The 230,686-nt window shown below is 63.9% G+C and carries 204 protein-coding genes and 2 tRNA genes (2 of these 206 running past the window's edge); 110 read left to right on the forward strand and 96 right to left on the reverse strand.

The window, feature by feature from the left end; all coding sequences use genetic code 11:
• Together murQ and LRQ04_RS07740 are read right to left on the reverse strand one after the other, a co-directional pair.
• Positions 1 to 256: the 5' end (the start) of an N-acetylmuramic acid 6-phosphate etherase gene (gene murQ, locus LRQ04_RS07735; RefSeq protein ID WP_235519164.1), read on the reverse strand. 695 nt of this gene lie to the left of the window's left edge; 256 of the gene's 951 nt are visible here — the first part of the coding sequence; its start codon is at positions 254 to 256; its stop codon lies off the left edge, out of view.
• Positions 231 to 1,175, reverse strand: a complete 945-nt coding sequence (locus LRQ04_RS07740; protein WP_235519165.1) for an N-acetylglucosamine kinase — start codon at positions 1,173 to 1,175, stop codon at positions 231 to 233. The genes murQ and LRQ04_RS07740 overlap by 26 nt, the downstream gene beginning before the upstream one ends.
• A gap of 236 nt (positions 1,176 to 1,411) precedes the next feature.
• On the opposite strand from LRQ04_RS07740, the gene LRQ04_RS07745 reads away from it, so the two are divergent.
• Positions 1,412 to 2,341 carry an endonuclease domain-containing protein gene (locus LRQ04_RS07745; RefSeq protein ID WP_235519166.1) on the forward strand — a complete coding sequence of 310 codons (930 nt, stop codon included), beginning with the start codon at positions 1,412 to 1,414 and terminating at the stop codon, positions 2,339 to 2,341.
• Between the two features lie 702 nt (positions 2,342 to 3,043).
• Positions 3,044 to 4,714, forward strand: a complete 1,671-nt coding sequence (gene purH / locus LRQ04_RS07750) for a bifunctional phosphoribosylaminoimidazolecarboxamide formyltransferase/IMP cyclohydrolase (protein WP_235519167.1) — start codon at positions 3,044 to 3,046, stop codon at positions 4,712 to 4,714.
• A gap of 114 nt (positions 4,715 to 4,828) precedes the next feature.
• Here the strand turns inward: purH and LRQ04_RS07755 are convergent, their stop codons facing one another.
• Positions 4,829 to 5,932, reverse strand: a complete 1,104-nt coding sequence (locus LRQ04_RS07755; protein ID WP_374198924.1) for a serine protease — start codon at positions 5,930 to 5,932, stop codon at positions 4,829 to 4,831.
• 216 nt (positions 5,933 to 6,148) lie between these two features.
• On the opposite strand from LRQ04_RS07755, the gene LRQ04_RS07760 reads away from it, so the two are divergent.
• Positions 6,149 to 8,368: an NADP-dependent isocitrate dehydrogenase gene (locus LRQ04_RS07760; RefSeq protein WP_235519169.1), complete on the forward strand. Its 2,220-nt coding sequence runs from the start codon at positions 6,149 to 6,151 to the stop codon at positions 8,366 to 8,368.
• Between the two features lie 72 nt (positions 8,369 to 8,440).
• Here LRQ04_RS07760 and LRQ04_RS07765 read toward each other — a convergent pair whose 3' ends face one another.
• The 5 genes from LRQ04_RS07765 to LRQ04_RS07785 all read right to left on the reverse strand — a co-directional run bounded on the left by LRQ04_RS07765 (position 8,441) and on the right by LRQ04_RS07785 (position 13,422).
• Entirely contained in the window at positions 8,441 to 9,550 is a 1,110-nt protein-coding gene (locus LRQ04_RS07765; RefSeq protein WP_235519170.1) for an FAD-dependent oxidoreductase, read from the reverse strand.
• Positions 9,551 to 9,624: 74 nt separating this feature from the next.
• The gene (gene phnE / locus LRQ04_RS07770; protein ID WP_235519171.1) at positions 9,625 to 10,476 is read right to left on the reverse strand and encodes a phosphonate ABC transporter, permease protein PhnE; all 852 of its coding nucleotides are present in this window, start codon (positions 10,474 to 10,476) and stop codon (positions 9,625 to 9,627) included.
• Positions 10,473 to 11,243 (reverse strand): phosphonate ABC transporter ATP-binding protein, encoded by a 771-nt coding sequence (locus LRQ04_RS07775; RefSeq protein WP_235519172.1) that lies wholly within the window; start codon positions 11,241 to 11,243, stop codon positions 10,473 to 10,475. The genes phnE and LRQ04_RS07775 overlap by 4 nt, the downstream gene beginning before the upstream one ends.
• On the reverse strand, positions 11,243 to 12,157 hold the full coding sequence (locus LRQ04_RS07780; protein ID WP_235519173.1) for a phosphate/phosphite/phosphonate ABC transporter substrate-binding protein: 915 nt from the start codon (positions 12,155 to 12,157) through the stop codon (positions 11,243 to 11,245). Before LRQ04_RS07780 ends, LRQ04_RS07775 begins: the two co-directional genes overlap by 1 nt.
• A gap of 56 nt (positions 12,158 to 12,213) precedes the next feature.
• The gene (locus tag LRQ04_RS07785) at positions 12,214 to 13,422 is read right to left on the reverse strand and encodes a TIGR03364 family FAD-dependent oxidoreductase (protein ID WP_235519174.1); all 1,209 of its coding nucleotides are present in this window, start codon (positions 13,420 to 13,422) and stop codon (positions 12,214 to 12,216) included.
• Positions 13,423 to 13,585: 163 nt separating this feature from the next.
• Here LRQ04_RS07785 and LRQ04_RS07790 point away from each other — a divergent pair, with 163 nt between their 5' ends.
• From LRQ04_RS07790 to LRQ04_RS07800, 3 genes are read left to right on the forward strand one after another with little or no spacing between them, the layout of a single operon-like run.
• A complete protein-coding gene (locus LRQ04_RS07790) occupies positions 13,586 to 14,353 on the forward strand; it encodes a GntR family transcriptional regulator (protein WP_235519175.1) in 768 nt (255 codons plus the stop codon).
• Positions 14,350 to 15,021: a phosphonatase-like hydrolase gene (locus LRQ04_RS07795; protein WP_235519176.1), complete on the forward strand. Its 672-nt coding sequence runs from the start codon at positions 14,350 to 14,352 to the stop codon at positions 15,019 to 15,021. Before LRQ04_RS07790 ends, LRQ04_RS07795 begins: the two co-directional genes overlap by 4 nt.
• Positions 15,022 to 15,057: 36 nt before the next feature.
• Positions 15,058 to 15,495, forward strand: a complete 438-nt coding sequence (locus LRQ04_RS07800; RefSeq protein ID WP_235519177.1) for a DoxX family protein — start codon at positions 15,058 to 15,060, stop codon at positions 15,493 to 15,495.
• A 33-nt stretch (positions 15,496 to 15,528) separates the two neighbouring features.
• On the opposite strand, the gene LRQ04_RS07805 is transcribed toward LRQ04_RS07800, so the two are convergent.
• Positions 15,529 to 16,599, reverse strand: a complete 1,071-nt coding sequence (locus LRQ04_RS07805; RefSeq protein ID WP_235519178.1) for a Gfo/Idh/MocA family protein — start codon at positions 16,597 to 16,599, stop codon at positions 15,529 to 15,531.
• Positions 16,600 to 17,118: 519 nt separating this feature from the next.
• Here LRQ04_RS07805 and LRQ04_RS07810 point away from each other — a divergent pair.
• Genes LRQ04_RS07810 through LRQ04_RS07820 form a run of 3 tightly spaced genes read left to right on the forward strand, consistent with a single transcriptional unit; the run spans position 17,119 to position 20,107 of the window.
• Positions 17,119 to 18,201, forward strand: coding sequence for an efflux RND transporter periplasmic adaptor subunit (locus tag LRQ04_RS07810; protein ID WP_235519179.1), 1,083 nt, complete (start codon positions 17,119 to 17,121; stop codon positions 18,199 to 18,201).
• A 5-nt stretch (positions 18,202 to 18,206) separates the two neighbouring features.
• The gene (locus LRQ04_RS07815) at positions 18,207 to 18,929 is read left to right on the forward strand and encodes an ABC transporter ATP-binding protein (RefSeq protein ID WP_235519180.1); all 723 of its coding nucleotides are present in this window, start codon (positions 18,207 to 18,209) and stop codon (positions 18,927 to 18,929) included.
• Positions 18,926 to 20,107, forward strand: coding sequence for an ABC transporter permease (locus LRQ04_RS07820; protein ID WP_235519181.1), 1,182 nt, complete (start codon positions 18,926 to 18,928; stop codon positions 20,105 to 20,107). The genes LRQ04_RS07815 and LRQ04_RS07820 overlap by 4 nt, the downstream gene beginning before the upstream one ends.
• On the opposite strand, the gene LRQ04_RS07825 is transcribed toward LRQ04_RS07820, so the two are convergent.
• The 6 genes from LRQ04_RS07825 to LRQ04_RS07850 all read right to left on the reverse strand — a co-directional run bounded on the left by LRQ04_RS07825 (position 20,085) and on the right by LRQ04_RS07850 (position 27,757).
• Complete coding sequence (locus LRQ04_RS07825; RefSeq protein WP_235519182.1) at positions 20,085 to 20,777, reverse strand: ABC transporter ATP-binding protein; 693 nt, start codon at positions 20,775 to 20,777, stop codon at positions 20,085 to 20,087. The genes LRQ04_RS07820 and LRQ04_RS07825 overlap by 23 nt on opposite strands.
• 2 nt (positions 20,778 to 20,779) lie before the next feature.
• A complete protein-coding gene (locus LRQ04_RS07830; RefSeq protein WP_235519183.1) occupies positions 20,780 to 22,234 on the reverse strand; it encodes an ABC transporter permease in 1,455 nt (484 codons plus the stop codon).
• Positions 22,235 to 22,414: 180 nt separating this feature from the next.
• Complete coding sequence (locus tag LRQ04_RS07835; RefSeq protein WP_235519184.1) at positions 22,415 to 23,512, reverse strand: sugar-binding protein; 1,098 nt, start codon at positions 23,510 to 23,512, stop codon at positions 22,415 to 22,417.
• Positions 23,513 to 23,565: 53 nt separating this feature from the next.
• Positions 23,566 to 24,834 carry a multiple monosaccharide ABC transporter permease gene (mmsB, locus tag LRQ04_RS07840; RefSeq protein ID WP_235519185.1) on the reverse strand — a complete coding sequence of 423 codons (1,269 nt, stop codon included), beginning with the start codon at positions 24,832 to 24,834 and terminating at the stop codon, positions 23,566 to 23,568.
• 45 nt (positions 24,835 to 24,879) lie between these two features.
• Positions 24,880 to 26,436, reverse strand: a complete 1,557-nt coding sequence (gene mmsA, locus LRQ04_RS07845; protein WP_235519186.1) for a multiple monosaccharide ABC transporter ATP-binding protein — start codon at positions 26,434 to 26,436, stop codon at positions 24,880 to 24,882.
• A gap of 130 nt (positions 26,437 to 26,566) precedes the next feature.
• Positions 26,567 to 27,757 (reverse strand): ROK family transcriptional regulator, encoded by a 1,191-nt coding sequence (locus LRQ04_RS07850; RefSeq protein WP_235519187.1) that lies wholly within the window; start codon positions 27,755 to 27,757, stop codon positions 26,567 to 26,569.
• A gap of 329 nt (positions 27,758 to 28,086) precedes the next feature.
• On the opposite strand from LRQ04_RS07850, the gene LRQ04_RS07855 reads away from it, so the two are divergent.
• Positions 28,087 to 28,923: a carbon-nitrogen hydrolase family protein gene (locus tag LRQ04_RS07855; RefSeq protein WP_235519188.1), complete on the forward strand. Its 837-nt coding sequence runs from the start codon at positions 28,087 to 28,089 to the stop codon at positions 28,921 to 28,923.
• A gap of 50 nt (positions 28,924 to 28,973) precedes the next feature.
• Here LRQ04_RS07855 and LRQ04_RS07860 read toward each other — a convergent pair whose 3' ends face one another.
• From LRQ04_RS07860 to alr, 4 genes are all read right to left on the reverse strand, one after another.
• The gene (locus tag LRQ04_RS07860) at positions 28,974 to 29,111 is read right to left on the reverse strand and encodes a toxin-antitoxin system toxin subunit (RefSeq protein WP_235519189.1); all 138 of its coding nucleotides are present in this window, start codon (positions 29,109 to 29,111) and stop codon (positions 28,974 to 28,976) included.
• Positions 29,112 to 29,135: 24 nt separating this feature from the next.
• Entirely contained in the window at positions 29,136 to 29,396 is a 261-nt protein-coding gene (locus LRQ04_RS07865) for a ribbon-helix-helix protein, CopG family (RefSeq protein WP_235519195.1), read from the reverse strand.
• A 318-nt stretch (positions 29,397 to 29,714) separates the two neighbouring features.
• Positions 29,715 to 31,322: a PucR family transcriptional regulator gene (locus tag LRQ04_RS07870; protein ID WP_235519197.1), complete on the reverse strand. Its 1,608-nt coding sequence runs from the start codon at positions 31,320 to 31,322 to the stop codon at positions 29,715 to 29,717.
• A complete protein-coding gene (alr, locus tag LRQ04_RS07875) occupies positions 31,312 to 32,544 on the reverse strand; it encodes an alanine racemase (protein ID WP_235519199.1) in 1,233 nt (410 codons plus the stop codon). The genes LRQ04_RS07870 and alr overlap by 11 nt, the downstream gene beginning before the upstream one ends.
• 194 nt (positions 32,545 to 32,738) lie before the next feature.
• Here alr and LRQ04_RS07880 point away from each other — a divergent pair, with 194 nt between their 5' ends.
• Together LRQ04_RS07880 and LRQ04_RS07885 are read left to right on the forward strand one after the other, a co-directional pair.
• On the forward strand, positions 32,739 to 34,169 hold the full coding sequence (locus LRQ04_RS07880) for an amino acid permease (RefSeq protein WP_235519740.1): 1,431 nt from the start codon (positions 32,739 to 32,741) through the stop codon (positions 34,167 to 34,169).
• Complete coding sequence (locus LRQ04_RS07885; RefSeq protein ID WP_235519201.1) at positions 34,166 to 35,863, forward strand: NAD(P)/FAD-dependent oxidoreductase; 1,698 nt, start codon at positions 34,166 to 34,168, stop codon at positions 35,861 to 35,863. Before LRQ04_RS07880 ends, LRQ04_RS07885 begins: the two co-directional genes overlap by 4 nt.
• Positions 35,864 to 35,935: 72 nt before the next feature.
• Here LRQ04_RS07885 and LRQ04_RS07890 read toward each other — a convergent pair whose 3' ends face one another.
• Positions 35,936 to 36,454 (reverse strand): gamma carbonic anhydrase family protein, encoded by a 519-nt coding sequence (locus LRQ04_RS07890; protein ID WP_235519204.1) that lies wholly within the window; start codon positions 36,452 to 36,454, stop codon positions 35,936 to 35,938.
• A 30-nt stretch (positions 36,455 to 36,484) separates the two neighbouring features.
• On the reverse strand, positions 36,485 to 37,336 hold the full coding sequence (gene purU / locus LRQ04_RS07895) for a formyltetrahydrofolate deformylase (protein WP_235519205.1): 852 nt from the start codon (positions 37,334 to 37,336) through the stop codon (positions 36,485 to 36,487).
• A gap of 235 nt (positions 37,337 to 37,571) precedes the next feature.
• Between purU and glyA the strand changes: the two genes are divergently transcribed.
• The 14 genes from glyA to LRQ04_RS07965 all read left to right on the forward strand — a co-directional run bounded on the left by glyA (position 37,572) and on the right by LRQ04_RS07965 (position 49,583).
• Entirely contained in the window at positions 37,572 to 38,867 is a 1,296-nt protein-coding gene (glyA, locus tag LRQ04_RS07900) for a serine hydroxymethyltransferase (protein WP_235519207.1), read from the forward strand.
• A 133-nt stretch (positions 38,868 to 39,000) separates the two neighbouring features.
• On the forward strand, positions 39,001 to 39,894 hold the full coding sequence (locus LRQ04_RS07905; RefSeq protein ID WP_235519209.1) for a bifunctional methylenetetrahydrofolate dehydrogenase/methenyltetrahydrofolate cyclohydrolase: 894 nt from the start codon (positions 39,001 to 39,003) through the stop codon (positions 39,892 to 39,894).
• Positions 39,895 to 40,010: 116 nt separating this feature from the next.
• Positions 40,011 to 41,189 carry a sensor histidine kinase gene (locus LRQ04_RS07910; RefSeq protein WP_235519211.1) on the forward strand — a complete coding sequence of 393 codons (1,179 nt, stop codon included), beginning with the start codon at positions 40,011 to 40,013 and terminating at the stop codon, positions 41,187 to 41,189.
• The gene (locus LRQ04_RS07915) at positions 41,186 to 41,851 is read left to right on the forward strand and encodes a response regulator transcription factor (protein WP_235519212.1); all 666 of its coding nucleotides are present in this window, start codon (positions 41,186 to 41,188) and stop codon (positions 41,849 to 41,851) included. The genes LRQ04_RS07910 and LRQ04_RS07915 overlap by 4 nt, the downstream gene beginning before the upstream one ends.
• A 150-nt stretch (positions 41,852 to 42,001) precedes the next feature.
• Positions 42,002 to 42,322 carry an SHOCT domain-containing protein gene (locus LRQ04_RS07920; RefSeq protein WP_235519214.1) on the forward strand — a complete coding sequence of 107 codons (321 nt, stop codon included), beginning with the start codon at positions 42,002 to 42,004 and terminating at the stop codon, positions 42,320 to 42,322.
• A 161-nt stretch (positions 42,323 to 42,483) separates the two neighbouring features.
• Positions 42,484 to 43,413, forward strand: coding sequence for an ABC transporter ATP-binding protein (locus LRQ04_RS07925; protein WP_235519215.1), 930 nt, complete (start codon positions 42,484 to 42,486; stop codon positions 43,411 to 43,413).
• Positions 43,406 to 44,269 carry an ABC transporter permease gene (locus tag LRQ04_RS07930; RefSeq protein ID WP_235519216.1) on the forward strand — a complete coding sequence of 288 codons (864 nt, stop codon included), beginning with the start codon at positions 43,406 to 43,408 and terminating at the stop codon, positions 44,267 to 44,269. The genes LRQ04_RS07925 and LRQ04_RS07930 overlap by 8 nt, the downstream gene beginning before the upstream one ends.
• Complete coding sequence (locus LRQ04_RS07935; RefSeq protein WP_235519218.1) at positions 44,266 to 45,099, forward strand: ABC transporter permease; 834 nt, start codon at positions 44,266 to 44,268, stop codon at positions 45,097 to 45,099. The genes LRQ04_RS07930 and LRQ04_RS07935 overlap by 4 nt, the downstream gene beginning before the upstream one ends.
• Before the next feature lie 66 nt (positions 45,100 to 45,165).
• Positions 45,166 to 45,732 carry a hypothetical protein gene (locus tag LRQ04_RS07940; RefSeq protein ID WP_235519219.1) on the forward strand — a complete coding sequence of 189 codons (567 nt, stop codon included), beginning with the start codon at positions 45,166 to 45,168 and terminating at the stop codon, positions 45,730 to 45,732.
• 10 nt (positions 45,733 to 45,742) lie between these two features.
• Complete coding sequence (locus LRQ04_RS07945) at positions 45,743 to 46,576, forward strand: exodeoxyribonuclease III (protein ID WP_235519220.1); 834 nt, start codon at positions 45,743 to 45,745, stop codon at positions 46,574 to 46,576.
• A gap of 21 nt (positions 46,577 to 46,597) precedes the next feature.
• On the forward strand, positions 46,598 to 47,710 hold the full coding sequence (gene trpS / locus LRQ04_RS07950; protein ID WP_235519221.1) for a tryptophan--tRNA ligase: 1,113 nt from the start codon (positions 46,598 to 46,600) through the stop codon (positions 47,708 to 47,710).
• Between the two features lie 4 nt (positions 47,711 to 47,714).
• Positions 47,715 to 48,392, forward strand: a complete 678-nt coding sequence (locus tag LRQ04_RS07955; protein ID WP_235519223.1) for a 2'-5' RNA ligase family protein — start codon at positions 47,715 to 47,717, stop codon at positions 48,390 to 48,392.
• Positions 48,319 to 49,404 carry a YihY/virulence factor BrkB family protein gene (locus tag LRQ04_RS07960; protein ID WP_235519225.1) on the forward strand — a complete coding sequence of 362 codons (1,086 nt, stop codon included), beginning with the start codon at positions 48,319 to 48,321 and terminating at the stop codon, positions 49,402 to 49,404. The genes LRQ04_RS07955 and LRQ04_RS07960 overlap by 74 nt, the downstream gene beginning before the upstream one ends.
• 26 nt (positions 49,405 to 49,430) lie before the next feature.
• Entirely contained in the window at positions 49,431 to 49,583 is a 153-nt protein-coding gene (locus tag LRQ04_RS07965; RefSeq protein WP_235519229.1) for a DUF1269 domain-containing protein, read from the forward strand.
• A 15-nt stretch (positions 49,584 to 49,598) separates the two neighbouring features.
• Here LRQ04_RS07965 and LRQ04_RS07970 read toward each other — a convergent pair whose 3' ends face one another.
• Positions 49,599 to 51,692, reverse strand: coding sequence for a hypothetical protein (locus LRQ04_RS07970; protein ID WP_235519741.1), 2,094 nt, complete (start codon positions 51,690 to 51,692; stop codon positions 49,599 to 49,601).
• 109 nt (positions 51,693 to 51,801) lie between these two features.
• Positions 51,802 to 52,728: a glycoside hydrolase family 43 protein gene (locus LRQ04_RS07975; protein ID WP_235519230.1), complete on the reverse strand. Its 927-nt coding sequence runs from the start codon at positions 52,726 to 52,728 to the stop codon at positions 51,802 to 51,804.
• Positions 52,729 to 52,838: 110 nt separating this feature from the next.
• Between LRQ04_RS07975 and LRQ04_RS07980 the strand changes: the two genes are divergently transcribed.
• Positions 52,839 to 54,140 carry an ABC transporter substrate-binding protein gene (locus LRQ04_RS07980; protein ID WP_235519232.1) on the forward strand — a complete coding sequence of 434 codons (1,302 nt, stop codon included), beginning with the start codon at positions 52,839 to 52,841 and terminating at the stop codon, positions 54,138 to 54,140.
• Positions 54,141 to 54,212: 72 nt separating this feature from the next.
• Here LRQ04_RS07980 and LRQ04_RS07985 read toward each other — a convergent pair whose 3' ends face one another.
• The 5 genes from LRQ04_RS07985 to sdhC form a co-directional block, all read right to left on the reverse strand.
• Positions 54,213 to 54,980: an alpha/beta fold hydrolase gene (locus LRQ04_RS07985; RefSeq protein ID WP_235519233.1), complete on the reverse strand. Its 768-nt coding sequence runs from the start codon at positions 54,978 to 54,980 to the stop codon at positions 54,213 to 54,215.
• Between the two features lie 117 nt (positions 54,981 to 55,097).
• Complete coding sequence (locus LRQ04_RS07990) at positions 55,098 to 55,880, reverse strand: succinate dehydrogenase iron-sulfur subunit (RefSeq protein ID WP_211713080.1); 783 nt, start codon at positions 55,878 to 55,880, stop codon at positions 55,098 to 55,100.
• Positions 55,880 to 57,679, reverse strand: coding sequence for a succinate dehydrogenase flavoprotein subunit (gene sdhA, locus LRQ04_RS07995; RefSeq protein WP_235519235.1), 1,800 nt, complete (start codon positions 57,677 to 57,679; stop codon positions 55,880 to 55,882). Before sdhA ends, LRQ04_RS07990 begins: the two co-directional genes overlap by 1 nt.
• A gap of 111 nt (positions 57,680 to 57,790) precedes the next feature.
• Positions 57,791 to 58,267, reverse strand: a complete 477-nt coding sequence (locus tag LRQ04_RS08000; RefSeq protein ID WP_235519237.1) for a succinate dehydrogenase hydrophobic membrane anchor subunit — start codon at positions 58,265 to 58,267, stop codon at positions 57,791 to 57,793.
• Positions 58,268 to 58,270: 3 nt separating this feature from the next.
• Complete coding sequence (gene sdhC / locus LRQ04_RS08005) at positions 58,271 to 58,651, reverse strand: succinate dehydrogenase, cytochrome b556 subunit (RefSeq protein ID WP_211713083.1); 381 nt, start codon at positions 58,649 to 58,651, stop codon at positions 58,271 to 58,273.
• Positions 58,652 to 58,904: 253 nt separating this feature from the next.
• Between sdhC and LRQ04_RS08010 the strand changes: the two genes are divergently transcribed.
• The 24 genes from LRQ04_RS08010 to LRQ04_RS08125 all read left to right on the forward strand — a co-directional run bounded on the left by LRQ04_RS08010 (position 58,905) and on the right by LRQ04_RS08125 (position 83,771).
• Positions 58,905 to 60,038, forward strand: coding sequence for a mannose-1-phosphate guanylyltransferase (locus LRQ04_RS08010; protein WP_235519238.1), 1,134 nt, complete (start codon positions 58,905 to 58,907; stop codon positions 60,036 to 60,038).
• A gap of 110 nt (positions 60,039 to 60,148) precedes the next feature.
• A complete protein-coding gene (locus tag LRQ04_RS08015; RefSeq protein ID WP_235519243.1) occupies positions 60,149 to 61,354 on the forward strand; it encodes an amidohydrolase in 1,206 nt (401 codons plus the stop codon).
• Between the two features lie 120 nt (positions 61,355 to 61,474).
• Positions 61,475 to 61,909: a MarR family winged helix-turn-helix transcriptional regulator gene (locus LRQ04_RS08020; protein ID WP_235519245.1), complete on the forward strand. Its 435-nt coding sequence runs from the start codon at positions 61,475 to 61,477 to the stop codon at positions 61,907 to 61,909.
• Positions 61,910 to 61,953: 44 nt separating this feature from the next.
• The gene (locus tag LRQ04_RS08025) at positions 61,954 to 62,385 is read left to right on the forward strand and encodes an organic hydroperoxide resistance protein (protein ID WP_062066863.1); all 432 of its coding nucleotides are present in this window, start codon (positions 61,954 to 61,956) and stop codon (positions 62,383 to 62,385) included.
• Positions 62,382 to 63,401, forward strand: a complete 1,020-nt coding sequence (locus tag LRQ04_RS08030; RefSeq protein WP_235519246.1) for an NADP-dependent oxidoreductase — start codon at positions 62,382 to 62,384, stop codon at positions 63,399 to 63,401. The genes LRQ04_RS08025 and LRQ04_RS08030 overlap by 4 nt, the downstream gene beginning before the upstream one ends.
• Positions 63,402 to 63,526: 125 nt before the next feature.
• Positions 63,527 to 64,765, forward strand: coding sequence for a BMP family protein (locus tag LRQ04_RS08035; RefSeq protein WP_235519247.1), 1,239 nt, complete (start codon positions 63,527 to 63,529; stop codon positions 64,763 to 64,765).
• 127 nt (positions 64,766 to 64,892) lie between these two features.
• Positions 64,893 to 66,410 carry an ABC transporter ATP-binding protein gene (locus LRQ04_RS08040; RefSeq protein WP_235519248.1) on the forward strand — a complete coding sequence of 506 codons (1,518 nt, stop codon included), beginning with the start codon at positions 64,893 to 64,895 and terminating at the stop codon, positions 66,408 to 66,410.
• Positions 66,403 to 67,743: an ABC transporter permease gene (locus LRQ04_RS08045; RefSeq protein WP_235519250.1), complete on the forward strand. Its 1,341-nt coding sequence runs from the start codon at positions 66,403 to 66,405 to the stop codon at positions 67,741 to 67,743. Before LRQ04_RS08040 ends, LRQ04_RS08045 begins: the two co-directional genes overlap by 8 nt.
• A complete protein-coding gene (locus LRQ04_RS08050; RefSeq protein WP_235519257.1) occupies positions 67,740 to 69,029 on the forward strand; it encodes an ABC transporter permease in 1,290 nt (429 codons plus the stop codon). The genes LRQ04_RS08045 and LRQ04_RS08050 overlap by 4 nt, the downstream gene beginning before the upstream one ends.
• A gap of 2 nt (positions 69,030 to 69,031) precedes the next feature.
• Positions 69,032 to 69,436, forward strand: coding sequence for a cytidine deaminase (locus LRQ04_RS08055; protein WP_235519258.1), 405 nt, complete (start codon positions 69,032 to 69,034; stop codon positions 69,434 to 69,436).
• Entirely contained in the window at positions 69,433 to 70,740 is a 1,308-nt protein-coding gene (locus LRQ04_RS08060; RefSeq protein WP_235519259.1) for a thymidine phosphorylase, read from the forward strand. Before LRQ04_RS08055 ends, LRQ04_RS08060 begins: the two co-directional genes overlap by 4 nt.
• A gap of 87 nt (positions 70,741 to 70,827) precedes the next feature.
• Positions 70,828 to 71,478, forward strand: a complete 651-nt coding sequence (locus tag LRQ04_RS08065; RefSeq protein WP_235519260.1) for a DedA family protein — start codon at positions 70,828 to 70,830, stop codon at positions 71,476 to 71,478.
• Between the two features lie 193 nt (positions 71,479 to 71,671).
• The gene (locus LRQ04_RS08070) at positions 71,672 to 72,355 is read left to right on the forward strand and encodes a DedA family protein (RefSeq protein WP_235519744.1); all 684 of its coding nucleotides are present in this window, start codon (positions 71,672 to 71,674) and stop codon (positions 72,353 to 72,355) included.
• Positions 72,356 to 72,391: 36 nt separating this feature from the next.
• Positions 72,392 to 73,534: an adenosine deaminase gene (locus tag LRQ04_RS08075; RefSeq protein ID WP_235519261.1), complete on the forward strand. Its 1,143-nt coding sequence runs from the start codon at positions 72,392 to 72,394 to the stop codon at positions 73,532 to 73,534.
• Positions 73,512 to 74,201, forward strand: coding sequence for a MazG nucleotide pyrophosphohydrolase domain-containing protein (locus LRQ04_RS08080; protein WP_235519262.1), 690 nt, complete (start codon positions 73,512 to 73,514; stop codon positions 74,199 to 74,201). The genes LRQ04_RS08075 and LRQ04_RS08080 overlap by 23 nt, the downstream gene beginning before the upstream one ends.
• Before the next feature lie 116 nt (positions 74,202 to 74,317).
• Positions 74,318 to 75,598: a phosphopyruvate hydratase gene (gene eno / locus LRQ04_RS08085; protein ID WP_235519264.1), complete on the forward strand. Its 1,281-nt coding sequence runs from the start codon at positions 74,318 to 74,320 to the stop codon at positions 75,596 to 75,598.
• 131 nt (positions 75,599 to 75,729) lie between these two features.
• Positions 75,730 to 76,473: a septum formation initiator family protein gene (locus LRQ04_RS08090; RefSeq protein WP_235519266.1), complete on the forward strand. Its 744-nt coding sequence runs from the start codon at positions 75,730 to 75,732 to the stop codon at positions 76,471 to 76,473.
• Positions 76,474 to 76,540: 67 nt separating this feature from the next.
• Positions 76,541 to 77,254 carry a DUF501 domain-containing protein gene (locus tag LRQ04_RS08095; protein WP_235519268.1) on the forward strand — a complete coding sequence of 238 codons (714 nt, stop codon included), beginning with the start codon at positions 76,541 to 76,543 and terminating at the stop codon, positions 77,252 to 77,254.
• Positions 77,251 to 78,207, forward strand: a complete 957-nt coding sequence (locus LRQ04_RS08100) for a Ppx/GppA phosphatase family protein (RefSeq protein WP_235519270.1) — start codon at positions 77,251 to 77,253, stop codon at positions 78,205 to 78,207. Before LRQ04_RS08095 ends, LRQ04_RS08100 begins: the two co-directional genes overlap by 4 nt.
• Positions 78,204 to 79,592 (forward strand): S8 family serine peptidase, encoded by a 1,389-nt coding sequence (locus LRQ04_RS08105; RefSeq protein ID WP_235519272.1) that lies wholly within the window; start codon positions 78,204 to 78,206, stop codon positions 79,590 to 79,592. The genes LRQ04_RS08100 and LRQ04_RS08105 overlap by 4 nt, the downstream gene beginning before the upstream one ends.
• A 38-nt stretch (positions 79,593 to 79,630) precedes the next feature.
• On the forward strand, positions 79,631 to 81,085 hold the full coding sequence (locus LRQ04_RS08110) for an NAD(P)/FAD-dependent oxidoreductase (protein WP_235519274.1): 1,455 nt from the start codon (positions 79,631 to 79,633) through the stop codon (positions 81,083 to 81,085).
• A gap of 89 nt (positions 81,086 to 81,174) precedes the next feature.
• Positions 81,175 to 82,095 carry an N-acetyltransferase gene (locus LRQ04_RS08115; protein WP_235519276.1) on the forward strand — a complete coding sequence of 307 codons (921 nt, stop codon included), beginning with the start codon at positions 81,175 to 81,177 and terminating at the stop codon, positions 82,093 to 82,095.
• Positions 82,096 to 82,116: 21 nt separating this feature from the next.
• Positions 82,117 to 82,190: transfer RNA gene (locus LRQ04_RS08120), tRNA-Leu, on the forward strand.
• A gap of 222 nt (positions 82,191 to 82,412) precedes the next feature.
• Complete coding sequence (locus LRQ04_RS08125; protein ID WP_235519277.1) at positions 82,413 to 83,771, forward strand: ABC transporter substrate-binding protein; 1,359 nt, start codon at positions 82,413 to 82,415, stop codon at positions 83,769 to 83,771.
• Positions 83,772 to 83,834: 63 nt separating this feature from the next.
• Here LRQ04_RS08125 and LRQ04_RS08130 read toward each other — a convergent pair whose 3' ends face one another.
• From LRQ04_RS08130 to LRQ04_RS08150, 5 genes are all read right to left on the reverse strand, one after another.
• A complete protein-coding gene (locus tag LRQ04_RS08130) occupies positions 83,835 to 84,737 on the reverse strand; it encodes a phosphotransferase family protein (protein WP_235519279.1) in 903 nt (300 codons plus the stop codon).
• Between the two features lie 100 nt (positions 84,738 to 84,837).
• Positions 84,838 to 85,608 carry an ABC transporter ATP-binding protein gene (locus tag LRQ04_RS08135; protein ID WP_235519282.1) on the reverse strand — a complete coding sequence of 257 codons (771 nt, stop codon included), beginning with the start codon at positions 85,606 to 85,608 and terminating at the stop codon, positions 84,838 to 84,840.
• On the reverse strand, positions 85,605 to 86,588 hold the full coding sequence (locus LRQ04_RS08140; protein ID WP_235519290.1) for an ABC transporter ATP-binding protein: 984 nt from the start codon (positions 86,586 to 86,588) through the stop codon (positions 85,605 to 85,607). Before LRQ04_RS08140 ends, LRQ04_RS08135 begins: the two co-directional genes overlap by 4 nt.
• Positions 86,585 to 87,553: a branched-chain amino acid ABC transporter permease gene (locus LRQ04_RS08145; protein ID WP_235519291.1), complete on the reverse strand. Its 969-nt coding sequence runs from the start codon at positions 87,551 to 87,553 to the stop codon at positions 86,585 to 86,587. Before LRQ04_RS08145 ends, LRQ04_RS08140 begins: the two co-directional genes overlap by 4 nt.
• Before the next feature lie 9 nt (positions 87,554 to 87,562).
• Entirely contained in the window at positions 87,563 to 88,960 is a 1,398-nt protein-coding gene (locus LRQ04_RS08150) for a branched-chain amino acid ABC transporter permease (RefSeq protein WP_235519292.1), read from the reverse strand.
• Positions 88,961 to 89,314: 354 nt separating this feature from the next.
• On the opposite strand from LRQ04_RS08150, the gene LRQ04_RS08155 reads away from it, so the two are divergent.
• Positions 89,315 to 90,220, forward strand: a complete 906-nt coding sequence (locus LRQ04_RS08155) for a Bax inhibitor-1/YccA family protein (protein ID WP_235519297.1) — start codon at positions 89,315 to 89,317, stop codon at positions 90,218 to 90,220.
• 66 nt (positions 90,221 to 90,286) lie between these two features.
• On the opposite strand, the gene LRQ04_RS08160 is transcribed toward LRQ04_RS08155, so the two are convergent.
• The 3 genes from LRQ04_RS08160 to galT are packed head-to-tail and all read right to left on the reverse strand — an operon-like array spanning position 90,287 to position 93,886.
• Positions 90,287 to 91,525, reverse strand: coding sequence for an acetyl-CoA C-acetyltransferase (locus tag LRQ04_RS08160; protein ID WP_235519298.1), 1,239 nt, complete (start codon positions 91,523 to 91,525; stop codon positions 90,287 to 90,289).
• Positions 91,526 to 91,580: 55 nt separating this feature from the next.
• Entirely contained in the window at positions 91,581 to 92,741 is a 1,161-nt protein-coding gene (gene galK / locus LRQ04_RS08165) for a galactokinase (RefSeq protein WP_235519300.1), read from the reverse strand.
• Positions 92,738 to 93,886: a galactose-1-phosphate uridylyltransferase gene (gene galT / locus LRQ04_RS08170; RefSeq protein ID WP_235519301.1), complete on the reverse strand. Its 1,149-nt coding sequence runs from the start codon at positions 93,884 to 93,886 to the stop codon at positions 92,738 to 92,740. The genes galK and galT overlap by 4 nt, the downstream gene beginning before the upstream one ends.
• Before the next feature lie 99 nt (positions 93,887 to 93,985).
• On the opposite strand from galT, the gene LRQ04_RS08175 reads away from it, so the two are divergent.
• The 4 genes from LRQ04_RS08175 (at position 93,986) to LRQ04_RS08190 (ending at position 98,154) form a co-directional block, all read left to right on the forward strand.
• A complete protein-coding gene (locus LRQ04_RS08175) occupies positions 93,986 to 94,936 on the forward strand; it encodes an aldose 1-epimerase family protein (protein ID WP_235519306.1) in 951 nt (316 codons plus the stop codon).
• 62 nt (positions 94,937 to 94,998) lie between these two features.
• Positions 94,999 to 96,279: an AI-2E family transporter gene (locus LRQ04_RS08180; RefSeq protein WP_235519307.1), complete on the forward strand. Its 1,281-nt coding sequence runs from the start codon at positions 94,999 to 95,001 to the stop codon at positions 96,277 to 96,279.
• A 3-nt stretch (positions 96,280 to 96,282) separates the two neighbouring features.
• Positions 96,283 to 97,521, forward strand: a complete 1,239-nt coding sequence (gene ilvA / locus LRQ04_RS08185) for a threonine ammonia-lyase (RefSeq protein WP_235519308.1) — start codon at positions 96,283 to 96,285, stop codon at positions 97,519 to 97,521.
• Between the two features lie 24 nt (positions 97,522 to 97,545).
• Positions 97,546 to 98,154: a rhomboid family intramembrane serine protease gene (locus tag LRQ04_RS08190; RefSeq protein WP_235519309.1), complete on the forward strand. Its 609-nt coding sequence runs from the start codon at positions 97,546 to 97,548 to the stop codon at positions 98,152 to 98,154.
• Between the two features lie 80 nt (positions 98,155 to 98,234).
• On the opposite strand, the gene greA is transcribed toward LRQ04_RS08190, so the two are convergent.
• Together greA and LRQ04_RS08200 are read right to left on the reverse strand one after the other, a co-directional pair.
• Complete coding sequence (gene greA / locus LRQ04_RS08195) at positions 98,235 to 98,729, reverse strand: transcription elongation factor GreA (protein ID WP_235519311.1); 495 nt, start codon at positions 98,727 to 98,729, stop codon at positions 98,235 to 98,237.
• 152 nt (positions 98,730 to 98,881) lie between these two features.
• Positions 98,882 to 99,340, reverse strand: a complete 459-nt coding sequence (locus LRQ04_RS08200; RefSeq protein WP_235519312.1) for a DUF4307 domain-containing protein — start codon at positions 99,338 to 99,340, stop codon at positions 98,882 to 98,884.
• Positions 99,341 to 99,426: 86 nt separating this feature from the next.
• Here LRQ04_RS08200 and mca point away from each other — a divergent pair, with 86 nt between their 5' ends.
• Together mca and LRQ04_RS08210 are read left to right on the forward strand one after the other, a co-directional pair.
• Positions 99,427 to 100,332, forward strand: coding sequence for a mycothiol conjugate amidase Mca (mca, locus tag LRQ04_RS08205; RefSeq protein ID WP_235519313.1), 906 nt, complete (start codon positions 99,427 to 99,429; stop codon positions 100,330 to 100,332).
• Between the two features lie 60 nt (positions 100,333 to 100,392).
• Positions 100,393 to 100,665, forward strand: a complete 273-nt coding sequence (locus LRQ04_RS08210) for a hypothetical protein (protein ID WP_235519314.1) — start codon at positions 100,393 to 100,395, stop codon at positions 100,663 to 100,665.
• A 57-nt stretch (positions 100,666 to 100,722) separates the two neighbouring features.
• Here the strand turns inward: LRQ04_RS08210 and LRQ04_RS08215 are convergent, their stop codons facing one another.
• Positions 100,723 to 101,364, reverse strand: coding sequence for a hemolysin III family protein (locus LRQ04_RS08215; protein ID WP_235519315.1), 642 nt, complete (start codon positions 101,362 to 101,364; stop codon positions 100,723 to 100,725).
• Positions 101,365 to 101,471: 107 nt separating this feature from the next.
• On the opposite strand from LRQ04_RS08215, the gene LRQ04_RS08220 reads away from it, so the two are divergent.
• Both LRQ04_RS08220 and LRQ04_RS08225 read left to right on the forward strand, forming a co-directional pair.
• A complete protein-coding gene (locus LRQ04_RS08220) occupies positions 101,472 to 102,278 on the forward strand; it encodes an isoprenyl transferase (RefSeq protein ID WP_235519316.1) in 807 nt (268 codons plus the stop codon).
• 237 nt (positions 102,279 to 102,515) lie between these two features.
• Positions 102,516 to 103,910 carry a PhoH family protein gene (locus LRQ04_RS08225; RefSeq protein ID WP_235519317.1) on the forward strand — a complete coding sequence of 465 codons (1,395 nt, stop codon included), beginning with the start codon at positions 102,516 to 102,518 and terminating at the stop codon, positions 103,908 to 103,910.
• Positions 103,911 to 104,076: 166 nt separating this feature from the next.
• Here LRQ04_RS08225 and LRQ04_RS08230 read toward each other — a convergent pair whose 3' ends face one another.
• Positions 104,077 to 104,721, reverse strand: a complete 645-nt coding sequence (locus LRQ04_RS08230) for a GNAT family N-acetyltransferase (RefSeq protein WP_235519318.1) — start codon at positions 104,719 to 104,721, stop codon at positions 104,077 to 104,079.
• 49 nt (positions 104,722 to 104,770) lie between these two features.
• On the reverse strand, positions 104,771 to 105,532 hold the full coding sequence (locus LRQ04_RS08235) for a hypothetical protein (protein ID WP_235519323.1): 762 nt from the start codon (positions 105,530 to 105,532) through the stop codon (positions 104,771 to 104,773).
• A 61-nt stretch (positions 105,533 to 105,593) separates the two neighbouring features.
• Between LRQ04_RS08235 and LRQ04_RS08240 the strand changes: the two genes are divergently transcribed.
• Together LRQ04_RS08240 and LRQ04_RS08245 are read left to right on the forward strand one after the other, a co-directional pair.
• Entirely contained in the window at positions 105,594 to 106,139 is a 546-nt protein-coding gene (locus LRQ04_RS08240; RefSeq protein WP_235519324.1) for an A24 family peptidase, read from the forward strand.
• Between the two features lie 76 nt (positions 106,140 to 106,215).
• Entirely contained in the window at positions 106,216 to 106,701 is a 486-nt protein-coding gene (locus LRQ04_RS08245; RefSeq protein ID WP_235519325.1) for an NUDIX domain-containing protein, read from the forward strand.
• Here LRQ04_RS08245 and LRQ04_RS08250 read toward each other — a convergent pair.
• The 5 genes from LRQ04_RS08250 to LRQ04_RS08270 form a co-directional block, all read right to left on the reverse strand.
• Positions 106,695 to 108,371 carry an MDR family MFS transporter gene (locus LRQ04_RS08250; protein ID WP_235519327.1) on the reverse strand — a complete coding sequence of 559 codons (1,677 nt, stop codon included), beginning with the start codon at positions 108,369 to 108,371 and terminating at the stop codon, positions 106,695 to 106,697. The genes LRQ04_RS08245 and LRQ04_RS08250 overlap by 7 nt on opposite strands.
• The gene (locus tag LRQ04_RS08255; protein WP_235519329.1) at positions 108,368 to 109,054 is read right to left on the reverse strand and encodes a TetR/AcrR family transcriptional regulator; all 687 of its coding nucleotides are present in this window, start codon (positions 109,052 to 109,054) and stop codon (positions 108,368 to 108,370) included. Before LRQ04_RS08255 ends, LRQ04_RS08250 begins: the two co-directional genes overlap by 4 nt.
• Positions 109,055 to 109,208: 154 nt before the next feature.
• Entirely contained in the window at positions 109,209 to 110,636 is a 1,428-nt protein-coding gene (locus LRQ04_RS08260; protein WP_211713145.1) for a class II fumarate hydratase, read from the reverse strand.
• 87 nt (positions 110,637 to 110,723) lie between these two features.
• Positions 110,724 to 111,338, reverse strand: coding sequence for a carbonic anhydrase (locus LRQ04_RS08265; RefSeq protein ID WP_235519330.1), 615 nt, complete (start codon positions 111,336 to 111,338; stop codon positions 110,724 to 110,726).
• Positions 111,339 to 111,400: 62 nt separating this feature from the next.
• Positions 111,401 to 112,078, reverse strand: a complete 678-nt coding sequence (locus tag LRQ04_RS08270; protein ID WP_308194895.1) for a DUF4245 domain-containing protein — start codon at positions 112,076 to 112,078, stop codon at positions 111,401 to 111,403.
• A gap of 200 nt (positions 112,079 to 112,278) precedes the next feature.
• Here LRQ04_RS08270 and glpX point away from each other — a divergent pair, with 200 nt between their 5' ends.
• Complete coding sequence (gene glpX, locus LRQ04_RS08275; RefSeq protein ID WP_235519334.1) at positions 112,279 to 113,301, forward strand: class II fructose-bisphosphatase; 1,023 nt, start codon at positions 112,279 to 112,281, stop codon at positions 113,299 to 113,301.
• 150 nt (positions 113,302 to 113,451) lie between these two features.
• On the opposite strand, the gene LRQ04_RS08280 is transcribed toward glpX, so the two are convergent.
• From LRQ04_RS08280 to LRQ04_RS08300, 5 genes are read right to left on the reverse strand one after another with little or no spacing between them, the layout of a single operon-like run.
• The gene (locus LRQ04_RS08280) at positions 113,452 to 114,387 is read right to left on the reverse strand and encodes a peptidoglycan bridge formation glycyltransferase FemA/FemB family protein (protein WP_235519338.1); all 936 of its coding nucleotides are present in this window, start codon (positions 114,385 to 114,387) and stop codon (positions 113,452 to 113,454) included.
• 3 nt (positions 114,388 to 114,390) lie between these two features.
• A complete protein-coding gene (gene manA, locus LRQ04_RS08285) occupies positions 114,391 to 115,641 on the reverse strand; it encodes a mannose-6-phosphate isomerase, class I (RefSeq protein WP_235519343.1) in 1,251 nt (416 codons plus the stop codon).
• Positions 115,642 to 115,694: 53 nt separating this feature from the next.
• Positions 115,695 to 117,317: an LCP family protein gene (locus tag LRQ04_RS08290; protein WP_235519346.1), complete on the reverse strand. Its 1,623-nt coding sequence runs from the start codon at positions 117,315 to 117,317 to the stop codon at positions 115,695 to 115,697.
• Positions 117,318 to 117,328: 11 nt separating this feature from the next.
• Positions 117,329 to 117,892: a 5-(carboxyamino)imidazole ribonucleotide mutase gene (purE, locus tag LRQ04_RS08295; protein WP_235519347.1), complete on the reverse strand. Its 564-nt coding sequence runs from the start codon at positions 117,890 to 117,892 to the stop codon at positions 117,329 to 117,331.
• Entirely contained in the window at positions 117,889 to 119,076 is a 1,188-nt protein-coding gene (locus LRQ04_RS08300; RefSeq protein WP_308194896.1) for a 5-(carboxyamino)imidazole ribonucleotide synthase, read from the reverse strand. The genes purE and LRQ04_RS08300 overlap by 4 nt, the downstream gene beginning before the upstream one ends.
• A 179-nt stretch (positions 119,077 to 119,255) precedes the next feature.
• Between LRQ04_RS08300 and LRQ04_RS08305 the strand changes: the two genes are divergently transcribed.
• The gene (locus LRQ04_RS08305) at positions 119,256 to 119,813 is read left to right on the forward strand and encodes a GtrA family protein (protein WP_235519349.1); all 558 of its coding nucleotides are present in this window, start codon (positions 119,256 to 119,258) and stop codon (positions 119,811 to 119,813) included.
• A gap of 17 nt (positions 119,814 to 119,830) precedes the next feature.
• Here LRQ04_RS08305 and LRQ04_RS08310 read toward each other — a convergent pair whose 3' ends face one another.
• Positions 119,831 to 120,526, reverse strand: coding sequence for a TIGR03089 family protein (locus tag LRQ04_RS08310; RefSeq protein WP_235519350.1), 696 nt, complete (start codon positions 120,524 to 120,526; stop codon positions 119,831 to 119,833).
• A 364-nt stretch (positions 120,527 to 120,890) separates the two neighbouring features.
• On the opposite strand from LRQ04_RS08310, the gene LRQ04_RS08315 reads away from it, so the two are divergent.
• Genes LRQ04_RS08315 through LRQ04_RS08325 form a run of 3 tightly spaced genes read left to right on the forward strand, consistent with a single transcriptional unit; the run spans position 120,891 to position 126,494 of the window.
• Positions 120,891 to 121,436 carry a WhiB family transcriptional regulator gene (locus LRQ04_RS08315; protein WP_211713163.1) on the forward strand — a complete coding sequence of 182 codons (546 nt, stop codon included), beginning with the start codon at positions 120,891 to 120,893 and terminating at the stop codon, positions 121,434 to 121,436.
• A gap of 11 nt (positions 121,437 to 121,447) precedes the next feature.
• A complete protein-coding gene (locus tag LRQ04_RS08320; protein ID WP_235519352.1) occupies positions 121,448 to 124,810 on the forward strand; it encodes a glycosyltransferase family 2 protein in 3,363 nt (1,120 codons plus the stop codon).
• The gene (locus LRQ04_RS08325; RefSeq protein ID WP_235519353.1) at positions 124,803 to 126,494 is read left to right on the forward strand and encodes a DUF5719 family protein; all 1,692 of its coding nucleotides are present in this window, start codon (positions 124,803 to 124,805) and stop codon (positions 126,492 to 126,494) included. The genes LRQ04_RS08320 and LRQ04_RS08325 overlap by 8 nt, the downstream gene beginning before the upstream one ends.
• Before the next feature lie 27 nt (positions 126,495 to 126,521).
• Here the strand turns inward: LRQ04_RS08325 and LRQ04_RS08330 are convergent, their stop codons facing one another.
• A complete protein-coding gene (locus tag LRQ04_RS08330; protein WP_235519355.1) occupies positions 126,522 to 127,040 on the reverse strand; it encodes a metallopeptidase family protein in 519 nt (172 codons plus the stop codon).
• Positions 127,041 to 127,172: 132 nt separating this feature from the next.
• On the opposite strand from LRQ04_RS08330, the gene LRQ04_RS08335 reads away from it, so the two are divergent.
• The 5 genes from LRQ04_RS08335 (at position 127,173) to LRQ04_RS08355 (ending at position 131,767) form a co-directional block, all read left to right on the forward strand.
• Positions 127,173 to 127,550: a DUF3499 domain-containing protein gene (locus tag LRQ04_RS08335; RefSeq protein ID WP_235519357.1), complete on the forward strand. Its 378-nt coding sequence runs from the start codon at positions 127,173 to 127,175 to the stop codon at positions 127,548 to 127,550.
• Positions 127,551 to 127,679: 129 nt separating this feature from the next.
• Complete coding sequence (locus tag LRQ04_RS08340; protein ID WP_235519360.1) at positions 127,680 to 127,898, forward strand: Trm112 family protein; 219 nt, start codon at positions 127,680 to 127,682, stop codon at positions 127,896 to 127,898.
• Between the two features lie 43 nt (positions 127,899 to 127,941).
• Positions 127,942 to 129,420 carry an adenosylhomocysteinase gene (gene ahcY, locus LRQ04_RS08345; RefSeq protein ID WP_235519361.1) on the forward strand — a complete coding sequence of 493 codons (1,479 nt, stop codon included), beginning with the start codon at positions 127,942 to 127,944 and terminating at the stop codon, positions 129,418 to 129,420.
• A 116-nt stretch (positions 129,421 to 129,536) separates the two neighbouring features.
• Complete coding sequence (locus LRQ04_RS08350) at positions 129,537 to 130,757, forward strand: Ig-like domain-containing protein (RefSeq protein ID WP_235519362.1); 1,221 nt, start codon at positions 129,537 to 129,539, stop codon at positions 130,755 to 130,757.
• 185 nt (positions 130,758 to 130,942) lie between these two features.
• Positions 130,943 to 131,767: a pentapeptide repeat-containing protein gene (locus LRQ04_RS08355; protein WP_235519364.1), complete on the forward strand. Its 825-nt coding sequence runs from the start codon at positions 130,943 to 130,945 to the stop codon at positions 131,765 to 131,767.
• Positions 131,768 to 131,807: 40 nt separating this feature from the next.
• Here the strand turns inward: LRQ04_RS08355 and LRQ04_RS08360 are convergent, their stop codons facing one another.
• Positions 131,808 to 132,611, reverse strand: coding sequence for an RDD family protein (locus tag LRQ04_RS08360; protein ID WP_235519366.1), 804 nt, complete (start codon positions 132,609 to 132,611; stop codon positions 131,808 to 131,810).
• A 94-nt stretch (positions 132,612 to 132,705) separates the two neighbouring features.
• Here LRQ04_RS08360 and LRQ04_RS08365 point away from each other — a divergent pair, with 94 nt between their 5' ends.
• Both LRQ04_RS08365 and LRQ04_RS08370 read left to right on the forward strand, forming a co-directional pair.
• Positions 132,706 to 133,698, forward strand: coding sequence for a stage II sporulation protein M (locus tag LRQ04_RS08365; protein ID WP_235519367.1), 993 nt, complete (start codon positions 132,706 to 132,708; stop codon positions 133,696 to 133,698).
• A 142-nt stretch (positions 133,699 to 133,840) separates the two neighbouring features.
• A complete protein-coding gene (locus LRQ04_RS08370; protein WP_235519368.1) occupies positions 133,841 to 135,031 on the forward strand; it encodes a TIGR01906 family membrane protein in 1,191 nt (396 codons plus the stop codon).
• A gap of 18 nt (positions 135,032 to 135,049) precedes the next feature.
• Here LRQ04_RS08370 and LRQ04_RS08375 read toward each other — a convergent pair whose 3' ends face one another.
• The 3 genes from LRQ04_RS08375 to LRQ04_RS08385 all read right to left on the reverse strand — a co-directional run bounded on the left by LRQ04_RS08375 (position 135,050) and on the right by LRQ04_RS08385 (position 139,204).
• Positions 135,050 to 135,325, reverse strand: coding sequence for a hypothetical protein (locus tag LRQ04_RS08375; protein WP_235519369.1), 276 nt, complete (start codon positions 135,323 to 135,325; stop codon positions 135,050 to 135,052).
• A gap of 350 nt (positions 135,326 to 135,675) precedes the next feature.
• Positions 135,676 to 137,505, reverse strand: coding sequence for a long-chain fatty acid--CoA ligase (locus tag LRQ04_RS08380; RefSeq protein WP_235519370.1), 1,830 nt, complete (start codon positions 137,503 to 137,505; stop codon positions 135,676 to 135,678).
• A gap of 10 nt (positions 137,506 to 137,515) precedes the next feature.
• On the reverse strand, positions 137,516 to 139,204 hold the full coding sequence (locus tag LRQ04_RS08385) for a phospholipid carrier-dependent glycosyltransferase (protein WP_255774060.1): 1,689 nt from the start codon (positions 139,202 to 139,204) through the stop codon (positions 137,516 to 137,518).
• Between the two features lie 272 nt (positions 139,205 to 139,476).
• On the opposite strand from LRQ04_RS08385, the gene rsmI reads away from it, so the two are divergent.
• Positions 139,477 to 140,358 carry a 16S rRNA (cytidine(1402)-2'-O)-methyltransferase gene (gene rsmI, locus LRQ04_RS08390; RefSeq protein ID WP_235519746.1) on the forward strand — a complete coding sequence of 294 codons (882 nt, stop codon included), beginning with the start codon at positions 139,477 to 139,479 and terminating at the stop codon, positions 140,356 to 140,358.
• Between the two features lie 160 nt (positions 140,359 to 140,518).
• Positions 140,519 to 142,000, forward strand: coding sequence for an NAD-dependent succinate-semialdehyde dehydrogenase (locus LRQ04_RS08395; RefSeq protein ID WP_211713185.1), 1,482 nt, complete (start codon positions 140,519 to 140,521; stop codon positions 141,998 to 142,000).
• Between the two features lie 129 nt (positions 142,001 to 142,129).
• Here LRQ04_RS08395 and LRQ04_RS08400 read toward each other — a convergent pair whose 3' ends face one another.
• The 3 genes from LRQ04_RS08400 to LRQ04_RS08410 are packed head-to-tail and all read right to left on the reverse strand — an operon-like array spanning position 142,130 to position 147,197.
• Entirely contained in the window at positions 142,130 to 144,625 is a 2,496-nt protein-coding gene (locus LRQ04_RS08400; RefSeq protein WP_235519375.1) for a DUF3488 and transglutaminase-like domain-containing protein, read from the reverse strand.
• Positions 144,622 to 146,097, reverse strand: coding sequence for a DUF58 domain-containing protein (locus LRQ04_RS08405; RefSeq protein WP_235519377.1), 1,476 nt, complete (start codon positions 146,095 to 146,097; stop codon positions 144,622 to 144,624). The genes LRQ04_RS08400 and LRQ04_RS08405 overlap by 4 nt, the downstream gene beginning before the upstream one ends.
• Before the next feature lie 11 nt (positions 146,098 to 146,108).
• Positions 146,109 to 147,197, reverse strand: coding sequence for a MoxR family ATPase (locus tag LRQ04_RS08410; protein WP_235519378.1), 1,089 nt, complete (start codon positions 147,195 to 147,197; stop codon positions 146,109 to 146,111).
• Between the two features lie 172 nt (positions 147,198 to 147,369).
• Here LRQ04_RS08410 and LRQ04_RS08415 point away from each other — a divergent pair, with 172 nt between their 5' ends.
• The 5 genes from LRQ04_RS08415 (at position 147,370) to LRQ04_RS08435 (ending at position 153,494) form a co-directional block, all read left to right on the forward strand.
• Entirely contained in the window at positions 147,370 to 148,266 is an 897-nt protein-coding gene (locus LRQ04_RS08415) for a TatD family hydrolase (RefSeq protein ID WP_235519379.1), read from the forward strand.
• A 289-nt stretch (positions 148,267 to 148,555) separates the two neighbouring features.
• Positions 148,556 to 149,716, forward strand: coding sequence for a resuscitation-promoting factor (locus LRQ04_RS08420; protein WP_235519380.1), 1,161 nt, complete (start codon positions 148,556 to 148,558; stop codon positions 149,714 to 149,716).
• 26 nt (positions 149,717 to 149,742) lie between these two features.
• Positions 149,743 to 150,624, forward strand: coding sequence for a 16S rRNA (adenine(1518)-N(6)/adenine(1519)-N(6))-dimethyltransferase RsmA (rsmA, locus tag LRQ04_RS08425; RefSeq protein WP_235519382.1), 882 nt, complete (start codon positions 149,743 to 149,745; stop codon positions 150,622 to 150,624).
• On the forward strand, positions 150,621 to 151,613 hold the full coding sequence (locus tag LRQ04_RS08430; RefSeq protein ID WP_235519384.1) for a 4-(cytidine 5'-diphospho)-2-C-methyl-D-erythritol kinase: 993 nt from the start codon (positions 150,621 to 150,623) through the stop codon (positions 151,611 to 151,613). The genes rsmA and LRQ04_RS08430 overlap by 4 nt, the downstream gene beginning before the upstream one ends.
• A gap of 51 nt (positions 151,614 to 151,664) precedes the next feature.
• Positions 151,665 to 153,494: an ABC-F family ATP-binding cassette domain-containing protein gene (locus LRQ04_RS08435; protein ID WP_235519385.1), complete on the forward strand. Its 1,830-nt coding sequence runs from the start codon at positions 151,665 to 151,667 to the stop codon at positions 153,492 to 153,494.
• Between the two features lie 64 nt (positions 153,495 to 153,558).
• On the opposite strand, the gene LRQ04_RS08440 is transcribed toward LRQ04_RS08435, so the two are convergent.
• On the reverse strand, positions 153,559 to 153,960 hold the full coding sequence (locus tag LRQ04_RS08440; RefSeq protein ID WP_235519387.1) for a VOC family protein: 402 nt from the start codon (positions 153,958 to 153,960) through the stop codon (positions 153,559 to 153,561).
• Positions 153,961 to 154,081: 121 nt separating this feature from the next.
• Complete coding sequence (locus tag LRQ04_RS08445; RefSeq protein WP_235519747.1) at positions 154,082 to 154,681, reverse strand: TetR/AcrR family transcriptional regulator; 600 nt, start codon at positions 154,679 to 154,681, stop codon at positions 154,082 to 154,084.
• A gap of 277 nt (positions 154,682 to 154,958) precedes the next feature.
• Here LRQ04_RS08445 and LRQ04_RS08450 point away from each other — a divergent pair.
• The 10 genes from LRQ04_RS08450 (at position 154,959) to sufU (ending at position 169,584) form a co-directional block, all read left to right on the forward strand.
• Positions 154,959 to 155,030 (forward strand) — tRNA-Gln (locus LRQ04_RS08450).
• 134 nt (positions 155,031 to 155,164) lie between these two features.
• On the forward strand, positions 155,165 to 156,646 hold the full coding sequence (glmU, locus tag LRQ04_RS08455) for a bifunctional UDP-N-acetylglucosamine diphosphorylase/glucosamine-1-phosphate N-acetyltransferase GlmU (RefSeq protein WP_235519388.1): 1,482 nt from the start codon (positions 155,165 to 155,167) through the stop codon (positions 156,644 to 156,646).
• Between the two features lie 2 nt (positions 156,647 to 156,648).
• A complete protein-coding gene (locus LRQ04_RS08460; protein ID WP_011774071.1) occupies positions 156,649 to 157,629 on the forward strand; it encodes a ribose-phosphate diphosphokinase in 981 nt (326 codons plus the stop codon).
• Between the two features lie 306 nt (positions 157,630 to 157,935).
• Positions 157,936 to 158,511: a 50S ribosomal protein L25/general stress protein Ctc gene (locus LRQ04_RS08465; RefSeq protein ID WP_235519390.1), complete on the forward strand. Its 576-nt coding sequence runs from the start codon at positions 157,936 to 157,938 to the stop codon at positions 158,509 to 158,511.
• A gap of 111 nt (positions 158,512 to 158,622) precedes the next feature.
• The gene (gene pth / locus LRQ04_RS08470) at positions 158,623 to 159,207 is read left to right on the forward strand and encodes an aminoacyl-tRNA hydrolase (protein WP_235519391.1); all 585 of its coding nucleotides are present in this window, start codon (positions 158,623 to 158,625) and stop codon (positions 159,205 to 159,207) included.
• Positions 159,208 to 159,348: 141 nt separating this feature from the next.
• Positions 159,349 to 162,081 carry a helix-turn-helix transcriptional regulator gene (locus LRQ04_RS08475; protein ID WP_235519392.1) on the forward strand — a complete coding sequence of 911 codons (2,733 nt, stop codon included), beginning with the start codon at positions 159,349 to 159,351 and terminating at the stop codon, positions 162,079 to 162,081.
• Positions 162,082 to 162,122: 41 nt separating this feature from the next.
• Positions 162,123 to 164,777: an AAA family ATPase gene (locus tag LRQ04_RS08480; protein WP_235519393.1), complete on the forward strand. Its 2,655-nt coding sequence runs from the start codon at positions 162,123 to 162,125 to the stop codon at positions 164,775 to 164,777.
• Between the two features lie 469 nt (positions 164,778 to 165,246).
• On the forward strand, positions 165,247 to 167,670 hold the full coding sequence (locus tag LRQ04_RS08485) for an ATP-binding protein (protein ID WP_235519398.1): 2,424 nt from the start codon (positions 165,247 to 165,249) through the stop codon (positions 167,668 to 167,670).
• Positions 167,671 to 167,758: 88 nt separating this feature from the next.
• Entirely contained in the window at positions 167,759 to 169,084 is a 1,326-nt protein-coding gene (locus LRQ04_RS08490; RefSeq protein WP_235519400.1) for a cysteine desulfurase, read from the forward strand.
• Between the two features lie 44 nt (positions 169,085 to 169,128).
• Positions 169,129 to 169,584, forward strand: coding sequence for a Fe-S cluster assembly sulfur transfer protein SufU (sufU, locus tag LRQ04_RS08495; RefSeq protein WP_235519402.1), 456 nt, complete (start codon positions 169,129 to 169,131; stop codon positions 169,582 to 169,584).
• A gap of 24 nt (positions 169,585 to 169,608) precedes the next feature.
• On the opposite strand, the gene nhaA is transcribed toward sufU, so the two are convergent.
• The 4 genes from nhaA to LRQ04_RS08515 all read right to left on the reverse strand — a co-directional run bounded on the left by nhaA (position 169,609) and on the right by LRQ04_RS08515 (position 173,367).
• On the reverse strand, positions 169,609 to 170,919 hold the full coding sequence (gene nhaA / locus LRQ04_RS08500; protein WP_235519404.1) for a Na+/H+ antiporter NhaA: 1,311 nt from the start codon (positions 170,917 to 170,919) through the stop codon (positions 169,609 to 169,611).
• Between the two features lie 140 nt (positions 170,920 to 171,059).
• Positions 171,060 to 171,281: an SCO4848 family membrane protein gene (locus LRQ04_RS08505; RefSeq protein ID WP_235519406.1), complete on the reverse strand. Its 222-nt coding sequence runs from the start codon at positions 171,279 to 171,281 to the stop codon at positions 171,060 to 171,062.
• A gap of 1 nt (position 171,282) precedes the next feature.
• Positions 171,283 to 171,780 (reverse strand): DUF2505 domain-containing protein, encoded by a 498-nt coding sequence (locus LRQ04_RS08510; protein WP_235519407.1) that lies wholly within the window; start codon positions 171,778 to 171,780, stop codon positions 171,283 to 171,285.
• A 48-nt stretch (positions 171,781 to 171,828) separates the two neighbouring features.
• Positions 171,829 to 173,367: an SDR family oxidoreductase gene (locus tag LRQ04_RS08515; RefSeq protein ID WP_235519409.1), complete on the reverse strand. Its 1,539-nt coding sequence runs from the start codon at positions 173,365 to 173,367 to the stop codon at positions 171,829 to 171,831.
• A gap of 108 nt (positions 173,368 to 173,475) precedes the next feature.
• On the opposite strand from LRQ04_RS08515, the gene mfd reads away from it, so the two are divergent.
• Positions 173,476 to 177,108, forward strand: coding sequence for a transcription-repair coupling factor (gene mfd / locus LRQ04_RS08520; RefSeq protein WP_235519411.1), 3,633 nt, complete (start codon positions 173,476 to 173,478; stop codon positions 177,106 to 177,108).
• Between the two features lie 5 nt (positions 177,109 to 177,113).
• On the forward strand, positions 177,114 to 177,923 hold the full coding sequence (locus LRQ04_RS08525) for a metal-dependent hydrolase (RefSeq protein ID WP_235519412.1): 810 nt from the start codon (positions 177,114 to 177,116) through the stop codon (positions 177,921 to 177,923).
• Between the two features lie 117 nt (positions 177,924 to 178,040).
• On the opposite strand, the gene LRQ04_RS08530 is transcribed toward LRQ04_RS08525, so the two are convergent.
• The 4 genes from LRQ04_RS08530 to LRQ04_RS08545 all read right to left on the reverse strand — a co-directional run bounded on the left by LRQ04_RS08530 (position 178,041) and on the right by LRQ04_RS08545 (position 180,585).
• Entirely contained in the window at positions 178,041 to 178,268 is a 228-nt protein-coding gene (locus LRQ04_RS08530; RefSeq protein WP_211713208.1) for a hypothetical protein, read from the reverse strand.
• Positions 178,269 to 178,319: 51 nt separating this feature from the next.
• Positions 178,320 to 179,012 carry a deoxyribose-phosphate aldolase gene (gene deoC, locus LRQ04_RS08535; RefSeq protein WP_235519415.1) on the reverse strand — a complete coding sequence of 231 codons (693 nt, stop codon included), beginning with the start codon at positions 179,010 to 179,012 and terminating at the stop codon, positions 178,320 to 178,322.
• Between the two features lie 127 nt (positions 179,013 to 179,139).
• On the reverse strand, positions 179,140 to 180,009 hold the full coding sequence (locus LRQ04_RS08540) for an FAD-dependent oxidoreductase (protein ID WP_235519417.1): 870 nt from the start codon (positions 180,007 to 180,009) through the stop codon (positions 179,140 to 179,142).
• Between the two features lie 138 nt (positions 180,010 to 180,147).
• Entirely contained in the window at positions 180,148 to 180,585 is a 438-nt protein-coding gene (locus LRQ04_RS08545) for a hypothetical protein (RefSeq protein ID WP_235519418.1), read from the reverse strand.
• Between the two features lie 100 nt (positions 180,586 to 180,685).
• Here LRQ04_RS08545 and LRQ04_RS08550 point away from each other — a divergent pair, with 100 nt between their 5' ends.
• From LRQ04_RS08550 to LRQ04_RS08570, 5 genes are all read left to right on the forward strand, one after another.
• On the forward strand, positions 180,686 to 181,291 hold the full coding sequence (locus LRQ04_RS08550; protein WP_235519419.1) for a dihydrofolate reductase family protein: 606 nt from the start codon (positions 180,686 to 180,688) through the stop codon (positions 181,289 to 181,291).
• A 207-nt stretch (positions 181,292 to 181,498) separates the two neighbouring features.
• Positions 181,499 to 181,825 (forward strand): helix-turn-helix transcriptional regulator, encoded by a 327-nt coding sequence (locus LRQ04_RS08555; RefSeq protein WP_235519420.1) that lies wholly within the window; start codon positions 181,499 to 181,501, stop codon positions 181,823 to 181,825.
• Positions 181,822 to 182,655 carry a cation diffusion facilitator family transporter gene (locus LRQ04_RS08560; RefSeq protein ID WP_235519422.1) on the forward strand — a complete coding sequence of 278 codons (834 nt, stop codon included), beginning with the start codon at positions 181,822 to 181,824 and terminating at the stop codon, positions 182,653 to 182,655. Before LRQ04_RS08555 ends, LRQ04_RS08560 begins: the two co-directional genes overlap by 4 nt.
• Positions 182,652 to 183,320 carry a thioredoxin domain-containing protein gene (locus LRQ04_RS08565; RefSeq protein ID WP_235519424.1) on the forward strand — a complete coding sequence of 223 codons (669 nt, stop codon included), beginning with the start codon at positions 182,652 to 182,654 and terminating at the stop codon, positions 183,318 to 183,320. Before LRQ04_RS08560 ends, LRQ04_RS08565 begins: the two co-directional genes overlap by 4 nt.
• Before the next feature lie 253 nt (positions 183,321 to 183,573).
• Complete coding sequence (locus tag LRQ04_RS08570; RefSeq protein ID WP_235519426.1) at positions 183,574 to 184,005, forward strand: translesion error-prone DNA polymerase V autoproteolytic subunit; 432 nt, start codon at positions 183,574 to 183,576, stop codon at positions 184,003 to 184,005.
• On the opposite strand, the gene LRQ04_RS08575 is transcribed toward LRQ04_RS08570, so the two are convergent.
• Positions 184,002 to 185,024: a LacI family DNA-binding transcriptional regulator gene (locus tag LRQ04_RS08575; protein ID WP_308194899.1), complete on the reverse strand. Its 1,023-nt coding sequence runs from the start codon at positions 185,022 to 185,024 to the stop codon at positions 184,002 to 184,004. The two genes, LRQ04_RS08570 and LRQ04_RS08575, sit on opposite strands and share 4 nt — an antisense overlap.
• Before the next feature lie 128 nt (positions 185,025 to 185,152).
• On the opposite strand from LRQ04_RS08575, the gene LRQ04_RS08580 reads away from it, so the two are divergent.
• Entirely contained in the window at positions 185,153 to 186,619 is a 1,467-nt protein-coding gene (locus LRQ04_RS08580; RefSeq protein WP_235519428.1) for a sugar porter family MFS transporter, read from the forward strand.
• Here LRQ04_RS08580 and LRQ04_RS08585 read toward each other — a convergent pair.
• From LRQ04_RS08585 to LRQ04_RS08605, 5 genes are read right to left on the reverse strand one after another with little or no spacing between them, the layout of a single operon-like run.
• A complete protein-coding gene (locus LRQ04_RS08585) occupies positions 186,616 to 187,134 on the reverse strand; it encodes a GNAT family N-acetyltransferase (protein ID WP_235519429.1) in 519 nt (172 codons plus the stop codon). The genes LRQ04_RS08580 and LRQ04_RS08585 overlap by 4 nt on opposite strands.
• Positions 187,131 to 188,498: an FAD-dependent oxidoreductase gene (locus tag LRQ04_RS08590; RefSeq protein WP_235519430.1), complete on the reverse strand. Its 1,368-nt coding sequence runs from the start codon at positions 188,496 to 188,498 to the stop codon at positions 187,131 to 187,133. Before LRQ04_RS08590 ends, LRQ04_RS08585 begins: the two co-directional genes overlap by 4 nt.
• Entirely contained in the window at positions 188,495 to 188,911 is a 417-nt protein-coding gene (locus tag LRQ04_RS08595) for an arsenate reductase ArsC (protein ID WP_235519434.1), read from the reverse strand. The genes LRQ04_RS08590 and LRQ04_RS08595 overlap by 4 nt, the downstream gene beginning before the upstream one ends.
• Complete coding sequence (locus tag LRQ04_RS08600) at positions 188,908 to 189,618, reverse strand: aquaporin (RefSeq protein ID WP_308194900.1); 711 nt, start codon at positions 189,616 to 189,618, stop codon at positions 188,908 to 188,910. Before LRQ04_RS08600 ends, LRQ04_RS08595 begins: the two co-directional genes overlap by 4 nt.
• Positions 189,615 to 189,965, reverse strand: a complete 351-nt coding sequence (locus LRQ04_RS08605; RefSeq protein WP_235519438.1) for a metalloregulator ArsR/SmtB family transcription factor — start codon at positions 189,963 to 189,965, stop codon at positions 189,615 to 189,617. The genes LRQ04_RS08600 and LRQ04_RS08605 overlap by 4 nt, the downstream gene beginning before the upstream one ends.
• Before the next feature lie 225 nt (positions 189,966 to 190,190).
• Between LRQ04_RS08605 and LRQ04_RS08610 the strand changes: the two genes are divergently transcribed.
• Complete coding sequence (locus LRQ04_RS08610) at positions 190,191 to 191,489, forward strand: Y-family DNA polymerase (RefSeq protein WP_235519441.1); 1,299 nt, start codon at positions 190,191 to 190,193, stop codon at positions 191,487 to 191,489.
• A 13-nt stretch (positions 191,490 to 191,502) separates the two neighbouring features.
• On the opposite strand, the gene LRQ04_RS08615 is transcribed toward LRQ04_RS08610, so the two are convergent.
• From LRQ04_RS08615 to nirB, 3 genes are read right to left on the reverse strand one after another with little or no spacing between them, the layout of a single operon-like run.
• Positions 191,503 to 192,660 (reverse strand): uroporphyrinogen-III synthase, encoded by a 1,158-nt coding sequence (locus tag LRQ04_RS08615; RefSeq protein WP_235519442.1) that lies wholly within the window; start codon positions 192,658 to 192,660, stop codon positions 191,503 to 191,505.
• Between the two features lie 12 nt (positions 192,661 to 192,672).
• Complete coding sequence (gene cobA / locus LRQ04_RS08620) at positions 192,673 to 193,707, reverse strand: uroporphyrinogen-III C-methyltransferase (RefSeq protein WP_235519446.1); 1,035 nt, start codon at positions 193,705 to 193,707, stop codon at positions 192,673 to 192,675.
• Between the two features lie 9 nt (positions 193,708 to 193,716).
• Positions 193,717 to 196,347, reverse strand: coding sequence for a nitrite reductase large subunit NirB (nirB, locus tag LRQ04_RS08625; RefSeq protein WP_235519447.1), 2,631 nt, complete (start codon positions 196,345 to 196,347; stop codon positions 193,717 to 193,719).
• A gap of 282 nt (positions 196,348 to 196,629) precedes the next feature.
• Between nirB and nirD the strand changes: the two genes are divergently transcribed.
• Positions 196,630 to 197,004: a nitrite reductase small subunit NirD gene (nirD, locus tag LRQ04_RS08630; protein ID WP_235519449.1), complete on the forward strand. Its 375-nt coding sequence runs from the start codon at positions 196,630 to 196,632 to the stop codon at positions 197,002 to 197,004.
• Between the two features lie 5 nt (positions 197,005 to 197,009).
• On the opposite strand, the gene LRQ04_RS08635 is transcribed toward nirD, so the two are convergent.
• From LRQ04_RS08635 to LRQ04_RS08650, 4 genes are all read right to left on the reverse strand, one after another.
• Positions 197,010 to 198,755, reverse strand: a complete 1,746-nt coding sequence (locus tag LRQ04_RS08635) for a phospho-sugar mutase (RefSeq protein WP_235519451.1) — start codon at positions 198,753 to 198,755, stop codon at positions 197,010 to 197,012.
• Positions 198,756 to 198,856: 101 nt separating this feature from the next.
• On the reverse strand, positions 198,857 to 200,485 hold the full coding sequence (locus LRQ04_RS08640) for a glycoside hydrolase family 32 protein (protein WP_235519452.1): 1,629 nt from the start codon (positions 200,483 to 200,485) through the stop codon (positions 198,857 to 198,859).
• Positions 200,486 to 200,570: 85 nt separating this feature from the next.
• The gene (locus LRQ04_RS08645; RefSeq protein ID WP_235519454.1) at positions 200,571 to 202,172 is read right to left on the reverse strand and encodes a glycoside hydrolase family 68 protein; all 1,602 of its coding nucleotides are present in this window, start codon (positions 202,170 to 202,172) and stop codon (positions 200,571 to 200,573) included.
• A 476-nt stretch (positions 202,173 to 202,648) separates the two neighbouring features.
• Positions 202,649 to 203,449 carry a purine-nucleoside phosphorylase gene (locus LRQ04_RS08650; RefSeq protein ID WP_235519456.1) on the reverse strand — a complete coding sequence of 267 codons (801 nt, stop codon included), beginning with the start codon at positions 203,447 to 203,449 and terminating at the stop codon, positions 202,649 to 202,651.
• 122 nt (positions 203,450 to 203,571) lie between these two features.
• Here LRQ04_RS08650 and LRQ04_RS08655 point away from each other — a divergent pair, with 122 nt between their 5' ends.
• Positions 203,572 to 204,981: an NAD(P)H-quinone dehydrogenase gene (locus LRQ04_RS08655; protein ID WP_235519460.1), complete on the forward strand. Its 1,410-nt coding sequence runs from the start codon at positions 203,572 to 203,574 to the stop codon at positions 204,979 to 204,981.
• A 343-nt stretch (positions 204,982 to 205,324) separates the two neighbouring features.
• Here LRQ04_RS08655 and LRQ04_RS08660 read toward each other — a convergent pair whose 3' ends face one another.
• The 3 genes from LRQ04_RS08660 to LRQ04_RS08670 are packed head-to-tail and all read right to left on the reverse strand — an operon-like array spanning position 205,325 to position 210,504.
• A complete protein-coding gene (locus LRQ04_RS08660; RefSeq protein ID WP_235519461.1) occupies positions 205,325 to 206,887 on the reverse strand; it encodes an FAD-dependent oxidoreductase in 1,563 nt (520 codons plus the stop codon).
• Complete coding sequence (locus tag LRQ04_RS08665) at positions 206,884 to 209,091, reverse strand: molybdopterin oxidoreductase family protein (protein WP_235519462.1); 2,208 nt, start codon at positions 209,089 to 209,091, stop codon at positions 206,884 to 206,886. The genes LRQ04_RS08660 and LRQ04_RS08665 overlap by 4 nt, the downstream gene beginning before the upstream one ends.
• Positions 209,092 to 210,504, reverse strand: a complete 1,413-nt coding sequence (locus tag LRQ04_RS08670; protein ID WP_235519463.1) for an MFS transporter — start codon at positions 210,502 to 210,504, stop codon at positions 209,092 to 209,094.
• A 264-nt stretch (positions 210,505 to 210,768) separates the two neighbouring features.
• On the opposite strand from LRQ04_RS08670, the gene LRQ04_RS08675 reads away from it, so the two are divergent.
• A complete protein-coding gene (locus LRQ04_RS08675; RefSeq protein WP_235519464.1) occupies positions 210,769 to 212,178 on the forward strand; it encodes an MFS transporter in 1,410 nt (469 codons plus the stop codon).
• Positions 212,179 to 212,243: 65 nt separating this feature from the next.
• On the opposite strand, the gene LRQ04_RS08680 is transcribed toward LRQ04_RS08675, so the two are convergent.
• The 7 genes from LRQ04_RS08680 to LRQ04_RS08710 all read right to left on the reverse strand — a co-directional run bounded on the left by LRQ04_RS08680 (position 212,244) and on the right by LRQ04_RS08710 (position 220,913).
• The gene (locus LRQ04_RS08680) at positions 212,244 to 214,058 is read right to left on the reverse strand and encodes a biotin carboxylase N-terminal domain-containing protein (protein ID WP_235519466.1); all 1,815 of its coding nucleotides are present in this window, start codon (positions 214,056 to 214,058) and stop codon (positions 212,244 to 212,246) included.
• Between the two features lie 118 nt (positions 214,059 to 214,176).
• On the reverse strand, positions 214,177 to 214,851 hold the full coding sequence (locus LRQ04_RS08685; RefSeq protein WP_235519468.1) for a nucleoside triphosphate pyrophosphatase: 675 nt from the start codon (positions 214,849 to 214,851) through the stop codon (positions 214,177 to 214,179).
• A gap of 149 nt (positions 214,852 to 215,000) precedes the next feature.
• Positions 215,001 to 217,526, reverse strand: a complete 2,526-nt coding sequence (locus LRQ04_RS08690; protein ID WP_235519470.1) for an MMPL family transporter — start codon at positions 217,524 to 217,526, stop codon at positions 215,001 to 215,003.
• A 1-nt stretch (position 217,527) separates the two neighbouring features.
• Positions 217,528 to 218,256, reverse strand: coding sequence for a TetR/AcrR family transcriptional regulator (locus tag LRQ04_RS08695; protein ID WP_235519471.1), 729 nt, complete (start codon positions 218,254 to 218,256; stop codon positions 217,528 to 217,530).
• Between the two features lie 152 nt (positions 218,257 to 218,408).
• Positions 218,409 to 218,870 carry a YbjQ family protein gene (locus LRQ04_RS08700; protein ID WP_235519472.1) on the reverse strand — a complete coding sequence of 154 codons (462 nt, stop codon included), beginning with the start codon at positions 218,868 to 218,870 and terminating at the stop codon, positions 218,409 to 218,411.
• Positions 218,871 to 218,963: 93 nt separating this feature from the next.
• Complete coding sequence (locus tag LRQ04_RS08705; protein WP_235519474.1) at positions 218,964 to 220,397, reverse strand: dicarboxylate/amino acid:cation symporter; 1,434 nt, start codon at positions 220,395 to 220,397, stop codon at positions 218,964 to 218,966.
• Positions 220,398 to 220,658: 261 nt separating this feature from the next.
• Positions 220,659 to 220,913 (reverse strand): hypothetical protein, encoded by a 255-nt coding sequence (locus LRQ04_RS08710; RefSeq protein ID WP_235519475.1) that lies wholly within the window; start codon positions 220,911 to 220,913, stop codon positions 220,659 to 220,661.
• Between the two features lie 407 nt (positions 220,914 to 221,320).
• Between LRQ04_RS08710 and LRQ04_RS08715 the strand changes: the two genes are divergently transcribed.
• Positions 221,321 to 221,803, forward strand: a complete 483-nt coding sequence (locus LRQ04_RS08715) for a hypothetical protein (RefSeq protein WP_235519476.1) — start codon at positions 221,321 to 221,323, stop codon at positions 221,801 to 221,803.
• A gap of 58 nt (positions 221,804 to 221,861) precedes the next feature.
• Entirely contained in the window at positions 221,862 to 222,197 is a 336-nt protein-coding gene (locus LRQ04_RS08720; RefSeq protein WP_235519477.1) for a hypothetical protein, read from the forward strand.
• A gap of 57 nt (positions 222,198 to 222,254) precedes the next feature.
• Here LRQ04_RS08720 and LRQ04_RS08725 read toward each other — a convergent pair whose 3' ends face one another.
• The 3 genes from LRQ04_RS08725 to LRQ04_RS08735 all read right to left on the reverse strand — a co-directional run bounded on the left by LRQ04_RS08725 (position 222,255) and on the right by LRQ04_RS08735 (position 225,829).
• Positions 222,255 to 223,937, reverse strand: a complete 1,683-nt coding sequence (locus LRQ04_RS08725; RefSeq protein ID WP_235519480.1) for a DUF885 domain-containing protein — start codon at positions 223,935 to 223,937, stop codon at positions 222,255 to 222,257.
• 66 nt (positions 223,938 to 224,003) lie between these two features.
• Entirely contained in the window at positions 224,004 to 224,249 is a 246-nt protein-coding gene (locus tag LRQ04_RS08730) for an acyl-CoA carboxylase subunit epsilon (RefSeq protein ID WP_235519483.1), read from the reverse strand.
• Positions 224,246 to 225,829 (reverse strand): acyl-CoA carboxylase subunit beta, encoded by a 1,584-nt coding sequence (locus tag LRQ04_RS08735; RefSeq protein WP_235519485.1) that lies wholly within the window; start codon positions 225,827 to 225,829, stop codon positions 224,246 to 224,248. Before LRQ04_RS08735 ends, LRQ04_RS08730 begins: the two co-directional genes overlap by 4 nt.
• A 211-nt stretch (positions 225,830 to 226,040) precedes the next feature.
• On the opposite strand from LRQ04_RS08735, the gene LRQ04_RS08740 reads away from it, so the two are divergent.
• The 5 genes from LRQ04_RS08740 to LRQ04_RS08760 all read left to right on the forward strand — a co-directional run.
• Complete coding sequence (locus tag LRQ04_RS08740) at positions 226,041 to 226,919, forward strand: NAD(P)-dependent oxidoreductase (protein ID WP_235519487.1); 879 nt, start codon at positions 226,041 to 226,043, stop codon at positions 226,917 to 226,919.
• A gap of 67 nt (positions 226,920 to 226,986) precedes the next feature.
• Positions 226,987 to 227,910 (forward strand): biotin--[acetyl-CoA-carboxylase] ligase, encoded by a 924-nt coding sequence (locus LRQ04_RS08745; RefSeq protein ID WP_235519492.1) that lies wholly within the window; start codon positions 226,987 to 226,989, stop codon positions 227,908 to 227,910.
• A complete protein-coding gene (locus LRQ04_RS08750) occupies positions 227,903 to 228,496 on the forward strand; it encodes a PH domain-containing protein (RefSeq protein ID WP_235519494.1) in 594 nt (197 codons plus the stop codon). Before LRQ04_RS08745 ends, LRQ04_RS08750 begins: the two co-directional genes overlap by 8 nt.
• Positions 228,486 to 229,658: an adenylate/guanylate cyclase domain-containing protein gene (locus LRQ04_RS08755; protein ID WP_235519495.1), complete on the forward strand. Its 1,173-nt coding sequence runs from the start codon at positions 228,486 to 228,488 to the stop codon at positions 229,656 to 229,658. The genes LRQ04_RS08750 and LRQ04_RS08755 overlap by 11 nt, the downstream gene beginning before the upstream one ends.
• A 485-nt stretch (positions 229,659 to 230,143) precedes the next feature.
• On the forward strand, positions 230,144 to 230,686 hold the 5' end (the start) of the coding sequence (locus tag LRQ04_RS08760) for an Ig-like domain-containing protein (RefSeq protein WP_235519498.1). 5,547 nt of this gene lie beyond the right edge of the window; the window shows 543 of its 6,090 coding nt (coding positions 1-543); its start codon is at positions 230,144 to 230,146; its stop codon lies off the right edge, out of view.

Consider the following 230,686-nt stretch of genomic DNA (forward strand, 5'->3'; position numbering starts at 1 on the left):
CCACGTACAAAAGGCGGCCGCCGCGCTGGAGCCGTTCCGCAACGGCGTCGACCGTTTGGATAATCGCGGGACTGGCCGCTTCAACGGCAGCGTGCACGCCTGCCGTGTGGGCCAGCATTGCGGCCACGAGTTCTTCGGTGCCAAGGATGTCCAGGTTCTCCAGGCCTTCGGCGGTGGCTTCGGTCTGCAATCCGGCGAGTTCCGTGCGCAGGCCCGCAAGTTTGTCGGCGTCAGTCGGGCCAGTTTGTTCCGTCACGGTGGATGTACCTTTCCTGGATGAGCCCGCGGCGCGTCGCAGCGAGAGCGGCGCCGTCCAGGCCATCGCCCAGCGGGGCCACCACCTCAATCCCAGCCGAAGCGAGGGACTTCCGCAAGAGCGACGCGAAGAAGTCCGACCCCACTACGCCGCCCAGCAGCGCCACGCGGTGCGATGTCTCGTCGCCGGAGGCTCTTTGCACTGTTGCCGTCAGGATGCGGCACGCCTCGCCAACGATGTTAAGTGCGACGGCGTCACCCGCCTCCGCTGCCTGCAGAACCAGCGGCGCGAAACGGGCCATCGCCCGGTAGGGGTTTTCCTGGTCGGCCAGCCACCCCGGGAGCATCTCCGGCGACTCAACCAAAGCCCCGGCCGCAACGGACAACGAGGTGGCCGGCCCGCCGTCGTGCGCTTCAAGAACTGCCTGCAGACCCTGCTGGCCAATCCACCGGCCGCTGCCGCGATCACCCAGGTAGGGACCCCAGCCGTCGGCCCGGTGCAGGACACCGAGCTCGTCGAAGCGGAAAGCCACGGCGCCTGTGCCCACGATCAACGTCGTGCCGGGGGCGCCCTGGAGTGCGCCGAGTTGGGCGGCTGTGGCATCGGAGAGAACCGCCGCGGGAACTCCGAAGCGTAAGGACAACATGGTGGCAAGCTCCTGTGACTTCTGCGCCGAAGCCTCGACGCCGGCCACAGCAGCGCCGATACCCGTTACCGTCGCCAGGGGCAGGCCCGGCGGCAGCAGTGAGACGGTCTCAAGCAGCAGGTCGAATGCGAGGGTGGGGCCGTTGTCCACGTGAACTCCCGGGAACCCGTGCTGGTCCGCGGCACCCAGCAGCTCCGAACCACGGCGCAACTCCACGCGGCAACGGCTCTTCCCTACATCGGCAACAAGAACGACATCCTGGGGGTCTTCCATGGCACAACCCTATGTTGCGGGGCCCGCTGTGCGTGGTACTTCGGGTGTTTGGGGCGCAGAGTGGGCCTCACAGTGTTGGGACCTCGCGTTGTGGGGCCTGCTTTGCGTGGTACTTCGGGTGTTTGGGGCGCAGAGCGGGCCTCACAACAGCTGTGGAAGAATAGACAGAGATGCCTCTGGTGGCGTTTTCTGTGGATAACCGAATGTGAACCATCGTTTCCGGCAACTATGGACCCATGCGAAATCCCACCCCCTTGCCGCCGGAGGTCGATCCCCGAGGTTTTCTCGTCGCAGACGCATATGCCGCCGGTGTGCCGCGATGGCGGCTCCAGACGAAAGGGCTCCTAACGCCGAGTCGGGGCCTTCGTGTTGCAGAGCCAAACGAACGCGATCTCGAACTGCTCGGACGGCTGCACACCGCAGTCACACCCCGCTGCGCAGTGAGCCATGTCACGGCGGCACTCTTGTGGTCTATTCCGCTTCCTATCTACCTCGAGGAAGAGGGGAAGGGCGGGCTGATCCACGTGACGCGTCGGCAAGAAATTGGGAGGGTCAAGCGTCGCGGAGTGGTAGGGCATCGGGCACCTCTGCTCGCTCGGGACGTGCGGGTGCTAAATGGGGTTCAACTGACGTCGCCGGAATGGACATGGGTAGATTTGGCCAGGCATATGGGCAGGTCCTCCCTCGTGGCGGCGGGGGATTCGCTGCTGGCCAGGAAGAATCCTTTGTCCTCGATCGAAGCGCTCCAAGAAGTTGTTGATCGGCGCCCGAAGGTCAAGGGGATCCGTATTGCGCGGGAAATTTTGCCATTGTTGCGGTCGGGCGTCGACTCGCCACAGGAGTCAAGGTTGCGCCTGAAAATAGTCGACGCCGGGCTGCCGGAGCCAGCAGAAACCCAAGCAATCTTCGATGATCATGGCCGCTATGTCTCAACGCCCGACCTCCAGTACAAGGAGTACAAAATTGCCATGGAATACGAGGGCGATCATCACCGCTCCGATCCTGTGCAGTGGGGCAAGGACATTGAACGTGACGACCGGCTTCGGGCCATGGGGTGGATCGTGCTGAAGTTTTCTGAGGTCCAAATGAAGGCCGGGTGGGCCAACGCCGAACGCAAAGTACGTGACGCGTTGACATCGCGCGGTTGGCGAGGGCCGTCGTCGTAAGTCACGTCTGGGCGCGCACTTGGCGCGGAGTGGGCCTCGCAACGCCAGGCCCCAACTTGTGGGGCCTGGTGTGCGTGCCAGGTCCGAGTGTCGGGGCGCGGAGTGGGCCTCGCAACGTGGGGCGACGATTTGTGGGGCCTGGTATGCGTGGCAGATCCGGGAGTTGGGGCGCGGATCTGCCACGCAACGTGGGGCGACGATTTGTGGGGCCCGGTGTGCGTGTCAGGTCCGAGTGTCGGGGCGCGGAGTGGGCCTCGCAACGTGGGGCGACGGGGGCAGCGATTTGTGGGGCCTGGTGTGCGTGTCGGATCCGGGAGTTGGGGCGCGGAGCGGGCCTCGCAACGTGGGGCGACGGGGGCAGCGATTTGTGGGGCCTGGTGTGCGTGCCGGGTCCGGGAGTTGGGGCGCGGAGTGGGCCTCGCAACGTGGTGCGACGTGGGGCAGCGATTTGTGGGGCCTGGTGTGCGTGCCAGGTCCGGGAGTTGGGGCGTGGAGCGGGCCTCGCAACGTGGGGCATCGATTTGTGGGGCCTGGTGTGCGTGCCAGGTCCGGGTGTTGGGACGTACAGCGGGCCTCGCAACGTGGGGCAACGGGGAGCAGCGCAGCACCGGGAGGACGCACAAGCGGGGCGCCAACGAAACACGATAAACTGCCCGTATCCCACCACCCGCGATATCTACGCGAACTAAGACGGAGACTTTTGTGAGCTTGACGCAGCTTGACCGTGTTCCCATCCGCCGTGCACTGATCTCGGTTTACGACAAGACGGGATTGGAGGAGCTCGCGAAGGGCCTGCACGCAGCAGGCGTCGCAATCGTCTCCACCGGGTCCACCGCCAAGAAAATCGCCGCCGCAGGCATCCCGGTGAAGGAAGTCGAAGAAGTCACCGGCTCCCCGGAAATGCTGGATGGCCGCGTCAAGACCCTGCACCCGCGCGTGCATGGCGGCATCCTGGCCGACCGTCGCGTCCCGGCCCACATGGACACGCTCACAAAAATGGAGATCGAAACCTTCGACCTCGTGGTGGTTAACCTGTACCCGTTCGTCGAGACCGTGAAGTCCGGCGCAGCGCAGGATGACGTTGTTGAGCAGATCGACATCGGAGGCCCCGCCATGGTGCGTTCGGCTGCGAAGAACCACGCCGCCGTCGCCATTGTCACGGACCCGAACTTCTACGGTGCTGTCGTCGACGCCGCAGCCCACGGCGGTTTCGACCTGAACACCCGTCGCCGCCTGGCCGCCAAGGCCTTCGCGCACACGGCAAGCTATGACAACGCTGTTGCTTCCTGGACCGCCAGCCAGTTCCTGGACGAAGACGGCGACGGCATCATCGACTGGCCCGCCTACGCCGGCCTGGCACTCGAGCGCTCCGAGGTCCTTCGCTACGGCGAGAACCCGCACCAGCAGGCTGCACTTTACGTTGACAAGGCTGCTCCGGCCGGCATCGCCCAGGCTGACCAGCTGCACGGCAAGGCAATGAGCTACAACAACTTCGTCGACGCCGATGCCGCCCTCCGCGCTGCGTTCGACTTCGCCGAGCCCGCAGTCGCGATCATCAAGCACGCCAACCCGTGTGGTGTTGCTGTTGGTTCTGCAGACTCTGCTGACCCGATTGCCGACGCACACGCCAAGGCCCACGCCTGCGACCCCGTCTCCGCTTTCGGCGGTGTGATCGCGGCGAACCGTACCGTCACCGCCGGCATGGCCCGCACGGTTGCGGACATCTTCACGGAGGTTGTCATCGCCCCGGACTTCGAGCCCGAGGCCGTGGAGATCCTCTCCAAGAAGAAGAACATCCGCCTGCTCGCCCTGCCCGAGGGCTACGGCCGCTACCCGTCCGAGATGCGTCAGGTTTCCGGCGGCGTCCTGGTCCAGATGTCTGACAAGGTAGACGCCGACGGCGACAACCCCGCCAACTGGACGCTCGCTGCCGGCGAAGCTGCTGACGAGGCAACCCTCGCTGACCTCGCGTTCGCGTGGACCGCGTGCCGCGCGGCCAAGTCCAACGCCATCCTCCTTGCCAACCACGGCGCTGCTGTGGGCATCGGCATGGGCCAGGTCAACCGCCTGGACTCCTGCCGCCTCGCCGTCGAACGCGCCAACACACTTGGCGTCCAGGTGGAGTCCGACGTCGAAGGTGCTGGCGGCGCGTCCAACGCCAGCGGTGCCGACGCACCCGAGCGCGCACGCGGCGCCGTTGCAGCGTCCGATGCGTTCTTCCCGTTCGCCGATGGCCTGGAGATCCTGATCGAGGCAGGTGTCCGCGCAGTGGTCCAGCCTGGCGGTTCCGTCCGTGATGAGGAAGTCATCGCCGCAGCCAACGCCGCGGGCATCACGATGTACTTCACCGGCGCACGCCACTTCTTCCACTAGGAACCCGGGCGCGTCGAGACCACGCGCCCTATAAGCACCACAACGCAACGGCGGCCGCCCCCGGTAGGGGACGGCCGCCGTCGTACTTAACAGGGACGTGCTACTGAGAAACCGTTACGAAGCCGCCGCGGTGTTGTAGGTGGACTGGATCACGGTGCCCCAGTAGGGGCCGTACATGGTGGTGGAGTTGCTGCCGTAGCCGTAGCTGTTGATGGAGTTCTGGTAGCCGGTGGAGCTGTTGCCGATGAACCACGGACCGCCTGAGGAACCACCGGTCATGTTGCAGGGGATGCCCTGGGTGTTGAACTGCGGGTTGTTGGGATCGTTGGTGGCAGTGCCGGAGCAGCTCTTGAGTGATTCGCCGTTGAACGGGGAAGCTGCCGGGTAGCCGAAGGACTTGTAGCTCAGGCCGCGTGCGGCGTTGAACTGGACTCCGGAGGAGCCCACGACGTCTGCGAGCTTCTGGCCGTTGAGGGTGTTCATGACGGCGAAAGCGGTGTCGTACTGCATGTTGCCGTTGGAGGCCCACTGGGTGGGGGAGTACAGCGCCTTTGCCGTCCACTTCCCGTAGGGTGCTGCGCCGTTGAGGTAGGCCGGCACGAAGACGAAGTTGGTGGCGTAGGCGCCGGGTCCTTCGTTGACGCAGTGGCCGGCGGTGGACACCGTGCTCTTATTGGCGGCGGTCACGGAGTTGCCGGAGCAGACGTAGTTGGAGCCACCGAGGGTGAAGAAGATCTTGCCGATGTGCTTGACCGGGGTTTCGCTCTGGTTGACCTTGCGGTCGATCGTGGTGGAGTCGGCGGCTTGCTGCCCGGGAATGCTGCTGACAGCGCCCGGGGCTTCGGTGACCTGGGCTTTGCCGAGGTTGAGGAGCTTGCCGCGTTCCAGTGCCTTGACGCCGAGGATGTCGCCGGACTTGGCGTTCTTCATGCGCTCAGGCGTCCAGTAGTCTGCAGCGCCGGTGTCGGACGCTGCATGGCTGCTGACCGAAGCGCCGCTGGAGTCTGTGGTGTTCACCGGTGCCGCGTTTGCACTGGTGGTTCCAACCAGCGCCAGGATTGCGGCAGCGGACAGACTCAGCAGGCTTGTGGCCAGGGTCTTGGTTTTCGTCACGTTGTTCCTACCTATCGAGGGAGTGAGGCGGCCAGTGATGGCGACCGCCGACTGACGGAATCGAAGGTATCGCGCGTATGACAAGTTTGTAAAGAGATGTTTCACATTTTGTGATATTTCGCTGTCACTTCAAGTCACGCTGCTGGAGCCAGCGCCCGACGGCGGCAAGCGGCGGCGGCGGTCAGGGCGCCGTCGGCCGTAAATCGCTTTCCCGGGCGGTAATGCGCAGAGTGATCCCGGACACGAAGAGCCGCCAAAACGGCCTACTCGGGTAAGTTAGGAGATGTTGAAATCTGCAGACTTTCAGGGAGAACCCCGCCAATGGCCAAGATTATCTATACCCACACAGACGAAGCGCCGATGCTGGCAACCTACTCATTCCTGCCGATTGTGGAAGCGTATGCCTCGACCGCAGGTGTAGAGGTGGAGACCCGCGACATTTCGCTGGCCGGCCGCATCATCGCCGTCTTCGGTGATTTCCTGACCGAGGAGCAGCGCACGGGCAACGCCCTGGCTGAACTTGGCGAACTGGCAAAGCAGCCGGAAGCCAACATCATCAAGCTGCCCAACATCAGCGCCTCCGTGCCGCAGCTCAAGGCTGCCATCGCCGAGCTCCAGGCCCAGGGCTACGCCCTCCCGGACTACCCGGACAACCCCTCCTCGGACACCGAGACGGACATCCGCTCGCGCTACGACAAGATCAAGGGCTCCGCCGTGAACCCGGTACTGCGCGAAGGCAACTCCGACCGCCGCGCACCCCTGTCGGTGAAGAACTACGCCCGCCAGAACCCGCACTCCATGGGTGCCTGGAGCGCAGATTCCAAGACCAACGTTGCCACCATGGGCGAGAATGACTTCCGCTCCAACGAGAAGTCCGTTGTCCTGGACAAGGATGACTCCCTCACTATCCAGCTGGTCCGCGAAGACGGCTCCGTCAAGGTCCTGAAGAAGGGTTTCCCGGTCCTGGCCGGCGAAATCGTTGACGGCACAGTCCTCCGCGCAGCAGCCTTGGACGAATTCCTCAAAGCACAGGTTGCCCGCGCCAAAGAAGAGGGCATCCTCTTCTCCGCGCACCTGAAGGCCACCATGATGAAGGTCTCGGACCCCATCATCTTCGGCCACGTGGTCAAAGCCTACTTCTCCGAGCTGTTCGAGACCTACGGCAAGCAGCTCGCCGCAGCAGGCATCAGCCCCAACAACGGCCTGGCCGCTATCCTCAACGGTCTGGAAGACCTTCCGGAAGACGTCCGCGAAGGCGTTAAGGCTGCCATCGCCAAGGGTCTCGAAGACGGTCCGGCGCTGGCCATGGTGGATTCCGACAAGGGCATCACCAGCCTCCACGTTCCTTCCGACATCATCGTGGACGCTTCCATGCCCGCCATGATCCGCCAGTCCGGCCACATGTGGGGCCCGGACGGCAAGGAAGCCGACACTCTTGCCGTCCTCCCGGACAGCTCCTACGCCGGCGTCTACCAGGTTGTCCTGGACGACTGCCGCGCCAACGGTGCGTTTGATCCCACCACCATGGGCACCGTTCCCAACGTGGGCCTCATGGCGCAGGCTGCCGAAGAATACGGCAGCCACGACAAGACCTTCGAAATCGAGGTTCCGGGCACGGTCCAGCTGGTCAACAGTGCCGGCAAGGTCCTGATCGAGCACGAAGTTGCCCCGGGCGACATCTGGCGCGCCTGCCAGACCAAGGACATCCCGGTCCGCGACTGGGTCAAGCTGGCCGTCACCCGTGCCCGCGCGTCCCAGACTCCGGCCGTGTTCTGGCTGGACAAGACCCGCGCGCACGACGCCAACCTGATCGCCAAGGTGAACGAGTACCTCAAGGAACACGACACCGAAGGCCTGCAGATCGAGATCCTCTCCCCGGTTGAGGCCACAGCCTTCACCCTGGAGCGCATCCGTAAGGGCGAGGACACCATCTCCGTCACGGGCAACGTCCTCCGCGACTATCTCACGGACCTGTTCCCCATCCTCGAGCTCGGTACCAGTGCCAAGATGCTCTCCATCGTTCCGCTGATCAACGGTGGCGGCCTGTTCGAGACCGGTGCCGGTGGCTCCGCTCCGAAGCACGTCCAGCAGCTGGTCAAGGAAAACCACCTTCGTTGGGACAGCCTGGGTGAGTTCCTTGCCCTGGCCGTGAGCTTCGAGCACCTTGCCACCTCCACGGACAACGCCCGCGCACAGGTCCTGGCTGACACGCTGGACCGCGCAACGGGTACGTTCCTGCTGGAAAACAAGTCCCCGCGCCGCAGCGTCGGCGAGCTGGACAACCGCGGCAGCCACTACTACCTGGCCACGTACTGGGCCCAGGAGCTGGCCAAGCAGACCGAAGACGCAGAGCTGGCCAAGGACTTCGCAGCAATCGCTGAAGCCCTGACCTCCAACGAGGACACCATCGTTGGCGAGCTCGCTGCAGTGCAGGGTCACGCCGTCGACCTGGGCGGTTACTACCGTCCGGACGCTGCCAAGGCCGCTGAGATCATGCGCCCGTCGGCAACGTTCAACAAGGTCCTCTCGACCCTGGGCTAAAGCCACGCGAAAAGACCCCGCAAGCGTCATGCTTGCGGGGTCTTTTGCGTTCGTGCCCGGTTGGTGGCCGGCTTAGCGGTCGGCGTGGAACCTGGCGGGTGCGGTGCCGCCGTCGACGATGTCCTTCAGCACGCGGCCAATGGCCGGCGTGAACTTGAAGCCGTGGCCCGAGAATCCGGCGCCCACCACCAGCGGCCCGAAACTGTCCAGCACGAAGTCTTCGGTGGGGGTGGTGGTGTAGGTGCAGCTGATGGGAACCGCACTGGAGGGGTCGACGCCGGGAAGCCACTCTTCTGCGTACCGCACCAAGGCTTCGAGCTGCTGGGGGATGGGTTCGAATGTGCGCTCATCGGGGTCCATGACGGGGCCAACGCCATGCCAGCCCGCTTTGACGCCTTCGCCGGGGGTGAGCATGCCGTACACGGGGCTGAACCAGTATTCGTAGAGCTCGTTGTTGGGGTCGGGGTCCGGGTTGTGGTTGAAGCTGGGCCACACCAGGGTGTTGTCCGTAGGGGTGAAATGGGCAGGTTGCTCCTGCGTGACCACCAGGGACGGAAGCTTGGCGAGGCCGTTCAGGACTTTGGGGGTCCACGCCCCGGCCGTGACCACCACCCGTTTGGCTCTGTACTCGGTTTCCTCGGTCACCACGACCACAGATTCCGCGCCGTCCACGCGGATGTCCCGGACCGGCGTCGAGTACTTGAAAATGGCTCCCTGGGCCTCGGCACTGTTCCGGAGCGCCACCAGGGCATCTGCTGAGCGGATCCGTCCGGAACCTGGCACGAAGAGGACGTCGGTGGCGAAGTTCATGCCCTGCCAGCGATTGGCGGCGTCGTCCGCGGAAATGAAGTAGCTCTCGATGCCACGTTCCTGGTGGGCTTCGCGGACCTTTTCCAGCTTGGGGATGTTGCCGTGGTTCGCCAGCCCCACCAGGTCCAGCAGGGGCGCGCCGTGCTCTGCGGCGAGTTCGTCCCAGAGGGTCTTGGACTCAGCCAGGAGGTCCAGGTAGTCCGCCTCGGCGTAGGCGGTGTTGAAGTTGCGGGTTGCGCCATGGGATGCGCCGATGTGGTGGCCGGCCTCGAACCGTTCCAGGAGGACCACTGAGCGTCCGGACCGGGAGAGCTGCCACGCGGCAGCCGATCCCATGGCTCCTCCACCAACGACTACAACGTCTACCTGCATTCCCGCTCCGTCCATCTCACGCCACAAAACCATGCCCAAGCGTGGGCCTCGTCCCATTCTGCCCCTACTCAGGCTCAGGCGGCGAGGCGCCTCCGGATCCATGCCGAGAACTGGTCCACCACGATGATCAGCACCAGCACAATCAGGATATGGGTGAGCATGGAGTCGAACCGGAAGGATTTGATGGATTGGTTGATGAGCAAGCCGATGCCACCGGCGCCCACCAAGCCAAGAACCAGGGAGGACCGCACGTTGACATCGAACCTGTAGAGCAGCAGGCCCACGAACTGCGGCACCACCATGGGCAGGGTGGCGTTGGCTACCTGCTGGATGCGGTTGGCGCCCGCCGTCCTGAGGGCCTCCTGCGGCCCGGCGTCGATCTCTTCCATTGACTCCGCCCACAGCTTCCCCATGACCCCCGTGTTGTGGCAGATCAGCGCAAGCACTCCGGCGAACGGCCCAAGGCCGACGGCCGTGACGAAGATCAGGGCGAACACGATGTCCGGCACGGCGCGAAAGAACGACAACACCGCACGCGCAGCCTGGTACACCAGCCGGTGCGGGCTGGTGTTCCTGGCGGCCAGCGCCGCGAGGAGCAGGGCCGAAGGCACGGACAACGTGGTTCCCAAGAGCCCGATCCACAGAGTCACCAGGGTGGCCTCGAGCCCGGGTTTGAGCGTGCGTTCCCAGCTGAGGTCCGGCGGGAAGGCATCTGCCACGAAAGCGGCCATCCCTTTCCAACCATCCACCAACAGTTCCGGCTTGAAGTCGGTCCCTTCTATTGCCAAGGCGTGAAGTCCGACGACGGCGGCCGCCACTGCCGCCGTCGTCAACCACCGCAGCGGCTTCTTCGGGCGGACCAGTGCCACGCGGCTTGGGCGGGCTGGTTCACGGCGGGTGGTGGGAAGCAGGGCCTGGGGTGTCATGCTGCGAAATTCCTGTCAGAAACGCCCCGATCGGGGGCGTACAAAGTGTCGAGGTGCTTGGCGGTGACCTCTGTGGAGGGCAGGTCGAACGTCATGGAGCCCTGAAGCAGCCCGATGGAACGGTCGGCATACCGCAAGGCGAGCTCGGGCTGGTGCAGGACGGCGGCCACCGCGAGGCCTTCGGTATGGGCGAGCTCGCGCAGCAAAGCCATGACGTGCTCGGCCGCGTGCGGGTCCAGTGCCGACACTGGCTCGTCGGCGAGCACGACGTCGGCCCGCTGGCAGAGTGCCCGGGCAACCGCAACGCGCTGCTGCTGTCCGCCGGAGAGCCGGCCAACGCGGTCGAAGGCGCGGTCTGCCAGGCCAACGCGATCCAGGCAATCGAGGGCTTCCTGCTGGACCTCGGCCGGGAACAGCAACGGAGTGAGCGAACGGATCGTCGGGATACGGGCCAGCGCGCCGGAGCAGACGTTGTCCAAGGCGGTGCGGCGGGGGACCAGGTGGATCTTCTGGAAGATCATGGCCATCCGCTGCCTGGCTCGCTGCAGGTCACCGCTGTGGAGCGAGTCCAGCGGTGTGCCGTCGATGCTGATGCTTCCGGCGTCCGGCGGGGTGATGCCCATGACGCAGCGCAGCGTGGTGGACTTGCCTGAACCGTTAGCCCCAAGGAACGCCACGACTTCGCCCGCGGAGACGGTGAAGTCCACCCCGGTCAGGACGTTACGTCCGGCGAAGGACTTGCGGAGGCCCTGGACGGAGAGCGCCACTACAGGTCCTTCTCGGTGAGATTCATGGTCTTGGCGAGTTCAAACAACGGCTGGTAGTTGTCCTTGGTGACTTCAAGCAAGGGGCCCGGAGGAGTGACGTCCAGGAATTCGCCTACCTTGGCCACGTCAGTGGGATCCAAGGACAAGAACGCGTCTTTGACGGCTGCCTTGAACGCCGGGTCGGCGTCACCCCGGACGGTGATGGGGTCGTTGGGGATGGGGTTGGACGTCCAGACCTGCCGATACTTGTCGGAAGTGAAGGTCCCTGCGGCGATAGCGGTTGCCAGCGTTTGGGAATTAATCTCCGCGGCGTCAACCTTGCCGTTGGTCAGCGCGAGCAGGGCTTCCGGGTGGCCGCCGGTGTAATCCATCTTGAGGTCGGCGTCGGCTATTTCGGCCTCGCGAAGCCCGAAGCGCGGCAGGACATCGCCCGACGTCGAACCGACGCTGCCCAAGGCGAGCGACTTGCCCTTGAGATCGCCGATGGCTTGGATGGGGCTGTCCTTGGAAACCCAGATCCCGGCCGTGTACGTGCTCAATTCCTTTCCTGCAGTGCCGAAGGAGACCAGCGGTTCCGCTCCGGCCTTGGCATCAGCAAAGACATAACCCAGCGGGCCGAACTGGCCAAGGTCCAGCTTTCCGTTGCGCATGGCCAGAACTTCTGCGGCGTAGTCCTCAACAACCTGCACGCTGACAGGGCATTCGAGTTTCTTGGACAGGGCAGCTGCCAGGACATCGTAGGCGGGCTTCAGCTTGGCCGGGTCCTCGTAAGGCTCGATGCCGAACTTGATCCCACCATTGGGGCAGGTGGCCGATGTCGCGGCGGGGGAGGACTGGGCGGAGCCCCCACACGCAGTGAGTGCCAGAGCGGTGGCGAGGGCAAGCGCAGAACCGGTGAAGAGCTGGGTTTTCATGGGAATCCTTATGCGAAGGGGAGAGGAGGTTGTTGGAGAATTCAGAACAGGACGATTCAGGGCAGGCGCGAGACGTTGCGGTGCGCCAGGCCGAAGGACAGGGTCATGCCAACGCCGGAGGTCACGGACACTACGGTGACGCCGGGCTGGATTTCGCGGACAAGGATGGGTGCGACGTCCGAGGATGCGTAGATGCCCTGCCAGCGCTGGATGATCTCCAGCGGCTCGCCGATCCTGTCGGCAATTTCCGCGTTGAGCGTGGACGTCACCTCTTCGTCCAGGAACGGATCGGCGGTCTGGTGGTAGTGGTGCGAGTCGCCGAGGATGATGGTCCCGTCGGGTCGTTGGGTAAACATGACGTTGGCGCCGATGTCCAGCAGCCCAGGCCGGGTTTCCGACACCTCTGCCCGGAGTGCGGCAGCGGCAGGCATGTCAGTAAATGCCGGGTAGCGGAGCATGGATGTTGCCGTGAGGACTGCAGGCGCGAACCCCGCCCGGTCCGGCTTGGCTGCCAACGACATCTGGAGTGCGCACCGCTGGATCCGGTGTTCAGCGGCAAGGTCCGGGAACAGGTAATCAACGTCGTGGCCCACGCACACAAAAACCTGTCCGGCCCTCAGTTCGCCGCGGGAGGTCCGGACACTCACGCCCTCAGGGGATTGGCTGAAACCCAGCGCGGAAGTGTTCCAACGAAGTTCGACGCCGGGTTGTTGGCTCAGCCATTCGGCCAACCTCGCCACCGTGGTGCGGGGGTCGACGCGCAGGTCATCCCGAAGGAAGGCGCCGCCTACCAAACCTGGCCAGCCGCCGTCGTGCGTTTCCTGGGCGGTTTCAGGCGAAGTGCCCAGCCGTTCACGCGTCCCGGCAGGGGAGAGCAGCTCCACCTGGCCCGGCTCCCGGACGGCGGAGAGTTCGCGAAGGACGGCCATCTCCGCCTCGGTACGGGCCAGGACCACGGCGCCGGACTCGACGGCCCAGAATCCGGCCTTCGCGGCGAATTCGAGCCAGTACTTACGGGAGACCTGCGCAAGTTCGTACAACTCGCCGGACTGCGCCGTGATGCAGCAGTGGCCAAAATTGCGGACCGACGCTCCGGCAGCGTGGTGGTCGCGCTCAATGATGGTGACGGTCAGGCCATTGGCGACAGCGTGCGCGGCGTGGGCCAGGCCGACGATGCCGGCGCCGACTATGAGGACGTCGCTGGTGCTGGCCTTGCTGCCTGCGCTGCTGTTGACGGCTATTGGTGCGGTGCTTGGGTTGTTCACACCATTGACCTTGGCGGGCCGACAACGCGTAATCAAGCCAAAACGGCACTTGTATATACAAGTTAATCAGAATTTAATGTCTGTTCATGTGAGTTCACTGCTATTTCACCTTGAGTCCTTCAATTCTGGGGTTTTTGGCACGCAGGACTTGTATTATCAACTGGTGAGCACACAGCAGAACGCGCCCCTCCATGTCAGGCTGAGCGAGGAATTCATGCGCCGGATTACCGATGGTGACTGGCCGCCGGGATTCCAGCTGCCCAGTGAAGCGGAGCTGTGCCGTGAGTTCGGCACATCACGCGGACCGATCCGTCAGGCACTGGCATTCCTTCGTTCCGAGGGGGCCGTAACCGGTGGGCGGGGGCGCCCACCCATGGTGCGCTCATCGGTCCCGTCGCAGTCCTTCTCCACGTTCAACTCGTTCACCGAATGGGCTGTTGGGATTGGCAAGAAGCCCGGCCAGCGCACCTTGGAAGTTGCGCGTCGGGAAGCCAGCCCCGACGCCGCCGACGCACTCGGGTTGATGCCCGAAACCACTGTGGTGGAGGTCCTTCGGGTCCGCTACCTGGACGAGTCCCCAGCAATGATTGAACGCACCACATTTATCCTGGACGTCGGACGCAAGCTGTTCGACTTCGACACCGACTCCGGGTCCATCTTCGCCTTCCTCAAAGAACAGGGTGTGGACCTGCACAGCGCGCGGCACACCATCGACGCCGTCGCGGCAAGCGATGAGGACGCCGAACTGCTGGAGCAGCCTGAAGGCATCCCGCTCCTGCGCGAGCGCCGCGTCACCCGATCCGGCGATGGCCAGCCCCTGGAATACTCCGAGGACCGCTACCTCCCTGCCCTCACCAACTTCACTATCGACAACACCGTGGAACGCCGGGCCGCGCTGGTCCGCATCCACACCGAAGGAGCCACCCCATGATCAAGCTTCTTGCCTGCGATATGGCCGGAACCACCATTGACGAGCACGGGGACGTGTACGTTGCACTGGCCCGCTGCGTTGAAGAAACGGGCGTTCGCACCACCCCGGAGTCCGTCCAGGAATGGATGGGCGCCGACAAAGTCGAAGCCATCACCGCCCTGATCGAAGCCGGTGGAGGAACCGCGACACCCCCAGCTGTGGAGGCCGCCTTCAGCCGTTTCAAGGAATTGCTCGTGGAGTTCTACGACGCCAACCCGCCGGTCGCCCTGGACGGTGTGGAGGACGCTTTCCGGGAGTTGCGCCGCCGCGGCGTCAAAGTGGCGTTGACTACCGGCTTCTCCCGCGATGTCGCCGGTCCCCTTCTTGAGCGGCTGGGCTGGAGCGTCGAGGACGATAACCTGCTGGACGCCGTCGTATGTTCCGATGAGGTAGCCGCGGGGCGTCCGGCCCCGCACATGATCCACCGTGCCATGGAGCTGACCGGGGTGCAGGACGTCCGGGCAGTGATCGCTGCCGGCGACACCGTGAACGACCTCGCCGCCGCCAACAACGCAGGCGTCACCGCCGTTGGCGTCCTGACCGGTAAGCTCGGCCGCGAAGACCTCGCCGTTCACCCGCACCATCACATCCTGGACGGCGTGAAGGACATCCCCTCGCTGTTGTCCTAGTTGGCGCCTGACCCGCGGACGTGGAAGATTGGGACGGTGAAATTCCTTCACCCCTCTCCCCAGTCCTCCTCCCGCGGTGTCGCCATCCTGCGCGTGGTGTTCGGTGCGCTAATGGTGGTCCACGGCCTCCAGAAGCTCATGGCCGGACACGCAGCTTTCGCCGCGTCCGTGGCCGCCATGGGTGTCCAGAAGCCCGAACTCATTGCCTGGTTGGTCATCGCGGGCGAGCTTGGCCTTGGCGCGCTGTTGGTCCTGGGTGCGCTGACCCGCGTGGCCGGGTTCCTCGCGGCGATCCTGTTCGCCTCGATCTGGTTCGTGACGGAGGCGGGCAAGCCGCTGCTCACCGACGCGGCCGGGGTGACGGCCGAGCTCCTGATTATCTATTTCGCCATTGCCGTGGCGTTCGTCTTCCTGGGCCCCGGAGCACTGTCGTTGGACCGCAAATTGGCGCGCCAGCCGGCTCGGGGTCGCTAGCTCACCTGGGTTAAATCACGACGGCGGCGGCACTCACCGTGCGTCGTTCGGGTACCGGATACCCAGCTGTGAGCGCACACCGTCAAACAAGCGCATCACGTTGACCGAGTCCTCCAACGGCATCACGGGACTTTCGGTGAGGCCTTGCTGGACGCATCGCGTCACTTCGCGGAGTTCGTACGTGTAGCCGATGCCCACCACGTCGAAGTGCTCGTGCCGGGGCTCGTCCCAGCCAACCCTGATGAGCAGTTCGCGGGGGTTGTTTACCGACCCGACTGTTTGCAGGAAGCCCAATCCTCCGGCGACCGTGGCAGTCCGCGGCCCGTGCGCCATCAAGGACGACGTCAGCTGGGCCTGCGCACCGTCGGCGTACCCGAGCGTCAGTGCGTTCTGGGTGTCCACGCCGTCCTCATTCAGCGATCCGATGGCAGTGACAGACTGAGGGAAGCCAAGGGTTCCCAGCGCCCAGAGCAGGGGATAGACGGTAATGTCCAGGAGCGCCCCGCCGCCATCGTTCAGGGCCCAGATCCGGGCGGTGGGATCGTAGGGTGCCGGGAAACCCAGATCTGCGCTGACCCACTGGATGCTCCCAAGCTCACCTGAACCGGCGATCTCGAACGCGCGCTGCATGCTGGGCAGGAACCGGCTCCACACGGCCTCCATGAAGAACACCTTGTTTTCCTTGGCCAGATTCACCAGTTCCGACGCTTCGCGGGCGTTGATGGTCAGGGCCTTCTCGCAGAGGACGTGCTTGCCGGACCGCAGTGCGGCGGAGGCGATCTGGAAGTGCTGGGCATGCGGAGTGCCGATGTACACCACGTCCACCGCGGGGTCGGCGAACATCCGCTGGTAGCCGGGAACACCGCCGTCGTCCCCGTAACCCTTGGCGAAGCCGAGTGCACTGGCGAAAGCATCCGCTGCCTCTTGGGTCCGTGAACTTACGGCGTAGAGTTCCGCGTCTTCCAGCATCGCCAGGTCCTGGGACACGCTGTTGGCGATGTTGCCCGTGGACACCACGCCCCACCGCAACGGCCGTCCGGTCGCTGCCCGGGGATCCTGGTTGGTTTGCTCGAACAGCCACGGCCTGGCGATGGGGAGGGTCATGAGTGCCATCCTCTCATTTGGCGCAAGTCATTCGGCACAAGTCATTCGCGCAAGGGTGGCGGTCAAGCCGCTGCGGTGCGCACCCTTTCGCGCCGCTCGCTCCCGGAACCTCTGGTGCGCCGGGCGGGAACGGGTGCGGCCGCCGGGAACGTGGGGTGCGCCCGGCGGCAACGGGTGCGCTGTGCGCGATGCAGTCAGGGCTGGGGCTTGGAGTGTGAGGGTCTCGAGTGTGCTTGGTGCCGCACCCTTTTGCCCCGCTCGCACCCGGAACCTCTGGTGCGCCGGGCGGCAACGGGTGCGCACACCGGGAGCGTGGGGTGCGCCGGGCGGCAACGGGTGCGCACACCGGGAGCGTGGGGTGCACCGGGCGGGAACGGGTGCGCACGCAGGGAACAGGCGGCGACACGGTAAGCCTTCTGTCAAGTCACACGAATGCCCGGAGCCGTGGATTTCCTCGCCTAGGCTTAGGCCATCATCCCTCGCAGAGGTTCTGTGGGGAGTTACCGAAATGGAGCAGGGATGGGTATTTTTCGGCGCGTCATTTTGCCGGTTGCCTGGTTGGCCATATTCGCGGTTATCGCGGTGGCCTTGGTCAAGATCGCATTTGTCGATGGCCTGGAGTCGGCCGCATCCGAGCCGGCACCGCTGGCCCACGTGGACATTCCGGTGGTCCCGGCCACCAGGGCAACGGTCACCAACACCGTCCAGATCAAGGGCACCGTCCAGAGCGACGCAGCCGACACCGTCCGCAGCACCTCGGCAGGGAAAGTCATCAAGGTCTTCGTTGAACAAGGTGCCACCGTTGCCAAGGGCGACGCCTTGTTCCAGGTCAAAGCCGAGCAGGCCGTCACCGGCGCACCTTCCAAGGACGGGACCCAGCCGAAGCTTGCCTACGACTACTTCGACATCCTTGCCCCCAGCGCGGGAACCCTGCAGTCACTCTCGACGCTCGTTGACCAGCAAGTGACCGTTGGTGAGTCCGTGGGCAAGATCGATCCCGGAACCTACACTGTGGCGGGTTCAGTGACCGCCGCCCAGCAGTACCGGCTGCTCGGCAAGCCCGGTCCGGCAGAAATCGCCTTGGTGGGCGGCCCGGCGCCGTTCCAGTGCACGGAAGTGACGCTCAAGAACAACGCGTCCGACGACGGCGGCAGCGGCTCCGGCGGTTCCGTTGCCAGCGGTGGAGGTGCTGGAATGGGCGTGGGCATGGCTGTTGCCGGTCCGGGGGCGCCGAGCCAACCCGAGGAGGGCGGCACTCCGACGGGAACGTTGAGCTGCCCCGTCCCGTCCGGCCAGCAGGTCTTCCCTGGTTTGGGAGCCACCATGACGGTCAGTGCGGGCGTCGCACCGGATGTGGTGACCGTTCCGTTGACGTCGGTGAAAGGAAGCGTGAAGGACGGGATCGTCTGGATCGCAGGGCCGGGTGGGGCAGCGGCCGCACCCGAGCAGCGCACGGTCCAATTGGGCCTCAATGATGGTTCCGTAGTGGAAGTGACGTCGGGCCTGGCCGAAGGCGAGCAGGTCCTTGAATTCGTACCCGGCGCGCCGGCTGTCCCGGGGCCTATGGGTCCGGGGCAGGTTGCCGTCGCCCCGGCGGGTTAGCGGCAATGGAACAACCCAAGGAAACACTCGTCAGCCTCCGCTCGGTCACCCGGTCCGTCACCTTGCCGGATGAACAACAACTTCACATCCTCAAAGGCATCGACCTGGAGGTCCACAGCGGAGACCACACTGCGATTGTGGGCCGTTCAGGGTGCGGCAAATCCACCCTGCTCAACCTTTTGGGCCTGTTGGACGTTCCGACGTCGGGGGAGCTGGAGTTTCTGGGCCAGCCCGCTGACAGGCTGGGCAACAACGCCCGCGCCCGCCTCCGCGGATCCACCGTGGGCTTCGTCTTCCAGCAATTCAACCTGTTACCGGGACGCAGCGCGTTGGACAACGTGATCACCCCGTTGTTTTACGCCAAGGGCCGGGAGTTCTGGCGTCGAAGGGAACTGGCCATGGATATGTTGGACCGGGTGGGCCTCGCGGCGCGGGCCAACACCATGCCCAATATGCTCTCCGGCGGTGAGCAGCAGCGCGTTGCCATCGCGCGGGCCTTGGTCCGCCGGCCCCGGCTCATCCTTGCCGACGAGCCGACGGGTGCCTTGGACGTTGAGACCGGCCACTCCGTCATGGCGCTGCTGGATACTGTCGCCACGGAGACCGCCGCGGCCCTGGTCACCATTACCCACGACACCAACGTGGCAGCGCTGGCCCGGGCTTGTTACCGACTGGATTCCGGGGTCCTCAGCCCGCTCGCGCTCGCCGACACGGGGGTGTCCGCATGACGGGCGTGATCTCCACGTTGGTGGAAGCCTGGCAGGAACTCCGGATCAACAAGGTAAGAATCCTTCTGGCACTCATGGGCGTTGCCCTGTCCGTGGCCGCACTGACCTCCGTAGTGGGCGTGGGAAACCTGGCCCGCGAAGGCTACAAAGTGCAGTCGGAGCGCAACGGGGGACGTGTTGCCACGCTGGCCCTCAGCGTCAACGGTCCCACGCCTCCGGACCCGGAGAAGATCGAGAAGGTGTACCAGGGGATCCAGCAGCGCTACGGCATCACTACCTCCACCCACATGGGCCAGACCCAGGCCGGTTTCCAGTTTCCCCGCGGAGTGACCCCGGTCAGCATGACCATCGTGGACATCGGATACGGCACCATCCACCGCGTCCCCCTTCTGCAAGGGAGCTGGTTCGCTGCCGACGACGGCCAAAGGCTGGCCCCCGCCGTCGTGGTTTCCGAGGCTTTCTACAACCAAGCGGGCAGGCCCAACCTGACCACCCACCCCACAGTCACCATCCCAGGTGACCGACCGGCGACGGCCGTGATCATCGGCGTGGTGCCGGACGTTTTTCCGGACATGCCTCCGGCCGCGTTCATCCTTACCGAGGGTGCGGCCGTGACGGGGATGAAACCGCAAATGTCGGAGTTCAAACTGTGGGTGGGCGAGGAGCAGGCTGATGTCCTCATGGCCGCGATCACCGCAGACCTGCAAGGACAATTCCCCGGCTACTACGCCCAAGCCAACCGTGTCGACTACGCGGCCTGGGGCGACCCGCTTGCTCCCGTGCAGTTGGTAGTGGGCGGAGTTGCCGGACTGGTACTGCTCCTCGGGGCGGTCGGCATGCTGAACATCTCCATGGTCACCGTGCGCTACCGGGTGCGGGAAATCGGCATCCGGCGGAGTTTCGGAGCGACCTCGGGCCGCATCTTCGTGGGCGTCATGATGGAGTCCGTGGTGGCCACCGCGGTAGCGGGCATCGCCGGAGTGATGCTCGCCGTCGCGGTGGTCAAACACCCCTGGATCGAATCGAAAGTGGCTCCGGGACTCACCGAATATCCGGCCTTCCCCGTCGACGCGGCCCTTCTGGGCTTCGGCGCCGCCGTCCTGGTGGGTGCCCTCGCCGGAGCAATCCCCGCCCTGGTGGCGGTGCGCGTCAAGGTTATCGACGCGATCCGCTTCTGACCTCCTCCGTGAGCCGGCCCTGCTGAAGCCGGAAGCAGCGCTCTGTTTTCTGGGCCAGGCTCCGGTCGTGGGTGACCACCAGGATGGTGGTGTTGTCGTCGCGGCTCAGTGAACTGAGAAGCTCGATGATGTGCTCACCGGTCTGCTCGTCCAGGTTTCCGGTGGGCTCATCAGCGAGGATCAGCTTGGGTTCGTTGGCCAGCGCACGGGCTATGGCCACCCGCTGCTGCTCGCCGCCCGAGAGCCGGTTGGTCCTGCGCGCGTGCTTTTCCGGATCCAGTTGAACCTGCTCCAACAGTTCTTTGGCCCGCTGCAAACGGGCCGACTTGCGGACACCGGCGAACTCCAAGGGCAGCATCACGTTGTCCAGGGCGCTGAGGTTGGGGATCAGGTTGAACTGCTGGAACACAAAGCCGATGTCCCGGCGCCGGTACTCGGTCAGTTTGCCGTCCGGCAGGCCCGCAAGGCTGACGCCATCCACGACGACGTCTCCCGAAGTGGGCTTGTCCAGCGCGCCCAGGAGGGACAACAGCGTGCTTTTGCCGCTGCCACTCTTGCCGACGATGGATGCGAGCGAACCCTTCCCGAGTTCAAAGCTGACGCCGTTGACCGGCTTGATGGTCCGGTCGCCGGACTTGAACTGACGGACCAAATCCTTGACTACAATCACGGCTATTCTCCTCGGAGTACTTCGATGGGGCGGATACGTGCAGTCAGCAGCGCGGGTACCAGGGCGCCGATAATTGCGACGGCGAACACGGCTGCGATGCCTGCCGCGAGGACACCGGGGGAGACGCTGGCCGTAACGGAGGTCAGCAGTTGGGAAGCGCCGCCGAATGGACCTCCCTGCCCACCACCCTGGAAGCCGCCACCACCGGGTAGTGAACCGTTCGGTACGGCTCCGGCCAGGCCGCCACCCCGCTGGGTCCTGGTGACCGCCGTCGTGGTGGTGTTGGAACTGATCAGTGCGGAAGCGATGCCGCCGCTGGCAAGGGAGGCAATGACCGCACCCACTACGCTGCCGAGGGCCACCAGCACCAGGGACTCCAGCACGAATTGGAGGCCGATGGTGCGGTTCGGGGCGCCGATCGCCTTGAGGACGCCGATTTCGCGGCGGCGTTCCCGGACCAGCATCACCATGATGAGCAGGATGATGATGCCAGCGGTGGCCAGTGCGGCGATGAAAGCGATCAGTGAGATGTTCTTGACGCTGTTCAGGGAGCTGACGGCTGTTTCGAGGTTGCGCTGGCCCTGGGTGACGTCGGCTTTGTCCGTGCCCAGTGCGTTTTGGACGGCGGTCTTGGTGCTGTCCACGTTCTCCATGCTGTTGACCGTGACGATCATGGTGGAGAGTTCATCAGGGGTTGCGGCAAGGGCCTGGGCTTCGGGCAGTGTCACGTAGACGGCGTTGTTGCCAAAAGTGGTTCCTGCGTCGAAGATGCCAGCGACCGTGAACGTTTTGTCCTGAACGGTGAAGGTTGAGCCCACGGTGAGGTTGTTTTTCTCGGCAAGCGAGCTGCCAACCAGGGCTTTAGCTTCGGCCGCGGTGTAGTCGCCCAGGCCGGTACCGCTGGTGATGTTCAGTGCCTTACCCGTGCTGTCCACCTCGGCGCCGGTCCCTGTTGCGGTGATGGGCAAGGTGCGTGTCGGCTGGGTGGTGGAACCGGTGGAGCTGTTGCGGTTGCCAAGCGTTCCGGCGTCGACGGCGGCCGTCAGGTTGGTGCTCACCGTCGGCTGCTGCCCGCCCGGACCAAACCCGCCACCCGGGCCGGCCTGCTGGGTGGTGCCGGTGGTCGCTCCGGTGCTTGCCGTCGTCGTGCTGGCGGTTTGGAGCCGCAGCGCCTTGGTTCCCACCACGGACGTCACGTTGGCGACCGAGGCCACGGTCTGGGCCTCGGTCGTCGTGAGCGGTTCGCCGCCGCCTTCGAAGCCCTGGCCGCCTGCGGGGTTGACGGTCAGTGTGGTCCCCACGGAGGCGTTCAGCTCCTGGACCTTGGCACCCACGGCCTGGTTGGCCACGAGCATGGCCAAAGCCAAGCCGATGGCTACGGCCAGGACGGCAACAACCGCCGCCGTTCTGATTTTGTTGCGGAAGGCATTGCCTACGCTTCGGGCAAGGACGCTCACGTTTCTCCTCTGGACCTGCAGATTGTCCGGCCCGCTCAGGCGCGGGCCGCAGGACCAACACTGCTGAGCGCTGCTGTGCGGTGCACCAGCCGAAGCTATGTGTGGGCTGTGAAAGCGTGGGCTGCCAAAGCAAAAGCCCGGCCCGCCTGTTTGGCGGACCGGGCTTGCTGTAAAGAGGTGTTACTTGGTGATCGGGCCCAATACCGGATCGTCAACGTAGGCCGTCTTGACGTTCTCCTTGGTCACGATCTGTGGCGGCAGGAGGAATGCCGGAACGGTCTTGACGCCGTTGTTGTAGGAGTCCTTGTCGTTGATCTCCAGCTGCTTGCCTGCCTGGAGGTCCTTCACCATGGTGATGGCGTGCTCAACGAGCTTGCGGGTGTCCTTGTTGATGGTGGAGTACTGCTCGCCGGCCATGATCGACTTGACGGACTCAACTTCGGAGTCCTGGCCGGTGACAACGGGGAGCGGCTTGCCGGCGGCCTTGACGGACGTCAGCACTGCACGGGCCAGGGTGTCGTTCGGGGACAGGACGCCGTCCAGTGAAGCGGTGCCGTAGCTGCCGGTGAGCAGCGTGTCAGCGCGACGCTGGGCGTTTTCAGCCTTCCAACCCTGGGTAACAGCCTGCTCGAACGAGGTCTGGCCGGAAACTACCTTCAGGGTGCCGTCGTCCAACTTCGGCTTCAGGACGCTCATGGCGCCGTCGAAGAAGACCTTCGCATTGGCATCGTCGGGGGAACCGGCGAAGAGCTCAATGTTGTACGGGCCGGACGGCTTCTTGGCCTTCATGCCGTCCAGCAGGGCCTGGCCCTGGAGGACACCAACCTTGAAGTTGTCGTAGGCCACGTAGTAGTCCACGTTTTCGGTGTTCAGGAGCAGGCGGTCATAAGCGATGACCGTTGCGCCAGAATCCTTGGCCTGCTTGAGCTGCGTACCCAGCTGGGCGCCGTCGATGGCACCCACAATGATCACCTTGGCACCCTTGGTAACCATGGCACTGATCTGGTTCTGCTGCTCGGACACGCCGCCGTTGGCGAACTGGACGTCGGCCTTGAAGCCGGCGCCGGTGAGGCCGTCGTTGAACAGCTTCTCCGCCAGGACCCAGTTCTCACTGGTCTTCTGCGGAAGTGCGACGCCGATCAGCGAGTCCTTGGGGAACGCTTCCCCGCCAGCTGTGCTGCTGCTTGAGCCGCTGTCAGTGCGGCCGCAGGCCGTCAGCGCCAGTGCCGCGATGGCAGCGACTGCTGCTGCCTTTCCTGCTTTACCAAACATTCGCATATCTTGGTTCACTTTCTGTGTGGGTGGGGTGGAGCGAGTCGTGCGGAAACCTGTCAGGCTTCCTTGGAAATGACCTCTTTGGTGGAGGTGGCTTCTTGGGGCTGGATCTCGTTGTTGCGCTGGAAGTTCTTCATCAACATGCCGGTGATGGAGCGCTTGCCCTGGGACTTGTTGTAGACATCGAAGGCCACGGCGGCCAGGAGCACCAGGCCCTTGATGATCTGGGTGAGGTCGGCGCCAACGCCGAGGAGCTGGAGGCCGTTGTTCAGGACAGCCATGACCAGACCACCGACGATCGAGCCGATAACCGTACCAACACCACCGGTGACGGCAGCGCCACCGATGAAGACTGCGGCGATGGCATCCAGTTCCCAAACGACGCCGTCGAACGGACCCGATGCGGTGGAGCGGGCTACGAAGATCATGCCGGCCAGGCCAGCCAGGATGGACATGTTCATCATGACCATGAAGTTGACCTTTTTGGACTGCACACCGGACAGTTCCGCTGCGTGGCGGTTGCCACCCACCGCGTAGACGTGGCGGCCGAGGACCGTCTTGTCGGCGATGAAGCCGTAGATGAGGACCAGCACTGCCAGGATCAGGCCGGGGATGGGGAAGGAGGTGCCGGGACGGCCGGTGGCGAACAGGTACGTTGCGTAGAGGATCGCACCGCAGATCAGGACCAGCTTGGTGACCTCAACCCAGAGTTCCGGAACTTCGGCGCCAAGGGCCTTGGCTGCGGCACGGGCACGCAGGGACATGATGATCACGAAGGCGACGGCGACCAGGCCAATAAGCACTGTGAGGTTGTTGAAGCCGGTGTTCGGCCCAATCTCGGGAAGGTACCCGGAACCGATGAACTGGAATTCCTTGGGAACGGGAATGGTGTTGGACTTGCCCACGAACTGGTTGAAGCCGCGGAAAAGCAGCATGCCGGCCAGTGTCACGATGAAGGCAGGTATACCCACGTAGGCCACCCAGAACCCTTGCCAGGCACCGATCACCGCGCCCAGGAACAGGCCGAAGAGCACCCCGACCCACCAGGGGAAGCCCCAGTCCCGCATCGCGAGAGCCACGAAGACGCCCACGAAAGCGGCCACCGAGCCCACGGAAAGATCAATGTGGCCGGCGATGATGACCAGCACCATGCCGATGGCCAGGATCAGGATGTAGGAGTTGCCGTTGAACAGGTTGATCACGTTACCGGGGGTGAGCGTGCGTCCCTCGGTGAAGATCTGGAAGAAGACGATAAGTGCCACCAGGGCGAAGATCATGCCGAACTGGCGGGTATTGCCACCAAATAGCTTCTTGAGCGCGTTCATTGTTTTGGTCCTTGTGTCAGGAAGGGGTGAGGCTGGGCCAACGGGTCAGGCGGATTTGCGGGCGGAAGTCATGAGTTTCATGAGGCTTTCCTGGTCTGCTTCGTTCTTGTCCAGGACGCCGGTGATGGCGCCTTCGAAGATGGTGTAGATGCGGTCGGACAGGCCCAGGAGCTCAGGAAGCTCCGAGGAAATGACAATCACTCCCTTGCCCTGGTTCGCCAGTTTCTGGATGATGCCGTAAATCTCGTACTTGGCGCCGACGTCGATTCCGCGGGTCGGCTCGTCCAGGATCAGGAGGTCGGGATCGGTGAACATCCACTTGGCAAGCACCACCTTTTGCTGGTTGCCACCGGAAAGCTTTGCTACACCTTCCTCAACCGAGGGGGTCTTGGTGCGCAGTGACTTGCGGTAGTCCTCCGCTACGGAGAACTCCTTGCGGGTATCCACCACCGTGTAGTTGCTGATCTTGTCCAGGGCCGCCGCCACTGTGGTGGTCTTGATGTCATCCAGCAGGTTCAGGCCCAGGGACTTGCGGTCTTCGGTGACGTAGCCGAGTCCGGCGTCGATCGCTGCCCGCACGCTGCGGAGGTTCACCGGCTTGCCGTCCTTGTACACCTGGCCCTTGATGAAGCGGCCGTAGGAGTGGCCGAACAAGGAACGGGCCAGTTCGGTCCGCCCTGCACCCATCAGGCCGGCGAAGCCCACAATCTCGCCACGCCGTACGTAGAAGTTGGAGCCCTTGCAGATCAGGCGGTCCTGGATCTGCGGGTGGCCCACGGTCCAGTCCTTGACCTCGAAGAAGACTTCGCCGATCTTGGGCTCGTGGTCCGGGAAGCGGGACTCGAGCGTCCTGCCCACCATGCCTTTAATGATGCGGTCTTCATCCACGCCGTCGCGTTTGACGTTCAAGGTCTCGATCGACTTGCCGTCGCGGATGATGGTGATCTCATCGGCGATCTGTTCGATCTCGTTGAGCTTGTGGGAAATGATGATCGAGGTGACGCCCTTACCCTTCAGGCCAAGGATCAAATCGAGCAGGTGCTGGGAGTCGGATTCGTTCAGCGCCGCCGTCGGTTCGTCCAGGATCAGGAGCTTTACCGACTTGTTCAGCGCTTTGGCGATTTCCACGAGCTGCTGCTTGCCGACGCCGATTTCCTTGATGGGGGTATCGGGGTCGTCCCGCAGGCCTACGCGGGCCAGCAGTTCCAGGGAACGCTTGCGGGCTTCCGCCCAGTCGATGACGCCCCACTTGGTGGGTTCGTTGCCCAGGAAGATGTTCTCCATGATGGACAGTTCCGGGATCAATGCCAGTTCCTGGTGGATGATCACGATGCCTGCGGCCTCGCTGGCACGGATGTCCTTGAACTGCTGCGTCTCGGCCTGGTACACGATGTCGCCCGTGTAGCTCCCGTAAGGGTAAACGCCGGAGAGGACCTTCATGAGGGTGGATTTCCCTGCTCCGTTTTCACCACAGATGGCGTGGATTTCGCCAGCCATCACCCGGAGGCTCACATTGGACAGTGCCTTCACGCCCGGGAATTCCTTCGTGATCGAACGCATCTCCAAAAGGATGGGATCACCTTGCGTGTCGAGGGATGTCATCAGCCCTTACGCCTCCAATGCATGACTTCGTTGTCGGCCCCGCAAACGGCGGAGCTGTCTGATGAAAAAGTAAACTGGATCACCCGGCTTGTCGTCAAGACTTGAACGCATCATCCAGCTAACGATTTCGTTACCTGCCGGTAATACCCGCGTGTTGGAACACCAAAGCGGCCGCTCCGAGCGCCTCTGCACGTGCCCCCAGCGAGGACATGGCCAGGTGTGTCGTCTCGCCAACAACGGGCACTGCGTGCCTGACCAGTCCGCGGCGGATTGGGTCCAGCAGCAGGTCACCGAGCCCCGCGAGAGGACCACCCACCACGATCACCTCCGGGTTGATCAGGTTGGATACGTTGCCCAAAGCGCGGCCGACGGCCAGTCCGGCGTCGTCCACCACCCGCTGCGTCGCGGAGTCCCCGGCGAGGCAATTGCGGACAATATCCTGGGGTGTCAGGAGCGACTCTTGCCCACGCCCCAGCAACTCGATCATGGTGGTTGTGGAGGCGATCGTTTCGAGGCAACCCCTGTTCCCGCACCGGCACACCAGTCCATGCTCGTGGATGGTTGCGTGGCCGATCTCCCCGGTGATTCCCACGTTGCCGTAATAGGGAAATCCATTGAGGATCAGGCCCGCGCCGATGCCGGATCCGATCTTGAGGAACATCAGGTTGGAGACGCCGCTGTGCGGTCCCCATGTCACTTCGGACAGTGCGCCCAAGTTCGCGTCGTTGTCAACGAATACGGGGCAATTGAGTGCTTCCTCCAGCCGGTGGAGGATGTCGATGCCCACCCATTCAGGCAGGATGGCACCTTGGGCCACGGTGCCTGTTCGGCGGTCAATGGGTCCCGGAATACCCGCGCCGGCTCCCACCACGGCGGTGCGGTCGATACCGTTTTCGCGGAGCAGTTTTTCCAACAGTTGGACGGCCGCTTCAATGCCTTCTTCTGCCTGGTGACCCAGCGGCAATTCGATGTAATCCTCGGCAATGACGTGGTAGCCCAGTGAAGCCAGGACCACCCGTAGGTGGCGGCGTCCAAAGTCGATTCCCACTGCGACCGCACCGTTGCTGTTCAGCCTCACGTTGGTGGCCCGGCGGCCGGAACTGGTGGTGGGTTCAGTGGAGACGAGGCCGGCGTCCTGCATGATTTTGACGATGTTGGACACCGTTGCCGTTGAGAGCCCGGTCTGACGCGAAAGCTCTGCCTGCGTGGATGGCCCGCTCAGCAAGCACTCGATGATGCGCTGTTGATTCAGGTGGCGGAGCGCCGACTGCGAGCCGGGTTTTCGAGGGTGGCTCTTCGTTGAGCGCTGTGTAGCGGGCATGACAAGAAGATTGCCCCAGAAGCATCCTTGTAGTCAAGAAGTGAACACAGTGAGTCAAGCTTCACCGACATACTCCAACACAAGATGATTGGCTATGTACCCCTTGTGAAGCCCTCTAAGCATTGCGGGGCCCGGTTTGCGGGGTTAGTGCGCGCCGTACCGTGCAGAGCCGGCCTCGCAACGCGACGGGAGCGGGCAATGCGTCCCATTTTGGAAGTCCGCGGGTCCAATTGCCTCAGTCGCCAGGACTGTTCCCGGCCTAGGCTTGAATCAAGAAACGCCCCGGCCTTGAGATGAGCGTCCGGGGTTCAGCGAAAACCTAGGTGGTAATGATGCTGCTATCCGTCCTGCAGGCCAACGCTTCCGTCATGGATGTCGAGGCGAACCTGCGCACCATCGACGACGCCGCGCAGCGAGCCGCCCACGCCGGTGCCGGGCTGCTCCTCACGCCGGAGTTGTTTCCCGTTGGATACGCACCACTGCGGCTCCATGGTGAACTCGACCCCGCCACGCTGCCAGGCATTCGGGAACGGCTCGCCGGGATCGCCCGCAAGCACGGCATTGGCTTGGTCTACAGCCTTCCTGCCGTAGCGTCGGGCCAGGAAACGCACGACGGCGCAGGGTCGCCTGCAACTCATGGCGCCTGGAACATCACGGCTACTTTGCTGGACGCAACCGGCTCCGAGGTCCTCAATTACGCCAAGGTCCACCTGTTTGGCCAGGATGAACACAAGGCGTTCGTCGGCGCCCAAGAACCTCCCGCCGTCGTGGATTTCAATGGAATCCGGACGTCGATGCTGATCTGCTATGACGTCGAATTCCCGGAAGCCGTCAGGGCCGCAGCAACCAGGGGTGCCGAGCTTCTGCTCGTGCCAACAGCCCTGTCCGCCGGATTCGAGAACGTCCCGCAGGTCCTCATCCGGGCCCGCGCTTTGGAAAGCCAGTTAAACGTGGCCTACGCCAACCATTCCGGACACGAGGACGTCTACAACTTCCTGGGCGGCAGCGTGGTGGCCGGACCGGACGGCTCGTTGCTTGCCGCCGCGGGGGAGTCCGCGACGCTGCTGTTCGCCGAGGTGGGCACGGAAGCCGTTAAGGCGGCACGGGCTGAAGTCCCATACCTGCGCGAACGACGGCCGGACCTTTATGGCAGCTGGGAACACTGACGTTCGTCTGTGATGCCCTCGGTAGGCAGCAACTTATCCATGGCTTGCCCCTAGCCGAGCAACTCGAGGTATTGAGGCCGGCATTTCATGGCGTGGATCAGTTCTTCACTCTCGTCGTCCCATACCAGCACGACGAGTTCCAGAAGCCGACCGTGCGTATCGAAGCCGAGACTCGGTACTGATCCCATGCTTGCGTGCGGAGCTGCGGGCAATCACGCTGCGTTTGCCCAAGCCGCGAGGGCGGCCCGGAATGCCTCGGACCGGTTCAGGTGCTCGCGCTCGGCTCGAGCCATGACCGCAGCCAATTCGTCGACTGTCAGTCGAACTGGAACCACCTGCGAGGCCTCCGCGCCCCGGGCAGGCCGCCCCATTCGTGCCTTCAGTTCCTTGACGTCGAAACCGGCTTCGGCCTCGTCAGCCCATTGGTCGATCTCAGTATCTGAAACTTGACGTCCGTGCATCTTCCGTTCCATGCGGTCTATCGTATTACGAAACTTTTTGCTGCGGCTAGATAGACGGACGCCCAGTATCCGGAAAAGTGCGCTTTGCGATGCTATCCACCTGCAGGCAGCCGCGCGGACTAATAGCCCCCGCCCGTGCCGTCACTCGGGCTGGCGTTCCGATACGTACCGCCGTCCCGGTAAACCCGGCCACGCTGGGATTGAAATGTTCCCCTGTGGGCGGGTGGCTTGTCCTTCGCCTTCCTCTTTTGGCGGAAGCTTCTCCAAACGACGCCGAGGGCAAGGGCGATCGGCACCGCTATGACAGCCAAGGTTTCCATAGGGTTGAGCCTAATCTGAAGCGGTGGCGCCCGCTGTCAGGAGATCGTCCACGTACTGCAGCGCAAACCACAACTCGGCCCGTACCTGTGCCTGGTTGAGGTCCATCTCCAGCAGTTCCCCGAGGACGCCGATCTGGCGACGCACGCTGTTGCGGTGCAGTCCCAGGAGTTTGGCCGAACCGTCCCAGCTGCCATTTTCACTGAGCCAGCCGCGCAGGACGCTCAACAGCGGGTCCCTGCGGTCCGGCTCCAGCGACAGCACGGGAGACAACAGCCGTGACGCCAGCATGGTCCCGGCATCGCGTCCCAAGAGACCACCCACGGTCCACGAAATCTCATCCACGCGGGCACTTACACCGCTGGACACGACACGGCTCCGCAACGAGCTTGCCCGCTGGTACGCTGCCGTGAGCCCGGACAGTTCCGTAGGCTCGCCGATCACCAGCCGCCAACCGAGTTTCTCGACATCTGCCAGCAAGGAATCGTCAACGCGCAGCCGGGTGATGGCCGCGAAACCATAGTCGGTAATCTCCACGAGTTTGGTATCGAACAGCCGCCTCCATTGCAGCAGCTCCCGCACGGGCCCTTCATCCGCCGCGCCGTCCACCCGGACCCCCTGCGCAACCCGCATCTGCGCGGACCGCGTGGAGGACAGGCTCTGCGCAAGCAGGTCCTTCAAACCGTTGACATGTTTGGTCCCGCCCGTGGCCAGCGATTCCGGGTGCAGGAGGACCGCCGTGGCCAATTGGCTCGGGGCAAGGGAGCCGCTGGTCCGTTGCCTCACCAGCAGCTCAAGCAAGCCCACCGCAGCTTGCACTACGTTGTTCTGCGCAGGGGTCAGGGGCGTGTCCGAGCCGAGGATCAAGGCACCCAGGTTCGCGTCCTTGGTGCTGCGCAGCGGATGCCCGAACACCAGTGCTGACCCCGGCTGGTCGAAGCCGTCCATCTCCACGCGCGGCCCGCTCCCGGACAGCAACCTGCCCAGCATCGGTTCCAGCAGGGAATGTTCGACGCCGGTGCTGCCGCCGGCATTGTGCCCGCGCGCCCGGACCCGTCCGTCCGCGCCCACCAGCACGGCCCACACCGGCACCCGCTGCACGAGTGCGGCGAGCAGTTCGTGTTCGGGCCTGGGGGAGAGGACTGCCCGCATGAGTTGGCGGTTGGTATCGGCCAGATGGCGGAACACCCGTGCGTTGTCGCTTTCCAGGAGCTGCGAGAACTCCAAGCCGATCGCCGCGAAGGGCACGGATTCGGGCACCTCGAACAGGGTGAGGTTGTGCCTGCGGCAAGCGTCCAGCAGCACGTCAGGGACGCCGTCGAAATAGGGCCTGATCCCGAATCCGAGTGCCGCCACCTTCGCTTCCACCAGCCGCTGGACGTAGGCGTCAACCTTCTCCGCCGAGCCGCCCTCCCCAAGGAAAGGCAGCCCGGCGGTCAGGAGGAACTCGCCCTCGGGCAGGTAGGGCGTGGGGTCCTCAAGCTCACTCGGTTCCACCCATCGCAGCAGCGAGGAGCCGCTGCCGCCGTCGTGAAGCATTTTCAACTCCGGCGGCAGTTGCTCCACGAACTGTTCCAGCGTGACGAAACTCAGGCGGGCGGTGGCGGGCTCAGGCGACATTGCCCGGCCCGGCGGCTGCCGGCTCCTGGTAGTCGGGGCACTGGTAAGCAGCTGTGGCGTAGGCCCGCGGCAGGCGCGGGGCGATCCTGTTGATGATTTCGTCCCCGTGGCTGCCGATTGCGGCGCCCCAATCGTCGGCGCTCGCCGCCCCGCAGGCAGGGTCCCCGAACAGCACAGCTGTATCCCCGACGTCGATTCCCGTGGCGTCCGGGCCCAGATCGACCATGAACTGGTCCATGCAGACCTTGCCGATCACCGGTACGGCGCGGCCTGCGATGTTCACCACCGAGCGTCCGCTGATGCCTTTGGGGATGCCGTCCGCGTAACCGAGCGGGATCAGTCCGAGGTAGCGGGGTTCGTAGGTGATGGCCTGGTGTTCGTAGCTCACGCCGGTGCCGGCCGGGACTTTTTTGACCATCACCAGCGGGGCGGTGACGCTGAGTGCGGGACGCAGCCCGAAGTCTGCCGGGTCCAGGTGATCGGCGGGGGCGAGGCCGTAGATGGCCAGCCCTGCCCGGACCATGTCGAAGTGGAATTCGGGCCGGTCCAGGATGTTGGCGGAGCTGGACACGTGCCGGAGTTCGGGGGTGAGTCCGGCTTCCCGCGCCTGACGGACCGCATCTTCGAACTCGGCGACGGCGGTGGCGTTACCGGGGTGCGCGGGAACATCGGCCCAGGCCAGGTGGGTCCAGAGGCCTCGAACCCGCAGGGTCCCGTCGAGTTCGGCCTCCCGCGCCCGGGCTACGAGTTCGGCCCAATCCTCCTTGCGCGCGCCACCGCGGCTGAGGCCGCTGTCAAGCTCCAAATGCACGACGGCGGGCCGGCCGAGGCGTCCAGCGATGCCTACCAGCACCTCCAGTTGGCCGACGCTTCCAAGCGAAACATCAACGTCGTTTTCGAGGGCTTCAAGAATGGTGGCGCTTGTCTGGGATGCCAGATAAAGCCAGGAAAGGATGGGGACGGTGATTCCTGCTTGCCGTAGCGCGATGGCTTCGGTGAGCTGCGCGGTTCCCAGCCAGTCCGCGCCCGCCGCAACTGCTTCGCGGGCCACTTCCACGAGTCCATGACCATAGGCATTGCCCTTCACGACGGCCATGAAATACGGCGCTTCGCTCCGCTTTTTCAAGGACCGGACGTTGTCTGAAATTGCGGACAGGTCTACGGTGACCTGCCCGGAAAGGGCGGTCGGGGCCGCCCCTTGATACTGTGCATTACGTCTCATGGTTGAACACTATAGGTCATTTTGCACCGCAGTGAGAGGTGGCTCACATGCCAGTCTTGTGGAGGGGAAATCGAAACTACTTTGAAGGGACGTCAAGGGTGACCGTGCCTGTGAACACCAAAAACGAAGCGGCGGTGAGCGTGACGAGGCCGAGCCTCGGTGCGCAGCTCCTGCGCCGCAAGCCCATCGGCCAGATGGTCGATGAATCCGGAGGCGGCGAGGGCGGTACGCCGTTGGTCCGCAGCTTTGGCGTACTCCAGCTGACCATGATCAGTGTTGGTGCCACGCTTGGCACCGGCATCCTGGTGATCCTGGGCGAGTCCGTGCCGCTGGCGGGACCGGCCATTTGGATCTCCTTCGTCATCGCCGGCGTGGCCGCTCTCCTCTCCGCTGTTTCCTACGCCGAAATGGCCGGCCTCGTCCCCGTGGCAGGATCCAGCTATTCCTATTCCTACGCCACCATGGGTGAGGGCATGGCCTGGATTTGCGGCTGGTGCCTGGTGCTGGAGTATGCGGTCTCTGTCGCAGCTGTAGCCGTGGGTGCGGGGCAGTACGTCAATGAGACGTTGGCAGCGTTTGGGCAGGTCCTGCCTGATGCCATCAGCCAGCCCCCGGGCGATGGGGGCGTACTCAACCTCCCCGCGCTGATCATCGTGGTGCTTGCCATGATCCTGCTGGTGCGGGGTGCACGGGAAAGCGCCTGGATCAACACCACAATCGTCATCATCAAGGTGGGTATCCTGATCTTCTTCTGCGCTGTGGCGTTCACTGCCTTCAACGCAGGGAACTTCGAGCCGCTCATGCCCATGGGCGCAGCCGGTGTTTCTGCCGCGGCGTCGAGCGTCTTCTTCTCCTACATCGGCTTTGATGCCGCCTCCACCGCGGGCGAGGAAGCCAAGAACCCCAAACGTGACCTTCCCCGCGCCATCTTGCTCTCCATGGTGATCGTCACCAGCATCTATGTCCTGGTTTCCGTCGCCGCCATCGGAGCCCGTCCCTGGGGCTGGTTCGACGGGACCGAAGCCGCGCTGGTTCAGATCCTCCACGAAATCACCGGCCAGCCGTGGATCGCACTGGTCTTCTCGGTGGGCGCCGTCCTGGCGATCGCCAGCATCGTTCTCACCGTCCTTTACGGACAGACACGCATCATGTTGTCCATGTCCCGCGATGGCATGGTGCCCAAGGTCTTTGGCCGTGTTTCCCGCCGAACCGGCACCCCGGTGGCCGGGACCCTGATCATCGGGTCAGTCGTCGCCCTCACCGCCGGGCTGGTCCCGCTCGGTGCCCTGGCCGACGCCACCAGCATCGGCACGCTCTTCGCCTTCGCGCTGGTCAACGTCGCCGTCATCTACCTGCGGCGCAACCGCCCCGACCTCGAGCGCAGCTTCCGGGTTCCGCTGTACCCCATCACGCCGATTCTAGGCACCCTGATGTGCGCGTACTTGATGCTCAACCTCGGCGCCGACACCTGGGTGACATTCGGCGTATGGATGTTGGTGGGCATCGCCATCTACTTCGGCTATGGACGCCGGAACTCCAAGGTAGCCGCGCTCAGTGAGCAGGACTACCGTGAAATGACCACCAGGGCCGTCAGCCCGGAACCTGTGAAAGCAGACAACCCATGACCACTGCCACCGAACTCCCTCTCGTCGATGACGCCGGAGCGCCCGGAGAAGCACCGATCACCATGCTGAATCCGGACTTCCCCTTCAGCTACGACCACTACCTGGCCCACCCTGACGGGCTGGGCTCCGTTCCAGAAGAGCTGTACGGCACCGAAGTGGCCATCATCGGTGCCGGCCTGTCCGGGCTGGTCACCGCCTACGAACTGATGAAGCTCGGCCTCAAACCGGTCATCTACGAGGCCGACCAGATCGGTGGCCGTCTCAGGACAGCCAGCTTCCCGTCCGCCCCCGGCGTCACAGCCGACCTTGGCGGCATGCGCTTCCCGGTCTCGGGTAAGGCGTTCTACCACTACGTGGACCTGCTGGGCCTGGACACCAACGACTTCCCCAACCCCATGGCCCCGGCCACGTCCAGCACCGTCATTGAGCTCGCCGGCAAGAAGCACTATGCCACCACCGCTGATGAGCTGCCGGAGTTCTTCCGCGAAGTCGCCGATGCCTGGAAGGCCGCAGTGAACGACAGCGCGGCCTTCGCCGAAATGCAGGAAGCCATCAAGGCCCGCGACACCCGGCGGATCAAGGAGCTGTGGAACGCGCTTCTGCCGGAACTGGATGAGCAAACCTTCTACGGCTTCATCGCTGCCAGCAAGTCCTTCAAGGAAGCCGGCTTCGCGCACCGTGAAGCGTTCGGCCAGGTGGGCTTCGGGACCGGCGGCTGGGACACGGACTTCCCCAACTCCATCCTCGAAATCCTCCGGGTTGTTTACACCGACGCCGACGATCAGCACCGCTCCATCGCGGGAGGAGCGCAAAGGCTCCCCGAGGCACTCTGGAACCACGCGCCGTCGGGCATTAAGCACTGGCCGGAAGGGACGTCCCTTTCGTCCTTGCACTCCGGCTCGCCACGCGGTGCGGTGGACAACATCCGCCGCGCAGAAAACGGCGACCTCCTGGTCCGGGAGAACTGGGGACGCGAAGCGACGTACCAGGCCGTGGTGACCACCTGCCAGTCGTGGCTGTTGTCGACGCGCATCCACACCGAGGAAGCGCTGTTCCCGGCCGAGCTGTGGACGGCGATCGAGCGCTCGCACTACATGCAGTCGTCCAAGACGTTCGTCATGGTGGACAGACCGTTCTGGAAGGACATCGACCCGGAGACCGGGCACGAAGTTTTGTCCATGACCCTCACCGACCGCCTCAACCGGGCCACGTACCTGCTCGACGACGGCCCGGACAAGCCCGCTGTCATCCTCCTGTCCTACACCTGGAACGACGACGCCCTGAAGTGGCTGGCGCTCAGCGCCGAGGAACGCGTGAAGCTGATGCTGCACTCCTTGGAGCAGATCTATCCCGGCGTGGACATCGCGAGCCACATCGTTGGCCAACCCATCACCGTGTCCTGGGAGGCGGACCCCAACTTCATGGGCGCCTTCAAAGCCAACCTGCCCGGGCACTACCGATACCAGCAGCGGCTTTTCACGCACTTCAAGCAGGACAAGTTGCCCGAGCACCAGCGCGGCATCTTCCTTGCCGGGGATGACGTGTCCTTCACTGCGGGCTGGGCCGAAGGAGCTGTGACCACCGGCCTCAACGCTGTGTGGGGCGTGGTGAACCACCTCGGCGGTTCGTCCGTTGCCGGCAACCCGGGCCCCGGTGACCTCTTGGAGGAGCTCGGTCCGATCAGCCTGGATTAGGTTCCGTTGCGAGGCCCGCTCTGCACCCTAAAACCTCACGATAGGGTGCAGAGCGGGCCTCGCATTTGTCATTTAAGCGTGCATTTCCCGGTGCGCCGCAGCGAGTTCCTTGTAGTGGGCCGCGTTGTGCTTCACGCCTTCAAACTCTTCGTCCGTCAATTCCCGCCGGACCTTTGCCGGGACACCCGCCACAAGTGAGCGCGGGGGAATGACAGTGCCCTCCAACACCACGGCACCGGCCGCAATAAGGGAGCCGGTACCAATCACAGCGCCGTTCAGGATCGTGGCGCTCATGCCAATCAGGCAGTCGTCCTCCACAGTGCAGCCGTGGACCACAGCGCTGTGGCCGACGGAGACGCGCTCGCCCACGGTGCAAGGAAAACCGGGGTCGGCGTGGAGGACTACGTTGTCCTGCAGATTGGACCCTGCGCCGACCTTGATGGCGGCAGTGTCGGCCCGGACTGAGACGCCGTAGAAGGCGCTGGAGTCCTCGGCCAGCGTGGCTTTGCCAATGATGGACGCAGTGGGTGCCACGAAAGCAGAGTCATGGATTTCCGGGGTGTCCCCGGCGAACGTGTAGGAAGGAGCCATGCGCCCAGCTTAGTTGGGCGCGGCGGGCCCTCAGTTGAACACTACGGTCCGGGTGCCATCGAGCAGCACGCGGTGTTCGGCCTGCCACTGCACCGCCTGCACCAGTGTGCGGCCCTCGACGTCCCGGCCCATCTGAACGAACTGCTCCGCGGTACGGGCGTGGTCGACGCGGATGACTTCCTGCTCGATGATCGGGCCCTCATCCAGGTCGGCTGTCACATAGTGGGCCGTGGCGCCAATGATCTTCACACCGCGGGCATGGGCCTGGTGGTAAGGCTTGGCGCCCTTGAAGGACGGGAGGAAGGAGTGGTGAATGTTGATGGCCCGGCCGTTCAGCTCCTTGCACAGGTCATTGGAGAGGATCTGCATGTAACGGGCCAGGACCGTGAGTTCAACATCGTGTTCGGCGATGAGCTTGAGCAGCGCGGCTTCGGCGTCTGCCTTGGTCTCGGCCGTCACGGGAATGTGGTGGAACGGGATGCCGTAGAACTCCGCAAGGGACTCCAGGTCCCGGTGGTTGGACACGATGGCCGGAATCTCAATGGGCAACGTTCCGGCGCGCTGTGCGAACAGGAGGTCGTTCAGGCAGTGGGCGTCTTTGGAGCACAGGATCAGGGTGCGCACCTTTTGCCCGACGGGGTTGATCTGCCACGTCATCCCGAACGATTCAGCCACGGGCTGCAGCGCGGCTGTCAGTTCCGTCTGCGTGCTCGACGTCGTTGCCTCCACGCGCATGAAAAAGTTGCCGGTGCTGGGGCTTCCGTATTGCTGGGAGTCAGCGATGTTGCATCCAGCCTCGAGCAAGGCGCCGGCTACCGCGTGAACGATGCCGGGGCGGTCAGGGCAGGACAGTGTTACTACGAAAGCGGTGGATTCAGTCACACGATCAAGCCTACCTGTGCTGCCTTGTTGTACTGTTAACGGGTCGCAACTGGCGTTGGGTGGACTACCACCAGGGAGCGGCAATCATGAAGACCACGGATCGTACGCCTGGGCCGAGGGTCATGTCTTACCGCTGCACGCACGTGACCAATCCCTCTGTAATTTACGGGACGCGGGAATGCTGCTGCCGGTAGCCTGACCTGTAGCACCACCGTTGCCTAGCCAGGAGATCTCCGTGACTACCACAACCACTTCCGCGTCTGTCAGCAACCAGTCGCTCGCCGATCTCGATCCCGAGATCGCAGCAGTCCTGAACCAGGAACTTGGCCGCCAGCGCGGCACCCTGGAAATGATTGCGTCCGAAAACTTCGCTCCCCGCGCCGTCATGGAAGCCCAGGGCTCTGTCCTGACCAACAAGTACGCCGAGGGCTACCCGGGCCGCCGCTACTACGGCGGTTGTGAATACGTCGACGTCGCTGAGCAGCTTGCTATCGACCGCGTCAAGGAACTCTTCGGCGCAGAGTACGCGAACGTCCAGCCGCACTCCGGTGCTCAGGCCAACGCCGCAGCCCTTTCGGCCATGATTACCCCGGGCGACAAGATCCTGGGCCTGTCCCTGGCCCACGGTGGACACCTGACCCACGGCATGAAGCTGAACTTCTCCGGCAAGCTCTACAACGTAGCGGCATACCAGGTTGAAGAAGACAACTTCCGGATCGACATGGACAAGCTCCGTGAGCAGGCCATCGCCGAGAAGCCGCAGGTCATCATTGCCGGCTGGTCCGCTTACCCCCGCCACCTCGATTTCGCTGCTTTCCGCTCCATCGCCGACGAAGTTGGCGCGCTTCTCTGGACGGACATGGCGCACTTCGCCGGCCTCGTTGCAGCAGGACTGCACCCTAGCCCGGTGCCGTACTCCGACGTCGTCACCTCCACGGTCCACAAGACCCTGGCCGGCCCCCGTTCCGGTGTGATCCTGGGCAAGCAGGAGTGGGCCAAGAAGCTCAACTCCAGCGTCTTCCCGGGCCAGCAGGGCGGTCCGCTCATGCACGTGATCGCGGCCAAGGCTGTTGCGTTCAAGATCGCCGGCGGCGAGGAGTTCAAGGAGCGCCAGGAGCGCGTCCTCGAGGGCGCGAAGATCATCGCCGACCGCCTGAACCAGGCAGATGTTGCCGAGGCCGGTGTCTCGGTCCTCACCGGCGGCACCGACGTTCACCTGGTCCTGGTTGACCTTCGCAACTCGCAGCTGGACGGCCAGCAGGCCGAAGACCTCCTGCACTCGGCGGGCATCACCGTGAACCGCAACTCTGTTCCGTTCGACCCCCGCCCGCCGATGGTCACCTCCGGCCTCCGCATCGGTACGCCCGCCCTGGCTACCCGTGGTTTCGGTGCCACTGAGTTCACCGAGGTTGCGGAGATCATCGCCACAGCGCTCAAGGCAGGCTCGGCTACGGACGTAGAAGCCCTCCAGGCCCGCGTCGACAAGCTCGCCGCCGACTTCCCGCTGTACCCGCAGCACGAGCAGTGGTAAATCCGCGTTTCCGCGGATAAAGAAAGCATTACCCGGGTATTGAACCGGAGCCGACGGGACCCGCCGCCACATCTACGGCGGTGGGTCCCGTTGGCATGAGCCAACAGGTCACCCACCAGAAAGAGCAGATGGAATGACACAGTCCACCGCACAGATCCTCGACGGCAAGGCCACCGCCGCAGCCATCAAGGCAGAACTGACCACCCGCGTTTCCGTCCTCGCTGCCAAGGGAATTGTTCCGGGCCTGGGCACCATCCTGGTGGGTTCCGACCCCGGCAGTACCTGGTATGTGGGCGGCAAGCACAAAGACTGCGCCGAGGTTGGCATCCAGTCCATCCGCCGCGACCTTCCTGAGGACATCTCCCAGGAAGACCTCCTGAAGGTAGTCCAGGAGCTCAACGAGAACCCTGAGTGCACCGGCTACATCGTCCAGCTCCCGCTGCCCAAGCACATCGACCAGGACGTCATCCTGGAGGCCATGGATCCGGACAAGGACGCCGACGGCCTGCATCCCATGAACTTGGGCCGCCTGGTGGCCAACGTCAACGGCGAGATGAAGTCCCCGCTGCCCTGCACCCCCAAGGGCTGTGTGGAACTGCTGCGCCGCCACAACATCGAACTCAAGGGCAAGCGCGTCCTGGTGGTCGGCCGCGGTGTCACCATCGGCCGCCCGATCGGTTTGCTGCTGACCCGCAAGGAAGTCAACGCAACCGTCATCCTCGCCCACACCGGGACGGTGGACCTGCCGGCTGAAATCAAGCAGGCCGACGTCGTGATCGCCGCGGCCGGTGTGCCGCACATGATCAAGGCCGAAGACCTCAAGCCGGGCGCTATCGTGCTCGACGTCGGCGTCAGCCGCGTGGACGACGGCAACGGCAAGGCTGTTGTCACCGGAGACGTGGACCCGGCAGCTGCCGACGTCGCGGCCTGGCTGTCCCCGAACCCGGGCGGCGTCGGTCCGATGACCCGCGCCATGCTCCTCGCCAACGTGGTGGAGAGCGCCGAACGCCAGGCCGGAATCGCCTAAGGTTCCGCGAGCACCGCGTTCCCGCGAACACAGCAGGGCGCCTACTCCCCACGGAGTAGGCGCCCTGCTCCGTTAACCCGACGACGCCGCACAACAACCACGGCTAGGCTCTGAGTATGCAGCCCCGTTCCCCTGAGCCCACACGGCGTCCGGGGCCACCGCCCATCGCAGGCCCCCGCCGTTTCGCAGGGCCGCCCACAAGTTTCATTGTCATCACGGTCGCTGTGGTCCAGATTGTGGGAACACTGTTTTCTGCAAGCCACCAGGACGCGCCCCGGCCTTTGGATGGGCTGGCGATCCTGCTGCTCCTGGCCGGCCCGGCCGGGTTGGCCCTCCGGAAACGTGCGCCCCAGGTGATGCTTCCGCTCGCGCTCGTCGCCACCGGGGCCTATTTGGTGTTGGGTTACGCCTGGGGGCTGATCGTTTTGTCCTTGGCGCTGGCAATCGTGCTCACGGCAGCTGCCGGACTGCGGTGGCAGGCGTGGGCAGGCGCCGCAACCGCGGCTGCGGCGGTCATCGCCGGGTCGGCAATGACCGGCGACGAGAACTGGCCGGTGCGTGCGTCCGCGGGGGTCGCGTGGGCCGCGATCCTGGTCCTGTTGGGGCAGGGCTTCCGACGGCGGAGCGAACGGTTCGCCGAATACCGTCGGCGCCGCGAGGAAGCGCAGAAGGCGGAACGCGACGAGTACAGGCTCACCCTGGCCCGGGATATCCACGATGTCGTGGCCCATTCCCTGTCCATGATCAACGTCCAAGCGTCCGTGGCCTTGCATGTTGGTGCCGATGATCCGGAGAAGCTCAGGCCAGCCCTCGAAGCCATCAAGGCCGCCAGTAAAGAATCACTCACCGAGGTACGCCAGCTCCTGGGCGTGCTGCGCGAGGACGTCCCGCTGGCTCCCGCCGCACGGCCCACGTTGGCCCGGGTCCCCGAGTTGGTGCGAAACGCGGAAGTCGGTGGTCTTCGGGTGACGCTGGAGGACAACGCCGACCACCCGGGTGCTGGCCCCGCCCAGCAGGAAGCCGCCTACCGGATCATCCAGGAAGCACTCACCAACGTCGGCAGGCACTCAGGCGCCAAGTCCGCCGTCGTACGTATTGCCCAAACCGACAGGGAGCTGGAGGTGACCATTGACGACGACGGCGCGGGCATGGGTGGCGCGCTCCCCGGCAACGGCCTCACGGGCATGCGTGAGAGGGCGGTCGCCTTGGGCGGCTCGCTCACACTTCACAACCTCGAGCCGGGCTTGCGCGTCCAAGCGAACCTGCCGATACATCCCGAAGGAACCCGACCATGATCCGCATCCTGCTGGCCGACGACCAAACCCTCATCCGGGCGGGCTTCCGGGCGCTCCTGGATGCCGAACCCGACATGGAGGTGGTGGGTGAGGCAGGCACCGGCCGCGAGGCTGTCCGCGCCGCGGCCCGGGACAGGCCCGACGTCATCCTCATGGACATCCGCATGCCGGACGACGACGGCCTCACCGCCACCCGCGCAATCCTGGGCGACCCTGCCATGGCCAATACGCGCATCATCATCCTCACCACCTTCGAGCTGGACGAGTACATTGCCGAAGCCGTGCGGGCCGGCGCCGCAGGCTTCCTGGTCAAGGACACGGAACCGGCTGAGCTCATCCGGGCCGTCCGGGTAGTGCACGATGGCGACGCGCTGCTCTCTCCGTCGGTGACCCGGCGGATCATGGCCCAATTGGCGTCCCAAAGCCGCGCTGCCGGCAAGGTGGTCCCGCTGGACCAGGTGACCGAGCGCGAACGCGAAGTCCTGGCCCTGGTGGGCGAGGGCCTGAACAACGCCGAAATCGCCGAACGCCTCTTCATCACACCGCTCACCGCCAAGACCCATGTTTCGCGCATCATGACCAAGCTGATGGTCCGCGACAGGTCCCAGCTGGTAGTCCTTGCCTACGAATCAGGCCTGGTGAAACCGGGCTGGAGCAGCTGACCCATTGCCGGGACTCCGCCGGGAGTAGGCGGCCCCGGCAAGGTGACTCCCGACGGCGGACGCCCCACCTGCCGCTCCCGGGCAGACTCGAACCAGAGCCGAAAGACGGTTCAGGCCGGGCACCGGCGACGCAGAGTTTGGATCAAAGACATGTTCACCGCATTGACGTCAATCGTCGGGGAGACCACCACGCTTGGGGGAGCGGTGGCACAGTTGCCGGCCGCCGTCGCCACCCACGGACCGTGGGGCGACGGACCGTTCTGGCCGTTCTTCATCATCTTCCCGCTGTTCTGGATCATCGTGATCGGCCTGTTCATCTTTGTGGGCCGGCGTACGTGGCGCCGCAACCACCACTGGGCCGCAACCCAAGGCGCCGAAGGGGTGCTGCGGGAGCGCTATGCCCGCGGCGAGATCGATGAGACCGAGTTCCGCCAGCGGCTGGAGGTGTTGCGCTCGCAGCCGGGCAGTTGACCAGCCGCCAAACTGAAACGAGAGGGCTCTTGCAGGAATATCTGCAAGAGCCCTTTCACATATTCCCTGGCGCTACTAGTCTGCTGAGGGTGCACAATGAAGCCATCCGCTCCTCGACACAGTCCCCGACACCATCAGAATCGTCGCGAACCAACCCCGACATGAACCCGCAAACCGTCATCAGCGCCCGGGACCTCACCAAGACCTATGGTGACCTCACCGCCGTGGACAACATCTCCTTCGACGTACCCGCGGGGGAGTCCTTCGGCCTTCTGGGGCCCAACGGTGCCGGGAAGTCCACAACCATGAAGATGATCGGCGGCGTCTCCCAGCGCACCTCCGGATCGCTCAACATCATGGGCCTGGACCCCGAGTCGCATGGCCCGGAGGTGAGGGCGCACCTGGGCGTGGTCCCACAACAAGACAACCTGGACGAGGAACTACGGGTCCGCGAAAACCTGATCGTGTACGGGCGCTACTTCGGGCTCCCGCTGAGCTACCTGCGGCCCAAAGCCGACGAACTCCTGGAATTCGCGCAGCTGACGGACAAAGCCAACTCGAAGGTGGATGCGCTGTCGGGCGGCATGAAAAGGCGGCTCACCATCGCGCGGTCGCTCATCAACGAGCCACGGATCCTCCTCCTCGATGAGCCCACCACAGGCCTCGACCCGCAGGCCCGCCACATCCTCTGGGACAGGCTTTTCCGGCTCAAGGAGAGCGGAGTGACGCTGATCCTCACCACGCACTACATGGACGAGGCCGAGCAACTCTGCGACCGGCTGATCGTGGTGGACAAGGGACGGATCATGGCCGAAGGGTCACCGGCCAACCTGATCCGCGAGCACTCCTCGCGCGAAGTACTCGAACTCAGGTTCGGGTCCGAGCGGAACGCAACAATCGGCGTCGAACTCCAAGGCATCGGCGAGCGGCTGGAGACGCTGCCCGACCGCGTGCTCATCTACGCGCACGACGGCGAGGCCGCGTTGGAGCAGGTCACGTCGCGTGGGCTGCGGCCCATGACGTCGCTGGTGCGCCGTTCATCTCTGGAGGACGTGTTCCTGCGGCTGACCGGAAGGAGCCTTGTTGACTGACTCACCGGGTAAACCGCTCACGACGGCGGCGCAGCCGTTGCGGGCCCACTCACCTGAGGTTTCGGCTGCCAGGGCACGACGCTGGGGTTCCTTCTTCTATGCGGAACAGGTTCTGCGCGTCATGCGCAATTACGGCTGGTCCGTGATTCTTTACAGCGTGGGCCAGCCGGTGGCCTACCTGTTCGCCATGGGGGTTGGGCTCGCCAGCTTGGTGGACGCAAACAGCGAGGCAGCGTTCGGCGGCGTCAGCTACCTGGAGTTCGTGGCTCCGGCCCTGCTGGTTTCCGCAGCGGTGATGACGGCGTCGGGAGAGTTCTCGTACCCCATCATGGACGGCTTCAAATGGCGCCGGGTGTTCTACGGTCCGCACGCTTCACCGTTGATACCGCAGCAGATCGCCAGTGGCCACATCATGGCCAGCACGGTCCGGTTCCTGCTGCAGTCGGTGGTCTACTTCGTGGTGGTGGCGTTGTTCGGTGCCGCACCGGGCCCGTGGGGTTGGGTTTCGGCCCTTGTTGCCACCGTGTCTGCCTTATCCTTCGGGCTGCCGTTGATGGCCTACGCCGCGAGCATCACGCAGGACAAGGGGCAGTTCGCCTTGGTCCAGCGGTTCATCGTGATGCCGTTGTTCCTGTTCTCCGGCACCTTCTTCCCGCTTGATACCTTGCCGCTGGCGGTCCGCTGGATCGGATGGATCTCGCCTGTATGGCACGGAACGGAGTTGGGCAGGGTCTTCACTTACGGCATGGACCAGGACCCGTTGCTGACCATCACACACGTCGTGTTCCTGCTGGCGACAGCCATCATTGGATGGGTCCTTGTCCGACGCCAATTCGTGAAAAGGATGGGCTCATGAGTGTCCTAACCGGTGGCCACAGCGCCACGGATCTTGCGCGCGAGCGGAAGTTCGGCTCGCTCTACTCCCGCAACGCACGGGCCGTTGTGGGACGCGGGCTCATGGCGGCCAAGTCGAGCACTTGGCTGGTGATGGTGTCCGGGTTCTTCGAGCCGGTGCTGTTCCTGCTGGCCATGGGCGTGGGGATGGGTTCCATTGTGGGTACCGTGCAGGGGCCGGGAGGCGGAGAGATCAGCTACGCGGCGTACATTGCGCCCGCCCTGCTGGCGGTCTCGGCCATGAACGGGGCCATCTACGATTCCACCTGGAACGTGTTCTTCAAGATGAACTTCGCCAAGCTCTACCAGGGGATGCTCTACACCTCGCTGGGGCCGCTCGACGTTGCCATCGGCGAGATCTTCCTGGCCCTGCTGCGGGGCCTGCTGTACGCCACCGGGTTCACCGCCGTCATGGGGGTCATGGGGCTGCTGACCAGTTGGTGGGCCATCCTGGTCATCCCGGCATCGGTGTTGATCGCTTTTGGCTTTGCGAGCTTCGGCATGGGTATTACCAGTTTCATGAAGACCTTCCAGCAGATGGACTGGATCAACTTCTTCCTGCTGCCCATGTTCTTGTTCAGTGCCACGTTCTACCCGCTGAGCGTCTACCCGCAGGTCATCCAGTGGTTCATCCAAGCCATGCCCCTGTGGCACGGCGTGGAGTTGCTGCGGCAGATCAGCGTGGGCTCGTTCAGCCCTGCCACGGCCATCCATGTGGGGTATTACGTGGTGATGATCGGGCTCGGGATCATGTTGACCACCGGACGGCTGCGCCAACTGTTCCTCAAATGACGCCTCCGTGTTCGCCGTCCGTGGAAGCCGGCACAGGCACCATTGCTCTTTTGAGAGAATAGAGCCATGCAATCTCTCGGTGACCCGCGCCCGTCCACGTCCCCCGCCGGCAAAGGCATGTTCAAGGGCTTCCGCATCGGCGGCCTGGGGATGACCGTCGTCATCATCGCCTTCCTGGTGGCCGTCATCTTCGCGGCCAACAAGAACGACGTCGTGGGTTGGGTCGTCGCCGCAGTGGCCTTCGGCTGGCTGGCTCTGGCCACCTTCGTGGTGCTGAGCATTCGCAAGGCCGCGCAGCGGGCCGGGGCGAAGCTGAGCGAAGCGCAAGCTGCGTTCAACTCCGCAACCGGCCGCGCGCCGTCGTCGGGTGTTGCTGACAACGGCGGCACCCGCGTTGTCGCTGAGCGCAGCCAGGCAGACGAAGTCCGCGACCTCAAGCTGGACCACTCCTTCAAGATCGTGCAGGTGCAGGTGCGCGTGGTGGACGAGGAACGCGCCAAGGGAGCCGCTGCGGACCAGGACACCATCAACCGGGCACTGGAAACCATCGCCATCACGGCCACCAACGCCCGGGACATGATCAAGTCCCCAGGCGGCTCGGAGGAGCCCGTAGCCGGAACCATCATCGACTAGAGTGGACCGGGTGAGTACGGCATTGAAGAAGGATTTCCTTCGCATCGCATCAGTCAACGTCAATGGCCTGCGGGCTGCCTACAAGAACGGCATGGCGGAATGGCTGGAGCCCCGCGAGGTTGACATCCTGTGCTTGCAGGAAGTGCGGGCCCCTGATGACATCGTCAGGAAGCTGATCGGCGAGGGGTGGCACATCCTCCACACCGAGGCTGAAGCCAAGGGCCGGGCCGGAGTAGCCATCGCCTCCCGCCAGGAGCCCACAGCTACCCGCATCGGGATCGGCGACTCCTATTTCGATACCTCAGGCCGTTGGGTCGAGGCGGATTACACCGTGCAGACCGCTGCCGGCGACTTCACCACTCTTTCCGTCGTCAGCGCCTACGTGCACTCCGGCGAAGTGGGGACGCCCAAGCAGGACGACAAATTCCGTTTCCTGGATGCCATGGCCGTCAGGCTGCCCGAGCTCGCCAAGCACAGCGATCATGCCTTGGTGGTTGGCGACCTCAACGTCGGACACACAGAACTCGACATCAAGAACTGGAAGGGCAACGTCAAGCGTGCCGGCTTCCTCCCCGAGGAGCGGGCATACTTCGACCGCTTCCTCGGCGAAGAGATCGGATGGAGGGATGTCCACAGGGGCCTGGCAGGAAATGTCGCCGGCCCCTACACCTGGTGGTCCCAGCGCGGTAAGGCCTTTGACACTGACACTGGCTGGCGCATCGACTACCACCTGGCCACCCCGGGCCTTGCAGCAGCCGCTTTCTCGGCCGTTGTTGACCGGGCGCCTTCGTGGGACACCCGCTTCTCTGACCACGCACCGCTGGTAGTCGACTACCGGCTCTGAGCTTCCGAAGGTATTTTCTCCATGACCAGTTCCATCACGACTGAAACCGGCACCGCGGCCACAGAACGCGCCGCAGCGTCCACCAAGCTGGCCGTCGGCGCCAAGCACCGCGTTCTCTCAGGCATGCAGCCGTCCGCTGACTCCCTGCACCTGGGCAACTACCTGGGTGCCTTGGTCAACTGGGTCCGGATGCAGGACGAGTACGACGCCGTGTTCTTCATTCCGGACCTCCACGCCATCACCGTGCCGCAGGATCCGGCCGAGCTGGCCCGCCGCACCCGTGTTACGGCCGCGCAGTACATTGCAGGCGGCGTGGACGTGGACAAGTGCACGTTGTTCGTCCAGTCCCAGGTTCCTGAGCACGCCCAGCTGGCCTGGGTCCTGAACTGCATCACGGGCATGGGTGAAGCTGCCCGCATGACCCAGTTCAAGGACAAGGCACAAAAGCAGGGCTCGGACCACGCGAGCGTTGGCCTGTTCACGTATCCCATCCTGCAGGCCGCGGACATCCTGCTCTACCAGCCGCACGGCGTGCCCGTCGGTGAAGACCAGCGCCAGCACGTGGAGCTGAGCCGCGACCTCGCGAACCGCTTCAACAGCCGGTTTGGCGAGACGTTCCAGGTGCCCGAAGCCTTCATCCAGAAGGAATCGGCCAAAATCTACGACCTCCAGAACCCCACGGCCAAGATGTCCAAGTCTGCCGAATCACCGGCCGGGCTGATCAACCTCCTGGACGATCCCAAGACAGTGGCCAAGCGCATCAAGTCCGCTGTCACGGATACCGAAACTGAGATCCGCTACGACCGCGAAAACAAGCCTGGTGTTTCCAACCTGCTGACCATCTACTCGGCCATCAGCGGCACACCCGTGGAAAAGATCGTGGCCGACTACCAGGGCAAGATGTACGGCCACCTCAAGGTGGACCTCGCCGAGCTCGTCTCCACCCACCTCGCACCCATCCGGGAACGGGCCAACGAGCTCCTGGCGGACCCGGCAGAACTGGACCGCCTGTTGGCCCTCGGCGCGGACAAGGCCCGCGGGATCGCCTCAGCCACCCTGGCCGATGTCTATTCCAAGGTCGGCTTCCTGCCGTACCGCGGAGACGCCGTACACGGCGAGCAGGGAGTCCGCTAAGCCCATGTGCTCTGCTGGCCAGCTCAACGTCGAGACCGACGCCCGGAAGGGTGTCGGTCCGGACGATTCTCGCCAGCCGGCTGTCACCGGCGCCGATTGTGGTGCCGGTGACACCATGTGCGTGGGCGTGATTCTCGGCTTCCCGCCTGAGATCGCCCAAGAGCTCCAGGAATGGCGGGCATCGTTCGGTGATCCCATGGCGGCTGTCATTCCTGCGCACATCACCCTGATCACCACTACGCCCACCCAGGACTGGGCAGCAACCCGCGAGCACGTGCGGGCGGTCGCCAAAACGCAGGAACCGTTCAACATCACCATCTCGGGTACTGGTTCCTTCCGGCCCGTCTCGCCCGTGGTGTTCGTCAACGTCGAAGAGGGCTTTGAGGAGTGCGTGCAGCTGCACGAGAAGCTGCAAAGCGGCCCGCTTGAGCGGATGCTTCCCTTCCCGTACCACCCGCACGTCACGGTGGCCCACGACGTCGCCCAGAAGAACCTTGATGAGGCCGAAACGGTGCTCAGGGATTACCGGGCGACGTTCCCAGTGGTTAGCATGGGACTTTACGAGCACGACACCAATGGAATATGGCAGCTACGGGAAGAGCTCGACTTTGGCGGCGATACTGACGAGGAACAGCAAGCGGATCCAAGCCACGGCGGCGGACGCTCCTCCGCTGCCAACTGAGCTGGCCAAGCTCAAACTGGAGCTTCTGCATAAACGGCAGGAATTAGGCCACGCCAAGCGCTCCGGCGCGGGCTTCCCGGCCAGGGCAGGTGCATTCTTCGCCGTTTTCATGGCCAGGCTGAACACCAACCGCGCCATGCGCTCGTTCCAGCATTACTCGCGGCAGCACGGGCCTTTGCTCAGCGCGGGCATTGGCTTCAACATGTTCTTTTCGGTGACAGGTCTCCTCACTACCGGTTTCGCGATCGCCGGAATCGTCCTGGGCGGCAATCCGGTCCTCGAAGACGCCGTCATCAGCAGCGTGGCCGCCGCCGCTCCAGGGCTCCTGCAGGTCGACGGCGGTAAAGGGCTGGTGGATCCACAGACGCTGCTCAACCCGTCCGGGCTGGGGTGGACGGCGCTCATCGCGGCGGCGGTCACCATTTTCACATCCCTGGGTTGGATTGCCAGCGTCAGGGAAGGTCTTCGGGGGGTTTTGAACGCTGGCCCCCTGGTGCGAAATGTGCTCCTGCAGAAGGCCATCGACGCCGGTACGCTCCTGCTCCTCGGCGTCATCCTGGTGATCAGCGCCGGAGCCTCGCTGATCTTTGGAACCGCGGCGGACTGGTTCATCGGCTTGCTGAAGCTAAACGAGGAGGTGGCAGCGCCCATCGCCGCCACCGTCAAGATCGTGGTTCCGCTCCTTTTGAACTGCGCGACGGCGGCAGTACTGTTCCGTGTCGCCGCTGGCCTGAAGTTGGGGCGCCAGGCCTTCCTCGAAGGGGTGGCGCTGGCCGGGGTCGGAACCACCGTCCTCCAGTTCTTCAGCACCGAGCTCCTTGCCCGGTCCGGGAACAATCCCGTCCTGGCGTCGTTCGCCATCATCATCGGCCTGCTGATCTGGTTCAACCTGGTGAGCCAGGTTTATCTTGTTTCGGCGTCGTGGGCGGCGATCCGCGAGGCTGATGCCGAATCGGGGGAGGCGCCGCGCACGAAGGTCCTCGGTTCGCGCCGCGTAGCGCCCCGTACCTGACTCTTTTCTGGCCCCGGGAGGCGCGAATGAACAACCAGCTGTGGATCGCCTGTCTCGTCGGTGCTGCGGCAGGTCTCGTCGTTGGGCAGCTGATCTTCAACTCACCCTTCCTGGGCATCCTCATCGGTGTGGGGCTGGGGGCTCTTGTGGGTGCCGCCGTGGGTCCCCGCCGCAACTAAGAGCAACGCGGGAGGCTACGGGGCCTTGGCCAGCCCCTCCCACTTCACGGTCCAGTCCGAAGGGAATCCCGGGGCGTGCTGCTCAGGTCCGTTGTCCCAACCCGCTGCCATCAAAGCGACTGCAGCCAACAATCCGCCGTTGCCGGGAAGATACAACGGCAGGGAGTCGGTTTGGCGGTTGTGTCCATTGGCGAGGAACGTGTTCTTCCCGGCGTCCAGCAGGAGTGCGTCCACCGCAGCTTCCGGGTCCTCCAGCCGCGCAGCCGTCATGGCCATCACGGGGTAGTCCCAGCCCCACGTGCTGCCCCAATCCCAGTCGGCAAGCACAGCCGTCAGGGTTGCCCGCATGGTCGCTGGATCAATCACGTCCGTCTGCGGGAGGACGCCGAGTGCGCACAACATGGAGGGGTGGTCGGTGCGGATGGTGAACGGCTCGACGTCGATGGCCGCGTACACGTCGTCGATCACCCGTGGCTTGACCATGCCGTCCGCTACCACCGACCATTCCTCCACCGGTTCCAGGCCCAACCTCTCCCGCCAAGCGGCAGCTGTTCTGAGCCCCCACTGCCAGTACGCCAACTCGAAGGTGGGGTTGGCGACCGTAGCCCTGATGGAGCCGTAGCTTTCCTGGGCCGGCACGAGTGGAGGACCCAATTCAAAGCCGCGGGACGTGGGATGCGCGAAGCTGGCCATGAAGGCGGCCGACTCGAAAACAATCTCCTCGAACTCCTCCAGCACCTCGCGGCTGGGGTTGGCCCTATACACCAGCTCTGCGAGATAAATCGGGTGTGGCTGCTGCCAGAGGAGGAAGGTGCCAATGGTGCTGGGGCTTTCCCGGCCGTCCGGACCCACCTGCTTGGGCCATCGCACGCCGTCCAAACCCTGTGCCTTGGCGGTCTGCCGAGCGCTGTCCAGGACTGTGGAGTACCACCGCAGGGACGGCAGGAGCAGCTCCACCCGGTTCCAGTGCGCGAAATGCGCGGCATGCCACCAATGCATTTCCAGGTGGAAGCGGCCACGCCACGAGTTGCACACCAGCCCTGTTTCCTGCGGAGGCAACGAACCAGCGCAGTTGACCGCTGTCAGGTATTGCGACAACACAATCCTGCGTTCCAGTTCCTTCGCCCGGGGATCGTCCGTGGCCTCCAGTTCCAAGGCACCGCCGGAGGACCAGAACTGCGGCCAATACTGCGCGGAGGCGGCGATGACGATTCCAGCAGTTGAAAGCACGACGCCGTATCCCGCCGCCGCTTGGAGGCCGGGCTGGGGTGCCGCTGGGGTTGAGCGGATAGAGCCACGTGGAATGCAGTCGCCGTCTCCGGAAGGGGTGAAAAAGACGGCGAAGTCCAGCACGTCTGGAGCTCCCGGATCCCGGTCCTCCGCGGACACACGGATAGTGTGTTGCCCTGTCTGTTCAACTCCCAGACTGAGCCCGGTGATCAACGCCCGGTACCGGGAGTTGTCCAGTGCACGGAAGACCGGCCAAGCGGTCGTCCCTTGGTCATCGGCAGAGGACATGGGCACGCCCACAACGGTGGAATGTGCGTCCGGCCTGGTCCAGTCAGCGGCGTCATGCCAAGCTTCGGAACCGTAAGGGAAGTCCACGCCTATTACCAGGCCGGACCGGAGGGCGGGCGACTCAATGCGGAAGGCGACTTCGTCGCGGTACGGGTGGCACGCCGTCGTGATTTTGACGGGGTAACCGGCCAGTGTGAAGCGACTGGTAACCACGCCTGTCCACAGGTCCAGCGTTTGCTCGGCGTCTGTGATGTCCGCCTGGTCCAGCGGGCGTTCAGAGCCGTGATCCAGCCAGCGCAGTCCGATGCGGCCCAAGTCCAACCGGTGTGCGTTGGCCCGCAACCAGTTTTCTGCCTCTGACGTGCCCGTTTCCCGGTCGTTGACGATGTCGCCCACCATGTCCACGTAGGGGACAGGACCCCGTGGTGAGTCATACATGACGGTGGAACCTGCAAGGTCGTGCGGCTGCTCGGAGGGAACGGAGTGCCAGCCCCACTGCGCTTGGGTCCCCAGTAGGGTCCCCGGTGGCAGCTCGTCGCGTGCGCCAACGGGATAGGCGCCCGGAAACGACTGCAAGCCGGTCAGGTCCATGGTGAAGGCGAATTCGCCGTTGCCGACGGATACGGGGCTTCGCGGGTCGAGCTGGTGCTGCCGGACGTTGTGGCGGCGGACGAGTTTCTCGCGGTCGATGGGTTTGTTGTTACGCACGGTGCGGATCCCGTTCCTGGGTTGCTGGTTGGAGGACAACGGTGTCTTCAAGTTCCCGCAGTGGGAAGAATGCGGCCCGCTCATACGGAGTCTTGTTGGGTTGGGGGAGGGTAAGGAACAAGCCGCCGTCGAGCCTGCGGCCGATCATGCCGTGGCCGCCGTCGGTGTTCCACAGTGGTGCTTTCTCCTGGATCCATGGCCCAAGCACAGTCCCGGAGGTGCTGCGCGCTATGCCTATGGCATAGCCGTTGTCACCGAAGCTGGACCACAGCATGATCAGTTTGCCGCTGCTGAGCCGGAATAAGAACGGGCCATCGGTGACATGGACAGGAAACTCCCGGTCCTTTGCGGACGGAACATCCAAGGCCCGGGACCATGGCGCTTCCGAGGCGCTGAAGAGGAACACCGGCACGCCCTCGGCGGTCCTCAGGTCCGTGCTGAGGCGCTGGGCCATCATGGCGCCGTCATGTACCTGCTTCCATTCGTGGCAGAAGACCATCCACGGCGTCCCTTGCTGGTCCACGTGGAGGGTCCCGTCCAGGCACTGCCAGTTTGCCGGGGTGAGCGGACCGTCGCTCCACGGTTCGAATGGTCCTTCCGGCGCTTCCGCGGCAAGAACCTGGGTTCCACGGAGCCGGCCGGGTGCAATGAATGTGGTAAACATGAAGTACCGGCCTTGGTACTGGTGGACTTCGGGGGCCCAGTACTGTTCTTGGCTCCAGAATCCGGGGGACGGGCGGAAGGCTGCCACTGGTCCCTCCCAGTGGATCAGGTCACGGCTCCCGTAGCAATCGAAACCCGTTGCCTGGCCGGACCAGATGTTCCGGTCGGTACTGCCAAAGAGCAGATACCGCCCGGAGGCGGGCAGTGTTAGTACGAATGGATCCCTGATTTGGATGTCATCCAAGCTGTGCGACACGGTGGTTTCCTCTGCTGCAGATATAGTTCATGCCCCAAACTATTGACGAATATACACCGCCTTGATACGTTTCAGGAACCGTTTTCTTGAGTCTGAAAGAAGCTTACCCAATGGCGCGTAAATCTCTCCGTATCATCCAAAAATCCATCGCCTTCGCCGCCGCTCTCGGCCTGATGGGCCTCACTGCGGCCTGCTCCAGCCCGTCCTCAAACCAGCCGGAGAATGGCCCAGTGGAAATCAGGTTCTCCTGGTGGGGCAACGCAACCCGGGCGGACATCACCAGCAAAGCCATCAAGGAGTTCGAGGCCGCCAACCCCAACATCAAGGTGAAGCCCGAATACGGCGATATCAGCGGTTACTTCGACAAGCTCGCAACCCAGGTAGCTGCAAACGACGCTCCCGACGTCATTACCATGGGTGGAGCGTACCCCGCCGAATACGCAAACAGGGGAGCGCTGCTGGACCTTTCCAAGGTCAAGGATTCCCTGGACCTCTCTAAACTGGACCCGGGTGCCCTGGAGAATGGCCAGGTCAAGGGCGCGCAGTACGGGGTGTCCACCGGCGCGAACGCACTGGCAATTGTGGCTAACCCCGCCGTGTTCCAGGCGGCCGGCGTGGAACTTCCCGACGACACCTCATGGACCTGGGACGATTTCGCCAAGACCGCGAAGGACATTACCGATAAGAGCCCGAAGGGAACCTACGGTACAGCCACCGTCCTGACCCACGATTCACTGGACGCCTTCGCCCGGCAGCGCGGCAAGTCGCTTTACACGCAGGACGGACAGCTTGGCTTGGACAAGGGCACGGTTCAGGCCTACTTCGATTATTCGTTGAAACTCAGCGAAACCGGTGCGGCCCCCAGCGCATCGGAGACCGTTGAGAAACTCAATGTCAGCACCGAGCAGACGCTCATGGGCATGGGGCAGGCCGGGATGATGCTCACTTGGAGCAATTCGCTGACTGCGCTGAGCAAAGCCTCCGGTGCCGAGCTGAAACTGCTCAAGCTGCCGGGTGAGACGCCCACTCCCGGCATTTGGCTCCAGTCCTCGCAGTTCTACACCATCTCCGCCCGCAGCAAGCACACTGATGCAGCAGCCAAACTGGTCAATTTTCTGGTCAACAACGAGGCCGCGGCTAAGATCGTTCAAAGCGACCGCGGTGTGCCCAGCAATGCCGGCATGCGTACCGCCATTCAGGATCTCCTGACGCCACAGGGCAAGACCGAGGCAGCGTACATCGACCAGATCGGCAAGATGGAGTTCGCGCCGACGTTCATCGGTCCCACCGGTTCAACGGCGGTCTCCGAGATCACGGCCCGCATCAACACCGATGTCCTGTTCAAGCGGCTCACTCCCGAGAAGGCTGCGGAACAGTGGCTCAGCGAAAGCAAAGCCGCCATCGGCAAGTAGCCAAGAGCAACGCGGGGTCACTTTTGGCCCGTCCAGGGGTGGAGCATGGGCCACAAGTGACCCCGCGTTGCTTTAGGAGACTTCCAGGTAGGGGTCGGCCCACGCGGCAATGATTCGTGCAACCCGTGCTGCTTGGCCCTTCCCGGTGAGCAGGTGTTCGCTGCCCTCCAGGGAAATGAAGCTGCGGGGGTGCCGGGCGGTGCGGAAAATCTCGCTGGCGTTATCGATCCCCACCGTGTTGTCGGTGGGGGAGTGCATCACCATGAGCGGCTTGTGGAGGGTCCGGATGCAGTCGCGCAGGTCCGCCCGCTCCACATCCTCCACGAAGTGCCTGCGGACCTCCATGGGCCGTCCGCCCAGATCCACCACGGCACTGCCATCGCGCAGGATCGATTCGATCTCGGCGTCGAACATGTGCTCGACGTGCTTGGGTTCGTAGGGGGCACCAACGGTCACCACTGCGTTGAGCCCGGGGATATCGCGGGCCGCCGCCAGGACAGCGGCACCGCCGAAGGAGTGGCCTACCAGCAAAGAAATCGAGCGGCCCTGTTCGCGCATGAACCCGGCGGCCAGGATCGTGTCAGCCACCTTGACGCTGAACGAGCCCGCAGACCACTCTCCCTCGGATCCACCCAGGCCAAGGTTGTCGAAGCGCAGCATCCCGATTCCCTGCTCAGCAAGGCCCTTGCAGATGCGCGAGGCGGCGGGGCTGTCCTTGCCAAGGGTCAGGCCGTGCGAGTAAAGGCCCCAACCGCGGACGGGGCTCTCAGGGACATCCACGATGCCGGCCAGCGTGTCGCCGGTGCTTCCGGTGAAACTGATCTTCTCAGGGCGTGACACGCTGGTCTCCTTGTGGTGCGATAACCGGTTTGCTGACGGTGATTAACGACGACGGCGCCGGTCACCATGTGGGGTGAGCGGCGCCGTCGTCGTGCTGTTCTTTAAGGGAACGGCTAACTAGATCTTGCGTGCCAGGATGGCCTGCTTGACCTCGGCGATTGCCTTGGTCACCTGGATGCCACGGGGGCATGCTTCGGAGCAGTTGAAGGTGGTGCGGCAGCGCCACACACCTTCTTTGTCGTTGAGGATTTCCAGGCGCATGTCGCCGGCGTCATCACGGGAATCGAAGATGAAGCGGTGTGCGTTGACGATCGCTGCCGGACCGAAGTACTGGCCGTCGGTCCAGAAGACCGGGCAGGACGAGGTGCAGGCGGCACACAGGATGCACTTGGTGGTGTCGTCAAAGCGCTCACGGTCCTCGACGGACTGCAGGCGTTCCTTGGTGGGCTCGTGGCCCTTGTTGATCAGGAACGGCATGACTTCGCGGAAGGACTGGAAGAAGGGTTCCATGTCCACGATCAGGTCCTTCTCCACGGGGAGGCCCTTGATCGGCTCGACGGTGATGGGCTTGGACGTGTCCAGGTCCTTCAGCAGCGTCTTGCAGGCGAGGCGGTTGCGGCCGTTGATGCGCATGGCATCGGAACCACAGACACCGTGGGCGCAGGAGCGGCGGAAGGAAACAGTTCCGTCGATCTCCCACTTGACCTTGTGGAGGGCATCCAACACGCGGTCCGTGCCGTACATGGTCAGCTTGTAGTCGTCCCAGCGTGCCTCGTCCGAGATTTCCGGATCGTAGCGGCGTACGCGAAGCGTGATGTGGAACGTGGGGATTTCACCGTCGCCGGCAACGCTTGCCGGGAGCTCGATCTTGGAAGCGGGCTCTGCCATTTCGGTCGTCATTAGTACTTACGCTCCATCGGCTCGTAACGGGTGAAGATGACGGGCTTCGTCTCGAGACGGATGCCCGCAACAGATTCCGCCGAGGACGCGGCGGTGATGGTGTTGTCCAGGTAAGCCATGGAGTGCTTCATGAACTTTTCGTCGTCGCGGTCCGGGAAGTCCTCACGGTAGTGGCCACCGCGTGACTCTTCACGGTGCAGCGCACCGACGGTCATGACCTTGGCCATGTCCAGGAGGAAGCCCAACTCCACGGCTTCCAGGAGATCCAGGTTGAAGCGCTTGCCCTTGTCCTGGACCGTGACGTTCTTGTACCGCTCCTCGAAGGAAGCGATGTCACGGAGGACCTGCTCCAGCGATTCCTTGGTACGGAACACCTGCATGTTGGCGTCCATGGTGTCCTGCAGTTCCTTGCGGATCTGCGCAACACGCTCAGTGCCGTTTCCGGTGAGCAGGCGGTCCAGGATGCCACGGGTCATGGCTTCGGGGTCAGCCGGCAGCTCAACAAAGTCGGCCGTCTTGGAGTACTCCGCAGCGGCGATACCGGCGCGCTTGCCGAACACGTTGATGTCCAGGAGCGAGTTGGTGCCGAGGCGGTTGGAGCCGTGCACGGAGACACAGGCAACTTCACCGGCTGCGTAGAGGCCCGGCACGATCGTGTCGTTGTCCTGCAGCACCTCGGTGGTAATGTTCGTCGGAATGCCGCCCATGGCGTAGTGCGCAGTGGGGAACACGGGAACCGGATCCGTGAACGGTTCCACACCCAGGTAGGTGCGGGCGAACTCGGTGATGTCCGGAAGCTTGGCCTCGATGTGCGCAGGCTCAAGGTGGGTCAGGTCCAGGAGGACGTAGTCCTTGTTCGGACCACAGCCGCGGCCTTCGCGCACTTCGTTGGCCATGGCGCGGGCCACGATGTCACGGGGTGCGAGGTCCTTAATGGTGGGGGCGTAGCGCTCCATGAAGCGCTCACCCTCGGAGTTACGCAGGATGGCACCTTCACCACGCGCACCCTCGGTGAGGAGGATGCCCAGGCCGGCGAGGCCGGTCGGGTGGAACTGGAAGAACTCCATGTCTTCCAGGGGGATACCGCGGCGGAACGCGATGCCCATGCCGTCACCGGTGAGGGTGTGGGCGTTGGAGGTGGTCTTGAAGACCTTGCCGGCGCCGCCGGAGGCGAACACCACGGACTTGGCCTGGAAGACGTGCAGTTCGCCGGAAGCGAGGTCGTAGGAGACAACGCCTGCAACGCGCTTCTGCTTGTACGGCGTACCGTCTTCGCGTACTGCGTCTTCTTCGACGATCAGCAGGTCCAGGACGTAGTACTCGTTGTAAAACTCAACGTTGTGCTTGACGCAGTTTTGGTACAGCGTCTGCAGGATCATGTGGCCGGTACGGTCAGCTGCGTAGCACGCACGGCGGACAGGAGCCTTGCCGTGGTCGCGGGTGTGGCCACCGAAGCGACGCTGGTCAATGCGGCCCTCAGGCGTGCGGTTGAACGGCAGACCCATCTTTTCCAGGTCCAGCACGGCGTCGATGGCTTCCTTCGCCATGACCTCGGCTGCGTCCTGGTCAACCAGGTAGTCGCCACCCTTGATGGTGTCAAAGGTGTGCCATTCCCAGTTGTCTTCTTCGACGTTGGCCAGTGCTGCACACATACCGCCCTGTGCCGCACCAGTGTGCGAACGGGTGGGGTAGAGCTTGGTCAGTACCGCTGTGCGTGCGCGCTGACCGGACTCGATCGCGGCGCGCATGCCGGCGCCACCTGCACCGACAATGACGACGTCGTACTTATGGACCTGCATACCAGATGCTCTCTCTTTCAAAATTCAGATGGTCGGCGGAGGCTGCTCCGCTACGTCCGGCGAACCGGTTTACTCCAAGGAGGGACCGGACCGCCGCTGTGGCACAGCCCGCTACGGGGCCGGGCAGAATCCGCCAGGCAGCTGAACGCCGTCGACGACGGGGCACGGGTTGAAGGTGAAGATCACCAGAGTGCCCAGGATGATGATGACCAGGGTGGCCGCGTAAAGGACCATCTTGAGCCAGAAGCGAGTGGAATCCTTCTCGGCGTAGTCGTTGATGATGGTGCGGACGCCGTTGGTGCCGTGCAGCATGGCAAGCCACAGCATGGCCAGGTCCCAGAACTGCCAGAAGGGATCGGCCCACTTGCCGGCAACAAAGCCGAAGTCGATGGCGTGGATGCCCTCGCCCACCATCAGGTTCACGAAGAGGTGGCCGAAGATCAGCACCACCAGGACGATGCCGGAGAGGCGCATGAAGAGCCAGGCGATCATCTCGAAGTTGCCGCGGCTGGAACCGCTGCGGTTGTACTTCGGCGCGATCTTGCCGCTCCCGATTTTCCCGCTGCGCGGGGATTCGATGGTTGTCATGGCTTAGTGGCCTCCCAGCGCAAGGGAAAGGTGGCGGATGGCGAAGCCGGCGAACGTGACCAGCCACAGTGCAAGCACGATCCACAGCAGCTGGCGCTGGTACTTCGCGCCCTTCTTCCAGAAATCGATGGCGATCACACGCAGGCCGTTGAAGGCGTGGAAGATAATCGCTGCGACCAGGCCCGTTTCACCCAGGGCCATCAGGGGGTTCTTGTATGCGCCGATGACGGCGGTGTAGGCCTCAGGGGACACGCGCACCAATGAGGTGTCCAGCACATGGACCAACAAGAAGAAAAAGATCACTACACCGGTAATACGGTGTCCAACCCAGGACCACATGCCTTCACGGCCGCGGTACAAGGTGCCAGCTGGTTTTGTCGGCACTGATTAAACCTTCCTGCAACACAGCGGCGCTGGCATGGGATCCATGCGGGGGGAACGCCTGCTGCGAGAGCACTCGTAGCTCACGCCTAAATCTAGGCTTCGCTCACAGCATATTCAATTTAGGACGGACTTCTCTGCTTGTTAATTCCATGTTTCCTGCCCGGATTCAGGCAATTTTGGGAACTGCCTGAGACGAACGCCACATGCGTGGCGTTCTGCGGGGCTTCCTGCTTGCACAGGATAAAGTGTTGCGGTGAGTACAGAAGACGCGAAATACCCGGAATCGCCATTGGACCGCTTTCACGCGGTCATTCCGGCGGGCGGTGTGGGGACCCGGCTGTGGCCACTCTCGCGTGCCGCTGCGCCCAAGTTCCTCCACGACCTGACCGGTTCGGGCAGCACGTTGTTGAGGGCCACCTATGACAGGCTCGAGCCGCTGGCCGGAGACCGCGTGCTGGTGGTCACCGGTGAAGCGCACCGTGCCGCTGTGTGCCGCCAACTGCCTGAGGTAGGGGATGACGAGCTCGTCCTCGAAAGCGAGCCCAAAGACTCCGGCGCTGCCATCGGGCTGGCCGCCGCGATCCTGCACCGCCGCGATCCGGAGACCATCATGGGTTCCTTCGCCGCAGACCAGGTCATCAGCCCGGACGACCTTTTCCAGGAGGCCGTGCGTGAGGCGATCCATACAGCTGCCAAGGGCAAGATCGTCACCATCGGCATTAAGCCCACGCACCCGTCAACGGGCTTCGGCTATATCCGCTCAGGCGCGGCCCTGAACGTCGAGGGTGCCCCCAATGCCATGGCCGTGGCCGAGTTTGTTGAGAAGCCCAGCCAGGAAGTGGCCAACAAGTACTTCGAAGCCGGGGACTACGTCTGGAACGCGGGCATGTTCGTTGCGCCTGTCGCACTCATGCTGAAGCACCTCGAAGCGAACCAGCCGGTGCTCTTCGCGGGGCTGCAGGAGATCGCCGAAGCGTGGGACACGCCCCAGCGCGACGAGGTCAAGGCCCGTGTCTGGCCAACCTTGCCCAAGATCGCCATCGACTACGCCGTGGCTGAGCCCGCAGCGGAAGCTGGGGACGTCGCCGTCGTGCCTGGCACTTTCCGTTGGGACGACGTCGGCGACTTCGCCGCAATCGGTCGCCTGAACAACGCCGGCGACGTCGACGAAGTCACCGTTCTGGGTGAGGGCGCCCGCGTCTTCGCGGAGAATGCCAGCGGCGTGGTGGTTTCCGACACCAAGCGCGTCATTGCCCTGATCGGCATCAAGGACGTGGTCATCGTGGACACCCCCGACGCCTTGCTGGTGACCACGAAGGAGCACGCGCAACTGGTCAAGGGCACCGTCGACGCCCTCAAAGCCAGCGGCGACACGGACGTGCTGTAACGCATCTGCTTATACCGTGAGCCACCTCTTTGGTTGCCCTGCGTCTGAACGCAGCGTAACCAAGAGGTGGCTTTCGTTCTTCGGGGGCCGCGCATGGCTAGAGTTGTGACGTGCGCAATTACACGACTGAAACCGAGCCCACTCCCGTTGTTGGTCCGTGGGTTGACGAATTCCTGCCCGGACTCATCGAATTCCGGCGTGACCTCCATGCGCACCCTGAACTGTCCTTCAAGGAATTCAGGACCACCGACAAGCTCGTAGAGCGCCTCGAGGCAGCGGGCCTGAAGCCACGCCGGCTCGAGGGCACCGGGCTCACTGTGGATGTTGGCGAAGGGCCCATTGCCACAGCACTCCGCGGCGACATTGACGCCCTGCCCATCATCGAGGAGACCGGCCTTCCGTTCGCTTCGAAGAATCACGGCGTCACCCACGCCTGCGGGCACGACATCCACACCACCACCATGCTGGGCATTGCCCTGGTGTTGCACCGGATGCACAAGAACAATCCGTTGGGCGGCACGGTACGCATCATTTTCCAGCCCGCCGAGGAAACCATGCCCGGAGGCGCCTTGTCCTGCATCGAGCAGGGTGTGCTGGAAGGGGTTCCCCGTATCCTGGCGCTGCACTGTGATCCCCGGATCAACGTGGGCCAGATTGGCACCCGCATTGGTGCGATCACGTCGGCGTCGGACACCATCAAAATTGAACTTTCCGGGCGTGGCGGACACACGTCACGGCCGCACCTGACCGAAGACCTGGTCTTCGCTTTGTCGCAGATCGCCATCAACGTCCCGGCTGTTCTTTCCCGCCGGGTGGATGTCCGCAGCGGTGTTTCAGTGGTGTGGGGCCAGATTTCTGCCGGATCGGCTCCTAACGCCATCCCGGCGTCCGGCTACATGGCCGGCACCATGCGCTGCTTGGACCGGGACGCCTGGCACAGTGCCGGCGAGTTGCTGGACGACGTCGTCAAGCAGGTGGCAGCACCCTACGGCGTTGATGTGCACCTGGAACACACCCGCGGAGTGCCGCCGGTGGTCAACTCCGAGCATGAGACCGCCCTGATCGAGGCTTCCGCGCGGGCGGAACTTGGCGAGAACGCCGTGGTCCTGACCCCGCAGTCCATGGGCGGAGAAGATTTCGCGTGGTTCCTCGCGGATCTTCCCGGAGCCATGATGCGGCTTGGGACGCATACCCCTGGCGGCGAGGAGTATGACCTTCACCGCGGCGATTTCATTGTGGATGAGCGTGCGCTTGGATACGCGGTGCGGGTCCTTACCGGCGCTGCCCTGCGGACAATCCGCGACCTGGAGTCCTAACCTCAACCAAGCCGTCAAGCGCGTTCTTTCCCCTCAAAAACTCGCTTATCGGCAAGCTGTTCGGGTTAGTGTCGGCCAATTGAGTTGTGCACAATTGAATTGTGCACTATCGTTTTATTCATGAGTGATGCTCCCCGCCTCCGCCACCAGGTCTGCTTTGCGTTGTATTCGGCGTCCAAAGCAGCCACAGCGGTCTACCGCCCCGTGCTGGAGGACCTGGGCCTGACCTACCCGCAGTATCTGGTCATGCTGGTGCTGTGGGAGCAGGAACCGCGCAGCGTCCGCGAACTGGGCGCCGAACTGGGCCTCGATTCCGGCACGCTTTCGCCGCTCCTCAAGCGCCTTGAGGGCCTGGGCCTGGTGGAGCGTAAGCGGTCCTCTCAGGACGAGCGCCGGGTTGACGTTGTGCTGACCGACGCCGGCAGGGAACTCAGTGCCCGCGCCCAGGCCGTGCCCCAGGCATTGACCGATGCCGCTGGACTGTCCGCCGCGGAGATCCAGCAACTCCACGCCACGCTCGGCAAGCTCACCACGGCCTTGAACAGCTCACTCTAAGAATTTTCCCAAGCCACCCATTACCGAAGAGAAACGGAACCACCATGAAGACTCTTTACACTGCTGAGGCCCTGGCCTCCGGCGAAGGCCGTGACGGCAACGCCCGTACCAACGATGGCAAGCTGGACGTCGCCCTCGCCAGCCCCAAGGAGCTTGGCGGCAATGGCGAAGGCACCAACCCGGAGCAGCTCTTCGCTGCCGGTTACGCTGCCTGCTTCCACTCTGCGCTTCGCCTGGTGGGCCGCAAGGAGCGCGTGGACCTGACGGACTCTGCTGTCGCGGCCAGGATCCACATCGGCGCACTGACGGACAGTGAAGGCTTCGGCCTCGCCGCTGAACTGGAAATAGCGTTGCCCGCCCTGGACCGTGAAACGGCCGAGCAGCTCATGCACAAAGCGCACCAGGTGTGCCCCTACTCCAACGCCACCCGCGGCAACATGGCCGTAGACCTCAAGCTCGTGGAGTTCGCAGCATGAGCGCCGTTTCCACTCCCGCAGAGACCCGCGAAATCCAGCTGGCATCCCGTCCCGTAGGCCGCCCGGCACAGGAGAACTTCCGCCTGGCCACGGCCGGACTGCCTGAACTCGGCGAAGGACAGATCCTGGTCAAGAACCAGTTCATGTCCGTGGACCCCTACATGCGTGGCCGCATGAACGACGTGAAGTCCTACTCGGCTCCGTTCCAGATCGATGCAGCGCTCGACGGCGGTGCCGTGGGTGAGGTGATTGCGTCCCGTTCGGAAGCGCACAAGGTGGGGGACGTCGTCGTGCATTCCCTCGGATGGCGCGAACACGCAGTGGTGGATGCCGCAGCGACCACCCCGGTTCCCAGTGGGCTTGCACCCACCTCCGCATTCCTCGGCGCATTGGGCATGACGGGCCTGACTGCCTACTCCGGCCTGCTGAAGGTGGCGGAGTTCAAGGAAGGCGACGTCGTGTTCGTCTCCGGCGCGGCAGGGGCTGTTGGCTCCATGGTGGGCCAGATCGCCAAGGCCATGGGCGCGTCCAAGGTGATCGGTAGCGCCGGGTCGGCCGAGAAGGTTGCCCGGTTGCTGGAGTTGGGCTTCGACTCTGCGTTCAACTACAACGACGCCCCGGTGCTTGACCAGCTCCGCGAGGCGGCGGGGGAGCGCGGCATCGACGTCTACTTCGACAACGTCGGTGGCGAACACCTCGAAGCAGCTTTGGCCACCCTGACGGTGGGCGGACGTGTGGCCATGTGCGGCGCGATCGCCCAGTACAACTCGACCGAGCCGCCGGTTGCTCCCCGCAACCTGGCCGTCGCTATCGGCAAGCAGCTGACCTTGCGCGGTTTCCTGGTGGGCGGACAGCGCCAGCACGCGGCCGAGTTCGCGCAGAAGATGGCCGGTTGGCTTGCCGATGGCAGCGTCAGCTACGACGAGACGATTGTCGATGGCCTGGAAAACGCACCGCAGGCCTTCATTGACCTGCTGGACGGAGCAAACACCGGAAAGATGCTCGTCCGGCTCTAGCAACGCGGATTTACCAAGCAGTAGCCGGGTGTGACTTGCGCACCCGGCTACTGCTTGGTAACAAAAGGTCAACAATCTGCCCTCGGGGACCGCGATGTGCTATCCGGGTGTGTTTTAGGACACTAGTGTTGTTTCCATCAATGCGCCTAGGCGCAGCTGCGAGCATCAGTGAAAACAGAATTTCTGCCTCAGGTATAGGAAACGGACACTCATTGACCATCCGTCGTAGCGCCAATCACTTTCTTCCTGGAGGAAAATTGAAGAAACCACTGCGTGCCACCCTGAAGCGCGGTTCAATGGCCGGTGTTGCAACCGTCGGCGCAGCAGCGCTCCTGCTGACCGGCTGTGGCCAGGCTCCCGACGCCGGATCCGGTGCCGCCACCAAGAGCGACTATGTGGGATGCATCGTCTCCGACTCCGGTGGATTCGATGACCAGTCCTTCAACCAGTCCTCTTTCGAAGGCCTCAAGAAGTCCGAGAAGGACCTTGGCATCACCATGAAGTCCGCCGAATCCAAGGCCAACAGCGACTTCGAGACCAACCTCAACGGCATGATCTCCGCTGGCTGCAACCTTACGGTCACCGTCGGCTTCCTCCTGGGCGATGCCACCAAGGCCGCTGCAGAGAAGAACACTGACAAGCACTTCGCGATCATCGACTACACGTACGAGACTCCGATCGCCAACGTGAAGCCGGTTGTCTACGACACCGCGCAGGCCGCCTACCTGGCCGGCTACGCTGCTGCGGCCACTACCAAGACCGGCAAGGTTGGTACCTTCGGCGGCATCAAGATCCCCACGGTCACCATCTTCATGGACGGCTTCTACGACGGCGTCCAGGCCTACAACAAGGCAAAGAACAAGTCCGTCCAGGTTGTCGGCTGGGACAAGAAGACCCAGGACGGCTCGTTCACGGGAGACTTCGAAAAGCAGGACACCGGCAAGCAGGTCACCATCAACCTGCTGGACCAGGGTGCGGACATCGTGATGCCCGTTGCCGGCCCGGTCGGCAAGGGTGCAGGCGCTGCGCTGAAGGAAGCCAAGGCAGCCGGTAAGGACGTCAAGCTCATCTGGGTTGACTCCGATGGCTACCTCACGGCTCCCGAGTACAAGGACCTCATGCTGACCTCCGTGGTCAAGAAGATGGACGAAGCTGTGGAGACCGTGGTGAAGGACGACAAGGACGGCAAGTTCAGCAACACGGCCTACGTTGGCACGCTGCAGAACGACGGCGTTGCCATTGCTCCGTTCCACGATCTCGACTCCGCTGTTTCCGCTGACACCAAGAAGGAACTCGATGCCCTGAAGGCGGACATCGTCTCCGGCAAGCTGGTTGTCGAATCGGCAGCGAGCCCCAAGAAGTAAACAATTCCTGAACGCGCCGCCAGTACCGTGCCCCGGTACTGGCGGCGCGTTTTTGCCCTGACTAGGCTGAACCCAAGCCACGGCTTGTGGGCAGTAAAGTCCCTCGGACTCACAGAACGGTGGAGTTGTGAAACTCGAATTGAAGGGGATCTCGAAAGCCTTCGGGACCTTCTACGCCAACCAAGACATTGACCTCGTGGTCGAATCCGGACAGATCCATTGCCTCCTGGGCGAAAACGGGGCCGGCAAATCGACCCTCATGAACGTGCTCTACGGGCTCTACGAGCCCACTGCCGGCCACATCCTGGTGGATGACAAACCCGTCAGCTTCCGCGGCCCCGGCGACGCCATGGCGGCGGGCATTGGCATGGTGCACCAGCACTTCATGCTGGTTCCCGTCTTCACGGTCGCAGAAAACGTGGCCCTCGGCGCTGAACCAACAACATTCGGCGGCGTCCTGAGCATCGACGAAACCCGCAGGAAGATCCGGGAGATCTCCGACAGGTACGGTTTCGATGTTGATCCCGACGCCCTCGTTGAGGACCTCCCCGTAGGGGTCCAGCAGCGCGTTGAAATCATCAAGGCACTGGTGCGCGAAGCCAAGGTGCTCATCCTCGACGAGCCCACGGCAGTGCTGACACCCCAGGAAACCGATGAACTCCTGGACATCATGCGGCAGCTCAAAGCGGGCGGCACGTCCATTGTCTTCATTTCGCACAAGCTCCGCGAAGTGAAGGCTGTTTCGGACGTCATCACCGTCATCCGCCGCGGCAAAGTGGTGGGCGACGCCCCTCCCACGGCATCCGCTACCGAGCTGGCCTCCATGATGGTGGGCCGGCCTGTCAGCCTGAGCCTGGACAAAGCACCGGCACAGCCGAAGGAAACCACGTTCGTCGTGGAGAACCTGACGGTGCGTGCGGCCAACGGCACCAACGTGGTGGATGGCATCAGCTTCGACATCGCCCAAGGTGAGATCCTCGCCGTCGCCGGCGTCCAGGGCAACGGCCAAACCGAACTGACGGAAGCGATCCTGGGCGTGCAGGAGCACGTGACCGGATCCGTGACCCTGGACGGCAAGCAGTTGCTTGGCTTGCCGGTCAAGGATGTGCTGCGGTCCGGCGTCGGCTTCGTCCCGGAGGACCGCACCGTGGACGGACTCGTGGGTCCGTTCTCGGTGGCCGAGAACCTGGTGCTTGACCTCTACGACCAGGCCCCGTTCGCCAGTGGCATCAGCATGAAGCCCGCCAAGGTCGCCGAGCACGCCAAAGCCAAGATCGAGGAGTTCGACATCCGGACCCCTTCGGCCGGTTCGGCTGCAGGAACACTGTCCGGTGGCAACCAGCAGAAGGTCGTCATGGCGCGGGAACTGTCCCGCCCGTTGCGCCTGTTCATCGCAAGCCAACCCACCCGCGGCGTGGATGTGGGCTCCATCGAGTTCCTGCATAAGCGCATCGTTGCCGAGCGGGATGTCGGAACACCGGTGATGATCGTATCCACTGAGCTTGATGAAGTCATTGAGCTCGCAGACCGAATCGCGGTGCTGTACAAGGGCAAGCTCGTGGGCATTGTCCCCGCGGGCACTCCCCGGGACACCCTCGGCTTGATGATGGCCGGCGTCGGCCCGGAAGGAGGCTCCGATGACTGAGAAGGATCAGGCTCAGAGCGATCAGACCCCCGCTGAATCCACGGCGGAAGTTCGTGCCGCGGACGTCTCGCTTGATACTGCCGGCGGAATGCTGGAACCGTCCATTGTTCCGGTGTCCTCCCAGAGCGGAGACTCGGGCCACCAGCAGGGCAGCGTCATGCGCCGCATCGTCATGGGCAATGGCTTCGTCTCCGTCCTGGCGGTCATCGTCGCGCTCTTCCTGGGTGGCCTGCTGATTGCCAGCACGGACAGCCAGGTCGCCAAGACCGCCGGCTACCTCTTCGCGAGGCCCACGGACTTCCTGAGTGCCTTGTGGGCTGCAATGACCGAGAGCTACGGCGCACTCTTCCAAGGCTCCGTTTTTAGTCCCCGCGAAGGCTTCAAGCCCATCCTGGAAACCATGACCGTTGCCACCCCGCTGATCTGTGCGGGCCTTGGCGTGGCCTTGGCGTTCCGTGCGGGCCTGTTCAACATCGGTGCCCAGGGGCAGATCATTATCAGCGCCACCCTGGCAGCCTACGTGGGCTTCGCATGGCACCTGCCGTTCGGCCTGCACCTGCTGGTGGTCCTCATCATGGGTGTCCTGGGCGGCGCGGTGTGGGGTGCGATCGTTGGCATCCTCAAGGCCCGGACCGGTGCGCATGAGGTGATCGTGACCATCATGCTGAACTACGTGGCGTTGTTCCTGTTGGACTTCCTCCTGAACACGGCGGCATTCCGCCGTCCGGGGGACAACAGCCCCATCTCGCCGCGCCTTGACGAGTCGGCCACCTACCCTGTGCTCATCCCGGGCTCCAGGCTCCACCTTGGCTTCCTCGTGGCAGTGGCACTGACCTACGGCGTGTGGTGGCTGCTCAACCGGTCAACCATCGGCTTTGAATTCCGTGCCGTCGGTGCGAACCCCATCGCAGCAAGGACCGCCGGCGTCAGGGTATCCCGCGCCACCATCCTGGTGATGGCCATGGCCGGCGCGTTGGCTGCGTTCGGCGGCGTCGCCCAGGTTGCCGGTACCGAAAAGGTACTGACAGGGGGCGTCGCAGCCCAGATCGGCTTCGACTCCATCACCGTGGCCCTGCTTGGCCGCAGCACGCCGTGGGGGACATTCTTCGCTGGCTTGCTGTTCGGTGCGTTCCGCGCTGGAGCCGTGCAGATGCAGATCCAGACGGGCACACCCATCGATATCGTGCTGGTGGTGCAATCGCTGATTGTCCTGTTCATCGCGGCGCCGCCGCTGATCCGGTCCATCTTCAGGCTTGAACCCAAGAAGAAGACCAAGACACCCAAAGCGGCCCCGAAGGCTGCCCTTGCCAACGCCACCGGAGGTGCCAAGTGAGCGCTACGACCACCGCTCCCAGGGCGGGAGCAACAGCCCTGCCTGCGTTCAGGCCGTCCATGAAAGTCCCCATCTCACTTGGCGTCCTGGCGCTGATAGCCCTGGTCTTCTTTGGATTCCTGGGCCCGGACAAGACCGCCGAGATGAAGATCAGCGACTCCGGGGATGCCGTAGTCGTGCCGGCCTTGATGATCCCGGGCCAGGTGGGCGGAGTTGTCCTGGGCATTCTCCTGCTCGCCATGGCGGCCTACTCGATCTATTTGTGGACGCGGGGGGAGCGCTCACCGAAGTGGCTGCCTATCGCGTTTGCCGTGGTGTTCGTGTTTGCCTTGCTGGTGTGGATCGTGGCAGGTGCACGCCAGCCGTCCATCTCGTTGGCCGGCCTCGTCGCCGGGTCGGTGACGCTGGCCGTACCCTTGGTTTTCGGTTCGTTGTCGGGCGTCCTGTGTGAGCGGGTCGGCGTGGTCAATATCGCCATCGAGGGCCAGCTCCTGGGTGGCGCATTCACCGCGGCCTTGGTGGCAACCATTACCGGCAGCCCCTACATCGGCCTGATCGCTGCCGCTGCCGCAGGTGCCGCAGTGTCCATGGTCCTGGCCGTGTTCAGCATCAAATACCTGGTCAACCAGATCATTGTTGGCGTGGTGCTCAACGTCCTGGTCTCCGGGCTCACCGGCTTCCTTTTCGGCACCCTGATGGTGCCCAACAAGGAGCAGTTCAACACCCCGGGCCGCCTGGACATCCTTCCGATCCCGCTGCTTTCTGACATCCCCATCATCGGACCGATCCTGTTTGAGCAGTCCATCGCCGGCTACCTGATGTACGTCGCGGTGGCCGTGGTCTGGTTCGGCCTGTTCAAGACCCGGTGGGGGCTTCGCGTCCGTGCCGTCGGCGAACACCCGCAGGCGGCGGACACGTTGGGCATCAACGTCAACGCCACCCGGTTCTGGAACGTCACCCTGGGCGGTGCCATCGCCGGTATCGGGGGTGCGGTGTTCACGCTGGTCACCATCGATTCCTTCACCAAGGACATCTCCGGTGGCCGTGGCTTTATCGCCCTGGCAGCGCTGATCTTTGGCCGGTGGAACCCGATCGGTGCCTTCCTGGCTTCGCTGCTGTTCGGCTTTGCCTACAACCTGCAGTCCATCCTGGGCATCATCGGTACCCCCGTTCCGAGCCAGTTCATGGCCATGCTGCCGTACCTGGTGACCATCTTCGCCGTCGCCGGTTTGGTGGGTAAGTCGCGGCCACCGGCCGCAAGCGGCATACCGTACGTGAAGGGTTGACCATGCCGGCAAGCAACGTCGACTGGGGCGCCCTGGAAGATGCCGCGAAGCGGGCCATGGAGCATGCCTACGCGCCGTATTCGAAGTTTCCGGTGGGGGCTGCGGCCCTTACCGAGGACGGGCGGATTATCAGTGGCTGCAACGTGGAGAATGCCAGCTATGGCCTGACCCTTTGCGCAGAATGTGCTCTCGTGGGACAGCTCCATATGACCGGTGGCGGCAGGATCGCCGCGTTCTACTGCGTGGACGGCCAGGGCAACGTCCTCATGCCGTGCGGGCGTTGCCGCCAGTTGCTCTACGAATTCCGGGCACCGGGCATGCAGCTCATGACAACGCAGGGCATCAAATCCATGGACCAGGTGCTGCCTGACGCCTTTGGTCCCGAACATTTGGAGGAAACCGCGTGACCACAGAAGCGTTTGACGCCGTCCAGATTATTTCCATCAAGCGGGACAAAGGGACGCTGACTCCCGAGCAGATCGACTGGACCATCGACGCCTATACCCGTGGTGTGATCGCCGATGAACAGATGGCGGCCCTGAACATGGCCATCCTGCTCAACGGCATGGATCGCGCCGAGATTTCGCGGTGGACATCTGCCATGATCGCCTCGGGCGAGCGGATGGACTTTTCGTCGCTGACAACGCCCGACGGCGGCCGGAAGGCTACCAGCGACAAGCACTCCACCGGTGGAGTCGGGGACAAGATCACCCTGCCGCTGGCACCGCTCGTGGCGGTCTTCGGCGTCGCGGTCCCGCAGCTCTCGGGCCGCGGCCTGGGCCACACCGGCGGCACCTTGGACAAGCTCGAGGCCATTCCCGGCTGGCGGGCCAACTTGAGCAATGACGAGATCATGGCACAGCTCCAGGACGTGGGTGCGGTTATTTGCGCAGCCGGTTCCGGGCTCGCGCCGGCGGACAAGAAACTGTACGCACTGCGCGACGTCACGGGGACCGTGGAAGCCATTCCACTGATTGCCTCGTCGATCATGAGCAAGAAGATCGCGGAAGGCACTGGCTCGCTGGTGCTGGACGTCAAGGTGGGTTCGGGCGCATTCATGAAGGATGAGGCACGGGCACGGGAGCTCGCTGAGACGATGGTGGCCCTGGGGAAGGATGCCGGAGTCCACACCGTGGCACTGATCACCGACATGTCCACTCCGCTGGGCCTGACCGCGGGCAACGCGATCGAGGTTGAGGAGTCGGTGGAGGTCCTTGCCGGCGGCGGTCCGGAAGACGTCGTCGAACTGACTGTCCGGTTGGCCGAGGAGATGCTCGCCGGTGCGGGCATCCACGACGCCGATCCCGCAGCCGCCCTCAAGGACGGCCGGGCCATGGACGTGTGGAACAGGATGATCGAAGCCCAGGGCGGGGATCCCCGGGCTGCGCTGCCTGTGGCCAAGGAATCCGAGGTTGTCTACGCACCCGCTGACGGCATCCTGATGGAGCTGGATGCGCTCTCTGTGGGTGTCGCCGCTTGGCGCCTTGGTGCCGGACGGGCCCGCAAGGAGGACCAGGTCCAGGCCGGAGCAGGCGTCCGCTTGCATGCCAAGCCGGGTGCCCTGGTGCGCGCCGGCGAGCCCCTGATGACGCTGCTCACGGACACCCCGGAAAAGTTCGACCGCGCCAAGGAAGCACTCCAGGACGCGGTGGTGATTGCGCCCGAGGGATCACGTCCGGCGCATCAGCTCATCATCGACCGCATCGCCTAGGCTTAATTGTTCCGGGCTGGCCCTCAGGATCAGCCCGGACAATTGAGTCATCCGGCGCTACGGTGAGCCGGCAACCTTAAGGACATAGTGCAGGGCATCAACGATTTCATCCTCGCCGCGGCAGGGCAGCCTTGGGTGTTGTTCCTGGTGTTGGCCTGCTGCGTGATTGATGGCTTCTTTCCACCGATCCCCAGCGAGTCGGTGGTGGTGGGCCTGAGCGCCGTATCCGGCAGCAGCGGCGTGCCCAATGTGTGGCTGCTGGGCTTCATGGCGGCCCTGGGGGCTTTCGCGGGGGACAACATCGCCTACCTTATTGGCCAACGCATTGGCGTCCAGCGCTGGCGATGGATGCGTACGCCGCGCATGCAGGGCGCCTTCCTCTGGGCGGGCAAGGAACTCCGACGTCGGGCAGCCTCCCTGATCATGGTGGCGCGGTTCATCCCAATCGGGCGGGTGGCGGTCAACCTGACAGCGGGTGCCACGAAGTTCAATCACCGGCGCTTCGTCGGCCTGACGGCCATGTCCGCGATCCTGTGGGCCTCGTATTCCGTGGTGCTTGGCTACTTCTTCGGAGTGTGGTTCGAGCACAACCATCTGTTGGGCGCAGTAATAGCGATCGTCGTAGCCGTGATCCTGGGCGTCATTATTGATCGCATCATCAGCAGGGTCCGCGGATCCGTGCCGCTGGACCGAAAAAACATTCCCGGGGAAGGCGCTCCACCTCCACCCACGGTATGACGTGGGCGGCTCCCCAAGATCAGTCCCGCGGCTGACGCAGGAACGAGCAGTGCACCGGTAGCGTTAAACGCGTGATCCCAAGGCTGGGACGTAGCGAACGACGTCCCGGCCGTGGGACACTAATAGCGACTTTGGTCACAGTGTCAAGTCATATTCATCTAGGAGCTACCACCGCGTGGAGTCTTTGAACCAAATGCTCGAGCATGCAGCCGGGCAGCCCTGGATTTACCCGGTACTCCTTGTCTTCTTCTTTATTGACGGATTTGCCACCATCCTCCCCAGTGAAACGGCCATCGTTGGCCTCTCGGCGCTGTCCCTTCACAGCGGAGAGCCCAACCTGTGGATCCTCGGGGCTACAGCACTGATCGGTGCCATGGCGGGCGACAACATGGCCTACATGCTGGGCCGTAAAATCGGCCTCACCCGCTGGAAGTGGATGCGACGACCCAAAGTCCAGAAGATGTTCGCCTGGGCCCAATACGAGCTGGATAAGCGCGGAGCGGTCCTCATCTTCACGGCCCGCTACATTCCGTGGGGACGCGTCGCGGTGAACTACGTTGCGGGACAGACCGGCTTCCGCCACCGGACCTTCTTCCTCCTGGACGCCTTTGCGTGCGTCACGTGGGTGGGATACTCCATCGGCATCGGCATCCTCGCGGGCCAGTGGGTACACAACAACCCGCTGCTCGGTGTGGGCATTGCCGTGGCATTCGCGGTGGTCCTGGGCATCGTGGTGGACCACGCATTGCGCTGGTGGCACAAGTACTTGGAGAAAAAGGATCATGCCCGCGAGGCAGCGGCACCTGCGCAGGCACCCAAGCCGGACTCACAACACAACGCGGTTGCCGGCGTCGACCTCTCCAAACCGACCGGCTAAGCGGCCTGCGCTTGCCGGTGGGACTAGTCTTAGTACGTGACTGAGCCCATACTTGACGCCGCCCCTGCCCTTGACTTCGACCTGAAGAGCCTGCCAAAGGTTTCCCTCCATGATCACTTGGACGGAGGACTCCGCCCAGGCACCATCATTGAACTGGCCGAGGCCGTCGGCCACACCCTGCCCTCCACCGATCCCGTGGCATTGGGCGCCTGGTTCCGCGAGTCCGCCGACTCCGGCTCGCTGGTCCGCTACCTTGAAACGTTCGACCACACCATTGCCGTCATGCAGACCAAAGAGGGCCTGTTCCGGGTCGCCAAGGAATTCGTGGAGGACCTCGCCGAGGACGGCGTGGTCTACGGTGAAGTCCGGTGGGCTCCTGAGCAGCACCTCCAGAAGGGCCTGACCCTCGACGAAGTGGTGGAGGCCGTCCAGACTGGACTCGAAGCCGGTGTTGACGCGGCCGAGGAGCGCGGGCAGCAGATCCAGGTGGGACAGCTGATCACCGCCATGCGCCATGCCGACCGCGGCCAGGAGATCGCCGAACTCGCCGTCCGCCACCGGGCCAACGGCGCCGTGGGCTTCGACATTGCCGGCGCAGAAGACGGTTTCCTGCCGTCCCGCTTCAAGGACGCCTTCACCTACCTCGCCGAAAACAACTTCCCCGCAACCGTCCACGCCGGTGAAGCTGCAGGCTTGGACAGCATCCAGTCGGCACTGGTTGACGGCCGGGCCCTGCGCCTCGGCCACGGCGTCCGGATCGCCGAGGACATCTCGGTTGAGTTCGAGGACAACTCCGACGACGACGGCGAGGACGTGATCGGCATGGTCACCATCGGCAGCGTGGCCGCCTGGGTCCGCGACCGCGGCATTGCCTTGGAGGTCTGCCCGTCATCGAACCTGCAGACGGGTGCGATCGCAAGCTTCGGAGAGGGCATCGAAAGCCACCCCGTGGACATGCTGTTCCAGCTCGGTTTCAATGTGACCATCAACACGGACAACCGGCTCATGAGTGGCGTCACCCTGACGGACGAGTTCGAGCTCCTGGTGGAGACGTTCGACTACGACCTCGACGATTTGCTCGAGCTCACCCTCAACGCAGCGGAGGCAGCTTTCCTGCCGCTGGACGAGCGTGAAGCCCTGGTCGAGTACATCAACGATGCCTACGCCAACCTCGCCTGATTCTCCCCTGAACCAGCTGCTGGGCAGCGTCGCCGCGCTCCGGGAGCATTGTCCCTGGATGGGGGCGCTGACCCACGAGTCGCTGGTGGAGTATCTGATCGAGGAAGCCTATGAAGTGGTGGACTCGATCGAGGCCGGCGACTCACCTGTAAGGGACAGCGAACTCCGCGGCGAGCTGGGCGATGTACTGCTTCAGGTAGTACTTCACGCCCGGCTCGCCGAGGAGCGCGGCAGTTTCACCTTCGACGACGTAGCCCGGTCCATCAACGCCAAGATGGTCCGGCGCAATCAGCACGTCTTTAAGGCCGATGGTTCCCTGCAGGAGAGTTTCCCGGCCAGTGTCGAGGAAATCATCGTGAAATGGGACGCCGCAAAACGGGCCGAGAAGCCCGAACGGAAGGACCCCTTCGAGGGCATTCCGCCGCACCTTCCTGCGTTGGCAGCGGCGCAGAAGTCCTTGGACAGGGCCGTCCGTGCGGGCTTGGACGTCGACGCGGAAGGCGCGCTGGCCGCCGTCGGACTTCCTGCTGTCCCGGCTTCGGAAGAGGCGCTCGGTGAGTTGCTGCTCGCCATCGTCACCGCGGCCCGGGAGCAAGGTCTCGACGCCGAACGGGCCCTCCGCGCCACGGTTCGATCGTTTCAGAACAACCAGGCCCAGGGTTCATGACGTGAAAGGTTGGAAGTCGTTCCGTAACCTGAGCCACTCTGGACTACGCTAGTAGCGACGAGGACGTTGAGAATTTCCCTCCTCATTCCTGTAATTTGCCCATAAGGAGCACATCCATGGCGCTTATCGATGCCATCCACGCACGCGAGATCCTTGATTCCCGCGGAAACCCGACCGTTGAAGTTGAGGTCCTGCTCTCCGACGGCCAGATCGGCCGCGCAGCAGTTCCGTCCGGTGCTTCCACCGGTGAGCACGAAGCTGTCGAACTCCGTGACGGCGACAAGGGCCGTTACCTCGGCAAGGGTGTCCAGAAGGCCGTTGACGCGGTCATCGACGAGATCTCGCCGGCCCTGATCGGCTTCGACGCCACAGACCAGCGCAGCATCGACCAGGCCATGATCGACCTGGACGGCACCCCCAACAAGGGCAAGCTCGGCGCCAACGCCATCCTGGGTGTTTCCTTGGCCGTGGCCAACGCCGCAGCAGCTTCGGCCGACCTGCCGCTGTACAAGTACCTCGGCGGCCCCAACGCCCACGTACTGCCCGTTCCGCTGATGAACATCCTCAACGGCGGTTCGCACGCCGACTCCGACGTGGACATCCAGGAATTCATGATCGCCCCGATCGGTGCCGAGACCTTCTCCGAAGGCCTGCGCTGGGGCGTTGAGGTCTACCACAACCTCAAGTCCGTCCTCCAGGAAAAGGGCCTCTCCACGGGCCTCGGCGACGAGGGTGGCTTCGCTCCCAACCTGCCGTCCAACCGTGCGGCCCTCGACCTGATCACCGAAGCCATCAAGAACGCCGGCTACACCCCGGGCACGGACATCGCCCTGGCCCTGGACGTCGCATCTTCGGAGTTCTACAAGGACGGTGCCTACCAGTTCGAGGGCAAGGCCCTCTCGGCCACCGAGATGAGCGCTTACTACGCCGAGCTCGTTGCCGACTACCCGCTGGTTTCCATCGAGGACCCGCTGGACGAGAACGACTGGGAAGGCTGGAAGACCCTCACCGACACCATCGGTGACAAGGTCCAGCTGGTGGGCGACGACCTCTTCGTCACCAACCCGGTCCGCCTGCAGCAGGGCATCGACGCCGCAACGGCCAACTCCCTGCTGGTCAAGGTCAACCAGATCGGTTCCCTGACCGAAACGCTCGACGCCGTTTCGCTGGCTCAGCGCTCCGGTTACACCACCATCACCTCGCACCGCTCCGGCGAAACCGAGGACACCACCATTGCTGACATCGCCGTTGCCACCAACGCGGGCCAGATCAAGACCGGTGCCCCGGCACGTTCCGAGCGTGTCGCCAAGTACAACCAGCTGCTGCGTATCGAAGAAGAGCTCGACGACGCCGCACGCTACGCCGGCCGCAGCGCGTTCCCGCGTTTCAAGGGCTAGCATTCCGCGAAAACAGCTGACCGGTGGCTATGGTGGAAAGACCATGGCCACCGGTTCTGTTTAACGCTGGCCACCTCAAACAAGCAAGCGCAGCAACCCGCCAGGCAAGCACCGGGCATTACAGGAGTGTCATGGCTACCCGTCGTCCGAAGGTACCCAGGGCCGACGCCTTGGGCTCCGGCTCCAGCGCATCCCGGCCGTCCACCCCGGCTCCCCGTCCCGAGTTGGCCGGGGCAGCAAGCCCGGACAAGGGCGGGGCCGACGTCATCAAGGCAGAGTTTGGTGCCACCCGCACCGCTTCGAAAGCGACGATGACGGCGACGCCCGCCAAGGCGGCCGGCAGCGGCAGCAAGAGCCCAAAGAAGCCCACGGAGTCCGGGAAAGCCCCCGCCACCGGAAAGAAACCGGCTGCCTCGACCAAAGCTGTGTCCGGCGGCCCGGGACGGTCGACCCCGTCTGCCAAGGACGGACGTGAGGCCGATCCCGTTCCTGCGAAGGCATTCTCCGGGCGAATGCTTGCGTTGGCCGTGGTCATGATTGCAATCACCATCATGCTGGCTCCTACGGTGAAGATCTTCCTTGAGAAACGTGCCGAGATTTCGGCGTTGGAGGGCGAAATCGCCAGCCGCAAGGCCGAGCAAACCGAGCTGAACAAACAGATCTCACGGTGGCAGGACCCCAACTATGTGAAACAGCAGGCCCGCGACCGCATTAACATGGTTATGCCGGGTGAAACGGGCTACTGGGTGTTTGGCGGGCAGGAAGCCGCTGGCACGCCGGGTGGCCGCACCGGCTCCGGCTCGTCTGCAAACCCGGAGAATCTGCCCTGGGTGGATGCTCTTTGGGAGTCAATCAGACGGTCGGCAACTGACTAGACGCGGCGCCCACCGCCGTCGTTCCCGCCTGGGACACGACTAACGGGCAGGAAGGTTGGCAACGCACGTGGAAGAGTACACGGCAGCCCTGCCCCAGGAATCCCGCCAGCCGTCGGCACACGATCTCGAGGTCCTCAGCCGCCAGCTCGGCAGGCCGGTCCGGGACGTCGTTGAGATCCCCGCGCGGTGCGTCTGCGGCAACCCACTGGTTGCAGCCACAGCGCCCCGGCTGAGCAATGGAACACCGTTTCCCACGACGTTCTACCTGACCCACCCGGTCATCACCTCCGCGGTGTCGCGGCTGGAAGCGGGCGGGCTCATGAACCGGATGAACGACCGGTTGACCGAGGACGGGGAACTCGCCGAGTCCTACCGCGGGGCACATGAGGCGTATCTCCAGGCACGCAACGATATTGCCGACCGTTCCGGAACCGGGGCCGTGCCCGAAATCGATGGCATCTCCGCTGGTGGCATGCCCACCCGGGTCAAGTGCCTGCACGTGCTGGTGGGTCATTCCTTGGCTGCCGGATCCGGCGTGAACCCCTTGGGGGACGAGGCCTTGGAAGCCATCTCCGAGTGGTGGACCAAGGACCGCTGCTACTGCGACGGCGCCTGGGATACGGCGGGGGAGGCCCCTTTTCGTGATCTCAGCCGCCATGGTCCGCAGGGCCTGCCCGACATCGTGGGCCGGCCGGCACCCGTGCGGAAGCCGAAAACCGACACTGCCGGCGAACAGACCGGCAGTGAGCACTCCGGCAGCGAGCAGGAGGGCACAGCATGAGCCGCGTCGCCGCGATCGACTGTGGAACCAATTCCATCCGCCTGCTCATCGCGGACACCGCGGCCGAGGGAGCTCCGGGGCCCTTGACGGACGTCGCGCGCGAAATGCGCGTAGTGCGGCTCGGGCAAGGCGTTGATGCTACCGGCGAACTCGCCCCGGAAGCCCTGGAACGCACGTTCGCTGCCGCTGGGGACTACGCAGGGCTCATCAGGGAACACGGTGCCGGGCGTGTCCGTTTCGTGGCCACATCGGCAACCCGCGATGCCCGCAACCGCCAGGTTTTCGTGGACGGGATCCGGGAGCTGCTGGGCGTCGAGCCTGAAGTGATTTCCGGAGATGAGGAAGCTGCGCTCTCGTTCGCGGGGGCCAGCAGCGTCCTTCCCGCGACGGGTGAGGACGCCATCCTGGTCGTGGACCTGGGCGGAGGCAGCACAGAATTCGTCCTGGGGGATTCCACTGGGGTGATTGCTGCCCGTTCCGTGGACATTGGATGCGTGCGTCTGACTGAACGCCACCTTCGCAGCGATCCGCCCACTGCGGCGCAGATCGCCGCAGCGGAGGCCGACGTCGATGCCGCCCTTGCGCTTGCAGCCCAGGCCGTGCCGCTGAACCGCGCCACCGCCGTCATCGGCGTTGCCGGGTCGATCACCACCATCACCGCGCACGCGCTTGGCCTGAGCGAGTACCAGCCAAGCCGGATCCACGGTGCCTCCCTGGACCTGGAAACGATCAGCGACGCCGCCACCAACTTGCTCGAAATGACCCGTGCCGAACGGGCAGCGCTTCCCTACATGCATCCCGGTCGCGTAGACGTCATCGGTGCCGGCGCCTTGGTGTGGCGCCGCATCCTGGCGCGGCTGGCCGAGGTCAGCGACGGTGCCATCAGTGCCGCTGTTTCCAGCGAGCACGACATCCTGGACGGCATTGCGCTGAGTATCCGGGGAGCCGAATGACGTTGCGACGCCGCTCCCTTTCGGTTGCGCTGGCCAGCACCCTGGCTGGCGGGACCCTCGCGGGTGCGCTGCTCACGGCTCCGGCCGCCAACGCCGATGCCTGGCGTGACAAGGAGTTCTGGCTCAAGGACTCCGGGATCACCAACGCCTGGCAGGTTTCCAAGGGTGCAGGCGTCAAGGTCGCGGTCATCGACAGCGGCATCGACGGCAGCCATCCCGACCTCAACGGCGTCGTGGTCGGAGGCACCGATGTATCCGGTGCCGGGGCACCCAACGGGCAGAAGAGCATTGGCGCCAAGACCGAGCATGGGACGTTGGTGGCAAGCATGTTGGCTGGCCGGGGACACACCACGCCCACGGCCTCGCCTTCAGCATCCGCCTCCGCGCCTCCCGCTGCGCCGCCTACCACCCCTCCCGCAGGCGGGCCTGACGGAATCGTAGGTGTCGCGCCTGAGGCGCAAATCCTTTCGGTCTCCACCTGGCTCGGCTCCCCGAACCCTGGCGGCAAGACGGACCAGGAACAAATCCCGGACGCCGTTCGCTGGGCCGTGGACAACGGCGCCAAAGTCATCAACATATCGCTGGGCAGCACCTCGCCGGACTGGCCACAGAGCTGGGACGCGGCGTTTCTTTATGCCGAGCAAAAGGATGTTGTCATTGTGGCTGCCGCCGGTAACCGGGTTGGCGGCAACATCCAGGTCGGCGCCCCCGCCACCATCCCCGGTGTCCTGACCGTAGCCGGGCTTGACGGCGAGGGACGCGCCAGCGTGGACTCCTCCTCCCAGGGGATCAGCATTGGGGTGGCGGCCCCTGCCGAAAAGCTGGTGGGTGCGATGCCGGGCGCGGGCTACGCCGAGTGGGCCGGCACGTCCGGGGCGGCACCGATCGTCTCCGGTGTTGCCGCACTGATCCGTTCCAAGTGGCCTGAGATGAGCGCCAGCCAAGTCATCAACAGGATCGTCAGCACGGCAAAGGACGCAGGTGCTCCGGGTAAGGACCCGCTGTACGGGTACGGCATCCTCAACGCAGAAGCTGCCCTCAAGGATGATGTGCCCGCGGCGGCCAGTAATCCCTTGGGCTCCATCGCGGACTGGATCCGTGTTCATCGCCGCGGAGATCTCAGCGTGCCTTCGCAGGCACCGGTCGCGAGCCCTACCAGCGCCGCGCCCACCTTGGCTGACCCCACCGTTCCGGTAGCCAAGACGCCGGCGACGATGGATGACGCACTCCCTGCCGCCGTCGTCCTGGGTTTTGGCGGCCTTTTTGTCGCGCTGATCGTTGGCGCCGCGATTCAACTCCGAAGGGTTTCCAAGCGTCCCGGGCCGGTGGTGGAGGAGGCCGAAACCGGAGTGGTTGAAGCGGTGGATCCACCCGGCAAAAAGTAGTTAGTGAAGATTTTCACAAAGTGTTGTACTCTGGACTCATGGCAACCACCCCTGAGCTCATTGACCGTCCCCGGGTCCTCGTCGTCGGCGGCGGTTACGTCGGCCTGTACGTAGCCCTCAAACTGCAGAAGAAGATCGCGAACGCGGGCGGCATCGTCACCGTCGTCGATCCCCTGCCGTACATGACCTACCAGCCCTTCCTTCCGGAAGTTGCAGGCGGCAACATCGAGGCACGCCACGCCGTCGTCTCGCACCGTCAGCACCTCAAGCAGACTGAGCTCATCCAGGGCCGCGTCACCAGCATCGACCACGCCAACCGCACCGCGGTCATCGCCCCGGCCGATGGCGGCGAGAACTTCGAAATCCCGTACTTCGACGTCGTTATGGCCGCTGGCGCCATCACCCGTACGTTCCCCATCAAGGGCCTCGCGGACAAGGGCATCGGCCTGAAGACCATCGAGGAAGCTGTTGCACTGCGCAACAAGCTCCTGGAGCGCATCGAAGCCGCTTCCACCATGACTGACCCCGCAGAGCGCGCCAAGGCCCTCACCTTCGTGGTTGTCGGCGGCGGCTTTGCCGGCATCGAGTGCCTCACCGAAATGGAAGACCTCGCCCGCGCCGCAGTGCGCAACAACCCGCGCATCCGCCAGGAAGAAGTCCGCTTCATCCTGGTCGAAGCCATGGGACGCATCATGCCCGAGGTCACCGCCTCGCAGGCAGAATGGGTTGTGGAGCACCTCCGTAGCCGCGGCATCGAAGTTCTGCTCAACACCTCCCTGGACAGCGCCGAGGGCACCCTCAAGCTCATCAACCTCCCGGACAAGACTCCGGCACAGGAAGTTGAAGCGGACACCCTGGTCTGGGCTGCCGGCGTGCAGGCCAACCCGATGATCCGCTCCACGGACTTCCCGCTGGAACCCCGCGGCCGCGTCCGCGTCCTCCCGGACCTGCGCATCGCAGGCGACGAAGGCATCGTGGAGAACGCCTGGGCCGCTGGCGACATCGCCGCTGTTCCGGACCTCACGGGCAAGGGCCTGCCGGACGGCACCTGCGTCCCCAATGCACAGCACGCTCTTCGCCAGGCCAAGAAGCTCGCCAAGAACCTGTGGGCTTCCCGCTGGGACAAGCCGCTGCACGACTACAAGCACAAGAACCTTGGTGCTGTGGCCGGCTTCGGCGAGTGGAAGGGTGTTGCAAACATCAACCTGCTCGGCCGTATCGGCCTCAAGGGCGGCCTCGCCTGGCTGGCACACCGTGGTTACCACGGCATGGCGATGCCCACCGTGGAGCGCAAGTTCCGCGTGGTCTTCGGCTGGATCCTGGCCTTCTTCGCAGGTCGCGACACCACGCAGCTGATCGACCTCGACAACCCGCGCGGTGCCTTCGTGGCCGCTGCAACGCCGGCCCCGAAGCCTGCAGCTGCCCCGGCACCCGCCGAAGCCAAGCCCGCTGCCGAGGAAGCCAAGACTCCGGTAACGGCTGACGCCAAGTAGTACACGCACGACGGCGGCCACCCCCTTTGCGGGAGTGGCCGCCGTCGGCGTTTAAACAGTCGCGATTTCGCGGCCCCTAGACTGGTGGCATGCCCGGTGAATCCGACTTGGAGACCCTCCTGCAATCCCTGCATCCCGTGGTCCGCGACGGTGAGTACGTGTACGCGCTGTGGCCGCACGGGCGTCCCCTGGAGGGCGGGGTGGAGGCGGCCGTGCGTGAGGCCGAAGGACTGACCGTCGTCCTGCGAAGGGACGAGGCCGACCGGCTGGGCCTCACCTACGATTTCGTGGCCTCGTGGATCACCCTCCAGGTCCACTCCGCCCTCGAAGCCGTAGGTCTCACAGCAGCTGTCAGCGCGGCCCTGACGCACGCGGGAATCAGCTGCAACGTCCTTGCTGGATTCCACCACGACCACCTGTTGGTGGCGGCTGCTGATACGGGCCGTGCCATGGAGGTGCTCCAGTTGCTGTCCAGGGGAGTGGTGCTGCGTTCGGAAAGGCCGGGGGACAGGGCTGAGATCCTGGACCTGACGGCCCGCGCATTCTCCGTCTCTCCCGTGACGGGTGAGCCGGTGGAGGGAACGCCCGTTGAGGTTGGCTTGCTGCGGGAGCTTTTCGAATGCAGCGGATACATTCCCGAACTCAGCATTGTTGCTGAAATCGGTGGGGAGATCGTGGGTCATGCCATCTCAACAAGGGCTTGGATTGACGGCCTGCCGGTCTTGGGTTTGGGCCCCATTGGTGTGCTGCCCACGTTCCAACGGCGCGGCGTCGGATCGGCGTTGATGCGTGAAACAACAGCGCGGGCAACAGCCCTGGGGGAGCGCGGTATAGCGTTGCTCGGCAGCACCGCCTACTACCCTCGTTTCGGTTATGTGCCGGCCTCGTCACTGGGTGTTGAAGCACCGGATGCGGCATGGGCCGCGCACTTCCAGTTGCTGCCCTTGCCGGAATGGCCCGACGGCGTTCGGGGCACCTTCCGCTACGCGGAACCCTTCAACAGGCTGTAGCTGGGATACCATGGTCCGGGCGCCCCAGTAGCCCAATTGGCAGAGGCAGCGGACTTAAAATCCGCGTGTTGTGGGTTCGAGTCCCACCTGGGGCACGGCGGAAGGTGAGAGCTGTTTCTCCCTTCCGCGACGCGGGTGCCGTGTTCGGTGCCATTTCCCAGCAACCTCGTAGATTTCCCACAGGCAACGAGTGTTATAGGGATGTGACCTGAATCACTTATGTTCGCCGATCAATTGCATTAGTTTGAGTCTTAATCAGGAACACCTGAGTAATCGCATCAAAGGCAGTTCGCACCTTTCGATCGAGGAGACAACGAATGTTTGATCTTTCCCCAGCGGCGCCCCGAGCCGCCAAGCTAACCGCGCTTGGCATTGGGGTCGCTCTCTTGGCCACAGCTTGTGGTGGGTCTTCGACTCCAACACAAACTGGGTCGTCATCCGCCGCGTCCGCAGCAGGAATCTCCTGCCCGGCGCCCAGTGCGGGGGCGGGAGCCGGCAACAGCGCGGCTGCCACCAACTCTGGACCTGTACCTCCCTCGACCACTACTACTTCCACGCCGCTCAAGCTTGGATCGCTCCTGCCGACAACGGGGTCGCTGGCGTTCCTTGGCCCACCGGAAATCGCCGGTGTGAACCTCGGCATCAAGGAAGTCAACGACGCCGGCGGTGTCCTGGGTGCTCCCGTATCCGTGGTCCACCGCGACTCCGGTGACACCAAGACCGACATCGCCACGCAGTCCACCACGGCACTCCTTGGACAGGGTGTCAGCGCCATTATCGGTGCTGCCTCCTCCGGTGTTTCCAAGACCGTCATCAACCAGATCACCGGTGCCGGTGTCATCCAGTTCTCGCCTGCGAACACGTCGCCTGACTTCACCACGTGGGACGACAAGGGCCTCTACTGGCGTACTGCACCCTCCGACGTCCTGCAGGGCAAGGTGCTCGGTAACTACATGGCCACCTGTGGAGCCCAGACCGTTGGCATGATCGTCCTCAACGACGCTTACGGAACCGGCCTGCAGAAGAACGTCAAGGAAGCCTTCGAGGCAGCCGGCGGAAAGGTTGTGGCCGAGGAACTCTTCAACGAAGGTGACTCGCAGTTCAGCAGCCAGGTGGACAAGGTACTGGCCGCCAAGCCGGACGCCATCGCACTGATCACTTTCGACCAGGCCAAGAGCATCGTCCCGCTGATCACCGGCAAGGGCATCAAGCCCACGCAGCTGTTCATGGTCGACGGCAACACCTCTGATTACAGCAAGGACTTCCAGCCGGGCACCTTGAAGGGCGCGCAGGGAACCATTCCCGGCACGTTCGCCAAGGATGACTTCAAGAAGAAGCTCCTGGCAATCGACCCGGCCCTGAAGGATTACAGCTACGCAGGTGAATCCTACGACGCCGTGAACCTGATCGCCCTGGCCGCCGAGGAAGCCAAGAGCACCAAGGGCACCGACATTGCAGCCAAGCTCAAGGACGTTTCCGAGGGCGGCGAGAAGTGCAACAGCTTCGCAGCCTGTGTCACCTTGCTCCGCCAGGGCAAGGACATCGACTACGACGGCCAGTCCGGTCCAGTCACGTTCTCCGACGCCGGTGACCCCACCGAGGCGTACATCGGTATCTACCAGTACCAGGATGACAACACCTACAAGCCGGTCCGCGAAGAGTTCGGCAAGCTCTAAGCTCTGAGACGGTAGCAAACGCAACAGGTCCCCTTCCTCCCGGAGGTTGGGGACCTGTTCCCGTTAAGCCATCGGGAGGACTCTTTCCACCATGGCGACTCCCTGCTGTTCAAAGGATTCGTCACCTATGCTGTGAGCCCAGACCACCGTTCCCACTGCTTGGTCGAGGTTTTCGAGCCGCCATGCAGAGGCCTCCTCAGGACTTGTGACTGCCCTTCCCAAACCTTCTTGAAAGGCTGCGGCCAAGGCTGCATCCGCCAGGAACTGTTGGTGGGTGAGCCGGACCAGATCGTGTACCCACGGGCGCAGGTCGGCGCGGCCGAAGTCTATGACTTTCACCTCGCCGTCGTCGTACAGCCAGTTCCTTGGTTGGTAGTCACCGTGACTGGTCACCACCTCGATCGGTGAAAGCTCGACGGCGGCAACCTCCTCTGTCAGGCGCCGTACCAGGCCCTCAGCCAGGAGGCCCTGCGCTTTGCCGATCACGGCCCTGGTTCTGGCCGCCAGCGAACGCATGTAACTCCGGGAGATCCCGGCCGGACTATGCAGCCGCGCCAGAAGCGCTCCGGCCTGCCGATAGGTATCGGGAGCGTGCTCCGCCGGACTCCCCGCGACAAGAGTGCCTGGGAGGAAACGTGTGACCAGAAGGCGGGCATCGGCGGCAGCATGGAGGAGGACGGGCACGCGGCCTTCCAGACCGGGCATTCCACGGGAATAGGCGGCGATCTCGCGGCGGACGTGGTGGCTGGTTTGGCTGGCCTTGACGATGTAACGCCCGCCATCCGGGGTGCCGAGCTGCAGGACCGTGGTGTCCTGCATGGGCCAGGAGTGGTCGCTGATGACCTCGAAGGGGCCCAGCCACGAGGACAGAAGCCGCTGCTGCTCCTCGCTGATCCCGTCTTTCACCAATCCAGCATGCCACGGGTTGCTGGCGACGCATGTTGTGAGGCCTGCTCTGCGCGCCATGAGGGGAGTATGGGGCGCAGAGCGGGCCCCACAACAAAGGGTGGGCCCCGGCTCAGTAACCGAGCTGGGGCCCACGTGGTGTTGGAGCGTCGTGGATCTACTAGACCTCGTCCGCCAGGGTGCCCAGGTACAGCTGGATCACCTTGGGGTCTTTCATGAGCTCACGGCCCGTACCCGTGTACGCGTCCTTGCCTTGGTCCAGGACGTATCCGCGATCGCAGATCTGGAGGCAGCGGCGTGCATTCTGTTCCACCATGATCACCGAGACGCCGGCACGGTTGATCTCGTGGACGCGCAGGAACGTCTCGTCCTGCTTGACGGGGGAGAGGCCGGCCGACGGCTCATCCAGCAGCAACACAGCCGGGTCCATCATGAGGGCCCTGCCCATGGCCACCATCTGGCGTTCGCCACCCGAGAGGGACCCGGCGCGTTGTGCACGCCGCTTGCCCAGTTCCGGGAACAGGCTGGTGACAAAGTCGAAGCGCTCGGCGAAGACCTTGGGCCGCTGGAACATGCCCATCTGGAGGTTCTCTTCAATGGTCAAGGTAGCGAAGACGTTGTTGGTCTGCGGAACGAAGCCCACGCCCTGGGTCACCAGCTTGTTGGCCTTCAACCCGGTGAGGTCCTGCCCGCGGACCACAACAGAGCCGGAGTGGACCTTCACCAGGCCGAACATGGCCTTGAGCAGGGTGGACTTGCCAGCGCCATTGGGTCCGATAATCCCGATCAGTTCACCCTTGCGTGCCTCGATGCTGCAGCCATTAAGGATGTTGACGCCCGGGATGTAGCCCGCCACCAGGTTGGTGACTTTGACGACGGATTCGCTCGCCGGGGCAGCTGCCGATGCCGGCATTGCGGCGGGACTGCTCATTTCCGGTCCTCCTTGTTGGGTTCTACGACGTCGGACAGGATGCCAGCATCTTCCGTTCCGACAACCGACTCGTCGTCGGCTACGAGTTCCGCTTCGAGTTCCTTGATGCCTTCAGCGTCGCCAAGATCGACGTCGTGGTGCGCGCCAAGGTAGGCGTCGATGACGGCGGGGTTCTTCATCACTTCTCCCGGAGGTCCCTCAGCCACCACCTTGCCTTCGGCCATGACCACCACCCAGTCAGCGATGTGGCGGACCATGTTCATGTCGTGCTCAACGAAGAGGACAGTCATGCCTTCGGCTTTGAGGTTCTTGATGTGGTCCAACAGCGACTGTGTCAGTGCCGGGTTCACGCCTGCCATGGGTTCATCGAGCATGACGAGCTTGGGCCGGACCATCAATGAGCGTGCCATTTCCAGGAGCTTGCGCTGGCCGCCGGAGAGTGACGCAGCGTAGTCGTCCTTCTTGGCGTCAAGCTTGAACTTCTGCAGCAGGACGTCAGCCTGTGCGGTAATGTCCCGTTCCCGGCCACCCCACATGCCTTTGAACAGGGCCTTGGAAAGCCGTTCGCCAGGCTGGTCGGCAGCGCCGAGGCGCATGTTTTCCATGACGGTCAACTTGCCCATGACCTTGGTCAGCTGGAACGTGCGGACCATGCCCATGCGGGCCACCTTGTAGGAAGACACCCCGGCGAGACTGTTGCCTTCAAACTGCCACTTGCCCGAGTTGGGTGTGTCGAAACCGGTCAGCAGGTTGAACAGCGTGGTCTTGCCTGCACCGTTGGGCCCAATCAGGGCCGTGATCTTGTGGCGGGGAATTTCGAGGTACTCGACGTCCACGGCGTTGATGCCGCCAAAGGAACGGGTAACGCCCTCTGCCACCACGATCGGATCACGCTTCTTGCAGCCGGGCAGGTTCTCCCCGACGGCGATCGGCCGCGAATCGGTCATGTAGTCGATGTCTTGTTCGTTCATTTCACTCATGCGAATGCAAGCTCCTTCTTATTGCCGAAGACGCCTTGCGGGCGGAAGATCATCAGGAGCATCAGTGCCACACCCACCAGGATGTAGCGCAGCTGGCCTGCCTGGACAGTGGTCAGCCACGTGATGACCCCCGATTCGATGAGGCCGTAAAGAAGGCTCTGGGTCAGCGAGAGCACTACCCAGAAGATCATGGCTCCAATGACCGGCCCCAGGACAGTGGCCATGCCACCGAGCAGGAGGCAGGTCCACAGGAAGAACGTCAGCTCGGTGCCGTAGTTGGATGGTTGGACAGCGCCGCGGGGCAGCGTGAAGATCATGCCGGCAAGTGCGCCGAGCACACCGCCAATGACCAGCGCCTGCATCTTGTAGGAGTAGACGTTCTTACCGAGCGATCGAACGGCGTTCTCGTCTTCCCGGATGCCCTTCAGTACGCGGCCCCAGGGGCTGCGCATGAGGAGCCAGACCAGCAGGCAGCAAACGATGACCAAGGCCCAACCCACCACGCGGATGAAGAAGTCCCTGTTGTTCATGCCCATGTAGGAGCCTTCGGGGAATGGATTCATGGCGTAGAAATCGCCCTCGAAGGCGGCCAGGCCGTTTGCCGAACCAGTGACGCTGGTCAGCTGGTTGGTAGTGACGACGTACCGGACGATTTCCGCGGACGCGATAGTCACAATGGCCAGATAGTCGGCCCGTAGCCTCAGCGTCGGAATGCCGAGGATGAAGGCGAAGATCACCGAACACAGGATGGCGATCAGCAGGCCGATGAAGAACGGAGCCTTGAACGTCAGGGTGGAGATGGCAAAGCCGTAAGCACCCACGGCCATGAAACCTGCCTGGCCGAAGTTCAGCAGGCCTGAGTAGCCGAAGTGGACCGCAAGGCCCAAAGCGGCAAGTGCGTAGGCCGCCGTCGTCGGACTGAATAGTTCGCCAAGGGCGCTGGAGAGAATAAATCCGAAATCCATGGCCCGCTCCTAACCCACACGCTCACGCCGGCCGAGGATACCCTGCGGTCGGAACAGAAGGACAACAATCATGATGAACAGGGCACCGACGTATTTGAGGTCGGCGGGGAGGCCGAACACGGTTGTCAGTTCCACGAAGACGCCGACGACGATCGAGCCGATCAGTGCGCCGAAGACGGTTCCCAGGCCGCCCAGGGTCACACCGGCGAAGATGAGCAGCAGGATTTGCGAGCCCATGTCGAAGGTGACGCCGGGCCGGTAGTACGCCCACAGGATGCCGCCAAGGGAAGCAAGCACACCGCCAACGATCCACACAAGCCTGATCACGGAGTCGACGTCGATGCCGGATGCCGCTGCCAGTGCGGGGTTGTCCGCCACGGCGCGTGTTGCCTTGCCGAGGCGCGTTTTCAGCAGGACGATGCCCACCAGTGCGATGACCACGGCACTGATGATCAGCGACCAAAGGTTGTTCGGCGTGATGGACACGGGGCCGATCTGGATCTCGGCGCTTTGGGCTCCGGGCAGCTGCTGTGTGGCGCCGCCGAAGAAGAACTGGATAACGTACCGGATTGCCAAGGCAAGGCCGATGCTGACGATCATCATGGGGACAAGGCCTGAGCCACGTTTACGCAGCGGGCGCCACAGTCCAGCGTCCTGGACGTAGCCGAAGACTCCGCCGCCGACCAGTGCCAGCAGGATGGCCAACCAGAAGGGCAGACCCATGCCGTTGAACATGAACACCAGGACCGCGCCCAGTGTGACCATCTCGCCGTGGGCGAAGTTGGTGAGGCCGGTGGTTCCGAAGATCAGGGAAAGGCCAACAGCGGCAAGGGCCAGGAGCAAGCCGAAGCTCAGGCCTGCGACGAGGCGGTTGAGCAGGTTCTGGCCGAAGTCCTGTTGCTGGATCACAATGCCTTTGCCGAAGGCGAAGATCACCGACAGGTTGGAGGTCTGGCTGAAGGTGACATCGCGGGGATTGTCCTGGCCTTCAGCGAGCTTGATGCCGTCCGGCAGGGTGGAAGTGTCCAGCTCTACCCTGTAAGTGCCCTGGACCGGGACGCCGATGCTCCAGGCACCGTTGGCTCCTGAAGTGGCTTCGCCCTGGAAGCCATTGCCGGAGGCCTTGATTTTGACGCCGGGTATGGGTGCCCGGGCATCATCGCGGAGGAATCCGCTGATGTTGTTTTGGAAATTTGTTGCTGATGGCGAAGGCGAGGGGGTGGTTGCCTCCGCCGCGGGGGCGGCGATCAACAGAACAGCAATGAGGGAAGCGAAAAACGCCCCCACTACTCTCTGCAGTCCCTTGGACCGTCTGATGGACGGGTCGCGCAGTGTGCTTCTCAAAATGGAAACCTCCACAGTGGGGGTGATCCCGGCTGCGCCATTGCGGCCGGTGCGAACGGTCATGGGGCTTGTGAACAACTCTTTGCCTAGCTGCCTCGATGTGATCTAAGTCACCCATGTGTGGCCTATGTTACCGCTCGCGGGGAGTAATGAATGCCCAGTTCGGCAGTGCAAAGATCGCGATCAGGTAACAACTGTGAAGCTGGAGGCAACAAGCAATGTAGTACTTCTTAAGTAAACCTTTGTTGTTTGACGGTGCTACTAAACGTTCGGGCGAACGCCTACGTCGTTCACTGTTCCAATTCCGTGTCACGGTTGTGTTTCGGCCTCGTGAACAAGGGAACTTTCGCTGCCGCCCGGGCGTGGTAATTGGTACCGTGAACTATCACTTAGCCCTTTTTCAGGAGGACACCCGTAATGGCACTTGGCGGAAACCCAGTCTTCAACGGAAAGAATTTCCGTGGAGCAAAGCAGGCCCCGCCTGTACCGCAAAATCCCTACGGCCAGCAGTTTAACCAAGCCGGTCGAGCACCCTCGCAGGTCATGGATGGCCAAGCCGCATGGTCGGCTCAGCAGCAGAACATGACCAACGAGCAGCTGCAGCAGATGTACAACCAGCCCTCGGCCGGCCCCGCCGACACCGGGCGCATGACGTATGACGACGTCATCATGAAGACTGTCGCCTGCCTCGTGGTTTTGGTCATCGGTGCAGGTGTAACGCTCTTCGTTGCCCCGGCGCTCTCCAGCCTGCTCATGATCGTTGGCGCGCTGGGCGGTTTCGTCCTGGCCCTCGTCAACACGTTCAAGAAGCAGCCCTCGCCCGCGCTGATCCTGGCTTACGCCGGCCTCGAGGGCCTGTTCCTCGGCGGCCTCACCCGCATCCTTGATGGCATGTTCCCGGGCGTCGGCTTGCAGGCAGTCATCGGCACCCTTGCAGTTTTCGGTGTCACGCTGGTCCTGTTCAAGAGTGGCAAGGTCCGTGCGACTCCCAAGATGGTCCGCTTCTTCATGATCGCCACCATCGGTTACGCGGTCTTCGCGCTCATTAACCTGGTCATGATGTGGACCGGTGCCGTACAGGAGCCGTTCGGCCTCCGCTCCGCCCCCATCTTTGGCATCCCGTTGGGCGTCTTCATCGGCATCCTGGCCATTGGCCTGGCAGCGTTCTCGCTCATCATGGACTTCACCAGCATCGAGCAAGGCGTCCGCGCCGGTGCCCCGGAACGTTATTCCTGGATTGCCGCGTTCGGCCTGACGGTCACCCTGGTGTGGCTATACGTCGAGATTATCCGCCTGCTGGCAATCCTTCGCGGCGACGACTAAAACCGCCGGACAAGTAAACGCCAAAATGCCCCCGAACAATGTTTGGGGGCATTTTTGTATTCACTGCTAGCTCAGGCGCTCGAACACCACCGCCATGCCCTGCCCGCCGCCTACGCACAGGGTCGCAAGCCCCAATGCCCCGTCACGCTCCTTCAAGCCATTCAGCAGCGTGCTGGTCATGCGGGCGCCGGTCATCCCAAAGGGGTGCCCCAACGCGATGGCACCACCGTGGACGTTAAGCTTGGCCGGGTCGATCCCCAGTTCACGGGCGCTGGCGAGAACCTGAACCGCGAAGGCTTCGTTGAGCTCCACCAGATCAATGTCGTCCATTGTCAGGCCGGCCAACGCCAGTGCCCGACGGGAGGATTCCACCGGTCCCATGCCCATGAGCTCGGGGGAGAGGGCGCTCACTCCGGTCGAAACGACGCGCGCAAGGGGCTGAAGTCCAAGTTCTCGGGCCCGGGTGTCGCTCATGACCACCACGGCGGCGGCGCCGTCGTTAAGGGGGCAGGCGTTCCCCGCAGTCACTGTCCCGGACGCGCGGAAGACGGGCTGAAGCGCCGACACCGCTTCAAGGGTCACCCCGGCCCGGGGCGAATCATCGCGGTCCACCACAACCCCATCCTTGCGTGTGTACGGTGTGATCTCGCGCGAATGGAACCCCGAGGCAATGGCGGCTTCGGCGCGGTTCTGGCTCAGGACGCCCCACTGGTCCTGCTCGGCCCTGCTGATGCCATAGCTTGTGGCGACGTTCTCGGCGGTCTGCCCCATGGAGATGTAGATGTCCGGCAACCGCCCGCCCAGCCTGGGGTCGGTCCACGGGATGTTTGAGGCCGCACGGGCAGCTGTGCGCTGTGCGGCAGACTCGAAAAGGGGATTGTGGTTGGCGGTATCGGTTTCACCCGCTCCGGCCCAGTTCTGGTAACGGGATACGCTCTCCACCCCGGCCGAGACGATCGCGTGGGCTTCACCGGATTTGATGGCGTGGAAGGCCATTCGCAGCGTTTGGAGGCTCGAGGCGCAGAAGCGGTTGATGGTGGCCGCCGGTACGCGGTCCAGCCCGGCCAGGACCGCAACCACGCGCGCCATGTTGGAGCCGGCCTCGCCGCTGGGCTCTGCGCATCCGAGCAGGATGTCATTGAGTCCCTTGCCATCATCGGCTCCGGGATCGAACTCGGGCAGCTTGGCCAGGGCAGCCTGGACCATGGCGGTTGCGAGGTCGTCCGGACGTTCGTCCTTGAGCGAGCCCTTGAAGGCCCGGCCTATGGGACTCCTTGCGGTGGAAACGATGACAGCCTCAGTCATGGCCCAAGCTTACGCCCGGCATCCGGAAGGAAAACCGGGCGAATCGGCGCAGGCCTCAGGCCAGGCGCCGGGCGCCGGCTGCCGGGGTTACGGTGAAAATGTCCGGTGCGGTGAAGCCCGCCTCTGCGAAGGAACGCACGACGGCGTCACGCACCTGCTGCTCCTGGCCCACCGGAGTCAGGGCAATGGCCGAGCCGCCGAAACCGCCACCGGTCATGCGGGCACCAATGGCGCCGGCGGACCGGGACGTGTCCACGGCGAGGTCCAGCTCCGGGCAGGAGATCTCGAAGTCATCCCGCATGGAGACATGGCTGGCATCCAAGAGCGCGCCGATGGAGGCAGGACCCTGGGTGCCAAGGATTTCCACGGTTTGGAGGACCCTGTCGTTTTCAGTGACCACGTGGCGGACCCGTCGAAGGGTGGTTTCGTCCAGCAAACCGGACGCCTCCTCCAAACGCTCCACACCGACGTCGCGCAGTGCTTTGACACCGAGGATCTCGGCACCCAACTCGCACGACGCCCGCCTGGAGGCATAACCGCCGTCGGCATGGGAATGCGACACTTTCGTATCGATGACCAGCAGGACCAAACCTGAAGCCTCGGCATCGAAGGGGACCAGCTCCACGTGCTGGTCGCGGCAGTCCAGGAAGACGGCCTGACCCTTGGCTCCCCGCAAGGAAGCCGACTGGTCCATGATTCCCGTGGGCGCGCCAACAAAGACGTTCTCTGCACGCTGGGTAGCCAAGACCAGTTCCTCGGCGGCTAAGCCTGCTCCCGTGAGCTCGTTGAGGGCGGAAATGACGGCGCACTCAATGGCGTGGGAGGAAGAAAGGCCGGCGCCCAGGGGAACATCGGAGTCGAGGAGCAGGTCGAATCCGGGGACGTTCACGTCCCGGTCCTTCAAAGCCCAGGCCACCCCCAGCGGATACCGCGACCAGCCTTGGCCTGAACCCGGCTCCAAGCCGTTGAGCTCCGCCTCCACGAGGCCGTGGCCACCGAACGTGGAGAGCATCCGCACCGTGGAATCGTCGCGGACACGCAGGGCCACTTTTGCTGTCTTGTCGATCGCGAAGGGCAGGACAAACCCTTCGTTGTAGTCGGTGTGCTCGCCGATGAGGTTGACCCGGCCGGGAGCCTGCCACACGCCGTCGGGAGCGGCTCCAAACACTTCCTGGAAGCGGGCGGCGAGGACGCTGGTGTCGGTGGCTGTGCTCATGCTGGGGTGCCTTCCAGGGTTTTGGCGGAGGCCGGTGCGGCAACGTTGCGAAGCCGCTCAGCGACGGCCTCCGGCGTAATGTCATTGATGAACGCTCCCATGGCCGCTTCTGAACCGGCCAGGTACTTGAGCTTATCGGCCGCGCGGCGGGGCGAGGTCAACTGCAGGTGGAGTTGGCCCGCCGGGCGCAGGGCCGGATCCAACGGGGCCTGGTGCCATGCGGAGATGTACGGCATGGGTGTTGGGTAGAGCGAGTCCAACCGCTTCAACAGGTCAAGGTAGACGTGCGACAGTTCGTCCCGTTCTTCCCCGGTCAGTGCAGCCAAATCAGGGACGCTGCGGTGCGGCACCAAGTGGATCTCCAGGGGCCAGCGCGCAGCGAAAGGGACGTAGGCGCTGAAGTGCTTGGCCTCCAGGACCATCCGGCTTCCATCTTCACGTTCGGCTTTGAGGAGCGAGGCCGCCAGCGTTTCCTTCGCGTCGACGTCGTCGTAGTACTTGCGGGCGACGGCGCCCAGCTGGGCGGCGCGGGGCGTCACGTAGGGGTAGGCGTAGATCTGGCCGTGGGGGTGGTGCAGGGTGACGCCGATGTCCGCACCACGGTTTTCGAACGGGAAGACCTGTTTGATGCCGGGCAAGGCGCTCAGGGCTTCCGTGCGCTGGGCCCAGGCCTCGATCACGGTGCGGGCGCGCTTTTCACCCAGTTGGGCGAACGAGCCGGTGTGCTGCGGGGTGAAAGCCACCACTTCACAGCGCCCGTATGCCACCCCCTTGGTGCCGTGGCCGCTGAGGCCCGGTGCCGGCAGGGGAGGGATGTCACCCACTGCAGGGCCGAGCGACGGGAAACGGTTTTCGAAGACCACCACGTCATAATCTGGGGCTGCGATCTCGGAGGCGTTCGCAGGCGTGGTCGGGCAAATAGGGCACTGATCTGCAGGGGGCAGATGCGTCCGGGTTTGCCGATGGGCCGCTACGGCTACCCAGTCACCGGACAACGCGTCATACCTGACTTCCCCGGGCTCGCCTCGGGCAGGAAGCCCGCGGTGGTCAACCAGAGATTCGGGAGCTCGTTCCGGGGTTCCGGGGTCATCGAAATAGATCAGCTCTCGGCTGTCCGCGAGGCGGGTGCTGGTAATGCGACTCATGAATCCATCATTCCACAAGCAACCAAAAACGCATAGTTTCTAACAAAAGCAAACATTGCCGATCGGTCCGGACCTTCTGGGATGCAGTACGGTAATGCCATGCCTGCCTCATCTGCGCCCGTTGACCAAACCGACCAGCCAGCCTCCCGTCGATTCGCCACGGGCCGCCAATTCGAGATCCGCAGGGACGACGCGCTCGCCGTCATCACGGAGCTCGCGGCCGGCCTTCGCCTGTACTCGCGCAAGGGTATCCCGCTGACCGAAAGCTACGGCGATGACCAGATTCCGCCCGGCGCAACAGGCATCACCCTGGCTCCCTGGGCGAACCGCATCGAAGACGGTGTCTGGTACCTCGACGGAAAGAAACAACAGCTAGACATCACCGAAGCCTCCCGCAACAATGCCAGCCACGGCCTCCTCCGGAATACCGGATACACGCTGGTGGATGAGTCCGAGTTTTCCGTGACCCTGAAAGCCACCGTTTTCCCGCAGCACGGGTACCCGTTCCTGGCGCGGCACCAGGTTCGTTACGAGCTGGACGAAGCCTTGGACCTCCGCGTATCGCAGACCTTGCTCAACGACTCCCCATCAGCGGCCCCGTTCGTCTTGGGCGCCCACCCGTACCTGCGCATCGGCGACGTCGCGCCGGAGGACCTGTCGCTGACCGTCCACGCAGGAACCCGCCTTGTGGCCGATGACTGGCTCATCCCCAGAAGCGCCGCTGCGGCGGACGGAGAATACGACTTTTCCGCCGGGAGCACAGTGGGCGGACTCCTGGTGGACGTCGCCTTGACGGACTTGGCGTTCGACGGCGGTGTGGCCCGCCACACGCTGACGGCAGCCGACGGCCGAAGTGTGAGCCTGGAGCAGGACGAAAGCTGCCAGTACGTGCACGTCTTCGTCACCGACACCTTCCCCGGCCGTACCAGGGCGGTGGCCCTGGAGCCCATGACTGGACCGGCCAACGCGTTCAACAGCGGCGACGGCCTGCGCTGGCTGGCCCCAGGCGAAGCATTCACCATGAACTGGGGCATCACGGCGTCCCTTTAGCCCGGCCCTGCCACGGCGCGGGTCGGTTTCCCATACGGCGCGGGCTGCGGAAGTATAGGTTCATGACGCCAACACCGGACGCCAGATCACGTTCTGACCGCCAAATCGCCGAAGACATTCCCTACGGGGTGCGCATTGCCGCCGCGTGGTCGTGGCGGGCAGGTTTGATCCTGCTCATGATCGGCGCGCTCGTGTGGCTGCTGGGCAAGGTCAGTTTCCTCATCATCCCCGTGATGGTGGCAGCCCTCCTGGCGGGCTTGCTTTATCCGGTGGTCGCTTGGCTGCGTCAACGGAGCATGCCCAACGGTGCTGCCGTAGCTGTCACGGTCCTGGGTTTCATCGGCGTGATCGTGGGTGCCTTGGCCCTTGTGGGCAGGCAACTGATATCCGGCTTCGGCGAGCTTTGGCAAGAGGCCCTGATCGGAATCCAGCAGATCCAGACGTGGCTGGCAGATGGGCCGCTCCATCTCACGGCCGACCAGATCGACCAATACATTGCCGATGGTGCCAATGCCCTGCAGAACAACAGCAGCAGCATCCTGAGCGGTGCCCTGTCCTTTGGCAGCACCGCCGGGCACTTTGCGGCAGGCCTGGTCCTGGCACTGTTTATCCTCATCTTTTTCCTGCTTGAAGGCAGCCGGATCTGGGGATTCCTGGTCCGTCTGTTGCCCAAGACGGCACGCCGGGCCACGGACGGCGCAGGCCGCCGCGGCTGGACCTCGATGGTCAGTTACGTCCGCATCCAGATGTTCGTCGCGTTCGTGGACGCAGTGGGCATTGGTGTGGGTGCCGCCATCATCCAGGTTCCGCTTGCCCTGCCCCTCGCCGTCCTGGTGTTCATTGGATCCTTTATCCCCGTGGTGGGCGCCCTGGTCACTGGTGCCATCGCCGTGCTGCTGGCACTGGTAGCCAACGGACCCATCAACGCGCTGATCATGCTGGCCATCGTCCTGCTTGTCCAGCAGCTCGAAAGCCATATCCTCCAGCCGCTGGTGATGGGCAAGGCCGTAGCCCTCCACCCGGTGGCCGTGATCCTCTCGGTGGCCGCAGGCTCCTACCTGGCAGGAATTCCGGGCGCGCTGTTCGCGGTGCCGTTGCTCGCCGTAGTAAACACGGCAGTTCGCTACATTGCGGGCCGGACGTGGGAACATGATGAAGTACTGGGCGGCGTGGAGCTCCAGCAGGGCACTGCTGCGACGGTCCCGGACGCGGACGCCAACTTCAAGGACGTCAGCGTCCAAAAGCCCCCATCCCGGGCCGGTAACGGCGTCGGTGGCAAGACCAAGGTTTCAGGGAGCACCTCTGCGGAGGACCCTGCGGCCAACATCAACAAAGGAGAATAGTCAGTGAATACCCTCGAAACCCTGCCCGTCACGCTGGACGATGTCCTCAAGGCGCAGGAGTTGCTCGAGGGCATTATTACCAAGACTCCAGTGGAGTCGTCCCGCGCGCTGGGCAGCCTTGTAGGCGGCAACGTCTTTTTCAAGTGCGAGAACCTCCAGCGTGCCGGCTCCTTCAAGGTCCGTGGCGCGTACGTCCGGATGGCCCGCCTGACGGACGACGAGAAGAAGCGCGGAGTCGTAGCGGCGTCCGCTGGAAACCACGCCCAAGGCGTGGCCGTGGCAGCAAAGAGCCTGGGCATCAACGCCAGGATCTACATGCCGCTGGGTGTCGCACTGCCAAAGCTCGCAGCAACCCGCAGCCATGGCGCTGAGGTAGTCCTGCATGGGCACAACGTGGATGAGGCATTGGCCGAAGCCCAACGCTATGCCAACGAAACCGGCGCGGTGTTCGTGCACCCCTTCGACAACGTGGACGTCGTCGCCGGGCAAGGCACCATTGGGCTCGAAATCCTGGACCAGATCCCCAATGTGGACACCATCCTCATGGGTGTTGGCGGTGGTGGGCTCCTGGCTGGCGTGGCGTTGGCCATCAAGGCCCGGGCCAAGGTACTTTGCCGGGAAATCCGGGTCATCGGCGTGCAGGCGGAAAACGCATCCGCATACCCTCCCTCCCTTGCAGCAGATGCACTGGTGCCGCTCAAGAAGGTCACTACGATGGCGGACGGTATCGCCGTGGGACGCCCGGGCCAGCTTCCGTTCAGCATCATCCGGGAACTCGTCGACGACGTCGTCACCGTCAGCGAAGACTCGTTGGCCCGCGCCCTGATCTTCCTGCTCGAACGGGCAAAGATGGTGGTTGAACCTGCCGGTGCCGTCGGAGTAGCCGCACTGATGGATGGCAAGATCGAAAACCCGGGGAACACCGCCGTCGTGCTTTCCGGCGGCAACATCGATCCGATGCTGATGCTCAAAGTCATCCAGCGAGGCCTGTCGGCCGCCGGCCGGTTCATGACGGTGCGCATGATGCTGGATGACCGTCCCGGTTCGCTGGCGACCATCGCGCGGATCATCGCCGAAAACGATGCCAACGTCACCGGACTCGACCACACCCGCCTGGGTGGATCCATCAGCATGGGCGATGTCTCCATCACCATCAACCTGGAAACCAAGGGCCACGAACACGGAGAACAGGTTCTCGGTGCGCTGCGTGCCGAGGGCTTCCAGCCGATCGTGGTGCACTGACAGAGGGGGCCATTGGTGCTCGGAATGCCCGAAGGGACGCCGGTAGAGGCGAAGGATTCGTTGGCCGGGCGGGCGAAGGGCGGCCTGTTGTTCATGGGCGGCTTCGTGATCCTGCTCTACGTCATCGAGGTTATTAACACGCTGATGCTTCACAGCCTCAACCGCACCTTTGGCCTGCGTTCCCGGACCCTGGATGGCGTCCTGGACATCCTGACGTTCCCGCTCCTGCACGCCAACTTCAATCACCTGCTCTCCAACACCCTGCCGCTGATCATCTTCGGATTCCTGGCGTTCATGTCCGGATTCCGTGTGTTCATCACCGCCCTGGCGTTCAGTTGGCTGGGTTCAGGATTGGCTGTGTGGCTTATCGGCGGGGGAGGGGTTACGGTGGGCGCCTCCGGGCTGGTCTTCGGACTCTTCGCATTCCTCCTGGTGCGGGGCTTCTTCAACCGCAACTGGTGGCAGATCCTGCTCTCCGTGGTGCTCTTCATGGCCTACGGCAGCATCCTTTTGGGGGTGCTTCCCACGGTCATGGGGTACATCTCCTGGCAGGCACACCTCGGCGGAGCTGTCGGCGGCGTGATTGCGGCCGTCCTGTTACGCCCTAAAGCGCAGCCCGCAGCAACTTTCTGACCGCCGGCAAGGTGGCAAAGGAAACGCCGGCCCGCCCCGGGAAGGGGCGGACCGGCGTCGTTGGTTAAAGGCGTTGCAGCTTAGCCGGCGTAGGGCTTCGCGGAAACGATCTCCACCGGGATTTCCTTGCCGTTGGGGGCAACGTAGCTCAGTTTCTCGCCCTCTTTGTGGCCGATGATGGCAGCGCCCAAGGGGGACTTTTCGCTGAAAACATCAATATCCGAATCCCCGGCGATTTCGCGGGAGCCGAGCAGGAATTTCTCTTCGTCGCCGGCAATGCGGGCAACAACCAGCATGCCGGGTTCAACGATGCCGTCGTCGGCAGGTGCTTCGCCCACCTGGGCATCGCGCAGAAGTACAGTGAGCTGACGGATGCGGGCCTCAATCTTGCCCTGCTCCTCCTTGGCTGCGTGGTAGCCGCCGTTCTCCTTGAGGTCGCCCTCCTGGCGGGCAGCTTCGATCTTCTGGACGATATCCGCCCGGCCAGCGCCGGAAAGGTGGTCCAGCTCAGCCGTCAAGCGATCGAATGCTTCCTGGGTAAGCCAAGCTGCAGTGGCGCTGTTGGTGGTAGACACGGATTTCTCCTCTTGATCTGACAATGCAAAAGACCCCGCCTAGGTGGCCACTCGTGGAACTCAGTAACCAACTTAACGGGGTGAAGGTTTCATCCATTGTAGTAAATCCTCTGGACGAACCCAAACCGGTTGAGTCGTGGGTCACACGATTGTTATTTTCCGCTGTCCACGATCCAGCAATTATCCACGACGCCGGACACCGCAGGGGACTCGGTCCGCAGGATGGTCCGCTGTACGGTGGTCCGGCCGCCATCGGCGCTCTGCTCGGTCTGGTTGGGACCGATTTCCACCACTTTCCAGCCCACTACGGCGAACTTGGAATCCATGGCCTTGATGGCGCACTTTGCCGTGGCGCCCGGACTCTTGGTGACCTGGTAGTCCACCTCTGCCTGGGTGCCATCCACCGTGCTGTACCCGATATCTTTGAAGGTGACGGGGGCTGTGGCCGAGGACGTTGCAACCCACGCCGCGAACGCAATACCGACGATCAGTGCCACGAGGACGATGATCCGCTTGGTTTTGCGGGTCATGGCGTGCTTTTGGCCGCCGTAGCGATTGGCTAGGCTGGTGCTTGCCGGTACGTGGGTGGCTGATAGGTCCTCTGAAGTCACCCATCCAGTTTAGTGCCGATCCCGGCGCCTGCTCACCGCCCACAAGTCCGTAACACAAACCCGTTATACGAAAGAGGAGCCGTCACGTGACAGCGTCCAGCAGTTCCGACCAGCAGCTGAGGCTGCTCGCCGTCCACGCCCACCCGGATGATGAGTCCAGCAAGGGCGCGGCGACCATGGCAATGTATGCCGCGGCCGGAGTGGACGTCATGGTTGCCACATGCACGGACGGCTCGCGGGGCGATATCCAGAATCCCGCCATGGAGGATGCTCCGCACCCCAAGCGCGACATGGCCGGTGCGCGGCGCCTGGAAATGGCGAACGCAGCGGCAGTCCTCGGTATCAAGCAACGGTGGCTGGGCTTCGTGGACTCAGGCTTGCCTGAAGGTGACCCGCTGCCTGCGCTGCCTGCAGGGTGCTTCGCCCTGCAGCCCTTGGAGCGGGCCACAGCGCCGCTGGTCCGCCTGGTCCGGAATTTCAAGCCCCACGTCATCCTCAGCTATGACGAAAATGGAGGGTACCCGCACCCGGACCACATCATGGCCCACAAGGTGGCTGTGGAAGCCTTTGAAGCCGCGGGCGATGCTGACCGGTACCCGGGGCTGGGGGAGCCGTGGGCGCCGAGCAAGCTCTACTACGACCGTGCCTTCAGCCCCGAACGCTTCCGGGCATTGCACTTCGCCCTGGAAGAGGCCGGCCTGCAGTCCCCGTATGCCGAGCGGCTCGCTGCTTGGCTGGAAGCCGACGCCGAGGGACACACCCCGCCGGTACCGGCCCACCAGACAACCACCCAGGTGGATTGCGGGGACTTCTTCGAGGCCCGGGACGACGCCCTGCGCGCTCACCGAACCCAAATCGACCCGCTGGGGTTCTTCTTCGCTGTGTCACCGGAGCTGCAGCGAAAGGTATGGCCGTGGGAGGACTACACCTTGGTCACGTCGCGGGTCCCGTCCGAACTGCCGGAGAAGGACCTCTTCGCGGGGATAAGATAGGAACGCCGCTAGTTTCTATCGCTCGTAGAAATTGCATCTGCTCCCATAGAAGGTTTGAACGTGCACCACTTGCTACTCGCCCTGACCGTTACCCCGTCGCCCGATCCTACGGGCACGCTGCGGCCTGGCCTGTCCGAGGATCAGGTGACGCCGGGTACTTGGGGCTTCGTCCTGACGGCCTTCATCGTGATCCTCACGACCTTCCTGATTGTGGACATGGTGCGGCGTATCCGCCGTGTCCGCTACCGGGCGCAGGTGGAGGAAGCCCGCATGGCTGCTGAGGCCGGCGACCAGGCGGACGAGAACGGCGACGCCGGGCCGGGTGCCCGCTGACGCAGTAGTCACTGACGCAGGGCTCCAGGTGGTCGATTCGGGCGGCTAGGCAGCCAGCTAGCTCAGTACTGCCATCATGATGGCGATGAAGTGTGCCGCGAAGGCCAGCACGGTGAAAGCGTGGAAGAGTTCGTGGAACCCGAAATGGGTGGCGCTGAAGTTTGGCCTTTTGATGCCGTAGAACACCGCTCCGGCGATATACAGCGCACCACCGACGCAGATGAGGACCGCCGCGGCGGCATTCGCCGCAAAAAACTGCGGCAGGTAGAACAGTGCGCCGCAGCCCAAGGCGATGTAGACGGGGACGTAAAGCCACCGTGGAGCTCCCGTCCAGAGGATCCGGAAAAGTACCCCGACTATTGCCCCGGACCACACGAGCCACAGCAAGGTGATGGCCTCGGAGCGTTCAAGGAGCGACCAGGCCAGTGGGGTGTAGCTGCCTGCGATCACCAGCATGATGTTGGTGTGGTCCAAACGTTTGAGGACCATCTTGACCCGGGGTGACCAGTTTCCGCGGTGGTAAACGGCGCTGACGCCAAAGAGCAGGAACCCTGTCAGCGCATAGATGGCCGAGGTGATTTTGCGGTCGGGCGTGGGTGCGACTGCCACCAAAATGATCCCGGCGGCCAACGCGAAAGGAGCGGCGACGGCGTGGATCCATCCACGCCAGTGGGGCTTGGTTTCGAGGAGCTCAGCCATGGTTCAAGAATAACTTACGTTCCGGTAAGTTACCGCAGGGTAACCGGCGTCGGAGGGATTTTGACCCGAGACTGCACCGGCTCGGCGGCTGGGGCGGGTAGCCTTGGATGTGCGTCGTCGTCGTACAAGCAAGGAAGTCAGGTGAGAGTCCGGTGGAGCTGCCCGGTTTCCTCTATGGCTTCTACGAGCGCAAGTTGCTGCGCTCACTCAAGCAGGACCAGATCCCGCGGCATATTGGTGTCATGGTGGACGGTAACCGCAGGTGGGCCCGCCAGTTCAACGCTCCAACGAGCCAAGGGCATCAGGCCGGGGCGGACAAGATCCACGAATTCCTGGGCTGGTGCCAGGAGCTCGGCGTCAAGGTCGTGACGCTCTACATGCTCTCCACGGACAACATGAACCGCTCCGGTGAAGAACTGGACCTGCTCATGGGCATTATTGCCAACACCATGGACCGCCTCGACGAGGACGAAGACGTCTCGGTCCACGCCATGGGTGCTCCTGAGCTGCTCCCGGACTACCTCGCCGAACGGCTCAACAAACTGACGTCCCGGACGCCTGTCCATGAAAAGATCCACGTCAACGTAGCAGTGGGTTACGGTGGTCGACGCGAAATTGTCGACGCCGTGCGGGAACTGCTGCACGATGCTGCTGCCAAGGGACGCTCCATGACGGAGGTCGCAGATGAACTTTCGGTGGACGACATTTCACGCTTCCTGTACACCCGCGGCCAGCCCGATCCGGACCTGGTGATCCGCACGTCCGGCGAGCAGCGGCTCTCCGGCTTCCTCATGTGGCAGAGCGCGTACAGCGAGTTCTATTTCTGCGAAGCCCTGTGGCCTGCTTTCCGCAAGGTCGATTTCCTGCGGGCGCTCAGGGATTATGCCGGGCGCCAGCGCCGCTACGGAACCTAGCCGCCGTCGGGTTCACCGAAAATTAACGAGACGGACATGCGACTTGCCGACGACGGATTGCGGAAATGAATGTGTCCGGGATTACGTTAATCCCATCAGCAGGCAAAACCGCCCGCTGATCGGGGAGGCCAGTACATGGAGCGGAACATCGCACCAGTTACATGGGAGGCCACGCCCGGCCTTCCGGCCGAGCCGCTTCACCATTAGGCCGGGCGACCGCCCGGGGCTGGAGTCGATGTGGCTATTTCTGAGCAACTGCCCGCAATGGTTTCCGACGGGGAAAGTGCAGCTACCTCTCGCGCCAAGCGCGTCCCACAAAAAGCGCGGACCGTCACGTCCGCCACAGGCCGCAGCTACGTGATCGACACGTCAGTCCTGCTTTCGGACCCACACGCGTTGTTGCGCTTCGCTGAACACGAAGTCATCGTCCCGATTGTTGTCATCAGCGAACTCGAAGGCAAACGCCACGACCCCGAACTGGGCTACTTCGCCCGGAAAGCGCTCAGGCTCCTGGACGACCTCCGGATCGAACACGGCGGTTTGGACCACCCCATTCCGATCGGGTCCGACGGTGGAATCCTCCGGGTGGAAATGAACCACATCTCCCCGGACGTCCTGCCGGCAGGGTTCCGCGGGGGAGACAACGACAGCCGTATTTTGGCGGTGGCGAAGAACCTGGCCAACGAAGGCCACAACGTTACGGTCGTCTCCAAGGATCTGCCCATGCGCGTCAAAGCGTCTGCCATGGGCCTGAATGCCGACGAGTACCGCAACGAGCTGGTCAAAGATTCCGGCTGGACTGGCATGGCCGAGGTGGAAGCCAACGACGACGAAATCACCACGCTCTACGGACACGAGCCCGTCTTCATCCCTGCCGCGGCCGAACTCCCGGTCAACACCGGGTTGGTCCTGCTCTCCAACCGGGGCTCCGCCCTTGGCCGCGTAGGGGCCGACAAGCAGGTCCGCCTGGTCAAGGGCGACCGCGACGTCTTTGGACTCCACGGTCGCTCAGCCGAACAACGGCTTGCCATCGACATGCTCATGGACCCGTCGGTGGGCATCGTATCGATCGGTGGCCGGGCAGGCACGGGTAAGTCGGCCTTGGCGCTCTGTGCGGGCCTGGAAGCCGTCCTGGAACGCCGCGAGCACCGGAAGGTTGTAGTGTTCCGGCCCCTGTACGCGGTGGGTGGCCAGGAGCTGGGCTACCTCCCGGGCTCCGAGTCCGAAAAGATGAACCCCTGGGCGCAGGCTGTGTTCGACACCCTGGGTGCCCTGGTCAGCCAGGAAGTGGTGGAAGAAGTCATGGACCGGGGCATGCTCGAGGTCCTTCCCCTCACCCACATCCGCGGACGCTCACTGCACGACGCCTTCGTGATCGTCGACGAAGCCCAGTCCTTGGAGAAGAACGTCCTGCTCACCGTGATGAGCCGGATCGGCCAAAACTCCAAGATCGTCCTTACCCATGATGTGGCCCAGCGCGACAACCTCCGCGTCGGCAGGCACGACGGCGTTGCGGCCGTCGTCGAGACGCTCAAGGGTCATCCGTTGTTCGGCCACATCACGCTGACGCGCTCCGAACGCTCGCCGATTGCTGCGTTGGTGACGGAGTTGCTCGAAGGGGCTGAAATCTAAGCGTTTCCTTGGTCTGGGCCGTGGTCCGGTTCGCCGGGCCACGGCCCTTCGCCGTCGCTTAGACACGGGCCATAGGGACGGTCTGCGGTCGCTGGGCGACCTGCGACGTCCGATGGCCCGCGATGCGCTCCTCTGCGAAGGACCGCGGCGCGGCTGGTGCCTCCCGTCAGAGGCCCAGGTACGTCTTCAGACCTTCGTGGCCTTGGACTTGCAGGGTCCAGTCCGGGCGTTTGAACGTGGTGGGGGTGAGCCTGACTTTTTGGACCTCTTCGACCTTCTCGCCCCATGCATGGCGGAAGGTGCCGTTGGGTTCGTAGCCCAGGCTTGTCGAGACCCCCAAGGACTGCTTGTTCCAGACGGCGGCCTCGGACTCGGCGATCTCCGCGTTCAGGTAGTCAAAGGCATAACCGACGACGGCGGAACGCATCTCCTTGCCGAAGCCGCGGCCCTGCGCGGACTGCTTGAGCCATGAGCCTGTGCTGACTGTCCTCAGGGTGGCGAAGTCTTTGGCACCAAGGTCCTGGACGCCGAGGAACTCTTCCTCGTGCCAGACGGCGAGCAGCAGGGTCCACGAATCCGGCGTGAAGTTGGCACGGCACCGCCAATACCACTGGGCCATATTGGGTGCCAGTTCTTCCTCCGGCAGTGCGGCCCACGGGGTGCTGAACGGGCTCTTGCCGGCCTCGTGGATACCGGAGCGGGCGGCAGCCACAGCGGAGGGGATATCCGCGTCCATAACGGCGCGCAGGGTGAGCCTCGGGGTGGTGAGGATGAGTCCGAACGGGGGCCAGATGTTTGCCAGCGATGTCATCGCCGTAGCTTAGCCCGTCGGCAATGCGTGGGCGAGTCAAGCGCTCGGATCAGGCGGCGGGGCCGATGTCCCAGGGAATGTGGCGCCTCACGTCGGTGAGGTTCATGGATTCCGCAAGGAAGAGATCGTCCAGCATGTACTCATCGACTCCCAGGATCCGGAGCCAGTGGCCCTTGCCGGATGTCTCCCCGTCGAGGCTCTGGCTGGCAACACAAACTCCCGTGCCGACGTCGATCCTCAGCAGTGTCCGGCCAGGGTGGACCAGCGGCTCCTTGGGGTCCGAGGGGACGTAGGTCCGGCTGGGCGTTACTATCGTTTCCAGTGCCGGCCGGCCCTCATGGTCCACCTCCCGCGGCTCGTCCAGGAACACCCTGTTGGTATCGGGAAATTCGATCGGGACCGGAGCGTTACCGGCAAGTTCCACGGGGTCGAGCGCAGCGGCGAGCCGGCCATTGCCAAACGCAGGCTCGCCGTAGGCTGCCTCGGGGCGCCGCCGGACCAGACCAGCGTCGTCATAGACCGGCGTGACAAGGTGCGGCGGGAGCAGCCACGAACGGCGCGTAGCGCTGACGTAGAAGTCATCCCGGGAATCGTTGATGCCTGTGGTGCTGTGCAGCAACTGGCCGTCTGGAGTTTCAAGACGGAGGGCACCCGGACGGCGAAGCCATGCCCGGACCATGGTGGCCCCGGACCCTGGCCGCTCAAGATATTCGAAACGGAGGGTGGTCCACTTCCACGGCGAAGAACGGCAAAGATTCCGGAATGTGGAGGACAAGTCAGAAGCCTGTCCGCCTGCACTGAAGCGCCCCATATCCACAGTTTACCCAGCCGTCCACGCGGTCCGGGAAGCCAAAGCGGGATAGCATCACGAAGTGATCCGACGGCTCTCTGACCTCTGGGACGACAACCCGCTGGCCTTCTGGCTGGCAGCAGTGGCATGCCTGTATTTCCTGGTGATGGCCGTGCGGCTCACAGTGATAGACGTCCGGAGCCACCTGCTGCCCAACCGCATCGTGTTCCCGTCCTACGCAGTGGCCGGGTTGCTCCTGCTGGGGGCAGCCCTCGCAGCATCCATTGCCGGCATCGACCCGCATCCCACAGGCGACCTTCTTGGAGTTCCTGGCCTCGGCGTACTTACCGGGGGAGTTGCGCTCTGGCTGTTCTACTTTGTGCTCCGGCTGATCCACCCGCCCGGGATGGGATTCGGGGACGTCAAACTCGCGGGGGTACTTGGCCTGTACCTGGGGTACCTGGGATGGGCGCACCTCTTTGCCGGAACGTTTGCGGCATTCGTGCTGGGTGGGCTGTGGAGCGTGGCCATCCTGTTGAGCCGGAAGGGAAACCTGCGCTCGGCTATTCCCTTCGGACCGTTCATGCTGGCTGGTGCCGCGGCCGCCATGGTGCTGTTGCCCGCCTAAGGCTAGCCTGTCAGCAAAGACAACGGGCCTTGATGACTAAAGAAGACTGAGACCTGCTGAGGAGGATGCTGGGACAATGGGTGCACCCGAGTTCGTGCTCAAACTAAGGGAAAAGATCGGCAACGATGCCCTCTGGCTGCCCGCCGTCCGCGGAGTGGTCTTCAACGATGATGGACGGGTGCTGCTGGGCCAACGTGCCGACAATGGCCACTGGGCGCTCATCACCGGCATGCTGGAGCCCGGGGAACACCCTGCACCCGGTTTGGTGCGGGAGATCTTCGAGGAAACGGCGGTAGTGGCACGGACCGAGCGAATCATCGGTGTAGGAGTCGTGGGGCCAATAACGTTCCCGAATGGCGATGTCTGCGACTTTTTGGACATCACGTTCCGCTGCAGGTACGTGTCAGGAGAAGCGCGGGTCAACGACGACGAATCCCTTGCCGTCGGCTGGTTCAGCCTGGACGAACTCCCCGAAATGAGCGCAGGGAACCTTGAAGCCATCAGGCTTGCCACGGAGCCCGAAGGCCCCGTGGCATACCAACCGGAGGATGAGGACTACTGACGCCCAGCGTCCGCGGTGGGACGATCGTCATCGAGCTCTGCGGAAGCCGCCAGGCTGGCTTCGAGCTGCGCAGTCTCCAAGCGCTCCGCTTCAAGCCTCTCAGCCTCGGCGCCACCCACGGCCTCTCCACGGGCCACCATTCCCGCGGTGTCAGAGAGGGGAATCTGCTTCAGTGTGATGGCCAGGAGCAGTGCGATGGCGATGAAGGGCACGAGGTACCAGAACACGGGGGCCAGGGAGTTCGCATAAGCGTTGACGATCGCGTCCCGCAGTTGCTCAGGCAGTTGTGCCAGAGCCTGCGGATCCAGGGTGCTGGTGGACTGGGACGCTTGTTCAGTTGACGCGCCTGCGCCCTTGAATGCGTCCGTCAGGGACTCTGCCAGGCGGTTGGTGAAGATCGAACCGAACACTGCAACACCCAGCGAGGCACCCACTTCACGGAAGTAGTTGTTGGTGCTGGTCGCGGTACCGATTTGGTCAGCCGGAACGGAGTTCTGCACCACCAGCACGATGACCTGCATGATGAGGCCCAGACCTGCACCGAAGATGAAGAGCTGGACGCAGATCACCCAGATAGGCGTGGCAGCGGTCAACGTGGTCAGCCACAACATGGCCGCAATGGTCAACGACGCACCCAGGATGGGGAACATCTTGTACTTGCCGGTCTTGGAAATGCGGATACCGGAGTAGATGGAAGTGCCCATCAGGCCCACCATCATGGGCAGCATCAGCAGGCCGGATTCGGCAGCGGACGTCCCGGAGGACATCTGCAGGAAGGTGGGCACGAAGGCGATTGCCGCGAACATGCCCAGGCCCAAGGTGAATCCGATGGCCGTTGCATTGATGAAGATGGGGTTCTTGAAGAGGCTGAGCGGAATGATCGGGTCCGCCGCGCGGCGTTCAGTCATCACGAAAGCCACTGCTGCCAGGACCATGCCCGCGCCGAAAGCCCAGGTGAGCGGGGAATCCCAGCCTTCATCCTTCTTGCCGCCAAAGTCGGTGAAGAAGATCAGGCAGGTGGTGGCTGCGGAAAGGAAGACGACACCGAGGATGTCGATCTTCTTTTCGGCCTTCTTGTTTGGCAGCGTCAGGGTAAACCAGGCGGTGATGAAGGCGGCGATCCCAATGGGGATGTTGATGTAGAAGGCCCATTCCCAGGTGAGGTGGTCCACGAAGAAGCCGCCCAGGAGGGGGCCTGCAACGGCGGAGAGGCCGAAGATCGCGCCCAGGGGTCCCATGTACTTTCCGCGTTCCTTGGCAGGAACAATGTCAGCGATGATGGCCTGCGACAGGATCATCAAACCGCCGCCACCCAATCCCTGAATGGCGCGGAAGATCACGAAGCCCCAGAAATCCGTGGCGAACGCGCAGCCCACGGAAGCCAGGGTGAACAGGGCGATCGCAACCAGAAACAGGTTTCGGCGCCCAAGGATGTCACCGAACTTGCCATAAATGGGCATCACGATGGTGGTCGCCAGCAGGTAGGCGGTGGTGATCCAGGCCTGGTGTTCCACGCCGCCCAGCTTGCCCACGATGGTGGGCATGGCAGTGGAGACGATGGTCTGGTCCAGGCTGGACAAGAGCATGCCGGCGATGAGTGCGGAGAAGATGATCCAGATGCGTTTCTGGGTCAGCAGCAGTGGCTCTGCCGCTTTGGATAAGGTGCTCATGCGGGGTCCTTTGAGGTTTCAAGGGGGTTGGGTCCCAGCTGGTGGCTCGTGGCCAGCGGCTGGGCAAAGAGTTTGCGTGCGGCGTTCAGGTTCTGTTCGAGGATCGCGCGGTAGGGGCGGGTGTTGTCCTCTGAGAAGAACTGCTGTGCCGTCTTCTTCGAGACGGCCCCAAACAACACGGTGGCCGTCATGACTTCGGGATGATCGGGTTCCAGCCCTTCACGGGCGGCGACAAGCCCGGCGAATTGGCGCTCGCGGGCTTCCCCTTCAAGAGTGAGCCGGGCCAGGAGTTGGGGCTCGGCCGTGATGGCTGCGATGAACTGTTGAACCTCGGTGCGGCTGATGGATGAACGTTCCATCAAGGTCACGGTGAGGACATGCAGCGCAGCGAGGAGCGTTCCGGAAATGCTGTCCGGCGTTCGGGAAGAATTCCGGTTGAACGCCTCCAGCGCATCCGTCGGCAGCTCGTCCGAAAACGAACCGATCACAGCATCTTCCTTGGAATGGAAGTAGTTGAAGAACGTCCGGCGCGATATCCCGGCGGCTTCGCAGACCTCTTCGACCGTAAAACCGTTGAGGCCATGCTCGGCGGTCAAGGAACGTGCGACGGCGGTGATCGCCGTTCGCGTGGCAGCCCGCTTGCGCTCGCGGAGGCCGCCGTCGATATTTGCACTATTGCTCACAAAGTAAAGTTTTGCACTCTTGTATCAAGAGTGCAAAATCTTTTTCATGTGTCATCTCCCACACGAGGTTAAACTTTCGGGGACGACGACGGCCGGCACCCTTCGTGCGGAAGGGTACCGGCCGTCGTCGTACTTCAGGTGGTGAACCGGAAGGCTATGCCTTGTGGGCGGGGGACGTCATGGTGGTGACGTCCAGGGCCTTGTCGAGGTCAGCCTCGGAGACCTTGCCTTCACCCTCGCCAACGAAGCCGAGCTTCTCGGTTGCCTGGCGGATGGTCAGGCCTTCCTTGACGGCGATCTTGGCGATCTTGGCGGCGTTCTCGTAGCCGATGTACTTGTTCAGCGGCGTCACGATGGACGGGGAAGCCTCAGCGAGGAAGCGGGCGCGCTCCACATTGGCGGTAATGCCGTCGATCATCTTGTCAGCCATGACGCGGCTGGTGTTGGCCAGCAGACGGATGGACTCGAGCAGGTTGGCGGCCATGACGGGGATACCGACGTTCAGCTCGAAGGCGCCGTTGGTGCCGGACCAGGCGATGGCGGTGTCGTTGCCGATGACCTGGGCGCACACCATGATGGAAGCTTCGCAGATGACCGGGTTGACCTTGCCCGGCATGATGGATGAGCCGGGCTGGAGGTCCGGGATGGCAATTTCGCCGAGACCCGTGTTGGGGCCCGAGCCCATCCAACGGAGGTCGTTGTTGATCTTCATGAAGGAGATCGCGATGTTGCGCAGCTGGCTGGAGCCCTCGATCAGGCCGTCGCGGTTTGCCTGGGCTTCGAAGTGGTCGCGTGCCTCGGTCAGCGGAAGGCCGGTGTCGGCCGCCAGGAGTTCGATGACACGCTCCGGGAAGCCGGCCGGGGTGTTGATGCCGGTGCCCACGGCGGTGCCGCCAAGGGGAACCTCGGCGACGCGGGGGAGTGCGGCGTTGATGCGCTCAATGCCGTAGCGGACCTGCGCGGCGTAGCCACCGAATTCCTGGCCCAGCATGACCGGCGTTGCATCCATGAGGTGGGTGCGGCCGGACTTGACGACGTCCTTGAACTCAACGGCCTTGCGGTCCAGGGATGCTGCCAGGTACTCCAGCGCCGGGATCAGGTCATTGATCAGGGCCGAGGTGGCGGCAACGTGGACCGAGGTCGGGAAGACGTCGTTGGAGGACTGCGAAGCGTTTACGTGGTCGTTCGGGTGGACAACTTTGTCACTCCCGGCTGCTGCCAGCGCACGCGAAGCGAGCTCGGCGATGACCTCGTTGGTGTTCATGTTGGAGGAGGTACCCGAACCGGTCTGGAAGACGTCGATCGGGAAGTCGCCGTCGTACTTGCCGGATGCAACCTCATCGGCAGCTGCGGCGATGGCCTCGGCGAGCTCACCATCGAGCACCCCCAGTTCGGCGTTTGCCAGTGCGGCTGCCTTCTTGACGCGGGCAAGGGCTTCGATGTGGGTGCGCTCGAGCGTCTTGCCGGAGATCGGGAAGTTCTCCACAGCACGCTGCGTCTGGGCGCGGTACAGGGCGTTCACGGGGACGCGAACTTCGCCCATCGTGTCATGTTCAATACGGAACTCAGTGGTGGAAGTCATGGGGCTAGCTTATGGCGATTGGCCGCCTCACTGAAAACCCGGGGGACAGTGCTACGTGCCCCGGCCGTATGGCCGGGGCACGTCCAACTACAGCTCGCCGATGGCGGAAACAAGGGCCGCCTGGCCCTCGTCGAGCTTGTACGAAAGGCCGATGACGGCCACTCGACCATCCTCAATGGCGTCCGAAATCACACGCGAGCTGTCCGCCAGTCGCTCGGCAGTCTGCTTGACGTGTTCCACCACCATGTCGTTGACGTCTTCCTGGCCGTTGCGCTTGGCCGTGAGCACCGAGGGGGTGATGCGCTCCACGAGGTCCCGGATGAAGCCCGGCGGCATCTCGCCTGTTTCCACCGCGCTCTTGGTGGCCGTGACAGCTCCGCAGCTGTCGTGGCCCAGGATGGCGATCAGGGGAACCTTGAGTTCGCTGATGCTGTACTCGAGGGAACCCAGGACGGCATCGTCAATCACCTGCCCGGCCGTGCGGACCACGAAGGCATCGCCAAGGCCGAGGTCGAAAATGATTTCGGCCGCAAGCCGGGAATCCGCGCAGCCAAAAATGACAGCAAAAGGATTCTGGCCCTCAAGGAGTGAGGAGCGACGCGAGGCATCCTGGTTGGGATGGCGCGATTCGCCCGATACAAAGCGTTCATTGCCCTCGCGAAGGCGTTGCCAAGCCAGGGCTGGAGTCAGTTTAGTAGGCACCTTATTACCTTACGATGCAGGTGCGGCGCCCTGTGAAACTATTGCGCAGTTGGGCGCTGATCCTACGGCTTGGCTGACGCGGTGGGAGCCGGGGCCTGGTCGGCGGACTTAACGACGGCGGCTGCCAGCATTGCGAACTCGTCAAGGCTGGCTGTGCCGCTCAGGATCAGCGTGGTGCCGCGGTATTCCAGCACCATACTGCGCTTGTCCTTCCCGGAGTCCCGCAGTTCCCAGTCCTGGCCGCCTGCGTTGCGTGTACCGGTGACCGGCAGGTTGCCCGTCTGCTGCAAAATCCAGGTGGGGTTGGCCTGTTTGGTCTGGATGAGGCCGATGAAAGCCTCCTTGGGAGTCAGGTAGCCCACTTCCCAAGTGGGTACTCCGCTGCCCGTCCCGGACTCCCACCTGGCGTAGTTGGGAGTGAATGTGTCGCCGGTATCCGGGGTAACCGGTGTGAATCCCGCCACATCCGTGGCGTTCCTCGCAATGGATGCCACGTCCACAGGCGGCCTGAAGCCTTCGCCTTTCGGTGCCGGGTTCATCAAGACGATCGGAAGGAATGCCAGGACGCAGACCAGCAGCGCAATGACCATACCGATGACCGAAGCGTTGGCCCGCTTGGCAGCTTTCGCCGCGATGACGGGTTTGTACGGTGCATCCGGGGCGGTCTGGTCCTGGGTTTGGTTGGCCTCTGCAGCATCGGAAGGGTTGTCCGCTGCGGGCTTGTCCTGCGTTTCACTCACCACTCAATGATCCCTTATCGGAGCAGGGAACACACATCCGGGCACCTCACCACCGTTATTGCGGTCGGTGGTCATCCAACGACCCCAAGTGGATGCGGCGACTATGATCGTTGGTAGAGGAACCCCGGGTTGCCCCGTGCAACCATGTCCGGTCCCGTGAATCGTCACTCGAAGAAGAGGTTCAAGTGTCTCCTGCACCAATGACCCAGCAGTATTCCACGATTTCGCCGTCGCTCGCCGTCGGCATCGACGAACCCGACCGCAACCTTGCGCTTGAACTCGTCCGTGTCACCGAAGCCGCGGCAATTGCCGGTGGCCACTGGGTAGGTTTCGGCGACAAGAACAAGGCAGACGGCGCGGCCGTCGATGCGATGCGTTCGTTCCTTCACACCGTCCACTTCAATGGCGTCGTGGTGATTGGTGAAGGCGAAAAAGATGAAGCCCCCATGCTGTTCAACGGCGAACAGGTTGGTGACGGCACCGGCCCCGAGTGCGACGTCGCCGTGGACCCCATCGACGGAACCCGCCTCACCGCCCTCGGCATCAACAACGCCCTGGCAGTGCTGGCAGTTGCCGAGCGCGGATCCATGTTCGACCCCTCCGCCGTGTTCTACATGGAGAAGCTCGTCACCGGCCCTGAAGCTGCAGACATGGTTGACCTCCGCCTGCCGGTCAAGCAGAACCTGCACCTGATCGCCAAGGCCAAGGGCGTGAAGGTCAACCAGCTCAACGTCATGATCCTGGACCGTGACCGGCACCGTCCGCTCGTGGAGGAAATCCGCGAAGCGGGCGCGCGCACCAAGTTCATCATGGACGGCGATGTCGCCGGTGCCATCGCCGCAGCCCGTTCCGGGACCGGCGTAGATGCCCTCATGGGTATCGGCGGAACTCCGGAAGGCATCGTTGCCGCCTGTGCCATCAAGTCACTCGGCGGCGTCATCCAGGGCCGCCTGTGGCCGACGTCGGACGACGAGAAGCAGAAGGCCATCGACGCCGGGCACGACCTCGACCGCGTCCTGTCCACCAATGACCTCGTCACCTCGGACAACTGCTACTTCGCAGCGACCGGCATCACCGACGGCGACCTCCTCCACGGTGTGCGCTACCAGAAGGACCGGGTCCTCACGCAGTCCATCGTGATGCGCTCCAAGTCCGGGACCGTGCGCTTCGTCGACGCCGAGCACCACGCATCCAAGTGGGAGACGTACGCACGTAAGGCGTAATCCCCTCACCTAACAGAAGGACGGCGAGCATCGCTCGGCGGCTATCTCCTCGTTCCTCGTCGATTTGATGCCGCTGTCGCGATACTCGCCGTCCTTCTTTGTGTCAGGCGCAGATTACGGCTGGCGCGCGTTTTTGTGGGAAAGAGATGTTCAGCGGAGTTTGTCGCGGAGCTTCCTGGCCAGTTGGTAGGCGCTGTAGCGGAGTTTGTTCACCGGGAGGTCCCAGGTTCCGGGGTAGGAGACTTCGCGGCCTCCGAAGGATTTCTTGAAGGACGTGAAGCCGGCCCATTTGTGGTCCGGCTGGTCCTCCGGTGCCACGCCCCACAGGTCCACGTGCTTGAGGCCCTTTTCCTTGGCGTCGGCCATCAAAGTGACCAGAAGCGGGATCCCTGCGCTGAGTTTGCGGTGGGTGTCGTCCAAGGCAGCGTGGGCGTACACGCGGGTGTCCGACGAATCGTACGCGAAAGCAGCAGCGATCGGCTCTCCCTCCAACTCCGAAATGAACAGCGTTCCGGCGCCGGCGGGGAGCAAAGAAGCTGCCACCTGGGTGAGGTACTCATCGCTTTGGGGCTTGAAGCCGTTGCGGGCTGCGGTCAGGTGGAGGAAGTGCAACAGCACCGAAATGTCGGCGGGATCCTGGGAGGCCCGGAAGGTGACGCCCTTCTTGTGGATGTTCCGGTACAGGTTCCGGTTGGTCGGCTTCATCCCGGCCAGGACATCCTTGAAGTCACCCTCGAGGTCCACAATCCAACTCAGCTCGGGCTGCTGGTTGACCGGAGCGGGCCGAAAGCCGCGTGCGCGGAGGAGGGGACCGGCGTCGGACGCTGTGAAACCGGCGGCAGCGGGCTCCATCCGCACGAAGACCGCACGTTCCCTCTTGGCCAGGGCCACCAGGGCTTCCGTTGCGGCATCGAAAGCTTCCACCGACTCAGCGACCGGACCGTACGGGGAGTAGATGACCTTGCCCGCGGGGTTCTTCTCCTCGATGGCGAGGAAGCTCCAGCCCGGGCCCGACTGTTCATGGACGCGACGGCCCAAGGCACGCTGGACGTCGGCCCACGCTGGGGTTTGCAGGAAAAACTCCATGGATCAGTTCCCCAGCCCTGTGGTAACGGCGAAGGCGACACTGGTTTCCGTGGCACCCTGGATCGGGTGCACGTTCACGGGCGCCTCAATGTCCGGAATGAAGGCCGCGCCACCGCGCTGGAGCTGCAGATCGCTCTTGGGGGAATCCAGCAGTACCTCACCAGAGACCACCACGACGACGGCGGGCCCGGTCTGCGCCAGCGGCACCGGTTCTGCCCCGGGAGCAAGTTCAATGCGCTGCAGCTGGAACTCCGTGAAGGGCGGGCGATAGAGTTCCTGCCCGAATTCGGTGCCGCTCGCCTCGACACGGGGAACCCCCAGTGCCTCGAAGCGGACGGTCTTCAGCAGTTCCGGGACATCGACGTGCTTGGGTGTCAGTCCGCCACGCAACACATTGTCCGAGGACGCCATCACTTCCACACCCAGGCCATGGAGGTAGGCGTGGACGTTGCCGGCGGGCAGGTAGACCACTTCGCCGGGCTCCAGCGAAACGAGGTTCAGGAGGAGCGAAATGAGCACTCCAGGATCCCCGGGGAAGGCTTCGTTGATGTCCAGGAGCGCACCCAGCACGTCCCCATGGGGTTCCTTGGGTGCTCCCGAGCGGAGGACAGCTTCGACCTCGACAACGGCCTCCGAGACCTTCCTGCCACCCTCAATCAAGCGGGTAAAGGCTGCCTTTAGTGCTGCCGGTTCTTCGGACTGCCCCAGGTCGGCGATGACACCGGTGATGATGTCCGGGACATCCATGGCCGCGGAGTCCATGCACGCCGCAAGGTGCTCGAAAACCTGTCGTGCGGAGGCAGCGGACCTGAATCCGCACAATGCCCGGAACGGAGTCAACGCAAAGATCAGCTCCGGCTTGTGGTTGTCGTCCCGATAGTTCCGTTCAGCGGAATCGGCAGGCAGCCCGGCCGCGTTCTCACGCGCATAGCCCTCACGTGCTTGCTCGAGGCTGGGGTGCACCTGGAGGGACAGCGGTTGCTCTGCGGCCAGGATTTTGGTCAGGAACGGAAGCCGCGGCCCGAACGCTTCGAGGCTTTCACTCCCGAGGAAATGCCGGGGATTGGAGGCAATCAAAGCATCCAGCGGCTCGGTCACGCCGTTGGGGTGTATCGCCGTCGAGGGTGAATCCGGGTGCGCCCCAATCCACAGTTCCGCTTCCGGCCCGCCCGAGGCCGGCCGACCCAACAAGTCTGCGATCGCCGTCGTAGAACCCCAGACGTAGGGCCGCAAAACATTCTCAATCTGGTACACGGAAGAAGGTCCTTATCGTTGCGCTGGACGTGGTGGTTGAACGACAGCCGGGCTTAGAGCGGTGCGCATTGCCCGTTGGTGGCCACGAGGTCGCGGATGCCTTGCTCATCGCCCTGGGCCTTGAGGCCGTTCAACAACTCAATGGTGATGGGCGTGCCGTCCGGAGTGGTGGTCACCGGGGTGAAATCCGCCGACGGCGACGGCAGTTGGCTTGCCGGGAGGCGCGCCGGTACCGGGCCCGCGGCGGCGGCACCGGCAGGCGTGCCGGTGGGGGAGACGACGGCGTCATCCGCTTTGGGGCGGTTGGAGGACTTCAGGAGTTCCTGGACCTTGGAGTGGATCAGGTCAAAGTCGGGAACGGTGGAGAACGACGCATCGAAGTCCGGAGGTCCGATGGTCAGCCGTTTGACAGGCTGGTTCTTGGACTTCAGGGCAAGATCGACAAAGCTGCCGAGCTGGTTTGAAGAAATGTTCGAGTCCACCACTTTGGTGCCGGCGTTGGCGATGTCCTCGAACTTGGTCAGCAGGGTTGCAGGATCCAGTTGCTTGAGCATGGCCTGCTGCACGCACTGTTGGCGTGCGATCCGGGCGTAGTCGTCCACGAATTCGCGGGACCGTCCGTACCACAGGGCATGGAAGCCGTCCAGGTGCTGGTCACCGGCCGGGATCCAGCCGTCGGGCATGCCGTGGATACCGTGGGCCTCGTCAGTGACAGGGCCGCTGATAGGTACCCAGCCCCCGGCCTTGATGCGGATTCCGCCCATGGCGTCGATGAGTTTTGCGAAGCCGTCCATGTCCACCAGGACGTAGGCCTGCACCGTGATCCCCCAGGTTCCGGAAACGGCCTCAAGGGTGGCTTGTGCACCTGGGTCGGATACGCCCGGGTACAGGTTCTGGTAGTTGTTGGTGACCTCGGTGTTGACGGCGTTGATAAGGCATTCATCGCCGCAGTTGTAGCCGTCGGGGTAGATCTTGCGCATGGGCGAGCCCTCGCTGAACTGCGCATTCTGGAGGTTTCGGGGGACCGAGATGATGGCGCTTTCGCCCGTCTTCGCGTCGACACTGATGACCGAGAGGCTGTCCGGGCGACGGCCCGTCCGGTCATCGCCGGCGTCCCCGCCCATCATCAGGAAGTTGTAGCGCCCGTCCACGGGATCGATGGCGGGACCGGCGTCGAAGATGCTGCCGATCGCATTGCGGCTCACGTTCAGGACGTACGCGATGTAACCCAGGGAGCCACTGGCCACCACCGTGGATACGACCAGCACGACGGCGATGATGGGCCGCATCCCCGGCGCCAGGAGGTTGGGCCTGATGATCCTCAACGTGTTGAGGAACAGATAGGCCCAACCCAGCGCCAAGGCCACCAACACCACAATGACCAGCAGGGAACCAACAGGGTGCGTGGCGATGCTGAGCAGCAGGGTCCGGTTTACCAGGGCGATGACAAGGGTCAGCAGCGCCACGGCCCACACAGTCAGGGTGACGCGCAACGCCATGCGGCCCAGCTTGCGGTCGCCGGCAACGATCTGCGCGCTGCCGGGGATGAAGAGAGTCAGGAGTACCAGCACGAAGGCGCGTTTGGTCCGCACCGGAGCGCTGGCTCCAGCGGGGTAGCGGACAGGATCAGTCAGTGCGTTCCCCGGCTGATTCGGTGTCTTGTGCATGGTAGTCATCCGCTGCCTTCCTAGCGGATGCTCCGTGCGGAAGCGTTGGCAGGCGAGAAAACCTCTTCCACTTTGTGGCGCAGGTTTTCGCCCTTCTTGGTGGCAACGTCGTTCAGCTCCTGGGCGAAGGCCAGCAGGTCCGCGCGGAGCTTCGAGGCGAGCTCGTCCGTGCCCGATGCCAGCATGCGCACCGCAAGGAGTCCGGCGTTGCGGGCTCCAGCGATCGATACCGTGGCTACGGGAACGCCCGCAGGCATCTGCACGATGGACAGCAGGGAGTCCATGCCGTCGAGGGTTTTCAGGGGGACGGGCACGCCGATCACAGGCAGCGGCGTCACCGATGCCAGCATGCCGGGCAGGTGTGCAGCGCCACCAGCGCCGGCAATGATGACCCGGAGGCCGCGTTCGTGGGCCGTCTGCCCGTACCGGATCATTTCGGTCGGCATGCGGTGCGCCGAGACGACGTCTGCCTCGAAGGGAATGCCGAATTCGGCAAGGGCGTCCGCAGCGGCCTCCATGACGGGCCAGTCCGAGTCGGAGCCCATGACGAGCCCTACCAGCGGGGCAGTTGTACCGGAGGTCATACGGTCTCCTCAAGAGTGGTCTGTTCAGGCTTGCGGCCGTCACGGATGATGTTTGCCACGGCTGTGGCACGCTCACGGACGGAGTCGACGTCGGAGGTCGATGTGCCGACCAGGTTCACATGCCCGATCTTCCGGCCGGGCCGGACGGACTTGCCATACGAGTGGACCTTGGCGGCAGGCTCGTAGGCGAGGGCCATGGGGAAGGCGTTGAAGAGATCCTGGTTGTCGCCGCCCAGGAAGTTCTTCATGACCGTGACGGGGGCCAAGGCATCCGTGGCGCCGAGGGGAAGATCCAGGACAGCCCGGAGGTGCTGTTCGAACTGGCTGGTGATGGATCCATCCTGCGTCCAGTGCCCGGTGTTGTGGGGGCGCATGGCCAGTTCGTTGATCAGGAAGCCTGCCCCGACGCCGGGCGTTTCAAACAATTCGGCTGCCATGACGCCGGTGACGCCGAGCTCGTTGGCTATGCGGAGGGCAGCTTCCTCTGCGGCGGCAGCCACCTCAAGGGAAATGTTCTGGGCCGGTGCGATCACTTCATCGCAGACGCCATCCACCTGGATGGTGTGCACCACGGGCCACGCCCGGGACTCGCCGCTGGGGGTGCGGGCCACCAGGGCTGAGAGTTCGCGGCTGAACTCCACCTTGGCTTCGGCCAGCAGCGGGCTCATGGCCTGGAACCAGTCGCCGGTCTCCTGCGCTTCGTCCGCGGAGTCGATGATCCTGACGCCCTTGCCGTCGTATCCGCCCCTCGGCGTTTTCAGCACCACGGGCCAACCGATGCGGTCGCCGAAGGCTACCAATTCGTCAACCGTGTGCACGGCGGACCACTCGGGGTTGGGCAGTCCAAGCCGATCGATGGCGGCCCGCATGACCAGCTTGTCCTGGGCGTTCACCAGGGCATCCGGCCCGGGCTGGACATTCACGCCGGCATCCAGCAGCGCCTGGAGGTGCCCGGTAGGAACGTGTTCGTGGTCAAAGGTCAGCACGTCCACACCACGGGAGAACTCCAGGAGAGTGTCCAGGTCCTTGTGGTCGCCGACCGGGGCCGAGGCCACCGCGGCAACGGCGGAAACGTCCTCGGCTTCAGCCAAAACGCGGAGTTCGAAGCCCAGTGCGGTAGCGGGCGGAGCCATCATTCGTGCGAGTTGGCCGCCGCCAACAACGCCAATTACTGGAAAAGTCACAATGTTCAGCCTACCGAACAGGCAGCGCGATCACTGATTCTGGCGCTCTATTGCCTGCCTATTGGTGGCGCGCACGGTCTTCTATGGGTGTTCTCACAGGCTGTTCCCGGGCACCGCCGCCAAATCGGCGCTAAAATAAATTTGGCCCATCGGCCCATCTTCAACGGCCATGGAGGGTCATGATCACCACACTTGCAGATCGCATCCGCGGACTTGCCTCGCTTTTCTGGCGCGAGGTAGCCAAGTTCGGCGCCGTCGGAGGTGTTGCCTTCGTCATTGACTCGGCCGTCTTCATCTGGCTCTTTTCGGGCCCTATGCACGGCAGTGAGGTGTGGGCCAAGGCTCTCGCGACCATTGTTGCAAGTGTGTTCTCCTGGGTAGCCAACCGCTTCTGGACTTTCCGCCACCGCAAGCAGGCCAATGTTGTCCGCGAAGCCGTGTTGTTCGCCGTCATGAACATCGTTGGGCTCTTGATCGCTTCAGGATGCGTGTGGTTCGCCAAGTACATCCTGGACCTGAACGACAAGCCGTCGTTGTTCATCGCCGGCAGCGTCGTGGGCCTCATCCTTGGCACCATCTTCCGCTTCTTCGCCTACCGTTTCTGGGTCTTCAACGAAGAACTGGATGCCGAGCCGGAGTTCTCGCACGACCACGAGATCATCGAAGGACACCCCAAGCCGAGGAACGCCGAGACCGCAAGCCCTGCGACCGGCGAACTTCCCATCAAAAAAGCCTGACCGCTACCCCGCGCGTTTCAGCGTTGTGTGACGCGTTCGTTTTTCAGCAGGTGTTCGGTGACGTCCACTGCCGGGTGAACCAGAACCACTGACCCGTCCTGCTTCCATGCACCCAACGACGCGGACAAGCCTTCTTCCAAACCCTCGGCGGCGCGTACCAGCAGGCGGACCCCCGGCTCCTGGGTGGCAGCAAATCCGTCGATCAGTTCGGCGTGCGCGTGTGCCGTTGTGCTGCGGATCGCAGGCAAATCACCGTCGGGTTCGTTATGTGCCATGAAGACGTCACCGTGGGAGCGGACTTCCGCGGCGTAGTCCACGACGCCGGCGGGCAACTCGCCGGGCCACCGCATGGCGAGTGCCGCAAGCGGCACGGCCACGACCGCGTCAAAGCCGGCCCCGGCGCCGTCGTCGGGCTTGTCCGTAACAAGAAGGTCAGCTGAAGAATCGTCAAACACGACTTCCAGCCCGAGCTGCCAAGCAGCCAAGGCCCACACGAACGACTTCCAGTGGGCTGGGAGGTCCAGCCGGACGGCCATGCCCGGTTCGGCGTCCAGCTCGTCCTGCAGGAGGTTGCTGGTCTTGGCCACCCAGTTATCCAAAACGCGGCCCGAAAGTTCCACGCGCTCGGAGTCCGGTCCGTACCAAGTCAGTCGGGGTGAGGTTGCGTGGCCGGACCTCAGGTCGGTCATCAGGTTCGCTGCCGGGATAGTCATAGGCCCATCTTGCCACGCTGCAATTATGTGGTCGCCGGGCGTTGTGAATTGAAGCACACCACCCGCGGCCGAGCTGAAGGACAGCCCTCCTTCGGTGGTCAAATTTCCGCAGGAATTCAATGAACGTTCACGTAAATCGATCCGACACTCCCGTTTTTCGCCGCGAAACGCCTCGCCGCGAAGAAAATCTTGGGCGTGGCGCATCCCACGTTTCTACAGATTCTTGATTATTATCCCGGCGCGGCTTGACTGTGGGTAGTTACACGCGTGTAATTAGTAATCAACGCCGCTGCACAGAGGACCGGGACGCCACCGGGAATCGGAAATACATCCAAGCAGCAGCTGCAAACTCAGGAGGGACGCCATGGGGCAAGCGTTGCGTATCCAGGAAGATGCAGTCGTCGCAGAACATGCGTCGGTGAAATACCGTTCACGGGAGGTACCGGGAGACTGGTACGTCGATCCCGCGGATCCGGAAGCGGCAGACCGCTACAACCAGAATGTGCAGCAATCCCTGGAGGACCAGGCAACTGCCCTCCTGGCCGCACATGAAGCACTGATCGGGGACCTGCCTGCTGGGCCGGACGATGACGTTGACGACCCTCCCATGGAGTTGCGTCGTCCGCTGGAGACCCCGGGGCAACCCGTGTGGATCGGCCTCCCCAGCCAGGGTGACTTCGATGACGAAGGTGAGCTCGGCTGGCAGACAGATGCGCTCTGTGCGCAAACCGACCCTGAAGCGTTCTTCCCCGAGAAGGGCGGATCGACGAGGGATGCCAAGAAGGTCTGCGGGGCGTGCAATGTCCGCTCGCAGTGCCTTGAGTACGCCCTGGCAAATGACGAACGGTTCGGTATTTGGGGCGGCCTCTCTGAGCGGGAACGTCGTCGGCTAAGGAAGCGAGCGGTCTAATTCTCAAGGAAGTGCATGTTACCGCCGTCGTGGTTGCCCACGACGGTGGAAACTATCTCCCCAGGACCTTGGCGGCATTGTCGAACCAGACGCGTTCGGCAGATGCCGCCATTGGCATTGATACAGGTTCCACGGATAATTCGCAGGCGTTGCTTCGCGAAGCGTTCGGAACCGGCAACGTCACCACCTTCACGCAACCGAAGTCCGGCTTCGGCGCGGCCGTCCAGGCGGGCTTGAACGAACTTCCCCCCGCCCGGGACGCAGCCGAAGGCGGCAGGCAGGGATCCGTCCAATGGATCTGGCTCCTTCACGACGACGCTGCGCCTGCGCCCGACGCGCTGGCGGAACTGCTCCACGCCGTCGAACGTGCCCCGTCCGTCACGGTAGCCGGCTGCAAGCAGCTCGGGTGGGATAACGAACGGCACCTTGTTGATGTGGGTCTATCGACCAGCCGATGGGCCGAACGCCTGACGTTGATCGACGCCGATGAAGTGGACCAAGGACAATACGACGCGCGGACTGACACGTTCGCCGTGAACTCTGCGGGCATGCTGATCCGCCGTGACATCTGGGAGCAGCTGCAGGGCTTCGACCCCGCCCTTCCAGGCAGCGGCGACGACGTCGACTTCTGCTGGCGCAACTGGCTCGCGGGAAACCGTGTGGTGGTGGTCCCCAGCGCCCGCATGTTCCATGTGGAGCACAGGCCGCACGGTTTGGGTACCTCCTCCGCGGCCAGGAAAGCGCAGATTCACTTACGGCTCAAGCACACCCCGTGGTGGAACGTGCCCTTTCAGGCAATCGGTGCCTTGTTCGGTGCGGTGGTCCGGTTGCTGCTCAGCATCCTGGTCAAGGAGCCGGGTTACGGGTTCTCCCAATTCACCTCCACGGTGGCTGCCCTGTTCCGTCCCGGCGCAATCGCCAGGGGCCGCCGGGTAGCGGCCAGGACACGGCGTGTACACCGCTCCGTGATCCGTGGCCTGCAAACCTCCACGCGCGAAGTGAGGGCCAACCGGCGCTCCCTGCTGGAGGCCATACGTCCCGGCGATGAGTCCTCCGCCGTCTCCGACCTCCTGGCTCCGGAGCCGAGTGGCGATGCCGCCGATGACTTCGCGGCACTGGCAACCAATGAACGCGGCTGGGTGGGCACGGGTGCCGTCGCTGCTGCGGTCCTGGCCCTTGCCGCGGCCCTGGTAGGCCTTCTGGGATTGCTGCGCTCCGGCGCGGTGGCCGGTGGGGGACTCCTGCCCCTTTCCGCGCTCCCCGGAGACATCTGGGCCAACGCGTCCACGTGGTGGATCTCCTTGGGGGCAGGGCTGCCCGGCCATGGTGATCCGTTTGGATACGTGCTGTGGCTGTTGTCGCTGTTCGGCGGTGGGGATGGAAATTCCGCCATGGTTTGGCTGCTCATCCTGGCCATGCCGCTCTCAGGGCTGGGGGCTTGGTTCGCTGCAGGCGCACTGACCACGAAACGGCGTTTCCGCACCGTTGCCGCTCTTGCCTGGTCCGCCGCGCCTGCGCTCCAGATCGCCATCAACCAGGGACGACTTGGTGCCTTGGTGGCGCACGTGATGATGCCCCTGCTGCTCCTGGCGCTCCTACGGGCCTCCGGATCCGCTATCGGTCAAGGACCGGCCTCTGGTAACTCCGCACTCACTCGGAAGCCTGCTCGGATCCTGGGTAAGCCCGGTATCAACGGAACGCCGTCCTGGACGGCTGGCGCTGCGGCTGGCCTTGCGATGGCAGTGGTCACCTCGGCTGCGCCGTCGCTGCTTGGCCCGATCGCCGTCGCAGTGATCCTCTCCGCCGTGGTTCTTGGACAGCGGGGCAAAACGCTGTGGTGGTCGCTCCTGCCCACTATTGCCTTGTTCCTGCCCTACGGAATTTCCGTACTGGACAGGCCACGTTCGTTGCTCGCTGACCCGGGCCTGCCCCTCACTTTTGAAGCGGCACCGCTGTGGCAGCAGTTCCTGGGGCAACCGCTGGCGTTCAGTATCGACGGCGGCCTGAACGGTTTGGCCTTCTTCGGTCCGGGTTCTGTGCCATGGGCGCTGATCCTGGCTTTGCTCATCAGCGCGCCCATCCTGGTCCTGGCAGTGACCGCCCTGTTCCTTCCCGGTAAACGCAGCGCAATGGCCAGGGTCTTCTGGCTGGCGGCCTTGGCTACCTTGGCGGCCAGCTGGCTGGTCGGTCACGTCGCCACTGGCGTCAACGGCAACGTGATGGTGGGCCCTTTCACCGGCCCGGCTGTCTCCGCTGCTGGGATGTTGCTGCTCGGTGCCGGGATCATCGGTGCCGACAAACTCTTTACAGTGCGCCGCCGGACTCCTGATTCACAGCGGGCGAAGCTTCCGCTGCGCCGGATTTCCTCAGCCGTGGTCATGACGCTCCTCGTCGCCGGCCCGTTGGCGGGCCTGGGTGCCTGGGTTTCCCAGAACGTCCTGCAGCCTGCACCCATAGCAGGCGGGGCGGTCTCAACCACGGCTACACATCCGACGTCGGCCCTTGGCTCCGCTCGCCTGGTCCGGCCAGTGGACACCGGCACGCTGCCGGCCACCGCCGTCGACCGCGGGATTGGTCCGGAACGGACGCGGACGCTGGTTATCACCAGTGGTGAGGAGGGTGCCTTCACGTCATCCCTGATGCGTGGATCGGGAACCACCATGGACAGCCTGTCCACCATTGCTTCCGCACGGACAATCATCGGTGCTCCGGGACGTGAGGAGATCGCGGCTGACGACGCCGCAACCACGTCCCTTCGCAGGGCAGTTGCCACGATTGTGGCGAGCACCGGTGTGGATCCGCGGCCGGACCTGGAACAGCTTGGCGCGGGTTTCGTTGTCCTCAAGGCGGCCGACAATGCCGCCCAGCTGACTGCCAGCAGGATCGACGCCGTTCCCGGCCTTGTTGCTGTGGGGCAGACCGACGCCGGATGGTTGTGGCGCGTAACGCCGCGGAACCAACCGGCGGCTACTGCTGCGGAGACGACACACCGCGTAAGAATTATCGACGCCAAAGGGGCAGTAGTCAGTTCCTTGCCCTCCGAAGAAGTCTCCGTTGACGCCGACGTGGCGCCAGGGGACGAGGGCCGCAAAGTGGTGCTCGCTGAACGTGCCGATCCCGGCTGGTCCGCATCGCTGGATGGCCGCCAGTTGACCTCCACGACGTCCGGCTGGGCGCAGGCTTTTGAACTTCCTGCCACGGGCGGAAACCTCGAAGTGCGTTATACGAATCCGTGGGCTGTATGGTTCGGCATACTGCAGGCAGTGGTGATCGGTTTGACGCTCCTGCTGGCCGTTCCAATGCCTGCGCGCCGCACCCGAACCGGCATGTCGAGGGACGAAGTTTCCCTCCGTAAGGAGTACAGCAGTGTCTGACGACCGGAAGAAAGTGCCTGACGAAGCCACTGATGTCCCGGTGCCCAGGAAGTCCCGCGCCGATAAGGACGGCGACGCCGGCAGTTCCCGAAGCACCGGCAAGGGCGCCCGAAGCTCCAGGAAGGGCGTCGTCACGGGTGCGCTCTCCGCCGTGGTCATCCTGGCCGCTGGCGGCGGCGCGGTTGCTGCCGCATCGATGATGCCCGAACCATCCGGTGGCACCACCATGGCTTTCCGCCAGGCAGATGTCCCGGCGGGACGTGCCCTGGGTGTCTGTCCTGAACCGGCCCGGTTGGTCAACGGTACGGTAGTCGGCACGGATGCCGACTTCAGCCCGGTATCCACCACAGCCACCAGCGCGCTCAATGCCGTGGTGCTGAGCAACCCGGCAGGTACCGTTCCCGGAAGCAAGATAACCTCGCTGGGCGGCGGCACAGTGGCGGAGATCGCCAAGGCGCCCACCAGCAGCCCCACGCCCACATCCGGTCCGCCGGTATTGTCCGCGGGCGTGGCGTCCATCAGCCCCGTCACAGGAGAATCATTGGTGGGCGCAGATGCGCTGGGGAACGAACAAGCATCCTTGGCTGCGAACCTCAGCTATTCGGCCACGGACGGTGACCTGCGTGGCCTGGCGTCTGCCCAATGCCAGCAGCCAGGAAATGATGCCTGGCTGCTGGGTGCGAACACCGCTGTCGGCCGCACCGCCGTCCTGAACCTGAGCAATGCCTCTGAAACTCCCGCCACCGTGAACCTGGAGCTCTATGGCCACCAGGAACAAATTCAGGCGCCCGGAGCGCGGGGGCTCCTGGTAGCCCCCGGAACGACCCGCTCGGTCAACCTCGCCGGCCTTGCCCCGAATGAAGCGCAGCTGGCCGTCCATGTACGCAGCACCGGAGGTCCTGTGGCTGGGACCATCCAGCAGAGCGTGCTGCGCGGGCTCGCCCCGGGCGGAGTTGAGTACCTCTCGCCAGGAGCTGGACCGTCCAACCTGCAGGTCATGTCCGGCGTCGACATCCAGGATCCTGCCGCTACCAAAGCGCTGGCCGGGAAGTCGGGGTTTGCCGATGCCGTGCCTGCACTCCAGATAGCTGTTCCGGGATCCACGGACGCCGTGGTGCAGGTCAGCCTTTACGGAGCGAATGGTGAACGCAAGGTACCCAACGGGGGAGTAGTGACGGTGAAGGGTGGTTCCGTGGCCACGCTGAACCTTGACGGCGTTCCTGCCGGAAGTTACACCGTCAAGGCCACCTCCGACGTCTCGTTCGTGGCGTCGACCAGGATCACGCGGGGTGCCAAGCCGGAGGACGCGACTGACTTCGCATGGTCGCCGGCGTCAGCCCGACTGGGCAGCCAGCACTTGGTTGCTGTTCCTCGCGATGGCCAACGGTTCCTCAGCTTTGGCGTGCCCGACGGCCGTGCCACAGTGAGCTACGCTCCCGTGACGGCCGACGGAAAAATCGGCAAGGCTGTGGACGTGGATATGAGCGGCGGAACCACGTCCATGATCGAGCTCCCGGCGAAATCCGGCGACGCCATAGTGGCCGGATACGTTGTCTCGGCTTCCGGTGATCCCGTCTACGGCGCCCTTGTCCTGGGAAAGCAGGGACGTTCGGACGTGTCTGTGGTGGCGATCCAGGACGCAGCGGCGGGACTTGAAAAGGTTCCCGTTTCGGTGGGTTACTAAGCAGCGCTCCCGAGCCTGCAGTCGTCGTTATTGATAGCGGCGACGGTAGACCGGGTCCAGCGTTTCCGGTGGCACACCGAGCATTTCGGCTGTGTACTCCACCACGACGTCGTGGACCAGATCCTGAAGCTCTTCACGCGTGCTGGCGCCTTGAACCACCACCCTGCGGTAAATGGTGATCATGGGCGCTTCGCCGCGGCCCCCGGGAGTGTAGGAGCCCATGGGAGCGGTGCCACCCGTAGCGACCAATTGCTCCAGGTCCGGTGGAATTTCATCGACTGCGAAGAGCACTCCGTCCAACTGCTTGCCCCACATGTCCTGCAGGCGCTCCGCGGAGTCCAGCACCATGTCGTCAAAGCGCTCTGAGCGGGTACGGAAACCGGGCAGATTGGCCAGCATCAGTTCGCCGCGCAGCCCCCGTCCGTGGCGGTTGCGCCTGCGGCGCCGAAAGCTCCGCCCGCCCGTGCCTGCGTGTTCCCCGGCCTGGTCGCCATCCGCGTCAGTCCACCGGATGGTGAAACCGGGGATATGTGGCTGTGACTGCATATATCGACTTTAGTACCGGGGGACCGGCAGCGCGACCTCAGCGCGCCGCAGTTGTTGCCGGTCGACGGAGTTGGCAGGCCACGGGCAGCCAATGCGCACTTTGGGTGGCACCTGGCGCTAATCTGGGATGTTGTGGGTGCTATTCGTCAATGTTCAAGGTCGGCCTGCCGCCAGTCCGCGGTGGCTACTTTGACGTACGTCTACGCGGATTCGACCGCGGTCCTGGGTCCCCTGGCCACTTATGCCGAACCCCATGCCTATGACCTGTGCTCGCAGCACGCCGAAAGCCTGACCGTGCCGCGGGGATGGGAAGTGCTTCGGCTGGCCATGCCCACCACGCCGCCCCAGCCCGGGCCCGATGATTTGCTCGCACTCGCCAACGCCGTCCGCGAGGCGGCCTCCGCAGCTCCGGAAGCTCCGGTACGCCACAACCACGCGCACATGGAACCGCCGGCCGGTACCGAAGGCACACGGCGGGCCCACCTGCGGATCCTCCGCGAACCGTCCTGATCGGCCGCCGCAAGGCAGGGGTCGCAAATCGTCGCGGTGCTCCAAACGGCACGAACGTGCGCGGTAGTCTGGAAGCTGCAGATTAACCAGCCAGCGGCGCCGGGCGGCGCCACCCAGGGAGCATCATTCATGCCAAAGGTCAGTCCTGAACTGTTGTCCATCCTGCGCTGTCCCGTGACGGGTTCACCGCTGGTCCAGGAGGGCGACGAGTTGGTTGCCTCCGTCGCCGCGGCGGACGGCGAAAAGCTCCGCTACTCGATCGAGGACGGCATTCCGCTTCTCCTGCCGCCGGAAATGTTGGCCGCTGCCCACGCAGCGACGTCGGGCCAGCACGACTCCAAGGCGTAACACCCGCTTGTCACCAAACCCGCACGGTACCCAAAGGATTTCCATGACTTTCGATTTCAAAGTGGCCGACATCACGCTCGCGGAGGCAGGTCGCCACCAGATCCGCCTTGCCGAGCACGAAATGCCCGGGCTTATGTCTCTTCGGGAGGAATTCGGGGCTTCCCAGCCTCTGAAGGGCGCCCGTATCGCGGGGTCGTTGCACATGACCGTGCAGACGGCGGTGCTCATTGAGACCCTCACTGCCTTGGGCGCCGAGGTTCGCTGGGCTTCCTGCAACATCTTCTCTACCCAGGACGAAGCAGCTGCCGCCGTCGTCGTCGGCCAGGGCACGCCGGAAGACCCGCAGGGTGTCTCGGTTTTCGCCTGGAAGGGCGAAACGCTCGAGGAGTACTGGTGGACCGCGGAGCAGATCCTTACCTGGCCCGGCGCGGACACCAACCCGGAGTTGGGTCCCAACATGATTCTGGACGACGGCGGCGACGCAACGCTGCTGCTGCACAAGGGCGTCGAATTCGAAGCGGCGGGCGCAGTCCCGACCGCTGCGGAGAATGACCCCGAGGAGTACGTCCTGATCCTTGACCTCCTCCGCAGGACCCTCGAAACCGACCCGCAGAAGTGGACCCGCCTGGCCGCCAGGATCGAGGGTGTCACCGAGGAAACAACCACCGGCGTGCACCGCCTCTACCAGTTGGCCGAGCAGGGCAAACTCCTGTTCCCGGCCATCAACGTCAACGACTCCGTCACCAAGAGCAAGTTCGACAACAAGTACGGCATCCGCCACTCCCTCCCGGACGGAATCAACCGTGCCACCGACGTGCTCATGGGCGGTAAGGTCGCCGTCGTCTGTGGATATGGCGACGTCGGCAAGGGTGCCGCCGAGGCGCTGCGCGGACAGGGTTCGCGGGTCATCGTCACGGAGATCGACCCCATCTGTGCCCTGCAGGCAGCCATGGACGGCTACCAGGTGGCCAAGCTGGAATCGGTACTCGCGCAGGGTGACATCTTCATCACCACCACGGGCAACAAGGACGTGATCCTGGCCGAGCACATGCTGGGCATGAAGAACAAGGCCATTGTGGGCAACATCGGCCACTTCGACAACGAGATCGACATTGCGGGCCTTGCGAAGATTCCAGGTGTGAAGAAGGTCGAGATCAAGCCGCAGGTCCACGAGTGGGTCTTCGACGCCGGGACCGACACTGAGCGCTCCATCATCGTCCTGTCGGAGGGCCGCCTGCTGAACCTGGGCAACGCCACCGGCCACCCGTCGTTCGTGATGAGCAACTCCTTCGCCAACCAGACGATTGCCCAGATTGAATTGTGGACCAAGAGGGACCAGCCGGCAGGGGAGCGCGAATACCAGAAGCAGGTCTACGTCCTCCCCAAGATCCTGGACGAGAAAGTCGCACGGCTCCACCTGGACGCCCTGGGCGTTGAACTGACCGAGCTGAGCAAGGAACAGGCCGACTACCTCGACCTGGACGTCGCCGGTCCTTACAAGCCGGAGCACTACCGCTACTAAGCGGTGGTGGATCGCAGATTCGCTGTTGAAAGGCCGGCACGCGTCCAGCGTGGCCGGCCTTTCGGCTAGAATTGGGTGTTCAGTATTGCTTGCCGGGGGACAGGAAGACAGGAACCATGACGGAAGTCGCCAAACGCAAAACGGGCAAGATCCTTGCCATTGTGGGGATCTGCGCGGCTATCGCCGTGGGCGGGATTGGCGTGGCTACCGTACCAGGCCTGCTGGCTGGATCCAGCCAGAATGCCGGCTCCGCGGCGTCACCCACTCCCACGGTTGAAGCCAAGCCGGTTGAGCTGGGTATCACGCCCCTTGACGGTGCGGTGGAATGGAACCCCGTGGTTGGGCCGCAGATCAAGGCGGTCAACGGCAAGGTCAAGGACGTGGTGCTGACACCGGTTGGCGGCGGTGCGCCTGTGCAGGGGAAGACCAGCCCGGACGGCAGTACCTGGACCACGCTTGAGGTGCTGAAGTTCAAGACCCAGTACTCCTATTCCTTCACCGTGGTGGATACTGCGGGCAAGGAAACCAAGAAGAACCAAACCTTCACCACAGTTTCCGCGGCATACGAGGCCGACGCCTCCATTTACCCGCGCAACGGTTCAACGGCCGGCTCCGGCCAGCCGATCGAAATCAACTTCAGCGAGCCCGTCCTCGATAAGGCAGCCATGGAGAAGCGGGTTGCCATCACAGTCTCCTCCGGCCAGCCTGTCGCGTGGCACTGGTACTCGGACAAGAAAGTGCGGATCCGTCCTGAGGCTTTCTGGGCCTCGGGCAGCACCGTCACCGTCGACATGAAGCTCTTGGGCGTGGATTTCGGCAACAAGATGATCGGCAACGGGAACGTGGTGTCCACGTTCACCACGGGGCCCCAGCGCGTCGCCGTGGTAGACGACACCACCAAGACCATGAATGTCTATTCGGATGGCCAGTTGGTGCACACAGCGCCGGTCTCCCTGGGAGGCGAAGATTGGTTGTCTCCCACCGGCTACGCCGTCATTTTGGAACAGGAACGCAAATCCAACTTCAACGCCGGCAGCATTGGCCTGAAGCCTGGCGACAAGGGCTACTACCCTCCCATGGTGGTGGACTACGCCAACCGCCTCACCTGGTCCGGAGTGTACGTTCACCAAGCACTTGAAGCCGCTTGGGGTGCCATCGGCCGCGTGAACGTCTCCCACGGCTGCGTCGGCCTGTTGCCGGATGACGCCGCATGGTTCTTCAACAACATGAAGACCGGAGATGTTGTCCAAATCCTGAACACCGGTGCGCCTGCCGTGGAGCCGCTGGAAGGCTTCGGGGACTGGAACATCCCTTGGGCCAGCTACGCCCAGCGCTAGTTGCCGTTGTAGGATCAGGGCAGTGATTATTTCCTGCATGCTTTGACCCATTCCTCAGGCGCCCACCCAGTGTCGGCCCTCCATTTTGTGCTGCCCTTTGTGGTGATTCCGGGAGTCCCTGAAGGGAACCCGTAGACGGGTTCCCCGGCCTTTCCCACCGGATCCCTTTTCCCTTTGGAGCACATGTGACTATTTCACCAACCCTTCGCCCTGATTGCGGCAGCTGTTTCGCGCTTTGCTGTACCGCCCTTGGCTTTGCCCGCTCGGCGGACTTCGCCATCGACAAGCCTGCGGCTGCGCCCTGCCCCAACCTTGCCGGCGACTTCTCCTGCACCATCCATCAACGCCTGCGTCCCCGCGGCTTCCGCGGATGCACCGTGTTTGATTGTTTCGGCGCGGGCCAGGCCGTCTCCCAGCAAACCTTCGGAGGTGTCAGCTGGGCCGAAGATCCGTCGTCCAGGCACTCGATGTTCGCCGTATTCAAAACAGTCAAGCAACTCCACGAGATGCTCTGGTACCTGGAGGAAGCCGGGTTGCGCACTTTCGACCCTGAACTTGCCGACGAAGCGGGGCTCCTGTCCAGCCGCATAGCAACGATCGCCGGAGGCGACGCGACGACGGTACTGGGTGCCGACGTCGGACTCCTCCACGGCGAGGTGCGGAACCTCCTGATGGAGGTAAGCGAGGAAGTCCGCGGTGCTTATTGTGCCGAAGGAACTGAAACGCTCGACGGCGGCCTGCGCCCGGGTGCCGACCTCATGGGTGCGGTACTGGCCAACCGGCGTCTTTGTGGGGCGGGCCTCCGTGGCTCCTATTTGATTGGGGCCGACCTGAGGGGGAGTGACTTGGCCGCGGTGGACTTGTTGGGCGCCGACCTCCGCGGAGCTCAACTTCAGGCTGCGGACCTTTCGCGTGCTCTTTACGTGACCCAGCCGCAAGTGAATGCCGCTGAGGGCAGTTCTGACACACGCTTACCAATACGGCTTTCAAGACCCGAACACTGGGTCTAAGCAGGATGCGGCTAAGCGGCCCGGGCACCGTCCGGGCCGGTTAGCTGCTGGTAAAAGGCAGCTTGCGGAGCCTTTCGCCGGTGGCGCGGTTCCGTATTTCGGCCTGCCGGAGGCGTGCCAGTTCCCGGTTGCGCCGCTCGCCAAGGACCGCGCCGATGTAATCCTCGGGGATGGTCCCGGCGGGCGGTGGCGGGGCCACGTACCGGGCGAGTTCGGATGCCAGGGACGCGGCCATGTTGATGCGTGATGCAGGCGCCATGAGGTATGCCTGCTGTACGAAGGTTTCGGCACGGCGTGCCGTGGCGTCGGGCACCCTGCCGATGTCTGCCATGGCGATCCATGCCTGCAGGTAGGACGGGGCGACGGGCATGATGCGCGGCTTCGAGCTGACACGTTGCCGGAGTGAGTAGGTGCCGGCGACGATGTCCCCGAGGCGCTTGGATTTCTCGTTGAACAGGGCCACGAAGATGGCGAGGCCCCCGAAGGTCAGGTAGATCTCCAGGAAGCCGAGGACCCCACGGATGAGGGCGTGCCGGAACCGGATGGCGCCGCCGTCGTCGCGCACTATGCGTAGTCCCGCTGAGAGCTTTCCCAAGGACCGCCCACGGGTGAGCGTTTCGACGGTGACGGGTACAACGATGACGGAGAAGATCACGCTGCTGAGGATCAGGGCCCGGACGGCAGCTTCGTCGAGGTCCCTGGCGGCGGCGGAGACCAGGATGATGAGGAGGATAGCGAGGACCACCTGTGAGATGACGTCCAGGATGAGCCCCAGCGCTCGGGAGGCGAAGGACGCCGGGCGCAACTCAAGGACAACTGCCTCACCAGTAATGATGGAACTCAAGATCGCCCCCCCATGCTGCGGGCGGCGTGCCCGCACCAATGAGTCTAGCGGCGGTTCTGGCCCGGTGGGCGGATAAGGGCGTTAGGGTGGTGGCGTGGACATAGATGCCTTCTCGGCCGTGCATGGGGACAAATGGTCGCGGCTTCTCTTCCTGGCGCATAAACGCCGGATTACGGGGGCTGAGGCGGACGAATTGCTTCGCCTGTACCAAACCGTGTCTGCGCACCTGTCACTGATCCGGTCCGTGGCGCCCGAGTCCGGGTTGTCAGCGTCCCTTTCTGCCGCCTTGGCGCAGGCCCGCACCAGGTTTACCGGTGCCCGCTCGAATTTCATGGAAGACCTGGCGCGCTTTTTCGTCATTTCCCTGCCGGCCGCCTTCTACCGGATCCGTTGGTTGACAGTGTGGTGCGGGGTGGCCTTCGTGCTGGTGGCAGGGGCGTATGCGCTCTGGATCGGCACCTCCCCGGAAGCGCTGAGGGCTGTGGCAAGCGACGCGAAAGTGAAGCAGTACGTCGAGGAAGACTTCATTGACTACTACTCGGAGAATCCCGCGGCGTCGTTCGCCGGCGCGGTGTGGACCAACAATGCCTGGATTTCCGCCCAGGCAGTGGCATTCGGAGTAACGGGTTTTTGGGTTCCGTTCATCCTTTTCATGAATGCGCAGGGCGTGGGCATCGCGGCTGGGCTTTTCCTGGCGACGGGGAAGTTGGACATTTTTTTCAGTTACATCCTCCCGCATGGGCTCATGGAACTCACGGCCGTTTTCATTGCCTGCGCGGCGGGGCTGAAGATCTTTTGGGCCATGGTGAGGCCCGGTCCGCGGACACGGCTGCAGGCGGTCGCCGATGAGGGCCGCTCCCTGATCACTGTTGCCCTGGGCCTGGTGCTGGTCCTGTTGGTATCCGGCATCGTTGAAGGTTTTGTAACGCCGAGCCAACTGCCGGTGTGGGCCAAAATCGGCATCGGCGCGTTCGTGCTGGCTGCCTACTGGACTTACACCCTGGTTTTGGGCCGGAAGGCGGTCCGGTCCGGTGTGACCGGAGACCTGGACGCCCACGACGCCGGCTACCGGAGTATTGCGGCATAGACCTTACGGTTGCGTTGCGATCTGGTCGCAGGCGGGGTGGCTCCGCGTGTCTGCGTCATGGCGGGCGGTAGGCTCGAATGCAGACAAGAGAGCCGGCAGTCCCCAACCGCCGCCGGTGCATGCCTACGGAAGTGAACCCGCTGTGAGCGACAAGAGCCCAAAACCACAAGAGCCTGACACGGACGTCCCTGAGGACCCCAACGAACCGGCCTTCGACTGGATGAAGCCAAAGACGTCCTCCGGTGCTTCGGCAGCGACCCCCGAACCCGCGGCAGGCCCCACTCCCAAGGCTGCCCAGCCCGCGCCGGCAACTACGACGGGCGCGACTCCCACGGCTTCAGAAAGTACCGGACAGCCGGAAACCCGCGCCGACCGGAAAGCCGCTGAAGCGGCCGACGCCGAGCCTGAACCGCCGCTTTTCGCAGACACACTTGCAAGTACTTCAGCGGATAAGGAACCGTCGCACTATTCGGAGCCTTTGCCGACGTCGGCCCTTCAGGTCCGCCCGCCTGAAGACGAAGTAGCCCGGCGCAATGCCGAACGCGAGCAAGCGGCGAAGGTCAAGCCGGTGGGTCCCCGGATCTTCCAGGTGCTGTTGGCGGTGTTCTACCCCGTGATCCTCCTGGTGCTCGCTGTCAGGGCGGTCACCAGCCCGCTGTTCCTCTGGGTGGAGTACAACCGTCCCGGTTTCCCCGGCGATGGCTACGGTTTCAGCACCGATGACCGCATGACCTTCGGGTCGTACGCGGTGGACTACCTCAGCAACTGGGCCGGTCCGCGGTACCTGGGCGGCTTGATGAACCAGGACGGGACCAAGCTGTTCAAGGACAGCGAAGTGGCACACATGGCCGATGTGAAAGTGGTCATCCTGACTTCTTTCGCGGCTGGTCTGTTGCTGATCATCCTCAGCATCATCGGCATCCTGTACCTGCGTAAGCGAAGCAACGGCGGAATCCGCCGCGGCCTGTTCGCGGGATCCATCGTCACCTTGGTCATCATCATCGGCCTCGCTGTCCTGGCCGCGTTGAGCTGGCAGCAGTTCTTTACCGAGTTCCACAGGATCTTCTTCGCCAACGGGACGTGGACGTTCTCCCTGGATGACACCCTCATCCGACTCTTCCCGGGACAGTTCTGGGTGGATGCCGGGATCGTCATCGGTGCCCTGGTGTTCCTGGTGGCGACGCTGACGTTCATCTTCACGTGGCCGACAAAGCGGCGTCGCGCGGGCATCGCTGGCCGTCAGGGCGTCGAGGCTGACGCATCGATGCCGGAAACCGATGAGGACTCTGGCTCAGCCGGAGTACACGATGCTGAGGCGGAGTCCCGCCGCTAAGGGACCGCTAAGCGGGCACTAGTTCTCTACTTCGGTCAGAATACGAATGAGTTGTTCAGGGCGGTTCGTGCTGGCGATGACGGTCTTGCCGCTTTTCAGCTGGATATTGATCTCCGGACCTCCCACGAGGTAGCCGACCGTGCCAGGTCCCATGTACCGGACCCCGTAGCCGCTTGGACCAGCTGCATTGTCCGTGGTCACCGTTGCGATTTCGTCGCGACGCAGTGTCCGTTTGAAGATGTCGCAGAACGCGATGACCACGCTGTGTTCGTCCACTTTCACGGTCGCCGTCATGAATCCGACGAAAGAGCCCAACGGAAAGGCGATCAACGGCAGAAGTAGAAAATCGAGGCGCCGTTGAGTCAGTGAAAGCGCTATGAAGAGCACCCCGAATGCGATGATCGTGAACCCGATGGATCGGGGCAACAATGTTGCCCGCGCGCGGGAGTAGAGCGCCTGTCTCGGTCCTGTTGATGGAACTGCCATTAATCCCCCCCCCTAAACGTCTGGTTCGTGGGGCCAACGTTATGAGGGGAGGAGGAGCCCTTAGATTGTCAATGGCTCAATTAGGTGGCAAATACGGCCGAATTAGGTGGTAGAACGGTGCAACTAGGTGGTGGTTTGAGCCTGCCTAGGTGCCGGAGCTACTTTCCGTAGAGCTTCTCCACGATGGGCGCGAAGTCGCTGACGACGGCGGCCCGCTTGAGCTTCAGCGACGGCGTCAGGTGCCCGGACTCGACGCTGAGGTCAGCAGTGATGAAGGCAAACTTCCGGATGGATTCGGCTTCGGAGACGAGCTTGTTAGCCTCGTCCACTGCGGACTGAACCGCGGCCTGCACCCGGCTGTCCACGGCCGCTTCCTCAGCGGAAAGGGAGACCTTGTTCACTGCGCACCAGTCTGCAAGCCCTTCCGGGTCCAGGCTCACCAGCGCTGCGACGAACGGCCTGCCGTCGCCAACCACCACTGCCTGGCCCACCAACGGATGCTCCCGGAGCTTCTCCTCCAAGGGAGCCGGAGCCACGTTCTTCCCGCCGGCCGTGACCAGGAGGTCCTTTTTCCGTCCCGTGATGGTCAGGAAGCCGTCCTCGTCCAATTCGCCAAGATCGCCCGTCCGGAAGAATCCATCGACGAAGGCTTCGGCGGTGGCGGTTGGATTGCCGTGATAACCCTTGAACACGCCGATTCCCTTGACCAGGATTTCGCCGTCCGGGGCCACCCTCACGGTGGTCCCGGGCAAGGGGATCCCCACTGTGCCGATTCTTGTCATGCTGGGCGTATTGACCGTGCAAGGTGCCGTGGTCTCGGTCAGGCCGTAGCCTTCCAGCACCGGAACGCCCGCGCCATGGAAGAAGTGGTTCTCACGCAGGCTCAGGGGACTGGCGCCAGATACGGTGTAACCCACCTGGCCACCGAAGACCTCACGGACCTTCGGGTACAGGAGCTTGTCGAAGGTACTGTGCTTGAGGTTCAGGAGCCAACCGGGGCCTGGCCCCTTGCCGCGCGCGGCGAGGTCGACCGCCGTCGAATATTCAACAGCGGTTGCCGAGGCTGCGGCGAAAAGCGCGGATTTACCGCTCATGGCAGCTTTGTGTCCGGCGCCGGCGTAGACCTTCTCGAAGATGCGGGGGACTGCCAGCAGGAACGTGGGCTTGAACGTTCCGAGGTCGGCCATGAGCCCGCTGGCGCCGGCGCTGTGCCCCAGGGTGATGCCCGCCGTGAGGCACACCACCTGGACAGCACGTGCGAGGACATGCGCCAGTGGCAGGAACATCAACGTCCGGGCGTCCTGCTGCATCAGCAATTCGGGCAGGAAAGGAATGACGTTGCGCGCCACCAGGACAAAGTTGCCGTGCGTGATTTCGCAGCCTTTGGGCTTGCCCGTGGTGCCGGAGGTGTAAACGATGGAGGCGACGTCGGCGAGCGTCGCGGCGCTGCGCTGCCGCTCCAGCTCGGAGTCCATGATTCCGACGCCGACGGCGGACACGCTGGTCAGGTTGGGGGCGTCGCCGTCGTGCTCCATCCGCACAATGGTGACGGGGTCGTCTCCCAGCGACGGAGATTTGTCCACCACATCGTGGACGAGGCTGGCTTTCCCTGCGTCCTCCACGAAGATCCGGCGTGCCCCGGAATCGGCCAGTATCCACTCAATCTGGCTGGCGGAGGACGTCTCGTAGATGGGCACGGTCACACCACCGGCCATCCAAATGGCAAAGTCCACCAGGGTCCACTCGAAGCTTGACCTCGACAGTACCGCCACAGGGTCGCCAGGGTTCAGGCCGCCGGCAATCAGCCCCTTGGCCAAGGCCGTGACGTCGGCGAGGAACCTGGCTGCCGACACGTTCAACCAGCCGTTGGGGGTGTTATGGGCGTAGAGGATGCCGAAGGGATCCTTGGCACAGCGTTCCAGGAGGAGGTCCGTCACGTTGGTGTCGGGATCGACCTCCACCAGAAGATCCGTGCTTGCTTCCCTCACTTCTTGCCTCCTAAATCCACGACGGCATCCACATTCTCATCCGCCACTCCTGGTAGCTGATCACCTCGGCAGTCAGCACCGGGTAGAAGAACGCGGTTGCAAGAACTGCCAACACCAACACCAAACCCACAATGTAGAGCCCCGAGCGCCTCCGCCATGGAGGGTCGCTGCTGCGCCCCAGGACCAAACCAAGCACGTAGGCCAGGGCCAGGACCAGGAACGGCTCGAAGGAGACCGCATAGAAGATGAACATGGTGCGCTCGGGGTACATGAACCACGGCAGATAGCCAGCTGCCACACCGGCAAGGATTGCTCCCGCACGCCAGTCCCGGCGCCCGGCCCACCAGAACAACAGGATGACCAACGCGATGGTTCCACCCCACCAGACCACCGGGTTCCCCACCGGGAGGATAGCCGAGGAACAGGTTTCCACGACGCAGCCCGCCGTGCCCTGCTTGGGGGACTGGTAGTAGAACGACGTAGGCCGCCCCATGACCAGCCACGTCCAGGGGCTCGACTCATACGGGTGGTCGGCACTGAGGCCTTGGTGGAATTTGAACGCTTCCAGGTGGTAGTGCGCCAGGGACCGCACAGAGTTCGGCAACCAATCCCAGCCGGGAGCCGGATTGGTGGCTGCCCACTGGCGGTAGTAGGCGTCCTTGGAGAGGAACCAACCTGTCCATGTGGCCACGTAGGTGAGGGCAGCGACGGGGATGATGGTGGCGAACGCAGGCAGTCCGTCCCTGATGATGCCGGCGCTGAACCAACTGCGGATGCCGGCGACGCGGCGCGCGCTCATGTCCCAAAGGACTGTCATCAGGCCGAACGCGGCAACGAAGAAGAGCGCTGACCATTTGGTGCCCACCGCCAGGCCAAGGCACAGGCCAGCGACGAGCCGCCACCAGCGCATTCCCAACCATGGGCCAGCGACGAGTTGGCTGGGGGTGGGCATACGCCCGGGCGAAGCAGCCGCCTGCGCGGCGAGCCGGGCAGCCAGCCGGCGTCGGCCGTCGTCGCGGTCCAGCAACAGGGCGCCGAAAGCGGCCAGAATCCAGAACGCCAGGAAGATGTCAAGGAGTGAGGTCCGGGAGAGAACCAGGTGGTGGCCGTCGATCGCAAGCAGGAGCCCGGCAACAACGCCCAGGGTGTGGGAGCGGAAGAGCTTCAACGCTATGAGCGAGACAAGGAACACCGTCAGCGTGCCCGTCAGCGCTGCGCTGAAACGCCAGCCGAAAGGATTGTCGCCGCCGAAGAGCCACATCCCGAACGCGATCATCCATTTACCCACCGGTGGGTGGACAACATATTCGGGCGTGTTGAGCAGGACGTTTGGGTTGCCGGCGTTGAATGAGTCGTTGGCCTGGGCCGGCCAGCTCCGCTCGTAGCCGCTCATCAAGTAGGAGTAAGCGTCTTTGACGTAATACGTTTCGTCGAAAACCAGGCTATGTGGCTCGCCGAGGCGGAAGAAGCGCAGGATTCCGCCCAGTACCGCGGTGATGGTGGGGATCAGCCAGAACCACAAACGCAACGGTGCCGGGTAGTCGCGCCAGCTCTGCACCTCGCCGATGAGACGGGCGCGCAGCGCGGTGGCGGTGAACGCCTCCGCGGGCCGGGCTATCCACCGGTGGCGCTCCAAGCCGCGGCCAGGCAGGGGAGCGCTTGGGGTTGGCGAGGCTGGGTTTGTCGAGGCCGACGCCAACCCGTCAGGGCCTGGAGTTCCGGTGTTGCCCGCCGAGCCGGACTGCTGAGGGTCACCGAGGGCCTCGGGGCCGACTGTTTCGGCGGTCGCGGAAGACGCCTCGGGCGTGCCGGAAGCTGTGGCAGGAACGGGCGACTGGTTCACCCGCCCATGCTACCTTTCGATCCTTATGCCAGCGTTGAGGTGCGGCGCGGAGGGCAGTGCGGCATTAGGCTTGGCAGGTGGACGAAGAACGCAACACCCCGGACCTGGCTCCTTTCGGCGAAGAAGATATGGACGGGGCACCCCTTTTGGAGAGTCCACCATCCAGCGGAACCCCGGGTGTTGGCAGGATCGTACTGGCGGCGACCCCGATCGGGAATGTTGGCGACGCATCGACCCGCCTCATTGAGCTCCTTGGGACTTCGGACATCGTGGCAGCGGAGGACACCCGGCGCCTGCACCGGCTGGTTACCGCACTGGGCATAGAGGTTACCGGCCGGGTCATCAGCTACCACGAACACAACGAGGTGGCCAAGACCGGCGAACTCCTGGACCACGTGCGTGCAGGCAAGACCATCCTCATGGTCAGCGACGCCGGCATGCCTGCGGTTTCGGATCCTGGCTTCCGCCTGGTTGAAGGAGCGGTCGCGGCCGGACTGACTGTCACCGCGGTTCCCGGCCCCTCCGCCGTGCTCACGGCACTGGCCCTCTCCGGCCTGCCCACAGACCGTTTCTGCTTCGAAGGGTTCCTGCCGCGCAAGTCCGGTGAGCGGAACTCCCGCCTGGTCGACCTCGCCGACGAACGCCGCACCATGGTCTTCTTCGAGGCGCCGCACCGGCTCGAAGTGATGCTCCGGGCGTTGCATGAGCGCTTCGGTGCCGACCGTCGCGCCGCTGTCTGCCGTGAACTGACCAAGACGTACGAGGAAGTCATCCGCGGTAGCCTCCGTGAACTCCTCGAATGGGCTGAAAACAACGAGGTCCGCGGTGAAATTGCCGTGGTTGTCGGTGGTGCGCCTGAACAGGAACCCGGCAAGCCCGAGGACCACGTTGCAGCTGTCAACGAGCTGATTTCCCAGGGTATCCGCCTGAAGGAAGCCGTGGCAGCGGTGGCAGAGGACGCCCGCGTCAGCAAACGGGAACTGTACTCGGCGGTCCTGGCAGCCCGCTGATCGACGCTGTGCAGCTGCACAAATAGGCGCCCGCTTGGCAGTGCGCGAAGGCGTAGACACTCCTTCCGGATGGGCAGTACCGTGGCAGTAATTCAAGCCACTTCTGGCAAGGAAACCTAGTGGTGCAACACTCCAAAGCACCCAAGACGAAGGAGTCGCCATGACTGTCACGGTTGAACGCGAAAGCGAACTGCTGGCTTCCGTTCCCACCGGCCTGCTGATCAACGGTCAGTGGCGCCCGGCAGGATCCGGTAAGACCTTTGATGTTGAGGACCCCGCCACGGGCAAGGTCCTGCTCAGCATCTCCGACGCCGGTGCTGAAGACGGCGCCGCCGCCCTCGACGCCGCAGCTGCCGCCCAGGCTGATTGGGCCCGCACCGCCCCACGCGAACGCGGCGAGATCCTGCGCCGTGCCTTCGAGCTCGTCACCGAGCGTGCAGAAGACTTCGCACTCCTGATGACCCTGGAAATGGGTAAGCCCCTGGCCGAAGCCCGCGGCGAAGTCACCTACGGCGCCGAGTTCCTGCGCTGGTTCTCCGAGGAAGCGGTCCGCGTCTCCGGCCGCTACTCCGCAGCACCGGATGGCAAGAACCGCCTGCTCGTGCAGAAGAAGCCGGTTGGTCCCTGCCTGCTGATCACCCCCTGGAACTTCCCGCTGGCCATGGCCACCCGCAAGGTAGCCCCCGCCGTTGCCGCTGGCTGCACCATGGTCCTCAAGCCGGCCAACCTCACCCCGTTGACCAGCCTGTTGTTCGCGCAGGTCATGCAGGAAGCAGGCCTTCCGGCCGGCGTCCTGAACGTTATCCAGACCTCCACGGCAGGCGCTGTTACCGGCCCGCTGATCAAGGACGACCGTCTCCGTAAGATCTCCTTCACCGGTTCCACGCCGGTCGGCCAGGCACTGATCCGCGAAGCCGCGGACAAGGTCCTGCGCACGTCCATGGAACTTGGCGGCAACGCCCCGTTCGTCGTCTTCGAGGACGCTGACCTGGACAAGGCTGTTGAAGGTGCCATCGCTGCGAAGATGCGCAACATGGGCGAGGCCTGCACCGCTGCCAACCGCTTCATTGTGCACGAGTCCATCGCCGACTCCTTCGCGGAGAAGTTCGCGGCCAGGATCGGTGCACTGACCACGGCCCGCGGCACCGAAGCAGAGTCCAAGGTTGGTCCGTTGATCGACGGCAAGGCCCGCGACGGCGTGCACGCCCTGGTCACGGAGGCTGTGGAAGGCGGCGCAGAAGCAGTCACCGGTGGTGCCGCAGTTGACGGTCCCGGCTACTTCTACCAGCCCACCGTGCTGAAGAACGTGGCCGAAGACGCCCGCATCCTGCGTGAAGAAATCTTTGGCCCGGTTGCCCCGATCATCACGTTCTCCACTGAGGATGACGCGGTTCGCCTGGCCAACAACACCGAATACGGGCTGGTTGCCTACGTCTTCACCAAGGACCTCAACCGTGGCCTGCGGATCAGCGAACGCCTTGAAACCGGCATGCTGGGCCTGAACGCCGGTGTCATCTCCAACGCCGCTGCTCCGTTCGGTGGTGTCAAGCAGTCCGGCCTGGGCCGCGAAGGCGGCTCCGAGGGCATCGAAGAGTACCTCTACACCCAGTACGTAGGTATCGCGGACCCTTACGCCGACTAGGCTGCACAGGATCCGGTCTGCCGCTCTCGCAACAAGAACGGCTGACACATGCAGGGGCCCGGCCCTGGAACCACAAGTTCCGGCGTCGGGCCCTTTGCTGTCGCTCGGGCAACAGCGCGGCCGGGCGCGTCAGCGGCGCTCGGGCAACAGCCCCCGGAGCGCCCGCCACACACGGGCCACCTTCCACCCGAGCCACTTTCCCAGCGCCCCAACAGCCCGGAACGGCGCACCCAGGGCGTGGACCCAGCGGCGCATCATCGACGGCGGCAGCCAGTCCGCGCGGAAGCGCACCAACCAGGTCGCGTTGTTCCGCAACGATTCACGGACGACGGCGATGCGCGTCGCCGCTGCCGGGGCGGTCTCCGCAGGGCGACCATAGCGCTGCCTTTCGAAGTCCGAGGTGAGCGAGGCAACCGCTGCGTGCGCGGCGTCGTCCATCCCGCCAACCTCACCCAAAGCGGGACTCGAGCGGAGCTTGGCGGAGAAGTGCCTTGGCGTCTCGCTGGGCGTTGACTCCACCCCGTAGTCAGTGGCGAGGTCCTGCAGTTCATCCCAAGCCAGCTGCGGTGCTGCATCTGCAGAGCCTGGCGGTCCATCATGGGAATCACCTGGAGGCTTCCGGTTGAGGCGCCGCCGGCGGAGCATGCTCCTGCTCAGCCGGGGCGAGCACAGGAAGCCGATCAACAGCAGGACCCCGGCAGCGATGGCAATCATGGCGGGGTACGGGTTGACGCTGGCTGTTGTCGTTGCCGGCGTGTCAACGCCGGGCAGGGGGACAGGGGCAGTTGCCGGTGGGGCCTGCGTGGTGGGGACGTCTTTTTCATCCGCGTTGGTGCTGAGGTTCCCCGCGGTGGAACTCTCCGAGGCGTACTCCGGGACGACGCCCCGTGACGGCGTGGGTTCGAAAGGAACCCAGCCAAGGCCCTCAAAGTACAGTTCCGGCCAGGCGTGTGCGTCCCGGGCATCAACTTCGTACTCCGGGAACGACCCTTGGCCCACCAGCGCAACTGACTCGCCGGTGAGGCGGCCGGGGGCGTAACCAACGGCGATCCGGCTTGGGATGCCCTCAGCCCGCGCCATCACGGCCATGGCAGATGCGAAGTGCACGCAGTATCCGCTCTTCACGGCAAGGAAGTCAGCCAGCACCGAGAGGCCGTTTCCGTCGTAGCCGTTTTGGACGGGGGCCTGCAGCGAGTAGGTGAACTCACCGGAGCGCAGGTATTTCTGGATGGCCAATGCCTTGGCGTAATTATTCGCCGCAGGGCGTGTCACCGCATCTGCTGTCTGGCGGACGATCTCCGGCAGGCCGTTGGGAATCCGCAGGAAGTCATCGGAGATCCCCTTGGGTGTGGGCGCAGCCTGGGCCAAAGCTTTCGCCGTGACCTTAGGTGCGGCGGAGAAAACGACGTAGCGCTGGGCGCGGGTGGTTGTCTCCGAGCTCATGATGCTGAGGGTCTGCGGATCCCAGGTCCAGTTTCCGTTGAGCCCGTTCACTGACGCCGGCGCGAAGGGCACAGGGAGGTAGGGGCTGGTGAACAGGCCCGCGTTGACTGAGGTCACGGCGTTTACGACGTCGCCCTGGACCGAGTAGCCGGTCTCGATCCTGTCGGCACCGGTCCGCCTTTGCGCTGCCCGGTCATCCGGCGCCCAGGTCTCGCCGTCGAAATGGTCAATGGTGACCGAGCGCAGATACAGTGCGGAGCCGGAACTTGTGGCGTACGTTATCCGACCCGAACCAATGGGGCTGCGGAGGCTGTTGCCCAACGTGATCATGGGGTTCAGGCCGTTGGAAGTGCCCCACGGACTCAACCTCGATCCCTGCGGGAACGTACCCGTCTCGAAGCCGGGAATGGCCAGCGGGACCACCATGGCCAAAGCGAGCGCCAGCCCGCCCGTGACGACGGATCGGCGAAACTGGCCGGAACCGCGCCCCGTCCCTGTCTGGAACCGGGCGTCGGGGGCGAACCAATGGCTGCACCCGAGGATGAGGAGATATCCCACGGCCGCGCCGAGGAACCCCGGCATGCCCACGCTCTGGGGCTTGATGGTGGCCGGAACCACCATGATGGCAATCAGCCCAATTCCGCTGGCAGCCGGCATGGCCAGCGGAACAGCCAGCGCATCCACCAGGATCACCAGAAGGCCAAGGCAGGCACACATCACAAAGACGATGCCCGCATTGGGCGCCACCGGAGCGCTCTCGGAGACTACAGTCTCGCCAGCGCGCTTGATGAGGCGCCCGACGGCGGTCAACGTACCGGGGGTGGGGATGAAACCAGCCAGGCTGTCCTGGCGGCAGAAAATGAAGCTCAGCACACCCGTGAGGCTCGCCAAGGAGCCGAGGGTGGCCAGGATGGGCCGGGCGCCGAGGGCCCGCAGTCCGGCCAGGGCAAGCGAAACCACCACGACAGTGGTGATGAGCGGCATGAACCAGGCCCAGCCCCTCAGCACACCGTTCAAGGACAACGCGGCTCCAAGGACTGCCACCGCGATGGATCCGGCCATGACCCACGGATACAACCCAGGCCCAGGCCGCCGCGGCTGGGTCCTCCTGGGCTGGTCCTGACCGGGTTTTCCGCCGGGTTGGGTCGCGGGTTCGGGGGAGCGGTGCGAAGTGGCAGTCATCGGGGGACCGCCGCCCCGCGCCGCACGTCCATGGCTGCGCCTGCGGCCGCGACGATGCCGCCCTCATCGAAGGAGGACCATGCTGCGACCAGGGACGTCCGGGACGTTACGGCGGCGACCCGCCAGCCGGCTTGCCGCAGGATTTCCAGCACGTCGTCGTTGCTGCTGCTGCGTGAAGAGTCGGTCATGACCAAGGCGAAAGCATTCGCGCCGTAGGCTGCGGCCGGGGCGAGGGCCCGTGCCTCGGCGGCGGTCATGGTCCCGACCAAGGCCAACAACGGACCCCGCAGGCGGTGTGCCGCGAGCTTGTCCATCAGCCGGTCATCGAACACGGAGTCCTCTGATGCGCTGGCACCGGACTCGCGGTGGTCAGGACCGTGGTTGCCTTGGCTCCGCTGGTCCGCGCGGGAATGCTCCATCCGATGGTGGTCGCCCCGGACGTGCCTGGGGCCGCTGAGCTCTATGGCGGCCAGCCCCTCCGCGACCGCATGCAAGCCGCCAACACCTGCGAACTCCTCCGTGTCCGGCTCCGGCGCCGAACGGGAACGGAGGAAGGCCGGGCCGCCAAAGGAATCCAGGACCCGCAGGGAATAGTTCCGCTCCGCCAGGTGCCCGGCGATGGACATGGCAGCGGTGACCATCCACTCAAAGCTGGGGCTGGTCACCAGGTCCGAATCGTCGTCGTGGGCTCCGAACCCGGAGCCAGGGCCGCCTGAAAACGCGGTGAACCGCTGGTCCAGGATCAGGGTGGCTTCCGGCGTGGTGACGGACTCCTCCTGCCGAACCATGAGTTGGCCATGGCGGGCGGTGGCAGCCCAGTGGACGCGGCGCATCGGGTCCCCGTGCCGGTACTCGCGGGTCATGATGTCGTCGTCGCTGGGGTTGGCCCGGATCCGTGTCGCAGTTACGCCGTCGTTGCCGCGCGCTCCTGCCAAGCCCGTAGCGGGAAGTTCGACGGCGGCCGGCGTCACGGTGAGGATGTCGCCGTCGTCAATTGAATGGCGGCGCAACGACAAACCGAAAGGGTCGCTGAACTCGGCGGTGACCGGACCGATCCTGAACTGCCCCCGCTTGCCCGACCGCAAATGGTATTCATAGCGGCTGGTGCCGCCGGAAGCCGACCGCGCCGGGAAGCGGAAAGCGGGAGGTTCGCCGAACCGGGGCGGGAGTTGCTCTTCCATGATCACGTGGCCGCTGGTGTACGTGGACCGGGCAACGGCCAGGCGGACCGTGGTGGTGTTGGCTGTTTCCACTGTGGAGGGATTGAATTCCCGATACACCTGGAACTTCGGCTTGAGCACCCGGACGCCTGCCAGCGAGACCAACGGCAGGATAAGGAGGAGGACCGCCAAGGTCAGCAGGTCGCGCCTGCCCATGACGTACGCACAACCGAGTGCCAGGGCGCCCGCAGCCAGCAGTCCCCATCCGCGATTGGTGAACAAGTGCTTAGGAAGCCGATCCACGAGTGCCATATGCCCGCCTCCTAAGCGGTGTGCCGGTCCCTGCGGCCTTGGCCGGGCGTTTCCTGTGCCACCGGCAGGGAAGCGAGGATGCCCCGGATGATGCTTTGCGGTGTGTCGCCGGAACTCGTTGCCTTGCGGTCCAGAATGATCCGGTGTGCCAGCACCGACTCGGCCACGTCCACCACGTCGTCGGGGAGGACGAAGTCACGTCCATCGAGCGCCGCTGTGGCCTTGGCGGCACGCAACAGCTGCAACAGGGAGCGGGGGCTTGCACCCAGGCGGAGACGGGCGCTGTCGCGGGTAGCCCGGCCGATGGCAACCGTGTATTCCTTGATGGCCGTGGACACATACACCTGCTGGACCGCAGCAATCATGGCAGCAACATCGTTGGCCGTCACCACAGGGGTCACGTTGACCAGCGGCGAGGATGCCTGGTGCGTCTCAAGCATCTCGATTTCGGCGTCCTTGTCCGGATAACCCATGGAGATCCGGGCCATGAACCGGTCGCGTTGGGCCTCAGGCAGGGGGTAGGTGCCTTCCATTTCGATGGGGTTCTGCGTCGCCACCACCATGAAGGGAAGACCCAGCTGGTAGGAGCGGCCGTCCACTGTCACCTGGTGCTCCTCCATGCACTCCAGGAGGGCTGACTGGGTCTTGGCGGAGGCGCGGTTGATTTCATCGCCGATCACGATGTTCGCGAAAACGGCACCCGGCCGGAACTCGAATTGCCGTGAGGACTGGTTATAGATGGACACGCCCGTGACGTCCGAGGGCAGGAGGTCAGGGGTGAACTGGATGCGTGAGACCGTACAGTCCACGGTCCTGGCCAATGTCTTCGCCAAGAGTGTCTTTCCTACGCCCGGCACGTCCTCCAGAAGAAGGTGTCCTTGGGCGAGCAGGACAGTCAGTGCCAGCTTGGCCGCGTCCGCTTTCCCGTCGATGACCTGGCCGATGGAGGCCAGGATGCGTTCACTGGCGTCGTGGAACCGGTCCGCGTCCATGACCTGTGGCTTGTGCCCGTTCAGGGCAGCGCCATCGTGGGGACGTTCACTGTAGGCCTGGTCATGGAGGGGCGAGGGTTCAACAGTGACTTGTCGCTTGGACTCCATGGATTGCCCTTCAGCCGTGGCCACACACCAGCAAACCCGCTGGTGCTGGCCGCCTTTCCGTTCCAGACTACCCAGAGTTTGGCCGTCGCTGACATAGTGCTTCCGGAATTTATGTGCCAAGTGGAATTTATCTTCTCCGTTCCGAGGACCGCGGTCCGATTAAGGTGGAAAGATGTGCAACTCCCTCGCCCCTGCTCCGTACCGCGCGCCTGCCGATGCAACCGAACCCACGGATGCCCGAAAGGAATATCCGCCGGCGCCCGAACCCCTGCCCGTGCCGGTCATGGACAACCACACCCACCTGGACTTCCGGCACGGCCTCATCGAAGTCTCCGTGCGGGACGCCATGGACGCAGCCGAGGCCGTGGGCGTGCAGGGCGCCGTGCAGGTGGGCTGCGACCTTGAGTCGTCCCGGTTCACTGTCCAGGCCGTGGAGAGCGATGCGCGCCTGCTCGGAGCCGTGGCCATACACCCCAACGATGCGCCCATCTATGCAGGCCGCGGTGAGCTGGAAGCGGCGCTCGCAGAGATCGAGGAATTGGCTTCCCACCCGCGGATCCGGGCCATAGGCGAGACCGGGCTGGATTTTTTCCGGACCCACGGTGAAGGTTTGGCCCATCAGCGGTATTCGTTCCGGCGCCACATCGACATAGCAAAAAGGCTGGGTCTGACCCTGCAGATCCACGACCGCGACGCCCACGATGATGTGGTGCAGGTGCTGGGGGAGGAGGGAGCCCCGGCGCGGGTGGTCTTCCATTGTTTCTCAGGCGACGCGGAACTGGCCCGGATCTGTAACGACAACGGTTGGTACATGTCATTCGCCGGGACCATGACCTTCAAGAACGCGGGGAACCTCCGGGAGGCATTGGCAATCGCCGAGCCCAGCAGGATCCTGGTGGAAACGGATTCGCCGTTCCTGACTCCGCACCCGCATCGAGGACGGCCGAACGCGAGCTACATGGTTCCCTACACAGTCCGTTCCATGGCAGAAGTGACAGGAAATGACCTCGCCGAGCTGTGTTCGCGGTTGGCCGAAAACACGCTGCGGGCCTACGGATCATGGGCCTGATGCCTGTTTGAGGGGTGGCGGAGGGCCTCTCAAATGGATACCGGGTATGCAGATGTCTTGGTCGCTTTATAACAGATCGGTTACTGTGTTAAACAAATAGCCGGGGTCGGGGAAGGCCTTCGGACAACTGGGCGGGTTGGTTCCGTGCCCACAAGTTGAATGATTTTGGCGGCGCAGATGCCGGCAGCAGGAGTGGGACCAGGCTTGTAGCCTGGCCCCTCCGTTTTGCCGCTGGCATTTCTTCTGTGCTTTTCCCCGTGCCCGGATGGTCTGAGAGTAATAGGCAATCGTGATCAAGTTCTTCACAACGGATGGCAAGTTCAGCTTCCTCAAAGTCGGAGCCCAGCTGCTGGTTGTTGCAGCGCTGGTAGTCGGTGTCGTCGCCTTCGTGGGCAACAACAAGACAGTCACCCTTAACGTTGACGGCAAAGTGAGCTCCATCCAGACCTTCGGCGGCACTGTAGACCAGGTGGTCAAGGCAGCCAAGGTCGAGCTGAAGGACGCAGACCGCGTTTCGCCTGCATTGGACAGCAAGGTCGAGAACGGCTCTGTGGTCAACGTCAACCTGGCCAAAGCTGTCTCCATTGAGTTGGACGGTGCCCGGAAGACGGTCAACACCACCGCTCCGGATGTGGCAGGCCTGGTGAGCGAACTTGGAGTGGCAAGCTCCGCCGAAGTGTCCCAGCCCAAGGAAGCCTCACTCCAGGTGACCGGCTCCTTCGTGTCGATCTCCACTCCCAAGACCATCAGCCTCGTCGCTGACGGCAAGGACACCAGCACTACGACGACGGCGCCCGACGTCGCCACAGTCCTCAAGGCCGCCAAGATCACCGTCGGAGCAAACGACCGTGTGTCCCAGCCGGACAACGCTCCGATCGTCCAGGACATGGTCATCAAGGTTTCACGCGTGGATACCAGCAAGACCGACCAGGCCACCGAAGAAGTTCCTTTCGACAGCGTGAAGACCGACTCCGCTGACCTGTTCAAGGGCGAAGAGAAGGTCACGCAGAAGGGCGTACCCGGCTCACTGACGAAGAACTTCAAGTTGGTCATGGTTGATGGCCGCGAGGCATCCCGCACCCTCGTTTCCAGCGACGTCACCACCAAGCCTGTTACCGAGCAGGTCAGCGTCGGCACCAAGGCACGCCCTGTCGCCACCCCGGCCAAGGCCACCGCAGGAGCACCCACGTCCAGCGGTCCCACCGGCGCCCCGAACGAGGCCATGTGGGACAGGATCGCCCAGTGTGAATCCGGTGGAAACTGGTCCATCAACAGTGGTAACGGCTACTACGGCGGCCTTCAATTCTCCGGTCCTACGTGGTTGGCCAACGGTGGCGGCGCTTACGCTGCCAACGCGAGCCTCGCCACCAAAGCCCAGCAAATCGAGATCGCCAACCGCCTCTACGCAAAGAACGGCCTCAGCGACTGGGGCTGCGCGCACGCAGCCTAGGTCCGCGCAGGCGATACGATACCTAGGTGACTGAACCGAATTCCGATCCCGCCGCCGTCGCGCCTTTGCTGGGCGCCACAGACATTCGACGGCTCGCCGAGGAAATCGGTGTACGCCCTACAAAAACCCTGGGCCAGAACTTTGTGATTGACGGCAACACGATCCGTAGGATCGTGGCTGCCGCCAATATCGACGCCGGTGAGACCGTTTTGGAGGTCGGCCCGGGCCTGGGTTCCCTCACCTTGGGCCTGCTAGACGCGGCCAAGTCAGTAGTAGCTGTGGAGATAGACCCGGTCCTGGCCGGGAAGCTGCCGGAAACGGTTCGGGCTTGGCGCCCGCACGCCGAAGAGAACTTCCACCTGGTGCTCTCGGACGCCATGAAGGTCACTGAACTGCCGGTGCCGCCCACGGCACTGGTAGCCAACCTGCCCTACAACGTGGCCGTACCAGTGGTGCTGCACCTGCTCCAGCATTTCCCGAGCCTGCAGCACGGGCTGGTGATGGTGCAGGACGAGGTAGCTGACCGTTTGGCCGCGACTCCCGGATCCAAGATCTACGGTGTGCCCTCCGTGAAGGCCGCCTGGTATGGGCACATGCGCAAAGCAGGGGTCATCGGCATGAACGTGTTCTGGCCCGCACCTAAAATCCACTCAGGGCTTGTGGCGTTCACGCGCCATGATCCGCCGCAGACGCACGCCACCCGGGAACAGGTTTTCGCCGTCATCGATGCTGCCTTCGCCCAGCGACGCAAGACCCTCCGCGCAGCCCTGGCCGGTTGGGCCGGGAGCGCGGCTGAAGCGGAGCGTTGCCTTGTTGCAGCCGGTGTGGACCCGACGGCCCGCGGCGAAGTCCTGGATATTTCTGCCTACGTCAAAATCGCCGAAGCCCGCCACCCCGTGGACGCATGACGCCGGGCACCCGTAAACCGAGCAGCCTGCCGTTCGTGGGGGATCGCTTCCATGCCCGGACAGTGCGGGTTAAAGCTCCCGGAAAGGTCAACGTCTCCTTGAGCGTGGGCCCCCTGCGGGCCGACGGCTACCACTCGGTGGCCAGCGTCTACCTCGCCGTTTCCCTCTACGAGGAAGTAGCGGCTACCAGTACCGAGGCTGAGGGAATCACCATCAGCATCAGCCCGGACAGCACGCTTGACCTGGACGGCGTGGACATTCCGCTGGATGAGCGGAACCTCGCCTACAAGGCCGCGGCCATCATGGCGGAAATGTCCGAAAAGCCCACGGGCGTCCACCTGGAAATCACCAAGCGCGTACCCGTTGCGGGAGGCATGGGCGGCGGTTCCGCAGATGCCGCAGCGACGCTGCTCGCGTGCGATGCCTTGTGGAACAGTGGACTGTCCCGCGAAGAACTCGCGCACCTGGCTGCCGAGTTGGGCGCAGACGTGCCGTTCTCGCTCCTGGGGGGCACCGCCGTCGGCCTTGGCGTGGGCGACAAACTTTCCCCGGCGTTGGCCAAAGCCCAGATGGACTGGGTGCTGGTCTTTGCCGATTACGGGCTATCAACTCCCGATGTGTTCCGCACCCTTGACGGACTCCGGGACTCCGAAGGGGCGGACATTCCAGAGCCCGTGGACGTGGATCCCACCATTCTCCAAGCCCTTCGCCACGGTGACCCCGAGACACTGAGCCGGGTCCTCATCAACGACCTCCAAAGGGCTTCCATCACGCTCGCTCCACAACTGCGTGACACGATCGGCCTCGGCGAAGCACGCGGGGCGTTGGCCGGAATGGTCTCCGGCTCCGGCCCCACCATTGCGTTACTGGCGCGGGACTCCGTCTCCGCCTCTGTCCTCGCCGAAGAATTGACCCACCGGGGCCACACCGCGGTCGCGGTGCACGGCCCCGTTCCCGGCGCCCGGATCATCTCCGATACCCTCCTGTAGTACCCCTCCGGCTTTTTGTACCCGCATTCCAGCAGTAGAAAGTAGTACCCATTGGCCCACCTGCTCGGCGGCGAAAACCTCACGGTTTCGTTCGCGACCCGCACTGTCCTCGACGGCGTCACCCTCGGTTTGGAGGACGGTGACCGCATCGGCATGGTGGGCCGCAACGGCGACGGAAAATCAACCCTGATGCGCCTGCTCGCCTTGCGCTCAACGCCCGATTCCGGCCGCGTGACCAAACGCGGCGACGTCACCGTCGGCTACCTTGACCAAGGGGACGTGCTAGACGGCGACCTCACCGTGGGCGCTGCGATCGTCGGCGACCGCGCGGACCACGAATGGGCCGCCAACCCCAAAATCCGCGAAGTCATGGGCGGACTGGTGGGCGACGTCGACTGGCACGCCAACGTCCACGCCCTCTCCGGTGGACAGAAACGCCGTGTCGCGTTGGCCAAGCTGCTCATCGAAGACCACGACGTCATCATGCTGGACGAACCCACCAACCACCTCGACGTCGAGGGTGTTGCCTGGCTTGCCCGCCACCTCAAGTCGCGTTGGCGAGCCAACCAAGGTGCCTTCTTGGTGGTCACCCACGACCGCTGGTTCCTGGACGAAGTCTGCAACTACACCTGGGAAGTCCACGACGCCATGGTGGACATGTTCGACGGCGGTTACGCCGCCTATGTTTTGGCGCGCGCCGAGCGTGACCGGATGGCCGCCGTCGTCGAAAACAAGCGCCAGCAGTTGGTCAAGAAGGAACTTGCCTGGCTTCGGCGTGGAGCGCCGGCCCGAACCGCTAAGCCGAAATTCCGCATCGAAGCGGCCAACGACCTCATCGCCGACGTGCCCGATCCGCGCGACTCCGTGGCACTCAGCAAGATGGCCACCGCCCGCTTGGGCAAGGACGTCCTCGACCTTGAGAACGTGTCCCTCGACTTCCTCGACGGCGAGGACGGGCAGAAGCTTTTCGACAACATCACCCTTCGGCTTGCACCGGGCGAACGCCTGGGACTCGTGGGCGTCAACGGCGCGGGCAAGTCCACCTTGTTGAAACTGCTCAACGGCGAAATCCAGCCCACGTCCGGCAAAGTGAAGCGCGGAAAGACCGTGGTCACCGCTGTGCTCACGCAGGACGTCAAGGAACTCGACGACGTCTCGGACCTGCGCGTCATAGAGGTCATTGAGCGCGAGAAGCGGTCCTTCAGCGTGGGCGGCAAAGAATTCACCGCGGGACAGCTCGTGGAACAGCTGGGGTTCACCAAGGAAAAGCAGTGGACCCCGGTCTCCGACCTTTCCGGTGGTGAGCGCAGGCGCCTGCAGCTCCTGCGCCTGCTGGTGGGGGAGCCCAACGTCCTCATGCTCGACGAACCCACCAACGACCTCGACACCGACACCCTTGCCGCCGTCGAAGATGTCCTGGACGGTTGGCCCGGGACGCTCGTGGTCGTCAGCCACGACCGCTACCTCCTGGAACGGGTCACCGACAACCAAATGGCGTTGCTGGGCGACGGCAAACTCCGTGGGCTGCCTGGCGGCGTAGACCAGTATCTTGAGCTGCGCGAAGCTGCCCTGGCCTCAGGGGCGGTGGGCGGCGGCTCCGGCGCGCCGACTTCTGCCAGCGGGTCCTCTGCATCCACTGGTGCATCAGGTGCCAGCGAAGCAGAAAAGCGCGAAGCCCGGAAGGACCTGAACAGGATCGACCGCCAACTCGGCAAGATCGCCCAACAGGAAGAAAAGCTTCACACCCAGATGGCTGCGAAATCCGAATCCGGCGACTTCGACGCACTCGGCGAACTCAACGGCAAGCTCCGCGAATTGCTCGACGAGAAAGAGGGCCTGGAGCTCGAGTGGTTGGAGGCCGCCGAAATCCTGGGCGAGTAGTCCAGACCCAACGCTCGCTCACGTCCCGCCGGTTTGGGCGGGACGCTCGCTCACGTCTCGAGTGCTATTTGGCGGCCTCGTAGCCCAGAAGCCAATGCAAACCGTGGCGGTCGACAACCTGGCCGTCTGATGCGCCCCACGGTTTCTGCGCCAGCGGGTCGACGATCCGGCCGCCGTCGGCAAGCTTGTCGAACCACTCGTGCAGGACCGCAGGCTCGGCCGCTCCGAGCAAGCTAAGCATGGCTCCTTCGATGCGGACGCTCTCCTCACCCGCCGCTGCGTCAGCGCCGGCCAAGGCAACAACTCCGCTGAGGACCCCATGGGCGATGGCGTCCGCGGGTCCGTCAGTGCGTGAGAAGTCCTGGTACGAGTGAAGGGTTAGTTCTCCGCCAAAGATTTCCGCGTAGAAACCCAAGGCTTCGCGGGCAGTACCTGGGAAGAGGACATAGATCTGGGGTGCTGTCATGGGCAAATCCTACGAAAACGGCCCGGTTTCTCCTGCGCTGACACGTTGTTGGCCCGCTTCTCCGTCGTTGCCCAGCGACGCAATTGCGGGTTGGCGACGGAACTAGGGGAGAAAGGGGGGCTCAGCCCTCGGAGCGCAGCTCGGGCTCTTTCTGCAGCCCGGTGAGCCCGTTCCAGGCTAGGTTCACCAAGTGGGCTGCCACGGCACGCTTGTCAGGTTGGCGGCTGTCGAGCCACCATTGGCCAGTCATGGCCACCATGCCCACGAGCATCTGCGCGTACATGGCACCGTCGGCTGCGCTGAAACCCCGACGGGCGAATTCGTCCGACAGCAGGTGCTCTACGCGCGCCGTGACATGCGAGAGCAGGGTTGAGAAGGCGCCCTCGGGCTGGGAAGGTGGGGCGTCCCGCATGAGGATCCGGAATCCGTCCGTGCGGTCTTCGATGTAGCCGAGAAGGGCCAGTGCGGCACGCTCCACCAGGACGCGGGGCTTGGCGTCGGCGCTCAGTGACTCGGTGATGGAGTCCAGGAGTATCCGGAATTCGGTCTCCACGACTTGGCGGTACAGACCCTCCTTGGACCCGAAATGTTCGTATATGACCGGCTTGGACACGCCGGCCGTGGCTGCGATTTCCTCAATGGTGGTGCCGTCCAGCCCACGGGCGGCGAAGAGTGCTCGGCCGATGCCAATGAGCTGGGATTTGCGCTGCTGCCCAGTCATCCGAACGCGCACTGCCGGAGTGTTGTGGGCGGCCTCAGCGGGCTCGACGGCGGCCACTGGCCGGGAGATTTCAGTGCGCTTGCTCACGTCACCATCATGCCCCAGGTGCCAGCCGGTAAGGGCGAAGGTGGTGTTCATTGGAGCGTCACCGATGGGGTGGGGGCCAGCCGAGTCGCGAACCACGCAATGGTCATGGCAAACTAGATTCTTGTGTGTGCATCCCGGTGAGCCGGGAAGCCCCCGGGCCCTGCCGCCTGGAGGTGTCAACCATGCACGGTCCGCTCTGGTGTAACGGCAGCACCCCGGCCTTTGGAGCCGTGGAGTATAGGTTCGAATCCTATGGGCGGAACGGTCGGAAAATGCGCTCCTCTTTGTACCTGGAACGGCACCTGGAACGGCTTGAACGGTGCCTGGGTCCAATGTGGGATGGCAGCATTCCGAAGCCGGGTTACCCGGGACATACCGAGCAAGGAGAGCCAGTACGTGAGCCCCGAAACCACCGGTCCCGCAGCGGTCATTGTTCTGGCCGCCGGCGCCGGAACGCGCATGAAGTCGCGGACTCCCAAGATTCTCCACGAAATCGGCGGGCGCTCCATGGTGGGCCACGCTCTCCTCGCAGCCCGTTCCATCTCTCCGCTGAAGCTGGCGCTTGTTGTCCGCCACGAGCGGGACAGGGTTGCGGAGCACGTCACTGCGCTGGATCCCGAGGCGCTCATTGTTGACCAGGACGAGATTCCCGGCACCGGCCGCGCGGTGGAAGTCGCGCTCACAGCGCTCGACGCCGAAGCTGAACTCACCGGCACGGTTGTAGTGACCTACGGCGACGTTCCCCTCCTCACAGGCGAACTGCTCGGTGAACTGGTGACAACCCACGAAGCCGAGGGCAACGCAGTGACGGTGCTCACCGCGGTCCTGGACGATGCCACCGGCTATGGCCGGATCCTCCGCGCCGAAGACGGAACTGTCACCGGCATCCGTGAGCATAAGGACGCGAGCGAGTCCGAGCGCAGCATCCGCGAGGTCAACTCCGGCATCTATGCCTTTGACGCAGCAGTCCTTCGGGATGCACTCAAGAACGTGACCACGGACAACGCCCAGGGCGAGATGTACCTGACCGATGTCCTCGGTCTGGCGCGCGACGCCGGCGGCCGGGTTGCCGCCGTCGTCACTGAAGACCGCTGGCAGGTTGAAGGTGCCAACGACCGCATCCAGTTGTCGGCGCTGGGCGCTGAGCACAACCGCCGGATCGTCGAGGCCTGGATGCGGGCCGGCGTGACCGTCGTGGATCCCAACACCACGTGGATCGACTCCACCGTCACCCTGGACGAAGACGTCCGCCTGCTGCCCAATACGCAACTTCACGGTTCCACCACAGTGGCGCGTGACGCCGTCGTCGGACCTGACACGACCCTCAACGACGTCACCATCGGCGAAGGCGCGAAGGTAACCCGCACGCACGGTTCCGGCTCCGCGATTGGTGCCAAGGCAAGCGTGGGACCGTTCACGTACCTCCGCCCGGGCACGGTGCTGGGGGAGACCGGCAAGATTGGCGCGTTCTATGAGACCAAGAACGTGACGATCGGCCGTGGTTCCAAGCTTTCGCACCTGGGCTACGCCGGCGACGCCGAGATCGGCGAGGACACCAACATCGGCTGCGGCAACATCACCGCCAATTACGACGGCGAGAAGAAGCACCGCACGGTTATCGGCTCCGGCGTCCGCACAGGTTCCAACACCGTGTTCGTCGCCCCGGTGACTGTTGGCGACGGCGCGTACAGCGGTGCCGGCGCCGTGATCCGTAAGGACGTCCCCGCCGGTGCCTTGGCCCTGAGCCTGGCCGCGCAGCGGAATGCCGAAGACTGGGTCATCTCCAACCGCCCAGGCACGGCCTCAGCACAGCTGGCCCAAGCCGCGCAGGCTTCCACATCCTCCCAATCCCCGGCAACCACAGAAGAGGGCAACTAGGCATGAGCGAAATTACCGCACACGGCGAGAAGAAATTGATTCTCGCCGCCGGAAGGGCGCATCCGGAGCTGGCGCAGGAAATCGCGAAGGAGCTGGAGACCGAACTCCTGCCCATCGACGCCTACGACTTCGCCAATGGGGAAATCTACGTCCGTTCGGCCGAGAGCGTGCGAGGCACTGACGCCTTCGTCATCCAGGCCCACCCGGCTCCCTTGAACAACTGGCTCATGGAGCAGTTGATCATGATCGACTCCCTCAAGCGCGCCTCTGCCAAGAGGATCACGGTTGTTTCCCCGTTCTACCCGTACTCCCGCCAGGACAAGAAGGGCCGCGGCCGCGAGCCGATTTCCGCCCGCCTCGTTGCCGACCTGTACAAGACGGCCGGCGCGGACCGCATCATGTCCGTTGACCTGCACACCTCGCAGATCCAGGGCTTCTTTGACGGTCCCGTTGACCATCTGATGGCCATCCCGCTGCTGGCTGACTACATCCGCACCAAGGTCGAAGCCGACAACATCACAGTTGTTTCGCCCGACACCGGCCGCGTCCGCGTCGCCGAGCAGTGGGCTGAGCGCCTCGGCGGTGCCCCGCTGGCGTTCGTGCACAAGAGCCGCGACCTCACGGTTCCCAACCAGGCCGTCTCCAAGACGGTCGTTGGCCAGGTCGAGGGGCGCACCTGCGTTCTCATCGACGACATGATCGACACCGGCGGAACCATCTCCGGCGCCGTCCAGGTGCTGAAGAACGCCGGCGCCAAGGACGTCATCATCGCTTGCACGCACGCCGTGTTCTCCGACCCCGCGGCCCAGCGCCTGGCGGATTCCGGGGCGCGCGAAGTGGTTGTCACCAACACGCTGCCCATCCCGGCCGAGAAGCGCTTCCCGTCGCTGACGGTGTTGTCGATCGCGCCGCTGATCGCCCGCGCCATCCGTGAAGTGTTCGACGACGGTTCGGTCACCAGCCTGTTCGACGGCAAGGCCTGATACTCAAGCCTCATGAAACGGGCCACCTGCCGCCTCCGGGCGTGCGGGTGGCCCGTTTTCGGTTTGAAGGGTGTTCGCTGCTAAACTCTTGGGGATACCTTGGCGAGGGAGAGCACATCCGGTTCGCAGCAGTGTGAACCAGGGTTGCGGGTCTCCGTTATCGACTGGGTCTGCATCTCCTTCAACACAGGCGGAATGGCTGCACAGCGGCCAGTCTCAGCCGGGCGTAGAAGGTCTCCAGACCTCCGCCCTTGCTGATAGACCTGTCCGGCCTTCGCCGGACGCCACAGTAATCAAGGAGTACACATGTCTGAGCAGAAGCTCACCGCAGAACTGCGCACCGAATTCGGCAAGGGTTTCGCCCGCCGTGCACGCATGGCCGGCCAGATCCCGGCTGTCATCTACGGCCACGGCGCAGAGCCGATCCACATCAACCTGCCGGGCAAGGCAACCACGCTGGCAGTGCGCGTTTCCAACGCCCTCCTCGCGATCGACGTTGACGGCGAGCAGCACCTGACGCTGGTCAAGGACATCCAGCGCGATCCCGTAAAGCAGATCATCGAGCACGTTGACCTGCAGACCGTGAAGGCCGGCGAGAAGGTTACCGTCGACATCGCGATCCACGTTTCTGGTGAAGTTGCTCCGGGTGCTGTAGCCAGCCTCGAAGCCACCACGGTTTCCCTCGAAGCTGAGGCAACCCACGTACCCACCGCCGTCGAGGTCAACATCGAAGGCCGCAAGGCCGGCGAGAACGTCCACGCTTCGGACCTCGAACTCCCCAAGGGTTCCACGCTGCTCACCGAAGGCGACACCCTGGTGGTCCGCGTCGCTGAAGCCGCAGCCTCCGAGGAAGAAGAGACCACGGAAGCAGCCGCAGAGTAGTCTTCTGACTGCTTGAGGCTCCTGCCTTGAAATGGCCGGGTCCCCCTTGGGGTCCCGGCCATTTGCCTTTGCCCTTGAACACGGACCGTGACGCTTTCCTAGGATGGGATCATGACTGACACCTGGCTGATTGTCGGCCTCGGCAACCCCGGCAACGAGTACAGCAACAACCGGCACAATGTGGGCCAGATGGTGTTGGACGAGCTGGCTTCACGCATGGGCGGGAAGTTCAAGACCCATAAGGCCCGGGCCCAGGTGGTGGAGGGCCGGCTGGGCATTGGAGGGCCGCGGGTGGTGCTGGCCAAGCCCATGACGTACATGAACGTTTCCGGCGGCCCGGTTTCCGGCCTGTGCAACTTCTTTGACATCGCCCCGGACCACGTCATCGCTGTCCACGACGAGATCGACATCCCTTTTAACACGGTCAAGTTAAAAACAGGTGGCGGTGAAGGCGGACATAACGGCCTTCGGGACATCTCCAAAGCCCTCGGCACCAAGGACTACTACCGCGTTCGCGTGGGCGTTGGAAGGCCGCCGGGACGAATGGAAACTGCCGACTACGTACTGCGCGATTTCGGCACCGCAGAAAAGAAGGATCTCCCGTTCCTCATTGACGAAGCAGCCGACGCCGTGGAGTTGCTCATGGCCCAGGGGTTGCTGGCGGCGCAGCAGAAACACCACCCCGCCAAAACTTGAGCAAATCTTGAGGAAAGCCTGATCAAAGCCTGACGATCCCCAGGACCCCAAGGCCTACACACTGTCGGCGCCCGAAGGTAGTGTGCATGGTACGCAGAAGAGCGGTGGGGGACTGTCGCGGATGTGTAGCTAAGGATGCGGATGTCGGCGGAGTTGCTAAACAGGAGCGGTGGAGGCGCAGCGAGGGCTGCGGCTCCTGATCTTGTGGGCGGCGCGACGGATCGGCAAACGTGGTCGCTCCTGGCACGAAGCCGTGATGTGTCCAAGGCAGTGCAGTTCCTTCAGTCCTCGGACTCCTCCGGCGTGGTCCTGACCGGTGATCGGGGGATCGGCAAGTCCGGCGTCGCACGCGCGGTCGTCTCCTCGCTGGGACCCAAGGTCCACAGCCTGCAACTGCGCAATACTGTGGCCGGCGCACAAACCCCCTACGGATGCCTTGGCTTCCTTCTGGCGCGTTTGCCTTCCGAGGCCGTCAGCTCGCCAACAGGCATCCTGCACGCAGTGACCAACTTGATCCGCTCAGAAGCTGCAGGTCGGGAGACAGTCTTCATCGTGGACAATGCCGGCGGTATGGATCCGATGAGCACGGGGGTCCTGTTGAACCTCATGGCCACGGGAACCGCCAAAGTGATCGCCACGGTGCAGCGTTCAAGCGAACTTCCCGCAGACTTCCACCGCCTGGTCCTTGAGGGCGAGCTCGCTGAAGTGCATTTGAACACGCTCAGCGAAGAACAGACAAAGCAGGTGCTTGGTTCCGTCCTCGGCCACTACGTTTCTTCCACCTTGGTGGGTTCGTTGCATTCTGCCGTGGGTGGTAACCCGATGCTGCTGCATGCCCTTCTGGAGGAGCAACGGCATTCAGGCAACCTGGTCCTCAATGATTCCGTGTGGACGCTCCGCGACCGGATCAAGCTTGAAGGCGCGACCGTGGTGGAGGACTTCGTCCGTTCCAGGCTGGCGCGCGAACCGCAAGCCAGCAGGACCGTCGTCGAAATCCTGGCTTGCGCTCAGCGCGCGACGCTCGTTGACCTGGCAGGCCTCGTTGATACTGACGTCCTGGTGGAGATGGAAGAGCGTGGCCTGCTCACGGTCGAACGCAGTGAGGCGCACTGGGTCTCGCTGCGGGACCCTTATATGGGTGAGGTTGTCCGTGGGTGGCTCAACACCCGTCGGATGAAGGAGCTTCGACTCATGCTCCACGGACCCAAAGAGCCCGACCTTCAGGGGCTGGCACCGCAGGACCTGCTGAGCTACGCAGCCTGGATGCACGCCTCAGAAGACGAGCCCACACCCTCTCCCTCCTTGGCATTGGCCGCAGGCAGGGCAGCTTTGGACGACTATGACCCCAACTTCGCCATCCAGTGCACGCAGTCACTTGACCCGAAGGACAGTGAGTGGGTCCCCGGACAGCGCCTGAAGGCTGCCGCCTACCTCATGCTTGACCTTCCCCTGCACGCCGCACAGGCGCTGGATGAAGTCTCAGAGCAGCATGTGTCCGCCCTGGACCCGCTGGAATTTGCCGAACTCACGGCCTCGAAATGCCAGGCCATGACGTGGATCGATGGCCGCTCGGCCTTGGTCCCCGGCGTCATCTCGGACGGACTGGAAAAGCTCGACGCCATGAACGGCTCACACCCGGCGGGGACCATGGCCAAGGCACGGAACCGGCTCCAGCTGTGCAGCTTCGAGTACAACACCTTCATGGGTGAGTACGCGGCCATAATTGATTCCTTGGAAGAGGAGCTGGACAAAGACCCCGCCGAGGACATGGAGCACTGGTTGCGCTCGTCCTTGTTCCTGGTGGAGGCCCGCTGCATGATGGGCCGGGAGCTTGATGCCCAGGAGCTTGCCCGCGCCGTTTCGCGGCAGCTGGGAGATACGGACCGGCCCGCCCAGCTTGAGGAAGCATTCGCCAGGCACACATTTTTGGTCTTGTTGCTCTCCGGACAATGGCGGCAATGCATTGAGCTCGTCCGCCGCACCCCCTCACGATCGTCCCGCCTGCAGTACAGGGGCGCGCTCACTGAATTGGGAATCGGATTGGCCTACGCTTACGCAGGGAAGCCAGCCAGCGCGATCGAGCCCCTGCGGTCAGCGGTTGCGCAACTGGAGCTGCGCCCGGCCATGAACATGAACAAGGTAGGTTATGCGGCCACCGCATTCGCCTACGCCCAGCTGGGCAACTCGGTGGAGGCGGGCCGTTACTTGGACCTGTACCGCACCTGCCGGGGTGTTGGCACCTACTTTTCAGAGTCCGTTGCCGAGTTCTGCGCTGAGATGGCCGGGCGGTGGATGGGTGACAGGGACGTCAAGCAGCGGCTCATGGCCCGGGTCCGCAATGACTTGGAAAACCAGCGCTACACCACGGCCGGTATCTGCCTCTTCGGCGCGACAGTGGAAGGCACGGATGAGGAATACCGGCTTCTGGAAGACATCGCCGGCCACCGTCAAGGGCCGCTGGCCAGGATCTCAGCAGACCTGGCACGCGGAGCGCTGAACAAGAGCTCCAAGTCGATGCTTGCCGCCGCTGACGCTGCCTCGGCGCTGGAACTGTTGGTCGTCGAAGCACGGTGCGTGGCCATGGCCCTGGACTTTGCACGGGAAGCCGGCGAGTCCACAGCTGCCCGGACAGCCCAGTTGAGGCTCGAACGGCTGGAGCACTCGGTTTCGGCGCTGCCCATCCAGCCGCGCAGCGACGCGCCGGTGTTGACGGAACGGGAACGCCAAATTGCTAAACTCGCCGGAAAGGGTGTCAGCAATCGCGAAATCGCGATGGATATTGGGGTGTCTGTGCGAACTGTGGAAGGCCACCTGTACCAGGTGTTCACCAAGCTTGGTGTTTCGTCTCGAGGCGAGCTCAATGGGCTGCTGTGAGGTTGGACCCGGAAACCCCTTAGGGTCGGCACGGATTGCCCATGCAGGCTGAGCACCTTGTAGGCCGGGACTCAGAGCTGGCCTTGGCCACGGAGATATTACGCCAGGAGGGTGCGGGGGCTGTGCTCCTGCTCGCGGACCCCGGCATCGGCAAGACTGCCCTGGCGGCCGAGATCGCCGCCCGCCTCGCCGGCGAGATGGTGGTGATGCGGATTCACGGAAGTCCCGCACTGTCCGCTGTTCCCTATGGCGTCCTGGCGCCTTACCTGCTGGATCTTCCGGTGGAGCAGGCGACGTCCCCCGTAGCGATACTTCGTGAGTTCTGGTCGCAGTTCGAGAGGCGCCGCGGCGGAGAAGGTGCCCGCCTGCTGCTGATCGTCGATGATGCCCACGACCTCGATGAAGGCAGTACCCAAATCCTGGCCGAACTGGTGACGGCAGGCTGGGCCCGGCTGGTGGCGACCAGCAGGCCTCGTCCTGGCCTGCCGCCGGCTTTGCTCCAGCTGTGGTACGACGGACTGGCCGAACGGCTGGAACTACACCCCTTGGAGAAGGACAAGGTCACTGAACTCGCTGAGAAAACCCTTGGCGGAACGGTCATGGCGAGCGTCGCTGAGGTGCTGCACACCCTTTCCGAGGGCAACCCCTTGCTGCTGCGTTGCTTGCTGGACGATTCACGGGCCGATGGGAAGCTGGTGCGCCGGAACGGCATCTGGTTCCTGACAGGTGCCCTCACCGGGACGGGCGAAGGCCTGGCCGAGGTCGTGCGGAACAGGGTCCTACGGACCAGCGAGGCGGAACGGGAGGCCATGTACGTCATTGCCCTGTCCGAACCCGTCCCCGCCTCGGTATTGGACGCCCAGGTTGGCAGGGACACTGTAAGGGCGTTGGTGGACAACCGCATGGTCGTATCAACCAACGGTCCCGGCGGCCCCCTCAAAATGTGGCATCCGCTGTACAGCGAGGCTCTTCGCCAGATCGTTTCGCCGGCCCGCAGCCTGCAAATCCGCCAGAGGATGGTGCAGGACCTGCTCTCGGAGCCGCCAACGGCGGAAGGGTTGCTCCGCATGGTGAGCTGGGCGCTGGACTGTGGCGCCGACGTCGAGGATGAACAGTTGCTCCAGGCCGCCTTCCTGGCCGCCAGGCTGCTCCAAAATCCGTTGGCCATGGCGGCCGCCCGCAAAGTCCGTTCGGATGCGCTGCAACCGCGGGCACGTGCAGTGATGGCGATGGTGCACTATCACGACGGCGACTTCCGCAGTGCCGCGCGCTTGTTGGAGGTGGACTCCGGGTTCCTGGACGCCGACCCGTCGGGACCCCTGGGTACCGGCTTGTTGTGGGCCGCGGCCAGGACCGCAGCCGGGGATTCATCCGGAGCGATCGTGGCCGAGGCCCAGGCCGCTGCGGAAGCCCTGGTGAAGGGGCTGCCGGAGGCCATGAGCGGGCACGTGGGCAGGCAAGCCCGGATATTGGAGTTGGCCGCGTTGGCCTACGACGGCCAGTACGGGGAACTCCGCGAAGGTTTGGAACTCTTTGCTGCGGACCTTGACCCGGAACAAGCGGATTTCGTCACAAACCGGATCTCCCTGCTGGCCATACAGTGTGAACTGCTCACCGCAGAAGGCCAGCCTGTGCAGGCAATGGAGGCGGGCCGGGAGGCTTTGTCGCTCCTGGACGGGCGCACGGAGGACCTCCTCTACTTCCGCGACTTCGTGGTGGTCCGCTATGTGTTCGCAGCCCTGGAGTCCGGGGACTGGGATGCAGCGAGCTCCGCGCTTGACGGATACGCCGCAAGCTCGGCCATGGGCCTCATTGTTTTCGGTGGAGGTATCCAGGCACTGAAGGGGTTGTCGCTGCTTCGGCAGGGCCGGCTGGAGCAGGCCACGGAGATGCTGACCCCCGCCGTCGAAGCCCTCGGGGTCACTGATCCTCAGCGCTTGCGCGGTCTGGGCGCCGCACTGGCGCTGTACGCCGCGGCCAGGTCCGGTGATGCCGCCCTCGCCCACCGGTTGGCATGCGAGCAGGACACCAACGGCTCCGGCGGAGCATATGTGGATTCCCTGGCCGAGATCTTCAGGCTGGCCGGCATGGAACTCATTGAGGAGGGCTCCGGTTTGCCGGCACTGAGGCAGATCCCTGCGTCCCGGCCAGTGCACGGCCTGCCAGGTCTTTTGCTCCAGAACCTTGTCCTCAGGGCCGAACTCGGTGAAGCGGAAGCCATGGAGTCCATCAGGGCAACGGCGTCGTCGATGGCGGGGGCCTGGGCGGCCGGCTGGCATTCTTTTGCCGCAGCCGACTTGGCCGGTACGGGCCAAGGGTTCGTCAACGCGGGAAACCTGTTGGCCGCTGCCGGAATGCCGGGCCCCGCAGCTGTGACTTTTGACAAGGCTGCGGCAACTTTCGATGCCGAAGGAAAGCGTCCCGAGGCCAGACAAGCGGCGGTCCTGCGGGACGTCAGCGAGGCGAACCTGGGTGACGCACTGGTCCATGATCCGCAGGCCGACGCGGATAGGTCGGTCCCGTTGACGCGACGCGAGCAGGACATTGTTGCGTTGGCGGTTTCGGGACTGACTGACCGGCAGATTGCCGAGAAGCTGATGGTTTCGGTGCGTACCGTGGAAGGGCACCTGTATCGGAGCTACGCCAAACTGGGTATCCGCCGACGCGAAGACCTTGGGGCTGCGGTCCGTCCTTGAGAGGACCAAACCGAGTACCTGCATGCAGGATCCCGCGCTACTTGCGCCGGGATCCTGCGGTGTTTAACCATTCACTGGAGTAATGCCCGGATGTCCCGTGTCCAAACCAAGTAGTGCCCGCCCAAGGGACTGAGTACAACACAGTATCGGGGTCCGGAAAGCCCCCAACTATTCGAGTACCAACTACTGATGTACGGAATTTGCGGTCCCGGCAGTATTGATCTTGGAAGAACGGTTCAGCCCCAAGCATCACCGGGATTCCGAAAGTCGCATCATCCGCATCGGTGGTCTCCAGAACCGATGCTCCGGCCACCGCAAGGTGATCCGGCCCTGGACGAAGCCGGCGGCGACAGAGTCTTCTGAGACCGAGACTCTCCCCCCAGCCGTCGCCGGCTTCTAGGCCAGGGACCCGCGAATCGCGGACCCCTCAAATTTCCCGGACCATGGGACTGCTTCTAGTGGAGTGTGCATGCTGCCGGATCCTTGGCTGGACGAAGACACCGTCACAGCCGGACTGCGGCCATCGCCCCTCCCGGACCGGACACAGCTTCTGGACATCATTCTTTCCTCAGTACCATCGCCATCCACCAGCGGGATCGTGGTTGCAGGTGACAGCGGATCGGGAAAGACCCATCTGTTGCTCTCCGTCAAAGCAGGACTACCCGAGACCATGGACGTGCGCACCTTCGCGGGGACCCCCGAATTGAAGGCAATCCGGTATGGCGCGTTGGGGGCCTTCGAAGCCGACGGCGGTGATTCCGTTCTGCCGGGCCTGCATGTCCTCCGTGCCCTCACCAGTTCGCTGGGGCCCGCCGCGCACCTGTACACCCCACCTCCCGGACGACGCCGCAACAGGAAGCCGACCCCGCCGTCGCGACCCCCGCTGGTCCTGCTGGTGGACAACATCCACGACGTCGACCCGGCGTCGTTGGCTGTCCTGCTGCAGCTCATTCCGGGCTTCGGGGCCACCCTGGTGGCAACCGCCGACAGCCGCCGGCCCCTGCCCCCGGATCTCTACCAGCTCTGGGAGGAAGGCTTCCTGGACCAGTACTTCCTTCCCCCTTTTACGTTCAGTGAGGCGCACGCCCTGTGCGAAGCCCTGCTGGGCGGGCAGGTCCAGCGACGGGCCAGCAGCCTGCTCTCGGCTATATGCGGCTTCAATGCGGCCCTCCTCTGCCTGGCGATCGCTGACGCCCGAAGCGCCCGTTTGCTGGTGCAGCGGGAGGGCTTCTGGACCATTGACGTCCGTGCACACTGCGATTGGCCGCGGGTTGTTGAGCGTGTCCGCACCGAAAACGCTGCGGGGACGTCGGAAGAGCGGCAGGCCCTGGAACTCGTTGCGCTCGCCGAACCGATAGGCCTGGACGTCGTGGAGCGCCACTTTGGCCACGGGGCCGTGGAACACCTCCTTGCTTTGCAACACGTCAGGATGCTCGCCGGCAGCCCGCCTCTGCTCCGCACAAGTCCGTGGCTGCGTGGCGAGGCGACCCGACTGTCGGTTCCCCGGTCCAGGAGCGTGGCTTTGCGTCTGGGAATCGAGGATCCGGCGCTCACCAGGGAGTCCGCGCCTACCTTGCTGCGATGGATGACGTGGACACTGGACTGTGGACTCTCCCTTTCGGATGAACTTCTCCTGGCTGCGGCGCCCGCCGCTGACAGGCCGTCGACGGCGGAACTTGCCATGCGGGCAGCTGCGGCCGTCTCGGATCCGGGCCACCGGGACGAAGCGAGGCTCCTCCGGGCCCGGGCGCTGCTCGCCGAGGGCCAACTTCGCGAAGCAGCCCCGGAACTTCGTGGCCTGGCTGTAGGAGGAGAGTCGCCGGCCGTCAAGTCAGATGCCACGCACCACCTCATGGCGCTGGAGCTCCTCGGGGCCGTTCCAGGTGTCGAGCCGGATGCCGCGGAACCGTGGTCCCTGGTCGCCGACAACGTCCGGGACACCGAACGCCTCTTGCTCGCCGGCGCCGTGCCGGAGGCGCTGCAACGGTCCTCAGCTGCGATGGCGGCACTCGACGCGGACCCGGCCTTGGCGATGTTCCGGCCGGCAGTTCTGCTCCGCCACGCCATCTGCCTGAGGTACAGCCTGGCGTGGGACACCATGGACGCGCTCCTGGATTGCCCCGCCCCCTACGCCCTGCCGGCGAACCTTGCCGTGTGCATGGATGTCGCCCGCGGATATGCCCAGCTGGGCCAGGGGCTCGCCAGGGCAGCACGACGCACCTTGAGGCCGGTGCTGGCAGAGTTGCACGACGCCGGCCTTCCGCAGGTACTTTCGCTGGCGGCCGCGTTGTTGGCCTACGCGGAGGCCCTGTGCGGAAATCCGGAGGCCGCCCTGGAATGTGCCGGTCAAAGCGGTTCTGCACTGACCGGACACGATCCCGGGGCGCTGCTGTCCAGGCTCAGCGCGCTCTACGTCGCGGCGGCCCGGGATTGTGTCGCCGGGCGGGATGGCTCCTCCGGCCAGCCGGCCCATTTGATCCAGCTCGCAGGAGAGAGCCGTGGGGACCGGACCTTTTTGATCGAAGCCGAGGCGCTCTCCCTCATCGCGCTGGACCCCCACGCGGCCGCCGTCGACGATCCCGCCAGCCAGCGGCAGCTGGCCGAAGCAGCCGCGGTCCTGCAGGGTGCGGCCGGGGCTTCCCTCGCGATGTTTGCCAAGGCGTTGATGGGAGATGAGCCAAAGTCGCTTGAGGCCGCGGGCCGGAGCCTATCGGAGGATCGGCTGTTCGCCCACGCCGCCATGAGCTACTCCCGCGCCGCGCGCGGCTATGAGGCCAAGACCCGGAGCGCGGCAAGCCGCCGCACCACGATGCTTGTCAACAAGTTGCTCACCGCTTTCGATAGCGGCGCTGTTCCGCCGCTGGGGTGGGTCCCCGGGCGGGCCGGCAGCTAACGTGCTGTAAGGCACACCCCTTGCTCCGCACGGCGGAGGTCTCCGTGGGATAATGGGGAGTCCCTGAAGGATTTCCAAGGAGCGTCCCTTGACTGCCGTATCAACCCCCGCCTCACTCCTACGGTCCGTGCCTGCCATGGACAATGCGGAGGTGTTGCGGATCCGGAACGACTTCCCGGTGCTGGATCAGTTGATCAACGGCAAACCGTTGATCTACCTCGATTCCGGGGCTACGTCCCAGAACCCGCTCAGCGTGATCGAGGCCGAGCAGGAATACTACGAGCAACGCAATGCTGCGGTTCATCGTGGGGCGCACCATCTGGCGGTCGAAGCCACGGAAGTGTTCGAGGACGCCCGCCAGACTGTCGCGGACTTCATTGGCGCCAATTACGAAGAAACAGTATGGACTTCCAACGCCACCGAAGGCCTGAACCTGGTCAGCTACGCCCTCTCCAACGCCGCGCTGTGGGCCGCGCAGGGCCGTGGTGGCGCCGCGTTGAAGGATCTGGCTCTTGGCGCGGGTGACGAGATCGTGGTCACCGAAATGGAGCACCACGCCAACCTGATCCCGTGGCAGGAACTCGCCTTCAGGACCGGTGCCACGCTCAAATACATCCCCATCACGGACGACGGCGCGCTTCGCCTGGATGTTGCGGCGGAAATTGTGGGGGAGCGGACCAAAGTGTTGGCCTTCTCGCATGCCTCCAACGTCCTGGGAACCATCAACCCCGTGGCGGAGCTCGTGGCCCTGGCTCGTCGTGTCGGCGCTTTGGTGGTGCTGGACGCCTGCCAGTCCGTGCCGCACATGCCGGTAAACGTCAAGGACCTGGACGTCGACTTCGCTGCGTTCTCCGGCCACAAAATGCTGGCACCTACCGGTGTGGGCGTCCTGTACGGCAAGCAGGAACTCCTTGATGTCCTGCCGCCGTTCCTGACCGGCGGTTCCATGATCACCACAGTCACCATGGAACGGGCCGAGTACCTGCCCGCCCCGCAGCGGTTCGAAGCCGGGACCCAGCGCATCTCGCAGGCAGTGGCCCTGGCAACTGCCGTGAACTACCTCGCCGAAACCGGCATCGAGCGCATACATGCGTGGGAATCGACCCTGGGCCAACGGCTGGTCAAGGGGCTGGAAAGCATCGACGGCATCCGCGTTGTGGGTCCTGCTTCGGGCTCTGAACGCATCGGACTGGCTGCGTTCGATGTCGCCGGCGTGCATGCCCATGACGTCGGCCAGTTCCTGGACGACCGCGGAATCGCGGTTCGTGTCGGCCACCACTGTGCACAGCCGCTGCACCGTCGCCTGGGCCTGACGGCCACCACCCGCGCAAGCACGTACCTCTACAACACCACGGACGACGTCGATGCTTTCCTTGACGCCGTTTCCGGGGTCCGGGCCTACTTCCAGGCCTGAACACCGGGTTTCCCCCCAGATACTTAGTTAGGCATCAGCGCATCATGAGTCTTGACCAGTTGTACCAACAGATCATCCTGGACCACTCCAAGCAACGGCACGGCAGCGGGCTCGCGGAAACTCCAGCTCCGGCCGGCGCCACCACCGGACAGTCGCATCAGCTGAACCCGGTCTGCGGGGACGAGGTAACGTTGCGGCTCGCTGTGTCGGACGGAACCGTTCAGCAGATCAGCTGGGACGGCGCGGGTTGCTCCATCTCGATGGCGTCCGCCTCGGTGCTCAGCGACATGGGTGAAGGCATGTCGGTGGAGGAGCTGCACTCGGTGATCGAGAATTTCCGCGAGGTCCTCCGATCACGCGGAAAGGTCCATGCCGACCCCGAGATCCTGGGCGATGCCGCCGCGTTTGAGGGCGTCGCCCGCTACGCGGCCCGCGTCAAGTGCGCCATGATCTCCTGGGTCGCGGCCGAGGACGCCCTCAACCAGGCCACAACCACCTAGCAGTCGGGTGCAGCAGCGCTTCGGTCAGCTGCGGGCAAAGACGTCAGGCACGCCGTCGCCGTCGTCGTCCCGTTCTTCGTCCGCTTGGACCTGGCGGTACCGCCGGTTACGGGCCTTAAGGACGACGGCGGCCAGCAGCGCCGAGATCAGGGAACCTGCCAGGATGGCCACTTTGGCGTGGTCGTTGTGCGCGGATCCGGCGCCGAAACTGAGTTCGCCGATCAGGAGCGAGACTGTGAACCCGATGCCGGCCAGCAGGGCGAGCCCGAAGAGGTCGATCCACGCAATGCCTGAGTCCAGGCTGGCGCGCGTGGTCTTGGTGACCAGGAACGTGGTTCCGAAAACGCCCACGGCTTTGCCCACCACCAAAGCCGCCACGATGCCCACGGCAACGGGGTCCGTCAGTGCTGCACCCATCCCATCGAATCCGCCCAAGGCTACGCCAGCGGAGAAGAACGCAAAGACGGGGACCGCGAATCCTGCGGAGAAGGGCCTGAGCTTGTGTTCGATGTGCTCGGCCAGGCCCTCGGCGGGTTCCCCCTTCTTTCCGTTGGTCAGGACAGGAACGGCGAAGCCCAGCAGGACTCCGGCGACGGTGGCATGGATACCGGAGGCATGAACGAAGCCCCAAGTAGCGAGGGCCAGGGGGAGCAGGAGGTACCAGCTGCGGATCCGCTTTTGGACGAGGAACGCGAACAGGCCCAAGGGAACCAGGGCGGCCAGCAGCATGAGTGGCTGAAGCCCGGTTGAGTAGAAAAACGCGATGATGCCGATCGCGATGAGGTCGTCCACCACGGCAAGTGTCAGCAGGAAGGTCCGCAGCGCCGCGGGGAGGTGCGTGTTGATCACGGCGAGCACAGCCAGGGCGAAGGCAATGTCCGTGGCTGTGGGGATCGCCCAGCCCTTCAGGGTATCCGGGCTGTTGAGGTTGAAGAGGACGTAGATCAGGGCGGGGACCAGCACGCCACCAATGGCTGCTGCAACCGGGACCACCGCCCGGGCCGGTTTGCGGAGCTCCCCGGCGACGAATTCGCGCTTGAGCTCAAGTCCGGCGAGGAAGAAGAACACCGCCAGCAGCCCGTCCGAGGCCCAGTGGCCGAGGCTGAGTTCAAGGTGCCACGGTTCGTAGCCGATCGTGAAGTCGCGGAGGGCGAAATAGGCGCCCGCTGCGGGGGAGTTAGCCCAGATGAGCGCAACCACCGTGGCTGCCAGGAGGAGGGCCCCGCCGACGGTCTCGGTGCGGAGGATGGAGAGGATACGGCGATATTCGGGGTAGCTGGACCGGGCAAAGACTTTGCCGGGCTGCTTGGTGGCTGCGGGGGGCTTCTGGGCCACGAAGGGCTCCTAACTCGCGGAAATCAGTCGGTCAAAGGGGAGCACAATGACTCCGCCGACCAGACTTCCCGGCACACCAGTATTCATCTTACCCAACCTGGGGACAGCATGTGCTGTCCCCAGGTTGGGTGGGCGCAGCGTCAGGCGACGAGGCCCGCGACGCCGATGGCCGCCGTCGCGAGGCCAAGCACCATGGAGATGGTGACCAGCACGACGTGGACCGTAAGGAACTTGGTGGCCTTGCCGGCAGCGTCCCGGGCGCGGGGATCCTTCATGACCCGCTTCAGGAACTGCGGCCGCACCGCCAAGGACCAGACGCCGGCAACGATCAGTACGACGGCCAGGATCGCCGGAATTTCCACGCTAGTGGCTTTCGAGCCAGGCCTGGGCCTGCTGCGACTGGATGTTCAGGGCCTTGCCCACCATGGGCTCCGCGGCGTCGGCGATCTTGCCGCCAAGGAACGGCACCGAAGAGGACACCGTGCCATCGAGTTCGATGCGCGTGCTGGTGCCGTCTGCCACCAGGCGCTGGACGGCTGTCACATCAAGGGGAGCACCCGAGATCTTCAAGGCGATGTTGCTGGAGCGTGAGCCGTCAGCAGCAGGTGCTTCCCACTCTTCCTTCTGGGTGACCGTCAGGGTTTCGCCAACGAACTTGCGGGCAATGTCCGGCAGGCGCGTGGTGGGCAGGGTACGGACCGTGGTGGTGTTGAACGCACCTGCAGGGTCGCCTTCGATGGTGAACGATTCCAAGGAACCGCCCACCAGTTCGCTGGTGTGGCGCAGGAAATCCTCGTCGATGAAAACGGCCGCTACGCGGTCGACACTGTGCGGCAGGGTGGTGGATGCACTCAGGGCCATGGGTCCTCCGTGGATGGTATTGGTGAAGCTTCTTAGCTCCCAAACATCCTACGGGGTCTGGGTGGGCACCCCTGAACCCTGCTCCTGGCCCGCGTCCTGGAGCGTGATAGCCGCCGCTGAAATGTTGCGGGCCATGGACGGGAAGATGAATCCGTGGAAGGGGTACACGCCCAGCCAGTACAGCCGGCCGGCCAAACCGCGGGGGAAGAAGATGGCGCGCTGCTTGTAGAGGCTGCCCTCGCCGTCGGGCTCAACCCCCAACTCCAGCCAGGCGCCGCCCGGGGCCCGCATTTCAGCCCGCAGGCGGAGCAAACGGCCGCGGTCGATGGCTTCGACGCGCCACCAATCCACCACTTCGCCCGTGTTCAGCGTTTTCGGATGCCGACGTCCCCGCAGGAGCCCGGCCCCACCTTGCAGCTTGTCCAGCCAACCGCGTACCCGCCACGCCAGAGGCAGCGAGTACCAGCCGTTCTTGCCGCCGATGCCCTCAATGATGGTCCAGACGTGTTCCGGTTTGGCTTCGCTGTGGAAGGTGCGCTCATCAACGTAGACCTTGTAGCCGGCCCAGTCCGGGTCGCTTGGCAGCGGGTCGGCGTCGATGCCTGCGTTGGCCCAAGTGGTTTCCACCTGACCGTCCCTTTCCTTGCCCAGCGCCAAAGCGACGGCGCGGCGGTAGGACGTCAGGCCGCCGTCGGGCTGGGGGATGTAATGGTCGACGTCGTGCTCCCGCGAGATGGCGTCGTGCTGCAGCGACTGGACCAACGGCAGGGACATGGACAGGGGGATGGGGGTGACCAGCGCAACCCAGAGCCCGGCAAGTTTCGGTGCCGGAACAGGGAGCGCGATGACCAGGCGCCGGGGGAGTCCGCGTTCCACCGCGTACTCGTTCATCATCTCCTTGTATTTCAGGACGTCGCGGGAGCCGATGTCGAAGGAACGGTTAAGTTGCTCCGGCAGGGCCGCCGCTGCCACCAGGTAGTGCAGCACATCCCGCACAGCGATGGCTTCGATCCTGTTGTTGACCCAGCTGGGCGCGGGCATGACCGGCAGGGTGTCGGCGAGGTGCCGGATCATTTCAAAGGACGCAGAGCCCGAACCGATCACCACACCGGCCTGGAACACGATCGCATCAACAGGGGATTCGAGGAACACCTTGCCCACGGTCTCGCGTGAACGCATGTGGGTGGAAAGTTCGGTGTTCTCAGGGTGCAGACCGCCCAGGTACACGATCCTGTCCACTCCGGCATCCGCAGCGGCTCCTGCGACGAGCCGCGCCATGGCTTCTTCCTTGGCTTCGAACCCGCTGCCCGACGCCATGGAATGCACCAGATAATACAGGACCTCCACACCGCTGAGGGCATCGGCCAGGCCTTCGGAGTCGGACAGGCTGCTTTCCACGATCTCGACGTCGTCATGCCACGGTACGTCCGCGATCTTCTGCGGCGTACGGACCAGGACTTTGACCTTGTGGCCGGCTTCGAGGAGCCGGGGGACCAGCCGCCCGCCGATGTAGCCGGTAGCGCCCGTGACCAGCACAGTCCTGGGTTCCCGGGGGTTGTTGGAATGCGTCGCTTCGGAAGATTGCAAGAGAACTCCTGTGGCTGGGGGAGGGGTAGGCTGGAATGACCCGGCATTCTGACGAATTTCCGGGCATTTGTGTTGCCTGCCCTTGGAACCACCCTAGGAGTTTCAGCCATGAGCCTCAACGGTCTGCGCCGCGCACTGGCGGAGGACAAGACTTTCGCGCGCGTCCGAACGGAGGCTCAGCGGGAGTTTTCCGACCGCAACAGCGACTACCAGATCAGCGCACCTACGGGTATGCGGGCTGTTCTGCTTGCCGAAATGGCTGATGCCCTGGCCCAGGCTGGTACCGACGGTGCGGGCGATCCGGTGGTCCTCGCTGTCACCGCAACGGGCCGCGAAGCCGAAGACCTCACCGCAGCGCTGGCTTCCTACCTTCCCGCCGACACCGTGGCTACCTTTCCCAGCTGGGAGACCCTCCCGCACGAGCGGCTTTCGCCACGATCGGACACCGTGGGCCGCCGCTTGTCGGTCCTGCGCCGCCTGACCCACCCGGAAACCTCGACGGCGGCCCCCTTGCGTGTGGTGGTTGCTCCGGTCCGCGCCGTGGTCCAGCCCATCGTGGCCGGCCTGGGTGACCTGGTTCCCGTGACGCTGCAGGTAGGGCAGGAGCGCCCCTTCACCGAGGTGGTCCGGGCGCTGTCCGACGCCGCCTACGCCCGGGTGGACATGGTGACGCACCGCGGCGAATTCGCCGTCCGCGGCGGCATCATCGACGTGTTCCCGCCCACGGAGGACCACCCCATCCGGGTGGAGTTCTTCGGCGACGAGGTAGACCAAATGCGGTGGTTCGCCGTGGCCGACCAGCGCTCGCTGTCCGCCCCCGGTGTCCACCACCCCACCGAACTTCACGCGCCCCCATGCCGCGAAATCCTGATCACGCCATCGGTGATGTCCAGGGCTGCCAAGCTCAAGGCGGACATGCCCGCCGCGGCGGACATGCTGGAGAAGATTGCCGGCGGCATTGCCGTGGAAGGCATGGAGTCGCTGGCCCCGGTGCTGGTGGACTCCATGGTCCCATTCGTGGACCAGCTTCCTGCGGGGTCCCTGGCCGTGGTGATCGAGCCGGAGAAGGTGCGCACCCGCGCCCACGACCTCGCGGCCACCAACGAAGAATTCCTGGAAGCTGCATGGTCAACGGCATCCGACGGCGGTGCGGCGCCCCTTGACCTGTCGTCCGAGGCCTCCACTGACCTGCACGCCGCCAGTTTCCGGTCCCTGACCGACACACGCTCCGCGGCCCTTGAACACGGCGTGTCCTGGTGGTCCATCACCTCGCTCGCGTCGGACGAGGACCTGGTCCTGGATATCGACGTCCTGAATATGCGTGCCCGCGAACCCCGCGGCTACCAGGGCGACGTGGCCGAGATGCTGGAGTTCATCGGCTCACGTGTCCGCGAGCAGTGGCGTGTTGTTGTGGTCACCGACGGTCCTGGACCCGCGCAGCGCCTTGCCGAGTTGTTCCATGATGCGGAGATTCCCTGCTCCCGCGTGGAGTCCTTGGACAAGGAACCCCAACCGGGCATCATCGAGGTGACCACCGCCGCCGTCGGACGTGGTTTTGTCCTTGACGGCCTGAAACTGGGCCTGCTGACCGAAGCCGACCTGCTGGGGCGCGCCACGGCGGGTTCCACCAAGGACATGCGGCGCATGCCATCCAAGCGACGGAACGCAGTGGACCCGCTTCAGCTGCACGCGGGCGATTTCGTGGTGCACGAACAACACGGCATCGGCCGGTTCGTGGAGCTGATCCAGCGCAAGGTGGTCGGCACGTCGTCCTCCGACGCCGGGCTGCGGGAGTACCTGGTGCTCGAGTACGCACCTTCGAAGCGTGGCGCCCCGGGGGACCGGCTGTTCGTGCCCACGGACCAGTTGGACCAGGTGACCCGTTATGTCGGTGGCGATGCCCCGGCACTGAGCAAGATGGGCGGCGCGGACTGGGCCAGCACCAAATCCAAGGCACGCAAGGCCGTCAAGGAAATCGCCGGCGAACTCATCCGGTTGTACTCGGCCCGCATGGCATCACGTGGGCACGCGTTCGCCCCGGACACCCCGTGGCAGCGTGAACTCGAGGAAGCCTTCCCGTACGTCGAAACGCCCGACCAGCTGACCACCATCAACGAGGTCAAGGCGGACATGGAACGGGAAATCCCCATGGACCGGCTGGTGTCCGGCGACGTGGGCTACGGCAAAACCGAGATCGCTGTCCGTGCGGCGTTCAAAGCGGTGCAGGACGGCAAACAGGTTGCCGTTCTGGTGCCCACCACGCTGCTTGCCCAGCAGCACTACGAGACGTTCACTGAGCGGTTCTCCGGTTTCCCGTTGCGCGTCAAGCCGCTGTCCCGCTTCCAGTCCAGCAAGGAAGCGAAGGAGACGGCCGAGGGCGTCAAGAGCGGCGCCGTGGACGTGGTGATCGGCACCCACCGTCTGCTGTCCAAGGACTTCGAGTTCAAGGACCTTGGCTTGGTGATCGTCGATGAGGAACAGCGCTTTGGTGTGGAACACAAGGAAGCGCTCAAGAAGATGCGCACCAACGTGGACGTGCTGGCCATGAGTGCCACCCCGATTCCCCGTACCTTGGAAATGTCGCTGACCGGTATCCGGGAGACCTCCACCCTGGCCACGCCTCCGGAAGAGCGCCACCCGGTCCTGACCTACGTTGGCCCCTTCACCAACAAGCAGACCTCGGCAGCGATCCGCCGTGAACTCATGCGCGAAGGACAGGTGTTCTTCGTGCACAACAGGGTCTCCTCGATTGAGCGCATCGCCGCGCAGATCCGCGAACTGGTTCCCGAGGCACGGGTGGAAGTGGCCCACGGGCAGATGTCCGAGAGCCGCCTGGAAAAGATCATCGTGGATTTCTGGGAGAAACGCTTCGATGTGCTGGTCTGCACCACCATCATCGAAACCGGCCTGGACATCTCCAACGCCAACACGCTCATTGTTGATGGCGCGGACAAGTACGGCCTCTCGCAGCTCCACCAGCTGCGTGGACGCGTGGGCCGTGGCCGCGAACGTGCCTACGCCTACTTCCTCTACCCTTCGGAAAAGCCCCTGGGTGAGGTGGCAATGGAACGCCTCAAGGCCGTTGCGGCGCACAACGAGCTCGGCGCCGGCATGCAGTTGGCCATGAAGGACCTGGAAATCCGTGGCGCGGGCAACCTGCTCGGTGGCGAGCAGTCCGGCCACATTCAGGGCGTAGGCTTCGACCTTTACATCCGTTTGGTGGGCGAGGCTGTAGCCGAGTACCGCGGCGAAGCGGAGGAGAAGGCCGCCGAGATGAAAATCGAGCTGCCCGTCAACGCCCACCTGCCGCACGACTACGTGCCGGGTGAGCGCCTGCGCCTGGAGGCCTACCGCAAGCTGGCTTCGGCCATCACTTACGAGGCAATCGACGAGGTACTGGCAGAACTGGTGGACCGTTACGGCGAGCCGCCATTGCCCGTCCAGAACCTGATCGCCGTGGCCCGCTTCCGGGTGGGTGCCCGCGAAGCCGGGCTGTCCGACGTCGCGCTCCAAGGAAACTTCATCCGGTTCTCGCCGGCGCAACTGCCCGAGTCCAAAACCATGCGGTTGAACCGCATGTATCCCGGTTCCCAGGTCAAGCCGGCGCTGGACGCTGTGCTTATCCCCAAACCCAAGACGGCCAGGATCGGTGGCCGGGATCTCCAGGACGCCGAAATCCTGCAGTGGGCCAACAACGTGATTGAAGCAATCTTCACCGACGTGCCCGTTAAGGCGGGCTAACTTCGATGATGGGAGGACACCACGCCGCGTCGGGAGCCGCGGCGTGGATAGCTATTGCTTCGACCGGCCCCTACGCCCTGGGCTGGTACCCGCTGGATTCCACCGGAATCCTCATAGGCGCCATGGCGACGGCGGGGACGGCACTTGTGTGCGACTGGGACCACCGGCACAGCACCATCGCAAATTCACTGCCACCGCTGTCCAATGCAATTGCGGTAGGGATCGAAAAGGCCAGCGGCGGGCACCGACAGGGGACCCACTCACTGCTTGGGGCTTCGGCGTTCGTGATCCTCGCAGCGATGGCGGCACAGTTCCAGATGGTGACCCCGGTCGGAAAACTCTCGGTCGGCGCCGGGCTGCTGTGCATGTTCATGATCAACCTTGCCGCGAAGGCATTGAACCTGTTTCCGAAGTCCGGCTGGATCACCAACTGGCTCTTCGCGATCGTCATGGCTGGCCTGGTGACGTGGTTTGCGCCGGACCAGTGGGGGTGGCTGCCACTGTCCATGCTGACCGGCGTCGTGATCCATATTGTGGGGGACATGATCACTGTGGGCGGCGTGCCGCTCTTGTGGCCGATAGTGATCAAACCGCCAAAGTTCCTGCGCAAATCAGTCATCAGCGGAGTGTGGCGGGCCAACGGGGCGTTTTCCATTCCGCTGCTGGGCCGGGCAGGTTCGCGGCGGGAATGGCTGGTGCTGATTCCCGTGAGCGGATACGCCATGGTGGGGATGGGAGTGGCCGCCTGGACCCTTGCGCAACAGCACTGGCCGGGCGTACTCGCGGCGCTTGGAGGCGTCCTGGCGGTGCGGTGACTCGGTGCGGTGACTCGGTGCGGTGAAGCCGCCAGCCCTTGGCCGCGAGGCGATCCGCCACCACAGACAGGAATGGCCCGGGCAAACGCCCGGGCCATTCCTGCAGAAGTAAGGGGTTTAGCTTTCGCCAGCCGAATCCGAGCGGCCCAGGATGGTCTGCGGGATCCAGAACGCAAGGGCGAACAGGCCCAGGCAGACAGCCATCGGCCACGGGTTTTCGAGGCTGAGGAAGGACAGTGAGTAGATAGCGCCCAGGAAGAGCACAATCATCACCAGGAACAGGACAATGCTCTGGCCCAGGTTGTTCTCACGCTCGATGGGGGCGCTGGTTGCGTTCTTGGACATTCGTTCCTCCTCGGCCCCGCAGGGCTCAAAATCTCTGGCGGTCGGGAAGCCTCAGTAGGCAGATGAACCTTGCTCACCCTTGACAATGGCAATTCCGGAACTCGCTCCGATACGTGTTGCACCAGCTGCAATCATAGCCTGTGCATCGGCCAGCGACCGCACCCCACCGGAGGCTTTGACGCCTATGTCCGGTCCCACCGTCTTGCGCATCAGCGCGATGTCTTCAACAGTGGCGCCGCCACCGTTGAAGCCGGTGGAGGTCTTGACGAAGTCTGCGCCAGCTTCAACAGCTGCTTCGCAGGCGATGACCTTTTGCTCGTCGTCCAGCATGGACGTCTCAATGATGACCTTGAGGATTGCTTCGCCGGCGTGCACAGTTTCGGCGACTGCCCGGATGTCGTCCACCAGCGCGCCCTTGTCTGCGGCGCGTCCAGCGGCCATGTTGATCACCATGTCGATTTCGTCGGCCCCGTCAAGGACGGCGCCACGGGCTTCGAAGGCCTTGACGTCGCTGGGCGTAGCGCCCATCGGGAAGCCGACCACAGAGCATGTGAGCACGCCCGAGCCCTTGAGTGCCTTGGTGACGGTCTTGACCCAGATCGGGTTCACGCACACTGATTTGAACTGGTATTCGACGGCTTCGGCACACACTTTGAGGATGTCCGCCTCGCTAGCCTCCGGCTTCAACAGGGTGTGGTCGATGTAGGAGGCGATGTTTGCCGGGGTAGCGGCTTCGTTGCTCATGGGATCCTTCCGTGCAGGCGTGGCCGGCCCGGTGGCCGCAGGGTTGTCACTGCCCGTCAAAGGACCATCTTGCCATACGGGCCGGGTGGCCCTTCCGCCGCTTGTGGAAGGGCAACCCGGTTGCCGACTAGGCCGCCAGTGGGGCCAATTGGTCGCTGCCCATGACGCCGAGCATCATGCCCGAAGCGCAGAGCATCGCGGAAGATTCGGCGGAAAGGAGGAGTCCCAACCGGAGGCCGTCGCAGGACGCTGCATCGCCAATTGCCCAGATGCCCGGGACGGAGGTGGCGAGGTCGCGCCCCACGGCGATGCCGCCGTCGGACGCAATCAGGAGCCCCGCGCTTTCGGCGAGGTCGTTGCGGGCCGTTCGCTCCTCGGCCAGGACCACGAGGTCCCCGTTCATGCTGCTGCCGTCCTCGAACACGATGCCGGTGGCCGGTACGGGGGAACCTGCGATGGAACGCACGACGGCGGCCGGGCGGAGGGTGGTGCGCACGGGACGGACTCCGCGGGCCCGGAGCACAGCCTCTGCCTGGCCGGCAGCGGGGCCGTTGCCCACCAGGATTCCCAGCGGACGGCGTCCAACGATCCGTGTGAGATCGTGGACGGCTTCGCCGATGGTGGCCGCATCATCGATGGTGGAGTAGCTCAGGCTGGCTTCGGCACCGGCGACTGGCGGGAGGGCCGGGGCAGAACCGGTCGCGATGACCAACTGGTCGTAGGAGAAGTCCATGCCGTCCACCGTGGTCACAACTTTGGCGTGCGGATCGATGAAGCTGGCCGCCTGGCCGAACCGGACCGAGACCTGTGGAAGTTCTGCCAGTTCGAGGAGGGCCTCCGGGCAGTCGTCGCGGTTGCTGAGTACGGTGATCGTGCCGCCGAAGGGGCGCTGCCTGGTATCGGCCGTGCCGGCCAGCCGCCGCACCAAAGCCTGGGCTGCTGGACCTGCGCCTGCGATGACGATGTGGAGGGATGCTGCGGACGGAGTGGCGGACATGTTCGGCCCTTTCGCTGATGACCTGTTTGGTGCTGTTGATCATCAGCCTAGGCATTCGGTTTTTCGCGGGTGTTTCCCCGCTGTTGCCATCTTTGGCCGATCCGTAGCGTGTTGTTTACCAGCCGGTAATAACGTGCGTCACATCGAAAGTGGGTGGATCCGTGTGTAGACCATGTCGAAGTCGTGTTCCAAGGGCCCGCCGGGGTAGGTTCCGCGTTCCAGGCGTGCGTTGATCACGTTGCCATCGTCGCTGAACCGTCCCACGAATCGCTGGGGCCAGTCCGGGCCGTCCCGGAAAAGCGTCAACACGTTGTCCTTCAGGATCATGTCGTATATGCGTGCGACGCCGCGGGAATCGAAGTAGTGCTGCTGGAGCGCCCCATCGGAGCCGGTAGCACCGATGATGCTCACCGAGTTGGGATATTCCGGCTGTTGCACCGTGGAGTGTTGGATGAGGAAGCCGCCGTTTTCCAGCCACTCGAACGTCGTCCGGCCCTTGACTTCCCGTCCCGGGACGGTGGTTTCCCATTCGCCCACCAGGATGCCAAGTTGCTCCAGCTCTGCAGTACTTGCCATGGAATCCTCCTGAAGGTTTAGCCCCCAGTGTCCGCCTTGGCGCGATGGTTTGGCGAGGGTTTTGGCGCCACCTTGGGGTTTTGGATGCAATGATGGGCCCATGAGCCAAGTCACATGCGACCTGACCGTGTCCCTCGATGGCTACGTTGCCGGTCCCCACCAGAGCCTGCAGATGCCATTGGGTGAGCGCGGCGAAACCCTTCACCGGTGGCAGTTCGAGGAGCGCGAAGCCAATGCCGCCCAGGTGGAAGGGATCCTTGCTGCGGGCGCTTTCATCATGGGCAGGAACATGTTCGCCGGACCGGGTCCTGGTCCTTGGGACGCGGACTGGCGCGGTTGGTGGGACGAGGAACCGCCCTATCACGCGCCGGTGTATGTGCTGACCCACCATGTGCGTGAACCGCTGGAGATGCAGGGCGGAACCACGTTCCACTTCATCAACGGCGGAATCGAAGAGGCAATGTCCCTGGCCCGGAACGCCGCGGGGGCCAAGGACGTGGCGATCGCCGGGGGAGCGTCGACTGCCCGCCAGTTCCTGTCGGCCGGGCTGATCGACGAACTGCGGCTCCACATAGCACCTGTGATCCTTGGTGGCGGGGAGCGGCTGCTCGACGGCGTGGGAAACCTCAGGCTCGAACCGACGTCGGTCAGTGGCACCGGACTGGTCACCCATGTCACCTATAGCGTGGGCGGCGTCATGGACTAGCCCGGCGCTGTGCTGATCTCCGGGGTCCCATAACGGCAGGTACTGGCGGACCTCCATGTAGCTTCCGCCAAACAGGGCCATGTTTTTCAGCCATGGGTGTTCGTCTGATTGGGCGTCGTAAGTGTGCTGAGTGGCAGCTCCGGGGCGGGGTCGAAGAAGCTCAAGTACAGAATTGCGTGAATACAGTCATCGATGTACTTTGTTTGCATGGAGACACTCACGCACGCACCTGTGCTGGCCCGGTTCGGCTATGCGGTGTCAGACCCAACCCGTGCCAGGATCCTTCTGGCACTCTCTGATGCCCCGTCATATCCCTCGGATCTGGCAGATTCGCTGGGGGTCTCGAGGCAGAGCATGTCCAACCATCTGACGTGCCTGCGGGGTTGTGGGCTCGTTGTGGCCGTTCCTGATGGGCGGCGGAGCCGGTATGAGCTGGCAGATGCGAGGCTTGGTCACGCCATCAAAGATCTGATCGGTGTTGTCCTCGCGATCGATCCGGCATGCTGCGCGCCGGACGGGACGTGCCTGGTATGAGCGCAGTCCTTGAAGCTCCTACCTCGGAGCGCCGGATTGTCCTGATGCGTCGCATCCGCCTGTTCGCGGCCGCGACCATCACCTATAACGTCATCGAGGCTGTCGTGGCGCTCTGGGCCGGAGGGGTTGCTGACTCTTCGGCGCTGGTCGGCTTCGGGTTGGACTCGGTCATCGAGGTTACTTCGGCTCTGGCGTTGTCCTGGCAGTTCGCTGCCAAGGACCCTGAGCGGCGTGAGCACCTGACGTTGCGGATCATTGCCATTTCCTTCTTCGCTTTGGCCGCGTTCGTGGCTGTGGACGCTGTCCGCTCACTGACCGGGGCGGGTGAGGCTCAGCATTCAACGCCGGGCATCGTCATTGCTGCGTTGAGTTTGGTGATCATGCCCGTGCTGTCGTGGGCCCAACGCCGTGCCGGGCGGGAGCTTGGCTCCAGGACGGCCGTCGCCGATTCCAAACAAACCCTGCTCTGCACCTACCTCTCCGCTGTTCTGCTGATCGGTTTGGTCCTGAACAGCACCCTGGGCTGGTGGTGGGCCGATGCCGGCGCGGCGCTGGTCATTGCCGGTATCGCCGTCCGGGAAGGCATCAACGCCTGGAAGGGCGAGGCTTGCTGCGCTGTGCCGCACGCCGATTACGGCCACGCTGACGAAGAGGATGACGGCTGCTGCGCGCCCGCCGAAAAGACGTCACCGGTGTCCGCTCCGGTAGTCGTCGAACTTGCGCGGCCAGCCGCCGCCGAACCAGCGGATTCCTGCTGCGCAGGCTGCGGATCGGATGCCGTGGCGGAGCCTGTCACTGTGAAGCTTGGATCAAAGCCGGCCGATCGATGAGCGCAGTCATGACCGCCCGAAGGGTCCGCACTGCGATTTGGATCCTCTTCGCGGCAATAATCGGTGCCGGCGTGATCTGGTACGCAGTGCTCACCACCAACAAGCCAGCTCCGGCCGCCCCACTCGCGGCCACTGACGCCCAGCTCGTCAGGGAGAACAGTCACCGGGTCACGAGCCCGGCCATCGAGAAAGCCCAGCTGGTCGAGTTCCTGGACTTCGAGTGTGAATCATGCCGCGCCGCTGAACCCTTGGTAGAGGAACTGAAGAAGGAATACGGGGACCGGATTACGTTCGTCCACCGCTACTTCCCACTGCCCGGCCACAGAAACTCCGGGACCGCCGCGTTGGCTGTGGAAGCCGCCGCCCAGCAGGGAAAATACCAGGAGATGGCCTCCAAACTCTTCGCAACCCAAAGCGAATGGGGAGAAAAACGCGACTCCCAAGCGGCCCTGTTCAGGACGTTCGCCCAGGAACTCGGTTTGGACCTAGCGCAGTACGACGCCGCGATCACAGACCAAGCAACCAAAGACCGGGTCAGCCAGGACGTCGCCGACGGCAAAGCCCTCGGCGTGACCGGCACCCCTACGTTCTTCCTGAGCGGAAAGAAACTGAACCTGAACACCGAAGCCCAATTCCGGCAGTTCCTCGACGAGGCCGCGCCTTAGGAGTCCCGCTGTAGGCCCAGACGGGATGTCCCCTCCGCGCTCACCCTCAACCTTTGCTGCAGTATTCCTGCACGAAACGCACGATTCCCCGTGCGACGAGTCCGCCCAGCTCCTAATTTCACACCTGCTGGCGGTCTTGCAGGCCTTGAATGCCAAACGGTCGTGCGTCCCCCCCAAATTGGTGGAGTCAGAACAATGTCCCCCAACGGATGTACACTCGAGTATCGAACATATATTCGAATAAAGGTGTGTTGTGGGCGTTATCGTCGGCCCCCGCGTGATAAATGCGGGCTTTTCCCTGGCATCGGTGCTGTTGGCTCCCGTCGCTGTTGCTGCGGGCTATCCCTCCCCGGCACAAGACTATTTTGACGGCCGGATCGACCTCAATGAGCACTTAATTAAGGACGTGACCAGCACGTACGTGGTGAGGGTTACCGGGCAGTCGATGGAGGGTGCCGGGATCAGCGACGGTGACGAGCTGATCGTGAACCGGGCGCTTGAACCGAAAGACGGGTCCGTCGTCGTTGCCGTGTTGGATGGCGAGTTGACCATCAAACGGCTCCGCATCACCTCAAGGGGCGTGGTGCTCCAGGCGGACAATCCTGCTTTCCCGGACATCACGGTGGCTGCGCTGTCGGAATTGACCATCTGGGGGGTGGCCACCACGTGCCTGCACCACGTTTAGCCGGTGCCCGGCGGTGCGGTGGAATTTCGGACCACCAGGCGCGGCGTGAGGCGGATGTCCGCTGTGGGCGCGTCAGGGTTGGCCAGGCGCTCGAGCGCCACGGAGCCGGCTCGGCGGCCCAATTCGAACGCCTGCAGGTCAACTGACGTGAGATCGATGCCGTGCAGTCGGGACGTCTTCGAATCGTCGTATCCCACCAGTGACAGATCCTGGGGGATGGACAGGTTCATTGCGTAAGCAGCTTCGCGGGCGCCAAGGGCGAGTTGGTCGTTGTGGGTGAAGATGGCGGTCGGCCGGTCTGCCAGGCCAAGCAGTTCCCATGCTGCCCGCTGCCCGGCCTCCTGTGTGAAGTCCTCCGCCGACAACGTCACCGGCGCGAACCCGGCGTCGAGCATGGTTTTCTCGTAGCTCTGCCGACGCGCGGTGTGTCCGTCGTAAATGGGGCCCGCCAGATGGGCGATCCGCCGGTGCCCGAGGCCAAGCAGATGTTCTGTCGCGGCGCGGGCACCGGTCACATCATCGGAGTACACACTGTCCACGCCGTCGACCGGGCGGGTCACGCTGACCAGCGGCACTACCCGGGCCAGTTCCTGCACCTGGTGGTCGGTGTCCAGGAGTGTCGCGGCGATGATGATCCCCACCCTGGCTTCAATCAGGGAGTCCAGTGCGCCCCGATCCACGCCGTCGACCGACCGGGAGACGCTCAGTATGAGCCTGTTGCCATCATGGGGGAGTGCTGTGCGGACGCCGCTAAGGATGTCTGCATAGACCTCGTTTCGGATATCCATCAAATAGAGTCCGACGGCGGAACGGTGCTTGCGTGCCAGATCGGCGGCCGCCGCGTTGGGCCGGTACCCGAGACGTTGGGCGGCCGCGAAGATGGCTTCCCTTGTCTCGTCGCTGACCCCGGGGGCTCCGCGAAAGGCGAATGACACCAGCGTCCTTGACACTCCGACTTCGCGGGCCACATCGCTCTGCGTCGCGGGACGATGCCATTGTTCAGGGGCCATGCCCTCCATCTTCCCATGGCGAATATGAGGCAATGTTCGCCATTTGTTAGTTTGACCTTACATTTAACCCTTTCGCGCGTTAGTCTGTATCCAGAGCGGGTGGCTATGACCCGCACCACACTGACAAAGGAGTCCTGATGTCTGCTACGCAAATGCAGCGGGGAGGGGCCCGCGGCGTCGCGCTTCCCCCGCTGACCAATGGGCCACATCGAAAACGCCTTGGCCTGGTCGCACTGGTTGCCACGTTTGGTGGCCTGCTGTTCGGCTATGACACCGGCGTCATCAACGGCGCCCTGCGACCAATGACGGTCGACCTCGGCCTCACACCGTTGACCGAAGGCGTCGTCACCAGCTCGCTGCTGTTCGGGGCCGCGGCTGGAGCAGTTGGCGGTGGCCGGCTCTCCGATTCCTGGGGGCGCCGGAAGACCATCATTTTGCTGGCCGTGCTGTTCCTTAGCGGAACGATCGCCTGCGTCTTTGCCCCAAGTTTCGAGGTCATGGTCCTGGGGCGGGTCATTCTCGGCCTTGCCGTCGGCGGTGCATCCACGGTGGTCCCTGTGTTCCTGGCCGAGCTGGCACCCTACGAAATCCGCGGCTCCCTTGCGGGGCGCAATGAACTGATGATCGTCATCGGCCAACTCGCCGCCTTCGTGGTCAACGCCATCATCGGCAACATCTGGGGTGAATTCGGCGGAGTGTGGCGGGTCATGCTCGCCGTTGCCGCGCTGCCCGCGATTGCCTTGTTCTTCGGCATGCTCAGGATGCCCGAGTCGCCACGTTGGCTGATCTCCAAAGGGCGGTGGGAGGAAGCCCTTGCTGTCCTGAAGACGATTCGGTCCGTAGAGCGGGCAGAGGCTGAAATGGCTGATGTGAAGCACCTCGCCGACGAGGAACGAGCCTCCCGGGCCACGTCCTGGGCTGCACTGAAGGACAAGTGGATCCTGCGCATCATCCTGGTGGGCATCGGGCTGGGTGTGGCCCAGCAGCTGACCGGCATCAATTCGATCATGTACTACGGCCAGTCGGTGCTGGTGGAGGCCGGGTTCGATTCCAACGCGGCGCTCGTTGCCAACATTGCACCGGGCGTTATCGCGGTAGTTGGTGGCATCATCGCACTGACGCTCATGCAGCGGATCAACCGACGTACCACCTTGCTGCTCGGTTTCACGCTGACCACCGTGTGCCACTTCCTCATCGGTATTGCGTCCATCGCATTACCGGTCGGAAACCCTGCGCGGCCCTTCGTGATCCTCTTCCTGGTGGTCGCTTTCGTTGGCTCCATGCAGACGTTCCTGAACATTGCTGTCTGGGTCATGCTGTCCGAGATCTTCCCGCTCCACGTCCGCGGATTCGCCATTGGGCTGTCAGTGTTCTGCCTGTGGATCGCCAACGCACTCCTGGGCCTTTTCTTCCCCACGTTGGTTGCGGGCGTGGGCATTACCGGCACCTTCTTCCTCTTTGGGGTGGTGGGTATCCTCGCGCTGGTCTTCATCTACACGCAGGTGCCCGAAACCCGTGGCCGCACCCTGGAAGCGCTGGAGGAAGACGTCTCCACGGGCGCCATCTACCTTGTACACCGGAAGGACACTGCGGGAGCCTCCTAGCTTCCCCGTTGGGTGCGGCGTTCGAGCAGGATGGTGTCCCTCCAGGATCCGGCGGCCGGTCCGTAGGCCATGAGTCCGATCTTTTGTCGGGTGCCCACGACGGTGAAACCGTGTCGTTGGTGCAGGGCTATGGAGGCGGTGTTCTCGGGGAAGATGGTGGATTGGATGGTCCATATCCCTTCCTCTTCGGTCCTGCGGATGAAGGCGTCGAGGAGCTGGTTGCCGAGTCCGCGGCCGCGGGCCTCCTGGGCGATGTAGATGGAGTGTTCGACGACGCCGCGGTAGACCGTCCTTGAGGAAACCGCTGCCGCGGCGACCCAGCCCACGATGTTGCCGTGGTCTTCGGCAACGAGGCGGAGCTGGGGGTGGCGGGTAGCGTCGAAGTCTTCCCAGCTCGGCGGTGCGGATTCGAAGGTAGCGTGGCCTGTAGCGATGCCGGCGGCCCAGATCGCCTCAACCGCCGGCCAGTCGCCATGTTCCATCGGGCGTATCGGCAAGCGGGTTCCGTCGGTCATGGTGTGGCCGGTTCCGCGCTGCGTCCGTGGACCAGGCCGGTAGCGAAGCCAATCGTGACCGGGACAGGTTCTGGGGATCCGCAGCACGAATCCGCCGCGTCTTGCCCCTCTGCGGGAAGGCTGGTGGAGCAGACACCGGTTTCGGGCAGTTCAAGCTCCAGCGCGTCCGCTGCTGCGGTGTCGCCGGCGAGGGCGGCTGCAATGGAGCGCACTTGCTCGTAGCCGGTGGCCATGAGGAAGGTCGGTGCCCGGCCGTAGGACTTCATTCCTGCAAGGTAGAAGTCTTTCTCGGGGTGGGCGAGAAGCCTTGCGCCGTGGGGCGGGACGGTTCCGCAGCTGTGGAAGTCCGGATCGATCAACGGTCCTAAGGCTTTGGGGGCGTCGACCGCCGGGTCCAGGTCCAGCCGAAGTTCGGAAAGGATGCCCAGGTCCGGACGGAACCCGGTCGCCGGAATGACATGGTCCACCTCGATGAACCGGCCGTCCGCTGCGTGCACCACCACCGCGCCGGAATCGGTAGTTTCAATGCGGCGGGTGTTGAAGCTTGTCAGGAGCTGCACGCCCCCGGTCTCGACGGCGGTGCGCAGGCGGGTGCCAAGCTGGCCGCGGGCGGGGAGCTCGTCAGCGTTGCCGCCGCCGTAAGCCTTGGCAGGGGTGGAGGCACGGATGGCCCACGCGACTTCGGTGCCGGGGTTGGTGCGTGCGAGGCGAGCGAGGTCCAGGACCATGTTCGCGGCCGAGTGGCCGGACCCGATGACGAGGGTCCGATGGCCAGCGAAACGGCCTTTCGTGACATCAGGCAGGGGCCCGGTGATGGTCCCGGTGGCGCGCGCTTCATTTTCCCCGGGAACGGAGAGCCCGCTGGAGCCAAGCGGTGCGGGGGTGTTCCAGGTTCCGGAGGCGTCGATGACGGCCCGCGCCACAACCTCGGCCGTATGGCCGTCGTCGTGCTGAACATACAGGACGAAAGACGTCTGGTCGCGGCCGTGGCTGTGGCCCTTGTCCATCCCTTGCCGTGTAACGGCGATGACCTTGGATCGGGTATGGATCCTCTGCTCCAGTTCATGGGTTGCGGCCAAAGGTTCAAGATATTGGGTGACGATTTCGTGGCCGTAGGGCAGAGCGGTCGGGCGGGGTGCTTCCCATCCGGTGCGTTCCAGGAGGCGGACGGCTGCGGGATCGAGGTTGTATTTCCAGGTGGAGAAGACTCGGATGTGGCCCCATTCCTTGATGGCGGAACCGACGGTGGGGCCGGCTTCGATGACGAGGGGTTCCAGCCCGCGTTCGAGGAGGTGCGCCGCCGCGGCCAGACCGACCGGCCCGGCGCCGATCACCGCGACGGGCAGGGAGTCGTGCTCTGTCATTGCTGTGCTCCCGCCGGGGTGAGGGAGGCAATGAGTGCCTCGACCCGGGTTTTGATCTCATCACGGATGGGCCGGACGGACTCGACGCCTTTGCCGGCGGGGTCTTCCAGGACCCAGTCTTCGTAGCGTTTGCCCGGGAAGTACGGGCATTCGTCCCCGCAGCCCATGGTGATGACTACGTCGGAGTTCTTGACGGCCTCGGTGGTGAGGATCTTGGGGATTTCGGCGGACATGTCGATCCCGATCTCGGCCATGGCCTCAACCGCTGCGGGGTTGACCTGATCGGCGGGTTTTGAACCAGCGGAGCGGACCTCGATCGCGCCCTGGCCAAGGGTGGTCAGGAAGGCAGCAGCCATCTGGGAGCGTCCTGCGTTGTGGACGCAGACGAACAAGACGGACGGTTTGACGCTCATGAGAGCACCTTTCGATCAGCCGCGGCATCAGCCGGGGAAACATCAGTGGTTTGGGGGTAGAGGAAGCGGACAAGGACCAGTCCGAGGGCGCCTCCGACCAGTTGGGCGGCGACGAAACCGGGTGCGGAAGCGGGCGCGATCCCCGAGAAGGTGTCGGTGAGCGTTCGGGCGATCGTGACCGACGGGTTGGCGAAGCTTGTGGAAGACGTGAACCAATACGCGGCGGTGATGTAACTCCCGACGGCGAAAGCCACCCGGTCGGGGCGTCTGGAACGGATGGTCCCGAACACGATGACCAGTAGCCCGGCTGTGGCGATGACCTCTGCCAGCCAGAGACCAGGCCCGCTCCGTTCATGGGTGGAGAATGTGGCTGGCGCCAGGCCGAACATCAGGTTCGCTGCGACCGTCCCGACCAAACCACCCACGATCTGCGCCGCAACCAAAAGGGCGGCAGTCCGGGTATCGATCACGCCGATGAACCGTTCAACCAGGGTGACGATGGGGTTGAACGAGGCTGATACCGGCTGCAGGGCCAGGATCAACGCAACCAGGGCCGCGCCGGTGACGAGGCTGTTCTGCAGCAGCTGCAGTCCGACGTCGTTCGGTGACAGCCGGGAGGCCATCACGCCGGACCCGACTACGGCCATGACGAGGAACGCGGTCCCAATGAACTCCGCTCCGGTGCGGCGGACAAGCAAGGGGTTCACTGAGCCTGTCCACCGATCAGGGCCGCCAGGTTCTGCAGCGCTTCGGTGCGGGCCTTGTAGTAGACCCAGACGCCGCGCTTTTCCCGGTCCAGTAAACCTACTTCGTGCAGCACTTTGAGATGGTGGCTGATGGTCGGCTGCGACAACTCGAAGGCATCGTTCAGGTCGCAGACGCACGCTTCGCCGCCCTCATGGGAGGCCACCAATGACATCAGGCGTAACCTCACCGGATCGGCCAATGCCTTCAACAAAGGCGCAACACCGTCTGCTTCTTTCTCCGACAGTGGTTCGCGCGCCAACGGCGAGCAGCAGGCGACGGTTTGAACCGGGGTCAATTCCAAAGACATAGACACATGTAAATATTTACACTCATCAATGTTTAAAGCAAGGACTGTCCATGCCCCGCTCAGCGCGCGGGAACGCCAGAATCCCCCGCCGTTCGATTGCTCAGAGGGGCTTTCTTGTCTGTGGTCGACGCTACAGTTTAAGTATTCGAAAGTATGTTCGAATACTAGGCGTGTCCTGCGCGGGTTGCGTGGACGTGCGTGATAGCGCGGATCAGGAGGAGATCGATGTCCAAGCCAGCAATCATGCATCGGATGCAGGAGATCGCCCATGTGGATATCAACTGCTTCTATGCGTCGGCGGAGAGGGCCTTCAACCCATCGTTGGAGGGCCGGCCGCTCATAGTCTTGTCGAATAACGATGGCTGCGCCGTGACTCGGTCTCCGGAAGCCAAGAAGCTCGGCATCGGCTTGGGAGATCCGTGGTTCAAGCTCGCTCCGCGGGCCAAGGAATGGGGCCTGGTTGCCCTCTCAAGCAACTATGAGCTCTACGGCGACATCAGCTCGAGGGTCATGGAACTCCTTGCCCGCTTCTCGGCGTGGCAGGAGGTCTATTCCATCGATGAGGCGTTCCTTGGCGTCAAAGGGCAGCCCGGGGAACTCCTGGAGCTGGGGCGCACCATCAAAGTGGCCTGCCAAAAGCATGTGGGGGTTCCGGTGTGCGTAGGAATCGCCCGGACCAAGACCCTGGCCAAGCTGGCCAACAAGTGGGCCAAGCACAACCCCGCGTTCCAGGGGGTGTGCCGCTGGGACTCGATTCCCGAAGAGCAACGGGAAACGCTGATGGCCAGGCTTTCAGTGATCGAGATCTGGGGCGTCGCCACGCGGCTCACCAAACGTTTGAACGCCATGGGAATCTTCTCGATCCTGGACCTGGTCCGGGCCGACCCTATTGCCCTGCGGGACAAGTTTTCGATCGTCATGATGCGAACGGTCCTGGAACTCCAGGGCACGCCCTGCATTCCCATGGAAGAAGAAAGAATCGGCAGGGACCAGCTGATCTTCTCCCGTTCCTTTTCCACTCCCATCACCACAGCGGCCGGGATGCGGCAGGTGCTCAGCGTTTACGGGCAAATGGCCAGTGCCAGGTTGGCCAAGCATGATCTGCAGGCCAAACTCCTAACCGCCTTCGCGCAGACCTCCGTCTACAACCCGAACGACAGGTCTTTTCCCACTGTGAGCGTCAAGCTCCCGATGCCTACCTCGGATCCGGTCCTGCTCACCCGGGCCGCGCACGCCTTGGTTCCCAGGATCCAGGAAGGCGTGCGGTACGCCAAAGCCGGGATCATGGTCACGGACCTGCGGCCCAGTGGAAACCAGAAACCCCTGGCCATCTTCGAGAACCCGCACGAGGAACGGGGTATCGGCAGCCTCCTGGAAGAGGTCAGCAAAAAGTACGGACGCGGTTCCATCGGCTTGGGCAATGCGGGAATCAAGGGCGGGCCGGACTGGTCCATGAAGCGGGACATGCTCAGCCCCCGCTACACCACCCATTGGGACGAACTACCCCTGGTGAAGGCGGCGTAGCGTGTCGGAAAGACTATGCCCGCAACCGGTAGCCACGTTTGACGACGGTCTCCACCAGCTTGCCGTCCGGAAGCGAGGAGCGCAGCCTGCTGACCGTCATGTCCAAGGCGTGGACGGATCCCCGCAGGTCCAACAGGTCCGAGAGCGCTTCCCTGGACAGGACAGCCCCGCCAGCGCCGAGCAGCGCCCGCAGCAGCAGAAGGGGTGCAGGAGCCAAATCCACCACCTCACCGTTGACCCGCAAGCAGCGGCCCCGCAACTCGATCGTGGCGCTCTTGGTCTCCAACCGCCGGACGTGGTTCAAGGACAGGTGCTCTGTCACAAGGCGGATCAGCGCACCCATACGGTACCTGTCAGGGATGAGGGGGGTGAGCCCGGCGTCCACCAGTGGCTGCGCAGTGACGGGCCCAACAGCTGCGACCGTCACTGGTCCCTTGAGGGCTTCGATGAGGGACCGGTACAGACCCATCTCATGCGCAGTGCTCCACATAGCATCCACTGCAGGGGCGCTGGTGAACGTGAGGACGTCCAGGTTCCCGCCAACCACGGCTTCGATCAGGCGCGGCAGTTTGTCTTCGCCATCGGGTTTGACCCAGCGGTACGGTGTCACGGTCAGCACGGTGGCGCCGGACATGCGGAGTCGTTCCAACTGGCGGACATCGGTGTATCCGTGCAACTGCACGGCCACGGTCTTTCCCCGCACGCCTTCGGCCAACAGCATGTCCACCAGGGTTGCGGTGGTTTCGTCGCTGCTGATGCCGACGTCGGCCAGTCCAGCCGCGCGGACGGCACCGCGGGCTTTGGGCCCCCGGACAAACATGCGGCAGGCAGACAACGTTTCCAGGAGCTGCTCGCCGATGCCGAAGGAATCAGCGGCCTCGCACCAACGGCGCATACCGTAAGCGGTGGTGGCGATACAGATATCCGGCCGCGCAGCGATGATGGTCCGGGTGTCCTCGATGAGGACCATGTCTTCCTGCACGGGGGCGATCTTCAAAGCGGGGGCGTGCAGAACACTCGCCCCGCGACGCTCCAGTGCCTCGATGAGGTCACGGGAACGGCGGTGCGAGGTAACACCAATGCGGAATCCGTCCAGCGGGGCATCTGCGGCTTCGGATACTTCCGGAGCTGCGGTGGCTTCCTGGACTTCGATGGCACGTGCAACAGTCATGTGTTTTTACCTTCAGGCTTCAAGGAGCGAAGCCGCGAGTCGGCTCAGTTCGGCGGATGCTTCGGCGTGGTTCCGGTTGGCTTCAGCCACCCTGACCACCTCGCCGATGACCAGCACGGCAGGGTTGCTGCAACCGGTGGCTGCTGTTTCGATCGTACCGAGTTCGGCGATGGTGGTGCGCTGCCCCGGACGGTACCCGCGTTCCACCACGGCCATCGGCATCTCCGGACTCATCCCCGCCCGGCGAAGTCCCGCGGCAAGTTGGGGCAGGGTGCCTATGCCCATGAGGACCACGATCGTTCCGCCCAGGCCGGCAAGATGGGTGTGCTCTTTCTCGGTCAGGGGAGCGTGGCCGGAGACAACCGTAAACATGTGGCTCACTTCGCGGTGCGTCACAGGAATCCCCGCTGCGGCCGGAACGGAGATGGCACTGGTGACACCGGAGATGACACGCACCGGCACGCCCGCCGCAACGCACGCCGCCACTTCTTCGCCGCCGCGTCCGAACACGTAGGGATCCCCACCCTTGAGCCTGACCACGTTTTGGCCCAGCAGGGCAGCGTCAACCATGAGCTTCTCGATGTCGCGCTGGGTGACCTTATGCAGGCCGGGCTGCTTCCCAACGTCCACCAGCTCGGCGGAGGTCAGGCCAGCCAACTCCTGGTAGGGCGCCAGCCGGTCATAGAACACCACGTCGGCGTCGCGCAGGGCCTCCACGGCACCGACAGTGAGCAGGTCCAGGGCACCCGGACCACCGCCCACCAACGTGACGTTGCCTTCGGCGCCCGCGGCCGGCTCGAACGCTACTGGAATTCCGGCATCGCGGCAGCGTTCCACCAACGGAAGCCAGCCGGCCTCGCCGTCGTCCACCACTGCCACCAGGAACGGACGGTCCGGGAGTTGGCCGTCACCTGGGATACCCTCGGGTGTGCTCAGCCGGGACACGTGGGCTCCGGCGTTCCGGTACCGGCGAACTGCTTGGCGGGCAGACTTTTCGGAGCCGGCAACCAGGACGTCGCGTCCGGTGAGATCAATGGTGAGCTGCATGGGGGACCCCTAGTTTTCTGCGTTGACGGTTTCGCTGCGGACCGGGATGGTGGAAGCGATGAGCACGCCGCCCTTTTCTTCGTTCGTGGCCGGACGGATCTGGCCACGCTCCGGAACGAAGGAGATGGACTCGTCCTTCTGGTCGGGGGCGTTGACGAAGGAACGGAACCTGCGGAGGCGCTCGGGATCCTTCAAGGTCTCGGCCCACTCGTCCTCGTAGGTGTCGATGTGTTTGGCCATGGCCGCTTCGAGCTCGTCGGCGATGCCCAGGGAATCGTGTACCACAACGTCCTCGACGTGCTTGATGTCGCCGTCGAGCTCCTCCTGCCACCGGGCAGTGCGCTGCAGGCGATCGGCGGTGCGGATGTAGTACATCAGGTAGCGGTCGATGTACTTCAGCAGCGTTTCATCATCCAGGTCCTTGGCGAGGAGCTTGGCGTGAGCCGGCGTGGCGCCTCCGTTCCCGCCCACGTAAAGGTTCCAGCCGTCGGCGGTCGCGATCACGCCGACGTCCTTGCCACGCGCTTCTGCACACTCGCGGGCACAACCGGAAACGCCCATTTTCAACTTGTGCGGGCTGCGAAGACCGCGGTAGCGCAGCTCCAAAGCGATCGCCATGGCCACGGAATCCTGGACACCGAAGCGGCACCACGTGGAGCCGACACAGGACTTCACGGTACGGAGGCTCTTGCCGTAAGCCTGGCCCGATTCGAAGCCGGCATCAACCAGTTCCTTCCAGATGTCCGGCAGTTGCTCAAGGCGCGCTCCGAACATATCGATGCGCTGGCCGCCAGTGATCTTGGTGTACAGGTTGTACTTCTCGGCGACGGCAGCGATGACGCCCAGTCCTTTGGGCGTGATCTCACCGCCGGCGATGCGGGGAACCACGGAGTAGGTGCCGTCCTTCTGCATGTTCGCCAGGGCACGGTCGTTGGTGTCCTGCAGGGAACCACGCCCGGCGTCCAGGACGTAGGCGGAGTGCTGGCTGGCCAGGATGGAGGCAATGGTCGGCTTGCAGATGTCGCAACCGGCGCCCGTGCCGTACTTGGCCATGATGTCTTCGAAGGACGTGAGCTCCAGGACACGGATGGCATCGAAGAGCTCCTGGCGGGAAAGGCTGATGTGCTCGCAGAGGGCCTTGGAGACCTCGATGCCGGACTTGGTCAGTTCGCCTTCCAGAAGCTTCTTCAGCATGGGAACGCAGGACCCACACTGGGTTCCGGCACGGGTGCAGCCCTTCAGCTCGCCGAGTTCTTGTACGGGAGCGTTGCCTTCGCAGGCGCCGCACCCATTGATGGCATCACGGATGGCACCGGCGGCCACGTTGTTGCAGGAGCAGAGGATGGCATCGTCCGGGAGTTCGGTTTCCGGGGCTTCTCCACCGCCGGCCGCGCTCAGGTAGGCGCCGGGTTCTGCAGGGAGTTCCCGGCCCAGGAGGGGGCGCAGGCTCATGTACGGGGAGGCATCGCCCACGAAGATGCCGCCCAGGAGTGTCTTGGCATCGTCGGTGGTGACGATCTTTTGGTAAACACCGCGGGCGGGGTCAGCGTAAACGATCTCGAGGGAGTGCTCAGTCTTGGCGAAGGCGTCACCGAAGCTGGCCACGTCCACACCGGAGAGCTTGAGCTTGGTGGCCGTATCGAAACCGGGGAATGTGGCCTCTCCGCCGTGCAGACGGTCGGCAACAATCTCGGCCATGGTGTTGGCCGGAGCAACGAGGCCCAGGCACATGCCACCAAAGTTGGCTACTTCACCGATGGCCCAGATGCCGTCCACCTCAGTGGCGCAGAAATCGTTGATCACCACACCGCCACGCTGGCCCAGGCTGAAGAGTTGCTCTTCGCCCTCCGCAGCGCGGAAGAGATCATCGCGGGGCCTGACGCCGATGGCTACGATCACGATGTCGGCTGCGATGGTGCGGCCGTCGGCCATGAGGACTCCGGTGACATTACCGTCGTCGTCCGTAACCACCTCGGAGGGGAAGACGCCACCGTGGACCGTGAAGCCCTTGGCTTCGATGAGCCGGCCAAGGGCCTGTCCTGCGCCTTCGTCCAACTGGGTGTTCATGAGCCAGGGCGAGCCGTTGATGACAACCGGGGTAGCTCCCAGTTGTTCGGTGCCGGCTGCGGATTCAAGCCCCAGCAGGCCACCACCGATGGTGACGGCGTTGACTTTGCGTCCCAGCTTCTCCGTCAGCCCCGCTATGGCCTGGTTGATGGCCCATACGTCTTCGAGCGTCCGGTAAACGTGGGTGTGCTCGGCGCCGGGGATGGGAAGACGGGCGGCATCCGAACCCGAGGCGACCACCAGGTGGTCGTATTCGTACTTGTTGCCGGCAGCAGTGAGGACGCTCTTGGCCGCGGAGTCGATCTTGACGGCGCGCTCGCCGGTCTTGAGGGTGATTGCCGGGTGCTCCCACATGGAAGCGTCACCCAGGGTGAGGTCCACGCCGGTTTCGGTGAGCGCCTTACTCAATGCCACGCGGTCGTAGGGGAGGTGGGCCTCTTCGGTCAGCACCGTAACCTGCCAACCTTCAAGTCCGCGGTTGAACATGGCATCAACAAAGCGGTGCGCGGCGGGGCCGCCGCCGACGACGACGATGCGGCGCGGGTTCTCTGTACTTGAAGTGTGTCCGGTCACTGTGGGCCTTTCGCAGATGTTGCCAACGGATCTGTCGCAACTTGTGGTTCCAGCCTAGGGACGGGCAGTTTCGCTTCAGTTTCCCGTTTGTTTCGTGATCTTAACTTCTGCATCACGAGGACATTTCCGTAGGGGTGAGGTCTCTTTTACGAAGTGGACACAATCCGCGCCCCCTGATGAAACACCCGGGTTTTAGCGTGGAGGAGTGGCCGCAAGCGCGGCCCTGTCCGGGGGAGTGACGGCGGAGACTGCCAGCACCCGGACACAGTGAGAGGGGCTGACATGACCGTAATTCTGGACGTTACCGACATTCTTGAGCGTGACCTGCGCGCCGCAGCTACGTGGCAGCGTGTTTGCCCGGTGGACGAGCTCGAACTGGCCTGGGGCGAGGCTGCGTTGATCGGCGGTCGCCAGATTGCGCTGTTCCGTACCGCGCCCACCGAGGTCTTCGCTGTTGCCCAGCAGGACCCGGCGACCCTCGCGAACGTTATGGCGCGTGGCATCATCGGGTCCAAGGGAAGCCGCCCGACCATCGCCTCGCCCCTGCACAAAGAGGTCTACGACCTCGAAACCGGTGAGTGCTTCACCAACTCCGACCTCCGCCTCGACGCTTTCCGCACCCGTTTGGTGGACGGCTTCATCGAGGTTGAGCTCTAGGAGTTTTACAAGCCCAGCGCTTCGCGGACGTCCCCGAGGACCTCGTCCAAGGATGTCCGCGCTGCTTGGCGCGCAGCGGGAAGTTCCGCTGCGGATTCCACCGCCTGGATGACTTCCAAGTAGCACTTCAGCTTCGGTTCCGTACCACTGGGCCGGATGATCACGCGGGTGAGGTCGCGGGTCAGGTACAGCAGCCCGTCCGTGGGAGGCAGTGCATCGCTTCCTTCCGCCAGGTCAGTGAAGACCTCGACGGCGGAGCCCCCAAAAGCTTCGGGCGGGTTGACCCGCAAGCGGTTCATCATGGCGTCCAGCAGGCCCAAGTCCGCCACCCGAATGCTCAGCTGGTCACTCGCGTGGAGGCCGTGCACCAGGTAAAGATCATCCAATGTGTCGAAGATCGTCCGGCCCTCAGCCTTGGCAGCTGCCGCAAATTCAGCGATCAGCACTGCCGCCGAGATGCCGTCCTTGTCGCGCACCAGCCCAGGGGCCACACAGTAGCCCAGCGCCTCTTCGTACCCGTAGATGAGTCCTGGAACGCGTGAAATCCATTTGAAGCCCGTGAGTGTTTCTTCGTGCGCGTACCCCGCCGCAGCAGCAATACGTGAGAGCAGCCGCGAGGAAACGATCGAGTTGGCGAAGACTCCGCTGTGCGGCTCGTCGCTGGCGCTGGCGGTCAAACGCGCCACGACATGAGCGCCCAGAAGGGCACCTACCTCGTCGCCGCGCAGCATCCGCCATGCCCCCGTATCTGGGTCCAGGGCAGCAACCGCGGCCCGATCGGCGTCGGGATCGTTGGCCAAAACGATGTCCGCCCCTGATTCCGCGGCTGCCGCGAGAGCCAGGTCCAAGGCGCCGGGTTCTTCCGGGTTGGGGAAGGCGACCGTGGGGAAGTCCGGGTCAGGCTGTGCCTGTTCGGCCACGAGGGTCACATCGGTGAATCCGGCTGCGTTCAGGACAGAAACGGCCGTTTCGCCGCCTACGCCGTGCATGGGGGTCAAAACAATTTTGAGGTCCCGGGCGGGGAAGTGCTCGCGGTCCACCAGGCTGGCCATGGCGGACTCGTAGTCGGATGCGATGGAGGTGGGCAGGACCGTCCAGCCGCCGTCGGCAAGTTCGATCGATTCCAATGCGCCCACTGCCTGGATCTTTTCCGCGATTTCAGCGTCGTAGGGGGCCACGATCTGGGAGCCGCGGCCGCTTTCGGACACGGCGTGCCGGCCAAGGTAGACCTTGTATCCGTTGTCCTGCGGCGGGTTGTGGCTGGCGGTGACCATCACGCCGCCGTCACAATCGAGGTTCCTGACCGCGTAGGCGAGCAACGGCGTCGGAAGTGCCGCCGGCATGAGGAACGTTTCGATGCCTGCCGCGGTGAAGATCGCGGCGGTTTCCTGGGCAAAGATGTCCGAGTTGTAGCGTGCATCGAAGCCGACGACGGCGCGGGGCCGCGTTCCGGGAGAAGCCGCCTCGACCGTTTCGGTGAGGAAAGCTGCCAAACCTGCTGCTGCCCGGCGCACCACCACGCGGTTCATCCGGTTGGGTCCGGGACCGAGGGCTGCGCGAAGGCCGGCAGTGCCGAATTGCAGGGTGCCGTTGAAGCTGTCGCCCAGTTCCTGGATTGCTGCGGCATCGCCGCTGCCGGCGAGTTCCATGAGCTCGGTGAGCTCGGCGGACGTTGCCGGGTCCGGGTCTTGGGAAGCCCACAGGCGGGCGTCGGTGATCAGCTGTTCAAAGGCGGCATCGTTGGATGTCATAGGGACAAAACTATCCTCAAATAGAGGAACAGGGCGCAACGAGGGGTGGGATTCCGCCCTTAAGAAGGGTCGTAATGGGTGAAATCCCGCCCCTCGGCGCGCTAAAACTGACGCGAATGCACCGTAAATTTCGTGTCCCCGTCCGTGCTGAACACCGAGGTTCCCGTGGCGTCCCAGTCAGGGAAGAACGTGTCCGAGATGACGATGGCGCCGTCTCCGGCGAAGACTTCCACGGACGAGGAATCCAGAAGTATCTGGAGGCGGACCTTGGCCTCGTTATTGGAGGCAGGCAAGGTGGCCTGGTGGTATGGGCTGAACTTCTCGGAAAAGTTGGTGGTTCCGGCGTTCGAACGGTCTACCTTCACCGTGCGGGTGTCCTTGGCGTAAGCGATCCGCAAGGCTGATTTTCCGTCGGCTGAGGCACGGAGGTTTATGCCTGCCTCGTGGGCCGATGTCAGCTCCATCTCCACCTCGAGCAGTTGCGCCCGGGCGGTGAAATCGCCGTCCAGGTGCTGCAGCCCGGAGCCGACGGTGAGGTTTTTGCCTTGCACCGCACTGCCAGCGCGTTCAAGGGCCTCGCGTGCAGCAGTGGCAATGGCCGATCGCAGCTCCAAACGGCGCTCGCCGCGCACCAGTGTCAGTTCGCGCGGGATCGCCATGGATCCGCGCCACGGAGTGGTGGGAACGTGCTGGGCGTAGTCCCAGTTGCCCATCCAGCCCAGCAGCACGGGCTTGCCGCCGGGTGCACCGGAAATGGAGTTCGCCGCGTAGTAGTCGGCGCCGTAATCCAGCCACTGCGAATCGGTGGGCGGGGCGTCAGGGGCGGCGGCATTTTCCGCCGTGAACCGTGTTCCGTCGAATTCGCCCACAAAATACTGCATGCCCGACCCGCCCGCGATGCCCCCGGGGTTGATGCTCAACAGCATGACCCATTTCTTCGCCGTGGAGTCTTCCACGGCCATTTCGATGAGTTCCGGAACCTCCCAGAGGCCGCCCTGGGCTCCGGCTCCGGAGAAATCGCTGAGGAAATCCCAGTGGAGAAGATCGGTGGATTTGAACATCTTCACCACTTGGGCGTCGGCCACCACTGTGGTCATCACCCAGTAGTGGCCCGGCTCGTACCAGGTGATCTTGGGATCGCGGAAGTTGTTGTTGGTGGGAGCGAGGTTCAGCACCGGGTTGCCACGGTACTTTTCCCACGTGGTGCCCTTGTCCAGGCTGAATGCAACCGACTGGGCCTGCGCGCCTTGGGGGAGTGCGCCGTTCTTTCCATAAGCGCTCGTATAAAGGGCCACCATGGGCGGGTTTTCAGCGGACCCGAGGCCGGACGCGTTCTTGGTGTCCACCACGATACAGCCGGAAAAGACTTCTTCTTCCGGGCTGGCTTCCATGGCTACCGGCTGTTGTTCCCAGTGCACCAGGTCGGTGCTGGTGGAGTGGCCCCAGGACATGTTCCCCCATGAGTTTCCGCGCGGATTGTGCTGGTAGAAGGCGTGGTACGTCCCATCGTGGTAGACCAGCCCATTGGGGTCGTTGAGCCAGTTCTTCGCGGCTGTCAGGTGGGCGGTCGGCCGCCATGGATCCGAAGCGGTGGGTGCGGTACCCGCGACGGTGGGGGCCGGCGTCGGGCTTTCATCCGGTGTGCAGGCAGCGGCCGAAAAACCAACCACGACGGCGGCACTTGCGGCCAGCAGGTGGCGGCGGGACAGGTGGGGGTTGGGGAGAGTCATGGGGAGAATCCTGAAAGGTTGGGGTGGCGGGGGTGCCGGCACGTGTGGGGCCGGCACCCCCGCCGTGGCCTGACGGCCGGGGGTGTTACTTGTAGAGGCCTTCGCCACCAACACGGACGTTGGTGGGCAGGTAACCGAACGGGCCGAGGCCGTTCTTGCCGAAGCTGCGGTCAACCTGGGTCACGCCGCCCTTGAAGTTCATCTTCACGGTGGGTGAGAGCGAACCGCCGCGGACGCCGTCGACGTTGTCGATGAATGACTGGACGAGGCCGCCCGGCTGGACGTAGTGCGAGTAGGCCTGGAACTGCCGCCCGTTCTGGCGCGGATCCGGTCCTTCCGGCGCGTTGGCCGGCATGTTCAGGTCCGTGGGGGAGCCCAAAGCCAGGCCACTGTTGTTGACCGGCTGGTAGTCCGAACGAACGCCGTCGCCGACGAAGCCGTACACGCCGTCGGGGCCGCGCATGCCGTCGGCGTAGGTGAACTGGTGGCTGATGGTGAACAGGTAGTACTTGTTCTTGCCGTTCTCGTTCTGGATGAAGATCTGCGGACGCTCGGTCTGGTCGTTGACGCAGTTGGCCGACAGGACCGGCGGGAGGAAGCTCCACTTTGTCAGGTCCTTGTTGTCCGCCACAGCCAGGCCCACGTTGGCGGTCTGGTACCAGGCGCCGGTGGTGCTGTTGACCTGGTCCACTGTCTCAGCGTGCGGATCGCCCGGACGGTAGCCCAGGTCTTCCTGCTTGCACTTGTAGGAGCCGCGGGTGCCACCGGTGTTGCCTTCGAACACCATGAAGGTCTTGCCGGGGTGTGCGGGGTCCGCGAAGGTGTACGGATCACGGAAGGCGAAGCCCGGGTTCTGGGCTTTGTTCTGGTACAGCTTTCCGTCCGGCTCAAGCAGCTTGGTGTGCTGGAAACCATCGAAGGTCACGCCGTCCTTGGTGGCGTGGATGGTGCCAAGGGCTTTTGCGATGGCCGCATCCGGGGCAATCCCGCCGCCGCCTGCGTTGCGCTCGGCGACGTCGTAGAACGTGGTGGCCGTATAGAACACATTGATCTTGTTGCCCTGCATGAGGCGCGTGGAGCCGGACCATTCCGTGTTGCCGATGGAGGTGTTGTCCAGGAACAGGTGGCCGCCGTAGTTCCATTTGTCCTTGGCGGGATCGGCGTTGGTCTTTCGGAAGAAGTAGCCGATTCGGGCGTTCCAGTGACGCTGGTCGAAGCCGTAGCCTGCGTGGCGGTCGGCGACGAGGGCGAAGATTACGTCCCAGCCCTTGTAGCTGATCTGGTTCGCGTTCTCGTCCGTCAAGGACCAGGTGTCCCAGACCCAGACGTCGTCGTTCATGGCGGGGAAGTCCTTGGGGATTTCCGGCATGGTGACGTTGGGGCTCATGGAGTTCTGACCGGGCGCAACGTTGGGGTTGCTCTGGGCCATGATCTGTTTGGCGTCGGCTCGCGTCCACTTGGAGGTGAAGTTCGCGGCGGGGTCGTAGGCCTGTTGCGTGTGCAGGCTCGGCAGCGGGAAGCCGGGCGTTGGCGCCGGCATGGTGCTCGACGGCGGGTCGGCCGGCAGGTTGGCTTGCGCAGCCGGCGTGAGCAGCAGGATGCTGCCTGCCACGCTGGCTGCCGCTGCGACGGCTACTGCCCGTCGCAGACGGCGGCGTGGCCGTTGAGGGGTTGAGTGCGTGTTCATGCTTGCTCTTCTCGCGGAGTGTTGGACTTCGTGGAGTGGGGCGCATGCCCTGATCCCCGGTATGGGGTTTCCCTGCTCCGGCGTCCATCGAGCCGCGGGAGGCGTCATCGAAGGACGCCATCGTTTCGGGAGTGCGGCAAGGCCTTGAGGGGACTTGCTGCTGTTCGCTCCGGCACGTCGACTTACCGGAACGCTCCCACGCTAGACACGTGTTAGGTCGCAAATCAAAGGACGTTTCAGCGGTCCAAAAAGCTACCCGCCGGTAGATGTGCAAGCGCTTACATTGTGAACGTGCGCGCGTGGCATATTCGCGGGAAGCGGGTCAAATATTTCGGAAGAAATCATATTTATTCTGAGAATTTACTGTGTGTTTACGTGCCGGAAGAATTGTTAGCGCGCACCAACAAACGCAGCCTTAAAGCAGCAATGCGTGGCCACCGGAAGGTGACCACGCATGTGACTGACGCAGAGAGCTACTAGAGCTTCGCGATAATCTCCGCCAGCAGCTTGGAGATCCGCTTGCCCGCGGCCTGGCCGGCTTCGAGGACTTCGGCGTGGCTCAAGGGAACGGGGCTGATGCCGGCTGCGAGGTTGGTGACCAGCGAGATCCCGAAGACTTCCATGCCCGCGTGGCGGCCTGCGATCGCTTCCAAGGCGGTGGACATGCCTACAAGGTCCGCGCCGATGCGCTTGGCGTACTGGACTTCCGCCGGGGTTTCGTAGTGCGGCCCGGTGAACTGCGCGTACACACCCTCCTGCAGGGATGGATCCACTTCACGGGCCAGGCCGCGGATCCGCGAAGAGTAGAGGTCGGTGAGGTCAACGAACGTAGCGCCCTCAAGCGGTGAGGTCGCAGTCAGGTTGATGTGGTCGCTGATGAGCACGGGTGTCCCCGGCGTCCAGTCCTCGTTGAGGCCGCCACAGCCGTTGGTGAGGACCAGTGTCTTGCACCCTGCGGCCGCAGCCGTGCGGACACCGTGGACTACCGACCGGACGCCCCTGCCTTCGTAGTAGTGCGTCCTCGCGCCAAGCACCAAGGCCCGCTTGCCCTCCTTGGTCAGGACGGAGCGGATGGTGCCAACGTGGCCCACCACAGCGGGTTTGTGGAAGCCGGGCACCTCCGAGGCGTTAAGGGTCGCGGTGGTCTCGCCGATAAGATCGGCGGCCTCGGCCCAGCCGGATCCCAGCACCAGTGCAACATCGTGGGACTCGATGCCGGTTTCCGCTGCAATGAAGTCTGCGGCGGCCTGGGCGGCTTCGAAGGGGTCTGTGTTCATCAGCTCAGTGTTACTCACTGGTACAAGCTACCTTGCGGCCACGGGACTTTGGTAGGGACGCACGCGCGGGTGAGGGTGGGCTGAGTGGCAGCCGGCGTGGCAATGAGCGAGAATTGAGGATTGTGACCACCCAAGTTGACTTCAGTGCCCCCCGTATCGCGATCCTGGGAGGTGGTCCCGGCGGATATGAAGCTGCCATGGTGGCCGCCTCACTCGGTGCCCACGTCACCATTGTTGAGCGGGCGGGCCTTGGCGGCTCGGCCGTGCTGACCGACGTCGTGCCTTCCAAAACGCTCATCGCAACTGCCGATCTCATGACCCGCGTCGGCGAGGCCGACGAGTTGGGAGTGAAGTTCGACGGCGACGGCGCGGCATCAAAGCCCCGCGCCGACCTCAAGCACATCAACGACCGCGTCCTGAACCTGGCCCATGGGCAGTCGAACGACATCCGCGCGGGCCTGGAGCGCCTGGGCGTGGAGATCGTCATCGGTTCGGGCAAGCTGCTGGACAACAACACCATCGAGGTCCTGACCCTCGAAGGCACCCGCACCATTGACGCCGACGCCATCCTGCTGGCCGTTGGCGCCCACCCGCGTGAACTCCCCACCGCCAAGCCCGACGGCGAACGCATCCTCAACTGGGCCCAGATCTACAACCTGGACGAACTTCCCGAAGAACTGATCGTGGTGGGTTCCGGCGTGACCGGCGCAGAGTTCGCCTCTGCCTACAACGGCCTGGGTTCCAAGGTCACCCTGATTTCCAGCCGCGACCAGGTCCTCCCTGGCGAGGACACGGATGCGGCCAAGCTGCTCGAAGGCGTCTTTGAGCGCCGCGGCGTGCGCGTTTTGTCGAAGTCCCGCGCCAACGCCGTCGAGCGGACGGACGACGGCGTGAAGGTCACCTTGGGTGACGGATCGATCGTGACAGGTACGCACTGCCTGGTGTGTGTTGGGTCCATTCCCAACACCGCTGGAATCGGCCTTGAAGAAGCGGGCGTGGCGCTCACGGAATCCGGCCACATCAAGGTGGACGGCGTTTCCCGCACCACTGCCCCCAACATCTACGCGGCCGGCGACTGCACCGGTGTGTTCGCCCTCGCATCCGTGGCCGCCATGCAGGGCCGGATCGCGATCGCGCACTTCATGGGCGACGGCGTGAAGCCACTCAAGCTCAACCAAGTTGCGTCCAACATCTTCACGTCCCCGGAAATCGCCTCCGTGGGCGTTTCCGAGGCCGACCTCGCGTCCGGCAAGTACCAGGGCGATGTTGTGATGCTGTCCCTGCTCAGCAATGCCCGCGCCAAGATGCGCAACACCAAGGACGGCTTCGTGAAGATCATCGCCCGCAAGGGATCCGGCACCGTGATCGGTGGCGTGGTGGTAGGCCCGAACGCCTCCGAGCTCATCTTCCCGATCTCGGTTGCCGTCACCCAGAAGCTCCACGTCGATGACGTGGCCAGCGCGTTCACGGTATACCCGTCGCTGACCGGCTCCATTTCCGAGGCCGCACGCCGCTTGCACGTCCACATGTAGTTGTGACGCCGACGCCCGTTTCGACGGTTCGCAGCGCACCAGACGATTCCTACCGTCTAATGTGCAGCGAACCATCGAAACGGGCGTTTGTGCTTCCTACGTGTGCAGAGCGGCGATGGCTTCAGCGAGGGGCATGTGCAACGCAGGACCGTGGCCCGGCAGGCTGTGGAGCTTCTCCGACGTCCAAGCCTCCGCGCGCGAAGATCCCTGGGGCCTGCTCTGAGATGTTCACGTGAGAAGCCTAAGTGTCCGATTCGATGGCTCGCTGCGGCGAATGCCGGGCGCACGGCATGCTCCGCAGCGAACCCCCGAACCCGAGCGGCAAACCAAAAACTATGCGGCTTCAAGCTGCGGCGGCCTGGAAGTGTTTCTCGATGATGCCCTTGATGTCCTCGTGACACCCGCCGCAGCCTGTACCGGCCCGGGTGGCCTTTGAAACCTCGCCAAGCGTGTCGCAGCCCTCAAGTATGGAATCTTCAATGCTGGCCGCGCTGACCCCGGCGCAACGGCAAACGGTCCGTTGCGGGTCGGTGCTGGTGGCGCCGCTGTCCAGCTGGTCCGGGCCATCCAGGCGCAGCAGCAAGGACCGGTCCGCGGGGAGTTCGGAAGAGCGCTCAAACAAGACCACCAGTTCGGCAGCAGTACGGGGCATGCCCACAGACACCAAGCCCTCCAGCACACCGCCCCGGGTGGTCATCTTTACGTAGCGGCCGTGCTCGGGATCGGCCCACTGCGAGACCTGCCGCCGCGGGCGCCCGGAAGCAGCACCGGCTTCCAATAGCTCTTCATCCCAGGGATCCGCCTGGTTGTCGCCCGCCACGGCAAGGTTGATGCCGCGCGCCTTCAGGACCACCACACCGGGCTTTTCCGGGGGAAGCGCTTCCAGGGCATCTGCGGCCGCCTGTCCGTCGCGGGCCAGGACCACGAGGTACTCGGCCAGCCATTCGGCCTGCCGCCAGCCCGGACCCATCAGGCCTGACGGAGCAGTGGCACTCCGGCAATCGGTGCAGGCAGCGTCGGGGCATCGCACTTCCGCGCAGTCGCCGATCGCGAACATGTGGGGCTCGTGATAGGTCCGGAGGTGGTGGTCCACCAAGATTCCGGTGCCAGTAGGAAGACCACACCCTTCGGCCAGTTCAATCCGGGGCCGTACGCCACAGGACAACACCAGCAGGTCGCCGTCGATCGCGGAACCGTCATCGAGCAACAGGGCGGAGAAGGATCCTCCGGGACCCGCCGTTTCAACACCGGTGGAGCGGGCGTTGCCCGCCATCCTGACTCCGCCCAAACGCAAGCTGTTGGTCAGCACGGAGCCGCTGCCGCGGTCGATGCTCCGGCCCAGGGGGAACGGCCCGTTATGGACGACTGTTGCCAAGGCACCTTCCTCGGAGGCGGCCAGTGCCGTCTCCAAGCCCAGCACACCGCCGCCCAGCACCACCACGCGCTTGCCATCGGCCACCGCAGAACGAAGGACGGCGGCGTCCCGGAGATCGCGCAACGCCGTCACTCCCGCCGGAAGCACAGGTCCGGCAGGGTCAGGGTTGAGGCCGGTGAGGTTGGGAATGACTGGACGGGAACCAGTGGCGAACACCAACCGGTCGTAATGCTCTGAGCTGCCATCGGAAAGCACTACGTGCTGGCGTGCCCGGTCTATCCTCTTGACCTTCACGCCCAACCTGACGTCGACGCCGTCGGCCATCAATTCTGCTGCGTCAGCCATGGCGAGGGCCTCGGCAGTGGTCCGACCCACGCCCAGTTCAGCAACCATCACGCGGTTGTAGGCAGCCTCCGGCTCCTGTCCAACCACCATCAGCTGGACCAGGCCCGAACGTACGGCGGGGAGGATTTCGTCCACGAGGCGCGCTGCCACGGGACCGAAACCTACGACGACAATCCGCTCGCTCATAAAGCCTCCTTGACGTAAACCGGCACTCGAACCCCGACGGCGATTGCTGCCGCCGGGGTTGCCCCGGCCTTCTTAACCCACACACGGCTGGTCTTGAACTCCGGCATGCCGGAAATGGGATCTGTGGCCGCCTCCGTGAGGCGGTTGGCATTCTCCTGGCCGGGGAAGTGGAACGGCAGGAAAACAGTGTCGGCCCGGACAGAGTTGCTGAGCTCGGCCCGGCAGAGGACCTCGCCGCGTTCGTTCGTGACCGTGGCGTAGTCGCCGTCGGCAATCCCACGTGAAGCTGCGGTGCCCGGGTGGATTAGCAGCCGCGCCTGCGGTTGGGCTGCCATCAGTGCCTCGACCCGTCGGGTTTGCGCGCCGGACTGGTAGTGCTCCAGCAGACGGCCGGTAGCCAGTGCCAGCGAGTCATCCGCAAATGAACGCACGGCCCGCTTGGATGGGGTCACGGGCACCATGACGGCACGGCCATCAGAGTGCGCGAAGCCGTCGCCGAAAAGCCGCGGCGTACCAGTGCTGCCAACGGGGTAGGGCCAGTAGGCCGCTTCCCCGCGGTCCAGCATGGCGTAGTCGATGCCCGAGTAATCAGCCAAGCCGCCGGCGGAGGCCAGACGAAGTTCTTCGAACACCGACTCAGGGTCGTCACTGAAAATGGAGGGTGCTTCCAGACGTTCGGCGAGCCGGGCCATGAGCCAGAGTTCGCTGCGGACGCCTGGGGGAGGAGTCAGCGCCTGACGACGCCGGATCACCCGCCCCTCGAGGTTGGTCAAGGTGCCTTCCTCCTCCGCCCACTGTGTGACGGGCAGGACCAGATCCGCTTCGGCGGCCGTCTCTGACATGAAGAAATCACAGACAACCAGAAAGTCGAGAGCCCGCAGCCCGGCTGTCACGGCGTTCGTATCAGGCGCGGACACCACAACGTTGGCGCCGTGCACGAAAAGGCAGCGGACGCCGTCGGTTTTTCCGAGCGACTTAAGGAGTTCGACGGCGGGCAGTCCAGGTCCGGGGATCAGTGACTCATCGACTCCCCACACCTTGGCGATGTGGGCGCGGGCGGCGGGATCGGTGATCTTGCGGTAACCCGGGAGCTGATCGGCCTTTTGCCCGTGTTCGCGGCCGCCCTGGCCGTTGCCCTGGCCGGTGAGTGTGCCATAGCCACTGCGCGCCGAACCTGGCAGGCCGAGGAGAAGGCTGAGGTTGATCGCTGCCGTGGCTGTATCCGTGCCGTCCACGTGCTGTTCCACGCCGCGGCCACTGAGGATGTAGCTGCCGCCGGTGCGGACACCGTGCGCCAGCCGCCGGGCGGTCTCCCGGATGAGGTTCGCGGGAACACCTGTGATGGTCTGGACGCGTTCGGGCCAGAAGGCATTGAGGCTGCGCACTAAAGCTGCGTAACCGGTGGTCTTTGCTGCGATGAACTCCGCATCCACCAGTCCTTCGTGCACCACCACATGGGAGATGCCCAAAAGGAGGGCCAAATCGGTACCGGGGGTCGGCTGCAGGTGGAGGCCGCCGCCGTCGGACGTCAACGCAGCAGTAGCCGAGCGTCGCGGATCCACCACGATCAGGCCGCCGGCGTCGCGGGCGCCCTGCAGGTGCGGGACGAAGGGTGGCATGGTCTCGGCAACGTTGGAACCGAGCATGAGGATGACGGACGCGGTGTCCAGGTCCGTTACCGGGAAGGGGAGGCCGCGGTCCACGCCGAACGCACGGTTGCCTGCCGCAGCAGCCGAGGACATGCAGAACCGGCCGTTGTAGTCGATGCGGGAGGTCCGCAGCGCCAGCCGCGCGAACTTTCCCAACTGGTACGCCTTCTCGTTGGTGAGGCCGCCGCCCCCGAAGACGCCCACCGCATCGTTTCCGTGTTGCTTTTGGGTGTCCTTGACGGCCGCTGCGATGAGCATGAGCGCTTGGTCCCAGGAGATCGGTTGGTGGACGCCGTCCGATCCCTTGAGGAGGGGTTCGGTGACCCGGCCGTTGTGATGCAGCAACGACGCCGATGTCCAGCCTTTGCGGCACAGCCCGCCCCGGTTGGTGGGGAAGTCGCGTCCTGAAACCTCCAGGGGCGGTGTGGGGTGCGCGGGTTCTGCGGTGGGTGCCGCCACTGGCCCCGGCGCGGCGGAGTCCGTCGTGGCCGGGGTCAGCGTCATGGCGCACTGGAGCGCGCAGTAGGGGCAGTGGGTATCGGCGCCGTTGGGCATCTAGATGTGTCCGATCGTGTTGCGCTTCCGGGCCGGGCGGATGTAGCAGACCCAGCAAACGGTGAGCATCAGGACGTACGCTCCCACGAATCCGTAGAACGCCGGCGTGTAGGAACCTGCGGTGGTGTTGGAGGCGTTGAGCACCTGCGGGATGACGAAGCCGCCATAGGCGCCGATCGCCGAGATCAGGCCCAGTGAGGATGCTGCAAGCCGGGCGGTGGCCGCGCTGCTGGCTCCGTTCCGTGCAGCCCTGCTGGAGGTGGCGAAGATGACCGGGATCATGCGGTATGTTGCGCCGTTACCAAAGCCGCTCGCCAGGAAGAGGAGCAGGAACAGTGTGAGGAAGAGCCAGAAGTTCTTCAGCGGCAACGTCCAGATCATGGTGAGGGTGATGACGGCCATGGAAGCGAAGGAGGCAATGGTCATTCGCGCCCCGCCCATCCGGTCGGCCATGCGTCCGCCGTAGGGGCGGGCCAGGGAGCCGACAAGCGGGCCGAGGAAGGCAAGTGAGAGCGCAACTGCGCCGACGTGGATGGAGGAGAAGTCCGGGAAGTAGTCCTTGATCAGTTTGGGGAAGACGCCCGCAAAGCCGATGAAGGAACCGAAGGTACCGATGTACAGAAACGCCATGACCCACAGGTGCGGTTCCTTGAGGGCCGCCAGCGAGCCGGCCACATCGCCTTTGGCGCTGGTGAGGTTGTTCATGTACTTCCAGGCGCCGAAGGCGGCGATGAGGATCAGGGGAATCCAGATGATGCCGGCCACGGGAAGGTTGACCGTTCCCGCCGCCAGGAGCGTGATGGCGATCGGAACAACAAGCTGCGCGACGGCGGCACCCAGGTTTCCGCCGGCGGCGTTCAGGCCCAGCGCCCAACCCTTTTCGCGGGCCGGGTAGAAGAAGGTGATGTTGGCCATGGAGCTGGCGAAGTTGCCGCCACCGAAGCCTGCAAGGGCGGCGATGAGAAGCATGACACCGAACGGCGTTTCCGGGTTGGAGACGCAGATCGCCAATCCCGTGGTGGGGATCAGGAGCAGGAGTGCCGAGACGATGGTCCAGTTCCGGCCACCGAACTTCGGAACCATGAAGGTGTAGGGGATACGGAGTGTTGCGCCTACGAGGCTGGGAATGGAGATGAGCCAGAAGATCTGGTTGGAATCAAACGTGAAACCGGCGGCGGGGAGCTGGACAACCACGATGGACCACAGCTGCCACACAACGAATCCGAGGAATTCGGCGAAGATGGACCAATACAGGTTTCGCTTGGCGATGGACCGGCCTTCGGCTTCCCACTGGCCCTTGTCCTCGGCATCCCAGTTGGCGATCCAGCGGCCGGGGCGGTGTTCAAGGGTGGGGGTGGCGGCAGCAGTGGACTGGACGGGAACCAGTGCATCTGCGGTGCTATCAACAGTCACGGGAGTGCCTCCTTGGTGGGGGACGTTGTTCTTCCAAGGTAGGTTTGGCGCATTTCACGGACGGACGCTGTTTGTAAACGCCCTGTGACATTTCCCTATCGGCGGGGTCACCGGCGCGTGAGACCGTGGTGAGGTATTGTGGCGCAGACCACATCTTGGGATTTCTGCGGCTGTCCGCATGTTGGACTTGGTTGTCCAGTCAATGGACAGCGGGAACTATTATTGAACTCTCGAATAATCCATGTGAACGAAAGCTGCAACTACATGTCTTCCACCGCACCATCCAAGGAAGGCGAGTCCACTCAGCCGGTGAACTCGCGGGGCAAAGTGATCTTCGCCAGCCTGATCGGCACGACGATCGAGTTCTACGACTTCTACGCCTATGCCACCGCGTCGGTACTCGTCTTCCCGAAGCTCTTCTTCCCGGACGCCACTGATATCAACGCGTTGCTCAGTGCGTTTGCCATCTTCGGCGTGGCCTTCTTCGCCCGCCCCATCGGCGCAGTGGTCTTCGGACACTTTGGTGACAAGATCGGCCGCAAGGGCACCCTGGTCGCTTCGCTTCTGACCATGGGTATTGCCACGTTCCTGATCGGACTCCTGCCTACGGCATCCATGCCGGGTTGGGCCATCCTGGCGCCCATCCTCCTGGTGGTTCTGCGCTTCTTCCAAGGCCTCGCCCTTGGTGGAGAATGGTCCGGCGCGGCTTTGCTCGCCACCGAGAACGCTCCGGAAGGCAAGCGCGCCATCTACGGAACGTTCCCGCAGCTTGGTGCCCCGATCGGCTTCATCATTGCCAACGTCATCTTCATCTGGATGAACGTGGCACTGACCGCCGAAGAGTTCCTCGCATGGGGCTGGCGGGTTCCGTTCATCCTCAGTGCCGTGCTGGTCATCGTGGGCCTCTACGTCCGGTTGAAGCTGGTGGAAAGCGTGTCCTTCACCAAGGTCATCCAGCAGGAGAAGGTCCAGAAGCTGCCCCTCGCAGCCACACTCAAGAGCCACTGGCGCCCCGTGGTGGCCGGTACCTTCATCATGTTCGCCACCTACGTGCTCTTCTACATCATGACCACGTTCACTTTGTCCTACGGCACCAAGCCCACCCTGGCCGGTGCCCAGGCCGCCGCCGAAAAAGCCGGCAAGCCCATGACAGCTGACCAAATCGCAGCATTCGTTCCCGGACTGGGCATTACCCGCTCTGACTTCCTGTGGATGCTGATCATCGGCGTGGTCTTCTTCGGCATCTTCACGGTGGTTTCCGGGCCGCTGGCTGAGAGGTGGGGCCGCCGCAAGTTCCTGCTGGGCGTCACCGCCGGCATCTTCGTCTTCGGTGCGCTCTGGTTCACCATGTTCGGCCCTGGCCAGGCCGCCGCCATGGTTGGACTCATTGTTGGCTTCACGCTCATGGGCCTGACGTTCGGTCCCATGGCCGCCATCCTGCCCGAGCTCTTCCCGGCAAATGTCCGATACACAGGTTCTGCGGTCGCTTACAACCTGTCGTCCATGATCGGCGCCGCCCCGGCATCGTTCGTGGCCATCGCACTCTGGTCGGCAGCGAACGGAAGCACCTGGTTGGTGGGTGTCTACATGGCCGTCGCCGCTGTGGTGACCTTCATCGCCCTGTGGTTGACGCGTGAAACCAAGGACACCGACTACGAGAACAACGTAGCCTAAGTACGCCTTAACGACGTCGGCCCCGCACCGTTTGGTGCGGGGCCGACGTCGTTAAGCGGTTGTTCTTAGTCCTCGATGGTGGCGATGACGGCGCCGGCGGCGACGGTCTCGCCTGCCGCGGCGGACAGGCCGCGAATGGTGCCGGCCTTGTGGGCTGTGAGGGGCTGCTCCATCTTCATGGCTTCGAGGACGACGATCAGGTCGCCCTCGGCCACGACGTCGCCTTCAGAGGCTGCCACCTTGACGATGGTGCCCTGCATGGGCGACGTCAGGGCGTTGCCGCCGGCCGCAGCAGCCGTAGCACCAGCGGAACGGGAGCGCTTTTTGGACTTCCCGGACTTGGGGCCCGAGCCACTCGAGACGGCAGCCACTCCGCCACCCAAGCCGGAAGGCAGGACGACCTCAAGGCGCTTTCCGCCAACCTCGACGACGACGCGCTGGCGCTCACCGGCGTCGGGGTTTTCTGCGCCGGCCGTGCTGGCAGACCAAGCCGGGATGCTGTTGACGAACTCAGTTTCGATCCAGCGGGTGTGAACCTTGAAAGGACCCTCAGCCGGGGCGAAGTCGGGGTCGGTGACCACTGCCAGGTCGAAAGGAATAACGGTGGGGATACCCTCCACCACCATCTCTTCCAAGGCGCGGCGTGAACGCTGCAGGGCCTGCTCGCGGGTAGCGCCGGTGACGATCAGCTTGGAGAGCATGGAGTCGAAGTTGCCACTGATGACGTCTCCCTGATCCACGCCGGAATCGATCCGGACGCCGGGTCCGGTCGGGTTCTTCAGGGTGGTGATGGTGCCAGGGGCGGGCATGAAGTTGCGGCCCGGGTCTTCGCCCGTGATGCGGAACTCGAAGGAGTGCCCACGGACCTCGGGGTCCTCGTAGCCGAGGGCTTCACCGCGGGCAATGCGGAACTGCTCGCGGACCAGGTCGATGCCCGTGACTTCTTCGGATACGCAGTGCTCCACCTGGAGCCGGGTGTTGACCTCGAGGAAGGAAATGGTGCCATCCTGGCCCACCAGGAACTCACAGGTGCCGGCACCAAGGTAGTTGGCCTCCTTGAGGATGGCCTTGGAGGATTCGTAGAGGCGCTTGACCTGCTCTTCGCTCAGGTACGGCGCGGGAGCTTCCTCGACAAGTTTCTGGTTGCGGCGCTGCAGGGAGCAGTCGCGGGTGGAGACCACAACCACGTTGCCGAAGCCGTCGGCCAGGCACTGCGTCTCAACGTGGCGCGGTGCATCGAGGAAACGCTCGATGAAGCACTCGCCGCGGCCGAAGGCTGCGGTGGCTTCGCGCACGGCAGACTCGTACAGTTCAGGGATTTCGTCCATGGTGCGGGCCACCTTGATGCCACGCCCGCCACCGCCGAAGGCAGCCTTGATGGCGACAGGAAGTCCGAATTCCTCGGCGAACTTCAGGATTTCGTCGGCATCCTGGACGGGGTCGGCCGTGCCAGGGACCAGCGGAGCCCCCACCTTTTCGGCGATGTGGCGGGCCTGGACCTTGTCACCCAACGCGGAGATGGCCTCGGGGGAGGGGCCGATCCAGGTGATACCGGCGTCGATGACCTTCGCAGCAAACTCGGCGTTCTCGGCCAGGAAGCCGTAACCGGGGTGGATGCCGTCGGCGCCGGACTGCTTGGCAACCTCAATGATCTTGTCCATCACCAGGTACGACTCGGCAGCGGTGTTGCCACCCAAAGCGTAGGCTTCATCGGCGAGGCGAACGTGGAGGGCATCGCGGTCAGGGTCGGCGTAAACCGCCACGGAGGCAATGCCTTCGTCCCGGGCGGCTCGGATGATGCGGACCGCGATTTCGCCGCGGTTGGCAATCAAGACCTTGGTAAGAGGGCTGGAAATGGGCTGCGCCGGGTTAGCTGACAAGTTGTTGACTCCTTCTGTCCTTCAGGGAGCCTAGCGTGATTGTGAGGGTTCCGCCCATATTGATGGGGGATTCCGTGTGTGAGGCGATGTTCCTTTGTAGGGTTGCTACAAATTGCTTCTACTGGCTGTTTGAGTTCCACAGCTCTGTGATGCCTACGTTCGCGTGCACCAGCAGATCCCGGAGGGTGGAGATGGAAAGCCCGACGACGGCGTGCGGGTCGCCGTCGACCTTGCGGATGAAGGCCCCACCCAGGCCGTCGATGGTGAAGGATCCGGCGCAGTGCAGGGGCTCGCCGGTAGCGATGTAGGCGTCGATCTCGCTTTCGGACATCTGCGCGAAGTGAACTTCCGCGCTGGAGACCCCGCCCACCGTGGCGCCTGTGCCGTCCGGGGACCAGTCGCCGGCAGCTGCGTCTTCGTCCGCGTCAGCTGCGGTATCGCGGCAGTCAACCAGCCAGTGCCCTGTGTGCAATACTCCCTGCGAGCCGCTCATGCGAAGCATCCGCTCCCGGGCGACTTCCGCGGTGTAGGGCTTACCGTGGGACTCGCCGTCGAATTCGAACACCGAGTCGCACCCGATTACCAGGGCGCCTTCAGCTTCGGGGAGGGCTGCAACGGCTTCTGCCTTGGCCCGGGCGAGCAGCAGGGCGGTGTCGTGGGCGTCCGTCACGCCGTACTTCGCCTGGACTGCATCCTCATCGACTTCCGAGACCAGGATCTCATGCTGGATGCCCGCCTCCGTGAGCAGCTTGGTGCGGGCGGGGGACTGGGAGGCGAGGATCAATCGGGTCACGCCCTCCAGCCTAATACGACCCTCGCTCACATCCCGCCTGCTTCCCGCGGACGCTCTCTCACATCTCCGCTTAAACGCCCGAGGCTCCATCACTGGCGTGAAGCAAGTGATGGAGCGTCGGGTTGAAGGGGTGATTACGTGGAGGAGCGTTAGTGGACCAGCTCTCCGGATCCGGCCTTGGGGCGGTCGCTGCGGGTGAGCTTGGCGCCTTCGACGTCCACGTCCGGGAGGATCCGCTGGAGCCACTTGGGCAGCCACCAGGCTTTTTCGCCCAACAGGTACATCACGGCCGGAACGATGGTCATGCGGACCACGAACGCATCGATGAGCACGCCGAACGCCATCGCAAAGCCCAGGGGCCGGACCATGGTGAGGTGGCTGAAGATGAAGCCGGAGAACACGCTGACCATGATGATGGCGGCGGCGGTGACCACGGCCGCGGCGTGGCTGAACCCGGACCGGACCGCGTGCTTGGCGGACTCGCCGTGCATGAACGATTCGCGCATGCCGGAGGTGATGAACACCTGGTAGTCCATGGCCAGGCCAAACAGCACGCCGATCAAAATGATGGGCAGGAAGCTCAGGACGGCGCCTGGGTTGGCGACGTCGAAGATTCCACCCAACCAGCCCCACTGGTACACGGCAACCACGGCACCGAAAGCGGCGGCCAGCGAGAGCAGGAAGCCACCCGTGGCCAGCAGCGGAACGACGATCGAGCGGAACACCAGCAGGAGCAGGATCAGCGAAAGTCCCACCACAATTGCGAGGTAAGGGGGCAGTGCCGCACCAAGTTTGGCGGACACATCGATGTTGCCGGCCGTCTGGCCGGTCAGTCCGATGGTCACATCGTTCTGTTCACGGATGTCCGTGCCCTTGGCGCGGACATCGGAAACCACCTGGACGGTGCTGGCGCTGGCGGGTCCCTCTTTAGGGATCACCTGGTAGACGGCGGTTCGCAGGTCCTCGCTGAGGGCCACGGGCACTGCGGCGATCACGTTGTCCACGCCCCGCAGCTTGTCGGCGACATCGTACTGTTTGTTCTTGGCGTCGTTTTCGCTCAGCCCTTCAGGGAACTCGGCGACCACGATGATCGGGCCCGTCATGCCTTCGCCGAAGCTGCTGCGGGTGAGGTCATAGGCCTGGAACGCCTGTGAATCGACAGGTTCGGACCCGCCGTCGGGCAGTGCAAGCCGCAATTGGGAAGCCGGCAGAGCAACGGCTCCGAGCAGGACGACGCTGAGGATCAAAGCAACCCACGGATGCCGGGTAACAAGGCCGCCCCAGCCACCGCTGCTGCGTTTCTCTTCAAGCGCGCGGTCGGCTGCTTCGTGACCCGGTTCGGCATTGTGCTTGGCGGCCTTGGCCCAGGCGCGCTTGGAGATGAGCCGGCGGCCGATCAGCGCCAGGATGGCGGGCGTCAGGGTCAATGCGACGACGACGGCGACCGCCACTGTCGCGGCGGCGGCGACACCCATGACTGCGAGGAAGGGAAGTCCGGGGACCACCAGGGCAGCCAGCGCGATGATGACGGTGAGGCCCGCGAACAACACGGCGTTGCCGGAGGTACCCGTGGCGAGGGCCGCGGATTCTTCGCCGTCCATGCCTGCCAAGAGTTGGCCGCGGTGGCGGTTGACGATGAACAGGGAGTAGTCGATACCCACCGCGAGGCCCAGCATCAGGGCGAGCATCGGGGAGATGGAGCTCATGTCGATAACGCTGGTGAGCGCGAACGTGCCACCGACGCCAACCGCGACACCGATCAAAGCCATCACCAGCGGAAGGCCGGCCGCGACCAGGGTGCCGAGCATAAGGATCAGAACCAACGCGGCAACGGCCACGCCCACGATTTCCGCAATGCCAAAGATCTGGGAGACGTCCTCAGTGATTTCCTTGCTGGCATATGCCGTGACGCCTGCGGAAGATACCTCGTGAACGATGTCCTGCACTTGCTTGCGGACGGCTGGATCTACCGCGTTGATGGAGGTCTTGAACTGGACCTGCGCGATTGCTGCCTTGTTGTCGCTGGAGACGAACCGGAGCCCCTCCGATGCAGCGGCCTGCCGCTTGGCGAGGGCCAAGGTGGCGGCGCCGTCGGCTGCCTCCTTAGCACCGGCGTCGAGCTTTTCCTTGCCCGCGGCGAGCTCAGCGCGCTTGGCACCGAGCTGCGCGTCAATCTGCGCGGGGGTGAGGCCGGATGCCGCCAGCTGCTGCTCTGCCGTGGCGAGTTGCGCCTCGCCAGCCGTCAGCTGTGCGCGGGAGGCATCCAGTTGGGCTTGACCTGCCGCCGCCTTGGCTTCACCGTCGGCGATCTGGCTGGCCGCCGAATCCAGCTGTTCTTGCGTGGTGAACGGGTTCACCGTCCCTTGGATGTCGGGCATGTCCTTGAGTTTGTCGAGAGCGGCCGCGACGGCATCCCTCTTGGCTTGGTCGAAACCGGCGTCGCCGGCGTCAAAGACGACGCTCGCGGATCCGCCGGAGGAAGCAGGCAGGGCTTCCTTGAGCTTGTCGGCCATCCGCTGGGTTTCGGTGCCGGGGATGGTGAAGTTGTTGGACATGGTGCCGTGGAAAGCTGCGGCTGAACCGCCCACGGCCACCAGGACGGCCAGCCAGATGGAGATCACCAGCCAGCGGCGCCGGTACGAGAATTTGCCGAGCCGGTAGAGGAACGAAGCCATGTCAGAACCGATCTTTGGTGGTTGGAACAGAGGGGGCGGCTGATGCCGGAGATTGTGGGGCTGAAACGTCCGACGGCGGCGCGAAGCCGGCGCCGAGGAGACCCATCGCATCGATGAGGTGCTGGCGAAGGACGGCGAGGGATTCCGCGGAGAGGTCGGGCCCTCGTTCGGCGAACCAAACAGTCATGGCCGCCTTGCCGCAGGAGATCACCGAGCCCGCCAAAGCATGCAAGTAGAGCTCGCTGATGCCTTCACCGAGCCTGCTGCGGGCAGCGTCAATGATTTGCCCGGTGCAGTGTTCCCAGGCTTCAAGCTCGGAGCGGGCCAACGCGCGGTTGTCCTGGTTGAGGCTGAACAGCTCGGCCATGGGTGCCACGGACATCGGATCTGCGAGGGCCATGAGGGCGGCCTGCGCGGATTCAAGGATGGATTCTTCTGCGGGGCGCAGGCGGAATTGTTCCAGGGCGTGGTCCATGAAGCCGTCGGCCACTGATGCCAGGGCCGCTTCGAGGCTGGGGAAATAGTTAAAGAAGGTCCGTCGCGAAACTCCCGCGCTGGCAGCGATGTCCTCGACGGTGAAATTGCCGGGGCCTTTGCTTCGGAGGAGGTCGAGGGCTGCGGCGGCTATTGAACTGCGGGTTGCTGCTTTGTTGAGCTCACGACGCGAAGGCGTGCTCGGCTCGGGGAGGAGCGGATCCGGGGACGGCTCCTGGGTACTCGTTGTGGTCACGTAATTACACTAAGTGCAACTTTGCACTCTGCGCAATTTGAATCTTTTGGAGCTGAACGGAAGAGTCCCGCTCTTGTTCGCCTCACCCGCCCTTGAAGGACGGGTTCAACGAACGAGAGCGGGACTCAGTAAGGGGTTGGACCGTCTCCGAATCAGAACTGCTGCGGAGGCGTGGGCTGGGCGGGTTGCGTGGGCTGCGCAGGTTGCGTGGGTTGCGCAGGGGGAGCGGACTGCTGCTGGGCGGCGGTCTTCGTCAGGTAGATCGACTGCCCCGTAGCCCCGGGCTCGCCTTCGCCGAGGGGGAGCACATAGACGGCGGTTCCGTAGGCGCAGACCTCGGTCCAGTTGGTGCCCATCTCGGAGGTGTCGAAACGCATGGCCACAATGGCGTTGGCGCCGCGCTGCTGCGCTTCGTTGACCATGCGTGCCATGACTTCCTGGCGGCTCTCGTAGAGTGCCTTGGTCATCTCGGGCAGCTCACCGCCTCCAAGTGAGCGGAAACCGGCAAGCATCTGCGAGCCGATGTCCCGTGAACGGACAGTGAGGCCCATGACTTCGCCGAACACGGCGTCGATCCGGTGACCCGGAATTTCATTTGAAGTGACGATCAGCATGGTCAGAGCCTATCCAGCTTTGGGCCCATTAAGAGGGAAATCCCCCGGGGAGAACTCCCCGGGGGATTTACACCGTTCTAGAAAGGGGTGGAATCAGGCTTTCGTGCCCGCGAGCTCCCTTTCATCCGCTTCGGCGGCGGCTTTGTCGGCTGCGTATTCATCAGCAAACGCAGCGCCATTGCGGGGTGCGTTGTAGAGCGACTCGTCCAGGATGCCTTGACGCTTTGCCACGATGGCGGGGATCAAAGCCTGGCCCGCAACGTTGACGGCCGTGCGGCCCATGTCCAGGATGGGATCGATCGCCAGCAGGAGGCCGACGCCGGCAAGCGGCAGTCCCAGCGTGGAAAGGGTCAGGGTGAGCATGACCACTGCGCCGGTGGTGCCGGCCGTTGCAGCGGAACCGAGGACGGAGACCAGCACGATCAGCAGGTACTGGCTGAAGTCCAGGTTGATACCGAAGAACTGAGCCACAAAGATTGCTGCGATAGCCGGGTAGATTGCAGCGCAGCCATCCATCTTGGTGGTGGCGCCCAGCGGCACGGCAAAGGAAGCGTAGCCGGAGGGGACGCCCAGGTTCCGTTCAGTGACACGCTGCGTGAGCGGCAGCGTGCCGATGGAGGAACGAGAGACGAATGCCAGCTGGACGGCCGGCCACACACCGGAGAAGTACTGCTTGACGGACAAGCCGTGGACGCGGACCAGGATCGGGTACAGAACAAAGAGCACCAGTGCCAGGCCGATGTAGATGGCGGCCGTGAACTTTCCCAGAGAACCGATGGTGTCCCAGCCGTAGATCGCGACAGCGTTGCCGATCAGGCCCACCGTGCCCAGCGGGGCGATGCGGATGATCCACCAGAGGACCTTCTGGATGACGGCCAGGGCGGAAGCGTTGAAAGTCAGGAAAGCTTCGGCCTGCTTACCGACCTTGAGGGCGGCGATGCCGACGGCGATGGCGACCACAAGGATCTGGAGCACGTTGAAGCTGACGGAGGTGCTGACGGTCGTGGCAGCGTTCGCGCTTTCGGTAACGGTTGAGCTGGCGCCGAGTCCCAGGAAGTTCTTCGGGAACAGCCCGATCAGGAATGCCCACCAGTCGCCGGTCTTGCCAGCGTATTCAGCTTTCTGGGTGATGCCGGTGGCTGCGCCGGGCTGCAGGAGCACGCCCAAGCCGATGCCGATCAGTACCGAAACGAGCGACGTGATGGCGAACCAGAGCAGGGTGTTCCAAGCCAGACGCGCAGCGTTGGAAACCTGCCGCAGGTTGGCGATAGAGCTCACCACGGCGGTGAAGATCAAAGGAACGACGGCGGTCTGCAGCAACGAGACGTAGCTGGAGCCGATCGTCTGGAGGGTTGCGCCAAGGCCGTTGGGGGCTGACTTGGTGCTGCCTGTGTACTTGGCGATGAGGCCAAGGACGAGGCCCACAATGAGGGCTGCGATGATCTGGACGCCGAAGGAACCGGCCCACTTGGGGAGCCGGAAGCCGGGCTTGCCAGCTGCGGGGGAAGTGTTGGTTGAGGTGCTCACCGGAACACGTTAGGTGTTCCCCAAATAACATAGCGAACGGACGTTGAGAAATGTTACGGGCGTGAAAGTTATTCCTACCGCTTCCGTGATGTTGACCTCAGCTCGTAATACGTCGCCGGCGGCGCGATGATAGTGGCTGGAGTCGTGGGCGGCACCTTGCTCATGGCCGTTCCAGGCGTCGGGCCCGTATTGGGTGGCATCGTCATGGGCGCTGCGATAAGCGCTGGCACTTCCATGATTTCGCAGACGGCAACGAACGGCTCAATCGACTGGGGAAGGGTCGGAACTGAAGCGGTCATCGGTGGTGTCGCCGGAGCGTTCGGCGGGGCGGCGGGTATGGTGGTCGCCCGTGGTGGAGGTGCGGTAGCCATTGCCGTGGTCAGTGGCGGTGTTGACGGGGGTATAGGGGCCGGGGCGAGCTATCTTTTCAGTGGGGGTCCTCACACGGTCACAGGACTTCTTGACGCTACTGCGCGTGGAACCATTATTGGAGCGGGCACCGGGGGAATTGCTCACGGTGCCACCTCCAAAGCGGACGATCTTTTCCACGGTATACAAACTACCAATCACGCCGGCCAGTCTTTGAGGACCATGAGCCCGAGACCCACGGGAGCCTGCGATGTATTGAATGGAGTCCGTCTTCGTGCGCAGCTGGCCGGAAAAGAGATAGCTGGCGGGCACGCATTTGGAAAGCACGTAGTGGATGAGGGGCAGTTTCCGGGAATTACAAGTAGGGAGCAATTTGCTTCTAGCATTGAGAATGTGATGATTAATGGCACGCCCCGCCATTTGCCAAATGGCAAGAGCTTCTACTGGCTTGACGATACTGTAGTGATAAGAAACCCGAGGGCTGCCGATGGTGGCACATCCTTCAAACCAGATGACGGATATCAATATTTTATTTCGAGTTCTTAAGGTGGGTAATGCGCTGGATTCTTGAAGAGCCAGGATATGAGGTCGAAGACCGTCGCGAGGAGGTGCTGCAGGAGGGCCCCCCGGGACATATCCTCATCGGAACATCTCCTCAGACTATCGTTGCCCTCGCAAACTGCCTGAATGAAGCATCGGCTACTGCCCTGGATCGGGCCAGGTTTGCTGTCGCAAGGGATACGCTTCGACGCGTTCAGGAGCAGGCAGGTCCTTTTTGGATGGAGAACCCACACGGATCATTCAGTTCTGAAAAACCATTGATGTGGAGTTCAATGGAACTACAGGGACAAGAACTTATCGATCTTTTCGACTGCTATGAGGAAGGGTGGTTTCCGGTAGCTGTCGACGACGGAGAAACTGATGTCTTACGAACGGCCGTATTGGCAGTGTTGCGGACAATTGATAATGAGGAGCTTGTCTCGCGCGTCGATGCTACTGAAACGCAGCTAAGGGAACTCCTTCATCATATGAGATGAACTGTCGTGTCTGTTCTAAGAATTTAGTGGGGACTGACGGCGAGTCGGAGGAAAACAATTGACGCAGAATCTTGCATTGCCAGTTCTCTATGACCGCATGATCGAGCGTGGCATGGTGGACCTGGAACCCTGGGAACTTCTACGCGGAGCACGGCAGGCGCAGCGGATGAAACACCTGGACGAGGTTTTCCCTGGCTGGAACCTGATTCCTTTCGCCGGCAGGTCCGATAACGATAATGTGGCCTGCTGGACCGGAAAGGACGTCGTAGTTGTCGATGACTACGATGTGATGCGGGATGCGACTGGGGCAGCCGTACGGCACCCGGCAGCGGAATACCACTCGATGGATGAATGGCTGATTGCGGCAATACGGGATTTCATAGAGTTTGACTGAACTACCGTTGCGGCACACCGAGAACCCCCGGCCTCTGGCCGGGGGTTCTCAAGCAGATCAGCCCAGCAAGGCCCGCCGCAGCACGTCCAAACCAACTGAGCCGATGTTGAGTGCCTTGCTGTGGAAGGACTTCAGGTCAAAGCCGTCGCGCCCCTCCAGCTCGGCACGGATCTGTTCCCACAGGCGCTGGCCCACCTTGTAAGACGGCGCTTGGCCGGGCCAGCCGAGGTAGCGCGTGAACTCGAACTGGAGTTGGCCTTCGCTGATGTCGAGGTTGGCTTTGAGGAAATCGAAGCCCTTTTCAGGGGTCCAAGTGCCGATGCCCCAGCGTTCGGGGACGGGCAGTTCCAGATGGACGCCGATGTCGAAGACCACACGGGCTGCCCGCATGCGTTGTCCGTCCAGCATGCCCATGTGGTCGCCCGGGTCCTTGAGGTATCCGAGTTCCAGCATGAGCTGCTCCGCGTAGAGCGCCCAGCCTTCGCCGTGGCCGGAGACCCAGCAGACATTGCGGCGCCAGTTGTTCAGGAGTTCGCGGCGGTAGGTTGCCGTTGCGACCTGGAGGTGGTGGCCGGGGACGCCTTCGTGGAAGACAGTGGTGGTTTCGGACCATGTCGTGAACGTGTCCTCGCCTGCTGGAACTGACCACCACATGCGCCCGGGCCGGGAGAAGTCGTCAGAGGGGCCGGTGTAGTAGATGCCACCCTCATCGGTAGGGGCGATCATGCACTCGAGGGTTTTCATGACGTCGGGAATATCGAAGTGGACGTCGGCCAGCTCAGACACGGCACGGTCGGAGAGTTCCTGCATCCAGGTTTTGAGTGCGTCGGTGCCCTTGATCTGGCGGGCGGGGTCGTTGTTGAGGATGGCCTTGGCTTCGTCAATGGATGCGCCTGGCTTGATCTGCCCTGCAACCTTTTCCTGCTCCCCGATGAGCCGTTCAAGCTCCTGAACACCCCACGCGTAGGTTTCCTCGAGATCCACTTCAGCACCAACAAATGAACGGGAGGCCAGTGCGTAGCGTTCGCGCCCGACGGCGTCTTTTTCGGGGGCAAGGGGGAGGAGCTCGTCCCGGAGGAAAGAACCGAGGGCGCTGTACGCTGAACGCGCGGCCGAAGTGCCGGCGTCGAGCCTGTCCTGAATATCGGTGGGCAACGGCTGGCCATTCACGGCGGCCGATGAAGTCATCTTGGCGAAGAATCCGTCCTCCGCGGCGTATCGGCCGGTCTGCTCGATGACGATGCGAACCTGCCGGGCAGCTGCTACTTTGCCGGCGTCCGCAGCGGAGCGAAGAGACGCAATATAGCCTTCAATCGCCCCGGGAACGTTTGCTGCACGTCCCGCAATGTGCTCCCACTGTTCCGCAGTGTCCGTCGGCATGAGGTCGAAGACGGCGCGGATGTCCTGGGCGGGCGAGGCGATGTTGTTGAGGTCGGCGGCGTCCCAACCGGACTCGTGGATCTCCAGCTCCAGTCCGAGCCGCTCGCGCATGGCATCCAGGGTGACGGCGTCCACGTCATCCGACGGCTCAAGGCCGGCCAGGGCGTCCAATGCCAACCGTGTGGCCTCCGCATGAGCCTCGGCACCGGCGGGCGAGTAGTCCTGATATTCGGTTTCGTGTCCCGGCAGCCCAAGCGTGGTGGCGAAGCTGGGGTTGAGTTCGATCAGCTTTTCTGTGTACGCGTCAGCGACGGCATCGATGGCGGACTTCGGGCGTACGGGGGTGTTTGCAGTAGTCACCCACAGAGCCTATCCGCGACGCCGCCTACGTGAAAGAGTTGTTGAACTTTTCTACGCGCGGCAGAACTATCCGCGACTACGCCGCCACGCACCCGGACCCGGGGTGGGGTCCAGGCGCAGTTGTTGGCGACGGACCCAGTGACGGACGTTCGGCTTGGTTGGGGCGGCTTCCTGCGGTGTCCCAAGGGAGATCACGACGGCGGCAATCGCCGCGAGCTCTTCGGCCGTCGGTTCGCCCTTGACCACCGAGAACAGCGGGGTGGCCGGTTCTTGATCGGGCGCCGTATCGGCGCGGTGCTTCGGCGTGCTCACAGCGGGATGTTTCCGTGCTTCTTGGTGGGCAGGCTGGCACGCTTGTCGCGAAGGGCGCGCAGGCCGCGAATGATCTGCACACGGGTATCCGAGGGAGCGATCACGGCATCAACATAACCCAGTTCAGCTGCCTGGTACGGGTTGAGCAGTTCTTCCTCGTAGCCCTGGATGATCTCGGCGCGCTTGGCTTCGACGTCGCCTCCTGCTTCTGCAACGGCTGCGAGGTCGCGGCGGTACAGGATGTTCACTGCGCCCTGGGCACCCATGACGCCGATCTGTGCAGTTGGCCAGGCGAGGTTGAGGTCCGCCCCGAGCTTCTTGGAGCCCATCACGATGTAGGCACCACCGTAAGCCTTGCGCGTGATGACGGTGAGCTTGGGAACGGTTGCCTCGGCGTAGGCATAAAGAAGCTTGGCGCCGCGGCGGATGATGCCCTGGAATTCCTGGTCCTTACCGGGCAGGAAGCCGGGGACATCCACCAGGGTGATGATCGGGATGTTGAAGGCATCGCAGTGTCGGACAAAACGCGCGGCCTTTTCCGAGGCGGAAATGTCCAGCGTCCCTGCGAACTGCATGGGCTGGTTGGCCACAATCCCAACGGTGTGTCCCTCAACGCGGCCGTATCCAATGATCACGTTGGGCGCGTACAGCGACTGCATTTCCAGGAAGTGCGCGTCGTCCACGATCTGCTCGATCACCTTGCGCATGTCGTAAGGCTGGTTGGCGGAGTCGGGGATCAACCCGTCCAGGGCGAGGTCGTCGTCGTCGAGTTCCAGTTCCTGGTCGTGCTCAACAACCGGGGCTTCGGAGAGGTTGTTGGAGGGCAGGAAGTCCAGGAGCTCGCGGACGAACTCAATGGCGTCGGCTTCGTCGGAGGCCAGGTACGTGGAGGTGCCGGTGGTGGCGTTGTGCTGGCGTGCGCCGCCCAAGGTTTCCATATCCACGTCTTCACCGGTGACGGTCTTGATGACATCGGGTCCTGTGATGAACATGTGGGACGTCTTGTCCACCATGACCACGTAATCGGTCAGGGCGGGGGAGTACGCGGCGCCGCCGGCGCACGGGCCCATGATGAGGGAAATCTGGGGGACCACGCCGGAAGCGTGGACGTTGTTGCGGAAGATGTCCGCGAACATGGCCAGCGAGGCGACGCCTTCCTGGATACGCGCACCGCCGCCGTCGTTGATGCCCACAACCGGGCACCCGTTGCGGAGGGCAAATTCCTGGACCTTGACGATCTTCTCGCCATTGACCTGGCTCAACGAGCCGCCGTAGACATTGAAGTCCTGGCTGTAGATAGCGACGAGGCGTCCGTCCACTGTGCCGTAGCCGGAGACGACGCCGTCACCCAGGGGCTTCTTCTTTTCCATGCCGAATGCGGTGGAGCGGTGGACTGCAAGGGCGTCGAACTCGACGAATGATTCCGGATCCAACAGGAGGTCGATGCGTTCGCGGGCAGTGTTCTTACCGCGCGCGTGCTGCTTCTCAATCGCTTCCGGGCCGGAGGGTTGCTCGGCACGTGCCTGGCGGTCGCGGAAGTCGGCAATCTTTCCCGCTGTCGTTGTCAGATCGTGGCTCATGAAGTGTCTCCGGCTCTGTAGCTGATTTTCGCTGACGCAGTTCGGTGTTGGCGCGAAGCTTAAGTAGCTTCCGTACAAAGAACAGGCCCCGCAGGCCAGTCTAGTGACGCCTTTGCCGCGAACCGCTGTAGAAACCCTACAATTTTCCGCGTCCAACCCAAAGGCAACGCTATGTTACCCGTCAGTAACCTACTTGGGTTAGAGTGTCCCCATGACTTCAAGCAACGACGCTTCCCGCGCACTCCCGAAGGCAGAAACTCCCTACGTGGCCACCGGATCGCTCAAGGGCAGGACCATCCTGATGTCCGGTGGAAGCCGCGGCATCGGACTGGCCATTGCCACCCGCGCAGCCCGCGATGGCGCCAATATTGTGCTGATGGCAAAGACCGGCGACCCGCATCCCAAACTAGAAGGGACGGTGTTTACCGCGGCTGACCAGTTGGTCGCGGCGGGCGGCCAGGCGCTGCCGCTTGTCGGGGATGTCCGCAACGATGACGACGTCGCTGCAGCGGTCGCCGCCGCCGTCGAGCGTTTCGGAGGGATCGACGTCGTCGTTAACAACGCCTCGGCGATCGACCTGTCCCGAACCGACGCCGTGGACATGAAGCGCTATGACCTCATGCAGGACATCAACGTCCGTGGCACTTTCCTGCTCTCCAAGCTGGCTCTGCCGGCTCTGCGGGAGTCAGGGCACGGCCACATCCTCACATTGTCGCCGCCCCTCAACCTGGACCCCAAATGGGCAGGGATGCACCTCGCGTACACCATGGCCAAGTACGGGATGAGCCTCACCACCCTCGGTCTCGCCGAAGAGCTTAAGGACGACGGCGTTTCGGTCAACTCGCTCTGGCCCTGCACGCTGATCGACACGGCCGCGATCCGGAACATGCCCGGCGGCCAGCAGATCGTCCAAGCAGCACGTGGCCCGGAGATCATGGCCGACGCGGCGCACGCTGTACTGACCGGCCAGGGCACCACAGGTAATTTCTTCACCGACGAACAGGTGCTCCGCGCCGCCGGCGTGTCGGACTTCACGCCGTACAGCCTCGGCGCCCCCGAAGACCGCCTGGTGCCGGACATTTTTCTCTAGGCGGATTCCCAGACGCTTTTGGAGCCAGACACCATCCCAGGCCGCCGCAACTGGATAGGATTCAGCTATGGATGCCGAACAGCCAGAGAGCAGCGAGCCGCACGTCCCCTCTGCCCACACAGACCGGCCCGGGCTGGACCGCCAGGCGCTCCTTGAGCCGGACTTCCTGTCGGCAACGGGCATCTCCCAACTGAACATCGTCGAGTCCACAGGATCCACCAACCAGGACCTGGTGCGGGCCGTCACTGTCGAGCCGAAGAAGTGGGCCGACCTCGCCGTGCTGACTGCGGAGCACCAGACTGCCGCACGCGGACGGCTGGACCGTCATTGGGAATCGCCGGAACGCTCCGCCGTGTCTGTGTCCATGGTGCTGCGCCCCGTCACGGCTGACGGCATGCCCGTCCCCACGCAAAGCTATTCGTGGATTTCTCTTCTGGCTGCCGTCGCGTTGCGGGAGGCCCTCCAAGAAACGGCCGGTGTGACCGCGGAGATCAAATGGCCCAATGATGTCCTGGTAAACGGACGCAAGATCGCAGGGATACTGGCCCAGATGACGCCCTTGGGGGACGGGTCGGTCCCCGCGGTGATCCTGGGAGTTGGACTCAACGTGTCCCTGGCCGAAGACGAACTTCCGGTGCCCACGGCCACGTCACTCGCCCTGGAAGGGGCCACGACGACGGACCGCACCGCGCTGCTGAAGAGCTACCTATCGCGGTTTGCGCGGTTGTACCGCAGTTTCTGCAACGCCGAAGGTGACCCGGCTGCCGGCCTGGCCGGGGGACCGTCCCTGCATAAGCGCGTTGAATCCGCCATGGTGACATTGGGTCGCGAGGTCCGGGCCCACTTGCCTGGTGACAATGAACTGGTGGGGCATGCGTCCCGCCTTGATGAGCATGGTTCGCTGCTGGTTGTGGACCGTGGCGGCAGGGAGCACGTTATTACAGCCGGGGATGTGGTGCATTTGCGCGCCACAGAAAGCGGTTATGCGTAAGGAGTTGCTACCGGGGGAACAGGTCATCGCCGTGACACGGCAGCAGGGCCGAACCCTGTTTCTTCCTGTGCTGGTGTTCATTGTCGTTCCGGCTGTTGCCGCTTACGCCTGTGCCTGGGTGGTCAAAGGCAATGCGCAGCGTCTGGCCCCCTTCATTACCGCGGAATGGACGCCATGGCTCATGGGCGCTGCGGTGGTTCTTGCTGCGTGGGTGCTGCTTGCCTACTGCTTCAAACGTGTGCTCCACTGGCGTTCTGTCCGATACATCCTGACGAGCCGCAGGATACTTGCCAAGTACGGCATGTTTCGACGCAATGACTGGCAGGTTTCCCTCATGGCGGTACGTCACGTGGGGGTTCATCAGACGGTGATCCAGCGGGCACTGCACTCCGGGAATATATCCTTGGATACCGGGCACTCCGGAGTGGCCGTGCTGAACGACGTCCCCCTGGTTGGGAAATTCAGGGGCTTCATTCTTGACGCGATGGATGAGCTCCCGAAGGGTGAGGTTTTTGAGGGTGAAGTGCTGAGGGATTTTGACGAGTTGCCGTGGGAGCTGAGAGAAGGTGGAAGAGATGAGCGTTGAGGATCAGCAGTCCGGCGAGGACCTGGACCAGGAGTTCGACGCCGTACCCGAGCCTTCCGCGGACGAGGACACCGAGGCGCGGCCCGCACCGGTGACCACCGGTCCGCCCACTGGCGTGATGTCCGCGGAGCGCCTCGCCATTAAGGCACTTGAGTCCAAGCTCCTGGGTGGGGAACGCAAGCTCCGCCGTCGTGAAGTTGCCGCCGGTGCCGGCGTGTCCATCCTTTCCGCCCGGAAGATATGGCGAGCCCTGGGCTTCCCGAACTTTGGCGATGAGGACGTTGCCTTCACCGAGCGGGACCAGGCGGCGCTGTCCCGCATCCTTGACCTGGTGCGTGCGGGCCTCCTGACTGAAGAGGCCGCGATTTCCGTGACCCGGTCCATCGGGCAAATGACCGACCGTATGGTGGTCTGGCAAATCGAAGCCCTGGTGGAGGACATGGTGTCCGAACAGGGTATTCCCGACGCCGTCGCCCGCAAGAAATTGGTGGCCCAGCTGCCTGCCCTTGTTGACTCGCTCGAAGAGATCCTTGTCTACTCCTACCGCCGCCAACTCAACGCCGGCGTTCAGCGGCTGGCCGTTCGCGCCGAAGCCGGCTTGCAGGCCAGCGAGGAAGGCCGCGAGGGCGATGAGGACGATTCGCCGTTGCCGCTGGCCCGGGCCGTTGGGTTCGCGGACTTGGTCTCTTACACCAGCCTTTCGCGCCGGATGAATGAGAAGACGCTGGCGCAACTGGTACAGCGCTTTGAGAACAAGTGTGCGGAAATCATCTCCGTCGGCGGTGGCCGCTTGGTTAAGACTGTCGGTGACGAAGTCCTCTACATTGCCGAAACGCCTGCGGCCGGAGCCGAAATTTCGCTGGCGCTCGCCCAGGCCTTCACGGAAGACGAGATCCTGCCCCAATGCCGTGTGTCCATGGTGTGGGGCCGCATCCTTTCCCGGCTCGGCGACATCTACGGGCCTACGGTTAACCTTGCTGCACGGCTCACCACCCTGGCCCAGCCCGGAACGGTTTTGGTGGATGCCATGACGGCTGCGGCACTGGGGCAGGACGACCGCTTTGTCCTGGTTCCCCAGAAGTCCGAGAATGTCCGTGGCTTCGGCGAAATCCATCCCGTGATGTTGGCCCGTGGCCGGGGCAAGGGCCTGGTTCTGGACTAAGCCCCTCCGGGCCCTGTGCCCCTCCGACCACCCACCCCGGACGCTCCCTCACATCCCACCGTATTCCGCCGGACGCTCTCTCACTTCCTTGAAGAAAGTGGGAGAGCGTTCCGGTTTAAGGGGGTGGGATGTGCGAGAGGGTGGGGCAGCTAGCGGTTCGGATGGTGCGTTTCAAGTCACAGCTTGGCTATTCGATGGATTAACCCGGTAGGCTGTGCGTTGATTGTGCTGACGGTAATGACGGCGGAAAACCGGGCAGTTGTCCCCATCGCGCGACCCCGGCAATGCACAGTAGGCTGTGCAAGCCAATGGATGGCACCTTCCCGGGTTCCCTCGATTGGCCATGGGGTGCGTGGGATAGTCTTGGTGACTGAAAATTCCGCCGCCGTATGGGGGTACTGCGGAATGCAAGGCTGCCGGCATTTGTCGGTTGGCCTGGACGTCGCTGCTTGTGGGCGGCTGTACACAAAGGGAATTTTGGGGCTGTGACATCTTTCTTGGGGCGATTGTGGCCAAAAAAGCGTCGGAACAAGAAACTCATATCGGGCATAGCGGGGACCGCGGCGGGCGCGGTACTCGTCGCCGGTGCGGTGCTCTATCCGGGGTTCAAGACCACTGAGGTGGACTTGAACGACGGCGGCGTCTGGGTTGTGAGCAAGACCAAGAACGCTGTGGGGCGGCTGAACTATCCCTCCCGCGTCCTCGACGGCGCAGTTACCCCGGCCACCACGACTTTCGATGTGCTTCAGCACGATGGCAACGTCTTCGTGGACGACGAATCCGGTTCCACGATCAACCAGGTGTCGGCCGCAAACCTCAAGCTCGGCGGCGACAAGCAACTGCCGTCGTCCTCGCAAGTCAGTTACGGTTCAACCGTCCTTTCTGTGACAGACCCTGCCCGTGGCAAGGTGTGGGCTTTGTCGCCGTCCACCGTCAACGGCTTCGACGAAGAGGGCACCGAGCCCGTGTTGACGGGCAACCAAGGCCTTGTCTCGGCCGTCGGGGCTGACAACCGCATCTACACCGCG

Source organism: Paenarthrobacter sp. AR 02 (assembly GCF_021538675.1).
Lineage (GTDB): Bacteria > Actinomycetota > Actinomycetes > Actinomycetales > Micrococcaceae > Arthrobacter.

Bases quoted from the DNA above. Each gene is read 5' to 3' on its own strand.
- LRQ04_RS08615 (WP_235519442.1), bottom strand. From the start codon at position 192,660: ATGACTGTTGCACGTGCCATCGAAGTCCAGGAAGCCACCGCAGCTCCG.
- LRQ04_RS08465 (WP_235519390.1), top strand. From the start codon at position 157,936: ATGTCTGAGCAGAAGCTCACCGCAGAACTGCGCACCGAATTCGGCAAG.
- LRQ04_RS08330 (WP_235519355.1), bottom strand. From the start codon at position 127,040: ATGCAGTCACAGCCACATATCCCCGGTTTCACCATCCGGTGGACTGAC.
- LRQ04_RS08645 (WP_235519454.1), bottom strand. From the start codon at position 202,172: ATGAACACGCACTCAACCCCTCAACGGCCACGCCGCCGTCTGCGACGG.
- LRQ04_RS08395 (WP_211713185.1), top strand. From the start codon at position 140,519: ATGACTGTCACGGTTGAACGCGAAAGCGAACTGCTGGCTTCCGTTCCC.
- LRQ04_RS08690 (WP_235519470.1), bottom strand. From the start codon at position 217,526: ATGGCTTCGTTCCTCTACCGGCTCGGCAAATTCTCGTACCGGCGCCGC.
- LRQ04_RS07765 (WP_235519170.1), bottom strand. From the start codon at position 9,550: ATGCAGGTAGACGTTGTAGTCGTTGGTGGAGGAGCCATGGGATCGGCT.
- LRQ04_RS08410 (WP_235519378.1), bottom strand. From the start codon at position 147,197: ATGGAGTCCAAGCGACAAGTCACTGTTGAACCCTCGCCCCTCCATGAC.
- mmsB (WP_235519185.1), bottom strand. From the start codon at position 24,834: ATGAACGCGCTCAAGAAGCTATTTGGTGGCAATACCCGCCAGTTCGGC.
- LRQ04_RS08145 (WP_235519291.1), bottom strand. From the start codon at position 87,553: ATGGATTTCGGATTTATTCTCTCCAGCGCCCTTGGCGAACTATTCAGT.
- LRQ04_RS07745 (WP_235519166.1), top strand. From the start codon at position 1,412: ATGCGAAATCCCACCCCCTTGCCGCCGGAGGTCGATCCCCGAGGTTTT.
- LRQ04_RS07860 (WP_235519189.1), bottom strand. From the start codon at position 29,111: ATGGGATCAGTACCGAGTCTCGGCTTCGATACGCACGGTCGGCTTCTG.
- phnE (WP_235519171.1), bottom strand. From the start codon at position 10,476: ATGACACCCCAGGCCCTGCTTCCCACCACCCGCCGTGAACCAGCCCGC.
- LRQ04_RS08590 (WP_235519430.1), bottom strand. From the start codon at position 188,498: ATGACAGAGCACGACTCCCTGCCCGTCGCGGTGATCGGCGCCGGGCCG.
- LRQ04_RS07990 (WP_211713080.1), bottom strand. From the start codon at position 55,880: ATGACGACCGAAATGGCAGAGCCCGCTTCCAAGATCGAGCTCCCGGCA.
- LRQ04_RS08130 (WP_235519279.1), bottom strand. From the start codon at position 84,737: ATGGCGCGCAGAGCAGGCCTCACAACATGCGTCGCCAGCAACCCGTGG.
- LRQ04_RS08115 (WP_235519276.1), top strand. From the start codon at position 81,175: ATGCCCGGTGAATCCGACTTGGAGACCCTCCTGCAATCCCTGCATCCC.
- LRQ04_RS08675 (WP_235519464.1), top strand. From the start codon at position 210,769: ATGTCTTCCACCGCACCATCCAAGGAAGGCGAGTCCACTCAGCCGGTG.
- LRQ04_RS07910 (WP_235519211.1), top strand. From the start codon at position 40,011: ATGCAGCCCCGTTCCCCTGAGCCCACACGGCGTCCGGGGCCACCGCCC.
- LRQ04_RS08545 (WP_235519418.1), bottom strand. From the start codon at position 180,585: ATGGCAAGTACTGCAGAGCTGGAGCAACTTGGCATCCTGGTGGGCGAA.
- LRQ04_RS08030 (WP_235519246.1), top strand. From the start codon at position 62,382: ATGAGCGCCGTTTCCACTCCCGCAGAGACCCGCGAAATCCAGCTGGCA.
- mfd (WP_235519411.1), top strand. From the start codon at position 173,476: ATGAGCCTCAACGGTCTGCGCCGCGCACTGGCGGAGGACAAGACTTTC.
- LRQ04_RS07915 (WP_235519212.1), top strand. From the start codon at position 41,186: ATGATCCGCATCCTGCTGGCCGACGACCAAACCCTCATCCGGGCGGGC.
- LRQ04_RS08445 (WP_235519747.1), bottom strand. From the start codon at position 154,681: ATGACTGGGCAGCAGCGCAAATCCCAGCTCATTGGCATCGGCCGAGCA.
- LRQ04_RS08125 (WP_235519277.1), top strand. From the start codon at position 82,413: ATGTTTGATCTTTCCCCAGCGGCGCCCCGAGCCGCCAAGCTAACCGCG.
- LRQ04_RS07940 (WP_235519219.1), top strand. From the start codon at position 45,166: ATGCAATCTCTCGGTGACCCGCGCCCGTCCACGTCCCCCGCCGGCAAA.
- LRQ04_RS07925 (WP_235519215.1), top strand. From the start codon at position 42,484: ATGAACCCGCAAACCGTCATCAGCGCCCGGGACCTCACCAAGACCTAT.
- LRQ04_RS07970 (WP_235519741.1), bottom strand. From the start codon at position 51,692: ATGGACCTGACCGGCTTGCAGTCGTTTCCGGGCGCCTATCCCGTTGGC.
- LRQ04_RS08560 (WP_235519422.1), top strand. From the start codon at position 181,822: ATGAGCGCAGTCCTTGAAGCTCCTACCTCGGAGCGCCGGATTGTCCTG.
- LRQ04_RS08735 (WP_235519485.1), bottom strand. From the start codon at position 225,829: ATGAGCCACGATCTGACAACGACAGCGGGAAAGATTGCCGACTTCCGC.
- LRQ04_RS08650 (WP_235519456.1), bottom strand. From the start codon at position 203,449: ATGAACACAGACCCCTTCGAAGCCGCCCAGGCCGCCGCAGACTTCATT.
- nirD (WP_235519449.1), top strand. From the start codon at position 196,630: ATGACCGTAATTCTGGACGTTACCGACATTCTTGAGCGTGACCTGCGC.
- LRQ04_RS08175 (WP_235519306.1), top strand. From the start codon at position 93,986: ATGCCTGCCTCATCTGCGCCCGTTGACCAAACCGACCAGCCAGCCTCC.
- LRQ04_RS07905 (WP_235519209.1), top strand. From the start codon at position 39,001: ATGACACAGTCCACCGCACAGATCCTCGACGGCAAGGCCACCGCCGCA.
- LRQ04_RS08220 (WP_235519316.1), top strand. From the start codon at position 101,472: ATGTGCGTCGTCGTCGTACAAGCAAGGAAGTCAGGTGAGAGTCCGGTG.
- LRQ04_RS08510 (WP_235519407.1), bottom strand. From the start codon at position 171,780: ATGGCCCTGAGTGCATCCACCACCCTGCCGCACAGTGTCGACCGCGTA.
- LRQ04_RS08405 (WP_235519377.1), bottom strand. From the start codon at position 146,097: ATGGCACTCGTGGATCGGCTTCCTAAGCACTTGTTCACCAATCGCGGA.
- LRQ04_RS08585 (WP_235519429.1), bottom strand. From the start codon at position 187,134: ATGACCGACGGAACCCGCTTGCCGATACGCCCGATGGAACATGGCGAC.
- LRQ04_RS08020 (WP_235519245.1), top strand. From the start codon at position 61,475: ATGAGTGATGCTCCCCGCCTCCGCCACCAGGTCTGCTTTGCGTTGTAT.
- LRQ04_RS08700 (WP_235519472.1), bottom strand. From the start codon at position 218,870: ATGCTGATCGTCACTTCAAATGAAATTCCGGGTCACCGGATCGACGCC.
- LRQ04_RS07760 (WP_235519169.1), top strand. From the start codon at position 6,149: ATGGCCAAGATTATCTATACCCACACAGACGAAGCGCCGATGCTGGCA.
- LRQ04_RS08540 (WP_235519417.1), bottom strand. From the start codon at position 180,009: ATGTCCGCCACTCCGTCCGCAGCATCCCTCCACATCGTCATCGCAGGC.
- LRQ04_RS08610 (WP_235519441.1), top strand. From the start codon at position 190,191: ATGTCCAAGCCAGCAATCATGCATCGGATGCAGGAGATCGCCCATGTG.
- LRQ04_RS08100 (WP_235519270.1), top strand. From the start codon at position 77,251: ATGAGCCGCGTCGCCGCGATCGACTGTGGAACCAATTCCATCCGCCTG.
- LRQ04_RS07815 (WP_235519180.1), top strand. From the start codon at position 18,207: ATGGAACAACCCAAGGAAACACTCGTCAGCCTCCGCTCGGTCACCCGG.
- LRQ04_RS08135 (WP_235519282.1), bottom strand. From the start codon at position 85,608: ATGAGCAGTCCCGCCGCAATGCCGGCATCGGCAGCTGCCCCGGCGAGC.
- trpS (WP_235519221.1), top strand. From the start codon at position 46,598: ATGACCAGTTCCATCACGACTGAAACCGGCACCGCGGCCACAGAACGC.
- eno (WP_235519264.1), top strand. From the start codon at position 74,318: ATGGCGCTTATCGATGCCATCCACGCACGCGAGATCCTTGATTCCCGC.
- LRQ04_RS08660 (WP_235519461.1), bottom strand. From the start codon at position 206,887: ATGAGCGAGCGGATTGTCGTCGTAGGTTTCGGTCCCGTGGCAGCGCGC.
- purE (WP_235519347.1), bottom strand. From the start codon at position 117,892: ATGACCTCCGGTACAACTGCCCCGCTGGTAGGGCTCGTCATGGGCTCC.
- LRQ04_RS08595 (WP_235519434.1), bottom strand. From the start codon at position 188,911: ATGAGCGTCAAACCGTCCGTCTTGTTCGTCTGCGTCCACAACGCAGGA.
- LRQ04_RS07795 (WP_235519176.1), top strand. From the start codon at position 14,350: ATGATCAAGCTTCTTGCCTGCGATATGGCCGGAACCACCATTGACGAG.
- LRQ04_RS08150 (WP_235519292.1), bottom strand. From the start codon at position 88,960: ATGACCGTTCGCACCGGCCGCAATGGCGCAGCCGGGATCACCCCCACT.
- LRQ04_RS08025 (WP_062066863.1), top strand. From the start codon at position 61,954: ATGAAGACTCTTTACACTGCTGAGGCCCTGGCCTCCGGCGAAGGCCGT.
- LRQ04_RS08605 (WP_235519438.1), bottom strand. From the start codon at position 189,965: ATGTCTTTGGAATTGACCCCGGTTCAAACCGTCGCCTGCTGCTCGCCG.
- LRQ04_RS08290 (WP_235519346.1), bottom strand. From the start codon at position 117,317: ATGACTACCATGCACAAGACACCGAATCAGCCGGGGAACGCACTGACT.
- mmsA (WP_235519186.1), bottom strand. From the start codon at position 26,436: ATGACATCCCTCGACACGCAAGGTGATCCCATCCTTTTGGAGATGCGT.
- LRQ04_RS08180 (WP_235519307.1), top strand. From the start codon at position 94,999: ATGACGCCAACACCGGACGCCAGATCACGTTCTGACCGCCAAATCGCC.
- LRQ04_RS08740 (WP_235519487.1), top strand. From the start codon at position 226,041: ATGACTTCAAGCAACGACGCTTCCCGCGCACTCCCGAAGGCAGAAACT.
- sufU (WP_235519402.1), top strand. From the start codon at position 169,129: ATGAGTCTTGACCAGTTGTACCAACAGATCATCCTGGACCACTCCAAG.
- LRQ04_RS08140 (WP_235519290.1), bottom strand. From the start codon at position 86,588: ATGAGTGAAATGAACGAACAAGACATCGACTACATGACCGATTCGCGG.
- LRQ04_RS08235 (WP_235519323.1), bottom strand. From the start codon at position 105,532: ATGGGGCGCTTCAGTGCAGGCGGACAGGCTTCTGACTTGTCCTCCACA.
- LRQ04_RS08430 (WP_235519384.1), top strand. From the start codon at position 150,621: ATGACGCCGGGCACCCGTAAACCGAGCAGCCTGCCGTTCGTGGGGGAT.
- LRQ04_RS08440 (WP_235519387.1), bottom strand. From the start codon at position 153,960: ATGACAGCACCCCAGATCTATGTCCTCTTCCCAGGTACTGCCCGCGAA.
- LRQ04_RS08525 (WP_235519412.1), top strand. From the start codon at position 177,114: ATGATGGGAGGACACCACGCCGCGTCGGGAGCCGCGGCGTGGATAGCT.
- LRQ04_RS08530 (WP_211713208.1), bottom strand. From the start codon at position 178,268: ATGTCCAAGAACGCAACCAGCGCCCCCATCGAGCGTGAGAACAACCTG.
- rsmI (WP_235519746.1), top strand. From the start codon at position 139,477: ATGGACGGGGCACCCCTTTTGGAGAGTCCACCATCCAGCGGAACCCCG.
- LRQ04_RS08250 (WP_235519327.1), bottom strand. From the start codon at position 108,371: ATGAGCACCTTATCCAAAGCGGCAGAGCCACTGCTGCTGACCCAGAAA.
- LRQ04_RS08665 (WP_235519462.1), bottom strand. From the start codon at position 209,091: ATGCCCAACGGCGCCGATACCCACTGCCCCTACTGCGCGCTCCAGTGC.
- LRQ04_RS07885 (WP_235519201.1), top strand. From the start codon at position 34,166: ATGACCACTGCCACCGAACTCCCTCTCGTCGATGACGCCGGAGCGCCC.
- LRQ04_RS08160 (WP_235519298.1), bottom strand. From the start codon at position 91,525: ATGACTGAGGCTGTCATCGTTTCCACCGCAAGGAGTCCCATAGGCCGG.
- LRQ04_RS08480 (WP_235519393.1), top strand. From the start codon at position 162,123: ATGCAGGCTGAGCACCTTGTAGGCCGGGACTCAGAGCTGGCCTTGGCC.
- LRQ04_RS08155 (WP_235519297.1), top strand. From the start codon at position 89,315: ATGGCACTTGGCGGAAACCCAGTCTTCAACGGAAAGAATTTCCGTGGA.
- LRQ04_RS08070 (WP_235519744.1), top strand. From the start codon at position 71,672: ATGCTCGAGCATGCAGCCGGGCAGCCCTGGATTTACCCGGTACTCCTT.
- LRQ04_RS08110 (WP_235519274.1), top strand. From the start codon at position 79,631: ATGGCAACCACCCCTGAGCTCATTGACCGTCCCCGGGTCCTCGTCGTC.
- alr (WP_235519199.1), bottom strand. From the start codon at position 32,544: ATGAGACGTAATGCACAGTATCAAGGGGCGGCCCCGACCGCCCTTTCC.
- LRQ04_RS08350 (WP_235519362.1), top strand. From the start codon at position 129,537: ATGACGGAAGTCGCCAAACGCAAAACGGGCAAGATCCTTGCCATTGTG.
- LRQ04_RS08000 (WP_235519237.1), bottom strand. From the start codon at position 58,267: ATGACAACCATCGAATCCCCGCGCAGCGGGAAAATCGGGAGCGGCAAG.
- LRQ04_RS08580 (WP_235519428.1), top strand. From the start codon at position 185,153: ATGTCTGCTACGCAAATGCAGCGGGGAGGGGCCCGCGGCGTCGCGCTT.
- LRQ04_RS08575 (WP_308194899.1), bottom strand. From the start codon at position 185,024: ATGGAGGGCATGGCCCCTGAACAATGGCATCGTCCCGCGACGCAGAGC.
- LRQ04_RS08745 (WP_235519492.1), top strand. From the start codon at position 226,987: ATGGATGCCGAACAGCCAGAGAGCAGCGAGCCGCACGTCCCCTCTGCC.
- LRQ04_RS07810 (WP_235519179.1), top strand. From the start codon at position 17,119: ATGGGTATTTTTCGGCGCGTCATTTTGCCGGTTGCCTGGTTGGCCATA.
- LRQ04_RS08080 (WP_235519262.1), top strand. From the start codon at position 73,512: ATGCCTACGCCAACCTCGCCTGATTCTCCCCTGAACCAGCTGCTGGGC.
- LRQ04_RS07870 (WP_235519197.1), bottom strand. From the start codon at position 31,322: ATGTCGCCTGAGCCCGCCACCGCCCGCCTGAGTTTCGTCACGCTGGAA.
- LRQ04_RS07805 (WP_235519178.1), bottom strand. From the start codon at position 16,599: ATGACCCTCCCCATCGCCAGGCCGTGGCTGTTCGAGCAAACCAACCAG.
- LRQ04_RS08090 (WP_235519266.1), top strand. From the start codon at position 75,730: ATGGCTACCCGTCGTCCGAAGGTACCCAGGGCCGACGCCTTGGGCTCC.
- LRQ04_RS08555 (WP_235519420.1), top strand. From the start codon at position 181,499: ATGGAGACACTCACGCACGCACCTGTGCTGGCCCGGTTCGGCTATGCG.
- LRQ04_RS08190 (WP_235519309.1), top strand. From the start codon at position 97,546: ATGCCCGAAGGGACGCCGGTAGAGGCGAAGGATTCGTTGGCCGGGCGG.
- LRQ04_RS07740 (WP_235519165.1), bottom strand. From the start codon at position 1,175: ATGGAAGACCCCCAGGATGTCGTTCTTGTTGCCGATGTAGGGAAGAGC.
- LRQ04_RS07780 (WP_235519173.1), bottom strand. From the start codon at position 12,157: ATGAAAACCCAGCTCTTCACCGGTTCTGCGCTTGCCCTCGCCACCGCT.
- LRQ04_RS07890 (WP_235519204.1), bottom strand. From the start codon at position 36,454: ATGGCTCCTTCCTACACGTTCGCCGGGGACACCCCGGAAATCCATGAC.
- galK (WP_235519300.1), bottom strand. From the start codon at position 92,741: ATGAGCACAGCCACCGACACCAGCGTCCTCGCCGCCCGCTTCCAGGAA.
- LRQ04_RS08400 (WP_235519375.1), bottom strand. From the start codon at position 144,625: ATGACTGCCACTTCGCACCGCTCCCCCGAACCCGCGACCCAACCCGGC.
- glpX (WP_235519334.1), top strand. From the start codon at position 112,279: ATGACCCAGCAGTATTCCACGATTTCGCCGTCGCTCGCCGTCGGCATC.
- LRQ04_RS08635 (WP_235519451.1), bottom strand. From the start codon at position 198,755: ATGACATCCAACGATGCCGCCTTTGAACAGCTGATCACCGACGCCCGC.
- LRQ04_RS08375 (WP_235519369.1), bottom strand. From the start codon at position 135,325: ATGACGGCGACCGTGAAAGTGGACGAACACAGCGTGGTCATCGCGTTC.
- sdhA (WP_235519235.1), bottom strand. From the start codon at position 57,679: ATGCAGGTCCATAAGTACGACGTCGTCATTGTCGGTGCAGGTGGCGCC.
- LRQ04_RS07880 (WP_235519740.1), top strand. From the start codon at position 32,739: ATGGTCGATGAATCCGGAGGCGGCGAGGGCGGTACGCCGTTGGTCCGC.
- LRQ04_RS08055 (WP_235519258.1), top strand. From the start codon at position 69,032: ATGCCGGCAAGCAACGTCGACTGGGGCGCCCTGGAAGATGCCGCGAAG.
- LRQ04_RS08485 (WP_235519398.1), top strand. From the start codon at position 165,247: ATGCTGCCGGATCCTTGGCTGGACGAAGACACCGTCACAGCCGGACTG.
- LRQ04_RS08565 (WP_235519424.1), top strand. From the start codon at position 182,652: ATGAGCGCAGTCATGACCGCCCGAAGGGTCCGCACTGCGATTTGGATC.
- deoC (WP_235519415.1), bottom strand. From the start codon at position 179,012: ATGAGCAACGAAGCCGCTACCCCGGCAAACATCGCCTCCTACATCGAC.
- LRQ04_RS08230 (WP_235519318.1), bottom strand. From the start codon at position 104,721: ATGACATCGCTGGCAAACATCTGGCCCCCGTTCGGACTCATCCTCACC.
- LRQ04_RS08715 (WP_235519476.1), top strand. From the start codon at position 221,321: ATGCGCTGGATTCTTGAAGAGCCAGGATATGAGGTCGAAGACCGTCGC.
- LRQ04_RS07850 (WP_235519187.1), bottom strand. From the start codon at position 27,757: ATGCCCGCTACACAGCGCTCAACGAAGAGCCACCCTCGAAAACCCGGC.
- LRQ04_RS08105 (WP_235519272.1), top strand. From the start codon at position 78,204: ATGACGTTGCGACGCCGCTCCCTTTCGGTTGCGCTGGCCAGCACCCTG.
- LRQ04_RS08260 (WP_211713145.1), bottom strand. From the start codon at position 110,636: ATGACTTCCACCACTGAGTTCCGTATTGAACATGACACGATGGGCGAA.
- LRQ04_RS08475 (WP_235519392.1), top strand. From the start codon at position 159,349: ATGTCGGCGGAGTTGCTAAACAGGAGCGGTGGAGGCGCAGCGAGGGCT.
- LRQ04_RS08305 (WP_235519349.1), top strand. From the start codon at position 119,256: ATGATCACCACACTTGCAGATCGCATCCGCGGACTTGCCTCGCTTTTC.
- cobA (WP_235519446.1), bottom strand. From the start codon at position 193,707: ATGCAGCTCACCATTGATCTCACCGGACGCGACGTCCTGGTTGCCGGC.
- LRQ04_RS08750 (WP_235519494.1), top strand. From the start codon at position 227,903: ATGCGTAAGGAGTTGCTACCGGGGGAACAGGTCATCGCCGTGACACGG.
- galT (WP_235519301.1), bottom strand. From the start codon at position 93,886: ATGAGTCGCATTACCAGCACCCGCCTCGCGGACAGCCGAGAGCTGATC.
- LRQ04_RS08460 (WP_011774071.1), top strand. From the start codon at position 156,649: ATGAGCGAAATTACCGCACACGGCGAGAAGAAATTGATTCTCGCCGCC.
- LRQ04_RS08340 (WP_235519360.1), top strand. From the start codon at position 127,680: ATGCCAAAGGTCAGTCCTGAACTGTTGTCCATCCTGCGCTGTCCCGTG.
- LRQ04_RS08755 (WP_235519495.1), top strand. From the start codon at position 228,486: ATGAGCGTTGAGGATCAGCAGTCCGGCGAGGACCTGGACCAGGAGTTC.
- pth (WP_235519391.1), top strand. From the start codon at position 158,623: ATGACTGACACCTGGCTGATTGTCGGCCTCGGCAACCCCGGCAACGAG.
- LRQ04_RS07955 (WP_235519223.1), top strand. From the start codon at position 47,715: ATGTGCTCTGCTGGCCAGCTCAACGTCGAGACCGACGCCCGGAAGGGT.
- LRQ04_RS08550 (WP_235519419.1), top strand. From the start codon at position 180,686: ATGAGCCAAGTCACATGCGACCTGACCGTGTCCCTCGATGGCTACGTT.
- LRQ04_RS08315 (WP_211713163.1), top strand. From the start codon at position 120,891: ATGGGGCAAGCGTTGCGTATCCAGGAAGATGCAGTCGTCGCAGAACAT.
- LRQ04_RS08640 (WP_235519452.1), bottom strand. From the start codon at position 200,485: ATGACTCTCCCCAACCCCCACCTGTCCCGCCGCCACCTGCTGGCCGCA.
- LRQ04_RS07965 (WP_235519229.1), top strand. From the start codon at position 49,431: ATGAACAACCAGCTGTGGATCGCCTGTCTCGTCGGTGCTGCGGCAGGT.
- LRQ04_RS08280 (WP_235519338.1), bottom strand. From the start codon at position 114,387: ATGGAGTTTTTCCTGCAAACCCCAGCGTGGGCCGACGTCCAGCGTGCC.
- LRQ04_RS07835 (WP_235519184.1), bottom strand. From the start codon at position 23,512: ATGCGAATGTTTGGTAAAGCAGGAAAGGCAGCAGCAGTCGCTGCCATC.
- LRQ04_RS07920 (WP_235519214.1), top strand. From the start codon at position 42,002: ATGTTCACCGCATTGACGTCAATCGTCGGGGAGACCACCACGCTTGGG.
- LRQ04_RS08215 (WP_235519315.1), bottom strand. From the start codon at position 101,364: ATGGCTGAGCTCCTCGAAACCAAGCCCCACTGGCGTGGATGGATCCAC.
- LRQ04_RS08415 (WP_235519379.1), top strand. From the start codon at position 147,370: ATGTGCAACTCCCTCGCCCCTGCTCCGTACCGCGCGCCTGCCGATGCA.
- LRQ04_RS08310 (WP_235519350.1), bottom strand. From the start codon at position 120,526: ATGACTATCCCGGCAGCGAACCTGATGACCGACCTGAGGTCCGGCCAC.
- LRQ04_RS07820 (WP_235519181.1), top strand. From the start codon at position 18,926: ATGACGGGCGTGATCTCCACGTTGGTGGAAGCCTGGCAGGAACTCCGG.
- LRQ04_RS07980 (WP_235519232.1), top strand. From the start codon at position 52,839: ATGGCGCGTAAATCTCTCCGTATCATCCAAAAATCCATCGCCTTCGCC.
- LRQ04_RS07865 (WP_235519195.1), bottom strand. From the start codon at position 29,396: ATGGAACGGAAGATGCACGGACGTCAAGTTTCAGATACTGAGATCGAC.
- LRQ04_RS07855 (WP_235519188.1), top strand. From the start codon at position 28,087: ATGATGCTGCTATCCGTCCTGCAGGCCAACGCTTCCGTCATGGATGTC.
- LRQ04_RS08245 (WP_235519325.1), top strand. From the start codon at position 106,216: ATGGGTGCACCCGAGTTCGTGCTCAAACTAAGGGAAAAGATCGGCAAC.
- LRQ04_RS07935 (WP_235519218.1), top strand. From the start codon at position 44,266: ATGAGTGTCCTAACCGGTGGCCACAGCGCCACGGATCTTGCGCGCGAG.
- ahcY (WP_235519361.1), top strand. From the start codon at position 127,942: ATGACTTTCGATTTCAAAGTGGCCGACATCACGCTCGCGGAGGCAGGT.
- LRQ04_RS08045 (WP_235519250.1), top strand. From the start codon at position 66,403: ATGACTGAGAAGGATCAGGCTCAGAGCGATCAGACCCCCGCTGAATCC.